This is a genomic window from Gallaecimonas pentaromativorans, assembly GCF_003751625.1.
GTDB classification, from domain to species: domain Bacteria; phylum Pseudomonadota; class Gammaproteobacteria; order Enterobacterales; family Gallaecimonadaceae; genus Gallaecimonas; species Gallaecimonas pentaromativorans.
Genome location: NZ_RJUL01000006.1, coordinates 1 through 230686 on the forward strand (window position 1 = coordinate 1; position 230686 = coordinate 230686).

Annotated in this window: 202 protein-coding genes, 2 pseudogenes and 1 riboswitch (1 of these 205 cut by a window edge); of the genes and pseudogenes, 75 read left to right on the forward strand and 129 right to left on the reverse strand. The window is 58.2% G+C overall.

What is annotated here, in order from left to right; genetic code table 11:
• On the forward strand, positions 1-711 hold a 711-nt coding region (locus EDC28_RS11505; RefSeq protein WP_123421699.1), incomplete at its 5' end, for a transposase.
• Between the two features lie 267 nt (positions 712-978).
• On the opposite strand, the gene EDC28_RS11510 is transcribed toward EDC28_RS11505, so the two are convergent.
• The 6 genes from EDC28_RS11510 to EDC28_RS11530 all read right to left on the reverse strand — a co-directional run bounded on the left by EDC28_RS11510 (position 979) and on the right by EDC28_RS11530 (position 6852).
• A complete protein-coding gene (locus EDC28_RS11510) occupies positions 979-1422 on the reverse strand; it encodes a hypothetical protein (protein ID WP_123421700.1) in 444 nt (147 codons plus the stop codon).
• 69 nt (positions 1423-1491) lie between these two features.
• On the reverse strand, positions 1492-2616 hold the full coding sequence (locus tag EDC28_RS11515; RefSeq protein ID WP_123421701.1) for a DUF3800 domain-containing protein: 1125 nt from the start codon (positions 2614-2616) through the stop codon (positions 1492-1494).
• A gap of 664 nt (positions 2617-3280) precedes the next feature.
• Positions 3281-3658 carry a hypothetical protein gene (locus EDC28_RS20005; protein ID WP_170164108.1) on the reverse strand — a complete coding sequence of 126 codons (378 nt, stop codon included), beginning with the start codon at positions 3656-3658 and terminating at the stop codon, positions 3281-3283.
• A gap of 84 nt (positions 3659-3742) precedes the next feature.
• Positions 3743-4249, reverse strand: a complete 507-nt coding sequence (locus tag EDC28_RS11520) for a hypothetical protein (protein ID WP_050660630.1) — start codon at positions 4247-4249, stop codon at positions 3743-3745.
• A gap of 739 nt (positions 4250-4988) precedes the next feature.
• Positions 4989-6203, reverse strand: a complete 1215-nt coding sequence (gene sstT, locus EDC28_RS11525; protein WP_123421702.1) for a serine/threonine transporter SstT — start codon at positions 6201-6203, stop codon at positions 4989-4991.
• Positions 6204-6372: 169 nt separating this feature from the next.
• A complete protein-coding gene (locus EDC28_RS11530) occupies positions 6373-6852 on the reverse strand; it encodes a LabA-like NYN domain-containing protein (protein WP_050660023.1) in 480 nt (159 codons plus the stop codon).
• 143 nt (positions 6853-6995) lie between these two features.
• On the opposite strand from EDC28_RS11530, the gene EDC28_RS11535 reads away from it, so the two are divergent.
• The gene (locus tag EDC28_RS11535; RefSeq protein WP_123421703.1) at positions 6996-8048 is read left to right on the forward strand and encodes an FAD:protein FMN transferase; all 1053 of its coding nucleotides are present in this window, start codon (positions 6996-6998) and stop codon (positions 8046-8048) included.
• Between the two features lie 46 nt (positions 8049-8094).
• On the opposite strand, the gene EDC28_RS11540 is transcribed toward EDC28_RS11535, so the two are convergent.
• The 3 genes from EDC28_RS11540 to EDC28_RS11550 all read right to left on the reverse strand — a co-directional run bounded on the left by EDC28_RS11540 (position 8095) and on the right by EDC28_RS11550 (position 11567).
• Entirely contained in the window at positions 8095-9165 is a 1071-nt protein-coding gene (locus EDC28_RS11540) for an alkene reductase (RefSeq protein ID WP_050660021.1), read from the reverse strand.
• A gap of 164 nt (positions 9166-9329) precedes the next feature.
• Positions 9330-10145, reverse strand: a complete 816-nt coding sequence (locus EDC28_RS11545) for a formate/nitrite transporter family protein (RefSeq protein ID WP_123421704.1) — start codon at positions 10143-10145, stop codon at positions 9330-9332.
• A gap of 504 nt (positions 10146-10649) precedes the next feature.
• Positions 10650-11567, reverse strand: a complete 918-nt coding sequence (locus EDC28_RS11550) for an NAD(P)-dependent oxidoreductase (protein ID WP_123421705.1) — start codon at positions 11565-11567, stop codon at positions 10650-10652.
• 184 nt (positions 11568-11751) lie between these two features.
• Positions 11752-11926, forward strand: a riboswitch (cobalamin riboswitch).
• Between the two features lie 77 nt (positions 11927-12003).
• On the opposite strand from EDC28_RS11550, the gene EDC28_RS11555 reads away from it, so the two are divergent.
• Together EDC28_RS11555 and EDC28_RS11560 are read left to right on the forward strand one after the other, a co-directional pair.
• On the forward strand, positions 12004-13926 hold the full coding sequence (locus tag EDC28_RS11555; protein ID WP_123421706.1) for a TonB-dependent receptor: 1923 nt from the start codon (positions 12004-12006) through the stop codon (positions 13924-13926).
• A 12-nt stretch (positions 13927-13938) separates the two neighbouring features.
• Positions 13939-14448 carry a DUF6580 family putative transport protein gene (locus EDC28_RS11560; protein ID WP_123421707.1) on the forward strand — a complete coding sequence of 170 codons (510 nt, stop codon included), beginning with the start codon at positions 13939-13941 and terminating at the stop codon, positions 14446-14448.
• Between the two features lie 52 nt (positions 14449-14500).
• Here EDC28_RS11560 and EDC28_RS11565 read toward each other — a convergent pair whose 3' ends face one another.
• Complete coding sequence (locus EDC28_RS11565; RefSeq protein WP_123421708.1) at positions 14501-16276, reverse strand: SLC13 family permease; 1776 nt, start codon at positions 16274-16276, stop codon at positions 14501-14503.
• 75 nt (positions 16277-16351) lie between these two features.
• Between EDC28_RS11565 and EDC28_RS11570 the strand changes: the two genes are divergently transcribed.
• Both EDC28_RS11570 and EDC28_RS11575 read left to right on the forward strand, forming a co-directional pair.
• On the forward strand, positions 16352-17032 hold the full coding sequence (locus EDC28_RS11570) for a LemA family protein (RefSeq protein ID WP_244946585.1): 681 nt from the start codon (positions 16352-16354) through the stop codon (positions 17030-17032).
• 10 nt (positions 17033-17042) lie between these two features.
• Positions 17043-18065, forward strand: coding sequence for a hypothetical protein (locus EDC28_RS11575; protein ID WP_123421709.1), 1023 nt, complete (start codon positions 17043-17045; stop codon positions 18063-18065).
• Positions 18066-18088: 23 nt separating this feature from the next.
• Here EDC28_RS11575 and EDC28_RS11580 read toward each other — a convergent pair whose 3' ends face one another.
• The 4 genes from EDC28_RS11580 to EDC28_RS11595 form a co-directional block, all read right to left on the reverse strand.
• Positions 18089-19075, reverse strand: a complete 987-nt coding sequence (locus tag EDC28_RS11580; RefSeq protein WP_123421710.1) for an AraC family transcriptional regulator — start codon at positions 19073-19075, stop codon at positions 18089-18091.
• Positions 19075-20139, reverse strand: a complete 1065-nt coding sequence (locus EDC28_RS11585; RefSeq protein WP_123421711.1) for an NAD-dependent epimerase/dehydratase family protein — start codon at positions 20137-20139, stop codon at positions 19075-19077. Before EDC28_RS11585 ends, EDC28_RS11580 begins: the two co-directional genes overlap by 1 nt.
• A gap of 78 nt (positions 20140-20217) precedes the next feature.
• Positions 20218-21342: an E22 family MetX-like putative esterase gene (locus EDC28_RS11590; RefSeq protein ID WP_123421712.1), complete on the reverse strand. Its 1125-nt coding sequence runs from the start codon at positions 21340-21342 to the stop codon at positions 20218-20220.
• 9 nt (positions 21343-21351) lie between these two features.
• On the reverse strand, positions 21352-22650 hold the full coding sequence (locus tag EDC28_RS11595; RefSeq protein ID WP_050660010.1) for a GntP family permease: 1299 nt from the start codon (positions 22648-22650) through the stop codon (positions 21352-21354).
• A 202-nt stretch (positions 22651-22852) separates the two neighbouring features.
• Between EDC28_RS11595 and EDC28_RS11600 the strand changes: the two genes are divergently transcribed.
• The gene (locus tag EDC28_RS11600; protein WP_198174024.1) at positions 22853-23503 is read left to right on the forward strand and encodes a response regulator transcription factor; all 651 of its coding nucleotides are present in this window, start codon (positions 22853-22855) and stop codon (positions 23501-23503) included.
• Here EDC28_RS11600 and EDC28_RS11605 read toward each other — a convergent pair.
• The 6 genes from EDC28_RS11605 to EDC28_RS11630 all read right to left on the reverse strand — a co-directional run bounded on the left by EDC28_RS11605 (position 23484) and on the right by EDC28_RS11630 (position 32519).
• The gene (locus EDC28_RS11605) at positions 23484-26855 is read right to left on the reverse strand and encodes a PAS domain-containing hybrid sensor histidine kinase/response regulator (RefSeq protein WP_244946586.1); all 3372 of its coding nucleotides are present in this window, start codon (positions 26853-26855) and stop codon (positions 23484-23486) included. The genes EDC28_RS11600 and EDC28_RS11605 overlap by 20 nt on opposite strands.
• Complete coding sequence (locus tag EDC28_RS11610) at positions 26840-27580, reverse strand: 3-hydroxybutyrate dehydrogenase (protein ID WP_050660009.1); 741 nt, start codon at positions 27578-27580, stop codon at positions 26840-26842. Before EDC28_RS11610 ends, EDC28_RS11605 begins: the two co-directional genes overlap by 16 nt.
• Position 27581: 1 nt before the next feature.
• The gene (locus EDC28_RS11615; RefSeq protein ID WP_050660008.1) at positions 27582-28238 is read right to left on the reverse strand and encodes a CoA transferase subunit B; all 657 of its coding nucleotides are present in this window, start codon (positions 28236-28238) and stop codon (positions 27582-27584) included.
• 3 nt (positions 28239-28241) lie between these two features.
• Positions 28242-28934 (reverse strand): CoA transferase subunit A, encoded by a 693-nt coding sequence (locus EDC28_RS11620; protein ID WP_050660007.1) that lies wholly within the window; start codon positions 28932-28934, stop codon positions 28242-28244.
• A gap of 110 nt (positions 28935-29044) precedes the next feature.
• Positions 29045-30010 carry a protease SohB gene (gene sohB / locus EDC28_RS11625; protein ID WP_123421713.1) on the reverse strand — a complete coding sequence of 322 codons (966 nt, stop codon included), beginning with the start codon at positions 30008-30010 and terminating at the stop codon, positions 29045-29047.
• 85 nt (positions 30011-30095) lie between these two features.
• Positions 30096-32519, reverse strand: coding sequence for a VolA/Pla-1 family phospholipase (locus EDC28_RS11630; RefSeq protein WP_170164109.1), 2424 nt, complete (start codon positions 32517-32519; stop codon positions 30096-30098).
• Positions 32520-32688: 169 nt separating this feature from the next.
• Between EDC28_RS11630 and EDC28_RS11635 the strand changes: the two genes are divergently transcribed.
• Positions 32689-33432, forward strand: a complete 744-nt coding sequence (locus EDC28_RS11635; RefSeq protein WP_123421715.1) for a YciK family oxidoreductase — start codon at positions 32689-32691, stop codon at positions 33430-33432.
• 39 nt (positions 33433-33471) lie between these two features.
• Here the strand turns inward: EDC28_RS11635 and EDC28_RS11640 are convergent, their stop codons facing one another.
• Complete coding sequence (locus EDC28_RS11640; RefSeq protein ID WP_123421716.1) at positions 33472-34461, reverse strand: carbohydrate kinase family protein; 990 nt, start codon at positions 34459-34461, stop codon at positions 33472-33474.
• A 103-nt stretch (positions 34462-34564) separates the two neighbouring features.
• On the opposite strand from EDC28_RS11640, the gene EDC28_RS11645 reads away from it, so the two are divergent.
• Positions 34565-35713, forward strand: coding sequence for a 3-phenylpropionate MFS transporter (locus EDC28_RS11645; RefSeq protein ID WP_123421717.1), 1149 nt, complete (start codon positions 34565-34567; stop codon positions 35711-35713).
• A gap of 34 nt (positions 35714-35747) precedes the next feature.
• On the opposite strand, the gene tesB is transcribed toward EDC28_RS11645, so the two are convergent.
• The 3 genes from tesB to EDC28_RS11660 form a co-directional block, all read right to left on the reverse strand.
• Positions 35748-36623, reverse strand: a complete 876-nt coding sequence (tesB, locus tag EDC28_RS11650; RefSeq protein WP_123421718.1) for an acyl-CoA thioesterase II — start codon at positions 36621-36623, stop codon at positions 35748-35750.
• Between the two features lie 11 nt (positions 36624-36634).
• A complete protein-coding gene (locus EDC28_RS11655; protein ID WP_083445951.1) occupies positions 36635-37279 on the reverse strand; it encodes an MBL fold metallo-hydrolase in 645 nt (214 codons plus the stop codon).
• A 69-nt stretch (positions 37280-37348) separates the two neighbouring features.
• Positions 37349-37810 (reverse strand): hypothetical protein, encoded by a 462-nt coding sequence (locus tag EDC28_RS11660; protein ID WP_050660000.1) that lies wholly within the window; start codon positions 37808-37810, stop codon positions 37349-37351.
• Between the two features lie 84 nt (positions 37811-37894).
• On the opposite strand from EDC28_RS11660, the gene EDC28_RS11665 reads away from it, so the two are divergent.
• Positions 37895-39115, forward strand: coding sequence for a diguanylate cyclase (locus EDC28_RS11665; RefSeq protein ID WP_170164111.1), 1221 nt, complete (start codon positions 37895-37897; stop codon positions 39113-39115).
• Positions 39116-39157: 42 nt separating this feature from the next.
• On the opposite strand, the gene sucD is transcribed toward EDC28_RS11665, so the two are convergent.
• The 8 genes from sucD to sdhC form a co-directional block, all read right to left on the reverse strand.
• The gene (gene sucD / locus EDC28_RS11670; protein WP_050659998.1) at positions 39158-40030 is read right to left on the reverse strand and encodes a succinate--CoA ligase subunit alpha; all 873 of its coding nucleotides are present in this window, start codon (positions 40028-40030) and stop codon (positions 39158-39160) included.
• Positions 40030-41196: an ADP-forming succinate--CoA ligase subunit beta gene (gene sucC, locus EDC28_RS11675; RefSeq protein WP_050659997.1), complete on the reverse strand. Its 1167-nt coding sequence runs from the start codon at positions 41194-41196 to the stop codon at positions 40030-40032. Before sucC ends, sucD begins: the two co-directional genes overlap by 1 nt.
• Before the next feature lie 112 nt (positions 41197-41308).
• Positions 41309-42508 (reverse strand): 2-oxoglutarate dehydrogenase complex dihydrolipoyllysine-residue succinyltransferase, encoded by a 1200-nt coding sequence (odhB, locus tag EDC28_RS11680; RefSeq protein WP_050659996.1) that lies wholly within the window; start codon positions 42506-42508, stop codon positions 41309-41311.
• An 18-nt stretch (positions 42509-42526) separates the two neighbouring features.
• A complete protein-coding gene (locus EDC28_RS11685) occupies positions 42527-45343 on the reverse strand; it encodes a 2-oxoglutarate dehydrogenase E1 component (protein ID WP_050659995.1) in 2817 nt (938 codons plus the stop codon).
• Between the two features lie 170 nt (positions 45344-45513).
• Positions 45514-46221 (reverse strand): succinate dehydrogenase iron-sulfur subunit, encoded by a 708-nt coding sequence (locus tag EDC28_RS11690; RefSeq protein WP_050659994.1) that lies wholly within the window; start codon positions 46219-46221, stop codon positions 45514-45516.
• Positions 46222-46231: 10 nt separating this feature from the next.
• Positions 46232-48010, reverse strand: a complete 1779-nt coding sequence (gene sdhA, locus EDC28_RS11695; protein ID WP_050659993.1) for a succinate dehydrogenase flavoprotein subunit — start codon at positions 48008-48010, stop codon at positions 46232-46234.
• Complete coding sequence (gene sdhD / locus EDC28_RS11700; RefSeq protein WP_050659992.1) at positions 48011-48358, reverse strand: succinate dehydrogenase, hydrophobic membrane anchor protein; 348 nt, start codon at positions 48356-48358, stop codon at positions 48011-48013.
• On the reverse strand, positions 48352-48729 hold the full coding sequence (gene sdhC / locus EDC28_RS11705; protein ID WP_123421906.1) for a succinate dehydrogenase cytochrome b556 subunit: 378 nt from the start codon (positions 48727-48729) through the stop codon (positions 48352-48354). The genes sdhD and sdhC overlap by 7 nt, the downstream gene beginning before the upstream one ends.
• 445 nt (positions 48730-49174) lie before the next feature.
• Between sdhC and EDC28_RS11710 the strand changes: the two genes are divergently transcribed.
• From EDC28_RS11710 to EDC28_RS11755, 10 genes are all read left to right on the forward strand, one after another.
• Positions 49175-50455 (forward strand): citrate synthase, encoded by a 1281-nt coding sequence (locus tag EDC28_RS11710; RefSeq protein ID WP_123421720.1) that lies wholly within the window; start codon positions 49175-49177, stop codon positions 50453-50455.
• Between the two features lie 216 nt (positions 50456-50671).
• A complete protein-coding gene (locus EDC28_RS11715) occupies positions 50672-52225 on the forward strand; it encodes a S10 family peptidase (protein WP_123421721.1) in 1554 nt (517 codons plus the stop codon).
• 178 nt (positions 52226-52403) lie between these two features.
• Positions 52404-54053 carry a phospholipase C gene (locus tag EDC28_RS11720; RefSeq protein ID WP_050659989.1) on the forward strand — a complete coding sequence of 550 codons (1650 nt, stop codon included), beginning with the start codon at positions 52404-52406 and terminating at the stop codon, positions 54051-54053.
• Positions 54054-54088: 35 nt separating this feature from the next.
• On the forward strand, positions 54089-55468 hold the full coding sequence (locus EDC28_RS11725) for a cytochrome-c peroxidase (RefSeq protein WP_123421722.1): 1380 nt from the start codon (positions 54089-54091) through the stop codon (positions 55466-55468).
• A 163-nt stretch (positions 55469-55631) separates the two neighbouring features.
• On the forward strand, positions 55632-56666 hold the full coding sequence (locus tag EDC28_RS11730; RefSeq protein ID WP_123421723.1) for an efflux RND transporter periplasmic adaptor subunit: 1035 nt from the start codon (positions 55632-55634) through the stop codon (positions 56664-56666).
• A complete protein-coding gene (locus tag EDC28_RS11735; protein WP_123421724.1) occupies positions 56663-59776 on the forward strand; it encodes an efflux RND transporter permease subunit in 3114 nt (1037 codons plus the stop codon). Before EDC28_RS11730 ends, EDC28_RS11735 begins: the two co-directional genes overlap by 4 nt.
• Positions 59769-62801 carry an efflux RND transporter permease subunit gene (locus EDC28_RS11740; RefSeq protein ID WP_123421725.1) on the forward strand — a complete coding sequence of 1011 codons (3033 nt, stop codon included), beginning with the start codon at positions 59769-59771 and terminating at the stop codon, positions 62799-62801. The genes EDC28_RS11735 and EDC28_RS11740 overlap by 8 nt, the downstream gene beginning before the upstream one ends.
• Positions 62802-62908: 107 nt before the next feature.
• Positions 62909-63139, forward strand: a complete 231-nt coding sequence (locus EDC28_RS11745) for a hypothetical protein (RefSeq protein WP_123421726.1) — start codon at positions 62909-62911, stop codon at positions 63137-63139.
• Positions 63140-63211: 72 nt separating this feature from the next.
• Complete coding sequence (locus EDC28_RS11750; RefSeq protein WP_123421727.1) at positions 63212-65728, forward strand: hybrid sensor histidine kinase/response regulator; 2517 nt, start codon at positions 63212-63214, stop codon at positions 65726-65728.
• A complete protein-coding gene (locus EDC28_RS11755) occupies positions 65700-66845 on the forward strand; it encodes a response regulator (RefSeq protein ID WP_050659982.1) in 1146 nt (381 codons plus the stop codon). Before EDC28_RS11750 ends, EDC28_RS11755 begins: the two co-directional genes overlap by 29 nt.
• Here EDC28_RS11755 and EDC28_RS11760 read toward each other — a convergent pair.
• From EDC28_RS11760 to EDC28_RS11800, 9 genes are read right to left on the reverse strand one after another with little or no spacing between them, the layout of a single operon-like run.
• Positions 66842-67861 carry a protein-glutamate methylesterase/protein-glutamine glutaminase gene (locus tag EDC28_RS11760; protein WP_123421728.1) on the reverse strand — a complete coding sequence of 340 codons (1020 nt, stop codon included), beginning with the start codon at positions 67859-67861 and terminating at the stop codon, positions 66842-66844. The two genes, EDC28_RS11755 and EDC28_RS11760, sit on opposite strands and share 4 nt — an antisense overlap.
• Positions 67858-68433 (reverse strand): hypothetical protein, encoded by a 576-nt coding sequence (locus EDC28_RS11765; RefSeq protein ID WP_050659980.1) that lies wholly within the window; start codon positions 68431-68433, stop codon positions 67858-67860. The genes EDC28_RS11760 and EDC28_RS11765 overlap by 4 nt, the downstream gene beginning before the upstream one ends.
• The gene (locus EDC28_RS11770) at positions 68430-69245 is read right to left on the reverse strand and encodes a CheR family methyltransferase (protein ID WP_123421729.1); all 816 of its coding nucleotides are present in this window, start codon (positions 69243-69245) and stop codon (positions 68430-68432) included. The genes EDC28_RS11765 and EDC28_RS11770 overlap by 4 nt, the downstream gene beginning before the upstream one ends.
• Positions 69230-71623 carry an aerotaxis transducer Aer2 gene (gene aer2 / locus EDC28_RS11775; protein WP_123421730.1) on the reverse strand — a complete coding sequence of 798 codons (2394 nt, stop codon included), beginning with the start codon at positions 71621-71623 and terminating at the stop codon, positions 69230-69232. The genes EDC28_RS11770 and aer2 overlap by 16 nt, the downstream gene beginning before the upstream one ends.
• Positions 71614-72096, reverse strand: coding sequence for a chemotaxis protein CheW (locus tag EDC28_RS11780; protein ID WP_050659977.1), 483 nt, complete (start codon positions 72094-72096; stop codon positions 71614-71616). Before EDC28_RS11780 ends, aer2 begins: the two co-directional genes overlap by 10 nt.
• On the reverse strand, positions 72086-72538 hold the full coding sequence (locus EDC28_RS11785; protein WP_050659976.1) for a chemotaxis protein CheW: 453 nt from the start codon (positions 72536-72538) through the stop codon (positions 72086-72088). The genes EDC28_RS11780 and EDC28_RS11785 overlap by 11 nt, the downstream gene beginning before the upstream one ends.
• A gap of 8 nt (positions 72539-72546) precedes the next feature.
• Complete coding sequence (locus EDC28_RS11790) at positions 72547-74580, reverse strand: chemotaxis protein CheA (RefSeq protein WP_050659975.1); 2034 nt, start codon at positions 74578-74580, stop codon at positions 72547-72549.
• Between the two features lie 8 nt (positions 74581-74588).
• A complete protein-coding gene (locus EDC28_RS11795) occupies positions 74589-74948 on the reverse strand; it encodes a response regulator (RefSeq protein ID WP_123421731.1) in 360 nt (119 codons plus the stop codon).
• A complete protein-coding gene (locus EDC28_RS11800; RefSeq protein WP_123421732.1) occupies positions 74945-75214 on the reverse strand; it encodes an STAS domain-containing protein in 270 nt (89 codons plus the stop codon). Before EDC28_RS11800 ends, EDC28_RS11795 begins: the two co-directional genes overlap by 4 nt.
• 179 nt (positions 75215-75393) lie before the next feature.
• Between EDC28_RS11800 and EDC28_RS11805 the strand changes: the two genes are divergently transcribed.
• On the forward strand, positions 75394-76125 hold the full coding sequence (locus EDC28_RS11805) for a CLCA_X family protein (protein ID WP_244946587.1): 732 nt from the start codon (positions 75394-75396) through the stop codon (positions 76123-76125).
• Here the strand turns inward: EDC28_RS11805 and EDC28_RS11810 are convergent.
• Positions 76112-77269, reverse strand: a complete 1158-nt coding sequence (locus EDC28_RS11810) for a benzoate/H(+) symporter BenE family transporter (protein WP_123421734.1) — start codon at positions 77267-77269, stop codon at positions 76112-76114. The genes EDC28_RS11805 and EDC28_RS11810 overlap by 14 nt on opposite strands.
• A 63-nt stretch (positions 77270-77332) precedes the next feature.
• Between EDC28_RS11810 and EDC28_RS11815 the strand changes: the two genes are divergently transcribed.
• On the forward strand, positions 77333-77854 hold the full coding sequence (locus EDC28_RS11815) for a helix-turn-helix domain-containing protein (protein WP_050659970.1): 522 nt from the start codon (positions 77333-77335) through the stop codon (positions 77852-77854).
• A 27-nt stretch (positions 77855-77881) separates the two neighbouring features.
• On the opposite strand, the gene EDC28_RS11820 is transcribed toward EDC28_RS11815, so the two are convergent.
• From EDC28_RS11820 to EDC28_RS11845, 6 genes are all read right to left on the reverse strand, one after another.
• Positions 77882-79261, reverse strand: a complete 1380-nt coding sequence (locus EDC28_RS11820; RefSeq protein WP_123421735.1) for a family 43 glycosylhydrolase — start codon at positions 79259-79261, stop codon at positions 77882-77884.
• Positions 79262-79454: 193 nt separating this feature from the next.
• Complete coding sequence (gene kdsB, locus EDC28_RS11825; RefSeq protein WP_123421736.1) at positions 79455-80210, reverse strand: 3-deoxy-manno-octulosonate cytidylyltransferase; 756 nt, start codon at positions 80208-80210, stop codon at positions 79455-79457.
• Entirely contained in the window at positions 80207-80395 is a 189-nt protein-coding gene (locus EDC28_RS11830) for a Trm112 family protein (RefSeq protein WP_050659967.1), read from the reverse strand. The genes kdsB and EDC28_RS11830 overlap by 4 nt, the downstream gene beginning before the upstream one ends.
• On the reverse strand, positions 80385-81353 hold the full coding sequence (lpxK, locus tag EDC28_RS11835) for a tetraacyldisaccharide 4'-kinase (RefSeq protein ID WP_050659966.1): 969 nt from the start codon (positions 81351-81353) through the stop codon (positions 80385-80387). Before lpxK ends, EDC28_RS11830 begins: the two co-directional genes overlap by 11 nt.
• Complete coding sequence (msbA, locus tag EDC28_RS11840) at positions 81353-83134, reverse strand: lipid A export permease/ATP-binding protein MsbA (protein WP_123421737.1); 1782 nt, start codon at positions 83132-83134, stop codon at positions 81353-81355. The genes lpxK and msbA overlap by 1 nt, the downstream gene beginning before the upstream one ends.
• 2 nt (positions 83135-83136) lie before the next feature.
• Complete coding sequence (locus EDC28_RS11845; protein WP_123421738.1) at positions 83137-85224, reverse strand: DNA internalization-related competence protein ComEC/Rec2; 2088 nt, start codon at positions 85222-85224, stop codon at positions 83137-83139.
• A 34-nt stretch (positions 85225-85258) separates the two neighbouring features.
• On the opposite strand from EDC28_RS11845, the gene EDC28_RS11850 reads away from it, so the two are divergent.
• Positions 85259-85774, forward strand: coding sequence for a DUF2062 domain-containing protein (locus EDC28_RS11850; protein WP_050659963.1), 516 nt, complete (start codon positions 85259-85261; stop codon positions 85772-85774).
• A gap of 25 nt (positions 85775-85799) precedes the next feature.
• On the opposite strand, the gene EDC28_RS11855 is transcribed toward EDC28_RS11850, so the two are convergent.
• The 3 genes from EDC28_RS11855 to EDC28_RS11865 are packed head-to-tail and all read right to left on the reverse strand — an operon-like array spanning position 85800 to position 88931.
• On the reverse strand, positions 85800-87032 hold the full coding sequence (locus tag EDC28_RS11855) for an FtsX-like permease family protein (protein ID WP_123421739.1): 1233 nt from the start codon (positions 87030-87032) through the stop codon (positions 85800-85802).
• Positions 87029-87697 carry a lipoprotein-releasing ABC transporter ATP-binding protein LolD gene (gene lolD / locus EDC28_RS11860; protein WP_050659961.1) on the reverse strand — a complete coding sequence of 223 codons (669 nt, stop codon included), beginning with the start codon at positions 87695-87697 and terminating at the stop codon, positions 87029-87031. The genes EDC28_RS11855 and lolD overlap by 4 nt, the downstream gene beginning before the upstream one ends.
• A 40-nt stretch (positions 87698-87737) precedes the next feature.
• A complete protein-coding gene (locus EDC28_RS11865; RefSeq protein ID WP_123421740.1) occupies positions 87738-88931 on the reverse strand; it encodes an ABC transporter permease in 1194 nt (397 codons plus the stop codon).
• A gap of 78 nt (positions 88932-89009) precedes the next feature.
• Here EDC28_RS11865 and EDC28_RS11870 point away from each other — a divergent pair, with 78 nt between their 5' ends.
• From EDC28_RS11870 to EDC28_RS11900, 7 genes are all read left to right on the forward strand, one after another.
• Positions 89010-89555 carry a hypothetical protein gene (locus EDC28_RS11870; RefSeq protein WP_123421741.1) on the forward strand — a complete coding sequence of 182 codons (546 nt, stop codon included), beginning with the start codon at positions 89010-89012 and terminating at the stop codon, positions 89553-89555.
• A 3-nt stretch (positions 89556-89558) separates the two neighbouring features.
• Positions 89559-90608, forward strand: coding sequence for an agmatine deiminase family protein (locus EDC28_RS11875; protein ID WP_123421742.1), 1050 nt, complete (start codon positions 89559-89561; stop codon positions 90606-90608).
• Positions 90605-91486, forward strand: a complete 882-nt coding sequence (locus EDC28_RS11880; protein ID WP_123421743.1) for a carbon-nitrogen hydrolase — start codon at positions 90605-90607, stop codon at positions 91484-91486. The genes EDC28_RS11875 and EDC28_RS11880 overlap by 4 nt, the downstream gene beginning before the upstream one ends.
• 66 nt (positions 91487-91552) lie before the next feature.
• Positions 91553-95017 carry a transcription-repair coupling factor gene (gene mfd / locus EDC28_RS11885; protein ID WP_123421744.1) on the forward strand — a complete coding sequence of 1155 codons (3465 nt, stop codon included), beginning with the start codon at positions 91553-91555 and terminating at the stop codon, positions 95015-95017.
• Positions 95001-95744: a CsiV family protein gene (locus EDC28_RS11890; protein ID WP_170164112.1), complete on the forward strand. Its 744-nt coding sequence runs from the start codon at positions 95001-95003 to the stop codon at positions 95742-95744. Before mfd ends, EDC28_RS11890 begins: the two co-directional genes overlap by 17 nt.
• 132 nt (positions 95745-95876) lie before the next feature.
• The gene (locus EDC28_RS11895; protein WP_050659954.1) at positions 95877-96944 is read left to right on the forward strand and encodes an ABC transporter substrate-binding protein; all 1068 of its coding nucleotides are present in this window, start codon (positions 95877-95879) and stop codon (positions 96942-96944) included.
• Positions 96941-98557, forward strand: a complete 1617-nt coding sequence (locus EDC28_RS11900) for a hypothetical protein (protein WP_123421746.1) — start codon at positions 96941-96943, stop codon at positions 98555-98557. The genes EDC28_RS11895 and EDC28_RS11900 overlap by 4 nt, the downstream gene beginning before the upstream one ends.
• Here EDC28_RS11900 and nagZ read toward each other — a convergent pair.
• From nagZ to psrA, 3 genes are all read right to left on the reverse strand, one after another.
• Positions 98518-99516 (reverse strand): beta-N-acetylhexosaminidase, encoded by a 999-nt coding sequence (nagZ, locus tag EDC28_RS11905; RefSeq protein ID WP_123421747.1) that lies wholly within the window; start codon positions 99514-99516, stop codon positions 98518-98520. The genes EDC28_RS11900 and nagZ overlap by 40 nt on opposite strands.
• A 112-nt stretch (positions 99517-99628) precedes the next feature.
• Positions 99629-101959, reverse strand: coding sequence for an acyl-CoA dehydrogenase (locus tag EDC28_RS11910; protein WP_123421748.1), 2331 nt, complete (start codon positions 101957-101959; stop codon positions 99629-99631).
• A gap of 31 nt (positions 101960-101990) precedes the next feature.
• The gene (psrA, locus tag EDC28_RS11915; RefSeq protein WP_050659950.1) at positions 101991-102653 is read right to left on the reverse strand and encodes a TetR family transcriptional repressor PsrA; all 663 of its coding nucleotides are present in this window, start codon (positions 102651-102653) and stop codon (positions 101991-101993) included.
• Positions 102654-102999: 346 nt separating this feature from the next.
• On the opposite strand from psrA, the gene EDC28_RS11920 reads away from it, so the two are divergent.
• The 7 genes from EDC28_RS11920 (at position 103000) to secF (ending at position 109728) form a co-directional block, all read left to right on the forward strand.
• The gene (locus EDC28_RS11920) at positions 103000-103416 is read left to right on the forward strand and encodes a hypothetical protein (protein ID WP_050659949.1); all 417 of its coding nucleotides are present in this window, start codon (positions 103000-103002) and stop codon (positions 103414-103416) included.
• A gap of 56 nt (positions 103417-103472) precedes the next feature.
• Complete coding sequence (locus EDC28_RS11925; RefSeq protein WP_170164113.1) at positions 103473-103922, forward strand: GNAT family N-acetyltransferase; 450 nt, start codon at positions 103473-103475, stop codon at positions 103920-103922.
• Between the two features lie 87 nt (positions 103923-104009).
• A complete protein-coding gene (locus EDC28_RS11930) occupies positions 104010-105950 on the forward strand; it encodes a protein-disulfide reductase DsbD family protein (RefSeq protein WP_123421750.1) in 1941 nt (646 codons plus the stop codon).
• On the forward strand, positions 105947-106531 hold the full coding sequence (locus EDC28_RS11935) for a thioredoxin family protein (protein WP_123421751.1): 585 nt from the start codon (positions 105947-105949) through the stop codon (positions 106529-106531). Before EDC28_RS11930 ends, EDC28_RS11935 begins: the two co-directional genes overlap by 4 nt.
• Before the next feature lie 53 nt (positions 106532-106584).
• The gene (locus tag EDC28_RS11940; protein WP_123421752.1) at positions 106585-106965 is read left to right on the forward strand and encodes a hypothetical protein; all 381 of its coding nucleotides are present in this window, start codon (positions 106585-106587) and stop codon (positions 106963-106965) included.
• A 61-nt stretch (positions 106966-107026) separates the two neighbouring features.
• Complete coding sequence (gene secD, locus EDC28_RS11945; protein ID WP_123421753.1) at positions 107027-108811, forward strand: protein translocase subunit SecD; 1785 nt, start codon at positions 107027-107029, stop codon at positions 108809-108811.
• The gene (gene secF, locus EDC28_RS11950) at positions 108811-109728 is read left to right on the forward strand and encodes a protein translocase subunit SecF (RefSeq protein WP_123421754.1); all 918 of its coding nucleotides are present in this window, start codon (positions 108811-108813) and stop codon (positions 109726-109728) included. Before secD ends, secF begins: the two co-directional genes overlap by 1 nt.
• 28 nt (positions 109729-109756) lie before the next feature.
• Here secF and mtgA read toward each other — a convergent pair whose 3' ends face one another.
• A complete protein-coding gene (gene mtgA, locus EDC28_RS11955; protein WP_123421755.1) occupies positions 109757-110434 on the reverse strand; it encodes a monofunctional biosynthetic peptidoglycan transglycosylase in 678 nt (225 codons plus the stop codon).
• An 84-nt stretch (positions 110435-110518) separates the two neighbouring features.
• Between mtgA and EDC28_RS11960 the strand changes: the two genes are divergently transcribed.
• Positions 110519-111373, forward strand: a complete 855-nt coding sequence (locus tag EDC28_RS11960; RefSeq protein WP_123421756.1) for a nitrilase-related carbon-nitrogen hydrolase — start codon at positions 110519-110521, stop codon at positions 111371-111373.
• A 39-nt stretch (positions 111374-111412) separates the two neighbouring features.
• Here the strand turns inward: EDC28_RS11960 and EDC28_RS11965 are convergent, their stop codons facing one another.
• From EDC28_RS11965 to EDC28_RS11980, 4 genes are all read right to left on the reverse strand, one after another.
• The gene (locus EDC28_RS11965) at positions 111413-112849 is read right to left on the reverse strand and encodes a carbon starvation CstA family protein (RefSeq protein ID WP_123421757.1); all 1437 of its coding nucleotides are present in this window, start codon (positions 112847-112849) and stop codon (positions 111413-111415) included.
• 100 nt (positions 112850-112949) lie between these two features.
• Positions 112950-113648 carry a two-component system response regulator BtsR gene (gene btsR, locus EDC28_RS11970; protein WP_123421758.1) on the reverse strand — a complete coding sequence of 233 codons (699 nt, stop codon included), beginning with the start codon at positions 113646-113648 and terminating at the stop codon, positions 112950-112952.
• Positions 113645-115309 carry a sensor histidine kinase gene (locus EDC28_RS11975; protein WP_050659939.1) on the reverse strand — a complete coding sequence of 555 codons (1665 nt, stop codon included), beginning with the start codon at positions 115307-115309 and terminating at the stop codon, positions 113645-113647. Before EDC28_RS11975 ends, btsR begins: the two co-directional genes overlap by 4 nt.
• Positions 115310-116311, reverse strand: coding sequence for an isoaspartyl peptidase/L-asparaginase family protein (locus EDC28_RS11980; protein ID WP_123421759.1), 1002 nt, complete (start codon positions 116309-116311; stop codon positions 115310-115312).
• Between the two features lie 163 nt (positions 116312-116474).
• On the opposite strand from EDC28_RS11980, the gene EDC28_RS11985 reads away from it, so the two are divergent.
• Positions 116475-117575, forward strand: coding sequence for an osmoprotectant NAGGN system M42 family peptidase (locus tag EDC28_RS11985; RefSeq protein WP_123421760.1), 1101 nt, complete (start codon positions 116475-116477; stop codon positions 117573-117575).
• On the opposite strand, the gene EDC28_RS11990 is transcribed toward EDC28_RS11985, so the two are convergent.
• Entirely contained in the window at positions 117541-118182 is a 642-nt protein-coding gene (locus EDC28_RS11990; RefSeq protein WP_123421761.1) for a CHAD domain-containing protein, read from the reverse strand. The genes EDC28_RS11985 and EDC28_RS11990 overlap by 35 nt on opposite strands.
• Positions 118183-118277: 95 nt before the next feature.
• Here EDC28_RS11990 and EDC28_RS11995 point away from each other — a divergent pair, with 95 nt between their 5' ends.
• Together EDC28_RS11995 and EDC28_RS12000 are read left to right on the forward strand one after the other, a co-directional pair.
• The gene (locus EDC28_RS11995) at positions 118278-119948 is read left to right on the forward strand and encodes an AMP-binding protein (RefSeq protein ID WP_244946588.1); all 1671 of its coding nucleotides are present in this window, start codon (positions 118278-118280) and stop codon (positions 119946-119948) included.
• A 76-nt stretch (positions 119949-120024) separates the two neighbouring features.
• Positions 120025-121230 (forward strand): phospholipase D-like domain-containing protein, encoded by a 1206-nt coding sequence (locus EDC28_RS12000; RefSeq protein ID WP_123421763.1) that lies wholly within the window; start codon positions 120025-120027, stop codon positions 121228-121230.
• Between the two features lie 58 nt (positions 121231-121288).
• Here the strand turns inward: EDC28_RS12000 and gndA are convergent, their stop codons facing one another.
• From gndA to EDC28_RS12015, 3 genes are all read right to left on the reverse strand, one after another.
• Positions 121289-122803, reverse strand: coding sequence for an NADP-dependent phosphogluconate dehydrogenase (gndA, locus tag EDC28_RS12005; protein ID WP_244946589.1), 1515 nt, complete (start codon positions 122801-122803; stop codon positions 121289-121291).
• 227 nt (positions 122804-123030) lie between these two features.
• On the reverse strand, positions 123031-123699 hold the full coding sequence (locus tag EDC28_RS12010) for a phytanoyl-CoA dioxygenase family protein (RefSeq protein ID WP_123421765.1): 669 nt from the start codon (positions 123697-123699) through the stop codon (positions 123031-123033).
• A gap of 95 nt (positions 123700-123794) precedes the next feature.
• Positions 123795-124247, reverse strand: coding sequence for a hypothetical protein (locus tag EDC28_RS12015; protein ID WP_123421766.1), 453 nt, complete (start codon positions 124245-124247; stop codon positions 123795-123797).
• A 464-nt stretch (positions 124248-124711) separates the two neighbouring features.
• On the opposite strand from EDC28_RS12015, the gene EDC28_RS12020 reads away from it, so the two are divergent.
• Positions 124712-125668 (forward strand): transposase, encoded by a 957-nt coding sequence (locus tag EDC28_RS12020; protein ID WP_123421767.1) that lies wholly within the window; start codon positions 124712-124714, stop codon positions 125666-125668.
• 196 nt (positions 125669-125864) lie between these two features.
• Here EDC28_RS12020 and EDC28_RS12025 read toward each other — a convergent pair whose 3' ends face one another.
• The 8 genes from EDC28_RS12025 to EDC28_RS12060 all read right to left on the reverse strand — a co-directional run bounded on the left by EDC28_RS12025 (position 125865) and on the right by EDC28_RS12060 (position 132824).
• Positions 125865-126416 carry an RNA 2'-phosphotransferase gene (locus EDC28_RS12025; RefSeq protein ID WP_123421768.1) on the reverse strand — a complete coding sequence of 184 codons (552 nt, stop codon included), beginning with the start codon at positions 126414-126416 and terminating at the stop codon, positions 125865-125867.
• A gap of 119 nt (positions 126417-126535) precedes the next feature.
• A complete protein-coding gene (locus tag EDC28_RS12030) occupies positions 126536-126967 on the reverse strand; it encodes an SLATT domain-containing protein (protein WP_123421769.1) in 432 nt (143 codons plus the stop codon).
• A gap of 95 nt (positions 126968-127062) precedes the next feature.
• On the reverse strand, positions 127063-127794 hold the full coding sequence (locus EDC28_RS12035; protein ID WP_123421770.1) for a hypothetical protein: 732 nt from the start codon (positions 127792-127794) through the stop codon (positions 127063-127065).
• An 89-nt stretch (positions 127795-127883) separates the two neighbouring features.
• On the reverse strand, positions 127884-128165 hold the full coding sequence (locus tag EDC28_RS12040) for a barstar family protein (protein WP_123421771.1): 282 nt from the start codon (positions 128163-128165) through the stop codon (positions 127884-127886).
• A 79-nt stretch (positions 128166-128244) separates the two neighbouring features.
• Complete coding sequence (locus tag EDC28_RS12045) at positions 128245-128892, reverse strand: hypothetical protein (protein ID WP_123421772.1); 648 nt, start codon at positions 128890-128892, stop codon at positions 128245-128247.
• 114 nt (positions 128893-129006) lie between these two features.
• On the reverse strand, positions 129007-129387 hold the full coding sequence (locus EDC28_RS12050; RefSeq protein ID WP_123421773.1) for a hypothetical protein: 381 nt from the start codon (positions 129385-129387) through the stop codon (positions 129007-129009).
• 109 nt (positions 129388-129496) lie between these two features.
• Positions 129497-129799, reverse strand: a complete 303-nt coding sequence (locus EDC28_RS12055; protein WP_148049847.1) for a hypothetical protein — start codon at positions 129797-129799, stop codon at positions 129497-129499.
• A 1147-nt stretch (positions 129800-130946) separates the two neighbouring features.
• Positions 130947-132824, reverse strand: coding sequence for a methyl-accepting chemotaxis protein (locus EDC28_RS12060; protein WP_123421775.1), 1878 nt, complete (start codon positions 132822-132824; stop codon positions 130947-130949).
• 269 nt (positions 132825-133093) lie between these two features.
• Here EDC28_RS12060 and EDC28_RS12065 point away from each other — a divergent pair, with 269 nt between their 5' ends.
• Together EDC28_RS12065 and EDC28_RS12070 are read left to right on the forward strand one after the other, a co-directional pair.
• Entirely contained in the window at positions 133094-133654 is a 561-nt protein-coding gene (locus EDC28_RS12065; protein ID WP_123421776.1) for a PhnA domain-containing protein, read from the forward strand.
• A 139-nt stretch (positions 133655-133793) separates the two neighbouring features.
• Positions 133794-136964: an EAL domain-containing protein gene (locus EDC28_RS12070; RefSeq protein WP_170164114.1), complete on the forward strand. Its 3171-nt coding sequence runs from the start codon at positions 133794-133796 to the stop codon at positions 136962-136964.
• Here the strand turns inward: EDC28_RS12070 and EDC28_RS12075 are convergent.
• A complete protein-coding gene (locus tag EDC28_RS12075) occupies positions 136903-137814 on the reverse strand; it encodes a LysR family transcriptional regulator (protein WP_123421778.1) in 912 nt (303 codons plus the stop codon). The two genes, EDC28_RS12070 and EDC28_RS12075, sit on opposite strands and share 62 nt — an antisense overlap.
• Positions 137815-137918: 104 nt before the next feature.
• On the opposite strand from EDC28_RS12075, the gene EDC28_RS12080 reads away from it, so the two are divergent.
• A complete protein-coding gene (locus EDC28_RS12080) occupies positions 137919-138680 on the forward strand; it encodes an SDR family NAD(P)-dependent oxidoreductase (RefSeq protein ID WP_050660842.1) in 762 nt (253 codons plus the stop codon).
• A gap of 47 nt (positions 138681-138727) precedes the next feature.
• On the opposite strand, the gene EDC28_RS12085 is transcribed toward EDC28_RS12080, so the two are convergent.
• From EDC28_RS12085 to EDC28_RS12095, 3 genes are all read right to left on the reverse strand, one after another.
• The gene (locus EDC28_RS12085; protein WP_050660841.1) at positions 138728-139213 is read right to left on the reverse strand and encodes a hypothetical protein; all 486 of its coding nucleotides are present in this window, start codon (positions 139211-139213) and stop codon (positions 138728-138730) included.
• A gap of 63 nt (positions 139214-139276) precedes the next feature.
• On the reverse strand, positions 139277-139666 hold the full coding sequence (locus tag EDC28_RS12090) for an ABZJ_00895 family protein (RefSeq protein ID WP_050660840.1): 390 nt from the start codon (positions 139664-139666) through the stop codon (positions 139277-139279).
• Positions 139663-140475 carry a helix-turn-helix domain-containing protein gene (locus tag EDC28_RS12095; protein ID WP_050660839.1) on the reverse strand — a complete coding sequence of 271 codons (813 nt, stop codon included), beginning with the start codon at positions 140473-140475 and terminating at the stop codon, positions 139663-139665. The genes EDC28_RS12090 and EDC28_RS12095 overlap by 4 nt, the downstream gene beginning before the upstream one ends.
• A gap of 118 nt (positions 140476-140593) precedes the next feature.
• Here EDC28_RS12095 and EDC28_RS12100 point away from each other — a divergent pair, with 118 nt between their 5' ends.
• A complete protein-coding gene (locus EDC28_RS12100; protein ID WP_123421779.1) occupies positions 140594-141055 on the forward strand; it encodes a carboxymuconolactone decarboxylase family protein in 462 nt (153 codons plus the stop codon).
• Between the two features lie 23 nt (positions 141056-141078).
• Here the strand turns inward: EDC28_RS12100 and EDC28_RS20420 are convergent, their stop codons facing one another.
• The 4 genes from EDC28_RS20420 to EDC28_RS20150 all read right to left on the reverse strand — a co-directional run bounded on the left by EDC28_RS20420 (position 141079) and on the right by EDC28_RS20150 (position 143224).
• Positions 141079-141207, reverse strand: coding sequence for a hypothetical protein (locus EDC28_RS20420; protein ID WP_269750703.1), 129 nt, complete (start codon positions 141205-141207; stop codon positions 141079-141081).
• A gap of 81 nt (positions 141208-141288) precedes the next feature.
• Complete coding sequence (locus EDC28_RS12105; protein WP_123421780.1) at positions 141289-142128, reverse strand: DMT family transporter; 840 nt, start codon at positions 142126-142128, stop codon at positions 141289-141291.
• The gene (locus EDC28_RS12110) at positions 142125-142664 is read right to left on the reverse strand and encodes an HdeD family acid-resistance protein (RefSeq protein WP_123421781.1); all 540 of its coding nucleotides are present in this window, start codon (positions 142662-142664) and stop codon (positions 142125-142127) included. Before EDC28_RS12110 ends, EDC28_RS12105 begins: the two co-directional genes overlap by 4 nt.
• A gap of 86 nt (positions 142665-142750) precedes the next feature.
• Positions 142751-143224 carry a DUF6438 domain-containing protein gene (locus EDC28_RS20150; protein WP_170164115.1) on the reverse strand — a complete coding sequence of 158 codons (474 nt, stop codon included), beginning with the start codon at positions 143222-143224 and terminating at the stop codon, positions 142751-142753.
• Positions 143225-143462: 238 nt separating this feature from the next.
• Between EDC28_RS20150 and EDC28_RS12125 the strand changes: the two genes are divergently transcribed.
• On the forward strand, positions 143463-144710 hold the full coding sequence (locus EDC28_RS12125) for a NupC/NupG family nucleoside CNT transporter (protein ID WP_050660834.1): 1248 nt from the start codon (positions 143463-143465) through the stop codon (positions 144708-144710).
• 27 nt (positions 144711-144737) lie between these two features.
• Here EDC28_RS12125 and EDC28_RS12130 read toward each other — a convergent pair whose 3' ends face one another.
• Together EDC28_RS12130 and EDC28_RS12135 are read right to left on the reverse strand one after the other, a co-directional pair.
• Positions 144738-145946, reverse strand: coding sequence for a hypothetical protein (locus EDC28_RS12130; protein WP_123421783.1), 1209 nt, complete (start codon positions 145944-145946; stop codon positions 144738-144740).
• Between the two features lie 76 nt (positions 145947-146022).
• The gene (locus EDC28_RS12135; RefSeq protein ID WP_123421784.1) at positions 146023-146796 is read right to left on the reverse strand and encodes an IclR family transcriptional regulator; all 774 of its coding nucleotides are present in this window, start codon (positions 146794-146796) and stop codon (positions 146023-146025) included.
• A 123-nt stretch (positions 146797-146919) separates the two neighbouring features.
• On the opposite strand from EDC28_RS12135, the gene EDC28_RS12140 reads away from it, so the two are divergent.
• From EDC28_RS12140 to EDC28_RS12150, 3 genes are read left to right on the forward strand one after another with little or no spacing between them, the layout of a single operon-like run.
• A complete protein-coding gene (locus tag EDC28_RS12140; protein ID WP_123421785.1) occupies positions 146920-148365 on the forward strand; it encodes an NAD-dependent succinate-semialdehyde dehydrogenase in 1446 nt (481 codons plus the stop codon).
• Between the two features lie 45 nt (positions 148366-148410).
• Positions 148411-149577 carry an iron-containing alcohol dehydrogenase gene (locus EDC28_RS12145; protein WP_123421786.1) on the forward strand — a complete coding sequence of 389 codons (1167 nt, stop codon included), beginning with the start codon at positions 148411-148413 and terminating at the stop codon, positions 149575-149577.
• A 56-nt stretch (positions 149578-149633) separates the two neighbouring features.
• Positions 149634-150998 carry a hypothetical protein gene (locus tag EDC28_RS12150; protein WP_123421787.1) on the forward strand — a complete coding sequence of 455 codons (1365 nt, stop codon included), beginning with the start codon at positions 149634-149636 and terminating at the stop codon, positions 150996-150998.
• A gap of 24 nt (positions 150999-151022) precedes the next feature.
• On the opposite strand, the gene EDC28_RS12155 is transcribed toward EDC28_RS12150, so the two are convergent.
• The 3 genes from EDC28_RS12155 to EDC28_RS12165 form a co-directional block, all read right to left on the reverse strand.
• The gene (locus EDC28_RS12155; RefSeq protein ID WP_123421788.1) at positions 151023-152123 is read right to left on the reverse strand and encodes a threonine aldolase family protein; all 1101 of its coding nucleotides are present in this window, start codon (positions 152121-152123) and stop codon (positions 151023-151025) included.
• A 90-nt stretch (positions 152124-152213) separates the two neighbouring features.
• On the reverse strand, positions 152214-152831 hold the full coding sequence (locus EDC28_RS12160; protein ID WP_050660822.1) for a hypothetical protein: 618 nt from the start codon (positions 152829-152831) through the stop codon (positions 152214-152216).
• A 64-nt stretch (positions 152832-152895) separates the two neighbouring features.
• Positions 152896-153858 carry an alpha/beta hydrolase gene (locus EDC28_RS12165; RefSeq protein ID WP_123421789.1) on the reverse strand — a complete coding sequence of 321 codons (963 nt, stop codon included), beginning with the start codon at positions 153856-153858 and terminating at the stop codon, positions 152896-152898.
• A gap of 151 nt (positions 153859-154009) precedes the next feature.
• Between EDC28_RS12165 and EDC28_RS12170 the strand changes: the two genes are divergently transcribed.
• A complete protein-coding gene (locus EDC28_RS12170) occupies positions 154010-154891 on the forward strand; it encodes an amino acid ABC transporter substrate-binding protein (RefSeq protein WP_123421790.1) in 882 nt (293 codons plus the stop codon).
• An 81-nt stretch (positions 154892-154972) separates the two neighbouring features.
• Here the strand turns inward: EDC28_RS12170 and EDC28_RS12175 are convergent, their stop codons facing one another.
• Entirely contained in the window at positions 154973-155851 is an 879-nt protein-coding gene (locus EDC28_RS12175; RefSeq protein ID WP_050660819.1) for a prohibitin family protein, read from the reverse strand.
• A 173-nt stretch (positions 155852-156024) separates the two neighbouring features.
• A complete protein-coding gene (locus EDC28_RS12180) occupies positions 156025-156648 on the reverse strand; it encodes a hypothetical protein (RefSeq protein WP_123421791.1) in 624 nt (207 codons plus the stop codon).
• A gap of 269 nt (positions 156649-156917) precedes the next feature.
• Here EDC28_RS12180 and EDC28_RS12185 point away from each other — a divergent pair, with 269 nt between their 5' ends.
• Positions 156918-157562: a class I SAM-dependent methyltransferase gene (locus EDC28_RS12185; protein WP_050660817.1), complete on the forward strand. Its 645-nt coding sequence runs from the start codon at positions 156918-156920 to the stop codon at positions 157560-157562.
• A 33-nt stretch (positions 157563-157595) separates the two neighbouring features.
• Here the strand turns inward: EDC28_RS12185 and EDC28_RS12190 are convergent, their stop codons facing one another.
• From EDC28_RS12190 to EDC28_RS12210, 5 genes are all read right to left on the reverse strand, one after another.
• On the reverse strand, positions 157596-157976 hold the full coding sequence (locus tag EDC28_RS12190; RefSeq protein ID WP_050660816.1) for a VOC family protein: 381 nt from the start codon (positions 157974-157976) through the stop codon (positions 157596-157598).
• A gap of 111 nt (positions 157977-158087) precedes the next feature.
• Positions 158088-158522: an NUDIX domain-containing protein gene (locus tag EDC28_RS12195; RefSeq protein WP_170164116.1), complete on the reverse strand. Its 435-nt coding sequence runs from the start codon at positions 158520-158522 to the stop codon at positions 158088-158090.
• On the reverse strand, positions 158519-158971 hold the full coding sequence (locus EDC28_RS12200) for a SixA phosphatase family protein (protein ID WP_123421793.1): 453 nt from the start codon (positions 158969-158971) through the stop codon (positions 158519-158521). The genes EDC28_RS12195 and EDC28_RS12200 overlap by 4 nt, the downstream gene beginning before the upstream one ends.
• A gap of 76 nt (positions 158972-159047) precedes the next feature.
• Entirely contained in the window at positions 159048-159347 is a 300-nt protein-coding gene (locus EDC28_RS12205) for a hypothetical protein (protein ID WP_123421794.1), read from the reverse strand.
• Positions 159348-159422: 75 nt separating this feature from the next.
• Complete coding sequence (locus EDC28_RS12210) at positions 159423-159863, reverse strand: SRPBCC family protein (RefSeq protein ID WP_050660812.1); 441 nt, start codon at positions 159861-159863, stop codon at positions 159423-159425.
• Between the two features lie 219 nt (positions 159864-160082).
• Between EDC28_RS12210 and EDC28_RS12215 the strand changes: the two genes are divergently transcribed.
• Positions 160083-161330 (forward strand): DEAD/DEAH box helicase, encoded by a 1248-nt coding sequence (locus EDC28_RS12215; RefSeq protein ID WP_123421795.1) that lies wholly within the window; start codon positions 160083-160085, stop codon positions 161328-161330.
• Positions 161331-162414: 1084 nt separating this feature from the next.
• Here the strand turns inward: EDC28_RS12215 and EDC28_RS12230 are convergent.
• Positions 162415-163503, reverse strand: a complete 1089-nt coding sequence (locus EDC28_RS12230; protein WP_123421798.1) for an ISAs1 family transposase — start codon at positions 163501-163503, stop codon at positions 162415-162417.
• A gap of 89 nt (positions 163504-163592) precedes the next feature.
• Here EDC28_RS12230 and EDC28_RS12235 point away from each other — a divergent pair.
• Both EDC28_RS12235 and EDC28_RS12240 read left to right on the forward strand, forming a co-directional pair.
• Positions 163593-163874 (forward strand): annotated as a pseudogene (locus EDC28_RS12235) (transposase); the annotation flags it as partial.
• Between the two features lie 454 nt (positions 163875-164328).
• Positions 164329-165093: pseudogene (locus EDC28_RS12240) on the forward strand (IS3-like element ISAeca4 family transposase); the annotation flags it as partial.
• Here EDC28_RS12240 and EDC28_RS12245 read toward each other — a convergent pair.
• The 5 genes from EDC28_RS12245 to EDC28_RS12265 form a co-directional block, all read right to left on the reverse strand.
• Entirely contained in the window at positions 165080-165301 is a 222-nt protein-coding gene (locus EDC28_RS12245) for a hypothetical protein (RefSeq protein ID WP_123421799.1), read from the reverse strand. The pseudogene EDC28_RS12240 and the gene EDC28_RS12245 overlap by 14 nt on opposite strands.
• 48 nt (positions 165302-165349) lie before the next feature.
• Positions 165350-166111 carry a S1 family peptidase gene (locus tag EDC28_RS12250; RefSeq protein ID WP_170164106.1) on the reverse strand — a complete coding sequence of 254 codons (762 nt, stop codon included), beginning with the start codon at positions 166109-166111 and terminating at the stop codon, positions 165350-165352.
• Positions 166112-166199: 88 nt separating this feature from the next.
• Complete coding sequence (locus EDC28_RS12255; protein ID WP_123421801.1) at positions 166200-166688, reverse strand: DUF695 domain-containing protein; 489 nt, start codon at positions 166686-166688, stop codon at positions 166200-166202.
• A 103-nt stretch (positions 166689-166791) separates the two neighbouring features.
• Complete coding sequence (locus EDC28_RS12260; RefSeq protein ID WP_336391533.1) at positions 166792-167817, reverse strand: hypothetical protein; 1026 nt, start codon at positions 167815-167817, stop codon at positions 166792-166794.
• A gap of 106 nt (positions 167818-167923) precedes the next feature.
• Positions 167924-168571, reverse strand: a complete 648-nt coding sequence (locus EDC28_RS12265; RefSeq protein WP_123421803.1) for a HEPN domain-containing protein — start codon at positions 168569-168571, stop codon at positions 167924-167926.
• A gap of 789 nt (positions 168572-169360) precedes the next feature.
• Between EDC28_RS12265 and EDC28_RS12270 the strand changes: the two genes are divergently transcribed.
• Positions 169361-170329 carry an integron integrase gene (locus EDC28_RS12270; RefSeq protein ID WP_123421804.1) on the forward strand — a complete coding sequence of 323 codons (969 nt, stop codon included), beginning with the start codon at positions 169361-169363 and terminating at the stop codon, positions 170327-170329.
• Between the two features lie 198 nt (positions 170330-170527).
• On the opposite strand, the gene EDC28_RS12275 is transcribed toward EDC28_RS12270, so the two are convergent.
• Together EDC28_RS12275 and EDC28_RS12280 are read right to left on the reverse strand one after the other, a co-directional pair.
• Complete coding sequence (locus tag EDC28_RS12275) at positions 170528-172576, reverse strand: dipeptidyl-peptidase 5 (RefSeq protein WP_123421805.1); 2049 nt, start codon at positions 172574-172576, stop codon at positions 170528-170530.
• A 57-nt stretch (positions 172577-172633) separates the two neighbouring features.
• Positions 172634-174145, reverse strand: coding sequence for a fumarate hydratase (locus tag EDC28_RS12280; protein WP_123421806.1), 1512 nt, complete (start codon positions 174143-174145; stop codon positions 172634-172636).
• 79 nt (positions 174146-174224) lie between these two features.
• Here EDC28_RS12280 and pabB point away from each other — a divergent pair, with 79 nt between their 5' ends.
• The 3 genes from pabB (at position 174225) to EDC28_RS12295 (ending at position 177613) form a co-directional block, all read left to right on the forward strand.
• On the forward strand, positions 174225-175556 hold the full coding sequence (gene pabB, locus EDC28_RS12285) for an aminodeoxychorismate synthase component I (RefSeq protein ID WP_123421807.1): 1332 nt from the start codon (positions 174225-174227) through the stop codon (positions 175554-175556).
• Positions 175553-176110, forward strand: coding sequence for a CoA pyrophosphatase (locus EDC28_RS12290; protein WP_123421808.1), 558 nt, complete (start codon positions 175553-175555; stop codon positions 176108-176110). Before pabB ends, EDC28_RS12290 begins: the two co-directional genes overlap by 4 nt.
• Positions 176111-176230: 120 nt before the next feature.
• Positions 176231-177613, forward strand: a complete 1383-nt coding sequence (locus EDC28_RS12295) for an L-serine ammonia-lyase (RefSeq protein WP_123421809.1) — start codon at positions 176231-176233, stop codon at positions 177611-177613.
• 117 nt (positions 177614-177730) lie between these two features.
• On the opposite strand, the gene EDC28_RS12300 is transcribed toward EDC28_RS12295, so the two are convergent.
• From EDC28_RS12300 to EDC28_RS12320, 5 genes are all read right to left on the reverse strand, one after another.
• Entirely contained in the window at positions 177731-177949 is a 219-nt protein-coding gene (locus EDC28_RS12300) for a VF530 family protein (RefSeq protein ID WP_050659498.1), read from the reverse strand.
• Positions 177950-178024: 75 nt separating this feature from the next.
• Positions 178025-178681: a protein-methionine-sulfoxide reductase heme-binding subunit MsrQ gene (locus tag EDC28_RS12305; RefSeq protein WP_123421810.1), complete on the reverse strand. Its 657-nt coding sequence runs from the start codon at positions 178679-178681 to the stop codon at positions 178025-178027.
• A 3-nt stretch (positions 178682-178684) separates the two neighbouring features.
• On the reverse strand, positions 178685-179689 hold the full coding sequence (gene msrP / locus EDC28_RS12310) for a protein-methionine-sulfoxide reductase catalytic subunit MsrP (protein ID WP_123421811.1): 1005 nt from the start codon (positions 179687-179689) through the stop codon (positions 178685-178687).
• A 170-nt stretch (positions 179690-179859) separates the two neighbouring features.
• A complete protein-coding gene (locus EDC28_RS12315; protein ID WP_123421812.1) occupies positions 179860-180417 on the reverse strand; it encodes a hypothetical protein in 558 nt (185 codons plus the stop codon).
• 91 nt (positions 180418-180508) lie between these two features.
• On the reverse strand, positions 180509-181675 hold the full coding sequence (locus EDC28_RS12320) for a mandelate racemase/muconate lactonizing enzyme family protein (protein ID WP_123421813.1): 1167 nt from the start codon (positions 181673-181675) through the stop codon (positions 180509-180511).
• Positions 181676-181765: 90 nt separating this feature from the next.
• On the opposite strand from EDC28_RS12320, the gene EDC28_RS12325 reads away from it, so the two are divergent.
• Entirely contained in the window at positions 181766-182659 is an 894-nt protein-coding gene (locus tag EDC28_RS12325; RefSeq protein ID WP_123421814.1) for a LysR family transcriptional regulator, read from the forward strand.
• Between the two features lie 24 nt (positions 182660-182683).
• On the opposite strand, the gene EDC28_RS12330 is transcribed toward EDC28_RS12325, so the two are convergent.
• From EDC28_RS12330 to cysB, 6 genes are all read right to left on the reverse strand, one after another.
• On the reverse strand, positions 182684-186658 hold the full coding sequence (locus tag EDC28_RS12330; RefSeq protein WP_123421815.1) for a hypothetical protein: 3975 nt from the start codon (positions 186656-186658) through the stop codon (positions 182684-182686).
• 98 nt (positions 186659-186756) lie between these two features.
• Positions 186757-188133 carry a Re/Si-specific NAD(P)(+) transhydrogenase subunit beta gene (gene pntB, locus EDC28_RS12335; protein WP_123421816.1) on the reverse strand — a complete coding sequence of 459 codons (1377 nt, stop codon included), beginning with the start codon at positions 188131-188133 and terminating at the stop codon, positions 186757-186759.
• A gap of 4 nt (positions 188134-188137) precedes the next feature.
• On the reverse strand, positions 188138-189661 hold the full coding sequence (locus EDC28_RS12340) for a Re/Si-specific NAD(P)(+) transhydrogenase subunit alpha (RefSeq protein WP_123421817.1): 1524 nt from the start codon (positions 189659-189661) through the stop codon (positions 188138-188140).
• Between the two features lie 145 nt (positions 189662-189806).
• Positions 189807-190490 (reverse strand): esterase/lipase family protein, encoded by a 684-nt coding sequence (locus tag EDC28_RS12345; RefSeq protein WP_123421818.1) that lies wholly within the window; start codon positions 190488-190490, stop codon positions 189807-189809.
• Positions 190491-190670: 180 nt separating this feature from the next.
• On the reverse strand, positions 190671-192323 hold the full coding sequence (locus tag EDC28_RS12350; protein ID WP_123421819.1) for a GGDEF domain-containing protein: 1653 nt from the start codon (positions 192321-192323) through the stop codon (positions 190671-190673).
• Positions 192324-192453: 130 nt separating this feature from the next.
• Positions 192454-193428, reverse strand: coding sequence for an HTH-type transcriptional regulator CysB (gene cysB / locus EDC28_RS12355; RefSeq protein WP_050659487.1), 975 nt, complete (start codon positions 193426-193428; stop codon positions 192454-192456).
• Between the two features lie 147 nt (positions 193429-193575).
• Between cysB and EDC28_RS12360 the strand changes: the two genes are divergently transcribed.
• Positions 193576-194349, forward strand: a complete 774-nt coding sequence (locus EDC28_RS12360) for a hypothetical protein (protein WP_123421820.1) — start codon at positions 193576-193578, stop codon at positions 194347-194349.
• Between the two features lie 79 nt (positions 194350-194428).
• Here EDC28_RS12360 and topA read toward each other — a convergent pair whose 3' ends face one another.
• Positions 194429-196975 carry a type I DNA topoisomerase gene (topA, locus tag EDC28_RS12365; protein ID WP_123421821.1) on the reverse strand — a complete coding sequence of 849 codons (2547 nt, stop codon included), beginning with the start codon at positions 196973-196975 and terminating at the stop codon, positions 194429-194431.
• A gap of 219 nt (positions 196976-197194) precedes the next feature.
• On the opposite strand from topA, the gene astB reads away from it, so the two are divergent.
• Together astB and EDC28_RS12375 are read left to right on the forward strand one after the other, a co-directional pair.
• Positions 197195-198535 carry an N-succinylarginine dihydrolase gene (gene astB / locus EDC28_RS12370; RefSeq protein ID WP_123421822.1) on the forward strand — a complete coding sequence of 447 codons (1341 nt, stop codon included), beginning with the start codon at positions 197195-197197 and terminating at the stop codon, positions 198533-198535.
• A gap of 184 nt (positions 198536-198719) precedes the next feature.
• Entirely contained in the window at positions 198720-200060 is a 1341-nt protein-coding gene (locus EDC28_RS12375) for a dicarboxylate/amino acid:cation symporter (RefSeq protein WP_050659483.1), read from the forward strand.
• 28 nt (positions 200061-200088) lie between these two features.
• Here EDC28_RS12375 and EDC28_RS12380 read toward each other — a convergent pair whose 3' ends face one another.
• Entirely contained in the window at positions 200089-200880 is a 792-nt protein-coding gene (locus EDC28_RS12380) for a DUF3025 domain-containing protein (RefSeq protein WP_123421823.1), read from the reverse strand.
• Positions 200881-200974: 94 nt separating this feature from the next.
• On the opposite strand from EDC28_RS12380, the gene EDC28_RS12385 reads away from it, so the two are divergent.
• Positions 200975-201721 (forward strand): HAD-IIA family hydrolase, encoded by a 747-nt coding sequence (locus EDC28_RS12385; protein ID WP_050659481.1) that lies wholly within the window; start codon positions 200975-200977, stop codon positions 201719-201721.
• A gap of 147 nt (positions 201722-201868) precedes the next feature.
• Entirely contained in the window at positions 201869-203488 is a 1620-nt protein-coding gene (locus EDC28_RS12390; protein WP_123421908.1) for a M28 family metallopeptidase, read from the forward strand.
• Here EDC28_RS12390 and EDC28_RS12395 read toward each other — a convergent pair.
• Positions 203457-203942 (reverse strand): glutathione peroxidase, encoded by a 486-nt coding sequence (locus EDC28_RS12395; RefSeq protein WP_123421824.1) that lies wholly within the window; start codon positions 203940-203942, stop codon positions 203457-203459. The genes EDC28_RS12390 and EDC28_RS12395 overlap by 32 nt on opposite strands.
• 71 nt (positions 203943-204013) lie before the next feature.
• Between EDC28_RS12395 and EDC28_RS12400 the strand changes: the two genes are divergently transcribed.
• Positions 204014-205603 (forward strand): cation:proton antiporter family protein, encoded by a 1590-nt coding sequence (locus EDC28_RS12400; protein WP_050659478.1) that lies wholly within the window; start codon positions 204014-204016, stop codon positions 205601-205603.
• Here EDC28_RS12400 and EDC28_RS12405 read toward each other — a convergent pair.
• The 3 genes from EDC28_RS12405 to EDC28_RS12415 form a co-directional block, all read right to left on the reverse strand.
• The gene (locus EDC28_RS12405; RefSeq protein WP_050659477.1) at positions 205554-205946 is read right to left on the reverse strand and encodes a hypothetical protein; all 393 of its coding nucleotides are present in this window, start codon (positions 205944-205946) and stop codon (positions 205554-205556) included. The two genes, EDC28_RS12400 and EDC28_RS12405, sit on opposite strands and share 50 nt — an antisense overlap.
• A 1-nt stretch (position 205947) precedes the next feature.
• Positions 205948-206787, reverse strand: a complete 840-nt coding sequence (locus EDC28_RS12410; protein ID WP_123421825.1) for a mechanosensitive ion channel family protein — start codon at positions 206785-206787, stop codon at positions 205948-205950.
• A 76-nt stretch (positions 206788-206863) separates the two neighbouring features.
• The gene (locus tag EDC28_RS12415; RefSeq protein WP_050659475.1) at positions 206864-207481 is read right to left on the reverse strand and encodes a trimeric intracellular cation channel family protein; all 618 of its coding nucleotides are present in this window, start codon (positions 207479-207481) and stop codon (positions 206864-206866) included.
• A gap of 172 nt (positions 207482-207653) precedes the next feature.
• Here EDC28_RS12415 and EDC28_RS12420 point away from each other — a divergent pair, with 172 nt between their 5' ends.
• From EDC28_RS12420 to EDC28_RS20155, 3 genes are all read left to right on the forward strand, one after another.
• Positions 207654-208076: a hypothetical protein gene (locus EDC28_RS12420; RefSeq protein WP_050659474.1), complete on the forward strand. Its 423-nt coding sequence runs from the start codon at positions 207654-207656 to the stop codon at positions 208074-208076.
• Between the two features lie 122 nt (positions 208077-208198).
• A complete protein-coding gene (locus tag EDC28_RS12425) occupies positions 208199-210436 on the forward strand; it encodes an aminotransferase class V-fold PLP-dependent enzyme (RefSeq protein WP_123421826.1) in 2238 nt (745 codons plus the stop codon).
• Between the two features lie 70 nt (positions 210437-210506).
• Positions 210507-210674, forward strand: a complete 168-nt coding sequence (locus EDC28_RS20155) for a hypothetical protein (RefSeq protein WP_157052950.1) — start codon at positions 210507-210509, stop codon at positions 210672-210674.
• Between the two features lie 24 nt (positions 210675-210698).
• Here EDC28_RS20155 and EDC28_RS12430 read toward each other — a convergent pair whose 3' ends face one another.
• The 3 genes from EDC28_RS12430 to EDC28_RS12440 form a co-directional block, all read right to left on the reverse strand.
• Complete coding sequence (locus EDC28_RS12430) at positions 210699-212351, reverse strand: amidohydrolase (protein WP_123421827.1); 1653 nt, start codon at positions 212349-212351, stop codon at positions 210699-210701.
• 9 nt (positions 212352-212360) lie between these two features.
• Entirely contained in the window at positions 212361-212663 is a 303-nt protein-coding gene (locus EDC28_RS12435) for an MGMT family protein (RefSeq protein WP_050659471.1), read from the reverse strand.
• A gap of 91 nt (positions 212664-212754) precedes the next feature.
• Complete coding sequence (locus tag EDC28_RS12440; protein ID WP_148049848.1) at positions 212755-213885, reverse strand: hypothetical protein; 1131 nt, start codon at positions 213883-213885, stop codon at positions 212755-212757.
• 235 nt (positions 213886-214120) lie between these two features.
• Here EDC28_RS12440 and EDC28_RS12445 point away from each other — a divergent pair, with 235 nt between their 5' ends.
• Positions 214121-214399 carry a hypothetical protein gene (locus EDC28_RS12445; protein WP_050659469.1) on the forward strand — a complete coding sequence of 93 codons (279 nt, stop codon included), beginning with the start codon at positions 214121-214123 and terminating at the stop codon, positions 214397-214399.
• Here the strand turns inward: EDC28_RS12445 and EDC28_RS12450 are convergent.
• Entirely contained in the window at positions 214396-215664 is a 1269-nt protein-coding gene (locus EDC28_RS12450; RefSeq protein ID WP_050659468.1) for an HD-GYP domain-containing protein, read from the reverse strand. The genes EDC28_RS12445 and EDC28_RS12450 overlap by 4 nt on opposite strands.
• Positions 215665-215819: 155 nt before the next feature.
• Between EDC28_RS12450 and EDC28_RS12455 the strand changes: the two genes are divergently transcribed.
• Positions 215820-216872: a PepSY-associated TM helix domain-containing protein gene (locus tag EDC28_RS12455; RefSeq protein ID WP_123421829.1), complete on the forward strand. Its 1053-nt coding sequence runs from the start codon at positions 215820-215822 to the stop codon at positions 216870-216872.
• Here EDC28_RS12455 and EDC28_RS12460 read toward each other — a convergent pair.
• From EDC28_RS12460 to mscL, 4 genes are all read right to left on the reverse strand, one after another.
• Positions 216862-218409 (reverse strand): polyhydroxyalkanoate depolymerase, encoded by a 1548-nt coding sequence (locus tag EDC28_RS12460; RefSeq protein WP_123421830.1) that lies wholly within the window; start codon positions 218407-218409, stop codon positions 216862-216864. The two genes, EDC28_RS12455 and EDC28_RS12460, sit on opposite strands and share 11 nt — an antisense overlap.
• A gap of 129 nt (positions 218410-218538) precedes the next feature.
• Positions 218539-221181, reverse strand: a complete 2643-nt coding sequence (locus tag EDC28_RS12465) for a M1 family metallopeptidase (protein WP_123421831.1) — start codon at positions 221179-221181, stop codon at positions 218539-218541.
• Between the two features lie 105 nt (positions 221182-221286).
• Positions 221287-221886, reverse strand: coding sequence for a YIP1 family protein (locus EDC28_RS12470; RefSeq protein WP_050659465.1), 600 nt, complete (start codon positions 221884-221886; stop codon positions 221287-221289).
• A gap of 9 nt (positions 221887-221895) precedes the next feature.
• Positions 221896-222372, reverse strand: a complete 477-nt coding sequence (mscL, locus tag EDC28_RS12475; RefSeq protein WP_123421832.1) for a large conductance mechanosensitive channel protein MscL — start codon at positions 222370-222372, stop codon at positions 221896-221898.
• A 135-nt stretch (positions 222373-222507) separates the two neighbouring features.
• On the opposite strand from mscL, the gene thiD reads away from it, so the two are divergent.
• Positions 222508-223272 carry a bifunctional hydroxymethylpyrimidine kinase/phosphomethylpyrimidine kinase gene (gene thiD, locus EDC28_RS12480; protein ID WP_123421833.1) on the forward strand — a complete coding sequence of 255 codons (765 nt, stop codon included), beginning with the start codon at positions 222508-222510 and terminating at the stop codon, positions 223270-223272.
• Here thiD and EDC28_RS12485 read toward each other — a convergent pair.
• Both EDC28_RS12485 and EDC28_RS12490 read right to left on the reverse strand, forming a co-directional pair.
• Positions 223269-224009: a methyltransferase domain-containing protein gene (locus EDC28_RS12485; RefSeq protein ID WP_123421834.1), complete on the reverse strand. Its 741-nt coding sequence runs from the start codon at positions 224007-224009 to the stop codon at positions 223269-223271. The genes thiD and EDC28_RS12485 overlap by 4 nt on opposite strands.
• A complete protein-coding gene (locus EDC28_RS12490) occupies positions 224006-224761 on the reverse strand; it encodes a Nif3-like dinuclear metal center hexameric protein (RefSeq protein ID WP_123421835.1) in 756 nt (251 codons plus the stop codon). Before EDC28_RS12490 ends, EDC28_RS12485 begins: the two co-directional genes overlap by 4 nt.
• A 137-nt stretch (positions 224762-224898) precedes the next feature.
• On the opposite strand from EDC28_RS12490, the gene EDC28_RS12495 reads away from it, so the two are divergent.
• From EDC28_RS12495 to EDC28_RS12505, 3 genes are all read left to right on the forward strand, one after another.
• Positions 224899-225246: a hypothetical protein gene (locus EDC28_RS12495; RefSeq protein WP_123421836.1), complete on the forward strand. Its 348-nt coding sequence runs from the start codon at positions 224899-224901 to the stop codon at positions 225244-225246.
• A gap of 117 nt (positions 225247-225363) precedes the next feature.
• Complete coding sequence (locus EDC28_RS12500; RefSeq protein WP_050659459.1) at positions 225364-226839, forward strand: DASS family sodium-coupled anion symporter; 1476 nt, start codon at positions 225364-225366, stop codon at positions 226837-226839.
• Positions 226840-226960: 121 nt separating this feature from the next.
• On the forward strand, positions 226961-229549 hold the full coding sequence (locus tag EDC28_RS12505) for a TonB-dependent receptor (protein WP_170164117.1): 2589 nt from the start codon (positions 226961-226963) through the stop codon (positions 229547-229549).
• Positions 229550-229576: 27 nt separating this feature from the next.
• On the opposite strand, the gene EDC28_RS12510 is transcribed toward EDC28_RS12505, so the two are convergent.
• From EDC28_RS12510 to EDC28_RS12520, 3 genes are all read right to left on the reverse strand, one after another.
• Complete coding sequence (locus EDC28_RS12510) at positions 229577-229912, reverse strand: hypothetical protein (protein ID WP_123421838.1); 336 nt, start codon at positions 229910-229912, stop codon at positions 229577-229579.
• Between the two features lie 65 nt (positions 229913-229977).
• Positions 229978-230259, reverse strand: coding sequence for an excalibur calcium-binding domain-containing protein (locus tag EDC28_RS20455; RefSeq protein ID WP_050659456.1), 282 nt, complete (start codon positions 230257-230259; stop codon positions 229978-229980).
• A 19-nt stretch (positions 230260-230278) separates the two neighbouring features.
• Positions 230279-230686, reverse strand: the 3' portion of a protein-coding gene (locus tag EDC28_RS12520) for a c-type cytochrome (RefSeq protein ID WP_123421839.1). It continues 330 nt past the right edge of the window; only the last 408 of its 738 coding nucleotides appear in the window; the start codon falls outside the window, past its right edge; it ends in the stop codon at positions 230279-230281.

Consider the following 230686-nt stretch of genomic DNA (forward strand, 5'->3'; position numbering starts at 1 on the left):
GCAGCGGTGTTAGACGATGACGCGGTAATGGCCCGTTGGGAGCTGCTGTTTGCTTTGCCACTGCTCGTCAATCGCTATCGGGCCGGTAAGTTAACCTGTGAGGCTGAGCGGACTGTGGCGCGGTCACATATCGATACGCTGCGGCAGCGGCTTTGTGACCTGTCCTGGTTTATGCGTTGCTTGAACGAGCATATTGCCCGCAAGGCCAATGAAGAAGACAAGTGTAAGGGCCGGTTTTGGGAGGCGCGCTTTAAGTCGCAAGCCATTTTGGATGAAGCCGGGTTACTGGCCTGTATGGCTTATGTGGACCTCAACCCGCTTCGCGCCAAGATAGTGGATACCCCGGAAGCCTCAGCCGATGTGTCTTTATCGGCAAGGCTTAACCCCGATAGTGCTAGCCAGCCAGCCCTACTCCCTTTTGTTACCCAGTTTAAAGACAGCCCAAAAGGCATTCCCTTTGCGCTGGCCGATTACCTGGCATTGGTGGATTGGACAGGCCGGGCACAACGAGACGACAAACGCGGCTTCATCACCCCAGACACCCCTGCCATTTTGGAACGCTTAGGCCTGGATGCCGACAGCTTCCTTATCGCCCTGGGCCAACACCAACTTTCCCGTGGCTCTGTGATTGGCCATAAGCAGGCCCAAAGTGCCTACGCCAAAGCCCACCACCGACGGCACGTGGTCGGCCCACCAATAAAAGCCGCTTAATCCCCTCACAGCCCCGCGCTCACAGACCTTCGGCACCCGCTGACAATCTCGCTCGCCTTGGATTTGCGTTTTTAACGACAAAACGCGGTATCAGCGCGAAGCAAACACCCTCAAGGCTGATTAATCCTGCACTATCGATGCAACACAAAAAACTGGACTTTTGTTACTCAGAAGATGGATGTCCTTTATTTTTTTTCTAAACGGCGAGCGTTAGCGAGTCCGGTGGAGGCCGCGGTTTTTGCGGCCAGAACAAATTTAAGCGGCTTGTTAAATGGTTTTTTCAATTGTTTCGCCATTTGGATTTATATATTGGATGCCACTGAATGTTTTAGATGTGCCTGACCACTTTGCTTGTACAACTACCGGAAGCTCTAAGTTATTGCTAACAACAAATGACTTTAACCTTGATAAATCTTCAGCGTTGGGCTCGGCAATACCGTACCAAAAAGAATACCATTGATCGCCAGCGATAATATTAAAAGCCTCGGAACCATCGTAAAACCCAAAACAAGATTTGCCATTGGCAAATTTAAACTCAGATAATTCTAGTTCAATTACGTGCTCTGAGAAATCAGGGTGATTATCTGGGATTACATGTTCAAACGCATCAAAACCCTCTTCATCGTTTTGGTAAAAACACCAACGATGAGCTTTTAAATCTTCGACGGTTATATCTTCTATTGCTTTAGGTTTGCACATTTCCTTTGCCATTTAACGCCTCAATAACCGGCGCGCGCTTTTTGCGCGTCCGGCGCCGCAGGCGCGAAGTTGATTGACTTGTTAAGCATTATTTATAGCCTGTAGTCTCCGGTCTTCGTCCATTTTCATTATTTCTCGACCTTTTTCCATTTGCTCATCTGTAACCTCAGGCAACTCCTCGAACCATTTAGTCCACCGACTTGAAATAGCATTTATCGATATTTCATCAGTGTGACCTCTGTGAAGTTGGCTCTTTATTAGGGTAAAAAGCTCTGGGGCCAGTTCTTTGTTATCCATAAATCGTTTGAAAACCCACAGGTAGATGTCAACAAGCTCTAGGCCAGTGCTATCAGTACCCGCTGTACATGAAATAGGAACCTCTGGCATCCCGCTAAAATCTATATCAGGTAGCCCAGGTCCATTTACTAGAGGTACGTTCTTATTAGCCGCATAAAAGTCAGATAGTTTTTTCTGAGCCTTGTTAAATTGGGATTGTTGGTCAACGACAATTTTCGAGGCGCTTTTCCCATTTTTAATTAAGCGTGAAGCAATTCCATGCATCACAGATTGAAAACCTATTAAGTTTGGGGTTATTTGCAAAAGGTCTTTTTTATTTTTTATGTTGTAGTAAATCTCATTAGGGTTCTCTGCTGCCCAGCTTAATGCATCCCCCATGACTTGACGTGAACGCTCATCGGGAATAGTTATGACTCTTCTCTTCAGCTCAAGGCATATATTCGATAAAGACTCATTTGCTTGTTCTGTATTCAAATTTATTCGAGCCGCCCACGCTTCTTTCAATAGATCTTCATCAAAAAGCGTTGCCAGTTTTACTAGAAGAACATAGCGTAAGGGTGTCCAATATGAAGTCCAGGGTACTGCTGGATTCATCCCTTGATCAAAGACCTGATCAAAAAAGCTTATAAGAGCGTGATCGGCTTTAGCCACTCTGTAAATATCAAATCGAAGATCGTATCGCTTTCTGAGAGCGTCTACGTCTTTAACTATTTCAATAAGCCTTCCATTACCAAGATCAGCAGCATGCAGTCTCTTGACCCCAAGCCTTTTTCTAATTCCCTTAACCCTGCTTTCGGCTGCTGCATCTAAGTTGATTTTGCTAGAAAGCACCCCGTAGTAGAGGATAGGTTGATTTTCATCAAAAAGATTTGGGCCCGTATGCCCACTTTCATCCACATAAAAAAACAAGCTGAAATCTCCCTCGATGCTAAATGCTTAACGCCAAGTTCAGTGGCCCCGGAACGGAGCGGTTTTGTGTGCATTAAAATGAGCGCCAGCGAATTGCACGCAAAATCGCGGAGTGTAGGGGCCCACTTCAACGCCTAAATAAGTGCTCCTAATTGTGAGCCACCCTATATCGCTACAGCCCGCGAAAACATGGGCTTCGTAGGCTGCCCAAGGTGATCTACTATTCGGCACAGCTATTTAGTTAAATGACACTACACCACTGGCCTTTAAGTTTTATGCCATCAGTAGAAGCCTGATGTTCTGCATATGACTTTGCTTCAGTCTCAGATGCCAAAATTGCGGTAGTACTAGGCGCAATTGGGTGCCACGAATGACTTTGAACACAATCGCCCGCGTCGCGCCATGCTACCCAAGCCAAGTAGCCAATGCCAAATGATCCGCTACTTCGACGAAAAATCTGAACCACAATGTCGCCTTCTGCGGAAAGCTGCCATGAGACAACATCAGCTTGAAACTCGATATTCGAGCTAGATTTTTCGACTGGCCTCAGAAATTCATCGATTATTGGAGCCATTATTCGCTCGTGTCATTTAACGCCCAAATTTGCGGGCGGCTGGAGCGAAGCGTAAGCCGCTCCGCAAGATTTGTTTGTTAGCACTTTGCATTAAAACTCTTTAGTGAAATCAGGTAGCTCCAGCTCAGCCTTCAATTTACTGAACCGCGCCTCAGAAAATGGCCCTTGTGTGATTTCGCTTAGATTTAGATAAGTGCTATCTTTACTTTTCTCAACGTAAAAATAGGAAATGCTATCTGAACCAATAACTCTTTGCTTTGCTACTACAAATTTGTCATTGCTACCTACCGCAATAACTTCAGCATCAACTCTTCCAATTGTATCAGGCCCTCCGTTAATCCTGCGAGCCAACGTAACATTGCTTCCTGTATCGACCCAATGAACCTCATATGGGTGATCACTCCATAGAACACCGGAGTCACAAGAACACAAGATGACTGATAAATATATAATTAATGCTCGATTCATATTGAGTGCTAACGCCGCCAACACAGGCGAGCAACTTGTTGCGAGTCCAGCACCAGCTTGCTGGTGCGATTGTGGTTGGCTTTGTTATGTGATGAACTCTCCGACAGACTCGTGGTACTTAAACTTTTCTGTTTTATAGGCCTTACCAGAGTGATCATAGATTTTAACGCTCAATGGATAAAGTTTGTTAAAGGTTTTCTCATCATAGTTTTTCGGGGATTCAATCTCTAAAGCCTCGCAAACCGAACCTAAGTGAACACCAATTTCTTGACTTGAAGTTGGAGGCATCAATTCATCGAATTCATCCATGCCCCAATAATCTTCCCTATCTAGCTTATATGTTTTGCCACTGCACTCGATAATCAGAGTTCTTGGCTTCAAAATCACCGGTTGCGGCCCAATATTCGTGAACCTTACTTTAATAAGTAACTCGCCCTTTGCATCCTCTTCATCCGGAAAATCTAAAGAACTTGATTCAAAAAGCTCTATTTCAATCTTTTTTCTACGCTCTAATCTGGTTAAAACAAAGGTACTAACACTTATAAAGAAACCTAATACCCCTGCAATTTTTGCAATAACTTCGATATTCATAGGTTCACATAACAGTTTTATTAGCGAGCGCGCTCGCTTTCACTCATCTGATCAGTTGTTATTTATTACGCTAACCAACTGATATCCCTATTTATTCTCTACTCATACAGTTTCTTTGACTCGATGAAACCGTGCGGTCTCGTTTTTATGCGAGACATGCGCTCGTTATCATCACCTCGGATGAAAAATAACGTCTTCTACTTCAATGAAGTAAAACTGGTCAGACCGGGGAAAACGAGCGTTCTTTATCGTCATAAATGGCCTGAAGCAGCTGGCCCAATAGATATACTGTTCATCCATACAGTTGTTCAGCCCGGCAGGTAAGAACCATGGACGGTCCGAATAATCCCGGCAGAAAAGGTGTAAACCGCCAAAGCAGAAACAGTATAAAACCATTAATTATCAAATGAATAAGTAGCCAAGCCGAGTAAGCAGAAGGGACGCTACCGCCCCTGAGTCACAGCTCCCACATGCTGATAGCATCCTTGTTATCACTTGATCCAGCGTTGGGAAACCGTCCTTGGCGGTCCTCAGCTCGCAGACGAGCTGCGGGCTGCCTTTATCGGCGCCCAAGCCAGTGCAGATACAAAGGGCTTTATTGCCCACGGTAAACCACAAACCCGAGTTAAACGACGATAACCCTATTGAAATCAAGGGTAAATAGCTTTTTCGGGATTTTATTGGCCAACTGCAGGCATAAAAAAACGCCCCGTAGGGCGTTTTGGCAATGAGGGGATACTCAGCGCTTTTCTACCCCGCAACCGGCGGCGGTAAAGAGCACGTCGGTGGAGCTGTTAAGGGCGGTTTCGCACGAGTCTTGCACCACGCCGATGATAAAGCCGATAGCCACCACCTGCATGGCAATGTTGTTGTCGATACCGAACAGGCTACAGGCCAGGGGAATAAGCAGCAGCGAGCCGCCGGCCACACCGGAGGCGCCGCAGGCGGCAACAGATGCTACCAGGCTCAGCAGCAAGGCGCTTAGCAGATCAACGTCCTGGCCCAGGGTGTGGGCGGCAGCCAATGACAGCACGGTAATGGTGATGGCGGCGCCGGCCATATTAATGGTGGCCCCGAGGGGGATGGACACCGAATAGGTGTCTTCGTGCAGCTCAAGGCGCTGGCAAAGGTCCATGTTCACCGGGATATTGGCGGCGGAGCTGCGGGTAAAAAAGGCGGTCACGCCGCTTTCGCGCAGACATTTAAAGACCAGCGGATAAGGATTTCGGCGCAATTTAATGAAGACGATAAGCGGGTTAACCACCAGCGCGATAATGAGCATGGAGCCAATCAGTACCAGCAGCAGGTGGCTATAGCCGGCCAGGGCTTTAAAGCCGGTCTCGGCGATGGTGTGCGCCACCAGGCCAAAGATACCCAGCGGGGCAAATCGAATAACCCATTTCACCACCGAGGACACCGCTTCGGCGGCGTCTTCTAACAGCGCCCGGGTGTTGTCACCAGCCTTTCTAAAGGCCAGCCCCAGCGCCGCCGCCCAAGCGAGGATCCCCACAAAATTGCCGCTTATCAGGGCATTGATTGGGTTGTCGACAATGCGCATCAGCAAGGTGTGCATCACCTCCCCTATGCCCTGGGGCGCCGCCGAATCCACGCCTTTAATGGCCAATTCCAAGGTGGTGGGGAACAAAAAGCTCATACTCACCGCCACCAAAGCGGCGCAAAAGGTGCCAATCAGGTACAGGTAAAGAATGGGGCGAATGTGGGTTTGGGCGCCCTGGCGGTGGTTGGCAATGGCGGCCATCACCAGCACGAATACCAGCACCGGCGCTACCGCTTTTAAGGCACTGACAAAAAGGTTACCCAAGAGGCCTGCGGCAATGCCAAGCTTTGGGGCCCACAGTGCCAGGGCAATACCCAGCACCAGGCCAATAATAATTTGCACCACCAGGCCCGGGGCGCGGCGATGGGAAACAACGGCGGATTCTGTGTGACTCATGGACTTCCTTCATTCAGGCTGTGGTGGCGCCTGTTCACTGCTTTTTTATCGCCCTCTTTAGCGGGGCCGGGTCACTCTATAGCAGAACGCGCAGCAAGGACAGGCCCGAACCGTTGAGAGTGAACCACTGGCCTTGTTCGTGTGGGCGTCACAAAGAGCGGCTTGCCACTCAGCCCTTGGCCAGCAGCAGCTCACCCTCGATGGGAATAAAAAGACTGGCGGCGTTAATGAGCGAGGCGGCGGTGAGCGGCGCCACGGCGTACACCTCCACCACCACGCCTTTGGCACGAAGGGCGCTGGCCAGCAGATCAAAATCGCCGTCCCCCGACACCAGCACCACCACATCGGCCTTGGCGCCTTCTTCTAAGGCGTCGATGGTAATGCCCACGTCCCAGTCGCCTTTGGCAGAGCCGTCGCTGCGCTGGATAAAGGGCTTGAGTTTGACGGTAAAGCCAATGGCCCTGAGGATATTTTGAAATTGCTGCTGTTTGGCATCGCCCCGGTTAATGGCGTAGGCATAGGCGCTCAGCACCTGGCGGCCTTGGGTGGCGCGGGCCCAGAGCCGGTTGTAATCAACATTGCCGCCAAAGGCCTGGCGGGCAGTGTAATAGGCGTTTTGCACGTCTACGAAAAGGGCAACGCTTTGCATGGGTGAGTCCATTGGCCGGGGTGCGGGCAGCATAACATCCCCTTGCCTGCTCACCTTACCTAACCGCCATTGGCCGGGGGAATGTAGAGTCGCCGGGGCGGCGCTGGTAGACTCTCGCCAACATTTTTGGACTAAGGCCCGTCATGATCTCTGTATCCCCCGTATTTTGGCGCCAGAGCGCCCTCGCCTTGGCCGCTGCCCTGTTTGCCAGCAGTTGCAGCCAGCCGCCCCTGGTCGAAAAAGTCGAAGGCTTTGCCCAGGGCACCAGTTACCACATCAGTTGGTGGAAACAAGGCGGCGACGACCCGGCTGCCATCGAGCAAGACTTCAACGCCACCCTGGCCCAGATTGATAAAGAGCTCTCGACCTACCGCGACGACTCCTACATCTCTGCCTTCAACCACAGCCCCTCTACCCAGTGGCAAAGCGCCTCGAAGGACTTTATCGAGCTGATTGATATCGCCAAGGACATCGACACCAAAACCCAGGGCTGTTACGACCCCACGGTCGGCCCGCTGTTTGATCTTTGGGGTTTTCAAAAGAACATCCTGAACGTGCCGAGCGCCGAGCAAATTGCCGCCATCAAGGCTGCTATCGGCATGGACAAAATCGAGGTGGACCACGCCGGCATGAGGATTCGCAAAACCGTGCCGGGGCTGCAGATAAGCTTCTCCTCCATGGGCGAGGGTTACACCATCGGCAAGCTCAGCCAGGTGCTGGAAAAACACGGCGTAACCAATTACCTGGTGGAATTTGGCGGCGACATGAAGATAAAGGGCCGCAAGCCCGACGGCGCCAAATGGCGTATCGCCATTCAAAACCCCACCGCCAAGCGTGAGCAGGCGAGCGTCTACCAAATCATCACCATTGACGATGCCAGCGGCGTTACCCTTGATACCTCAGGCACTTACCGCCATCACTTCGATGCCAACGGCAAGCGCTATTCCCACATCCTTGACCCGCGTAGCGGCGCGCCGGTCACCCACGACCTTATCTCTGCCTCGGTGTTTGGCACCGACCCAAGAGTCAGTGACGCCTGGGCCACCGCCATGCTCTGCCTCGGCCAACAAGAAGGCATGGACATTGCTCAAAAAGAAGGCCTGGAGGTGTTCTTTATCCAGGACGACAACGGCAAGCTCACCAACTCTGAAAGTAAGGCGCTGGCAGACACCAGCCGCATTACGCTAGAAAAATAAGCCATAAAAAAACGCCGCATTCGCGGCGTTTTTTATTTCACGGCGGTTAGGCCATAGCTGGGTAGTCGGTGTAACCGGCTTCGCCCGGTGAATAAAAGGTGGCCACGTCGGGGGCGTTAAGCGGCGCTTTGGCGGCAATACGGGCCGGCAAGTCGGGGTTAGCCAGAAAATCACGGCCAAAGGCCACCGAATCGGCTTTGCCCAGGGCTATCACCTGGGCAGCTTCGTCATAGCCGTAGGCCATGTTCACCATCAGGTGCCCTTTATAGTGCTCACGGGCGATATCCAGCACATCACCTTGCTGGATGCCAAGAATGTCGCCGCGCAGAATGTGCAGATACGCCAGGTTAAAGCCGTTGAGGTGCTCGGCCAGATAGCGCATCCAGGCGGCCGGATCGCTGTCTTTCATGCTGTTGTAGCTATTAAAGGGCGACAGGCGCAGGCCCACTTTGTCGCTGCCAATCTCTTCGCACACCGCGCTTAGCACCTCGGTCAGGAACCGGGCCCGGTTTTCCAGGCTGCCGCCGTATTGGTCGGTGCGCTGGTTGGCGCTGTCACGGAGGAACTCGTCAATCAAATAACCGTTGGCACCGTGCACTTCCACGCCGTCAAAGCCGGCGGCAATGGCGTTGGCCGCGGCCTGGCGAAAATCCGCCACAATGCTGGCAATGCCTTCCTCGGTCAGCGACACCGGCACCGTGTAGGGCTTTTTGCCTTCGGGGGTGTGGGTTTCGTCGTCAATGGCAATGGCGCTGGGGGCCACAGCGTCTTTACCGCCGTTCAAGAGCGGATGGGCGGCGCGCCCGGCGTGCCAAATTTGCAAAAAGACGCGGCCACCAGCCTGGTGCACGGCCTCGGTGGTGAGCTTCCAGCCTTCAACCTGCTCGGCACTGTAAATACCCGGATCGTTACCAAAAGCCGAGGTGCCGGGGCTGACCATGGTGCATTCGGTGATCAGCAAACCGGCGCTGGCCCGCTGGGCATAATAGGTGGCCATCAGTTCGTTGGGTTGATGGTTAACGGCGCGGCAGCGGGTCAAAGGCGCCATCACAAAACGGTTGGGCAGAGCCAGGGCACCGGCGCTGACCGGCGAGAAAAGTGCAGCAGTATTGGACATGAGTGGTTCCACAATCAGAGAAAAGGCGTATCTCTTACAGTGGGGATGAGTGGCCGCTTTTACAGCCGGTTCTTTTAAGACAATGCGTTTTATCTATCTGACAGTGACTCACCTTCAATAAAAAAGGCCATGCAGTGCATGGCCTTTTTTAAAACAGTAAAGCATCAGGCTTTGGTGGCGCTGCCTTCTACTTCGGCAGCAGCCTGCGGAGCGTTGCTCTCGCGCACCAGAGCGATGTAATAAGCCACACCCACAAACAGGGCGCCACCTACTACGTTACCCAGGAATACCGGTACGAAGTTACCGAAGTACTCGCCCCAGGTTACAGCGCCAGCGAAGATGCCCAGCGGGATAACGAACATGTTGGCCACCACGTGCTGGAAGCCGATGGCAACGAACGCCATGACCGGAAACCACAGGCCCAGGATTTTGCCGATGGCTTCTTTGCTGGACAGGCCCAGCCAGATACCCAGACACACCAGCCAGTTACAGCCGATACCAGACACAAAAGCGTGCATGAAGTCGGCATGAACCTTGGCTTTGGCCACGGCTACGCTCTTGGCAAGGAAAGCGCCTTCAGCCAGGCCCAGGAAGTGGCCAAAGAAGTAGGCGATAAATACCGCGCCGATGAAGTTGGCGATGGTGACCACAACCCAGTTACGCACCAGGGCAGCTACACCGATCTTGCCGGAGAACAGGGCGGTAGCCATGTACATCATGTTGCCGGTCAGCAGCTCACCGCCAGCCAGCACGGTCAAAATCAGGCCCACAGGGAACACGGCAGCGCCCAGGAAGATGGACAGTGAAGCCCACTCGTGCGGCAGCATGGCGGTGACGCGGATATCCAGCAGGAAGCCGATGGCGATAAAGGCACCAGCCATAAAGCCGAGGATCAGCAGGGATAAAAGCGAAAGGCCGCTTTTACGCACGCCGGTCTGAACAACGGCGTTGGTAATTTCGGTTGGCGTCTGTACAGACATGACAAACCTCGAATCAAGAGAATTAAAGAAAGGCGTTCAGTGGTTGTACGCCGGCCTTTGCAGATTCCACCCTTCCCAGCAATATAATTGCCAAGACATCAAGGTTGCCTGCATAAATCTGAGGTGCATTTATGCCATGTTCCTTATATAAGGGTCAAGATTTACAGTGATGTAAACGCAGAATTTCCGAATAATTCACCACGCCAAATCATTGACACGTGAAATTCGAATATCGAACAAAATCAAACACCTAATTACCCATACAAAAGAAAGGGAAATTGCACTGACTTTTAATACCCCGCGAAGGATATGCCGATAAAAATCACGATGTTAATCACACTAATGCCGTGAAAAAGACGCGCCTCACCAACAACTGTTAAATCAAAGTTAAATGACGCCTTTTGCAAATACTTCTTACGAAAAGTGGTACGACCAGATTTAAAAATGCTCTGTCATAAAAATGAAAAAAGCGCCCATCAAGGGCGCCCTTTTTCTTGGCCAGGCTTAAAGCAGGCTGCGAATATTATTGGCGGTAATGTTGACGATGTTTTGCCGCGCCTCGGGGCTTATCCAGGCACTGTGGGGCGTCACAATCAGATTAAGGGGCTCGGCCAAGGCATCCAGCAGCGGGTGACCTTCCCTTGGCGGCTCAACCGGCAGCACGTCTACCGCCAGCCCGCCAAGGCGCCCGGCTTTAAGGGCATCAAGGGCCGCCAGCTCATCAATCACGCCGCCCCGGGCGCAGTTCACTACCAGGCAGCCGGGCTTAATGGCAGCCAGCCGCTCAGCATTCAACAAATGGCGAGTCTGCTCGGTAAGGGGGCAGTGAAAGGACAAAGCATCGGCATCGCTCAGCAAATTGTCGAGGCTGGGGCGGGTGTCTTCGGCGTTGCCGGGGCGAGCGGCGAATTTCACCGTCATGCCAAAGGCCTCGGCCAAGCGCGCCACTTCCGAGCCCAGGGTGCCCGAGCCCACCAGCACCAGGGTTTTACCGGCAAGCTCCAGGGTTTTATTGCCCATCAGGCAGAAAAAGGGGCTTTGCTGCCAAGCGCCAGCGGTCAACTCCTGCTGGTAAAGAGGCAGCTTGGCAGCCAGGGTCAGCAGCAGCATCAAAGTATGCTGAGCCACCGAGGCGGTGCCGTAGTTGTTGACGTTCAGCACCGGGATGCCCCTGGCTTTGGCGGCGGCAAGGTCGACATTGTTGGTGCCGGTCGCCATCACCAACAGGCCTTTGCGCCCGGCCATAATGGCCTCGCCCAACTGCACCTTGTTGGTGAGCAGCAGATCGGCATCACCGGCATGCTCAGCCAATTGCGCCGGGCTGGTGGTGCCAAACACCCGAAGCTCACTCACCACCTCGCGGATGGGAGCCAAGTCGATATCGTCGCCCAAAGTATCGGCATCCAGCAGTACGGCTTTCATAACAGGTCCGGTCAAAGTTAAAACCCTGTTTTAAGCAAAAGCCGCTGCCAGAGCAACTCGCCTTTAGGCTAATACGGTGGGCGAAATAACGTCATTGTCATAAAACTGATATGCCATTGGCAGGGCCGTCTGGACATCCAAAACCCAAGCCACTATCATGCCGCAGTCTGTTAACAAGACCTAAACACAAGCCTTTTTCTGTGGTGCCCGCAAGGGATAATCGGGAAGCCGGTGTAAATCCGGCACTGCCCCCGCAACGGTAACAAAGTTGCGGCTTCAACATGCCACTGTGGCAACACGGGAAGGCGAAGCCGCTCAGCCTTTGAAGTCCGGAGACCGGCCATAGAAGAAAACCCGCAGCCTTCGGTGGGCGAGGTGCGGGTTCGGCAACCTTGCTGTGGTATTGCTTTTGCCCCCATGAAGCTGGACTGACTTTATGGGCTACGCCAAATCCTTAGTTTCCCTCGCGCTGCTGCCGCTGTTGGCACAGGCCGCACCTTCTACCAACGACACCGACGAGCACATTGTGGTGCTGGGCCGCCAGGCGCAATCGGTTGACCAAATCGCAGCGGCGGTGTCGGTTATCGACCAAAGCGATATCGAGCGCAGCGGCGCGACCAATCTTGAAGATCTGCTGCGTGGCCGCGCCGGTATTCAGGTGTCCAATTCCGGTTCAGGCCCGGTGCTGAGCCTGCGCGGCTTTGCCCCCGGTCAAGCGGGCTCCAACGTGCTGGTGCTGGTTGATGGGCGTCGCCTCAACAGCCAAAGCCTGGCGGCGCCTGCCCTTGCCGGGGTGCAACTGGCCAATATCGAGCGCATTGAAATTCTAAACGGCTCGGCCGGTGTCCTTTACGGGGACCAAGCGGTGGGCGGCGTTATCAACATCATCACCAAACACGGCGTTGACGGCGGCCAAGTATCGGCCACCCTCGGCACCGACCACCACCAGGCCCTTGGCGCCAGCGCTTCCAAAGGTTTTGCCAACGGCCTTTATGTGGACACCAACCTGGCCTGGGACAAAAACGACAACTATCGCGACCACGCCCAGAGCCGCACCCAAAGCGCCGAAGGCCGGGTGGGGTATAAAACAGACAGCCGCCATCTTTTTGCCGAGCTGAGTTTTAACCAGGATGACCGCGACCAACCAGGCCCCCTGGCCTTTAGCCAGCAAGACCGTAAGGCATCGCGCCCCGAGTTTGCCAACGACTTTATCAACGAGATAACGCGGGTTGGCCGCCTGGGCTGGGAAGAAAAGCTCGATGACAACTGGCAGTTGCTGGTGGACGGTTCGTCCAGCCACCGCAAGCGCGACTACAACCAGAGTTTCATGGACTGGGCCGTAGATAGCCCTTATCAAGCCAATGAGCGCCTGAACCGGGTTTCACCGCGCATCAAGGGCAGCTTCGAGCATTGGCAGTGGTTGGGCGGCATCGACTACGAGCACGGCAAGTACGATGACAACAACACCAGCCTGCGGGTACATAACAAGCGCGATTCCAAAAGCGCCTACGGCACCGGCCAGTGGCAACAAGGAGCGCTGACCCTGGGGGCTGGCCTGCGTTACACCAAGGTGGAAGACAACCTGGTTTACGCCGGCACCTACGACAATGGCGTGAATATCGACAACCACGCCACCACCTGGTCGCTCTCTGGCCAATACCAACTGAGCCAGGGCCGAGTCTTTGCCCGGGTCGATCGCAACGTGCGTTTTGCCAAGCTCGACGAGCAAGGCTACACCCCGGCCGGTGTTGTGGGCCTCAAGCCACAAACCGGCTATTCCTACGAGCTGGGCTGGGCCCAGCCAGGGCTTAGCCTCTCGGCTTTTCGCCTCGACCTTAAAGACGAAATCGTCTTTGACAACAACGCCCCGGCACCGGCCGGCGGGCTCTTTGCCGGTGCCAACGTCAACGCCGACAAGTCTCGCCGCTACGGCGTCAACATTCATGGCGACCACAGCTTTGACGCCCTGACCCTCGGCTTTGACTACCAATGGCTGGATGCCAAATACACCCAAGGCAGCAGTGACGGCCACCAGGTGCCTTGGGTGTCCAAGCATGCCGGTGGCGTGTATGGCGATTATCAATGGGCTGCCACTGTCTCTACCCGCCTTGAGTACCAATATCGCGGGCCGCAGTATTTGCTGTCCGACAATTTAAACCAAGCGGGCAAACTTGGTGGTTATGGTCTTTGGGCCCTGTCTGGCCAATGGCAACAAGGGCCTTGGCAAGTGGTGCTAAGAGCCGATAATCTTTTTGATAAACATTATGCTGACAATGCACAGTACAATGCCTACGGAGAAAACGCCTGGTATCCGGGCAATGGCCGTGAGGTCAACCTGACCGGCCGCTACAGCTTCTAACGAGGACAACGGATGAACCCGCGCCTGACCACCCTTATCAGTATCATTGCCCTTTGCGCGCTGTACCGGGTGCTGCCGCACCCCTGGAACGTGTCGCCGGTGGCGGCCATGGCCCTGTTTGCCGGGGCCCATTTCCAGACCCGCGCCATGGCGGTGCTGGTGCCGCTGGCCGCCATGGCGGTTTCCGACCTGCTGCTGGGTTTGCACCCTACCCTGCCCTTTGTGTACGGGGCTCTGGTGGTAACGGTGGCACTGGGCTTTTGGGTGGGCAAGGACATCAGCCCGGCCAGGGTATTGGCCGGTTCCTTGAGCGGGTCTTTGTTGTTCTTTTTTGTCACCAACGCCGCGGTGTGGCTGGTGGGTGACTTCTACCCTTCCGGTATTAACGGCCTGTGGCAGGCCCTGGCCGCCGGGGTACCGTTCTTCCAATACACCCTGCTGGGAGACTTGGTGTTTAACGCCTTGTTCTTTGGCCTCTTTTACGCCTTAGAGCGGCATTTCCCCAAGCAGTTTGCCCATTAAAAAAGGCCCCGTTCGGGGCCTTTTTTTTGCCCCGCTAGCGGGGCTTTTTGGCCTAGGGCTGAAGCGGCCAACCGATCAGCAATACTGCAATGGTGGCAGCGCCCACCAGGATATTCATCGGCACCCCGACTTTTAAAAAGTCGTTGAAGCGATAGCCGCCGGGGCCAAACACCATCAGGTTGGTCTGGTAACCGAGGGGGGTAGCGAAACTGGCCGACGCCGCCATCATCAGCGCAAACACAAAAGGCGTGCTGTCAAGGCCGGCCTTGGTGGTTATCTCCAGCACGATGGGCAGCATCAGTAGCGCCGCGGCGTTATTGGTGATGACTTCGGTCAGCAAAGACACCGCCACATACACCAAGATAAGCAGCAGCCAAGGGTGGCCACCGGATAGCGCCACCAATTGGTGGGCAATAGCGCCAGCTACCCCGGTCACTTGCAGCGCCGTGCCCAGGGCAAAGGAAGAAGCAATGGTGATGATGAGCGGCAAGTCGAGGCTTTTTTCGGCCTGGCCGACCGACATGCAGCCGGTGAGCAGCATTAGCCCGGCGCCCATCAAGGCGGCGTTTAGCATGCTGATAAAGCCAAGGCCAGCAGCGCCCACCACCCCTACCAGAATGGCCCAGGCCAGCAGCGCCTTGCGATGACGCGGCGGCTCAACGTCGAGATCGTTAACCAGCAAGAAGTCCTTGTTGTAGCGTTGGCGGCTGACAAAGGCCGGGCGCGCTTCAAGGAGCAAAGTATCCCCCGCTTCGAGCTTGATGGAGCCGAGATTGCCCTTGACCCGTTCGGCGCCCCTGGCCACCGCCAGCACGATGGCGCCATAGCGGTTACGAAACCGCGCGTCGCGAATGGTCTGGCCGATGGCGCTGCAATGGGGCGAGACCACCACTTCCACCAGGCGGCGGCCGTCACGGGGCTGGGCCAGGTGCTCGGCGCATTGATTATCTGCCGAAGCCACAATGCCGTTGATGCGCAGCAGTTCGGAAATGGCCTCGGTATCGCCGGCAAACACCAACCTATCGCCCCCTTGCAGGTGCTCCTCGGGGGCTACCGCCATCAGCAGGTGGCCGTTGCGCTCAATTTCCACCAAGAACACCCGTTGCAGCTCCCGAAGCCCGGCTTCGCGAATGCTTTTACCCACCAGCGGGCCGTCGTGGGCCACCGCCACCTCTAGGGTGAACTCACGCATGTTCTCAAAGGGGGTGTCGTCTTTGCGGTTCGGCAGCCAGCGCGGGAAAAACAACCACATAAAGGCAATGCCAATTACCGCCACCGGCAAGCCCACCAGGGTGATGGAAAAAAGGTGAAAGCCTTCTTCGCCGGTCAGGCTCTGGTACTGGCCGTTCACAATCAGGTTGGTGCTGGTGCCGATAAGGGTCAGGGTGCCGCCCAAAATGGCGCTGTAACTTAGGGGGATCATCAGCTTGGAGGGGGCCAAACCAATCTTGCGGCTCCAGGCATGAATGGCCGGAATAAAGGTGGCCACCACCGGGGTATTGTTCAAAAAGGCGCTCAGTACCAACACCGGCGGGAAGATACGGCCAAGGGCGCCGCGCAGATGCTTGGGGTTACCCAGCACCTTGTGCACCAGCCAGTCTACCCCGCCCGAGGCGCTAAGCCCCCCGGCCACCACCAGCATCGCCGCCACCGTAATAAGGCCAGCGTTGGAAAAACCGGCCAGGGCCTCTTTGGCATCAAGGATCCCGGTCAGGCTCAGCAGCACCAGCACCCCGGCCATGACCAGATGCGGCGCCAGGCGGCTGAACATCAAGGTCAACAAGGCGACCACCGTCAGCCCAAGGACAAAATACCCCTGCCAATCCATCCCGTTTCAATCCAAGGTCAAGCGTCATAAAGCAGCCATTGTGAGGCCTATCGAATAGAACCTATAAGACTGTTTGTGAATTTTAATATTCTGATTTGGAATCAATATCTGCGCTCAGCTGCCCCTAATGACTGCGCTAAGCCCCTGAAACTGATAAAGTCCTGCCCAGATACATTTCAAGGAAGGAATTACCATGTTCGTTGTATTAGTGGTTATCGCGGTGTTGGTGCTGGGCACCCCATCCTTATTCACAACGCCATCATCGGCCGCTTTAACGCCAGCCGCCGCGCCTGGGGCGATGTAATTGCCCAGGAACGGCAGAAAAATGAGATATTGCCGGCCCTCGAAAAAGTGGCCAAAGACTATGCCAGCCACGAACAAGGCCTGATGGAAAAGGTAACCGCATTGAGGGGTGCGCTGGCCGGGCTCTCTGGCGAGCACATCGACACCCGCCAACTGGCCGAAGCCGAGCAGCATATGGGTGAGCTGTTGAGCCGCTTAAACCTTACGGTAGAGGCCTATCCCGACCTCAAAGCCACCGACACCTACGGCAAGCTGATGCACGAGATAACCGAGCAGCAGCAAAACGTGGGCGCCGCCATCCGCATTTTCAACCGCAATGTGGAGCGCTTTAATACCGGTATTGAGGTGTTCCCCAATAGCTTTATCAACCGCCTTTTTACCCACAAGAAGCCGCTGGATACCTTTGACGACAGCCAGGCCGCGGCCGGCATCGAATTTAAGCCCAAGTTCTGAGGGAAGGCCGTTGTCGTTTTTAAAACAAAACAAGGATGTTGACGCCCTGGTGGCGGTGATGAAAAGCCGCCTTAGCGAAGCGCGCGACAAGCATGCCCTTTATGCCCTGCTGACCCCGGCGCTCTCGTTCAAGGGCCCGGTGAAATACAACAACACCCCGCTATGGGTTGTCGCTCTGGTGGGAATAACCATTGCGGCCATCAATGCCGCGAATCAACGCAACTTGCGCTTTAACGGCCACCAGGAGCTGGTCACCACCTTGTGGGTGCTGGCCACGCTGGCAACCCTCATCCCCCTTGGCTGGATAGCGTGGCGCTCTCGCCGCCTAAAGGGCCTGAGTGACGCCATCTGGCAAAAAAACCTTTTATTGGACAACCAATTGGCGCCCGTTCCCTGCGACGGCGCCAAAGAAGCCAAGGCCCTTGGCCAGCGCTTTTATGATTTTCGCCGGGGCAACCACAGGCGCAGTATCGATGCCCTGTATAAAGGGCATTATCAGGGTGAGCAGCACAGCTTTGATTACCGGGTTTTTCATTTTCACTATGTCGACAAGCACACCCATACCAGTACCGACAGTAAAGGTCGCACCACCACCCGCACCAGCTATAGCCATTACCACCGCTATGGGTTGCTGCTCGACTTTGGTTATGCCCGAAATATTGCCATTCTCGGCAACGGCAGCAGTGGCCACAAAGGCAGCCGCTGGGAGCCGGCATCGCTGGATTTTCGAAAGTGCTTTAAGGTCCTCACCGACGACGAGATGGCCGCAGCCCGCTTTTTAAAACCGGCGGTGGTCGAAGCGCTCACCACCCTTGGTGCGCAATTTAGGCGCGCCAACCTCGAATTGAATGCAGACGGCGCCCTTTGTTTGTCGGTATCCGACAACGATCTGGTGAGCCTGCCCCGCCCCTTGGGGCTTGAAGCTCCCCAGGCGTTCCTGGCGCTGTTAAAGGAAGACACGCCCCTGCCGAAACTGCGCCAGCTGCTAAAAGAGGTGCATCTTCTGCTGGTGCACAGCGACAACAACTTTTAAAAAAGCCGCCTCAGGGCGGCTTTTTACTGGGAGGGGCGCTGGCGATAGTCGCCAGCGGTCTGGCCGGTGCGCTCTTTGAAAAAGCGCATAAAGGCGTTGCCATCACTAAAACCGAGCAAAAAGGCGATTTCCTGCAGACTCAGGGCCGATTGCCCCAGGTAATTGCGAGCCAGTTTCACCCTGGCATCACCCAGTTCAGCCTGGAAATGAGTGCCCTCGGCGGCGAGTTGCCGCTGCAAGCTGCGCCGACTCATGGCCAGACGCCGGGCCACGGTATCAATACGGCTATCACCGCTGGGTAGCAACTCAAAAAGCACTGCCGCTAGCCGTTCACGGGCCGAGGCCTTACTGGACAGCTCGGCAAGACGCTGGTTAAGGCCGGGCTCGAAAAAATCCCACATGGCACCGTCGAAAGTTAAAAAGGACCGCCGGGCATCAGACGCACTGAAGGTAAGGCTGTTTATCCCCGCTTGGGGCCTGACGCCGAAAAACGCCTCAAAGGGCACCAGCTCCGTTGGCAGTGGCGCCATGCTGACCGCCAGGGGCACAACCTGCTCACGGGTGGCAAGGCGCAATAGTTTGACCAAAAACACCAGTTCAGCAGCGCCAAGCCCTGGCGGCAAGGAGCCTATGGCAGGGTCAAAATGCAGCTCAAGACGCGTGGACTCGGCGCTGATGTTCAAAGTTAGGCGCATCGGGCCAATCAGGGGTTTGTATTTTTGCAGCCGGGTTAGCGCCTGGTTGAAGTCCTGGCTGCACAGACTGGCAAAAATGGGCGGCGAGAATGACTCGGTGGAAAAAGCCTGGCCCAACAGCAGCGGCGCCGTGGGGCCAAGGCTGTCGTGCACCACAGCCCAGAGCCGAAAGTACTCGGCCGGGGCAAGGCTGGTTTGGCGGGCAAAAAGATCAGCGCTAAGACCGGCCTTTTTCAGCAGGCAGCTCACCGAAAGGCCCAAGTCTTTTAGCAGCAGCTGCCAGCCCGGTGCTACAGCAAAACGCTGGCCTACCATCAGCGAGCCTGAACAGCGCCGCTGGCCACCAATTGGGCAAAGAAATCGTTCATGGTCTCTTCTAATGAGCGGTATTGCATACCCAGTTCGCGCACGCTTTTGCGGTTATCGCCATGCCAAGGGTAACCGACATTACGGCTTATCATGGCGCGGGTCAGCGCCTTGTCTGCGAAGGGGGCGGCCAACCAGACCAGCCATTTGGGCAAGGTGCGCCTTGGCAGCGCAAATTTATCACCAAAACGAGGTACAAGCGCTTCGGCCAGGGCCATAAAGCTGGCGTCGTGGCCGCTTATCACATAGCGCCCCCTGGCCTCTGGAGTAAAGGCCGCGGCCAAGTGCGCCTCGGCCAAGTCGCGCACATCCACCACACCAAGAGGCCAGTTTGGCACCCCCACCTTCATGGTACCGTCCCCTAGCTGTTTGATGAGGTTAAAGCTCTCGGAGGTGGCATCGGCTTTAATACCGGGGCCCATCACCAACGACGGATTCACCACCACCAGCTGCCAGCGCTGCTGGGTATCATGCAGTGCCCAGGCTTCACGTTCGGCAAGGGTCTTAGAATAGCTGTAGGCCTGATGGCTGATGTTGGCCGTGGTATTCCACACCGATTCGTCAAAGGCGCTCAGTCCTTTTTCCTTTAAATCGATATTGTCAGCATAAATGGCGGCGCAGCTGCTGGTAAGCACCACCCGCTTTACCGAAGCAGTGCGCTCCACCGCCCTCAGCACGTTACGGGTACCCTCCAAGGCTGGCTGGATAAGGTCAAGGGCTGGATCTGAGACCTGGCTGGTAAAGGGCGATGCGGTATGAAACACCACTGCGCAACCGGCAGCGGCGGCGTCAAAGCTGCCCTCTTTTAAAAGGTCGGCCTCGAACAATTGAAGCTGGCCAGGGCTTTGCTCGGCAAGGTCATACAGGTACTGCAGCCGGGCTTTGTTGGCAAGGTGGCGCACCGTGCCATGCACGGCTAGGCCTTCATCAAGCAGGCGCTTAATAAGCCAACCGGCTACATAGCCGGTAGCGCCGGTCACCATCACCGGTTGGGACTTGTCGATGTTGAACATGGAACTTGCCTCTCATCTCGCCAAATGCGCTAAGCATGGCGCCCTGAAGGCCCAAGGGCACTAGCAAAAGGTGCCAGCTTACTTGCCCATGATGCCACCTTCAAGAAAGCGGCGCAGCGTCTCGGCCTGGCTTGAGATACTGGCAATGCCGTCGAGATGGCCCCAAATGCCGTCGATTTCCTGGTAGTGGCTGTCTTTACCCAGGCTTTGCAGCAATTCATGGGCGTGGCGGGCAAGGTAAGGCATCAGCAGCCGGTCGTGGCTGGCCGGCATAAAGAGGCAGCGCGCCTGCACCCGCTCAAGGTTGTCCTTAAGGTTGCCGCTAAAGCCGGCAATGAAGTTTTGCGAGGCCCGTACCAAATAAAGGATGCTGTTGGCGTCTACAAAAGCGGCCTTGGCCGCCATGGCAGCCAGGTGCTGGGTAACGCACTGGTGGCGGGCGCGAATATCGGTGCAGGGCAACTCGTCGATAGGCGGCGCGTAGAGGCTATTGATACTGGCGGGCGCCGTGGCATCCAAAAAGAGGTAGCCCAACGCCAGGTTGATGCCCTCGGCTGGCTGGCCACTGGCGTAATAGTCGCCGCCTTGCCAAGCGGGGTCGCTTTTGACGGCATCGCTCCAACGCTCAAGGCCCAGTACTGTCCAGGCGTCAAGTTGGCCGGCGCCAATCACACTTGCCATTCTCGGCACCCAATCGGGGTATGCCACCGCCCAATCCAGCGCCTGGAACGAGCCCATGGATGGCCCCACCACGGCATAAAGCGCGGTGATGCCCAGGCTCTCAAGGAGCGCCTTTTGCACATTGACGAAATCGCGGATGGCCACCACCGGAAAATCCAGGCCATAGGGGTGGCCGGTGGCACTGTTGATGCTGGCAGGCCCGGTGGTGATGACATCGGGGCTCAGCGGTTGCAGGTTGGCAAGGCTATCGACACTGACCACATAAAAACGGTTGGTGTCGATAGCCTTGCCCGGCCCGATGATGGCGTCCCAGTAGCCAGGCTCGGCATCGCTAGTGCGATACCGGCCAGCGGCATGGGAATTGCCGGAAAAATAATGGGTGATGAGGATAACGTTGCTGGCATCGGTATTGAGCTCACCGTAGGCCTCCCAGCCTACGGTGACATCCAGCACCGCCCCGCCCTGTGTCTGAAACTGCTTGAGGCTAAATTGGCGTTTCTCGACCAGCGGCAGGGACTCCATCACAACTCCTTAGAACAGGCTGAACAGGGCAATGGCCAGGATCACCCCGAATATCGGCACCACCACCGTCAGGGCGGCCAGGGGCCAATAGGCATCTTCATGGCGCTCTCCACAAATAGCACGGATGGTGGTGACCACGTAACCGTTATGGGGCAATGAATCCAGGGCGCCAGAGGAAATGGCCACCACCCGGTGCAAGGCGCTGGGGTCGACCCCCAGTTGCAGGTAATGGGGCGCCACCGCCGGCAAGGCGATCACTTGGCCACCGGAGGCCGAACCGGTCAGCCCCGCTATCACCGACACCGCGACCGAGGCGCCGATAAGCTCGTTGCCTGGCAGGGAGGTCATGGCGTCCACCACGGTATGAAAAGCCGGTGACAGCTTGGCCACGGCCCCAAAGCCCACCACCGCCGCGGTGTTACCGATGGCCACCAAAGCGCCGGTAGCGGCCGCCGACATGGCCGCCTGCTGGTTGATAAAGTGCTTGAAGTTGATCAGCCACAAGGTGGCTACGCCGCCGGCCAGGGCCACTATCAAGGCCGCTTGGGCCATGCTGTCGTGCAACAGGTAAGAGAGCACCAGCACCACCACCAGCGGCAGCAGCCCGGTCCAGGCCTTGGGCAGGGTGCGCTCATCAGGGTGAGTGTCGCCTTCGCGGTCAACAAAATGCTCGCCACGGGCCACGGCTTTTTTCAGCATGTAGTTAAGCCACAGGTAGCCCACCACCATCATGAAAACGGCCACCACCAAGGATACTTGCCAGCCGGCATAGGGGCTGGTGTGCAGGTATTTGATGGGGATCCAGTTCTGGATCTCCGGTGAGCCGGCCGAGGTCATGGTGAAGGTCACCGAACCAAAGGCCAGGGCCGCCGGAATAAAACGCCGTGGCAGGTTGGCGTCTTTAAAGAGCGACAGCGCCACCGGGTACACCGAGAAGGCCGCCACAAACAGCGACACGCCGCCGTAGGTCAGCACCGCACAGGCCAGCACCACCGCCAGGGCGGCATGTTTGACGCCAAGTTTGCTGATAATGGCCCTCGCCACCGCTTCGGCAGCGCCGGTGTCTTCCATGAATTTGCCGAACATGGAGCCCAGCAGGAACATCAGGAACCAGGCCGAGACAAAGCCGCCAAAGCCGCCCATATAGCCGGTCACAAAATCGTTTTGGCCGCCGTGCCAGAACGGCACGCCGCCAGTAAAGGCCACCAGCAAGGCACAGAGCGGTGCACTCAAAAAGAGGTTCACCCCCCGCATGGTGAGCCAGATAAGTCCCCCAAGACCCACCAGCAAGCCGATTAAACTCAACATGGCAATTTCCTGTTTATGATGTTGTTAACGCAGTCTGGGGGAACATCAAAATCTTGACCATAGTACTAAGGTACAGCGTTCAACAGCGGCTAATGGCCCTATTGTTTTGAAAGTGCAAGGGTTATCCGCCCCTTATCTAGAACAGGTGCTGCGCCGGCGACGCAGTGTCGGTACACTAGCCGCCAGAGTAGACAAGGTATTTATGCCAGCCGTGCATGCCATTATTGCTGACGACCATCCCCTCTTTAGGGGCGCCCTTAAACAGGCGACCGAAACCCTCCTCGAAGGCCCCGTCATGGAAGCGGCCTCGATGGACGAGGTGTGGGAACTGCTAAAGCGCCACCCCAGTACCGAACTGGTGTTTCTGGATTTGATGATGCCGGGCACAGACGGCTTTGCCGGGTTGTCCATCCTCAGGGCCGAGTACCCGGATGTGGTGGTTATCATGATCTCCGCCCACGAAGACGCCACCACTATCGGCCGGGCCATGGCCCTTGGCGCCAGTGCCTTTGTACCCAAATCGGCGCCGCTGCCACTGCTGGCCGAGGCCATTGCTGCGGTGCGAAATGGCGATACCTGGCTGCCTGAAGGCATTGAGGTGGTCAGTGGCGACGACACCCAGCACTTAAGCCTCTTGGCCAAGCTCACACCCCAGCAGCTAAGGGTGCTGAAAATGATTGCCGATGGCCTATTAAACAAGCAGATAGCCTATGAAATGGACGTGCAGGAAACCACCATCAAGCAGCATGTGTCGGCCATTTTGCGAAAGCTCGAAGTCAATAACCGCACCCAGGCCGGGCTTTTGTACCAAAGCCTGCAGCAGGTAGATCACCTCAAGCCAGCAACCTTCTGACCAGATTCTTAAGCGGCATGGGTTTGACCGGTTTTAGCAGGAAGTGAAAGCCAGCGTCGATAACGGCGCTGCGAATCGCATCCCCCTGGTCAGCCGAGTGAATAACACAAGGCAGCTCCCCCCACCGCGCTTGCAGGCGCCGGGCCACGTCTACCCCAAGGGCGCCATCATCCAGGTGATAGTCAATCAGCAGCAGCGCCGGCGCCGCCAGCATCTGGGTCTCGGCCTCATAACGCACGGCGTGCACTTCGGCGCCCCAGCTTTCCAACAGCGCACTTAACGCCTCGCGGACGTTATCGTCGTTATCCATCACCAAAATTGGCAATTTTGGCAGCCATTGCTGGGTTTGGCGCTGGCTCAAGGTCTTTTGAGGCGCCGCCCCGGCGCGGGCCCTTGGCAGACTGACCCCAAAAGCGGCGCCCTGCCCCGGCGCCGAGTCCAAAGCCAGGCGGTGGCCAAGCAGGCGGCAAAGCCGGTCGGTGATGGCAAGGCCCAGTCCCAGGCCCTGCCCCTGGCCGGGGCCGAGCTGCTGGAACTCGGTGAAGATGCGCAGTTGGTCTTTTTGTGCAATGCCGGGGCCGGTATCTCGCACCCAGAGCGTCAATTCCTGCCCTTGGCGCCTTACCCCCAACAGCACTGTGCCTCGCTCGGTGTAGCGCACGGCGTTGGCCAGAAGATTCTGGGCGATACGGCGCAGCAGGCGCTTGTCGGAACGCACCCAAAGCATTGTGGGCACAGCGCGAAGGGCCAAGCCTTTATCAGAAGCGATGGCGGAGAATTCACGCACCAACGGCTCCAGCACCTCGCTTAAGGGGAAATCGCTCAGCTCCGCCTTGACGGCGCCGGCATCGATTTTGGTTATCTCCAGCAGCGCCGAGAGCAGGCTTTCGGCCGATTGCAGCGAGCTTTGCACGTTATCGGCCAGGGCCTTTAACGCCCCTTGTGGGGCTTTTTCCTTTAACAGCGCGCTAAAAAGGATGGCGGCGTTAAAAGGTTGCAAGAGATCATGCCCCGCCGCGGCAAAAAAGCGGGTTTTGGCGGCGGTGGCTTCTTCTACGGCGCGGTTGGCAGCCAGCAACTGGCTGTTAACGGTTTGCAGGGCCTGGGTGCGCTCTTCCACCCGCTCTTCCAGCGCCTCGTTAAGCTCGGTGAGCTGCTGCTGGGCCTGGATAAACTCGGTGATGTCGGTGTAGGTGGTAACAAAGCCGCCGCCGGGCAGAGGGTGGCCTTCCATCTCCACCACGGTGCCGTCGTCCTGGCGGCGCTGGTAGCGGTAGCGCGAGCCCGACCGCAGGTGATTGAGACGTTTCTGCACTTCCTGGGTAGGGTCACCAGTGAGTAAACCACGCTCGGCGTTAAAACGGATTAAGTCTTCCACCGGCCGGCCTACCGTTACCAGGTCGCCTGGGTAGTCGAATAGCTCCAGGTAGCGCCGGTTCCAGGCAATGATGCGCATGTCCCTGTCCACCACACTGATGCCCTGGGAGATGTTCTCGATAGTTGCAGTTAGCAGGCTCTGGTTAAAGCGCAGCACCTGGGAGGCTTCGTCCACAAAGCTCGCCACTTGCGACAGCGGCAGCGCCTTTTGGGCCCGAAGCGCGTCCATCACCATGCGCATCGAGGCGCCGCCAATGACCGCCGAGAGGTGTTTTTCTACCTGCTGAACCAAGGCCGGAGGAGCCGCCTGGCGGGACAGCTCGGTCGCACCGGGGTACTGGCGGCGAATAAGGCCCTCGGCTACGTCTTCGCCGGCAAAGCGTTTGACCAGTTCAAAGCAGTCTTGCACCGTCAGCACCGATGAGGCTACGTGCAGGGGCTGGCGCATAAAAGAGTCGGCCTGCAATTGCTCGCTGACCGAGGTATGGGACAAAAACGACACCAGCACGGTGAGCGCCAGGTTGACCCCAAGGCTAAGCAGCGTGCCAAAACTGATGGCGTCCATGGGCACCGGCAATCCCGGCACCGCCACCCCAAAGCCTTGAGGGAGCAGCAGGGTGTAAGCCCAAAGCAGCGAGCCGGCCATTAACCCGGCACGGGCGCCCTTGGAGTTGGTGCCGCGCCACACCAGCCCCAGCACCAGCGGCGGGAATAGCTGCGCCACCAGCACAAAGGCCATCAGCCCCATTTGCGACAAGGTGTCGCTGCTGACACTGGCCCGGTAATAGAAAAAGCCCCCCAGCACCACCACCAGCATCGCCAGGCGCCGCAGCCACAGCAGCCAGCTGCCCTGCCCCGTCTCCGGCAAGCCCCGCACTTTTAGCAGCATCGGCGCGGTGAGATCGTTGGTGATCATGATTGACAGCACCACCGTTGCCACCACCACCATGGCGGTAGAGGCCGAGAGGCCGCCAAGGTAAGCCAGCAGGGTCAGCCAGGGCGAGTTCAGCGCCATGGGCAGGTAGAGCACGTAGCGGTCCGGGCTTACCGAATCGCCCAGCAACACGGCACCGGCGAGGCCCAGCGGCAGGGTAAAGATGCCAATAGCCACCAGGTAGGCCGGGAACAGCCAGCGAGTACGGCGCAAAAAAGGCAAACGGGGACTTTCAACAAAAGTGAGGTGAAAAAGCCTTGGCAAACACAAGGTAGCGGCCAGCCCTAAGAGGGTGTGGACCCAATAGACATAACCGGGGGCTGCTTGCTGTTGCAGCTTGGCCACCTGCGGGCTTTGGGCGGCCGCCTGAAGCAGCGGGCCAAAGCCGCCAAACTGGCCGTACACCACCACCAGCGCCAACACCCAAAAGGCAATCAGCTTGACGATGGACTCGAAGGCGAGCGCCGTCATCATACCGGCGTTATGGGCCTGGGCCTGGGTGTGGCGCGAGGCAAACAACATGGCAAAGATGGCCATGGCCAGGGCGACCCCCAGCGCGGTGTCTTGCCACCAGTGGCTGCTTTGGTGATCGGTCAGAACATTGATGGCATCGGCCACCGCCCTTAACTGCAAGGCGATATACGGGATGATGGAGGCCACCGCCACCAAGGTTACCGACACCGCCAAGGCGCGGCTGCGGCCAAAGCGGGTGGCGATAAAATCGGCAATGGAAGTGATGTTGTTGCGCCGGATATGAATAGCCAGGCGCTTTAAAGCGGGGAAAGCAAAGAGGTACAGCAAGATAGTGCCGGTGTAAGTGGGGGGGAGCCACCAGCCGTTATGTACCGCTTGCCCTGTTACCCCGAAAAAGGCCCAAGACGTGCAGTAAACCCCCAATGACAAACCGGCTGTCCATCCGGACAGCCGGTGCCTGGCATTGACGCGCTCACCCCAATAGGCGATGGCGAACAGCAGGGCAATATAGGCAAGGGAGACCAGGGTAACCGGCCCCCACCCCAGCGGCATCACCTGGCGGTCCAACCTCCATCCAGCACCAGGGTCTGGGCCGTGATGTTACGGGCCGCAGGGCTGATGAGGAACATGGCAGAGCCCGCGATCTCCTCGAGGGTGATAAAGGCCTTTTTGGCCATGGGTGCCAGGAAGATGTTGGCCACCACATCCTCTTCGGTCATGTTGTTTTCCCGCGCTTGGTCGGCAATTTGCTTGTCTACCAGCGGGGTTTTCACATAAGCCGGACAGATGGTGTTGACGGTGATGTCCGCCTCACCCAACTCCAGGGCCAGGGTCTTGGCAAAGCCTAAGAGGCCATGCTTGGCTGACACATAGGCTGATTTATAGGGGGATGCCACCAGCGAGTGGATAGAGCCGATATTGATGATGCGGCCAAAGTTCTGCTCGCGCATGGCGGGCAGGAAGGCTTTGGTCATGATCATCGGCCCTACCAGCATGATATCAATCAGTTGGCGCCACTTGTCGGCAGGGAAGTCTTCGAGCCGCGCCACGTGTTGAATGCCGGCGTTATTGACCAGCACATCAATGGCGCCCACTTCCTTGGCAAGGGCCTCGGCAGCGGTTGCATCGGTGACGTTAATGGCCACGCCTATGGCCTTGGGTAGCTTGGCGGCGGCTTCTGCCGCCTTGGCGCCGTCCAGGTCAGCCAGCACCAGCTCATGGCCGGCGTTAGCAAACTGTTCGGCGATACCAAACCCGATGCCAGAGGCACCACCCGTTACCAGCACTTTCATGTCATACCTCCATTTCTGGAACATCGTCGGCAGCAATGAGCTTGCCGGCAGTCTTTTCACGGATTTCCTGAACGCTGACCCCGGGCGCACGTTCTTTCAGAACGAAGGCGCCATTCTCTATTTCGAAATACCCCAGGTCGGTAAGGACCTTTTTGATGCAACCGGCCCCGGTCAGAGGCAGCTCGCACAGGGGAAGCAGTTTTGAATTGCCGTATTTATCGGCATGCATCATGGTGACGATGATGTTATCGGCACCAGCCACCAAATCCATGGCGCCGCCCATGCCCTTGACCAGCTTGCCGGGGATCATCCAACTGGCGATGTTGCCTTGGATATCCACCTCAAAAGCCCCCAGCACGGTCAGATCCACGTGGCCGCCACGGATCATCGCAAAGGATTCGGCAGAGTTGAAGAAGCTGGCACCCTTCACAGTGGTGACAGTCTGTTTACCGGCATTGATGAGATCCGGGTCTACCTCGTCTTCGGTTGGGAAAGCGCCCATGCCCAGCAGGCCATTCTCCGATTGCAACATCACATCGATGCCCTCGGGAATGTAGTTGGCCACCAGGGTGGGAATGCCGATACCGAGGTTAACGTAGTAACCGTCTTTGAGTTCTTTGGCGACACGGGCCGCCATTTGTTCGCGGGACAGTGCCATGACTCAGCTCCTTACGGTCCGTTGCTCGATGCGTTTTTCAAAGGTGCCCTTGATAACCCGGTCGACATAAATGCCGGGGGTATGGATAAACTCAGGGTCCAACGCGTCAACGATTTCTTCGGCTTCCACCACGGTAATTTTGCCGGCGGTGGCCATCATCGGGTTGAAGTTCATGGCGGTCTTGCGGAAGGTCAGGTTACCGAAGCGATCCGCTTGATAGGCGCGCACCAAGGCAAAATCGGCGGTCAGGCTCGGCTCAAGCACATAGTGGCGGCCGTCGATTTCGCGGGTTTCTTTGCCTTCGGCAACCGGGGTGCCGTAGCCGGTGGCGGTGAAAAAGGCCGGGATACCGGCGCCACCGGCACGAATTTTTTCAGCCAGGTTACCTTGGGGGGTCAGTTCCACTTCCAGCTCGCCAGAGAGCATCTGGCGCATAAACTCGGCGTTTTCACCGACATAAGACGCCACCATCTTCTTGATCTGCTTGGTCTGCAGCAGCAGGCCAAGACCAAAGTCATCGACCCCAGCATTGTTGGAAATGCAGGTCAGGCCTTTGACACCGGTATCTCGCATGGCGGTGATAAGACCTTCGGGAATACCGCACAGGCCAAAACCACCCACCATTACCGTCATATTGCTTTCGATGCCAGCCAAGGCCTCTTCGTAACTTTGAACGATCTTATTAAACCCAGACATCACAGTCTCCTTATGAAACTTGGGCCATGCTAGCGCCCGGCTTTGCCAAGGCACCAGCCTACTTTAGTGTTAGAGATCCGCTCCCAGGGTATACCTTGCTTTACAGTGCCTTACAGGCCAAGCCGCGTCAGCACGGCGCGCAGGGACAAGCCCAGTTTCTCACCCAGTTTGCGTTTGAGTTGGTAACTGACCGCCAAGATCCGATGGCTGCCGAGTTTGGCAGTCAGGTAAGCATCGGAGGTGGCAATGTCGTCAATCAGGCCTTTCTCCAGCGCATCGACCCCCAGCCACACTTCGCCGGTAGCCACCTGCTCCACATCCAGCTGCGGCCTAAATTGGCTCACGTGGTTGCGAAAGTGACCGTGGATCACGTTGAGATCGGCAACAAACTTCTCGCGCCCTTCCTCGGTGTTCTCCCCCAACACGGAAAGGGTTCGTTTGAATTTGCCTGCGGTGTGTTGCTCGTAGTCGATGTCGTGCTTTTTCAAAACCTTATGCAGGTTAGGAATGCCCGCTATCACACCGATAGAGCCTAGCATGGCAAAGGGCGCTGCCAAGATCCGGTCGGCAACGCAGGCCATCATGTAACCGCCACTGGCGGCCACCTTGTCTACCACAACGGTCAGCGGAACCCCGGCATCCCGGACTCGCGCCAGTTGCGAAGCGGCCAAGCCATAACCATGGACCACGCCGCCCGGAGATTCCAGCCGCAGCAGCACTTCGTCTTGTGCCCCGGCCACCGCCAATACTGCGGTCACTTCTTCGCGCAGGGCTTCCACTTCATGGGCGTCCATGGAGCCGTGAAAATCCAGCACAAAGAGGGTGGGTTTGCCGTCATCACTGGCCTTTTTGGCCGCCTTTTCCTCGGCTTTAAGGGCCTTTTTATCCAGTAGTTCGGCTTTGAGACGCTGGCCATAGCCGCGCAGACGTTTACCCAAGTCGGTAACGGTCAGCTCCCCTTTTTGGCGCTGCTTGCGAAGGGAAAGCGCGGCCACCACCACCAGCAATACCACTATGGCTACCACCAAGGTCAGGGTCTTGGCCAGGAACAGGCCGTATTGAGAAAGAAAATCCAATTTCACTACTCCGTGACTGCAAAGCCTTGAGTGTAAAACAAAACACCCGGCCAGTGGCCGGGTGTTTTTACGCATTTACGGCGACTTAGTCTTGCGCCGCGTCTGCCAGTACCGCGCTGTTGGTGACCAGGATGGTCAAACCTTTACTGGCCAGGAAGCTGGCCACTTGGGTTTGCATCTCGGTGGTCACAGCAGCCGAGCTGGCCGGTGACAGCAAGGAGGTGTGAGCGCCAGCATTAAAGTGCGCTACACCGCTGACCTGGGTGGTGCCGTCAGTGCTGGTCAGGGTAGCCGTGATGGGGGTCAGGCCCAGGCTTGCCACCAGCGGATCGGTACCGGACAGCGGATAACCGAAGGCGGCGTTGCTGTTGGGGATGACCTGATCGCTGGTGCCGGCAGTGCCGTTACCCACCACTTCGTGAACCAGCAGCCCAGGGGTATTGCCCTTGAGGGTCACGCCATAGGCGATGGGGTCGGCCGAATCCAGCACCGTTTGCGCGGCAAACAGGAACTGCGGCAGGAACTGCTCGTACACCGCGTCAACCAGTTGCTCATAGCCGGCATCACCCGGTTGCAGGTTGTTGGTGTTGGCAGCGGCCAGTGCGGTCTGGAAGCTGGAAGACGCCACCAGGCCATCTTGTACCGTGGCTGCAAAAGCCGGTGAGAAGGCGAAAATACCGGCTACACCAGCGCCAGGCACCGACAGGGCCGCGGTCTTGAAGCTAAAGAAGGCCGAGTAATCGTTACCGCTCGGATCCTTGGTTTCAGTGTTACCCACCGCTACCGCCTCAGAACCGACGATGGAGCCCAGGGAGATACCCATGTAGCTGACATCGGTGCCGTCCAGGGTGGTGCCGCCGCCTAGGGTTTGGGCAGTCAGCGCCGCGCGCAGGGACAGCTCGTCCATCACGCTCTCGCGCAGGTTGTCACGCACCGTGCCAAGGCTGGCCAGGTTGGTGTAAATACCGACGTTGTCACCGGCATTGAGGTTCTCTTGGCCGTCACCGGTCAGGTCCAGGCCACGGGTACCGTGCAGCGGCAGGTCGATGGCGATCATCGCCTGGCCGTTAAGGGCCAGAGTGCCGGCGATGGCAAGGCCGGTTTCTTTATAGGAGGTAATGCCGTGGCCGTAGACCACGGTAGGCCAGCCGGCTGCGCCTTTGGCAATAGTGCCGTCCATGCTCAAAGCGCCACGCAGGTTGTTAACGGTGCTGGGGATAGGCAGGGTAACCAGTACGTCAATGGTCTTGATGGAGCGGACCTTAGGCACCGGGTTGTACTTGGTGATGAACTTGAGCGGGTCAACATCATCGCCAGCGTCGTTGGTGAAGCTGGCGCCAACCAGCAGCGCGTTGTTGGTGAGCGCAGCGGTAGGGTCGATACCTTGATTTGCTGCCTGCTGGGCGTAGTTGGCCTGGCTCAGGGTGCCGTTTTGCAGGGCCAGCAGCACCGCTGCCGGGCTGTCACCGGAGGCAATCCAGCGAGAAGACAGGGCGTCGCACTGGGTCAGGTCGCCAGTCGCGATGTTACAGGCGCCGCTTGCAAAATCAGCTGCAGTGGGTTTATCCAGGAAGTACGGCAGGCTCAGAGTGGCTTTATACACTTCGGCGCCGCTGGCCAGTTGGCCGGCGGTGGTGGAGCCATCCAGGCCCAGCACATCGGCAGCGGTCTTGCCAGTGTCGGTCAGGGCCGACAAGCTCAGCTGCCCGGCTTGCAGGGTCTGCATCAACACCAGTTTGGCGTAGTTGAGGGTGTCGATGGTGCTCTGGGTAGTAAAGAGGCCGGAGTAGGTGACGCTGTCTTTGTCGATACCGGCAGCGGCCAGCACCTTTTCATAGGAGTTGACGGCGGTTTGCGCGGACAACTGGCTGGCGGTACCCAGCGGGGTGGTCTCCACGTCCTGTTTAAGCAGGTTATACGTGGCAGAGCCTTGCACGGAGCGGCCTTCGGAGTCATGTACCAGGCTGGTGGTGGCGACAACGTAAGCAGATTTGGCGTCCAAAGGCTTCAGGGGCACGATGGCGATGGTGTTGTCGTTGGTGACTGCGGTGGTGAAATCGGTACCAAAGGTCAGGGCCGATTCGAAGGTGCAGGCGTCAACGGAGGACGCATCGGCGCAGTTGGCGTCTTCGCCACCTTTGGTGACTTTCAAAAGCACTACGGCGCCAGCTTGCTGCACTGAGGCTTCGTCCAGGGTGAGGCCGGTGGGCAAGTCAACACTGATGGTAAAAGGCGTGCTCAACGACCAGCCGTCCATGCCGGACAACACGGCTTGAGGATCGTAAGGGCTGGACTCATCGGCGACACCGGGGATGTTAAGGGTGCCGTCCGTGGTACCGCTCAGCAGCAGATCGTTGGGGATCGGCAGCACTCCATTGGAGGGATCGTAAGCGATACGGGCAGTTGCGATGCTGTTATCTGTTCCGGGTGTTTCGCTGTAGGAGTCATCTCCACAGGCACTCAGGCCCAGTGCTGCCAACACAGCGATGCTGACAAATTTCTTATCCATGATATTCCCCATTAAATGGTTGTTTTGTTTTAGTTGACCATCGGGTCAATACGTTACTCACTGGTCCGACTTTTTACAAATCTTTCCCGTAAAAACTTCTATCCTCGCCTATTTGGGCCCTTCTCCCGGTTCAGGTAGACTGGCGTCAAATTGCCGGACGAGATTATCCATGCTCGACTACCAAGCCTCAAAAGATATCTTAAAAAACAGAGTTGTTCTGGTCACAGGCGCCAGCGCCGGTATCGGCCGGGAAGCCGCACTCTGTTATGCCGCCCATGGCGCCACCGTGTTGCTACTGGGGCGAAATGTTAAAAACTTAGAAGCCGTTTATGACGACATCGCCGCCATAGGCGCCCCCCAGGCCGCCATCATCCCTCTGGATATGCTGGGCGCTACCGACCAGCACTATCGCGATATGGCGCTGACCATTGAAAACCAGTTCGGGCGGTTGGACGGCGTGCTGATGAACGCCGGGGAGCTCGGCACCCTTACCCCCTTTGAGCAGACCGACGACGACAGCTGGGACAAGGTGATGAAAATCAACGTCGACGCCACCTTTCGGATGACCCGCGCCCTGTTGCCACTGTTAAAGGCCAGCGAAGATGGCCGCCTTATCTTTACCAGTTCTGGGGTGGGTAAAAAGGGCCGCGCCTACTGGGGCGCTTATGCGGTGTCCAAGTTTGCCACCGAAGGCATGATGCAGGTGCTGGCCGATGAAAACAGCAAAGGGCCTTTGCGGGTTAACTGCATCAACCCCGGCGGCACCCGCACTGCCATGCGTGCCAAAGCCTTTCCGGCCGAAGATCCCATGACCTTGAAAACCCCGGCCGACTTGATGCCCCTTTATCTGTACCTGATGGGGCCGGACAGCAAGAGCGTCAACGGCCAGAGTATCGACGCCCAGCCCAAATAATGGGCTCATAAAAAAAGCCGGGCTAAAAACCCGGCTTTATTAGGGCTGCCAGGGCGAGCGCTTAAAGACACGGTTATCCGCCGCGAGCTTCTTCTCAAGACTGGGTTTATCCAGCAATTTATTCTTGGCGCCTTTAAAGGCCAGCACCGACTCGGCGTTGAGCATGCCGGCTTTTACCGCCTGCTCCAGCGCCCGGCCACAGGCCAGGGCCGCCACAAAACCGCTGGCAAAGGCGTCGCCGGCGCCAGTGGTTTCAACAATGGTCAACCCTTGCTGTGGCTCGGCCCACACCACAATGTGCCGGTCTGTGGCTATGGCGCCAGCAGCGCCGTCGGTGATGGCAATCACCGGTATGGCAACCCGGCTGGCCAGGGCTTTGAGTAATGCATCGCTGCCGTGGTTTTCCCGCTCGTCCCAGCCCAGCAACATGGCGCTTTCTTCCTTGTTGAGCACCAGCACCGTCAGGCGCTCAAGAATGGGCTGCAAGGCCGCCAAGCCCTCTTTGGCAAGATAACTGGAAGGGTTAAAGGCCACCTTGGCATGAGTTTTGGCTACCAGCGCCTTTAGGGTGGCAAGGCTTTGGCCCAGCATCGCCGAGCAATAAAGCCAGCGGCACCGCGGCAACACGGCCTCATCCTCACTTAAAAAATCGTTGGCGCCTTTGAACGCCAAAATGGTGCGGTCGTCATCAATGGAGTCGAGAATAACCGACAATCCGGTCTGCCCAGCTTTTACACCGACAAAATCGACCCCCTCCGCTGCCAGTAAATCGAGCACCTGCTGGCCTTGAGGGTCATCGCCAATTTTCCCTAAAAAGGCGGTCTTAAGGCCCTGGCGGGCAAAGGCGACGGCGGTGTTGGTGCCGCCGCCACCCACCGTGATATTCAGGTCTTTGATAAGAATTTTGCCCCCCAGCGGATAGGCAATAAGCCGCTCTAAGCTGTGGCGGGTTTCGATTTGTACCAGCTCCGAATCGGTGTCGGCAAAAAGGTCTACCGTTGCCGAGCCCAGGGTAACCACGTCAAACATAACGCCTCCTTTTTATCGAGCATGGCAGCCCCCTGCCCCGGCTGCCTTGACCCGGCGCAATTGGCAGGCGAAGATCCCAGCCCCGCTGCCCAAGGATGCTGTGATGACCCTGAGCCCTACACGTTGGTTATCTTTGTTTTATATACACTTTTTCTTAGGCTGGGGGATCTATCTGCCGTTTTGGTCGCTGTGGCTCAAAGGCCAGTCCCTGACCCCGGCCCTGATTGGCATTTTGCTGGGGGTGGCCCAAGGCACTCGCGCCATGGGCTCGCTTTTTATCACCACCCGCATTCGCCGCTCCGAGCAACTGATGCCGGCGGCAAGGCTATTGTCCCTGGCCACCTTGGTGCTGTTTTGCGGCTTTCTCCTTCCCCAAAGCCTGCCGCTGCTGCTGGGGCTGACCTTAATAAGCTCCCTACTCTACTCGCCGCTGATGCCCATCTCCGACGCCATCGCCACCCGCATGGTGGCGCAGATCGGCATTGATTACGGCAAGGTGCGGCTGTGGGGGTCGGTGGCCTTTGTGGTGATGTCGACCCTGATGGGCTATTTCACCGGCCTGTGGGGGAGCCAGGCGGTGCTGTGGTGCCTGCTGGTCACCCAGATGATGATGTTCCTCGGCACCCTGCCAGCCATGTCGGTGCCGCTCATCGATGGCGCCGCGGCTAAAGCCAGCACGCCCTGGCATCAGTTACTTAAGCTACCCAAACTGCGCCGTTTTCTGTTTACCAATATGGCCATTCAAGGCAGCCACGCCGCCTATTACGGCTTTTCAGCCATTTATTGGCAGTCCCTTGGTATCAGTGCCGGCACCATCGGCTTTTTATGGAGCTGGGGCGTGGTGGTGGAAGTGGCGGTGTTCTTCTTTGCCAAGCGGCTTTTCGGCAACAAGCATGCCAGCTGGCTGCTGAGCATTGCCGCCGTTGCTGTGATGCTGCGCTGGACCGGCACCGCCTTTGCCAGCAGCCTGTGGCAGCTGGTCTTGCTGCAAGCCATGCACGGCCTCACCTTCACCCTCGCCCACCTTGGCGCCATTACCTACATCAGCAAAGAGCTGCCGCGCCACCATGGGGTGGGTACCCAGGCGCTGTATTCGGCCCTGGCCCTGAGCTTGTCGGTAGCGGCGATGATGTTGGTGACAGGTGGCCTCTTTGAGGCCCTGGGCGGCAAGGTGTTCCTGGTGATGGCAGCCCTTGGCCTGCTGGCCCTGCTACTGGCAAGAAAGGTGCGCCCCATTGAAGAGCCAGCATAAAAAAACGCCCCTTCGGGCGCTTTTTTGTAGGCATTTATTGCGGCGTTTTTGGCTTTCGCTGGCGAATAAGCCCTTCTTGCTGGGTGGAGGCCACCAGCCGGCCCTGGCGGTCAAAGAACTGGCCGCGCACCAAGCCCCTGGCGCCACTGGCAATGGGGCTTTTCACCACATACAGCAGCCAGTCGTCCATCCGAAAATCCTGGTGGAACCACATGGCGTGGTCGATGGAGGCCACCTGCAGGGTTGGCTCCATGTAGCTGCGGCCATGAGGCTGTAAAGAAGTGGGCAGGAAATTGAAGTCAGAGGCATAGGCCAGCAGGTACTGATGGATGCGCGGGTCATCTGGCATCATGCCGTTGGCCTTTATCCACACGTACCGGACCGGCTCGGCCACTTCGGGCGCGGTGGGGTCGTGAAACACCACCGGGCGCATCTCGATGGGCATTTCGGTGAGGAAATTCTCGAGAATGCGCTTGGGCAAGCGCTCGGCCAGCGGCTCGGCCAGCTCACGTTCGCTTTTCAGCCCATCAGGGCCGGGTACCGGCGGCATTTCGTCCTGATGGGAAAAGCCTTCTTCGGCGATTTGAAAGGAGGTGGTGAGCTCAAAAATAGGCCGCCCGTGCTGGATGGCCTTAACCCGCCGTGTAGAAAAGGTGCCGCCGTCGCGCAGGTTTTCCACCAGGTACACCACCGGGCTTTTGGCGTCGCCCGCTTCCAGAAAATAGGCGTGCAGGGAGTGGGCGCTGCGGCCGGTATCGACGGTGGCCTGGGCGGCGCTCATGGCCTGGCCCAGTACCTGGCCGCCGAACAAGGCCGGAAAGCCCAAATCCTGGCTCTGGCCACGAAAGATACCCTTCTCTACCGGCTCAAGTTCCAACAGCGACAACAGTTCATTTAATACAGGAGACATGGAAACCTTCCTCAGCCAAAGCGGCTATCGGCAACAAAGGGGTTGGTACGGCGCTCTTCTCCGAGGGTGGACATGGGGCCGTGGCCGGGCACAAAACGCACATCGTCGCCCAGCAGAAACAATTTATTGCGAATGGCATCCAGCAGCTGCTGGTGGTTGCCCATGGGAAAATCGGTGCGGCCGATGGAGCCTTTAAAAAGCACGTCCCCCACTTGGGCCCAGCGAGCCTCACGGTTAAAGAGCACCACATGGCCCGGGGTGTGGCCGGGGCAATGGAGCACCTCAAAGCGAAGGGTGCCGAGGGTTAGCGTATCGCCGTCATCGAGGTAACGGTCGGGGCTAAAGGCAACCGGGGCGGGAAAACCGAACATCCGCGCTTGCTCGTCCAGGCGGCTTAACCAGAAATCGTCGGCTTGATGGGGGCCAATTACCGGCACCCCAAGGCGCGCTTTAAGCTCGCCGGTAGCGCCGACATGGTCAAGGTGGCCGTGGGTCAGCCAGATGGCGTCAAGCTCCAGATCCCGTTTGGCCAGCTCGGCCAGGATGCGCTCGGGCTCACCGCCCGGGTCTATCACGGCGGCTTTGCGGGTTTCGGGGCACCAGACCAGGGTGCAGTTTTGGGCAAAAGGCGTGACGGGAAGTAAGGTAAATTCCATCACTGTCGACTCATGTTCAATCAGGCAATTGCCCATGGTACCCCGAGCCACCGGGCCAAAGGCAAGTGCTTATGGCGCCGGTCGCTGGCCACGGCATTGCTCAAGCCGGTGTAATACCTGCTCGGCCCTGGCCGCCACCCAACTTGGCAGCACCGCATCAACGTTCATGGTTTGGCGGTCATACACCCGCCCTGGCCACTTATCACGACCGCTCTCGGTCAGGCACAGCCCCACCGACGGAAACACGTGATGGTAAACCAGGCCAAGAGTCTCTATTTCCTGCCAGGCAACATGGCCCTTGCTGAACCAGTAATGGAGAGTCAGGCCTTGCTCATCGGCTGCCAGGTACATGCAGCTGCGGCTAAGGGCGCTTAAAAACAGCAACGCGAAGAGGCTGAAGATCCCCATCACCCACACACCGTAGGCTTCCCCTACTTGCCAGCGCCAGCCGCCAATGGCGGCGATCAGCAGGCAAAGCAGTACAGACAGCAGCACAATGCCTTTATTGGCACCTCGGCTATAGTGGTTCATAGGTCCTCCCATTCGTGGCGGGCCAATGATACGACGTTGATAAGCGCTTGTCTTTCAAGGATGAAAATTACCGGACCCAAGCCAATGACAGCAGCATCGCCTTCGGAAAAAGCCGCGACGGGGGGCCTTAGGGCGCAGCTAGCGCCCTTTAGCCTGCATTTTGTGGGTAACCAGGCCGATTGGGAGCAGCCCTTTCGCGAGGCGTATTTCCACAACACCCTGGGCCAGGCCCGCATTGCCATCGGCTTTGGCGTCTTTTACTTTTCCCTGTTCGCCATCTTGGATTTACTGGTACTGCCAGAGCGCCTCCTTGAGGCTTGGGTTTGCCGCTTCGGGGTATTCTTGCCAGCCGGGCTCATGGTGCTGGCCCTGTCCTTTCATAAAAGCTTTATGGGCTTTTATCAGGGCGCACTGGCTTTTTTGGTGCTGCTGGGAGGTAGCGGAGTCATTTATCTCACCACCCTCACCTCCCAGACCGACAGCTACCTCTATTACGCCGGGCTTATTCTCGCCTTCATGTTCGGTTACGGTTTTGCCAAGCTGCGCTTTGTCACCGCCACCTGCTGCTGCTGGACCCTGGTGCTGATATTCGAGGTGGTGGAATTTACCGTCAACCACCCCAGCCTTAAGGGCCTGCTCTCTAACCAGTTCTTTTTTATTGGCGCCAATATCGTTGGCATGATGATTTGCTACCACCAGGAAAAATCGGCAAGGCTGGCGTTTTTACTGCAAAACCAGCTTGCCGAGCAAAATGCCCTGCTGCTCAGCCACAACCAGAATCTTGCCAAACTCACCAACCTCGATGGCCTGACCAAGGTGGCCAATCGTCGCCACTTGGACCAATTCTTTCACCAGGCCTGGAAGCAATGCCTGGATGAGCGCCATCCGCTTGCCATCATCATTTGCGACATCGACGTCTTTAAACAGTACAACGACCATTACGGCCACGTGGCGGGCGATGATTGCCTGATCAAGGTCGCCAAGGCCTTGAGTCAAAGCGTGCGCCGCGCTAATACCCTGGTGGGCCGCTACGGCGGGGAGGAGTTTGCGGTGGTGATGGCAGGCGCCTATACCGAAGAGGCGCAAACCGTGGCCGAGCGCATTCGCCAGGCGGTGCAGCAACTGGCCCTGCCCCACGTAAAGTCCGAGACCAAAGTGGTGACCTTAAGCCTGGGGGTAGCGGCGGCCGTGCCCAGCCAGTACCTCACCCAGCGTGAGCTCTTTCAGTGCGCCGACAGCGCCCTGTACGAGGCCAAGCTTGCCGGACGCAACCAAGTGAAGGTGGGCCAGCTTATCAAGGCATAAAAAAAGCCGCCTTAAGGCGGCTTTTTAGCAAAACAACCGAGCTTACCAGCCGGTTACTTCGCGCAGGGCTTTGCCGATATCGGCCAGGGAGCGCACGGTTTTAACACCAGCGTCTTCCAGGGCAGCGAACTTCTCATCAGCAGTACCGGCACCGCCGGAGATGATGGCGCCAGCGTGACCCATACGCTTGCCCGGAGGAGCAGTTACACCGGCGATGTAGGACACAACCGGCTTGGTGACGTTGGCTTTGATGTAGGCAGCCGCTTCTTCTTCAGCAGTACCGCCGATCTCACCGATCATCACGATGGCTTGGGTTTCGTCGTCGTTCTGGAACATTTCCAGAATGTCGATGAAGTTGGAGCCCGGGATCGGGTCGCCACCGATACCCACACAGGTAGACTGGCCGAAACCTTCGTCAGTGGTTTGTTTAACCGCTTCGTAGGTCAGGGTGCCAGAGCGGGAAACGATACCCACTTTACCTTTCTTGTGGATGTGGCCAGGCATGATGCCGATTTTGCACTCGTCCGGCGTGATAACGCCGGGGCAGTTCGGGCCGATCATGCGCACACCGGTCTCTTGCAGCTTGACTTTAACGTCCAGCATGTCGAGGGTCGGGATGCCTTCGGTGATACAGATGATGAGTTCGATACCAGCGTCGATGGCTTCGAGGATGGCGTCTTTACAGAACGGAGCCGGAACGTAGATAACAGTGGCGGTAGCGCCAGTGGTTTCTACGGCATCACGCACGGTGTTGAACACCGGCAGACCCAGGTGAGTGGTGCCGCCTTTACCCGGAGACACACCGCCAACCATCTTGGTTCCGTAAGCAATGGCTTGCTCGGAGTGGAAGGTACCTTGACCACCGGTGAAACCTTGGCAGATGACCTTGGTATCTTTGTTAATCAGAACGCTCATTATTTACCCTCCGCAGCTTTGACAACCTGTTGGGCAGCGTCAGTCAGGCTGGTGGCGGCAATGATGTTCAGGCCGCTTTCGGCCAGCTTCTTGGTGCCCAGCTCTGCGTTGTTACCTTCCAGACGAACAACAACCGGCACTTTCACGCCGACTTCTTCCACAGCACCGATGATGCCTTCTGCGATCATGTCGCAGCGCACGATGCCGCCGAAGATGTTGACCAGTACCGCTTTAACGGCGTCGTCAGACAGGATGATTTTGAAGGCTTCGGATACGCGCTCTTTGGTAGCACCGCCGCCTACGTCCAGGAAGTTGGCAGGTTGGCCACCGTGCAATTTCACGATGTCCATGGTACCCATGGCCAGGCCAGCGCCGTTAACCATACAGCCGATGTTGCCTTCCAGAGCAACGTAGTTCAGTTCCCACTGAGCAGCACGGGCTTCACGGGCGTCTTCTTGAGACGGATCGTGCATTTCGCGCAGCTTGGGCTGACGGTACATGGCGTTGGAATCGATGTTGATCTTGGCGTCCAGGCAGTGCAGGTTGCCTTTGTCGGTGATGACCAGCGGGTTGATTTCCAGCAGGGCCAGATCGTAATCGGTGAACAGTTTGCCCAGACCCATGAAGATCTTAACGAACTGCTTGATTTGGTCGCCTTCGAGGCCCAGCTTGAACGCCAGCTCACGGCCTTGGTAAGGCTGCGGGCCGACCAGCGGGTCGAGGGCCATTTTGAAGATCTTCTCGGGGGTTTCGTGAGCAACGGTTTCGATGTCCACGCCACCTTCGGTAGAAGCCATGAACACCACGCGACGGCTGGCGCGGTCCAGAACGGCACCCAGGTACAGTTCTTTGGCGATGTCGGTGCAGGATTCAACCAGGATCTTGTTGATCGGCTGACCTTTCTCGTCAGTCTGGTAAGTCACCAGGTTTTTGCCCAGCCAGTGCTCGGCAAATTCGCGCACTTTCTCTTTAGAGTCGACGACCTTTACGCCGCCCGCTTTACCGCGGCCACCAGCGTGTACCTGACATTTTACGACCCACTCGGAGCCGCCGATGGAGGAGGCAGCTTCTACAGCAGCCTGAGGGTTGTCAACCGCGAAGCCTTCGGATACGGGCAGACCGTACTCGGCGAGCAGTTGCTTAGCCTGATACTCGTGCAAGTTCATTATGCTCAGTCTCTTTGCGTGTTTGTGGCAGCTAGGGGCTACCATCCCAAAAAAGGCCTTGCGGCCTTTCGTCCAGATTTAGGGGGGCCTTGGCCCCCCTTTGCCTGAAAGCTTAAACGTCCAGCAGAAGACGCGTCGGATCTTCCAGCATGTCCTTGATGGTGACCAAGAAGCCTACGGACTCACGGCCATCGACAATGCGGTGGTCATAAGACAGGGCCAGGTACATCATCGGCAGGATCTCGACCTGACCATTCACCGCCATGGGCCTGTCCTTGATGGCGTGCATGCCAAGGATAGCGCTCTGGGGCGGGTTAATGATGGGGGTAGACATCAGAGAACCGAATACACCGCCGTTGGTAATGGTGAAGTTACCGCCGGTCATGTCTTCGATGGACAGCTTGCCGTCACGGGCCTTGATGGCCAAGTCGCGGATGGCTTTTTCGATGTCAGCCAGACCCATCTGGTCGGCGTCGCGCAGCACAGGGGTAACCAGGCCTTTGGGCGTGGATACAGCAATGCTGACGTCGAAGTAGTTGTGGTAAACGATGTCGTCGCCGTCGATGGAGGCATTGACATCGGGGAAACGTTTGAGCGCTTCAACAACCGCCTTCACGTAGAAGGACATGAAACCCAGCTTGATGCCGTGTTTCTTCTCAAAGATCTCTTGATACTGCTTACGCAGGCTCATGATCGGTTTCATGTTGACTTCGTTAAAGGTCGTCAGCATGGCGGTGTTGTTTTTGGCGTCCAGCAGGCGCTTGGCAATGGTTTTGCGCAGGCGGGTCATGGGCACGCGCTTCTCGGAGCGCTCGCTCATGGCTGGGGCAGCAGCGGCCGGGGCGGCTTTGGCAGCACCGTTTTTGATGTAGTTGTCTACATCTTCTTTAGTGATACGGCCACCAACGCCAGTGCCTTTGATGCCGTCCGGGCTCAGGCCTTTTTCAGCCAGGGCGCGGCGCACGGAGGGGCTCAGCACGTCAGAGGTTTCGTCGCTGCTAGCAGCAGCGGCAGGCGCAGCGGCTTCGGCCTTGGGCGCGTCGGCAGCGGCAGCCGGAGCAGCAGCAGGGGCAGCGCCCGCTTTCAGGATGGCAATCACTTGCTCGGCGGTGACGGTGGCACCTTCTTCGAACAGGATCTCACCCAGCACGCCGTCTTCAGGAGCGGGTACTTCCAAAACCACTTTGTCGGTTTCGATATCAACCAGGTTCTCGTCACGGGAGACCGCTTCACCGGGTTTCTTGTGCCAAGTGGCGATGGTGGCGTCCGCCACAGATTCCGGCAGGACGGGTACCTTGATTTCGATGCTCATTCTATTGTTCCTTTTGCCTTAATCTTTTACTTCGAGGTTGAGTGCATCGGCGACCAGCGCCTGCTGCTGCTTGGCGTGCACCGAGGCATAACCCACGGCCGGTGCGGCGGACGCTTTGCGACCGGCATAGCCAAGGTTGGCACCTTTGGGCAGGGCCTCACGGATGTCGTGCTGGATGAAGTACCAGGCGCCCTGGTTCTTCGGCTCTTCCTGGCACCAGGCAAATTCAGTGACATGGCTGTACTGGGCCAGCACCTTCTGCACTTCCTCGGCCGGGAACGGATAGAGTTGCTCGATACGCACGATGGCGATGTCCGAAATCTCGTTCTTGCGGCGCGCATCCAGCAGATCGTAATAAACCTTGCCGGCGCAGAACACCACTTTCTTCACTTTTTTCGGATCCAGGGCGTCTACTTCGTTGATGACGTTCTGGAAGCCTTCGGTCGCCAGCTCATCCAGGCTGCTAACGGCCAGCGGGTGGCGCAGCAGGGACTTGGGTGACATCACGATCAGCGGGCGACGAACCGGACGCACTACCTGGCGGCGCAGCATGTGGAACACCTGGGCCGGAGTAGAGGGTACGCAAACCTGCATGTTGTTGTCGGCGCACAGCTGCAAGAAACGCTCAAGGCGGGCACTGGAGTGCTCAGGGCCTTGGCCTTCGTAGCCGTGGGGCAGCAGCATGGTCAGGCCGCACAGACGGCCCCATTTCTGCTCGCCGGAGCTCAGGAACTGGTCGATAACCACCTGGGCACCGTTGACGAAGTCACCGAACTGGGCTTCCCAAATGAACAAGCCGCGTGGCTCGGCAGAGCTGTAGCCGTATTCAAAAGCCAGTACCGCTTCTTCAGACAATACCGAGTCGTAGATATCCAGCTTGCCTTGGTCCTGCTTGAGGTTGGCCAGCGGCAGGTACTCGGAAGCGTCGGTCTGGTTGTGCAGCACAGCATGGCGGTGGAAGAAGGTGCCACGGCCTACGTCCTGGCCGGTGATGCGGACATGGTAGCCCTCATCCAAAAGGCCAGCATAAGCCAGAGTTTCACCCATACCCCAGTCCAGGGCTTTCTCGCCTTTGGCCATCAGCAGGCGATCTTCATAGATCTTGCCAACCTGGCGCTGCAGTTTCACGTCGTCAGGGATGGTGGCGAGGGTCGTACCCAGCTCAGCCAGCTTCTCGGTTTTGATACCGGAGTTGTAGGCGGCGTCGAACTCTTTATTGAGGTAGGGGTTCCAGTCGGAGCTGTGCTCGCTCATGGGACGCCATTCCTCAACCACACACTCGCCTTTGTCCAGTTGGTCACGATAACCGTCGGACAAGGCCTTGGCTTCGTCGGCAGAGACGCTGCCCTCACTGGCCAGACGGTCGGCGTAGATGGCGCGCGGCGTCGGGTGGCTCTTGATTTTCTGGTACATCAGCGGCTGAGTCGCATTGGGCTCGTCCGCTTCGTTGTGGCCATGGCGGCGGTAGCACACCAGGTCAATTACCACGTCACGCTTGAAGGTGTTGCGATAATCCAGAGCCAGCTGCGACACGAATACCACCGCTTCCGGATCGTCACCGTTCACGTGGAAGATGGGCGCCTGTACCATCTTGGCGATGTCGGTACAGTACTGGGTGGAACGGGCATCTTCGCGCTTGGAGGTGGTGAAACCCACTTGGTTGTTGATGACAATACGGATAGTACCGCCCACACCGTAAGCGCGGGTTTGAGACATGTTGAAGGTCTCGGCAACCACACCTTGGCCGGCGATGGCCGCGTCACCGTGCACGGTGATCGGCAGCACTTTGGAGCCGTCTTTGTCGCCACGGCGGTCCATACGGGCACGAACGGAGCCCATCACTACCGGGTTAACGATTTCCAGGTGCGAGGGGTTGAAGGCCAGTGCCAGGTGCATATTGCCGCCCGGGGTGGCGAAGTCGGAGCTGAAGCCCATGTGGTACTTCACGTCACCGCTACCCAGGGTGTCCTTGTGCTTACCGGCAAACTCGTCAAAGAGATCCTGGGGCTTTTTACCCAGCACGTTGACCAGCATGTTCAGGCGGCCACGGTGGGCCATGCCGATCACGGTTTCTTTGACGCCCTGCTCGCCAGCGCGGCGGATGATTTCCTTGACCATGGGTACCAGGGCATCACCACCTTCCAAGGAAAAGCGCTTGGCACCGGGGAACTTGGCACCCAGGTATTTTTCCAGGCCTTCGGCAGCGGTCAGGCTGTTCAGAATCCGGGTTTTGTCTTCTTTACTGAAGCTGCCTTTACCGGCCACCGCTTCCAGGCGGGATTGGATCCAGCGCTTTTCTTCGGTGTTGACAATGTGCATGTACTCGGCACCGATGGGGCCGCAGTAGGTTTTCTTCAGCAGGTCAGCCAGCGCGCCCAGCTTCATGGTGTCATCTTTGACCGCCAGTGAGCCGACGTGGAACGTCTTGTCGTTATCACTGCTGTCAAGGCTGTGGAAAGCCGGGTCCAGTTCAGCAACACGCTCTTGCTGCCACAGGCCCAGAGGGTCGAGGTTGGCGTGTTGGTGACCACGGAAACGATAGGCGTTGATGAGTTGCAGGACTTTAACCTGCTTGGCGTCTACGCCGTCGCCGGAGGCGCTGACAAAACGTCGGGGTTGCGATGCCATGACCCGGAATTGCTCGCGGATTTGGCTGAAATTGGCTTCAGGAAAGCCTTCTTTGACCTTGGGAAGCTTGTCGAACTCGGCTTTCCATTCTGAGGGTACAGAACTTGGGTCTTCCAGGTAGCTCTCGTAGAGCTCCTCGATGTAGCTGGCATTACCGCCCGCAAAGGGAGACGATTCCAGCCACGCCTGCATTGTGCCTTCGTGCATAGTGATCCCTTGAACCTCGCGTTTTCTCGCAGTTGGGATTGGCCTGGTTTAAACGGCTGCTGTTACCACAGCCACCTTCTTTCTTTTTCAAAAAAATAGCCACCCCTCAAACAGAGGCGTGGCTATTTAGCTAGCGCTCGGTCCCCAGTCCAGGCTGAGGAAGCACGAGACTAAACAGCCCGCTTAAGCAGCATGGACTTGATGTGGCCGATAGCCTTGGTGGGGTTCAACCCTTTAGGACACACGTTCACACAGTTCATGATGCCATGGCAGCGGAATACGCTGAATGGGTCTTCCAGACCGGCCAAACGTTCCTCGGTGGCGGTGTCACGGCTGTCAGCCAGCCAGCGGTAAGCGGCAAGCAGACCGGCAGGGCCGATGAACTTGTCAGGGTTCCACCAGAAAGAAGGGCAGGAAGTGGAGCAGCAGGCGCAGAGAATGCACTCGTACATGCCGTCAAGCTTGGCGCGTTCTTCAGGAGACTGGAGGAACTCGCGAGCCGGCGGTTGCTTGCTGTCGTTGAGCAGGTAAGGTTTGACCTTTTCCCACTGGGTATAGAACTGGCCCATGTCCACGACCAAGTCGCGGATAACCGGCAGGCCAGGCAGCGGACGGATCACCACGTGCTTGCCAAGGGCAGACAGCGGAGTGATACAGGCCAAGCCGTTCTTACCGTTCATGTTCATGCCGTCGGAGCCACAAACCCCTTCACGGCAGGAACGGCGTAGGGACAGGGTCGGGTCCTGTTCCTTCAGACGAATAAGCGCATCCAGCACCATCAGGTCGGAACCGTCCGGCACGTCCAGGCTGTAGTCCTGCATGTGCGGCTTAGCGTCGACGTCCGGGTTGTAGCGGTAAACAGAAAATGTAACTTTCATCCCGTACTCCTTAGTAGGTCCGCGCCTTGGGCTTGAACTTCACCAGCTCTTCATCAGTCAGCAGGGTCGGCGCGCGGTTTACTTCGCGGCGGCTCATCTCACTGGTGATCGGGTCGAACAAGCTGTGGCACAGCCACTCTTCGTCGTTACGATCCGGGAAGTCAAAGCGGGTGTGGGCGCCACGGGATTCGGTACGGAAGTTGGCAGCCAGGGCGGTCGCGAAAGCGGTTTCCACCAGGTTGTCCAGTTCCAGACACTCGATACGCTGCGTGTTGAATTCCTTGGAGGTGTCGTCCAGACGGGCGTTTTTGACACGCTCGCGGATTTTCTTGAGTTCCTCCAGGCCTTCGGCCATGGCTTCGCCTTCACGGAACACAGAGAAACTACGCTGCATGCAGTTTTGCAGATCTTTTTTGATCTGAACCGGGTCTTCGCCAGTCTTATTGCTTTCCCAGCGGTTGTAACGCACCAGGGCATTTTCGATGTCTTCATCGGTAACGCTAGGCGCTGGCAGTTCGTCCAGAGCCTTGCCCAGATGCAGACCGGCCGCACGGCCGAAGACCACCAGGTCAAGCAGGGAGTTACCGCCCAGACGGTTGGCACCGTGTACGGATACACAGGCAATCTCACCTACCGCAAACAGGCCGACAACCGGCTCGTCCTTGCCATCGACCTGCTTGATAGCCTGGCCGTGCACGTTGGTAGGAATACCGCCCATCATGTAGTGACAGGTAGGGATAACGGGGATCGGCTCTTTAACCGGGTCCACGTGGGCAAAGGTGCGGGACAGCTCCAGAATGCCGGGCAGACGGCTTTCCAGCACTTCCTTACCCAGGTGATCGAGCTTGAGCTTACAGTGAGGACCCATGTGGGGGTCGTCAAAGCCGCGGCCTTCGCGGATTTCGATCATCATGGAACGGGCCACCACGTCACGGGACGCAAGGTCCTTGGCGTTGGGAGCGTAACGCTCCATGAAGCGCTCACCGTCTTTATTGAGCAGATAACCACCCTCGCCGCGGCAACCTTCGGTTACCAGCACGCCGGCACCGGCGATACCGGTGGGGTGGAATTGCCACATTTCCATGTCCTGCAGGGGAATGCCTGCACGGCTGGCCATACCAACGCCGTCACCGGTATTGATGTGGGCATTGGTGGTGGACTGGAAGATACGACCGGCACCGCCGGTAGCCAGTACCACAGCCTTGGACTTGAAGTACACCACTTCACCGGTTTCGATGTCGATGGCGGTACAGCCAACGATGTGGCCTTCGCTGTTCTTTACCAGATCCAGCGCGTACCACTCGGAGAACACGGTGGTGTTGTTCTTCACGTTCTGCTGATACAGGGTGTGCAGCAGGGCGTGGCCGGTACGGTCAGCGGCAGCAGCGGTACGAGCGCCCTGCTCGCCACCAAAGTTTTTAGACTGGCCGCCAAAGGGACGCTGGTAGATTTTGCCGTTCTCCAGACGGGAGAAAGGCAGGCCCATGTGCTCGAGTTCGAGGATGGCTTCAGGGCCGACATTACACATGTACTCGATGGCGTCTTGGTCACCGATGTAATCGGAACCTTTGACGGTGTCATACATGTGCCATTTCCAGTTGTCATCATGGGTGTTGCCCAGGGCCACAGTGATACCGCCCTGAGCGGAAACAGTGTGGGAACGGGTCGGAAACACCTTAGACAGCAGAGCGCAGCTCTTGCCTTCTTTGGAAATTTGCAGCGCAGCGCGCATACCGGCACCGCCGGCACCTACTACGACTGCATCAAATTCATAAGTTGGAATAGTCACTTACACACCCCACAGAATCACAAAGCCGCTGATCACATAGGCAAAGGCAATGATGTTCAGTACGAACTGCAGCACGATGCGAAGGCCAGTCGGTTTGACATAGTCGGTCAGAACCTGCCACAGGCCAATCCAGGCGTGTGCCAACAGGCTGATCAGGGTCAGAAGAGTGAATACTTTAACGCCCAGATTGCTGAAAAAAGCAGTCCAGGTGGCGTAGGTCAAGTCGGGGGTAATAACCAGAAAGCCAACCAGGAACAACACGTAAAGTGTCATTACTACGGCGGAGGCTCGCACCAGTACGTAGTCATGAACGCCGGTGCGGCCAAGGGTGCCTGCATTAGTTACCATAGCCACACTCCTGCGAGAACGGAAAGGATCACGGTGATGATAAAGGCGGCGGAAGCGGAGGCTTTACCGCTGGGAAGTTCTTCCCAATAACCCATATCCATGATCAAGTGACGGATACCGCCTACCAAATGGTATGCCAGAGCGGTCAGGATGCCCCAAACGATGAACTTGGCAAAAAAGCCACTCATCATGCTTTGCACGGCAGCAAAGCCGGCTTCAGACGACAGGGACTTGGCCAGCATCCACATCAGGATGGCTACGGCAAAGAACATGATAACGCCAGAAACGCGGTGGAGGATTGACGCAATAGCAGTAATTGGAAAGCGGATGGTCTGCAATTCTAAATTGACAGGTCTTTGCTTTTTCACGATGTCTGCCCACTCGGCTCTTAAGAGCCTTTGTTGTTGTATCACCAGCTAAACCGGATGGAGGTGCCCCTGGGCTTCGCTGGTCATGTCCCAAAAGAAGGAACATGCAACTGGGTGACTGATAAGAAGTCAGACAGCATTCGGCAAAGCCGGCAAGGCCAACCCGGGGCCAAGTATAATGAGCCAAGATGCCAATTTCAACGACTTGAGCTCGATCACAAATTACCTTGCGTTCTACTGTTTATCAGTGTCTTGAAAGCAACAGTAAGGATGCAATTGTGCCTTTCAGAAAGTGCAAATATGACCCATTAAATAAAGGTGCCATTTAGGGTAATTCGACAAATCCCAGATTTGTCTTAAATTGACAAATCGGACCATTTGCGATTAAAAAGGGCGGCTGTTTGCGACCGCAACATCGACGAATTCACGACCAAAGGAGACATGTTGTATGGCGGAAAATATTGCCAAACTTATGGTGGAAGGCAAGGAAGCTATTGAATTGCCTATCCTTTCTGGCACCGCCGGCCAGGACGTAATCGACGTCCGAACTTTGGGCAAACACGGTCTTTTCACTTTTGACCCTGGCTTCCTGGCCACTGCATCCTGCGAATCTGCCATTACCTTTATCGACGGCGGTAAAGGGGTTTTGCTGCACCGCGGCTACCCCATCGACCAATTGGCCGAAAAGGCAGAATACCTGGAAGTGTGCTACATCCTGCTCTACGGCGAAGCCCCCAATAAAGAGCAGTTTGATGAGTTCCGTAACATCGTAAAAACCCACACCATGCTCAATGAGCAGCTGCGCGCTTTCTTCCAGGGCTTCCGTCCTGACGCGCATCCCATGGCTGTCATGTGTGGTGTAGTCGGCGCCCTGTCTGCGTTCTATCACGACTCTTTGGACATCAGCAATCCTCGCCATCGCGAAGTAGCGGCCTTCCGCTTGCTGTCCAAAATGCCGACCATCGCTGCCATGTGCTACAAGCACAGCATCGGCCAGCCTTACATCTACCCGCGTAACGAACTGTCTTATGCAGAAAACTTCCTGCACATGATGTTCGCCACCCCGTGTGAAGACTACAAGGTGAACCCGATCCTGGCCGACGCCATGGATAAGATCTTCATCCTCCACGCCGACCACGAGCAGAATGCTTCTACTTCTACCGTGCGTCTGGCCGGCTCCTCCGGTGCCAACCCCTTCGCCTGTATCGCAGCCGGTATCGCCTCCCTGTGGGGCCCTGCCCACGGCGGCGCCAACGAAGCCTGCCTGCGCATGCTCGAAGAGATTGGTTCTGTTGACCGTATCCCCGAGTTCGTGGCTCGTGCCAAGGACAAGGACGATCCGTTCCGCCTGATGGGCTTTGGTCACCGCGTCTACAAAAACTTTGACCCCCGCGCCAAAGTGATGCGTGAAACCTGCCACCAGGTGCTCAAGGAGCTGAACATCCAGGATCCGCTGCTGGATGTGGCCATGGAACTGGAGCGCATTGCCCTGTCTGATGAATACTTCGTTGAGAAGAAGCTCTACCCCAACGTGGACTTCTACTCCGGTATCATCCTCAAGGCTATCGGTATCCCCACTTCCATGTTCACCGTGATCTTCGCCATGTCCCGTACCATCGGCTGGATCGCCCACTGGAACGAAATGCACTCTGACCCGACTGCCAAAATTGGCCGTCCCCGTCAGCTGTATGTAGGCCAGACTCTGCGCGACTTTGCTTCCAAGAAGTAAAGTTGTCCGGAATCAAAAAGAGCGGCTTAGCCGCTCTTTTTTTTCGTTAAAACGTTAGTTTCACGCCGCAAACCGTACGTTATAACGGTTCTATCTCTCCGCTTAAAAGCGCATGCTGATAAAGCTGCCCCTGTCACACCCGTCTCGAAAGAGCACTTTTCATCCCACCAGGGCAGCCCTGATAACAACATCGTTCAGGAAGCTGAGAGTATCGACATGCATTTTGCCAAACATCTCTTGATCACCTGCCTGGCCGCCGCGCCTATGGCATCGGTCGTGGCCGCGACCGACCATGAACCCCAGCAACAATCCCAAACCGCCGAACCCAAGGAAGACGCGGTTACCACCAGCCACGAAGTGCGCCTGCACGGCGACAGCATCGATTACAAGGCAACTGCCGGTAACCTGCTGATCCGTAAAGACGACGGTACCGCCGACGCATCGGTGTTCTACGTTGCCTACACCGTCAAAAGCGACAAGCCACGGCCGGTTACCTTCCTTTATAACGGTGGTCCAGGCTCGTCTTCCATCTGGCTGCACATGGGCTCGGTTGGCCCGGTGATGGTGCAAACCGCCGACGGTAAACCTACGGCGCCGCCGCCTTACAAAGTAACGGCCAACCCCAACAGCATCTTGGATAAATCCGATCTGGTGTTTATCGACGCCATGGGCACCGGTTTTTCCCACGGTATTACCCCTAAAGACGACAAGGCCGACAAAGGCGGCAAGAAGGAAGACCCTTCCAAGCCGTTCTGGGGTGTAGACCAGGACGTTGACGCCTTTGCCCGCTTTATCGAGCGTTATGTCACCGTCAACAAGCGCTGGAACGACCCCAAATTCCTGATGGGCGAGTCCTACGGCACTACCCGCTCCGCAGCCCTGGTTAACCGCCTGCAAGAAGACGGCGTGACCATGAACGGCGTGGTGCTGGTATCGAGCATCCTCAACTACGGCGCCGAAATGCCTGGCCTGGACCGCGAATACATCAACAACCTGCCCACCTACGCCGCTATCGCCTGGTACCACAATAAGCTGACCAACAAACCGGCCGAGCTGGCGCCTTTCCTTAAAGAAGTGCGCGACTTTGCCAGCGGCGAGTACGCCCATGCTCTGGCTCAGGGCCAGAACATCTCTGAAAGCGAGGCCGATGCCGTCGCCCAGAAGCTGCACCAGTACACCGGTCTTTCCGTGCAGTACATCAAAGAGGCCAACCTGCAGGTTGACCCCAGCCGCTTCCGTAAAGAGCTGATGCGTGACGAGCGCCTGACCGTGGGCCGCTACGATGGCCGCTTCATGGGTATCGATGAAGACGCCGCCGGCGAAACCCCGGACACCGACGCTTCCGACACCGCCGTTACCGGCGCCTTTGTGGCCGCCTTTAACAGCTACCTGGCCAACGACCTCAAATTCGAGAGCAAGGTGCCCTATAAGCTGTTCGCCATGGACGCCATCCGCACTTGGGATTGGAAACACGCCGTGCCCGGCAGCCACTGGCCAGTGCCCATGCCTTACGTGGTCGCCGATCTCGGTAACGCCATGCGTACCAACCCTTACCTCAAGGTGTTCAGCGCCAACGGTTACTTCGACTTGGCCACGCCGTTTTTCGGCACCGAGTTCGATTTGGCCCATATGGAGCTGCCAAAATCCCTGCAGAAAAACCTGCAGTTTGGCTACTACCCTTCAGGCCACATGATTTACCTCAACCCCACCGCCCACAAAGAACTGGCGGACGACCTGGAAAAATTCTACGACCAGGCCACCCACAAATAAGCAAAGGGACCTTCGGGTCCCTTTTTCATGCTGCCATTGCCAAGCCGCCCCCATTCCCTGCCCTTGCAATAAAACTGACATACCGGTGTCAATTTGATTGCCGACCATGGGCTGCCAACGCGCGTTATTGCCTTTTTATTTCTCTTATCCGATACGCCCGTCCATAAGGAAGATACCGATGTTTCGTTTGACCTCTGTTTCCCTGGCGCTGGCCCTTGGCGCATTCCCTGCTCTGGCCTTGGCCCACCCTCATCACACCCCGGCCGACCACCTTGCCACCCGAACGCCCATCAAACACCTGGTGGTGCTGTACAGCGAAAACGTCTCTTTTGATCACTACTTTGCCACTTACCCAAGGGCCACCAACCCTGACGGCGAACCGGCATTCCATGCCCTGCCCCACACCCCTAAGGTCAACAACCTGGTCAGTGCCGGGCTGCTTAGCAACAACCCCAATGCCACCAACAGCGCCAACGGCAGCGATGCGGCCAATCCCTTTCGCCTAGACCGCACCCAGGCCAACACTGCCGACCAAAACCACGCCTACAGCGCTGAGCAGCAGGCCTATGACGGCGGCAAGGCCGATCTTTTCCCCAAATATACCGGCCGCGGCTCTGCCGGTAACGTGGGCGCCTTTGGCACCAAGGGCCAGGTCATGGGGTACTTTGACGGCAACACCGTTACCGCGCTGTGGCACTACGCGCAGCGTTTTGCCATGAGCGACAACGCCTACACCGACACCTACGGTCCCTCCACCCCCGGCGCCCTGGAAGCGGTATCAGGCCAGACCAACGGCCTGCAATTGGTGGAATCGTCCAAGCACTCTTACTACGTGGATGACGGCCAGGGCGGCTACACCATGATCAACGACGTCGACCCGGCCACCGATGTCTGCTCCTCGGCCACCGATCAGGCCTGGATGACCGGCAAAAACATCGGCGATCTGCTCAACGGCAAGAACATCAGCTGGGGCAGCTTCATGGGCGGCTTTGACCTTAGCGCCAATAACGCCAACGGCTCCACCGACTGCCAGCGCAGCACCTATTCCCAAGTGGTGAGCAGCAGCGTGACCGACTACATCCCGCACCACGCCTGGTTCCAGTATTACCAGTCCACCGCCAACCCCAGCCATGCCCGCCCCTCTTCGGTGTCGGCCATCGGTTACTCCACCCTCGCTGACGGTAAAACCGCCGAGCCAGCCAACCACGAGTACGACCTGACCGACTTCTTTGCCGCCGTTAAAGCCGGCAACTACCCGGCGGTGTCCTACCTCAAGGCCCCGGCCTTCCAGGACGGCCACGCCGGTTATTCCGATCCGCTGGACGAACAGGCCTTTATCACCAAGGTGGTCAACTTCCTCGAGCAGCAACCGGATTGGAAAAATACCGCCATCATCGTTGCCTGGGACGACTCCGACGGTTGGTACGACCATGCCTACCAGGCGCCCACCCATGCCTCTTATGATGCTGCCGACAAACTCGGCGGCGACGGTGTCTGCGGCAGCGGCGACGCCCCGAATGGCCTTGCCGGCAAGCCGGTCAACGGCCGCTGCGGCCCCGGCACTCGGGTGCCTTTTTTGGTGCTCTCACCCTTTGCCAAGCGCAACTACGTGAGCCACACCCCCATCAGCCAGGCCTCCATTGTCCGCTTTATCGAGGACAACTGGCTGGCCGGGCAGCGCCTGGGTGGCGGCTCCTTTGATGCCAGCGCCGGTAGCATCATGGATATGTTTGATTTCAAACACCGTAATGAGAAGCCGCTGTTTCTTGACCCGGATCTTGGCACCCCGGTAAAAGGCCGCGACCAGCATCCTCATCACCAAGCCTGAGTAAAAAGGCCGCCTGCGGGCGGCCTTGATTGCTGATGTCAGTAAAATACCTATCAAAAGCGCGCTGGCTGCTGTTGCCAGCGCTGGCGCTTATCGCACTGGTGGGCCTTTCCCCCCTGAGCCTTGCCAGTTGGATTCATCCCGTCGATGCCCTGAAACTGAGCTTCGGCATCAACCCTCACCCCAAGGCACTGGTATTGCCTACGCCAAAGCCGCTCTCGGCCATGGCCAAGCTGGGTAAGGGGCTTTTTTTCGATAAAACCCTGTCAGGCTCCGGGCAACTGGCCTGCGCCAGTTGCCACAGCCCCGAGGCCGACTATGGGCCACCGGGCAATGCCGCCGTGATGGCCGGTGGCCCGGCCCTGCACCAGCAAGGCTTCAGGGCGGTGCCTTCCCTTAAATACCTCTACCGCCAGCCGCTTTTTTCCATCGGCCCCGATGCGCCAGGCGACAACGACCAGGTGCTGACGGTGCAGCAACAGGCGGCGTTAGCCGCGGCCAGTACCCACACAAGTAAAAGCGCCGGCAATACCGCACGCTCCGCCGCCAACTTGGTGCCCATGGGCGGGCTTTTTTGGGACGGCCGCGCCGACACCTTGCAGCAGCAGGCAAGCGGCCCGCTGTTTAACCCGGTGGAAATGGCGGCCCCTTCCGAGACCTTTGTGGCCAAGGCCCTGGCCAGTGGGCCTTATCGCCAGCAGATGCAGCGCCTCTTTGGCCAGCAGGTGTTTGACAGCCCGCGCCAGGCGGTAAGCGAAGCGATGTTTGCCATCGCCCGCTACCAGATGGAAGACACTGCCTTTCACCCCTTTAGCAGCCGCTTTGATGCCTGGCTGCAAGGTAAGGCAAGGCTCAGCCAGAGCGAACTGCGCGGCTATCTGGCCTTTAACGACCCCAAGACCGGTAACTGCGCGGCCTGCCACCTTGATACGGTCAGTAAAGACGGCCTGCCGCCGCTTTTTACCGACTTTCAATATGAAGCCTTGGGCGTGCCCCGCAATCCAGCCATTGTGGCCAACCACAACCCCCACTGGTTTGATTTGGGTCTGTGCGGCCCCTTTAGAGCAGACTTACAGGCCCAGACCCAATACTGCGGCATGTTCCTGACCCCAAGCCTTCGCAACAGCGCCAGACGCCGCCACTTTTTCCACAACGGCGTCTTTTCGTCCCTCAATGAGGTGCTGAACTGGTATGTGTACCGGGATTTGGCGCCAGAGCGCTTCTACCCCAAAGACCCCAGCGGCAAGATATTGGCCTTTAACGACCTGCCAAGGCGCTACCAAGCCAACATCGACACCACCGACGCGCCCTTCAATCGCCACCCCGGCGAAAGCCCCGCGCTAAGCGCCGCCCAAATCAAGGACATCATCGCCTTTTTGGGCAGCCTCAACGACGGTTACCGCCCCGGCCACTAAGGCCGGGCGTTTTTTAACCTTTTGCGATCAATTTCGCCACGCAGTGGTGAAATTCACCAACACAGCCTGAACGAGAAACCATAACCACATGATTTTAAACAAATAAAAATATTGGCACGGCCCTCGCTAATTAAGAGCATCTGCGAACGTTAAGGAACACGTCATGCAAAAGTCTCTTATTGCCCTGAGCCTGGCCCTGGTGCTGAGCGCCTGCTCTTCCGGTGAAGCCACCGCCCTCAAAGACACCCAGGAAAAAACCGTCAAGATCCCGGTCAACGTCGCCACCGTCAAAGTGGCGCCCATGGCGGCCCGCTTTGAAAGCCACGGCACCCTGAGCGCCGAGCACGAAGCCCAAGTGGTAGCAAGGGTGTCGGGCTTGGTGGAGTCTTTCGACATCGAAGAGGGAGACGAGGTGAAGGCCGGGCAGGTCTTGGCCCGCATCGAGCCGGACCGCTACCAGTTCGAACGTGACCGCATGGCCGCCCAGGTACGGTCGGTGTCCCAGGAGCTGGAGCGCACCCGTAACCTCTACGCCAAAAAGCTGGTGAGCGCCGATACCCTGGACAAGCTTGAGCAGTCTTTGGCCGGCCTCAAAGCCCAGTTGGGGCTGACCGAGCTTGATCTGAAATACGCTACCGTCAAGGCGCCCATTAGCGGCACCATCTCGCGCCGCTACATTAAAGCCGGCAACCTGGTGAATCCCGACCAGCCGCTGTTTGATATCGTTCAGCACCAGGATCTGCGCCTGGATATCGCCGTACCGGAGCAATACCTGGGCCAGCTGAAAAACACCCACGGCGCCCACTGCACCTTTGCCGCCCTGCCCGGCCAACGCTTTAACGCCGAAATAACTCGCCTAAGCCCGGTGGTGGACCCTAAAACCGGTACCGCTCGCCTGACCCTGCACCTGGCCAACAGCGACGGCCGGCTGATGCCAGGCATGTTTGCCAACGTACAGATTGAATACAACCTGCACCCCGACGCCCACCTGGTACCGCGCCAGGCCCTTATCAACCAGAACGGCGCCTATAAGCTTTTTGTTATCGAAAACGGCATCGCCAGCCTCAAGACTGTCACCCTGGGTAACGGCGACAAAGATTGGGTGGAGGTCAATGGCCTGACACCGGGCGCCGAAGTGGTCACCCTTGGCCAGCATCACCTCAAGGACAAAGCCGAAGTTGAGGTTATCGCCGGATGAACAGCCTGGTTGCGTTTTCCGTCCGCCGCCCGGTGACGGTGGCCATGATGACCCTGGCGGTGATGCTGTTTGGCATGGTCGCCCTTGGCAAACTGGCGGTGACCTTGCTGCCGGATTTGAGTTACCCAACCCTCACCATTCGCACCGATTACGACGGCGCGGCGCCGCTGGAGATAGAAACCCTCATCTCCAAGCCCGTTGAGGAATCGGTGGGGGTGGTCAAGGGCCTCAAACGCCTGACCTCCTATTCGCGCCCTGGCCGCTCCGATGTGGTGCTGGAGTTCGAGTGGGGCACCGACATGGACTGGGCCAGCCTTGAAGTGCGGGAAAAACTCGACTTGGTATTGCTGCCCCTTGACGTGCAGCCGCCCATTATCCTTCGTTACAACCCCAACCTTGACCCGGTGCTACGCCTGGCCCTAAGTGCCCCCGAGGGCGATTTAAAAGCCCTTCGCAGCTTTGCCGACGACGACCTCAAGCAGCGCCTTGAAGGCATAGACGGCGTGGCCAGCGTGCGCCCCGGCGGTGGCTTGGAGCAGGAAATTCAGATCCTGGTGGACGATACCAAAGCCTCGCAGCTGGGCCTGAGCCTTGCAGGCATTGCCGATCGCCTAAAAGCCGAGAACATTAACCTCGCCGGTGGCCGCATCGAAGACAGTGGCCGCGACCTTTTGGTGCGCACCCTCAACCAGTACACCAGCCTCGATGCCATAGGCGATACCTGGGTGGCCGACGGCGTGCGGCTCAAAGACATTGCCACCGTCAAGGACGGCCACAAGGAGCCGGACGCCATCAGCCGGGTCAACGGCCAGCAGATGATTGAGCTCGCCCTCTACAAAGAAGGGGACGCCAACACCGTGGCCATGGCCACGGCGGTCAAGGCCGCCTTGCCGCGCCTTGAAAAAATGCTGCCCCCCGGCGCCACCCTTACCCTGCTTTACGATCAATCCACCTTTATCGACAACGCCATCAAGGAAGTGATGGACTCGGCCTGGCTTGGCGGCCTGTTGGCGATGCTGGTGCTGTACCTCTTTTTACGGGATTTCAAAGCCACCGCCATTATCTCCCTGGCCATTCCGGTATCGGTTATCGCTACCTTCAACCTGATGCTGTTCGAGCATGTCAGCCTGAACATCATGTCCCTGGGGGGGCTCGCCCTGGCGGTGGGCATGCTGGTGGATAACGCCATCGTGGTGCTGGAAAACGTAGCCCGTTACCGGGCCCAGGGGCTTTCTCCCTTGGAAGCGGCCCACAAGGGCGGCACCGAGGTCGCTGGCGCCATTACCGCCTCTACTCTTACCTCGCTGGCGGTATTCGTGCCGCTGGTGTTTGTTGAAGGCATTGCCGGCCAGCTGTTTCGCGACCAGGCCCTGACCGTGACCTTTGCCCTGTCGGTATCCTTACTGGTGGCACTGAGCCTTATTCCGATGCTGGCCGCCCGTGGCAAGCATGCGGATACCGTAAAAAGTGCCCCGCCCCTTCGCCGCCGCGCCTTGCCGCTGATGTGGCTGCTGGCCGCCTTTTACTGGCTGTGGCGCCAGGCAGGCCGCCTGCTAGGCTTGCTGTTCTGGCCGCTGCGAAGCGCCTTTGGCGCAGGCTTTAATGGCCTTGCTAAGAGCTACAACACGCTGCTGCCCCGTTGCCTGACCCGGCCCTGGTTGACCCTTGGGGCACTGGTGTTGGTGGTGGGTACCTGCGGCGCCCTGGCCACCCGCTTGCCGGTGGCCTTGCTGCCAAACCTTGCCCAGGGCGAATTCTTTTTAGACCTCACCTTGCCGGCCGGCGCTCGCCTGGAAGACACCGATAAGGCCCTCGATCAGTTAGCGCAGGTATTGAAAGACGACCCTCGGGTAAAACACGCCTACACCCAAGCAGGCGGCGCCTTGCTGGCCAACCAGGGGGCGGCGGACAACAGGCCCAACAAGGGTCGCCTGAACGTGGTGCTGAACCACAGCAGCGACGAAACGCAGGTGATAGATAAAATCCGCCAAGCGCTGGATCTGCGGCCCGGCGTGGAAGGCCAGTTCAACCGCCCGGCGCTCTTTAGCTTCAACCAGGATTTGAGCATCGAAATAAGCGGCCATAACCTCGATAGCCTGGCCACCGCATCACGGCTGGTGGCAGCGGGCCTTGAGAGCCAAAGCCGCTTTACCGACATCAAGGCGGCGCTGGCCAGTGGCCAACCGGAGCTGACCGTGGATTTTGACCACGCCCGCCTGGCAAGCCTCGGCCTTACCGCGCCACAAGTGGGCCACCGCATTGCCGACAAGGTCAAAGGGGCGCTGGCCTCCCAGTACCAACTGGATGACCGCAAAATCGACATGCTGGTGCGCCTGGACGACAGCCACCGCGACGAAGTGGCAGACGTGGCCGGGCTTTGGATAACCCCGCAGCTGCCGCTCTCGGCAGTGGCCAAGGTCAGCCAGCGTATGGGCCCAAGCGAAATTACCCGTATTGATCAGTCGCGGGTTGCCCTGGTGGACGCCGCCATCGCCCAAGGCGACTTAAAAGAGGGCGAACAGGCCGCCAAGGCCGTGATTGCCAACCTCAAACTGCCCCCCGACGTGCACTTGGAGCTCGGCGGCCAGAGCGGCGAGCGCCAGGCGGCGTTCTCGTCCCTCGAAGCGGCGCTACTGGTGGCGATTTTCCTGGTGTACCTGGTGATGGCCTCGCAGTTTGAGTCCTTTATCCAGCCGCTGCTGATTCTGGTGACTGTGCCCTTGGCCGGTGCCGGCGCCGCCTTGGGGCTGTGGCTGACCAACACGCCGCTGTCGGTGGTGGTGTTTATCGGCCTTATCATGCTGGCCGGCATTGTGGTCAATAACGCCATCGTGCTGATTGACCGGGTCAACCAGCTGCGCGCTGAAGGCGCGGCCCTGCAAAGCGCCATCATTCAATCGGCCCAAAGCCGGCTGCGCCCCATCGTCATGACCACCCTGACCACGGTACTGGGGCTACTGCCCATGGTATTGGGCTTTGGCGACGGCAGTGAAGTGCGGGCGCCCATGGCCATCGCGGTGATGTCGGGGTTGGTGTTTGCCACCTTGCTGACCCTGATTGTGCTGCCGGTACTGCTTAAGATCACCAGCCGGGAGAGCGCTCATGAATAACGCCGCCGCTCGCCTTGCCAGCCTGTCGTTAAAGCGCCCGGTAACGGTGCTGATGGTGTCTATTTCCATGTTGATGATGGGCTTTCTCGCCTCTCGCTGGTTGCCGCTGGAGATGTGGCCGGGCATCGAGATCCCGCAAATCAGCGTGCAGGTCCCCTACGCCAACGCGACCCCTCAGGAAGTGGAAACCAACATCACCCGCCCCATAGAGGAGGCCCTGGCGGGACTTTCCGGGGTCAAGGAGATGAAATCCGAGTCCACCAGCGACGGCGCCTCTATCCAGATGGAGTTCGACTGGGCCACCAACGTCAACGCAAAAAGCATTGAGGCCCGCGAGCAGATTGACAGCATCCGCCACCTGCTGCCCAAAGACGTCGAAAGGGTGTTTGTGGTGCAGTTCTCAACCAGCGACATGCCGGTATTGACCCTGCGCCTTTCCGGCAAGACCGACTTTGCCACCGCCTATGAGCTGTTGGACCGTGAACTAAAGCGCCCCCTGGAGCGGCTACCGGGAGTGTCGAAGGTGCAGCTTTATGGCGTCGACAAGCCGGAGCTGAAAATCGACCTTAGCGCCGAGCGCCTCTACGCCATGTCCCTAAGCCCGCTGGCAGTGGCCAAACGGCTGCAGGCGGCCAACTTTCAACTGGCGGCGGGCAACATTTATGGCGCCCACCAGCAATGGCTGGTGCACCCCAACGGTACTTGGCTAAGCCCCAAAGACGCCGGCGATATCTACCTCACCCCCGCCGTGCAGCTAAAAGATGTGGCCAATATCAGCGTTGGCGAGCCCGAGCGCCGTGAAGGCCGCCATTTTGACCAGACCTACGCCGTCGGCCTTGATGTCTACAAGGAGTCCGGCGCCAACCTGGTGGATGTGGCCGGTGAGGTGCTCAAGGTCATCAAGGACGCCGAGCACAACCCGGCGCTCGATGGGGTGCGCCTGTACGTGATGGAAAACCAGGCCCAGTCGGTGCAGGACTCCCTGTCTGGCCTGTTGCAATCGGGCATGGTGGGAGCGGCGCTGTCGGCCCTGGTGCTTTTTGCCTTTTTGCGCCGCTTTGCCATGACCGCCGTGGTGGTGCTGTCGGTGCCCTTTGCCATCTGCCTGACCCTGGCGGTGATGTACTTCATGGGGCTGAGCCTCAATATCTTGTCGATGATGGGGCTGATGCTGGCAGTAGGTATGCTGGTGGACAACGCCGTGGTGGTGGTGGAGTCCATCGCTACCGAGCGGGCCCGGGGCTTGAGTGGCGATGAGGCGGTGACCGAAGGGGTGAACAAGGTGGCGCTGGCCATGGCGGCCGGCACCTTGACCACCGCCATTGTGTTCCTGCCCAACCTCTTTGGCGCCAAGATTGAGCTGACGGTGTTTCTAAAGCATGTATCGGTGGCCATCTGCATTTCCCTGGCCGCCTCCTTGCTGCTGGCCATTACCCTCATTCCACTGCTCACTAAGCGCTATTCAGGCAAGGCGCCAATCGCGGCGAAAACACCGGCCCGTTACCTTAAAGCCCTGCGCTGGCTGCTGGCGCGGCCGCTAAGGGCCTGGCTGCTGTTTATCCTGCTGGGAGCCTCGACCTTCCTGCCCCTGAGCCAGTTGCCCTCCGACGACGGCTATGACGGCGACGACAAACAGCTGTATATCTCCATGGCGCTGCCCGGCGAGTTTCCCCTGGCCATGGTAGAGGCGGAGGTGACCCGCATGGAAACCTACATCTACGCCCACAAGGACGAGTTGGGGGTAGACAGCGTCTACTCCTACTACGCCCCCTCTGAAGCCACCCTCACCTTGCTGCTGGCAAAACCGGCGGTGATGCCAAGGGACGCCCTTAAAAAGACCCTGCGCGAGCATTGGCCCAAAACCGCCCTGGCCCGGCCCCAATTTGGTTGGTCTAACGGCGGCGGCGACGGCGTACGCCTGACCTTGCAAGGGCCATCCAGCGAGCGGCTGCGGGCACTCGCTGGTGAATTAGTGCCCCAGCTTGCCACCATCAAGGGGCTGACCGACGTGCGGGCCGACCAAGACGCCCTGGCCCGGGAAATTCGCATCTACCCCATCGCCGAGCGCCTGGACGCCCTGGGCCTTAAAGCCGACACCGTGGCCCAGCAAATTAGCCTCGCCCTTCGCGGCGCTCCGGCCAGAACCCTGCGTAACGACCAGGGGGAAACCGATGTCACCCTCTATAGCGACCATCAAAGCCACCGGGATCTCGCCATGCTAAAAAGGCTGCCGGTGGGGCTCAGTGACGGCAAACTCATTCGCCTGGAGCAGGTGGCTCGCATCGAAGAGCAGCCTCAGGTGGGCGCCATCAAACGCTACGACCGCCAGACCACCGTGGCCATCGGCGCCAACTTGGAGAAGCTACCGCTGTCTGAGGCTCGCCAGCAGATCAGCGCCATGATGGCGCAGGTGGCCCTGCCGCCCGGCTATCGCTGGAGCCTGGATGGCCGCTTTAAAAACCAAGATGAAGGCCAGCAGGCAATGATGGTCAACATGCTGCTGGCGCTGGTGATGATCTACATCGTGATGGCGGCGCTGTTTGAGTCGGTGCTGATGCCACTGGCCATCATCACCGCCATCTTCTACTCCATGACCGGCGCTTTCTGGGCGTTCTGGCTGACCGGCAACCCCATGACCATCATGGGCATGATTGGTCTGCTGGTGCTGATGGGCATCGTGGTGAACAACGGCATTGTGCTGGTGGACCGCATCAATCAGCTTAAAGATCAGGGCCCGCTTGGGGAGATGATTGTCACCGCCTGCGGCGAGCGGCTTCGCCCCATCTTGATGACGGTGGCCACCACGGTGCTGGGGCTGGTGCCGCTGGCCCTTGGCGGTACCCGCATCGGCGGCGGCGGCCCCAGCTACGCCCCCATGGCCATCGCCATTATCGGCGGCCTGCTGCTCTCAACCCTGGTCAGCCTGTTTCTGGTTCCCCTTTGTTACCAGAGCCTGACCGGCCTTCGCCGCCGCTGGCGCGAGGTGAGCAGCCACGCCCGCCTCAAAGTAGGCATCAGCGGATAAAAAAAGGGCCAACCGGCCCTTTTTTCCGCAAAGCATGATAGACAGGATGATCCGGTCAGGAATGCATTACGTAGCGCTAAAGCACCTTTTAACAAGGAACGTTGACCATGCCATTTCAAGACCGCCACCACTGCCGCCAATGTCGCCAGCGGCGCGAACAAAAAAGTGCCCTCTTTAACCTCTCCGGTAATGTGCACCTGCTGCTGTTTTTAGCAACGGGCGGTCTGTGGCTGCTGGTGATGCTGGCTGGGTATGTGCTGCGCCCGTTGCAGGAGCGGCTTACCGGCTGGTACTGCGCTTCTTGTCAGGGCCACAGAGAAAAGCTGCTTTTGCCCTGAAATCAGGCACTTTTTTTGAAAAATAGCTAATCGCTTCCATACTTTGGCTCAGATCCCAAGGAACGGAATGCGATGGCGGGCCTCTTCCCTAAACTCATTACCTTGCGCTGGCAACCGGGCCAGCCATCGGTTTGCCTCGAGCAAGACGGCCAGCCCCGGACCTTATCGGTCAAATCCTTCTTTCGCCAATGCTTTCAAAGCCATGCCACGGCCGTGCTGCGGGCCCTTCGCCTGCAACTGGCCAGCCACAACCAGGCGGTACTGGAATCCCAAGACGAGCATCACCACCACTGGCTGTCGGCCATTGTCGATAACCAGCAGGTGCAGTTGCAGGTGATGACCACCCTTGCCGGGCGCGACAGCACCCTTTTGCAGATGGCTGACGAGCTGTGCGGCATTGGGTATTGGCACTGGCAGCTGCGGGACAACCGTTTTTTCTGGTCGCCCCAGATCTATCAAATTCACGGCCTGCCCCCCAGCCACCCGGTAACCCTGGACGATACCCTGAGCCACTATCACCCCGAGGATCAGCCCCAGCTGCGCGCCTTGATGGCCGAAGTGACCGCCGGGCCGGTGCGCCGCCAGTTCCAAGGGCGCATCCAGCGGGCCGACGGCCAGTGGCGGCGCGTCAGCGTCAAAGGGGTGTCGGTCAGCAGCGATGGCGGCGCCGTCACCGACGTATTCGGGGTGGTCCAAGACATCACCCACCACCAGCAAAGCCAGGCCAAGATGCACCGCCTGGCACTGGTGGCTGCCCAAACCGCCAGCGGCGCCCTGATTTGCGACAAGCAGCGCCGGGTGGAATGGCTCAACTCGGCCTTCGAGCGGCTCACCGGCTATGGCCTGGACGATCTCTACCAAAAGCGGCCCCGGGATTTTCTGGCCGGCACCGGTACCGATCCGGCGACCTTGGAGCGGGTTGGCCAGGCCATGGAGAGGCACCAACTGTTCCAGGGCGACCTGCTCAATTACCGAAAAGACGGCACCCCTATCTGGCTTAACCTCTCCATTACCCCCATCTACCACGAGATGCAGCACGACGGCTTTGTGGTGATCGTCAACGACGTGTCGGCGCGGCGCGCCAGCGAGGACAGGCTGCGGCTTTACGAGCAAGCCTTCGACCAAGCAAGCCTTGGGCTGCTGTTTTTGCACCAGCAAAACGGCCAGCTGCGGGTTAAAGAAGCCAACGGCGCCGCCAAGGAGCTATTGGCCGGCCCCAGCCACAGCTTGGTGGACATGCCCTTTCCGGGGGATTTTTTCGTCAGAGCGCCCCTTGAGCTGATGGAAACCGAAGGCGAAAGCCTCGAGCTCAGCCCCCGGCGCGCCCCGGACGACAGCCTGCAACTGATTCACACGCCGCTGATAAGGCCAGGGCAGGCGGCCTACCGGCTGGTTATCCTGCGCGACACCACCGAGCAGCGCCGCACCGAGCGGCTGCTGGCCCACAACCAACGCATGGAGTTGATTGGCCAGTTGGTGTCGGGCATTGCCCATGATTTCAACAACATCATTGGCATCATCCAAGGCAATCTGGAGCTGCTGGCCGGGCGCTTGGACGCCGAACACCCGGGCATGCGAAGTGTCGACAAAGCCCTCAAGGCCGCCAGCCGCGCCTCCACCCTCACCCGCCGCCTGACCCAGTTTTCCCGCCAGGAGCCGGTCAACAACGAACAGGTGGAAGCCTATCAGCTGCTGCTGGAGGCAGAAGAGCTGCTGTCCCCCAGCCTTGGCAAACACATTGCCCTGGAGATTGAGCTAGATACCCAAAGCGGCTCGGTGAAGGTGGACCGAGGCGATTTTACCGACGCCATCGTTAACCTTGCCATCAACGCCCGGGATGCCATTGGCGACAAAGGCACCATCCGCCTTAGTTGCATGCCGGTGCTGCTGGGTAGCCATATTCCGGGCCTGGAAGCTGAAATCAAACCGGGCTCCTACGTCGAATTTGGGGTCAGCGACGACGGCGAAGGCATTGCGCCCGCCATCATGGACAAAATTCTCGACCCCTTTTTTACCACCAAGCCCAAAGGCCAGGGCACGGGGCTTGGGCTGTCTATGGTCTATGGCTTTGTCAAACGCTCAAAAGGCTACCTGCAGGTGCGATCCGAGCCTGGCCAAGGCACCCAAATTCATATCTGGCTGCCGCAAAGCACCAGCGGCCAGCCGCGGCCACAAGCGGATGACCGCCACCTCGACGCCCTCAAAGGCAAAAAGCTGCTGTTGGTGGACGACGAGAACGACTTGTTGCAGGTGATAACCGACCAACTGAGCCTACGCGGCTTTGCCATCAGTGCTTTTGACGACCCCTTGAAAGCACAAAAGGCCATGGCCGACACCGCCTTTGATCTGCTGCTTTGCGACGTGGAAATGCCGGGGCTGTCTGGTTTTGAACTGGCCGAAGCCTTTATGCGCTGCCAGCCGGGCAAGCCGGTGTTGCTGATGTCCGGTTTTGTATTTTCAGTGCCGCCGCACCTGGCTCACCTGCCGCGGCTAAGCAAACCGGTGTCTGTGACCCGGCTGCTGGGCTATCTGGTTACTCTGCTCAACAAACGGGAAGCTTATGGACAACCACATTCTTGTCGTGGATGACGACCCCCAATTTCGCGAACTGGCCCTGGAGATCCTAGACGGCAAAGCCGCCCGCCTGGCCGCCGTTGCCAATGCCACCGAGGCCCAGGCCTATTGTGAGGAGCTGGACCCGGACATCATCATCTTGGACTTGTCCCTGCCCGACGAAGACGGCATTAGCCTGGCCCCCAAGCTGGTGGCAGAGCACCGGGCGGTGATTTTTGTCTCAGGCCACAGCGACATGGAAAAACGCATTCAGGCCTGGCAGGCAGGGGCGGCGGATTTTATCGCCAAGCCCTTTGCGGTGGCCGAATTTGTGGCAAGGGTCGAGCATTGCAGCCAATACCTGGCCAGCAAAAAGCGCTTGAGTGAAAAGGAAGCCAAGTCCCGGGCCATGGCCTTTGCCTCCATGAAGGAGGCCTCCCAGTACGGCTTTATTACCCAGTTTCTGAAAAAACTGATGGCCTGCCAGAACGAGGAGCAGCTGGCGGATTTGTTTTTCGCCGCCACCGATTTTTTTGCCTTCAAGGCGAGCCTGTGTTTTCACAAAGACGACGAGCTGCTCTTTTTCGGGCCTTGCCGCCAGCCGGTCAGCCCCATAGAGCAGAACATCTTCAGGCTGCTGATAAGCGAAGGCAGGCTCTACCCCTTTCAGAGCCGGTTGATGGTCAACGACCAGCATGTGTCCTTTTTGGTTAAAGACATGCCCCAGGATGACGTGGAATCGGGCAAGCTACGGGACGTGGTGGCAGTACTGGTGGAAGGGATGGAGGCTAAATGGCGTGACCTGCATCGCCAGCGCACCATGTCCAACATGGTCGATGCCTTGCAGCACTCTATGACTGAACTAGCCGATACCATTCGCCAATACGACAAGCGCCTGGAAAGCCTGATTGGCGATCTCAACAACGAAATTCGCATGAGCTTTCACATCTTGGAACTCAACGAGCAGCAGGAGGCCTTTTTCAGCGGCCTAATCGAAAAAGGCGCCGAGACCTTGCGCGATACCGAAGGAGATTTGCGCGAGCTGCAGGTGCGGCTCAAAACCATGCTCGATGCCGCCAAGACCGCCATCGCCCTGGAGCAGGCCACCGCCCCGCCCCCTCAGGCCGAAGACGACGACGTGGAGCTGTTCTAGGCTTTGAGCAGCTCCAAGGTGCGGGCCGCCAGGGTGTCCAAATCCCCCTGGGCACTTGCGGCCCCCAGCTCCCAAGCCGCCCTTGGCATGCCCCACACCACCGAGCTTGCTTCATCCTGCACCCAGGTGGTGGCGCCGCCGTTTTTGAGCGCCAGCATGCCGTCGGCGCCGTCGCGGCCCATGCCGGTCAGCAGCAGCGCCAGCATCTTACTGGGGCCGGCGCTGGCGGCGCTGGCAAAGAGCACGTCCACCGCCGGGCGGTGGCGGCCGACCGGTTCGTCGTCAAAAACCTGGGCCACCAGCTTGCCGTTTTTACGCACCAGTCGCATGTGCCGGTCACCGGGGGCCACCCACACCTCACCGGCTTTGATGGCGGTGTCCCGCTCCAGTTCGGCGACATCGAGGGGGGTCAGGCTATCGAGGTGGCGGGTAAAGGCGCTGGAGAAGAAGGGACGGATATGCTGAACGATAAGAATGGGTGGCATGGTGGCCGGCCACTGGCACAACACCCTTTTTACCGCTTCGGTGCCGCCGGTGCTGGCGCCAATCAAGATGGCGTCGAGTTTGCGGGTGTTGATGCCGAAGGTAGCCCTATTGGGCAGGCTGCGCTGCTGCTGCAGGTTGGCAGACGCCGCCGCCTTGACCTTGTCCCTAAGGAGCTCGCTGTAGGCCACCAGCGCCGAGGTAGCGCCGGCACTGGGCTTAGGCACGTAATCGATGGCCCCCAGCTCCAGCGCTTCGAGGGTCACATCGGCGCCGTGCTGAGTCAGAGTTGAGACCATCACCACCGGCATCGGCCTTAGCCGCATCAGGTTTTTTAAAAAGGCCAGGCCGTTCATTTTCGGCATTTCGATATCGAGGGTCAGCACATCGGGCTTTAGTGCCTTGATGGCATCGCGGGCCTCGAAAGGGTCGGCCGCCTCCCCCACCACGGTGATGTCCGGGTCCTTTTCCAGAATGTCGCTGATAAGGGCCCGCATCAGCTGCGAATCGTCCACCACCAGCACCCTGATCATGAGAACAGCTCCACGGCCTTGGGTTGGCCCGCGCCACGTTTAGCCAGCGCCTCTTCCCTTACTTGCAAGGTGTCATTGGCCAGGCGTTTAAGCTGCTTTATCCAGGCAAGTCCGGTCGCAGGCTCAAAAAGTACCTTGCGAGGGTAAAGGCCCCCCAGGGATTCCCCCACCAGTGCCAGCCGCTCCCGGGCCACAAAGCGTTTGACAAAATCCACGTTCATATCGCCGACATTTCCTTGTCCAAATACCTGCCCGCCGCCAGCCAGCTTGACCTGCAACCGGCTGCGGGCAGCGCCGAGATGCAACAGGCCGTTGATAAGGCTCTCCATGGCATGAACGCCATACCGGTTACTTTGGGACAGCGGCCCCATGCTGCCTTTGTCTTCCGGCAACATGAAGTGGTTAAGGCCGCCGACCTTGGCCACCGGGTCCCAGATACAGGCGCAAACGCAGGAGCCCAAAGTGGTGGCCACCAGCTCTTCGCCGCCGGTAACGTAAAACTCCCCCGGCAGTACCTTGACCATCAGTCGTTGCCGGGTGGGGTCGAAAAAACAATTAACGGCCACAGTCACCCGGCCACCTTCTGGTAAATGGTCTTGCCGATAGACACAAAATCTCGCTGGGCTTTATCCAACCCCTCGGCATGACCCAGTAGCAGGTAGCCGCCCGGTTTAAGCTGCTGGCAAAAGCGGGTTACCAGCCGGTTTTGGGTTGGTTTATCAAAGTAAATCATGACGTTGCGGCAAAAAATCACATCAAAGCTCTGCTTGAAGGGCCAGGGGCCAATCAGGTTGAGTTGCCGAAAGCTCACCCTTGCCCTGAGCGCCCGGCTGGGCTGCATCAAACCGCTATGGCGGCCGGTGCCTTTTAAAAAGGTCTGCTTGAGGATGCCTGGCGGAATGTTGGCCGCCTCGTTGATGTCGTAAAAGCCGGTCTCGGCGGTATGGAGCACCTGGGTGTTGAGATCGGTGGCGAGGATACGGTCTTGCTCCCGGCCAAGGGCAACCAGCTGCGCGGCAATGGAATACGGCTCCTCGCCCGTTGAGCAAGCGGCCGACCAAACCCGTAGAGGTTCACTGTGGCCCGCCGCCAGTTCTGCCAGAAAATCAAAGTGATGGCTTTCTCGAAAGAACTGGGTTTTGTTGGTGGTCAGGGCATTAACAAAATGGACCTGCTCGTCGCGGCTGCTGTCCAAAAAGCGCAGGTACTGGGAGAAATCCCCCAGCCCCAACTCGCGAATGCGCCGGCTAAGGCGGCTGTAGACCATTTTGTCTTTTTGGTCCGACAGCCTAATTCCCGCCATATCGAAGATACGGCTGCGCACAAAGGCAAAATCCTCGGCGGTAAAGGCAAAGCCGTCAGCCGGGTTTAGAAGGCTTCCCATTCCTCACCCTCATCGGCCAGCTTGGCTTTGCTGGTTTTAGCGTTACTGGCACTGGCCTTGGCTTTGACCTTGGCCGCAGGCGCCGTTCTTTTGGCGGCCACCACCGGCGGGGTTTGCTCAAGCATTTCGCCGTTGAAAAACGCCATCAGCTGCACCAGCTGCCGCGCTTCATCCAGTAGCGACTCGGACGAAGCGGCCGCTTCTTCCACCAAGGCGGCGTTTTGCTGAGTCATTTCATCCATCTGGGTAACGGCGCGGGTGACTTCATCGATGCCGGTGGCCTGCTCCTGGCTGGCGATGTCGATTTCCTTCATCAGTTTGGTGACTTCTTCAACGGCGGTGACGATTTCGGTCAACCTGTGCCCAGAGTCGCCCACCAGCTTGGAGCCCTGAGACACCTTGGCCACCGAGTCTTGAATCAGGGCCTTGATTTCCTTGGCGGCGCCGGCGCTGCGCTGCGCCAAGTTACGCACCTCCGAGGCCACCACCGCAAAGCCGCGGCCCTGCTCACCGGCGCGGGCCGCTTCCACGGCGGCGTTAAGGGCCAGCAGGTTGGTCTGGAAGGCTATCTCGTCAATCACGCCGATAATGTCGGCGATTTTGCGGCTGGCGCTTTCGATTTCGGTCATGGCGCCAACCGCCTGGGTGACCACTTCGCCGCCGTCACGGGCGCGGCCCATGGCCTCCTGGGCCTGGCGGCTTGCCAGCCGCGCGTTGTCGGCGCTGTTTTTCACCTGGGCAGAGAGCTCTTCCATGCTGGCGGCAGTTTCTTCGAGGCTGGAGGCCTGCTCTTCGGTGCGTTGTGACAAGTCGTTGTTGCCCTGGGCGATTTCGGTGGAAGCATTGGTCACCTTGGCGGAGGCGGTGTTGATTTGTGCCACCATGTCCCGAAGGTTCTCAATGGAGGTATTGACCGCTGTTGCCAAGCGGCCGAATTCGCCGCCAAAGCGGTCTGACATGGTTTGGTTCAAATCCCCCTGGGCCATGGCACTCATCACTTCGATGCTGTCGCTGATAGGGGTCACGATGGCTTCGAGGAGGCTGTTAATGCCCTCCCCCAGGTTTTTCATAAAGCCCTGGTATTGGGAGACATTGATGCGCTCGGTCAGCTCGCCTTCGGTAGCCTTGGCAATCAGCGACGCCACCTGGCGCTGGGCGTCCTGCACCTCGGTGATATCCAGCCACTGCACGGCGGTGCCGATATGCTTGCCGCCGCCGTCGCGCATAGCGATCACAATAAGCTCAAACTCCAGCTCGCCAACCCGGATATTGGCGCTGTGCGGCAGGCGGTCGGGGTCGTTGATGATGCCGCGCTGGTGGCGCGGGTTTTTGTGGAAGCAGTCGATGTTCTCGCCGAGCAGTTTGGCCACTTCAAAGCCCGGGAAGATCTGGGCAAGCGCCGCTTCACGGCTTTTGAGCAGTTTCTCCAATGAGGGGTTCATAAAAACGATGCGCCCGTCCAAGTCCGCCATCATCAGGTTGGTGGTCATGCCCATTACCGCCGAGGTCAACCGCCCCACTTCCAGCTGCCGGGCCCGCTCGGCGGTTACGTCCCGCCACTCCAGGGTGTTACCGATATAGCCGCCTTTGGCATCAAAGATGGTGGAGACATTGAGCTCAATCAGCACATCGTCGATGCGAATATCGGTGCGATACGGCAGGTTGTCAGGATTGGCCAGCAGCTTGCGCTGGTGCTCCGGGCGCTGGTGAAACTCGTCGATGCAGCGGCCCATCAACCAGCTTGTCTCGGCCTTGAAATCGGGCCAGACCTTACGGAATTTGTCCTGGTGGCTGGTAAAAAGGTCCAGGGACGACTGGTTGACATAGGTAATGAGAAAATCCCGGTCAATGGTGACAATCGCAGTCTGTACCTGATCAACGGTGGAGCGCAGCCTGGCGATGTCCCCTTCCTGGCGCCGAAGCCCGGTGACATCGGCCCACTCGAGGCTTGAGCCCACGTACTGGCCGTCGCCGTCCATGATGGCGCCTACGGTCAGCTCAAGCTTGAGCGGCCCGATGGTGATGTCGGTTTGATACGGCAAATTGTTCGGATCGCTCAGCAGCTTGCGCTGGTGGGCCGGCTCCTTGTGAAAGCCGTCGATGCAGCGGCCCATCAGAAAATCGTTGCTGGCCCGAAAATCCGGCCAGATGCTTTGAAACACCCTTTCGTTCTTTTTGAAAAGCTCCAGGCTCTGGCGGTTGAAGTAGGTGATGCGAAGGTCTCTGTCGACAATCATCATGGCGGTCTGGGTGGAGTCCAGCGCCGCCTTGAGGTGGGCCTTGCTGATGCCTTTGTCGTCGTCCCGCCGGGAGCCCAGGCGGCCACTTTGGCGAGAGAACAGTTGACCGAGTTTTTTGATGGATACGGTTACGGACATGAGGGACTCTCCTCCTCTGAGAGGGCGCTGTCGACCAGCGTGAAGATCTCGTCAAGATCAAAAAGATGCTGAACATCCAACAGCAGCAGCATGTCGTCGTTGATGGCCATGACGCCTTTGATGGCGCCCTGGATAAGCTGTTTACCCATGGGGGGCGGCGCTTTGAGTTGGGTATCGCCGGGTTGCACCACATCGGCCACGGCGTCCACCACCAAGCCCAGCAGCGGCCCTTGTGGCTGCTGCACCACAATCACCACGGTGGTGGTGTCGATAGTTGTCTGGCCAAGGCCCAGGCGCCAACCGAGATCCACCACCGGCATCGGTTCGTCTCGCAGCATCACCAGCCCTAAAAGGTGGCGGGGGGCATCGGGTACCTTGCGCGTTTTTTGCCAGCCGCGAATCTCCCGCACCACCGAGATGGGCAGGGCAAACAGCTCATTGGCGCAAAGAAAGGTCAGTAATTCAGGCTGCATGGTCGCCCTCCTGGCAAGGCAGGGAGTCAAGATCCATCAGGGCGTCGACATCCAACACCGCGATCACCTGGCCCTGGTGGCGAATAAGGGTGTCTAAAAACGGCAATACGCTGTTGTGGCCGCTAAGGCGCGCTGGCACCGCGTCCTGGCCGGCAAGGCTTAAAACATCGGCCACCGCGTCCACCACCAGCCCCATCAACCGCTCTTCACCGTTGCCGAGGATCAAGGTCACGGTATTGGCATCTACCTCGGCTGAGCCAATACCAAAGCGCAGCCGAAGGTCGAGGATGGGCACTATCATGCCGCGAAGGTTTATCACCCCGCACACGTAGTCGGGGACAGCCGGCAGCCGGGTTGGCGCCGACCACACGCGAATTTCCCTCACTCGCAGGATATCCACCGCGAAACGTTCATTGCCAAGTACGAAGGTCAGGCATTCCATATGGCCTCCTAGGCGGCGCTGATGGCGTCACTGTCGCCCTGCTGGCCCACATGCAGGGCAACCAGGGCCGGAACATCGAGGATAAGGCAGACTTGGCCATCGCCGAGGATGGTAGCGCCAGAGATGCCGGGCAGACGCCGAAAGTTCTGCTCCAACGACTTGATGACCACCTGCTGCTGCGCCAACAGGGCATCCACCACCAGCCCCAGTTTGCGCCCGGCCGCTTCCACTACGCACAAAAGCGGCATCGCCCCCGGCTCGCCCCGGGTGCCCAGCAGCTGCGAGAGCCACAGCACCGGCAGCATCTGCTGGCGAAGCTGGTAAAACACCACGCCACCGCCGGCTTTTAACAGGCATTGCGGGTCCAGTTTCAACGATTCGACAATGTTGATAAGGGGAATGACAAAAAGCTCTTCTCCCACCGCCACCAACTGGCCGTCGAGGATGGCCATGGTGAGCGGCAGACGGATGCGAAACAGGGTGCCGCGGCCAAGCTGGGACTGGATCTCCACCGAGCCTCCCAACTCGCTGATATTGCGTTTGACCACATCCATGCCGACCCCGCGCCCGGAAAGGTCGGATACCGCTGCTGCCGTGGAAAAGCCCGGCGCAAAGATAAGGTCGAACACCTGGGCGTCACTGAGCTCGTCAAGGCGCCGGTCACGGGTCAACGGCAGCGCTTTTTCGCAAGCCTTTTGCCAGAGCTTGTCGCGGCTAAGGCCTGCGCCGTCATCCTGGATGTCGATAACCACATTGCCCCCTTCGTGGCGGGCCGATAGGGTCAGGGTGCCGCCGGGCGCCTTGCCCTTTTGGCAGCGAAGCTCCGGGGTCTCAATGCCGTGGTCAAGGGCGTTTCGCACCATGTGCACAAGAGGGTCGGTAATGCGCTCAAGCACGGTTTTATCCAGCTCGGTCTGCTCCCCAACCAGTTTGAGGTTCACCTCTTTACCCAACTGCTGGCTGATGTCCCTGACCAACCTCGGAAAACGGTTAAAGGCAAAGCTGATGGGCAGCATGCGTATGCCAAGCACACTCTCTTGCAGCGCCTTGGTGTTGTTTTTTAAAAGCGACAATCCCTTGGCAAAGCGCTCCTGGGTATCAAGCCCGTCAATGCCTTCAAGGGATGCCAGCATCGACTGGGTAATAACCAGCTCGCCAACCAGGTTGATGAGTTGGTCAATCTTGCGAATATCAATGCGGATACTTTGCTCGGCGGCCACGGCCCGGGCGGGCGCGGTTTTGTCGGCTGAGGCTGAGATTGCGCTAGCGGTTGCGGCAGGCGCCACTTCCGGGGCCTCTGCCTGCGGCTCGGCAAGCGCGGCGCCGCTTTGCGCCGTTGGCGCCTGGCGAGTCAGCACAACGTCGCACTCGTCTTCCACCCAGTCGAAAATCTCGATGATGTCTTGGCGGGCAATGTCTCCCGGGCCGGTCAAGGTCCAGCTCAGGTAACAAAGCTGGGGGTCAAAATCGTCGTCATAGAGCTTGCCGAAATTGCACTGGCTGGCCACCAGGCCAAGCTCGGCCAGTTCACGCAGCAGCCGCACCGGGTCATTACCGCTGGCAAGAATATCGCTGTAGGGAGTAAACACCAGTTGCCAGGGGCTGTGGCCGTCGTCTAAGGGCTCCGCCGTGGCAGCGGCCACTTCAGAGTCTGCGGCCCCCAGCGCCGCTTCGAGCTGCGCACTGACCGAGGCGGCATCCGGGCTTTGGCCGGTGCCACCGGCGGCGGCATCGTCGCGCATCCTGGCAATCACATCGGTGGCTTTTAGCATCAAGGCCACCAGTGCTGGGGTTGGCTGGCGCTTGTGGCTACGCAGCTCATCGAGCAGGGTTTCGAGATGATGGGTAAAGCGGCTCATCTCACCTAGGCCAAAGGTCCCTGCCCCGCCCTTGATGGAATGGGCGGCGCGGAAGACTTTGTTGATGGCGTCGTCATCGGTAAGGCCGGCTTCCATGGCCAGCAATTCGGCTTCCAGTACATCCAGGTTCTCTGCGCACTCTTGTAAGAAGATCTGGCGAAAACGCTCCATGTCCAGTTCCATTGCGGCCTCTATCGTACCTTGTTGACGGTTTTTAGCAGGGTATCGGGGTTGAAGGGTTTGACTATCCAGCCGGTGGCGCCGGCGCCTTTACCCTCGGCCTTTTTCTCGGCCGAGCTTTCAGTGGTGAGGATAAGAATGGGGGTAAATTGGTAGCCGGGCAGCGCCCTTAGGGCCTTGGTCAGGCCAATGCCGTCCAGGTTGGGCATGTTGACGTCGGAGATCACCACGTCATACTGGCTGACCCTGGCCAGCTCCAGTGCCTTGGCGCCGTCTTCGGCGCATTGCACGTCAAAGCCAGCACTTTCCAGGGTAAATTGCACCATTTCGCGGATAGAAGCGGAGTCGTCGGCAGCAAGGATCCGGGTCATGACTGTCCCTCTTGTTGGCCTGGCAGGGCAAGCATGGCCTCGACGCCAGCCAGGCTGGCCGCCTGATACAAGGCGTCGGAGTGGGCTTCCCAGGTCAGTTGATTGGCCAGTTTCAGTTTCAACAGCAGTTGCAATCCAGCGACATCCACCTGATGCACATCCTTCACGTCAACTACAAGCTCTTGTTTTTGAAAACCTTTCCATGAACCCCACAGTTCGGGTGTCTGGGCAACGGTCAGGCGTTGAGGTAAGCTGATGCGTTCCATGTTTTCACTTTGTTAAATCCCCAACTAGTTATAGCAAGGCGCCACAACTTTGCTGGCAAACCAAGGAAAAATACCCAGATGTTTTACAAGGTCTTTTTCCTGCCAAAGGCAGGTCTGAAGGGGTGATGGAGCCCTCGCGCATCAGCCGCCCCTTCTTTAGGCGTGGCCCGGATTACCGTATGGGAGAGGACCGCAGCTTTGCCGAGGTGCGGGCGCAGTTTGCCCTGGCGGGCGTGAAGGTGGGGGCCTGGGTTAGCAGCGAAGAGCAGCAGTTGGCAGCCAATCTGGTATTCGATGCCCTGGCCGACTTGGCCTGGGTGATGAAGGTGCCACCAGAGCTTCTTGGGCTAAGAGGCAATCTGCAACTGGCTTTTGGCACAAGGGGCCAGCGCAACGTGCAGGCCCATTACGAGCCCGCCACCCGCATCCTAGCCCTGGCTAAAAACGCCGGAGCCGGCGCCCTTGCCCATGAGTTTTGGCATGCCTTTGACCACCACATCGCCCGCCATCTCTACCCTGACGCCGGGCCTCGGGAATTGGCCTCGCACCTGTGGCTGACCGAGCGCCGCCAGCACCCTCACCCCTTGAATCAAAAACTGAGCGCCCTGTTACAAACGGTGCTGCTAAGTCGCGACGCCATGGAACCCAGCGATTACGTGCGCCGCGCCATCGCTCTTGATGAGCAGCGCTCAAGCCTCTATTTCAGCCAGCCCACCGAGCTTCTGGCCCGAGCCTTTGAATCCTGGGTGCAAGACAGCGCCGAGATAACCAACCATTACCTGGTGAGCGGTACCCAAAAAAGCACGGCCGCCAAACAGGGCGCCTTCCCACAAGGCGAGCATCGGCGCCGCTGCGCCATGGCATTTGCCGATTACTTCTCGGCCCTTGGCGCGGCCCTTAGCGGCGGCTGAAAAACACCAGGCTAAGGCCGCCTATCACCAGCCCCCAAAAGGCGCTGCCAATACCCCAAAGCGACATCCCGGAGGCGGTTACCAAAAAGGTGATAAGGGCCGGCTCGGTGCTGGCGCTATCGGCTAGCGCCCCTTTGAGGCTGCCGGCAATGGTGCCCAGCAGCGCCAAACCGGCCAGGGCCATCACCAGCGCCTTGGGCATGGCGGCAAAAAGCGCAACGATACTGGCGCCAAAGAGCCCGGCCAGCAGGTAAAAAACGCCGGCGGCAACGGCGGCCTTGTAGCGCTGGCGCGGCTCTTGCCCGGCCTCTTCTCCCATGCAGATGGCAGCGGTTATGGCGGCAAGGTTAAAGGCAAAGCCGCCAAAGGGGGCCAACAGCAGATTAACAAGGCCGGTGCCGGTCAGCACCTTGGAGATGGGCACCTCAAAGCGGTGGCTGCGAAGTACCGCGACGCCAGGTAGGTTTTGGGAAGCCATGGTCACCAAAAAGAGCGGCAGCGCCACCCCGAGGATGCCCGAAAGAGTGAACTGCGGCGTTACCCACTGGGGGGTAGCCAAGGTGAGGCTAAGGGCCGGGCCGTGAAATAACCCCAATAGCAGCGCCAACCCCACTCCCACCAGCAGTACCAGCAACATGGCATAGCGAGGCAGCCACCTTTTAGCCGGTAAATACACCAGCAGCATCCCCCCCACCAGCCAGGGGCTGGCTGCCAGCTCGGTAAAGATACCGGTGCCAAATTGCACCAAAATGCCGGCCAGCATGGCGTTGGCAAGGGGCATGGGAATGCGGTCCATCACCTTTTCAAACCAGCCGGTCAGGCCGCTGGCAAGAATAAGCAGCGCCGACACCACAAAGGCGCCATAGGCCTCAGCAAGGCTATGGCCACTGAGAGCGGTAACCAGCAGCGCCGCTCCCGGGGTGGACCAGGCGGTTAACACCGGCACCTTGTAGCGCAGGGAAAAGCCGGCGGAGGTGAGCGCCATGCCCAGGCCCAGCGCCAAGATCCACGAGCTTATCTGCCCTTCATTGGCGCCAGCGGCCCTGGCGGCCTGGAAGATAATGGCCACCGAACTGGTAAAGCCCACCACCACCGCCACAAAGCCGGCGCTAAGGTGGCTTAGAGAGAAAAACTGGCGACGCATGACGGCTCCTTGTACGCTATAACGCACAACAATCTAGCATTCGTGCGTTATAGCGTACAAGCCATGGATCCATTAAACCAACAAATTCAGCAGGTCCTCAAAATCGCGCGGGCTGACAAGGGCTGGAGCTTGACCAAGGCCGCCGAGCAAACCGGGGTGTCCAAGGCCATGCTCGGGCAAATTGAGCGGGGCGAGTCGAGCCCCACCGTGGCCACCCTGTGGAAGCTCGCCACCGGCTTTGGCATTTCTTTTTCTGCCTTTTTGCTACCGGGCGTCCCCTCCCCTCTGGCCGATGTGCAAGACATGACGGTGGTGACCTTGTTTCCCTTCGACAAGACAACCGGCCTGGAAATGTTTGCCATCACCCTGGCGCCCGGCTTTACCCGCCAATCAGAGCCTCACGTTTTTGGGGTTATCGAGCATGTGGTGCCCGTCGATGGCGCCATGGAAGTGCTGCATCAGGGCCAGTGGCAGCCGCTGGCAAGAGGTCAGGGCCTTCGCTTTGACGCCAGCCAGCCCCACGGTTATGCCAATCCCGGGCCGCTGCCGGTAACCTTTCATAACGTGATTTGCTACCCCCATTAAAAAACCCGGCGGCGCCGGGTTTTTCCTTTAGTAGCGGGGCCAGCCGCTGGCATCCCAATTGAGCTTACTTATCAGCAGCTTGGCATTGCCGTTATCGTCGGCGTCGTAGGCGTGGCGCACAATGACGTTATTGCCGACCATATCCTCGCCGCCCGGGCCCACCCAGCGGGCATTACCGCCGTCGAGCAGGCTGCCACCACCGTTCATCATGTCCACCCCGTTTTTATCAAGATAGGGGCCGGTAATGCTGGTGCTGCGGCCATAACGGATCTGATAGGTGCTGTCGGTCCCGGCGCAACACACCCCGGTTGACACAAAGAGGTAGTAATAGCCGTTTCGATAGGTGATGGACGGCGCCTCGATACCCCCGGAACGGGCCGCCAGGCTGTAAAGGCTGCCGGTGGGTTTCATGGTGCTGCTGTTAAGGCGAGTCAGCTTGATACCGCTGCTCCAAGACCCCAGCACCAGCCAGGGCTTGTTGTCGCGGTCGATAACCAAGTCGGGGTCGATGGCGTTGTAATTACTGGCGGTGGTGGTGTTGATCACCAGGCCTTCGTCTTGCCAGTTGTCGCTGGCCAGACTTTCTGCCGACAGCAGCCCGATGGCCGACACCTTGGAGCCAAAAGTGGAGACCGCGTAATAAAGCCAGACCTTACCGTTATAGGCTTTTACATCCGGGGCCCAGACATCGATACCTTGTTGGTCCGGCACGTAGTTTTGCCACCAGCCTAGGCCGTTTGGCAGCACCGAGGGCAACGGCTGCCAGGTCAAGCCGCCATCATAAGAGACCTTCCGGTAAATGCCGGGGCCGGTTTGAAACTCGTACCAGGTGCCGTTCTCAGCCATGGCGGTAGGGTCATGGGTGCCAAGGTCTCCTGAAAGCGGCCAGTGGTAACTGGCGCCGGTATCGAGGGACTCAAAAGCCCAGCGCTGGATATCCAGGCCGTTGTCGGTCCATTGGGAGACATTGGCGCCGTCGGAGCTATCCCAGTTGTATACCTCCATGGCCTTGCCGGTCGCCGCGTTAATCACCTTGAAAGTGCCATCGCCTTGATCGCTCAGCTGCCAGTTCTGAATGGCAAGGCCGTTGGCGCTCCACTGGCTGATATTGGCGCCATCGCTGGTGTCCCAGTCGTAGACTTCGGCGGCGCCGCCCCCGGCCAGATTGGTGATGCGGTAGTTGCCATTGCCAAGGTAGCTGACCTGCCAGTGCTGATTGGAGGCATTGGTCTGGCGGTACTGGATGATGTTGGTGCCGTCGGCGGCGCTGCCGTTGACCAGATCCAGCACCTTACCGGTGAACTTATTGCGAATAACATAGGTGCCGTTATCCACCTGCTGGACGGCGACAGCGCTGGTTGCCAGGGGCAACAGCAGCAGCCCCAGCATCTGTTTTTTGCTGAACATAACCTTTTCCTTATTGTGGTGTTGTCACTGCTTGATGCAGTTCGGTATGCGGGCCTGGTGGCGATCCCCCCAAGGATCGGCGCCGCAAATTAAAATTATCGTAATACAAAAACAACAATCACAACATGGAGAAAGGGACAGGCAGGGCAACCAGTGCGCTGGCATGAAAAAGCCGCCCTGAGGCGGCTTTTTATCAGCAGAACAAGCGGTTAACCCGCTCTAAATCGTCCGGGGTGTCGATACCCGCCGGCGGCAGCTCACAGGCGTCGGCAACGATAATACGCTCGCCGTGCCACAGTACCCGCAGCTGTTCGAGGGCTTCGAGTTTCTCGATGGGGCTTGGCTCAAGGCTGGCGTAGCGGGCCAAAAAACCGGCCCGGTAGGCATAAATGCCTAAATGGCGGCGAAGGGCGCTACCTTCAAGCTCGGGCTTTTGCCCGGCCAGCACCTTGTCGCGCTGGGCAGGAATGCTGGCGCGGCTGAAATACAGCGCAAAGCCGGCTTTGTCGGTCACCACTTTTACTGCGTTGGGATTCACTGCTTCATCTTGGTCGAGGATGGGCGTTGCCAGGGTCGCCACGGCGGCATCGGGATGGTCGGCCAGCAGTTTGGCCACCTGGCTTATCACCGCCGTGGGAATAAGGGGCTCGTCACCCTGGACATTGACAATGATGGTGTCGCTATCGAGCCCCAGGCGCCTTGCCACCTCGGCCAGGCGGTCGGTGCCAGACTCGTGATCGTTGGCGGTCATCATCACCTGGCCGCCACTGGCGGCAACGGCTGCTTCGATACGTTCGTCGTCGGTTGCCACCCAAACCGCCTCGGCGCCGGCGGCATTGGCCTTGTCCAGCACGTGTAGCACCATGGGTTTACCAGCGATGTTCAATAGCGGCTTGCCCGGCAAGCGGGTAGAGGCGTAACGGGCCGGAATAACGACCACAAAACTCAAGGCAGCACCTCGTCCAGGCTCAGTTTGCGCGCTTCATCGGGGAGCATCACCGGAATGTCGTTACGGATGGGATAGGCCAGCTTGTCAAAGCTGCAGCACAGCTCGCTTTTTTCTTCGTCCAGTTTCAGTTTGCCCTTGCAGATAGGGCAGGCAATCACATCCAGCAAACGCTTATCAAAGGCCATGACGGCTCCTTAAAGTTTCCAGTACCGCTTGACACAGTTGCGGGCCAAAGGCGGCATCAACCGGCACATAATACCAATGCTCGGGGGCAAAGGCCTGGCATTTGACCGCGTCTTTTTCGGTCATCACCAGGGGCCCCTGAACGTCCTTGAAATCGGCTTGAGTAAAGTGGTGGTGGTCGTTAAAAGCCAGCGCTTCGGTTAGCTGATAACCGCGCTGGCGAAGGCTTTGGAAAAAGCGCTCGGGGTTGCCGATACCGGCAGCGGCGCTGAGGGTCTCTGGCAATGCCTGCCACTGTACCGGGCTGTCATCACAAACCCGGCGCGGCAGGCCCTGGTTAAGAGTCATGGCGAACTGGCCGGCGCCAGCATCGTTGCCGTTCACCACCACAAAATCGACGCTATCAAGGCGCCAGGCCCCTTCGCGAAGTGGCCCCGAGGGCAGCAGGTAGCCGTTGCCCAGGCGCCGCTGGCCGTCCATCACCACGATTTCGATATCCCGGGCCAGAGCGTAATGCTGCAGGCCGTCGTCGCAAATAAGCACGTCAATGCTGTGATGGGCCAGCAGCAGTTCGATGGCGGCGCGCCTATCGCCCCCCACCGCCATGGGAAGATTGCTGCGTTTGACCAGCAACCGCGCTTCATCTCCTACCACATTGGCCTCACTTTGGGCCGAGACCAACGCCGGGAAAGGCCCTTTGGCGCCATAGCCCCTGGCGATAAGGCCGGGGCGAAGCCCTGCAGCCTTTAGGGCTTCGGCCAGCGCCAGCACCACCGGGGTTTTACCGTTGCCCCCCACCGACAAATTGCCCACCACCACCACCGGCACCGGGGGTCGGTAGTGCTTTTTAAGGCCAAGGGCGAAGAGTTGGCGGCGCAGGGCGCTTATCAGCCAGAAAAGCCCGGTCAGCGGCAATAATAGCCAGGCGCGCCAACCGGGGTTTTGGTACCAAAAATCCATCAGTTACCGAACTGCATCTTGTAAAGGCCGGCGTAGTTGCCGTCTCGTTCCAACAGCTCGCTGTGGGTGCCCTGCTCGAGGATCTCACCGTGGTCGAGCACCAGAATTTGGTCGGCGTTTTCGATGGTGGACAGACGATGGGCAATCACCAGCGAGGTGCGGTTTTTTTGCAGCGCTTCCAGGCCCGCCTGGATATGGCGCTCTGACTCGGTATCAAGAGCCGAGGTGGCTTCGTCCAAAATCAGCAGCGGCGCGTCGCGCAGCAAAGCGCGGGCAATGGCAATACGCTGGCGCTGGCCGCCCGAGAGCATCACACCGTTCTCGCCAATCACGGTATCCAGGCCTTCAGGCAGGCGCTCGATAAACTCCATGGCGTGGGCAGTGGTGGCAGCTTGGATGATGGCCTCGCGGCTCACGTCTCCTTCCAGGCCATAGGCGATGTTGGCGGCGATGGTGTCGTTAAAGAGGTACACCTGCTGGCTCACCACCGCGAACTGGCGGCGAAGGTCGTGCAGCCGGTATTGGCGAAGATCGTTACCGTCAAGGCAAATACAGCCGCTGTCGATGTCGTAAAAACGGGTCAGCAAGGAGCTGATGGTGGTTTTGCCGGAACCCGAACGCCCCACCAGGGCAATGGTTTTGCCAGCCGGTACCTCGAAACTGACGTTCTTAAGGGCCGGCTCTTCCTTGGTGGGGTAGCTGAAGGTGACGTCTTTAAAAGCGATGTTGCCCTTGGCACGCGCGGCAAGAGTTAAGGTGCCGTCGTCCACTTCCACGGCTTTGTCCAGCACCTGGAAGATGGAGTCAGCGGCGGCAATGCCCCGCTGCATCTCGGAGTTAACGTTAGTCAGGCGCTTTATTGGGCGCATCATCATCAGCATGGTGGTCACCAGGCCCACAAAGGCGCCGACGGTCAACTCGCCAGAATGGGCAAGGGTGCCGGCAATGTACAACACCAGCGCCAGGCCGATACCGGCCAGCAATTGGATAAAGGCATCGGAGCTGCCTTGGGTGGCCAGCACCTTCATGTTTTGCTGACGATTGTGGTTGTTGATGTCGCCAAAGCGCTTGGCTTCCATCCCTTCAGAGCCAAACAGCTTCATCACCTTGTTACCGCTGACCATCTGTTCCGATTTGGCGGTCACCCGGCCCATGGCGGCCTGAATTTGCAAACCGAGCTTTCGAAAGCGGCGAGACACAAACTTCACCGAAAAGGCGATGGGGGGGATCACCAAAAAGAACACCAGGGTCAGCTGCCAGCTGTAGCTGAACATGGTGTAGACCAGGAACAACACATAGGCGCTTTCGCGCACCAAGATAAGCAGCGCTTTGGTCACCGAGTTGGCCACCAGCTCCACATCAAAGGTGATCTTCGAAATAAGGGTGCCAGGGGTGGTCTGATCAAATTCTTTGATGGGAAAACGGATAATTTTTTCAAAGAGTTCCTGGCGCAAGGATTTAACCACATGGCGCCCCACCCAGGCCAAACCATAGTCGGCCATAAAGGAGGTGATGCCACGGGCAATGAACAGCACAATCACCACAATGGGCGCCAGCATGAACATATCGCCCGCCGGGCTCATGGCCCCGCCGTCTGCCGGCGCCTGGCCGGTACCAAAAGAGGTATCCAAAAAGGGCCCCATCAGGCGTGCAAAGAGGGCTTCAAAACCGGCGTTGGCCACCATACCCACAATGGCCAGAGCCAGGCCCAGGCGAAAAGGCACGGCGTATTTCAGCAGCCGCTTGTAGGTATCCACTCGGGAAGAATTTGTATCTAACATGCTCAAGGTTCTTTGCATTTGAGGCCGCTAGTGTAGCCGCAGCGCTTGGCTTCGCCAACATCAGTAGCCTCCCACCACAATGCTTTAAGGCCCTGGCACCCGCTCTTTGCACAAAAAAGCGCCCCTTGGCGGCCGGTATCCCAGATAGCACTGCCGTTAGCGCGGTAGCGGGCCAACACTTGTGGTGCCGGAAAACCAAAGGGGTTTTGCCAGCCGCGGCTAAAAACGGCCAGGCGCGGGTTCACCTCTTGGATAAACCCCTCGGAAGACGAACTTTTTGAGCCGTGATGAGGCACCGCCAGCCAGTCGGCTTCGGGCCAGTGCCGTAGCGCTTCGCTGCCTTGGCTGATATCGCCGGTAAGCAGCAAGGTGTGCCCGGCGATTTGGGTAAAGAGCACGCAGGAGCGGTCGTTGTCTTCACCGCCTGGCGCCTCTGGCCACAAGGATTCCAGCACGCCGCCTTGCCAAAACCAGCGCTGCCCGGCGATGCAGGGCGCCTCGCCTTGGTCGGGCTGCCCAGCCAAAACAGGCGCAGAGAAGGCCGCGCGCCCGCCCACATGATCTTTATCGCTATGAGACAGCACCAATAGCGCCAGCGGGTGGCTGGCAGCCAGGCGCCTGGCGCCATCGGTGGCCCAGAGGCCAGGGCCGGTGTCCACCAGCACCATGGCCTTTGGGGCGATAAGGGCGGTGCTGGTGCCCTGCCCTACATCCAAAAACCACACCCCGCTGCTTTGTGGCCTAAGCCCCCAGGCCATCAACCAACAGAGCCCCAGCGCCAGGCGGCTACGGCCATTAAGGGGTAAGGCGGCGATAAGGGGCAGCAATAACAATCCCAGCCAGGCCGCCGGCATCTCGCCTGGCAACCAAGTAAGGCCAATCATCAGTACCGCCAGCAACTGGTCAGCCAGCCACCAAAGCCCAGGCACCACCAACCCCGCCAGCAGCAGCGGCATCACCAGCAGGCTAATAAGGGGCACCGCAAAGAGGTTGGCAATCAGGGCAAAGGCTGGCACTTGGCCAAAGAGCCAGCTTTGCAGCGGCCACATCAGTACCCCAAGCCCCAGTTGCAATGTGATAAGCGAGCGCCAGCCGCGCCCGGGAAAGCGCCACAGCACCAGTAAAATAAGGGCGACGGCAAAAAACGACAGCCACAGCCGCGAGTCCAGCAGCACCATGGGGTCTAAGGTGGCAAACAGGCTCAACAGCCCCAGCCATAGCCTTGCCCCTTGCAATGGCCGGCGCCAGCCAAGCCACAGCACCCAGGTACAAAGGGCTACCAGCGCGCGAAGGGCCGGTGGCGCGAGCCCCGACTGCCAGGCATAAAGGCCGGCCATCAGTAGTCCCAACAGCCAGCCCCAGCGCCGGCCGTTACCGGGCAGTAAATGCCCTAAAAAGAGCCCCAACATCGCCACCAACGACACATGAAGCCCGGAGATGGCCAGCAGGTGCGCGGTGCCGGTTTGGGCCAGCAGCGCCCGGGTGTCGGTTGCCATCAGCTGCCTGTCGCCGCTCAAGAGCGCCAGCATCAGCCCTTGCTGACCAAAGCCGGCCAATTGCCGCTCCAGGTAGCGATGCCAGCGCCACTGCCAGCTTGCCGCCCCCTTTATGGCTACCACGTCTTTGACATACCCCACCGCCACCAGACCCATGGCTTTGTCACGCCTTGCACTGGCGCGGCTGCCGGGGTTTAAGCGGTGGCGAAGGGGCTTTAGCTTAGCGCTTGCCGCCAGCACCTGGCCGGGCACCGGTTTTTCCTGGTCGAGATACCAGCCAAGGCGGGCTAAAAAGGGGGAAACCGCTTGGTCATCAAGGCGATAAATTTGCACGTAAAGTGCAGCTTGTTCTGCCAGAACAGTGCCTTCTATGCTATGGTCCTGTGCGGACAGCGCCGGTGGCTGCTGGTGGTAACCCACCAGGCTGGTGTAACAAATACCCACCAGGAAAACCGCCAGGTGGCGCCACTTGAGCACCAGTAAAGCCAGCGCCAGGCCCGCGAAAGCGGCCAAGGTTGCCAGGCTCGGCAGCTGCTCCCATAACAACGGGGTTATCATCCCTGACAGCCAGCTCAGTAAAGGCAAGACTTTCATCCCTTAAGTGGTTCCCTGGAGTGAATAGAGCTTCATGCCTAAGAAAACGATAAAGCGGTTCATGCCGGATCACGCCAAGATCCGTAACCACAAACACCTGAAGATCTTCGGTAGTTTGGTCCATGAACCCAACCTGTGGTGCCTCAACCGTCGCAGCGCGGCCGGCGCCTTTGCCGTTGGCCTGTTCTTTGCCTTCGTTCCCGTTCCTTTCCAGATGCTGCTGGCCGCCGGCGGCGCCATTTTGTTCCGGGTCAACCTGCCGCTGTCGGTTGCTTTGGTCTGGCTCACCAACCCGGTGACCATGCCCCCCATCTTTTATGGGGTCTATAAAGTGGGTTCCTTGATCCTTGGCCGCCATGGCGACAAATTCCACTTCGAGCCCACCTGGGATTGGCTGGTGGGCAGTATCGAGACCGTCGGCCCGGCCTTTTTGTTGGGCTGCTTGGTCTGCGCCAGTGTGGCGTCGCTGATTGGCTACTTCGGCATTTCCTGGCTGTGGCGCTATTCTGTGGCCAAGAGCTGGCAGAAACGAAAAGAACAGCGCCGATAAAAAAGCCCCGCAGTGCGGGGCTTTTTTATGCGCCTGAGAGCACCCTTGCCGGCTGCAACCGGCTGGCGTGAATGGCCGGGTAAAGGGTAGCGACAAGGGCCACCGCCAGGGCCAGCAAGGCCGTTACCACCACATCCCCCGGCAAAATTTGGGTAGGGATGGTATCGGTAAAGTAGATATCCCCGGCCAGGATGGTTTTACCGGTCAGCTGCTGCCAAAACGACAACAACCCCGGCAGCGCCCAGGCCAGCAGGATGCCAAAGCCGGTACCCAGCACCACCCCAAGGCCGCCCAAGAGGCAGCCGCGCCACAAAAACAGCAGGCTGATGGTGCTCTGGCGGCAACCGATGGAGCGCAGCATGGCGATTTGCGGCGCCTCTTCGCGCACCGTCACCATCAGTAGCGAGATGATGTTAAAGCTCGCCACCAGCATGATAAGCCCCACCACCAGGTAGATGATCACCCTAACCATTTGAATGTCTTGGTACAAATGGCCCTGGGTGCGGGTCCAGTTGTCCATGTACAGGGCTTCGTGGGCGCGAAAGCCGATGTCTCTGGCGACCCGGTCGGCCGCAAACACATCGTTCACTTTAAGGCGCAGGCCCTGGGCATGGGTGCTGTCGTTCCAGCCGTTGGCGGTGGCAAGGGGCATGTAGGCCAGGCTGTAATCCAGTTGCCCACCAATTTTAACCACCCCCACCAGGGTCAGCTGATGGCGCCGGGGCGTAGAAAGGCCGCCGCTGCCGGGGGGAGCCACCAAAATACTGAGCTTATGCCCGACCTTGACCCCAAGCTTCTTGGCCAGGGCGTCACCGAGGATGAGGGCGTTGGGTTCGCTTTCAAAGGCCTTGATCATCTCGGGGGTAATGTAGCGGGCAAGGCCGGAGACCTTAATTTCTTTTTCCAAATCAATGCCCCTAAGGGCAAGGGCGTTTAAGTGCTCACCGCTTACCGCCAAGGCGTTGATGCTGCGAAAAGGCGCGACCGCCGCCACTTGTGGGTCGGCCTGGGCCAGGCTGGTGAGGCTCTGGGGGCGCTTTAACTGGCCGCCCATGGCGATAAGCTCCACCTGCGGTACCAGGGACAAAAACCGCTCGGTCAGCACTTTTTGAAAACCGTTCATCACGCTTAGCACCAACACCAGCACCAGGCAGCCAAGGGCCACGCCACTGACGGCCGCGGTACGTAAAAAGCGTTGCAGGCGGTTGAGGTGGCCCTGGCGAAACTGGCGCCAGGCCAACTGGAAACTGAGCATCATGGGTGTTCCAGCACCCCTTTTTTAAGGGCCAACACCCGGCCCATTTTGGCGGCGAGGCTGCGGTCGTGGGTGACCACCACAAAGGCGATGCCAAACTCCTGGTTCAGCTCCTGAATAAGCTGGTAAACCTGCTCACCGCTGGTTTCATCGAGGTTACCGGTGGGCTCGTCGGCCAGCACCAAGCGCGGGGAATTGACCAGCGCCCTGGCGATGGCCACCCGCTGGCGCTCGCCGCCGGAGAGCGCCGAGGGCCGGTGGTTAAGGCGGTGGCTGAGCCCTACTCTGTCGAGCAGCATTTTGGCTCTTTCGGTGGCCTTGGCCGGGCTGTCACCCTGGATAAGGGCCGGCATGGCGGCGTTTTCCAGGGCCGAGAATTCCGGCAACAGGTGATGAAACTGGTAGACAAACCCCAGGTGTTGGTTGCGAAAGCGGCAGCGGGTTTCTTCGTTCCAGCCTTGCATGTCTTCGCCGTCAAACAACAACTGGCCGCTGGAGGGTTGGTCCAGGGTGCCCATCAGGTGCAACAAGGTGCTCTTGCCCGAACCCGATGAGCCAACAATGGCCAGGGTCTCACCGGCTTCAACGCCGAGGTTGACACCGGTCAGTACCGCCGTGTCCATCCCTTCGTCGTGGTAGATCTTGGTCAGCTGTTTACAGCGAAGCACGTTCAATCCTCAATCAGCGCCGCACTGGCGGCGACCTTGTTTAATCTCGTTCCGTCAGTACCACGGCCGGGTCGATGCGAGCCGCCCGGTGAGCGGGCGCCAGGGTAGCCAGGGCGCAAATCACCACCACAAAAAGGGCAATCAGGCCCATTTGCAGCGGCTCACGGATAACCGGCAGCCCCTGTGGCCCGTAGCCAAAGGCCATGCCCCCCAGCCCCACCAGGTTCAGCGCCAAGTTCAGGTGCTCTGTCACCAAAAAGCCAAGAGACAAACCAAGGGCCGAGCCCAGCACGCCGGTGCCGACGCCCTGGGTCACAAAAATTCGCTTAAGGGCTTTGGGAGTCATACCAAGGCTGGCCAGCACCGCAATATCGCGGCGCTTGTCGGAGACCAGCATGGCCAGCGCCGCCAGAATATTAAAAGCGGCCACGGCGATGATCAGCACCAGCAGCATGGACATGGTGCGTTTTTCCTGGGCCACGGCGGCAAAGAAATCGCCGTAACGGGCGCGCCAGTCCCAAAGGCTTTCGCCGGGTTTGGCAAGATGGCTGAAGGTGTCGGTGGCAAAGGGGTCAGCCAGGGTCACCTTGAGTTTGTCGACCCCGCCCGGGCTTTTGCCATAGAGGCGCCGAAGGTCCTGGTAGTTAGTGATGGCCAGCACGTCGTTAAGCTCAGAGGCCAAGTCCACCACGGCAATCACCGTGAACTGGCGCTGGGCCGGCAGCCGGCCAAGGGGGGTGTAGATGCTGCGCCCCGGCAGGTAGACCCGCACCACGTCACCCACTAGCAGTTTGAGTTTGCGGGCAAGGCCTACCCCCAGCACCAACTGGTATTGGCCGGCTTGCGGCTTGGTGGCGTTGTCAGGCAGCGGATCGGTAGGCCACAGCCCTTGCAGCCAGCCCCCTTGCAAGCCCTCTGGGCTTTGCAGCATCACTTCGCCGTCAATATAAGGCGCTACCGCAGTGACCCCTTTTTGGCTTTCCAGCGCCTCGGCCCGTTTTGGCCAATCGCTGTAGCCTTGCTCGCTACTTACTAGCAGGTGCGGCACCCTGTCTAAAAGGCGGCTTTTGAGCTGACTTTCAAAGCCGTTCATGACGCTCAGCACCACGGTCAGCACCATCACCCCCAGGGTGACACCGAACAAGGCAAATAAATTGACGAAGTTGGCAAAGCCGCCCCGTTGGCCGCGAAGCAGGTAGCGGGTGGCTATGAAGAGCGAGGCAGGTCGGAACATCCCGTTATTAGAGGTTTTATTTGCGAAGGAAGTTACGGGATAATACGGGACTTATTTCAATATGAACAGCAAGCTGCCATGGCCGATCGCCTTTTTGACGACTACTTCAGTGTCCGTTTGGGCTGCGACGTTCACCTCGACTGGTTAAGTAGCACCGCTCCGGTGCCCGACACCCAGCAGTTGGCCGACAGCTTGCCGCCCCTTCGAAAACAGCTCGATCTGTTGGCCGAGCAAGAGCAATTGCTGCTGACCGAGCTCAAAGACGAGCGCCAGTCGCCCCTGGCAAGGCTTTTGCTGCTGCATCAGCAAAAGCTTGAGCTGCTGAGCGAGGCGCTGCTAAGCCAAGATTTGCAGGACAAACACTGGCGGCGCACCGTGCATTTTAGCGCTGGCGGGTTTTCCATCCTCCACAGCGACATCGAAGGGCAAACCGCCAAAGTGACCCTGCGCCTGCCCTTGGGCCAGGTAACAGGTTATGCCACCCTGGTTAGCCAGGATGATGAATACGCCTACTTTCAATACGTTAGCTTGCTAGACTCGGACCGTGAAAAATTGGTTCGCCTGGCACTGCAAACCCAAAGCGATCAACTGCGCGCTCGCCGTGAGCGCAACGAGGAGAAGTGATAAGTGCAACGTCTGCTTGCTGAATGGGAAGGCCTGGATGGGGTTTTGCTCACCTGGCCCCACAAAAACACCGACTGGGACCACATGCTGGACGAGGTGATCCCGCTGTATGAGGCCCTGGCCTATGTGATCAGCGACTACGCCGATGTGCTTATCGCCGCGCCCGAAGACGAAGTAGAGTCCATCAAGGAAAAGCTGCTGGCCCTTGGCATCAGCGATGACGCCTTTATGGTCTACGGCGTGCCCAGCAACGACACCTGGGCCCGCGACCACGGCCCGCTGACGGTAGAAACCCCCGAAGGCCTCAAGCTGCTGGACTACACCTTCACCGGTTGGGGCAACAAGTTTGACGCGGCCCTGGACAACCAAATCACGGCGCGCCTCGATGAACTGGGCGCCTTTGCGGTGCCGGTTGAGCAAAAAGCGCTGGTGCTGGAAGGCGGCGCTATCGAGTTTGACGGTGACCGCACCCTGCTCGCCACCAGCGAGTGTTTGCTCAACCCCAACCGCAACCCGCATCTGACCAAAGAACAGATTGAAGCCCAGCTCAAGGCCGATTTTGGCGCCGAGAAAATCAACTGGCTGAACCACGGGTATCTGGCCGGTGACGACACCGACAGCCATATCGACACCCTGGCACGGCTTTGCCCCAATAACGTCATTGCCTACGTCAAATGTGACGACGAGCAGGACCAGCACTTCGAGGCCTTCCAAAAGATGGAAGCCGAGCTCGAAGCCATGACCGACGCCGACGGCAAGCCCTACAAGCTGGTGCCCCTGCCCTGGCCCTTTGAAGTTTTCGACGATGAAGGCCAGCGCCTGCCCGCTACCTATGCCAACTTCTTGATTTGTAATGGCGCGGTGCTGGTTCCTGTCTACAACGACGACCGCGACGAGGAAGCCCTGGCGGCCATCAGCGAAGCCTTCCCAGGCTTTGACGTGGTGGGCCTGAACTGCCTGCCTCTTATCAAGCAACACGGCAGCCTGCACTGCGTGACCATGCAGCTGCCCCAGGGCACCCTGAGCCTGCTGCCCCCCGGAGTGGAACTATGAGCATTATCAACGTGGGCCTGGTGCAGCACGCCTGCACCGGCAACCTGGACCAAAACCTGGCCAAGTCCATCGAGGGCATTACGGATGCCGCCGAGAACGGCGCCCAGTTGGTGGTGCTGCAAGAGCTGCACAGGAGCCTTTATTTTTGCCAGGTAGAGAGCACCGACCTGTTTGATTTGGCCGAGCCCATCCCCGGCCCCAGCACCGAGCTCTTTGGCGAACTGGCCAAAGAACTGGGCATCGTGATTGTGACCAGCCTTTTTGAGCGCCGCGCCCCCGGTATCTACCACAACACCGCCGTGGTGCTGGAAAAAGACGGCACCATCGCCGGTAAATACCGCAAGATGCACATCCCCGACGACCCGGGCTTTTACGAGAAGTTCTACTTCACCCCAGGCGACTTGGGCTTTGAGCCCATCCAAACCTCGGTAGGCAAACTGGGCATCCTGGTGTGCTGGGACCAGTGGTTCCCCGAAGCGGCCCGGCTGATGGCCATGAGCGGCGCCGAGCTGCTCATCTACCCCACCGCCATCGGCTGGAACCCGGACGACGACCAAGCCGAGCAAGACCGCCAGCGCAACGCCTGGGTGACCATCCAGCGCGCCCATGCCATCGCCAACGGCGTGCCGGTGGTGTCGGTGAACCGGGTTGGCCACGAATCTGACCCGGCCGGCGGCCCCGGCACCGAGTTCTGGGGCACCAGCTTTGTGGCCGGGCCCCAGGGGGAATACCTCTTTGAAGCGGACACCGAGTCCGAGCTCAGCGTGGTGGTGCCGGTAGACTTGGCCCGCAGCGAATCGGTACGGCGCTGGTGGCCCTACCTTCGCGACCGGCGAGTTGACCATTACGGCGATCTATTGAAAATTTACCGCGACTGATAAAAGGGCCGGGGCGGCCAGGCTGCCCCGGCCTTCGCATTTAGGTACAAGAAAAGACAGGATGTAATGAAGGCACTGGAATCTTTGGCGCTGCCGGCGCGCGGTGGCGATCGTCAACACTGGATAAACCTGGCCGGTGACGCCCAGGTATTGGCCATTTTAGAGGCCGCCAAACGCCACAATGGCTTTACCCTGCTGGTGACCAGCGACAGCCCCAGCGCCAACCGCCTAGTGGAAGCCCTAAGTGCCCTGAGCCCCGATGTGCAGCTGTTCCCCGACTGGGAAACCCTGCCTTACGATAATTTCTCGCCGCACCAAGACATTATCTCCGAGCGCCTCACCTCCCTCTATCAACTGCCGTTGAAAAAAAGCTGGCTGATGGTGCTGCCGGTCACTACCTTGCTGGGCCGCATTGCCCCGCGCGGCTATGTGGACGGCGCCACCTTGCTCTTAAAAAAAGGCGAGACCCGGCCCCTGGAGACCCTGCGCGGCCAGCTTAGCAACGCTGGTTATCGCTTGGTAGACCAAGTGATGGAGCACGGCGAGTTTGCGGTGCGCGGCGGCCTGATTGACCTCTACCCCATGGGGGAGTCCAGCCCGTTCCGGGTGGATTTTTTCGACGATGAAGTAGACAGCCTGCGCCGCTTTGACCCCGAGTCTCAGCGCTCCACCGGCGAGGTAGAAGAGATACGCCTGCTGCCCGGCCACGAGTTTCCGCTGACCGATGTTGGCATTGAGCGTTTTCGTAAAAACTACCGGGCCCGCTTTGACGCGCCCACGGCGCCAGAATCCATCTACCAGCAGGTGTCCAAAGGCCAGCAGCCCCCCGGTATCGAGTATTACCTGCCGCTCTTTTTTGACGACACCGCCAGCCTCTTTGATTACCTGCCAGATGGCAGCCAAATTCTCACCATTGGCGATCTCGAAAGCGCCATGGCCGCCTTCTGGGCAGACCTTGAATACCGCTATGAGGAGCGCCGCCACGACCGGCTGCGCCCCATCCTCGCCCCCAAGACCTTGTTTTTAGAGGCCAGCGACTGTTTTACCGCGCTCAATCACTACCCCCGCTTGGCCCTGCACCAAGGCGGCGAAGTAGAAGGCAAAGGCGGCGTCCATGACGCCGGCGCCCTGCCCTTGCCAGAGCTCTCTATTGACGCCAAGCACCAGCAGCCCCTGCACAAGCTCACCGAGTGGCTTGCCAGCACCCCAGGCCCGGTGCTCTTTGTGGCCGAGTCCGAAGGCCGCCGCGAAGCCTTGGCGGTACTGCTGGCCAAGGCCGGCATCCAACCGGCGCGCATTAAAAAACTGGCTGACTGGCTGGCCGCCCCCCAGGCCGGGCACGGCATATTGGTGGCGCCATTGGAAGCGGGCTGCATCATCGAATACCAAGGCCAACTGCTGAGGCTGGTGCCGGAAGCGGCGCTCACCGGCCCGCGGGTATTGCAGCGAAAACGCCGCAAAAAAGACGATGACGGCATCAACACCGACGCCATTATTCGCAGCCTTGCCGAGCTTTCCATCGGCCAGAGCGTGGTGCACCGCATGCACGGCGTCGGCCGCTACATGGGCCTGGAGACCTTAAGCGCCGGCGGCATCGACACCGAATTTCTGATGCTCGAATACGCCAAGGGCGACAAGCTCTATGTGCCAGTGGCCGCGTTGAACCTCATCAGCCGCTACGCCGGCGCCGAGGAGCCGCCGCTGCATCGCCTTGGCGGCGAAACCTGGGAAAAGGCCCGCCGCAAAGCCGCCGAGAAGGTGCGCGACGTGGCGGCAGAGCTGTTGGACGTCTACGCCCGGCGCGAAGCCAAACCCGGCTTTGCCTTCCATTTTGATGACGACGGCTATGCCGCCTTTGCCGCCGGTTTCCCGTTCGAGGAAACCGACGATCAGCAAGATGCCATTGATGCGGTGGTGCGCGACATGACCCGCAACAAAGCCATGGACCGCCTAGTGTGCGGCGATGTGGGCTTTGGCAAGACCGAGGTGGCCATGCGCGCCGCCTACATCAGCGTCTCCAACAACAAACAGGTGGCGGTGCTGGTGCCAACCACCTTGCTGGCCCAGCAGCATTTTGAGAACTTCCGTGACCGCTTTGCCGATGTGGCGGTGCGTATCGAAGCCATCTCCCGCTTCCAAACCCCGGCCGAGCAAAGAGCCATTTTGAAAGATGCCGCCGAGGGCAAAGTGGATATCCTTATCGGTACCCACAAGCTGTTGCAAAAGGACGTCAGCTTTAAAGAGCTGGGGCTTTTGATCGTCGATGAAGAGCACCGCTTCGGGGTGCGCCAAAAAGACAGCATTAAAAAGCTGCGGGCCGAGGTGGATATCCTCACCCTCACCGCCACCCCCATTCCCCGCACGTTGAACATGGCCATGTCCGGCATTCGCGATCTCTCCATCATCGCCACCGCCCCGGCCCGGCGCCTTGCCATCAAGACCTTTGTACGGGAATTCGACAAAGCCCTGGTGCGCGAAGCGGTGCTTCGGGAAATTCGCCGCGGCGGCCAGGTTTATTACCTGCATAACGAGGTGGAAAGCATCGAAGAGACCGCCAAGATGCTTGAAGAGCTCATTCCCGAGGCCCGTGTCTCCATCGCCCACGGCCAGATGCGCGAGCGCGACCTGGAAAAGGTGATGGCGGATTTTTACCACCAGCGCCACAACCTCTTGGTATGTACCACTATCATCGAAACCGGTATTGATGTGCCGACCGCCAACACCATCATCATGGACAGGGCCGACAACCTGGGCCTGGCGCAACTGCATCAGCTGCGTGGCCGGGTCGGCCGCTCCCATCACCAGGCTTATGCCTATCTGATGACCCCAAACCCGAAGCGGATGACCAAAGACGCCATCAAGCGCCTTGATGCCATCTCTTCCCTCGAAGCCCTGGGTGCCGGCTTTTTGCTGGCCACCCAAGACTTGGAAATTCGCGGCGCCGGGGAGCTGTTGGGCGACGAGCAAAGCGGCCAGATTGCCGCCATCGGCTTTGATTTGTATATGGACATGCTGGACGAAGCGGTCGAAGCCCTCAAAGCCGGCAAGGAGCCGAGCCTGACAGGGGTGCTGGCCAACCAGTGCGAGGTCGATCTTCGCCTGCCAGCCTTGTTGCCTGGTGATTACATCCACGACGTGGGCACCCGGTTGCAGCTTTATAAACGCATTGCCTCGGCCAAGGACAGCGAGGAGCTCAAAGAGCTCAACATCGAGCTGATTGACCGCTTTGGCCTGTTGCCCGATGCCGCCAAACACCTGTTGGCGGTGACAGAGCTTCGGCTGCAAGCCAACGCCCTTGGCCTTAGCCGGGTAGAGGCCTCGGCCAAGGGCGGCATCACCCTCGACTTTTCTGAACAAACGACGGTGGACCCCGGCTATCTCATTGGCCTTTTACAACAAAAACCGTCACTCTATCGCCTCGATGGCCCCAGCCGTTTCAAGGTATTGAAACAACTGGATGACCCGGCCAAACGCCTGGGCGACGTGCAGCAACTTCTGGAGGACTTGGCACGACATGCAAAAGCTGCTTAAAGGATGGGTGCTGCTGACCGCCCTGGTATCAAGCCAATTGATGGCCGCCACCGTCTTTGACGTGGAAGTGGTGATTGTGGCCCGTCAGGACGCCAGCAACGAAACCTGGCCGCCGCGCCCGTTGCCAGACGGCAAGACCAACCCGCTGCTCATCGATGCCATCAACGCCCAGTGCCCGCCGCCTTGCGCAGCCGTGCCACAAACCATTGTGGGTAGCGCCCCTGATGCCACTGACGACAGCCAACTGCCCCGCCTGCTGCGCCCCGACGAGCTAAAACTGAATGATGCCGCCAGCCGCCTTACCGGCCTGCCCGGCGGCCGGGTGCTGCTGCACACCGGCTGGCGCCTGGCCCCCAAGCAGCCCCGCTATGCCACGCCCATGGCCGTGGAAGCCGGCCGTGACTTGGGCAGTTACGTGCTCCAACCCGTTGCTGAAAACACGGCTGTGGATGTGAGCGCTGCCCCTGCCGAGCCCCAGACTGGCGAAGCGCCCGTTGACGCAACGGTGATGCCGGCCATGGTGCCGGAGCTTGCCGGGCAAATTCAGGTGGCGCTGGACCACTACCTGCTGGTGGACATGGCCTTGGACCTTAAAACCGTGCAAGGCGACGGCCAGCCGCTACTGGTAAAAACCCTTCGCCAAAAGCGCCGCCTTAAAAGCGGCGAGTGGCATTATTTCGACAACCCCGCCATGGGCGTATTGATGCAAATACGGCCAGTCCGCTGAGCCTTGTTAAAGAAAAGCGCCCTTCGTGGCGCTTTTTTAGTGCAAGCCAAAATCATCCTGAATAAACAAGGGAATAGCGCTTTTACCCCAGGACGAAGCATGTAAAATGCTTGTGAATAACAAAGGATCACCATGGCGCGGTTTGTTCTTCTCCTGTTGTTGCTGTTATCCCCCCTGGCGGCCCATGCCGTTACCAGGGTGACCTTCCTGAACCCGGGTTATGCCAACGAACCCTTCTGGGAAAATGTCGACCAGTTTTTGATAGCAGCGGCGGCCGATCTGGACGTACAAGTGGAGATCCTCCACGGCAATCGCGACGAGAAAACCCTGCTGGACTTGGCCAAAGCCGTTAGCCGCCGCCAGGACAAACCCGATTACGTGATGGCGGTTAACGACAAAGGCCTGGGAGTAGAGCTGGTCAAGCTGTTCGACAGCGCCAAGATCCCCATCATGCTGGTGCTGAACGACCTCGACCAAGGCCAGCAACAACAACTGGGCCTGCCCCGCCAACACTACCCTTACTGGCTTGGCACCTTGGTGCCGGATAACCTCCAGGCCGGCGAGCAGGTGGCGGGGGCCCTCTCCGGGCTGATGCCCAATAAAACGGTGCCGCTGGTGGCCATTGCCGGCGACAGGGGCACTCCGGCCGGCCTTAACCGCCAGGCGGGCCTCCTTTGGGCAACCCGCAAACATCCCGAGCTCAAGCTTCGCGCCATTCGCTACGGCTTTTGGCAAGAATCCCGTGCCCGCCGCCAGATGACCCAGCTGCTGACCCAATACCCGGACATCAAAGCGGTGTGGGCCGCCGACGACCAAATGGCCTTTGGCGCCATCGACGCCATTCGTGCCAAGGGCCTGGAACCGGGCCGCGACATTCTGGTGGGCACCTTTAACAGCTCAGCCAAGGCGCTGCGGCTACGCCGCTCCGGGGCCATTTCGGCCCTGGCCGGTGGCCACTTCATGGCGCCGGGCCTGGCACTGGTGTTGTTGGTGGATTATCAAAACGGCTTTGATTTTGCCAAAGACGACGGCCTGCAGATTCAGCTGCCGCTCTTTCACCTGCTCATTCCCGGCACGGCGCTGTTCAATATGATGGCCGCCCACGACTGGCTGGATATCAACTTTCGCGCCATGAGCAAGGTGCACACCCCCTACCAGGGGCCCCACCGCTTCGAGCTGCAAATGAGGCCCCGGCCATGAACCTTCGCCGCCTGCCCCTTGGCACCCGATTTTTGTGGAGCGTAATGCTCTACTCATCGGTGCTGACCTTGCTGTTTGTGCTGGTCAACCTCTATGCCCGCTACCAGCAGGAGCTGACCGAGCTTCGCCAGCGGGTCGACCAGATAGAAAGCATCACCCTACCTGCCCTCGCTCAATCGGTGTGGGATTTAAACCAGTCCCAGGTGGAGTTGCAGCTAAAGGGCATAACCCGCATCCCCGATGTGGTGTCAGCAAGGCTGGTGACCACGGAAGGCACCATCACCACCCTCGGCCACCCCGGCCGCAAGGACAACATGGTGCTGTTTGCGGTACGCCGGGCCACCCAAGAGTTGGGCCAGTTGGAGGTAGGGGTTAGCTACCAGCGCATCTACGACGAGCTGTGGCAGCACGCCGAGGTGCTGGTTCTGACCCAAGGGGTGAAGACCTTTTTAGTGTCTCTGCTGATGGTGATGCTGGTGGGCCGGATGATCACCCGCCACCTGGAAGACTTATCACTGCAGATAAAAGAAGGGAAAAGTCGTTTTGCCCTTACCCGCCAGGGCGACGAGAAAGACGAACTGGCTACCCTGGTTGAGGCCCTCAATCAGCTTTCCCAGGAGCGGGAACGCCAGCTCTTCGCCCTGGCTGATTCTAAAGCCGAGCTGGATAACCAGCACAAACGCCTGGAAGCCGAAGTGGCCCGGCAAACCCAGGTGCTGAGAAAAGAAAGCGAACTGGCGGTGATGATGGGCGAGCTTGCCGCCAACCTCTTGGAGCAGCGCTTTGAAGACTTGGACCGGGTGCTGCAACAAACCCTCACCCTCCTTGGCCGCAAGCTGGGGCTTAAAAGCCTTACCCTCTTTGAGCAGGTATTGGTGCGGGCCCACTGGCCCGAAGCCGAGCCGGTGTGGCCGCTGTGGAGCGCCCCTGAAGCGCAGCGGGTGCTGCGGGCCGGCCAACACTTTTTTGACCCGGCACAAGGGGTGCTGGCGCTGCCGCTAAAAGACCAGGGCCTTAACCGCGGCGCGCTGATGGTAACCGGCAGCCTCGATGAGCAGTGGATGAATACCTACTTTAACCATCTGCACCGCTTTACCTCCTTTGTGGCCGCCCTCTTGGCGCGCCAGCAAAGCACTCAGCTGTTTACCCCCATCGGCTGGCAGCGCGAGCAACAGCAGCAACAATGGCAGGACGAACGCCAAGGCCGCACCGCCCTGGCAGCCCTTGCCGCCAACCAGGCCGAGGCCGGCGGCTTTTTAACGGTCATTTTGTGGGAGTTTTCCGGCCGTGGCGAGCTGCCGGCCGACCGCTTTGCCGAGCTGCGCTCGGCCATCAGCCATGGCATGCCCGACACCCTGTTTGTGAAATTGTCCCAGCGGTTACTGATGGTGGCCCTGGCCGGCCCCGGCCCCCAGGCCATCGACACCCTGGCCAAGGCGCTGATGAGTGAGCTGAGATCCCTGGCTAAACCCCTTGAGGTACACGCCGGCGGCTTTTGCTTGCAGGTAAGAGCCGCCCTGCCCTACGAGCAGTTGATGGAAATGGCCGACCGGGCGCTGTTTCAGGCTCGCAGTCAGGCCGGTGGCTGCTTTATCGAAACCAGCAGCGACTGAGCCCGGGCCAAGGTTTCGGGGCTTACCGCCAAGGGACCTGCCCTAAGGGCGTCAAAATCCACAGTTGCCTCCCCTGCGATGGCGGCAAGGATCGGCGGGTAATTGGCCGGCTCGTTGCAGCACAGCAATAAATCGCAGCCTGCGAGGCTCGCCGCCACCGCCCGCTCGGCCGGGCTGCCAAGACCATGGGCGCCTTTCATGCTCAAGTCGTCCGAGAACACCAAGCCCCTAAAGCCCAGCTCGCCACGCAGCCTTCCTTGCAGCCATAAAGGGGAGGATGAGGCCGGTTTGTTATCCAGCGCCGGGTAGCTCACATGGGCCGGCATGATGGCGTCCAAGCTGCCAGCCTCGATAAGCGCCCGAAACGGCCGCTCGTCGGTGGCGGCAATGTCCTTGAGGGAACGGCTGTCGATGGCTTGGTGAAGGTGGGTGTCTTCGATGACCTGGCCGTGGCCGGGATAGTGTTTGGCGCAGCTTGCCATGCCGCCATCCCGCATGCCCTTGGCGTAGGCCGCCGAAAGCCGGGTTACCCAGAAAATATCGGCGCCGAAGGCGCGGTCGCCAATCACGCTCTGGTTAACCCCAAGGTCCAGCACCGGGGCGTAGCTCATGTCTACCCCCACTTCGATAAGCTCGGCGGCCATCACCAGGCCAGCGCTCCAGGCCAGATACTCGGCCACCGCCAGGTTATCCCCGGCCAGGGCGCGCAGCTCCCCAGCTGCCGGCAGGCGGGTAAAGCCCTCCCGAAAGCGCTGTACCCGGCCCCCTTCGTGGTCCACCGTGACCAAAATGGGTTTGCCGGCGGCGGTGCGGCAATCGAGGATGAGCTGCTTGAGCTGCGCTGGGTTCTGGTAATTTCGGGTAAAGAGGATAAGACCGGCGCAGGCCTGATGGGCAAGCCACTGGGCTTCGTCTTCGGCCAAAGATTTGCCGCGAAGGTCGATTAAAAGCTGGGCCATGCGGGCCTCCGAAATACTGTTTTTGCCAGTATACCAAGGCCTTACCTTAGCAAGGCCCCTCTTCTGCCAACAAAAAAGCCGCCCGAAGGCGGCTTTTTCACTGCACCGTTATTTAGGCGGCGCTGGAGGGGCTGGCCCCTTCACTGGAGACGCCGTGGCCTTCCAAAACGCCGGGGGCGAAATGGTCAACCTGGATGGCTTGGTAACGCAAGGCTTCGGCGGTACGGATTTGCTCGGCTTCTTCCTGGCTAATGACGCCGGCTTCCAGACCCAGCTCGATGGCCTGGTTAAAGGGAATGCGCTTGGCGATGGTGCCGCTGCGCTGGGCTTTGAGAATTTTCTTCTCAATGCCAGCCGCGCCCACCATGGCCTGGAAGGCACGTTCCATCACGCCTACGGCGTCGTCTTTGTCGTCAGAGACAAACACCAGGTGGGTCAGGCGGTCACGGGCCACGCCAGGTTGCATCAGGGCGGTGGCGATTTGCTCGCCAATCTTATCATTCGGCATTTTGTAGTTAACGCCTAACGGGAAGATCACGCGCTTGAGCACATTGGCCATGAAACGGTTGTCGAAGTTGGCAAAGAAGCCTTCGAAAGCGACGCCAATCTCGAACAGCAGTTTTTGGATGCTGTAGTGCACGTACGGCAGGTCGGCGACCTGGCGGCCTTCGTCTTCGTAGCGTTTAAGGACCGCAGAAGCCAGATACAGGCTGGACAGCACGTCGCCCAGGCGGGCAGACAGCCGCTCGCGGCGCTTGAGATCGCCACCCAAGGTCAGCATGGAGATGTCAGCGCACAGGGCCAGGCCCTTGGACATGCGAGACAGCTGCTTGTAGTAGCGGGCCGTTTCGCCAGACACAGGGGCACTGTTGAACGCGCCGCCGGTCAGGCCCTGAAACAGGGAGCCGAAGAAATTACCCATGCCAAAGGCAATGTGCTTGACCAGCAGGCCGTCAAAGTCTTTCAGGCCCTGGGCTTCGTCGGGGTTGGCCGCCGCTTCCATTTCGCCAAAGACGTAGGGGTGACAGCGAGTGGCGCCCTGGCCGAAGATCATCAGGTTACGGGTCAGGATGTTGGCCCCTTCCACGGTAATGGCCACCGGGATACCCAGGTAACCGTGGCCCAGGTAGTTCTGGGGCCCGAACTGGATACCTTTACCGGCATGGATGTCCATGGCGTGGTCCAGCACCTTACGGGCGCGCTCGGTCATGTGGTATTTGGCGATGGCGGTGACAACAGACGGGCTAAGGCCCATGTCCAGCGCGGTCACGGTCAGGCGGCGAGACGATTCCAGCAGGTAGGTGTCGGCACCAATCTCAGCCATGGCCTCCTGGATACCTTCAAAGCGGCCGATGGACAGGCCAAACTGGCGGCGAACATAGGCGTAAGCGCCGGTCATGCGGGCAGACAGGTGGCCGGTGGCGGTGCCGAGCGCCGGCAGGGAGATACCGCGGCCGGCAGACAAACATTCCACCAGCATGCGCCAGCCTTTACCTGCAAAGTCAGGGCCGCCGATGATCCAGTCGATGGGGATAAAGACGTTTTCACCGAAGGTCGGGCCGTTCATGAAGGCCAGACCCAACGGGAAGTGACGGTCACCCACGCGCACACCGGGGTGGCTGGTGGGGATAAGGGCACAGGTAATGCCGATGTCTTTTTTGTCGCCCAAGAGGCCATCAGGGTCTTTGAGCTTGAACGCCAGGCCCAGCACGGTGGCCACCGGGGCCAGGGTGATGTAGCGCTTGTTCCAGTTCAGGCGAATACCCAGCACTTCTTTGCCTTCGAACTCGCCTTTGCAGACGATACCTTCGTCGGGAATGGCGCCGGCATCGGAGCCCGCTTCAGGACCGGTCAAGGCAAAGCAAGGTACTTCGGTGCCGTTGGACAGACCCGGCAACCAGCGATTTTTCTGCTCGTCGGTACCGTAGTGCATCAGCAGCTCGCCCGGGCCCAGGGAGTTGGGCACCATGACGGTCACGGCGCAAGACAGTGAGCGAGTGGCGATACGGGAAACGATGGTGGAGTTGGCCACCGCCGAGAATTCACGGCCCCCAAAGGCTTTGGGGATGATCATCGCAAAGAAGCCTTCTTTTTTCAGGAAGTCCCACACTTCCTTAGGCATGTCTTTGGTTTCATGAACAATCTTGTAGTCGTCCAGCATTTTCAGCAGGGTTTCTACTTGGTTGTCCATAAAGGATTGCTCGTCGCTGTTGAGCTCGGAGCGCTTGGTGTCCAGCAGCTTTTTCCAGTCAGGCTTGCCGCGGAACAGATCACCGTCCCACCAGACATCGCCCGCTTCCATCGCTTCCCTTTCGGTTTGCGACAGCGGCGGCAGGATTTTTTTGAAGATACCAAACACCGGTTTGGTGATGAGATTGCGGCGTATATCCGGGACCCCGAGGATCACGGCCAATGCCACCAGGATCAGCAACAGAAACACCATTTTCCTTTCCTCTTACGTAGTGGAACGCAGTTCAGGCTGCGTCTTGTGAATTGCCAACAGCCACAGGCAGCGGCGCGGTCATAGCCGACGCCAGGTAGGGCACCAGCCTGTGAATGAGACTCTCGATACTGTTTTGCTCGCCAAAATCGCTCTCGGCGATTTCGGTCAGGGCCATGCTGGACGCCATGGTGAACACCACGGTGCCCAGGGTGAAGTGCAGCCGCCAGAACACCTCGTTGCCTGGGATGCCTGGAGTGGCTTTCTTCACCGCCGCCATAAAGGCACTCAAGGCGTCGCCGTAACTGCCGGTAATAAAGCGGCGCAGGTGGCCCTGCTTCTCGCTGTAGCCGCGCCCCAACAACTGCATGAAGATGCCGGTACCGCCGGGGCGAAAATCCCCCAATGCCAGCAGCGGCGCGACAAAAGCCCCGAACACCTCGGTCATTTCTAGGCTGTCCTTGGCCAGCAGCTGGTCCATGCTGTGTTTGAGCGACGGCATGAAGGTGTCCATGTAGCGGGCCAGCACCGCCTGGATAAGGGCTTTTTTGGAACCAAAATGATAGTTGACGGAGGCCAGGTTCACGCCGGCATCGGAGGTGATAAGGCGCAAGGAGGTGTCGTTGAAGCCCTGCTCGGCGAAGAGCAGCTCGGCAACGTCAAGGATTTGCGCTTTGGTATCAGGTCGGCGGGTCATGGCAAACACCGGTATCAAACAGGTGTTTAAAATTTATGTTTACTCATCGGACTTGTCAAGTGAAGTCTCTAAGCGCCTAAAAAATCTGCACAAAAAATTTTCACCTGATTTTGTGAACTCCCGCAAAGACCGCTGGTCATAAGTTGTGCACGGCATGCGATACCCGTGCATTTTGAAGTTCTCTCCCTGGACCCGGTAAGCCCCCAACCGTCAATTGAAGGCTTACCGGGCTTTTTTATGCGCGCTCGCCAGCAGCTTTGAGCCAAGCGGCTTGAATTCGGCCCTCGAACATGGTCAGTTAACAGCAGTTATTCCTGCTAGATCATTGTTTTCGAAAGGAGAATTTATGCGCGCCTATTGTCTTTCCCTGGTAGCGCTGTTCAGTATCGCGGCCCACGCCGTCAGCCTGGACGACCAGTTCGACCACCCGATCGAGGTCCCCGGCAAGGCGCAGGTGATTTTCTTTGCCGCGGACATGGATGCCAACGATCTCATCAAGGATGCCTTCGGCAAGGACAAAGACGACACCATGGCCAAGGCCGGGGTGCTCTATGTGGCCGATATCTCCAAGATGCCGGGGCTGGTGTTTAAGCTCTTTGCCAAATCGAAGATGCAAAAATACCCTTACCGCATGGCCCTGGATAAAGAAGGTGACGCCACCGCCGACTGGCCCCACGAAAAGGGCGCGGTGACCATCATCGAGGGCAAGGAGCATCATTTCTGTAAAGACGTGAGCTGCCTTAAATCCGCCCTCGCCCCCTAATGCCAAAGGGAGCCAGCGGCTCCCTTTTTGTCGCCGCCCCTGTATTTAGAGCCGCCATGGAACTCACCATCGCTTCCCTCTTGCCCAACCCTACCCTTGCCATCACTCTGGGCGCTTGGGTGGGCTCCGATACTGAGCGTACCCGCTGGGCCGGTCCCGGCCTTAAAAACGGCTTTACCTTGGCAGAGCTTGGCTTTGACCAGCGTCAAAACCTCGGCGGCTTTCATGCCGGGGAGTTGGTGGCCTTCGCCCAAATGGGCCCGCGCCACGGCTGCCTGCACCTATCCAGAGTGATTATCCACCCGCAGTGGCGCGGCAAAGGCCTAGGCCGGTTGTGGCTACAACAACTGATGGCCACCTCCCCCGATACCGCTTTTGGCCTCAACGTCTACCCGGATAACCTGGCGGCCATGGGCTGTTACCAGAGCCTCGGCTTTGCGCCCTGGCCAGCGCTTTGCGACCACCCCGGCGTGCTCTATTACCGGCGCCAGGCAAATGGCGGTTAACAGCGGCGGCGGATGACCAGGCCATCAGGTGTTCAGCCCGGGTAAGCTGGTTTATGCTGATTGCCCGGCCAGCCCAAAGGACTCAACATGCGGCCCGCTTTATTTTTCGCCCTGCTCCTGGCACTGCTGACCATCAAAACGGCCAGGGCCGAGCCGGTACAGGCGCCCCACATTGCCGTTGATATCAAAGCCGATGTCAGCACCTTCGTCCCCGGCCAGCCATTTTGGGTGGCGGTTAACTTTGTGCCCGAACCCCACTGGCATACCTATTGGCAAAATCCTGGCGACTCGGGCCTGGCCCCCACCCTCGACTGGCAACTGCCCCCAGGCTGGCAGGCCAGCGCCATTCAATGGCAAGTGCCTAAAGCCATCGATATCGGCGGCATTGTCAACTTCGGTTTTGAAGGTCCATCAAACCTTCTGGTACAGCTCACCCCGCCCAAAGACGCCCAAAGCCTCGCGGTGAAGGTCAAAGCCTCCTGGCTGGTTTGCCAGCAAGCCTGCATTCCCGGAGACGCCATGCTGAGCCTGGCGCTTAGCGCCGGTAAGGCGGCGCAAAAGGACAACAGCGGTTTTTTCGATGAGGCCCGGCAAAAGCTGCCGGCCGTGCTGCCCGGGCGGGGGCGCATGGAGCTACAGCAAAACGTGGTGTCGTATGCCCTGCAGGTGCCCGAGCTTATCGGCACCCTGCCCAAGGTGTTTGTGGCCAACCCCGAGTTGGTGGAGAACGGCGCCAAGCCGCAGCTCTTGTGGCAAGGCGATACCCTGCTGTTGAGCCTGCCTAAAAACCCCTACTTTACCGAGCCGCCAACCGATCCCAAGGTGTTGCTGGTTACCCCGGATAAGTCCGTGCTGGTCACCATGGCGCAGCCCAAGGCCCCGGCAGCCGGGCACAAGGCGCTGTGGCTGTTGTGCCTAATGGCGCTGGCAGGTGGCTTGGTGCTTAACATCATGCCCTGCGTATTTCCGGTGCTGGCCATCAAGGCCCTGCACCTTAAAGCCGGCCAAGGCCTGCAATACCTGGCCGGGGTGCTGGTGAGCTTTTGGGGGCTGGCGCTGGCGCTTTTTGCGCTTCGCCAGGCTGGCGAAGCGGTGGGCTGGGGCTTTCATTTGCAATCGCCGGTGTTCGTGGCCCTCTTGGCCAGCCTCTTTGCCTTTATGGGCCTGAGCCTGTTGACTCAGTTGGAGCTTGGTACCCGGCTAATGTCCCTTGGGCAAGACCGCATTGAGCACGGCCACCCGCTTGAAGCCTTTTTAACCGGGGTGTTGGCGGTGGTGGTGGCCAGCCCCTGCACCGCACCGCTGATGGCCCCTGCCATCGGCATCGGCCTGACCTTGCCTCTTTGGAAGCTGCTGCTGGTGTTCAGCGCCCTGGGGCTTGGCTTGGCACTGCCCATGGTGCTGCTGGAGAATCTGCCAGCATTGCGCCGCGCCTTGCCCAAACCCGGGCTCTGGATGGCGGCCGTTAAAAAGATACTCGCCTTTCCGCTGCTGCTCACCGCCGTCTGGCTGCTGTGGGTGATGAATAACTTGAGTGGCCAGGGCTTTTGGCTGCTGGCGGCCTGGGTGCTGGGAGTGGGGATCTGGCTGTTGCCCCATCGGCTGTTCAAGGTATTAGCCTGGTTGCCGCTGCTGCTGGTTGCGCTGCTGCCGCTTTGGCAGTCGGCCGACAAGCCGCCCTCTATTGCCTTTGACGAGACCACCCTCAAGGAAAGGCTGGCCCAGCATCGGCCAGTGCTGGTGAACATGACCGCCGACTGGTGCATTACCTGCAAGGTCAACGAAAGCACCACCTTGGCCCGGGAGGAAACCCGCGCCCTGTTCACCCTCTATGACGTGACCTACCTCGAAGGCGACTGGACCGCCCGCGACCCGGTCATAACCCGCTACCTGGAGAGCTTTGGCCGCGCTGGCGTACCGCTCTATGTGCTCTATGATCAGCAAGGCAAGCCCCATGTGCTGCCGCAACTGCTGACCCCTGGCCTGCTGGCAAATGCCCTCAAAGATGCCTTGGAGAACACCCCATGAAAGCCTGGTTACTGCTCTGTCTGCTTGCCCTACCCGCCCTGGCACTGACGCCAGGCGACAAGGCCCCGGATTTCACCCTTCAAGGCAGCGACGGCAAAAGTTATCAGCTCAGTGAGTTTACGGGCCGTTATGTCATTCTCGAGTGGACCAACGACCAATGCCCCTTTGTGCAAAAACACTATGATTCCGGCAACATGCAGGGCCTGCAGCAGGCCTACACCGGCCAAGGCGTGGTGTGGCTGTCGGTTATCTCCTCGGCCCCTGGCAAGCAGGGCCACGTTACTGCCCAACAGGCAAACCAGCTCAGCGCCAGCCGCGGCGCCCACCCCAGCGCCGTGCTGTTTGACCAAGACGGCGCCGTTGGCCGCCGCTATGGCGCCCGCACCACGCCGCACCTTTTTATCATCGATAAAACCGGCACCTTGCAATACATGGGCGGCATCGACTCCATCGCCAGCGCCGATCCGGCCGATATCCCCAAGGCGCGCAACTATGTCAAAGCCGCCATGGACGCGCTGTTGGCCGGTAAAACGGTGCCAACGCCGGTCTCGCGCCCTTACGGCTGCTCGGTAAAATATTGAGCTGAGTAACAGGCCGGTGGTAGATTGGCCCGGCTAACCCACACCGGATGACGATGCTGCGCACCTTTTTCACCGCCTTATTGCTGGTTTTTGCCCTGGGGACCCTTGGTCATCCGGTGCCTTCGGCCGTGGCCGCGCCCCAGCATGGCAGCACCGTCAAGCAAAGCCAGGGCGATAAAACCCCGGCGCTGCTTAACCTCATCAAGCTGCAACGTCACTTCACCCATCAAGGCCTGGATGACGAGCCCCGCACCCCCAATTACGGCCTGGTATTCGAGGCCAAAATCGCTCCCGCACCGGCCTTTTGCCGCGGCTTTCGCCAGCAAAAACCGCCGGGCTGTGACTGGGCCCTCAATATTGCCGACAGCCCCGGCTTTGTTGCCGGCGGCCGCTTAACCCACAACCTCGACCGCTTCGCTGCCTGGCGCAGCTGATCTCCTCACGCAAATACCGATTTTTATTTTGCAAAGCGGCGCCATGCCGCGAGGAGACCCTATGCCTTATCCACGGGGCAATGCCCCTGTGCTCATCAACCGGCTGGCCGGTTGGAAATACGCCGTGCTGCTCATCAGCCTAGTACTGCTGACCTTAAGCGCCCTGCCTACCCTCTTTGGCGACAGCCCAAGGATTGCTATCACCGCCAAGGCGCCCGTGAGCGCCAGCGCCTTAAAAGCCCTGCTGGGCGAGGTGGAGATCACCGCCATCAAGGCAAGCGGCAACCAAGCCGATATCGTGCTGGCAAACGCCAGTGACGCCCTGCCCACCCAAAAAGCCCTTAAGGCCGCCCTGCCCGGCGCGACCGTGGTGCTGGACCAACAAAGCAAAGCCCCAATATGGCTGCAAGAGCTTGGCATGCGCCCCATCCACCTGGGCCTTGACCTTCGCGGCGGCGTGCAGTTTATCCTCGCCGTGGATACCCAGGCGGCCCTTAATGCCCAGCTCAGCAGCGCCCGCGACGACATCAGCGAGATGATGGATGTGGCCAGCGTGCAGCTAAGCGGCCAGGCCCTGGTTATCCACCCGCGCCATGGCAGCAGCCTTAGCCAGTTGCAGCAGCGGTTAACCCGCCAATACCCCAAGTGGCAGCAGCGCCTTGACGGCGATGCCATCCGCTTGGCCATCAGCGACCAAGAGCAGCAAAGCCAGGTGCAGCTGGCCATGGACCAAACCCTTGGCATCATGCGAAGCCGCATCAACGAGCTGGGGATCACCGAAGCGGCGGTGATGCGCGACGGCAAGGAGCGCATTCGCATCGAGATCCCAGGCGTGCAAGACCCCACCGCCGCCCGCAACATCATCGGCGCCACGGCATCCCTGGAGTTTCGCCAAGCCTTTACCGGGCCGGGCGCCGGGCGGGTGCCGGTGAACGGCGAGCAGGGCCAGCCCCTGTGGCTGAGCCGCAAACCGGTACTGACCGGCAGCCATATCATCAATGCGCGCTCCGGGGTGGACGACATGGGCCGCCCCCAGGTGTCGATTGCGGTAGACAGCCAAGGCGCCGCGCAAATAGGGGATTTCAGCCGCCAGCACGTGGGGGATGCCATGGCCACCCTCTTTACCGAGTACCAAAAGAGCGCTGAGGGCAACACCGTTAAAACCAGCCGGGTGATCAACGTGGCCACCATTCAAAGCGCCCTGCCGGCCAGCTTTCGCATCACCGGCATCGGCAGCCAGCAGCAGGCCCAGCAACTGTCTTTGCTGCTACGGGCCGGCTCCTTGACAGCGCCGGTCACCATCATCGCCCAAAGTACCCTGGGCCCGAGCCTTGGCAGTGAGAATATCCATAACGGCCTGATGGCCCTGAGCCTGGGCCTTGGCACCTGCCTGCTGTTTGTGGCGCTGTGGTACCGGCGTTTTGGCTGGGTGGCCAACCTGGCACTGGTGGCTAACCTGTTCATGCTGCTGGGGCTGATGGCGCTGGTGCCGGGCAGTGTACTGACCCTGCCCGGCATCGCCGGCCTGGTGCTGACGGTGGGCATGGCGGTAGACACCAACGTGCTTATCTTCGAGCGGGTCAAGGAGCTGCTGCGGGAAGGTAAAAGCCTGGGCCAGTCCATTCACCTGGGTTACGACAACGCCTTTCGCACCATCTTGGACGCCAACCTCACCACCCTTATCACCGCCATCATCCTCTATGGCCTGGGCCGAGGCCCGGTGCAGGGCTTTGCCATCAGCCTGGGGCTGGGGCTACTGACCAGCATGCTCACCGGCATCCTCGGCACCCGCGCCATCATCAACCCCATCTGGGGCCGCGATAACCGTAAAGGGGTCAAGATCTAATGAAAAACCTCAAAACCCTGTCTTTTTGGCGCTACTGCGCCCTGGCCCTGTCGACGGTGATGGTGCTGAGCGCCCTGGTGCTGCTGAGCTGGCGAGGCCTGGCCCTTGGCCAGGACTTTACCGGCGGTATGGTGCAAGACATTACCCTGAGCCAGCCAATCAAGGCCGAGCAACTCACCCAAGTGCTCACCCCCATCCTTAAAGAGCGGCCACAGGTGGTGAAAAACGGCGACGGCTGGCGAATAAGCTACCAACAGGACCCCAGCCCCGATTTCGCCCTGGCCAAGGTGCTGTCGGCCAAGCTCGGCAGCCCCGTAACCTTGGTCAACTCCAGCTTTGTGGGCTCGCAGGTGGGCAGCGGCCAGGTGGCCCAGTCGGCACTGGCGGTGGCCATGGCCGCTCTTGGCATCCTTGCCTATCTGGCGGTGCGTTTTGAATGGCGCCTGGCAACAGGGGCCATCCTGGCACTGCTGCACGACGTGGTGTTGGTGCTGGGGGTCTTCTCGCTGTTTGGCTTCGAGTTCGACCTTACCGTCCTGGCGGCGCTGCTGGCAGTGATGGGGTATTCGGTGAACGATTCGATTGTGGTGGCCGACCGCCTGCGAGAGACCCTGGGTAAGCGCCATAAAACGCCGATGCCCGAGTTGGTGGACAACGCCATCCGCTCCACTTTTTCCCGCACCCTGGTTACCTCCGGCACCACCCTTTTTACGGTGGGCGCCATCTTGCTGCTGGGGGGCGAGCCGCTGTTTGGGTTTGCCCTGACCCTTTTTGTGGGAATAGTAGTGGGTACCTGGTCGTCTATCTTTGTAGCCGCCACCCTGGGCGAATTGTTTGGCTTAAAACCCGAGCACTACCTTAAAAAACCCCGGGAGCCCAAAGAAGGCGAACACCTACCGGCAGCGCATTTTCAGTAGCCCCTGCCCGGCCAAGGCCGGGCTTTTTTTATTCCAGCACCCCATCGAGGTAGTGGCTGCCAAGCTGGCGCATCTGCCGCTCCACCCAGCTCACGCGCTGGCTAAGATAGGGGGTCAGGCGATTGGGGTCGCGGCTGCGAGGGCTCGGTAGCAGCACCGCCAGCCGCGCCGCCTCATTGGCGGTGAGATAACGAGCCGACTTACCGTAGTAGTGGCGGCTTGCCGCCTCCACCCCGTAAATGCCCTTGCCGAACTCGGCCACGTTCAAATACACCTCAAGGATGCGTTTTTTCCCCCACAGCGCTTCGAGGCTCAAAGCAAGCCCTGCCTCCAGGCCTTTTCGCACAAAGCTGCGTCCCGGCCATAACAAGAGGTTCTTGGCGGTTTGCTGGGTCAGGGTGCTGGCGCCGCGCAGGCCGCCGCCGTCGTCAAACTGGTCCAGGGCCTTGCTGATGGCGGTAAAATCGAGGCCAAAGTGGTCAGGGAAACGTTGGTCTTCCGAGGCAACGATGGCAAGCGGCACCGTCTTTGGCAGTTTATCGATGGCCAGCCATTGCTGGTGCACCGGGTAAGGGCTTTGCAGCATAAAGGCGGTGGTGGGCGGCGGCACAAAACGCAGCACCAGCAATACCAGCATCAGCAGCACCAGGGCTCGCCATAACGCAAACCAAACCCAGCCGAAAAAACCGCGCCTGCCTTTTGCCATTCGCCTTGCATCCCCATAACCTGAAAAGACAAGTCTAACCTCTGGTTGCAAATCGATGAAAATCAAATGCTTTGAGATTCAGCCATGGTGAATATTGCCAGCTGCCAATACCGGGTTGAAGCGCTGCCCTCCTTTGCCGCCTGGGCCGAAAAACAGGCCCGGCTGGTGGCGGCCTGTCACGGCGACTTGCTGCTCTACCCCGAGTACGCCAGCCTGGAGCTGCTGGGCTGGCTGCCAAGCCGCACCGCCAAACACCTGGGCCGCTCCTTAGACGCCCTGCAAGGCGGGCGCGAGGTGTTTGTGGAGACCTTCAGGGCTCTTTCGGCCGGCTTTCACAAGGCCATAGTGCTGCCCAGCATCCCTTGGCGCCTGGACGACGGCCGCGTTGTTAACCGCGCCTGGTATGCCGATAACGGCCACATTCGCGGCTTTAGCGACAAACAACTGCTGACCCGCTTTGAAACCGAGCGCTGGAGCATCAGCCCCGGCGAGCCGAGCCCCTTGCTGGATTTTCGCGCCATCCCCTTTTCGGTGCAGATTTGCTACGACATCGAATTCCCGCAGCTTTGCCGCCGGCACGTGGAAGCCGGCGCCCGTTTTGTGCTGGTGCCCTCTTGCACCGACACCCTGGCAGGCTTTCACCGGGTGCGCATCGGTTGCCAGGCAAGGGCTTTGGAAAACCAAACCCTGGTGGTGCAAAGCCCGCTGGTGGGCGAAGCGCCCTTTGCCCCGGCCATCTTTAAAAACCAGGGCAAAGCCGGGTTCTTTACCGCCCCCGACTACGGCCTGCCAGATAACGGCGTGCTGGCAGAGTCCGAGCAGCTTGCGCCGCCGCAAAGTCTCTGGCTTAACCAGCAGATAGATCTCGACGCCCTGGAGGCGGTGCGCCGGGACGGCCAGGTACTCAACCATCGAGACTGGCCCAAGCAATGGCCATAAAAAAGCCGGGGCGAACCCCGGCTTTCTTTGCACTCAACGTCAGGCGTTATCCAACAGGCGCTCGGCCTCTTCTTCCGGTACCTGGTGCTTGCCGCGCAGCAGCAGCCAGGCCAGTACCAGCACCGAAGAGACAATACCGATGGGCCCGGCGATAGAGAGCGGCAGGTTAAAGCCAATCTCGGCGCTCAGCAGGTAGGCGTTCACCACGCCGGTCATAAACACCGCCGGGATGGTACAGACCCAGTGGAACTTGTCGTGGCGTTTGAGCCAGGCGGCAGCGGTCCACAGCATCATCACGGCGGTCATCTGGTTGGCCCAGCCGAAGTAACGCCAAATCACGTTAAAGTCCATTTTGCTGATCATAAAGCCCACCACGAACATGGGCAGGGCAATGAGCAGGCGCTTGACGATGGGCTTTTGGTCAAAATTCAAAAAGTCGGCCAGGATCAGGCGCGCCGCGCGGAACGAGGTATCGCCAGAGGTAATGGGCAGCACCACCACCCCGAGGATGGCCAGAATGCCGCCTACGCTACCGAGCAGCGAGGTAGACACTTCGTTGACCACGGCAGAGGGGCCGCCAGAGGCCAGGGTGGCTTGCAGGGCGCCGGGGCTGTCGTAGAAGGACATGCCCAGGGTCGCCCAGATCATGGCGATGATGCCTTCACCAATCATGGCGCCGTAGAACACGAAGCGGCCATTGCTTTCGTTTTCCACGCAGCGGGCCATCAGCGGCGACTGGGTGGCATGAAAGCCCGACAGCGCCCCACAGGCGATAGTGATAAACAGCAGCGGCCACAGCGGCAGGTCTTTGGGATGCAGGTTCTCAAGGGTAATGCCGGAGGAGTAGAACGGCTTGTCGCTAAAGCCCAGGCCCACCAGCAGGCCCACCGACATAAATACCAGCAGCGCCCCGAACAGCGGGTAGAAGCGGCCGATGATCTTATCAATAGGCACTATGGTGGCCAGCATGTAGTAGCCGAAGATAATGGCCACCCACACCGGTACCGAGGTGCCGGAGAGATTACCCAGCAGCTTGGCCGGCCCCAGGGTGAACACCACCCCCACCAGCAATAGCAGCAATACCGCAAAGCCGTTCATAAAGTGCTTGGCGCCTTTGCCAAGCTCGCGGCCCACCACGGTGGGCACCGAGGCGCCACCGGCTCGTACCGACAGCATGCCCGAGAAGTAGTCGTGCACGGCGCCGGCAAAGATGGAGCCGAACACTATCCACAGCAGGGCTACCGGGCCGTACAGGGCGCCGAGGATGGGGCCGAAAATGGGGCCAAGACCGGCGATGTTCAGAAGCTGCACCAGGTACACCTTTTTGGTGGACATGGGCACAAAATCGACACCGTCGTTCTGGGCAATGGCAGGGGTTGGACGCGCCGGCTTGATGCCGAAGATGCGTTCGATGATTTTTCCGTAGATGAAGTAACCGGCGATGAGGGTACAGACGCCGAGTAGGAACCACAGCATTAAGGTTCTCCCGCTTTATAGTTTGCGAAAGAACCTATATACCGTTGACGCACGCGTCACTTTTTTTGCCGCTCAGTGGTCGTAAAGGGCAGCTGAGCGGCTAGATGGGCAGCAGGTATTTCTCTTTGAGGAGCTTGAGATAACGGCGCGACACCGGCACCTTGGTGCCAAAGTGGGTTTCTATCTCGGCGCCACTTTCCTTGATGGCAATGCCCTTGATGGCATCGGGATTGACCAGATACTGGCGGTGTACCCGCAGCAGCGGCAGCCGCGCTTCTAAGGTTTTAAGAGGCAGCTGGCAGTGCAGTTGTTCGCCTTGAGAAACCACCTGGGTACCGGTGAGATCCACATAGGCGCAATCGATGTCCTTAGGGGCCACCAGCCGCACCGTGTTGCCCTGGTAGCAGGCCAGGCGCTCAAGGGGAGTGGTTTCGTCTTCGCCGGAGGTCAGCCCCTCCAGGCGCTTTAAGGTCTTGGCAAGGCGTGCCGGGTCAACCGGCTTTAGCAGGTAATCCACCGCCGCCTCGTTAAAGGCGTCCAGGGCGTATTGCTGATGGGCGGTCACAAACACCAGGGCCGGGCGAGGCTCGGGCAGCAGGCTGCTCACTTCCACGCCAGATAGCCCCGGCATGTCGACGTCCAGGAAAATCACATCCGGGGCCAGCTCGCGGGCTTTGAGCAGGCCATCTTTGCCGTTACCGGCTTCGCCCACCACCTTCACCCCACCGGCTTCTTCCAAAAGGGCTGCCAGCTCATCCCGTGCCAAAGGCTCATCATCGACTAACAACGCCCGGATCATGACAACACTCCTCTTGGCCAACGTAATTCTGCGCGGGTGTACAGGCCCGGCTCATGGTGGAGCTGAAGTGTACAAGATACCCCCAGAGCGGCAAAGCGCTCGCGCACCAGCTTGAGCCCCAGGCCGTCGCTCTTGACCGGCAGCCTAGCGGCGCTGTCGTCGATGACGATATGCACCTCGTTGCCGTCAAGGCGCGCCTCCAGGCTCACCTGGCCGCCCTCCTCCGCCTGGCTGATGCCGTGCTTGATGGCGTTCTCCACCAGGGTTTGAATGGCAAGGGCCGGCACCTTCTCCCCTTCAAGGCCGGGGCCGAGGGTTTCGATATAGGTGAGCCGCTCGCCAAAGCGCACCTTCTCGATGGCCAGGTAATGGTCGATATGGGCAAATTCTTCGGCCAGGGTCACGGTGACGCTGTGGCGGCCTAGGTTACCGCGCAAAAAGCCCGCCAGGTGCACAATAAGCTCCCGCGCTTTTTTGGCGTCGCGGCGCAGCACTGCCGCCACGGTATTGAGGCTGTTAAACAAAAAGTGCGGGTTAACCTTGGCTTCCAGCGCTTTTAGCTCGGCTTCGGCCAGCAGCGCCCGGTTGGCCTGCAGCTGGTCGTGCAAGAGCTGGTTGGAAAGCACCCCGGCAATGCCCACCCCGAGGCTGCGATTGAGGTTTCGAAACAGTTTGCGCTTGGGCTCGTAGAGCTTGATGGTACCCACCACTTCTTTCTCGCCCTTAAGCGGCACCACCAAGGATGAGCCCAGCTCGCAATCGGTGGTAATGGAGCACTGGTAAGGGGTGGAGAGGCCATCGGCAAACACCACCCGGTTAAAACGGATGGCATCGAGGGTAATGCGTGACGAGATGGGCCGGCCCACCTTGTGGTGGTCAGCCCCCATGCCGGTAAAGGCAAGGATTTGCTCGCGGTCGGTAATAGCCACCGCCGCCACCCCGGTCTCGTCTTTGACAATCTCGGCGATGGTGGCTGCCGAGCGGGCATTAAAGCCCTGCTCCAGCACCCCCACGCAGCGCCTGGCGATACGCAGTGCCCGGTCTGATACCGTGGCCGCCAGCTCCTCGGCGCGAAACTTGGCGTCGCGGATAAAGCTCATAAAAAGCGCGGCGCCGATGGAGTTGGCCAGCATCATGGGCAGGGCAATTTGCTCTACCAGTTCTTTGGCCTGGTCCGAGGGGTGGGCCACGATAAGGATAATGGCCATTTGGCAGCCCTCGGCAAAGAGCCCCAAAAAGAACACCTGCCAGGGGTTGAAGATGCGTTCGGTCTGGCCGCAGCGCTGCCAAAAGGCGTGCACCAGCCCCCCTAAAAACCCTTCCCAGGTGGTGGAGATGGCGCAGGCCAGATCGGTAAAGCCGCCCATGGAAAAGCGGTGCATGCCGCCGGTAAAGCCCACCGCCGTGCCCACAAATGGCCCCCCCAGCAAGCCGCCCAAAATGGCGCCAATGGCGCGGGTGTTGGCTATGGCCCCCAGGTTCTGCTGGCCAAAGTAGGTGCCCATGATGCAAAAGCCAGAAAAAATGGCATACACCATCAGCTTGTGGATGGGCCAGCTGGACAAGCTGGCCAAAGGCCGAAACAGCGGCGTCTTGGAAAAGACGTAGACGATCAGCAGATACACACTCATCTGCTGAAAGAGCGGGAGCACAAGCTGCACTTAGGGGTTTCCGTAGATAAGGGTTTTCTCTTCGGTCCGGGTTTTATAGCCCCGGTACATGCCCTCGGTGTTGAAGGGCTGGGTGATGCTACCATCGGCGCCCATCACGATCACCCCGCCGGTGCCGCCAAGGGTTTGAAGTCTGCCGTGGATCACCTCGTTGGCTGCGGTGGTGACGTCTTTGCCCTGGTAGCGCACCCGGGCGCAGATATCGGCGGCAATGTTAAGGCGAATAAAGTACTCGCCATGGCCGGTAGACGACACCGCGCACACGCCGTTCTCGGCATAGGTACCGGCGCCAATAATGGGCGAGTCGCCGATGCGGCCATAGCGCTTGGCGGTCATGCCGCCGGTGGAGGTGGCAGCGGCCAGGTTGCCATTGGCGTCCAGGGCCACGGCGCCAACGGTGCCGTATTTGTAGTCGCCAGCCAGGTAATTGCGGGCCTGGTAGCCGGTTTGGGATATGGCTTTTTTGGCTTTATCCAGCGCCCGTTTGCGGGCCTCGGTATCAAAGTAGTGGTTGTTGACGGTATCGAGCCCCTCGCTCTTGGCAAAGGCGTCGGCCCCGGCGCCAGAGAGCAGCACATGGGGGCTGTCCATCATCACCTTGTAGGCGGCAAGAATGGGGTGTTTGACGGTTTTCACCCCGGCTACGGCGCCGGCGTTTAGGGTTTTGCCGTCCATGATGGAGGCGTCCAGCTCGTGCTCGCCGTCCCAGTTGTAAACCGCCCCTTTACCGGCGTTAAAAAGCGGCGAGTCTTCCATCACCATGATCGCCGCCTGCACGGCATCCAAGCTGCTGCCGCCTTTATCCAGCACCGCGTAACCGGCGTTAAGGGCCTGGGTGAGCTTGGCGTGGTAGGCCTTCTCCTGGTCCGGGCTCAGGTTGGCACGGGTGATGGTGCCGGCGCCGCCGTGGATGGCGATGGCGATGGGCGGTTTGTCGGCGGCTTGGGCGCCGAAAGCGGCCCCCAGCAGCAGGCTGCACAGCAAGGTCTTCATGGTGTTCTCCTTGGTTTTTTATGCATCTTTCCAAGCCTTTATTGTTAACACAAGGTCAACACGATCAGTGGTCATAAGGCCTGTCTGAACGGCGTGGGCTACCGGCTCGCAGACCCAGCCTCGATTTCTATAATGGGGGCTGATAAAAGGCTCAGGAGGTCCCGTGTCCCCAAATACCGATTATCTGCTCGATACCCTGCAAAAACTGTTGGCCATTGCCAGCCCGTCCGGCTTTACCGATCAGGTGGTGCATTTTGTCTGTGACGAGTTGGCCCGGCTGGACATCCCCTTTGAACTCACTCGCCGCGGCGCCATTCGCGCCACCTTGGAAGGGCGCCAGCGCTCCCCCGACAGGGCGCTGGTGGCCCACGTCGACACCCTCGGTGCCCAGGTGAAAAGCCTTAAAGCAAACGGTCGCCTGGAAGTGGTGCCGGTCGGCCACTGGAATGCCCGCTTTGCCGAGGGTTGCCGGGCAACACTCTTTTCCGGCAAGCGCCGCTACCGGGGCTCGCTACTGCCCTTAAAGGCCTCCGGCCATACCTTCGCCGCCGCTAACGATGCCCAAGAGGCCAACTGGCAAAACATTGAAATGCGGGTGGATGTGCCAGGCGGTGACCGCCAGGCCCTGGTCAATGCTGGTATTCATATCGGCGATTTTATCGCCATCGATACCATGACCGAGATTGACCTCGACTCGGGCTTTATCAACTCCCGCCACTTGGACGACAAAGCCGGGGTAGCGGTATTGCTGACCACCGCCAAGGCCCTCAAAGAAAGCGCCGAGACACTGCCGGTGGATTTGCATCTGCTGTTTACCATCACCGAGGAAGTGGGCTCGGGGGCGTCATCGGTATTGCACCAAGACGTGGCCGAGATGGTCAGTATCGACAACGGCACCACGGCGCCTGGGCAGAACTCCAGCGAATACGGCGTTACCATTGCCATGGCCGACCAAACCGGCCCCTTTGACTACCACTTAACCCACCACCTCATCCACCTTTGCCACGAGCATGGGATTGGCCATCAGCGCGATATCTTCCGCTTTTATCGCTCCGACTCGGCCTCTGCCATCGAAGCCGGCAATGACCTTCGCACCGCCTTGGTATGCTTTGGCATCGACGCCTCGCACTATTACGAGCGTATCCACCTTGACGCGTTAACCAGCCTGACCCGGCTGCTGTGGCACTACGCGCTGTCGGCGCCGCTGTTTGCCGACGACAACAAGCTGCTTACCGCCCGCCCCGATTTTCCCCATATGCCGTAAAAAACGCTCCCAGTGCCGCCAACAGTGCCGGATGGGCGGCCCGGCGGCGCTGGCGGGCGATTTTGTGGTCGATAAGGCTAAGGTCGTGGTCGTCCCCTAGCTGCTGGCCAAGGCCATTGAGGACTTTGGCGGTCTGGGCGGCCCCCAGCCACTCACTGTAGGCCTCCAATTGCTTGATGGTGCTTCGTAGCCGGTGCAGGGGCTCGCTCTTGGGGTGCTTGCCACGGCAAGCCCGGTATTGGGCCCGGCCCTTACAAAAGGCCCGGCTGTAAGCGCTGAGCAAGGCGTCGGCCTCTAGCGGCGGCGCCTTTTTAATGGCAGCGGCCAGGGCGCTTGGGTCCGGCACCGGCATCTTGGGCTCGGCTAAGGGCGCCAGGGCCAATTGCTGGTGCCAATAGTGCAGCACCTGGCGGTTACGGGCCGCGCCCAGCTGCTTTTTAAGGCCTTTGGCGGCCTTGGCAAGGGGCTTACAACGGCAGGCCTTGGCCCAGGCATCGGCCTTTTTGGCTACCTTGCGACACTGGTGTACCGAGCCGCCGTCAAGGGCCGCAAGCAGCTCGGCAGCTATCGGGTCCAATCTTTCCAACCCTTTGTTTTTACTGGCCATAAACCCACATTAGACAAAAGGATAAAGGTAGTGGCGGCGCCGACATGCTACATCTTCACCATCGCGTAAATTGGAGTTTATCCTTGATGGCCGCCATGGAAAGTATGTTTAAAGGCGAATCCCAGCCACCTCTGTCATTTCAAACCATAGGTGATTGCCTCAAGGACAGGGCCAAGGCGCACCCCAACCGGTTGGCGGTGGTGGTGCGGCATCAAAATATCCGCTGGACCTACCGCCAGTTTCAGCAGCAGGTAGACCGCTTGGCCACCGGCCTTTATCGCCTTGGTATCGAGAAAGGCGACCGGGTGGGCATTTGGGCCCCCAACTGCTACCAGTGGCTGCTGGTGCAGTTTGCCACGGCCCGCCTTGGCGCCATCATGGTCTGCATCAATCCCAACTACCAAAAACCGGAGCTGGCCTATGCCCTCAACAAGGTGCAGTGCAAGGCACTGGTGTGCGCCGAGGGGTTTCGCCACCTCAACTACCTGGCGATGCTGGACGACCTAGCCCCGGAGCTTGCTCGCACCACCTCAGGCAAGCCGTTGAAGGCTAAGGCCCTGCCTCACCTTCGCCATGTTATTACCCTCGGCAAGGCCCATAACGGCTACCTGGCCTTTGACTGGCTGATGGCCGACTTTAGCGCCAGTGACCGCGCCCTGCTGGACGCCCTGGAGCTAACCCCAGGCGAGCCTATCAATATCCAGTTCACCTCCGGCACCACCGGTAACCCCAAAGGCGCCACCCTCTCCCACCACAACATTCTCAACAATGCCGCCCTGGTGGGCGAAGCCATGGATCTTGGCCCCAAAGACAAACTGTGCATTCCGGTGCCCCTTTATCACTGCTTTGGCATGGTGCTGGGCAGCCTTCTCTGCGTAACCCGCGGCGCGGCCATGGTGTTCCCGGCAGAGGCTTTTGATGCCGCCAGTACCCTGGCGGCGGTCAGCGAAGAAAAGTGCACCGCCCTGCACGGGGTGCCCACCATGTTTATTGCCATGCTCGAGCACCCGGATTTTGCCCAATTTGACGTATCGAGCCTTCGCACCGGGGTGATGGCCGGCGCCACCTGCCCCATGGAGCTGATGAAAAAGGTGATGGGGCCGCTCCATGTGCCAGAAATTCTCATCGCCTACGGCCAGACCGAGTCCAGCCCCATCAACCACATTACCCGCCGTGACGACCCGCTGGAAAAACGCATCACCAGCGTTGGCCGCGCCGGTGCCCACCAGGAAGTCAAACTGGTAGACCCCATGGGCCGCACCGTGGCGCTGGGGGAAAAGGGGGAAATTTGTAACCGCAGCTACTCGGTGATGCTGGGTTACTGGGACGACGCGCAAAAGACCGACGATGCCATCGACAGCCACGGCTGGCTGCACTCGGGGGATCTGGGCATCATGGACGCCGAAGGCTACGTGCAGGTGGTGGGGCGCCTTAAGGACATGATCATCCGCGGCGGCGAAAACATCTACCCACGGGAGGTGGAAGAGTGCTTCTACCGCCACCCAAAAGTGCAGGAAATACAAGTGTTTGGCATTCCCGACGAGCGTTACGGCGAGGCGGTGTGCGCCTGGGTCCAGGCCCGCAAGGGCCAGAGTCTGAGCCGCGACGAGCTGGTGGAGTTTGCCCGCGAGCAGCTGGCCCACTTTAAGATCCCCAAATACTTCCACTTCGTGGACAACTACCCGATGACGGTGACCGGCAAAATTCAGAAGTTCAAAATGCGCGAGCTGATGCTCGAAAGCCTCAAGGATGCGGTAAAAAGCTAGGGCCACGCGCCCTTTATCATGGCGTTGTCATGGCAAAGTGCTAAGGTAGGCGTTTTTGGCTTTCTGGAAATCTTCCATGCGTAAATCTCTCCTGCTATTGGCTTTTTTAAGCCTCGGCGCCCGGGCCGACTTTGCCATTCCCGGCTATGAACTCATTCACACCGTGCCGGTGGAAACCTCCCTGGCCACCCCGGACCTGCGCGGCCCCACCGAGGTGTGGACCCAGCTGTTCGACAAAGCCCAGCACAGCATCGATATCGCCCAGTTTTATGTGTCCGGCAAACCCGGCGAGCCGCTGGACACCGTCATGGCCCACCTCAAAGCGGCTGGTGAGCGGGGCGTGAAAATTCGCTTCCTGCTCGATAAACACGGCCTTGGCATCTCCGAGCAAGCCACCGTCGAGCAGCTCAAAGCCATCCCCAACCTCACCTTCAAACTGATTGATTACAGCAAGGTGGGCGGCGGCATCATCCACGCCAAATACATGGTGATTGACGGCAATGAGGGCTACCTTGGCAGCCAGAACTTTGACTGGCGCTCGCTAAAGCACATCCACGAAGCCGGCATCCTGGTCAGCAACACCAAAGTGGCCGGCCAGATGCAGATGATTTTTGACATCGACTGGCAAGCCCAAGCGCTGGTGGCGGCCGGCAAACCGGTACCCAAGCTCAACAACAAGCCGGTACTGGCCGACGAATCCCAGCAAGACTACCTGGTGGCCAGCCCCAACGCCTTTAACCCCCCCGGTGTCGGCGACTCCCAAAGCGAGCTGGTACGGCTGATGGCCAAGGCCAAAAAAGAAGTGCTGGTGCAGGTAATGGAATACGCGCCGCTCTCTTATGCCCCCGGCGTTCGCCCCTACTACGCGGTGATTGACGACGCCATTCGCGCCGCTGCCCAGCGTGGGGTTAAGGTCAAACTGATGGTGGCGGACTGGAACACCAAAGAGCCGGAGCTGAGCTACCTCAAGAGCCTGGAAGTGCTGCCCAACGTTGAAGTGAAAATTGTCTCTATTCCGCAAGCCAAAGAAGGCTTTATTCCCTTTGCCCGGGTTATTCACACCAAGGCCATGGATATAGACGACACCATTGCCTGGGTTGGCACCAGCAACTGGGAAGGCGGCTATCTGGACAACTCCCGTAACCTGGAAATGGTGATGCAAGACCCCAAGATGGCCAAGCGCATCGGCGAGCTGCACAAGCAGCTGTGGGACAGCCCCTACGCCAAGGAGCTGGACATCAACAAAGCCTACCCGCGCCCGCACCCGGGCAGCGAAAAGTAAGCCACAAAAAAGGCGCCCAGATGGGCGCCTTTTTTATCACTGATTTTTTACAAACCACTTAGCGCTTGATGGCCACCTGGGGCCGGCCCGGCAGGCTCCACTCGACGTGGAATTTCTTGCCAAGAGGCTTGTCGGTGCGCTCAAAGGTGTGGGCGCCGAAGTAATCCCGCTGGCCTTGCAGCAGGTTGGCCGGCAGCACCGCACTACGGTAAGAATCGTAGTAGTTAAGGGCTGACGAGAAGCCGCCGCAGGGAATGCCCATCAAGGTGGCGTTGGCAATGGCCCGGCGCCAGTTACCCTGGTAGCGGGTAATTTGCTGGGCAAAATACGGGGCCAGCAGCAGGTTGGCCAAGCCTTCGTTTTGCTCGTAAGCCTCGGTGATAGATTGCAAGAAGGAGGCGCGGATAATGCACCCGGCCCGCCAGATCTTGGCGATACCGGCAAAATCGAGCTTCCAGCCCTGCTCCTTGGAGGCCATTTCCATCAGTTGGAAGCCCTGGGCGTAGGCGCAAATCTTGGAGCAATACAGGGCGTCGTGCAGCGCCTCAATGGCGGCCGCCTTCTCTTCCTGGTTAAGCGAAGCCTTAGCCGGGCCTTCCAGCACTTCGCTGGCGGCCACCCGCTCACTTTTGAGGCTAGAGATACTGCGGGCAAACACTGCCTGGGTGATGGTCTGGGCCGGGCTACCCACTTGCAGGGCGCCAACCGCTGTCCAAAGGCCGGTGCCTTTTTGGCCAGCGCGGTCAAGAATAACGTCCACCAGCGGCTGGCCGGTTTCGCTGTCCATCATCGCCAGCACTTCGGCGCTTATTTCCATCAGGTAGCTGTTAAGAAGCCCCTGGTTCCATTGGCGGAACACGGCGGCGATGTCGGCCGGGCTCATATCAAGGCCGGTGCGCATGATTTGGTAGGCTTCGCAAATCAGCTGCATGTCGGCGTACTCAATGCCGTTATGCACCATCTTCACGTAGTGGCCGGCGCCGATGGGGCCGATATAGGTGGCGCAAGGCTCACCTTCTTTTACCGGCTTGCCGGGGGTAAACGATTCGATGGGCTTGCCGGTTTTAGGGTCAACCTTGGCGGCGATGTCCTTCCACACCGACTCGATGCGGGTCCAGGCATAGGGGTCGCCAGAGGGCATCAACGACGGCCCGAACCGGGCGCCCACTTCACCACCGGAAACAGCCGTGGAGAAGAAAATAAACTTGCCTTTGTAGTTGGCTTCGCGCTCCAGGGAATCGGTCCACAGGCTGTTGCCGGTATCCACCACGATATCGTCAGCGCCGATACCGGCATTGATAAGGTGGCGGCAAACGTGGTCAACCGGCTCGCCAGCAGGCACCGACAGCACAATCAGCCGGGGCTTGGCCAGGCGGCTTAGCAACTCGGTGTAGGAACGGCAGGCAAAGACCCGCGGCGGCTGCTCGCCTCTTTCTTCGTTGTCCTGCTCGATAATGGCATCGACCTTGGCCTGATCGAGGTCGAAACAGGCGATCTTGTAGCCGTTGTCGGCCAGGTTTAACGTCAGGTTCTTACCCATGACGCCCAGACCGATAAAGCCGATGTCACACATTGAATTTTCTTGGGCCATTAAAAAATCCTACTGTTTGCCAGGGACCACTTTTCAGCTGGGGGCGGATTATACACATTCTGGCGCCGTTGTTTTTTAAATCCCGCCAACCCCTTGTAAAGACAGCTGAGCGGCCACATCCGGGGCCTAAAAGGTGAGGCGCTGTTGCCTTTGTCGCCATTAGCATAGCGACCAAACAAAAAGGGCACCCAAATGGGCGCCCTTTTTGTTTATTCTTCAGCCACATACGGATGGCTCGCTGGCAAAAATCGCTCATGGCAGGCCATCCTCACGCCCCTAAGCGCCGCCGTCTCGGCGTGGCTTTGATAAAGCGGCTCGGCAAAGTAGCCCATCAGCAAGCTGCGCCGCCGCTCGCCGCTGCGGTTAAGGCCCGCGCCGTGCACCAAGTCGGCATCAAACACCAGGATATCGCCGCCCTGCCCGCTTAAGCCCACCGCCCCGGTTTCATCGCCGCCCCCTTGCCAGGGCCCTCTGTGGCTGCCAGGCACAATGCGGGTGGCACCGTTATCCGGGCCATAGTCATCCAAAAAGGCAATGGCATTAACGGTATCGCCAGGCCGCTTGGCACTAAAATCTCGGTGCAACTGCTGCCAGCCGCCTCCTGCCAGCGGCTCACGCCCCTCCACCTGGGCCAGGAAGAACCGCTCCCCAATCAGCTCCCCCACCGCCGCCAGTAACACCGGCAACCGGCACAGCGCCATCACCTCTGGCGCCAAATCCACCTGCGCATGGCGCCAATCCCTCCCCCGAGGCACCGGCCACTTCTCAGACGGCATCACCCCCGCCTCAAACACCGCCTGTAACTCCCCAAGCCAAGCCCGCGGAATAGCCTGGCGTAATAAGATGTAGCCGTTTTGGTGGAGAGAGTTTGGGGGCATGGGGTTGGTAAACCAGAGGTAAGAGTGGGTTTATTGAAGGAGATTAATTCATAGATTAGGTGTGTGGTTTGATGTCGGAGTCATTTGTTAGACGTTTACAGAGCACGATAGTAGACATCAATATTGTGTGACGTGGCTAAATATTTTGAGCCCTTTTTAGAAAAGCAAACTTTCCTCACTTCCTTTTCTTCGTAGTTGTCTCCGCCCACGATGGTTTTCTTTAGAGTCGTCGAGGTTGCGCAAAAGCTATCACCGTCCTGAGATTCAATGACTGTATTTTCCGGGGTGGAACGTGGCATAGAACTTGGTTTTCCGACAGCTTCCATTGACGCCAATAACTGGCGTTTTGAAACAGGCCGAGTATCCGACCCCATGCCTGGGACATGCAAAGTTTCACTGATTTTATATTCCTTACCAAGCCACGGAGAGAATGAAGAAGCATCATTACTCATGTAAGCTTTTTCGAAATCGAGATAAATTGCGATTTTCTCGTCACCTGCTTGAGCGAAAGTAGATAACAAGGCAACGATCCATAATAGATGCTTCATACTCTTCCTTACACTTAACGATGTGATTCAGGGGTGGCCTCCAGGCCATGCCTTTGAAGTCACTGGTTATGTGGTACTCTTTGAAATAGACTCAACCAGATCTATAAGCCACTCTATGTCGCTACGCGCATGAGCAATAAATGTAGCATCCATAAGATCATCTCCATGCTCTCCTGCGGCTGGTCCCATCCAGCATATTACATTCTTCACTGTCGGAGTCTCTCCGGTATTAACCACAGATTCACTGCTTAGAGATATTCCTAGGCCACCAGTACTCTCAATTGCCTTTGCTATATCAGAAGAACTTTCTCTCCTAATAGTGTTTCGCCATGGTCCAGAAGATACATGGCGTAAGCGGTCTTTGATTTCATCAAAAAATAAAACGGGACACCCACCCCATCATGGCGAAATTGCCTTGTGAAAACTAGCCTTGAAAGACCCTTCTCTTGATAAAGGCTCTGGCCATGACCCGTCCTCGTGCTGAACTGGTGTCGGTGAACGACACGCCCTACTACCACTGCATTGGTCGTTGTGTTCGCCGCGCCTTTCTCTGTGGCAAAGACATTCTTACCGGCCAGGATTTCAGTCACCGCAAGGCCTGGGTGATGGAGCGGCTAAAGGTGTTGCAGTCTGTCTTTACCATCGAGCTTTGCGCCTATGCGGTGATGTCCAATCATTACCACTTAGTGGTGCATGTGGATGCCAACGCCGCAGCGGTGTTAGACGATGACGCGGTAATGGCACGTTGGGAGCTGCTGTTTGCTTTGCCGCTCCTCATCAGCCGCTATCGGGCCGGTAAGTTAACCTGTGAGGCTGAGCGGATGGTGGCGCGCTCACATATCGACAAGTTGCGTCAGCGCTTGTGTGACCTGTCCTGGTTTATGCGCTGTTTGAACGAGCATATTGCCCGCAAGGCCAATGAAGAAGACAAGTGCAAGGGCCGGTTTTGGGAAGCACGGTTTAAGTCGCAAGCCATTTTGGATGAAGCCGGGTTATTGGCTTGTATGGCCTATGTGGACCTCAACCCGCTTCGCGCCAAGATAGTGGATACCCCGGAAGCCTCAGCCGATGTGTCACTCTCAGCACGGCTTAATAGTGACGACGGAACAAAGCCTGCACTACTGCCTTTTGTCACCCAGTTTAAAGACAGCCCCAAAGGCATTCCCTTTGCGTTGGCCGATTACCTGGCGCTGGTGGATTGGACGGGCCGGGCACAACGAGAAGACAAGCGTGGTTTCATCAGCCAAGAGACACCCGGCATCTTGGAACGCTTAGGCCTGGATGCCGACAGCTTCCTTATCGCCCTTGGCCAACACCAGCTTTCCCGTGGCTCGGTAATTGGCCATAAGCAAGCCCAAAGTGCCTACGCCAAAGCCCATCACCGACGGCACGTGGTCGGCCCACCGATAAAAGCCGCTTAATCCCCTCACAGCACCACACTCATATACCCTCAGCAGTCGCTGATAATCTCGAACGCCTCTAATTTTCGCTTTTAACAGCAAAACGCGGTATCAGAGCGAAGAAAACACCCTCAAGGCTGATTAATACCGCACTGTCGATGCAATGCGAAAACTGGACTTTGGTTACTCAGAAGATGGATGTCCTTTATTCTTCCCTTTAGGCCTCATCGGGAAACTCAAGATAGGGCGGTGGGACTGCTCTTGTCAGCCAGACCCCATTCTCAGATTGATAAAACTCGTACCCATCCTTATGCATATCGGAAGCGCGAACTTTCAAAACAGCCGGTTTTCCGTAACGGGCACCTACTTCAACGGCCGTAGTCACTGCCGCCGATAGATGTACGTGTTGTCTAGAGCCAGGGATAAGGCCACTGGCCTGAATTGAAGGAATAAATCTCGTGGCTGTACCGTGGAATAGTGTGGCTGGTGGAGCAAGCCGGGTGAGTTTTAGATCTACGGCAATGGAATGCCCTTGATTAGCTCGGATTTTCTCACCAGATGCGTCAATGGAAAAACGCTTCTTTTCACTAGTGGCGACGATTTCTTGGATTATTTCTTTAGTCAGAGATATGTTTTTAGTGGTGGAAAGCTGAATGAGCTCTTCGACACTCGCCCATCCCTCTGCGTCGAGCGTAAGCCCAATTTCTTCTGGTTTATGGCGTAGAACAAGGCTCAGAAATTTACTTTTAGATTCGAGTTGCTTAGACATGATGCGTGTAGGCCTAACGTTTGGTTAAGGGGCCGGTTTTAGCCGGTCCCTACTGAGCGAAGCGAGCGACTTGAACCAGTTGTTAGGCGAGGCTCACTGTAATTTTGGTATGAAATAATTTAGTCTGTTGTTACTTCATTGCAATACTTTGCATGAATTGATTTTAGTGACTCGCTTATTTCTGCTAGGTTGGCGTTTGGGTTTAAAACCTCTATGCGTAGTTTTTGAACCTCTGCCCTGGCCTGACGGTTTACAATCCAGCGCTTTCGAAAATTAATAGCGGCCATGACACTGCCAGATACAGCGCCAAGTGCGGCAAGTATAGCTGCCCAATCATTTCGTCCTGCGGTCGTTCCAAATGATTCGACTTTCAGAACCAATGCCGACATTGCTGGAAGGCCAATTCCCCCAAGGAGTCCACCGTAATACCACCAGTTCCAAAGGTTTTTATTTCGGCGAAATCTATCCTCGGCAGTAGCAATCTCCTGCTTTAGGTCTTTTCTCCACGCCTCATAGTTAGTGCTGCTGGCAGTATTGCTGAGATTTTCCATGTTGGCTTACCTCGCTATTTGTTATTAGTTCCGCCTAACGCTTTAAACAGCGGAAAACGCGAGCACAGCGAGTGGTTTTCCGCTGATTTAAATTGTTATGCTTTGACTGCTTTAACATTGCCTAATGACTCCACTTTATATATTGAGTATGAATTAAAGATAGAATCAAACTTATACGACTTAATCATACTTAAAATATTAAGTGCCGTAGCATCTTCACCTAAATGATTTGGAGTGAACTCCCATTCATTGCCAATATAACCTGATTTATGAATGAATGCTGTTTTCAAACTTCCGTCTAAAATGTAAACAAGAATAAAACTCACTGTTTCATCATAAATAAACCCATTGTAAGAGCATCTTTTAATGGAGATTTTACTATATTTATGCAAGAAATCAGATCGATAACGAGACTCACACTCAATGACCTTTTCGTCAGACTCAATGTAAATATTAGCATTGGTAAAATCTGGATCATATTCGTCAGAGCCTACACTCAAACAGCTATAAGGACTCATTGATAACGATATAGATTCATATGCCCTCAACACTTTCGGTGGGGAGAACCTTTCTAGTTCAAGCCACAAATCATTATGGAAAACAGCATGAACTGCATATATGTTCACAGGTTTGTCTTTTTTATTAGATAAGACAATTTCTCTTATATGCATGGGGGTGAAACTTGAGCTGCCAATAGAAAATTGAGCCGAAACTTTATTCCCAATCTTTTTATATGCAAAGTAGACTGCAAAAGCAGAGCTTAATAATAAGAGTATCGGTCTAAAATAATCGTTTAAAAACGCTATGGCAGTATCAAATGAGATCAATTAGTCCTCCAGAAGCATAACGCCCAAAGCAGCGGCGCGCGTTAGCGCGTCCAGCCCGCAGGGCGATGCTGCCTTTGTTTGTTATGTTTTTATTCTGAGACAATTTTAATGCCTCTGTTTTCTGTAACACCTTCATTGAAGATGGCGAGTACTTTTAGCTGAAATTCAGCCATATGTTTTGGAGTGTTACTTGTATTGATACTATGAATTGTATATGGAGGTTCAATTGAGTTTATGTTTCCAGTAACCACACTATCTGCCAGGGCATCAAGGTTTCTCCCGTGCCACTCTGGCGCTTTTACCTGCGGGAGGAACATATTGTAGAAATCCTCCTCTTTCTCAATTTTTTTCCAGTCTAAGAGTATCTCCATGATTCATCCTGAAACATAACGCCAATGTTGTGGGGCGGCATAGCCGTCCAGCCCCGAAGGGGCGTACACCAACGTATTGTTACCTTTTTTGTTTATACCAATCATCGAAGTCCAATTTTGTTTCTTCTTTCGAATATTCATACCAAGCTAAAAACCTGCTTTTGTAGTATTCGAAATCACCACCAAATCTAGATTTACAATGTTTTAAATTAGGTTCAATTTCTATGAGTTTTTCACATTCCGTGATTGCCTCATCACCTACATATTTTTCGATTACCATGCCAGAATCAATTGAGTGCATGCCAAAATCTAACGTATGTAAGTGTTGCTCGAATAGGATTTTCTTTGCCTCGAAATGATTCGGATCAAGCGTAATGATTCGTCTCAATATATCGTTAGGGTCTTTATTTAGTAGAAGATAAGCACCTTTAAAGCTTCCTGTCGTCGATGTTAATGCCTTTGCAAGCCAAAACAGGTAGATAATGTTTTCCCAGATATTTTCTTCTCGCCAGATTTCAAGAACCTTATTCCAAATATCTGGATGCTGAATAGGAATATCGGTTTCGTCCAAATCGAAGTAACTGTGACAAAGGCTATTCAGGTATTCGACTTGTTCATCTACATCAAGGGAATCGATATAACTTACCCTTTCTGCAAGCAATGTCTTCCACTGCCTTTTCAAGCCGTTCTTCCTAGCTTGAATATAATCCTGCCAATCGGAGGTCACGGAAATTCCTTAGAAATGTAACGCTTCGCATTAACGGCACAGGCTTGCTGGCTATACTTGGCGAAGAATGAGCCTAGCCAGCGAGAATGTGTCCGATACATGCGTTTGTTAGGTTTAGCCTGCATAATTAAAAACAGCAACAAGCATGGGTACGAAAAATACCGTGCTAAGAGCGCTAACCACAATGGTTGCTTTTGTTCCTATTTGCTCTTGAGCATAATTAAGTTTAGATGATTTGAATACTGCGAAAATAGACCATGCTACAGCTATAAATAGCCAGCTGTACCAGAATAGCGGAATGGTGCTGATTTCGTTTGAGTAAGCGTAGTGCCAAAATGCAATTAACCCTATGCTAAGAAAGACCGCATTTGACAGCTCTTCTATTTTAACTGAAAGTGGACGTTTATCCTTACCTAAAGCTATTGCGCCTATCTTGAATGGAAAAGGTAATATGAGTAGCAAGGCAGTAGCCCAAAACATTATTTTCCAAAACATCTTTCAATCTCTCCATGAAACCTAACGTTTGGTTAAGGGGCCAGCTTTAGCCGGTCCCAGTGAGCGAAGCGAGCGATTTGAACCAATTGTTAGATGCATTGCACGTAACTCAATCGCTTGCGCAATTTACTTCATTGCTTAGCGTATATGCCTTGCTGAAGAAGGGCATAAGTCTATCAATGGTCTTTGTTATGTGGCTCAGCTCTGTGCCAAGCACTTCTTCTCTTAGGGCAATAAGTTCGTGAACAATTTTGTTGGATTTTTCTGGCGGAATTCTCGGTGAGCTGTACAGCTCTGCCAAAAGCCAATTGAGGCACGGGTACTTTGAGCTTTCATTAACGGGAACGAACAAAGACTCTTCATGTGTTTCTATGCATGCCTTTTCGCTACCGTGATACATGTCGAATGCCATGATGATTCCGTGATTCTCGAAGAGCATCTAACAGTTTTATTAGCGAGCGCGCTCGCATTCACTCATCTGATCAGTTGTTATTTATTATGCTAACCAACTGATATCCCTATTTATTCTCTACTCATACAGCTCCTTTGACTCGATGAAACCGAGCGGTCTCGTTTTTATGCGAGACATGCGCTCGTTATCATCACATCGGATGAGAAATAACTTTATCCACCTCAATGTATTAGAACTGGTCAAACCGGAAAAAACGAGCGCTCTTTATCGTCATAAATGGCCTGGGTCTGCTGGCCCAACAGATACACTGCACATCCATACAGCCATTCAACCCGACAGGTGAGGAGCATGGACGACCCGAATAACCCTTGCGATAAAAGAGCACACCGTCAAAGCAGAAACAGCACAAAACCATTTATTATCAAATGGATATGTGAAAAACAAAGGAAACAGAAGACACGCTACCGCCCGTGGAATCAGGTTATCCAAAGTCCCTTTATCGTTCTGAGTGATTACCCATCCTTGGTGACTTGCTGCGCGAAGACCAGCTTCTTGCGTTCGCTTGCTAAAAACGGTTCGCAGGACCGTTTTTTAACGCGCTCCTTCCACCTCGCACGTCCTGTGTTACTCGGGCTATCCTGCCCTCGCCCATTGGGCCGTCGTCGCTGCACTCCGACGTTCAAATCTTTTCCCGAAAGATTTGTCGCGTAAAGCTGCGTTGAAGCAGTGCTTCAACTTCGAGCGTTACCCTGAGTTGTTACCCATCCTTGGTGGCTTGCTGCGCGAAGACCAGCTTCTTGTGTTCGCCTGCTAAAAACGGTTCGCAGGACCGTTTTTCTAACGCGCTCACTCCACCTCGCACGTCCTGTGTTACTCGGGCTATCCTTGCCCTCGCCCTTCGGGCCGTCGTCGTTACACTCCGACGTTCAAATCTTTTCCCGAAAGATTTGTCGCGTAATACTGCGCGAAAGCTGTGCTTGCGCTTCGAGTATTACCCTACACAGCAACGCATTTTTACAGGCACGCACACAGCACAATGCCTATATAAACCACCCTAACAGCCACAAATCAAAGGAAATATCGCCAGCTCAGCCATCCCTGGCTTGCTGTACCAAGCCCATTGCCTAAAGCCTATTTCCCGAAAACCCTAAAACCGAAACTGCGCCATCTCGGTGTGCAGGGTTTTGGCGACTTGGGCGATGCCGTCGGCGCCTTGGCGGGATTGGGCGGCGACGGTTGACAGGGCATCGGCGGCTTTTTTTACCTGATCGGTATTGCGGCTTATCTCGTCGCTGACGGTCTTTTGCTGCTCCGCGGCGGAGGCTATCTCTACGGCTTTGTCGTTGATGCGGGCAATGGCGGCGGTAATGCCATCGAGGCTTTGGCTGACCGATTCGGCGTCGCTGACGCTACCTGCAGCCAGTTGCCGGCTCTTGTCCATGCCCTGCACCGCTTTTTGGGTGCTGGTTTGCAGCTGCTCAATCATCTTTTGAATTTCTTCGGTGGCGGTGTGGGTGCGGTGAGAGAGCACCCGCACTTCGTCGGCCACCACGGCAAAGCCCCGGCCCTGCTCGCCGGCCCGGGCCGCTTCGATGGCGGCGTTCAGCGCCAAGAGGTTGGTTTGCTCGGCCACCCCCTGGATGGTGGTAAGAATGCCGCTTATCTGCTCGGCATGGGCGCTAAGCTCGTTTATCACCACAGTGGAGCTGTCCACCTCACGGGCCAGCGACACGATGGAGTCGCGATTACGCACCACCAGTTTCATGCCGTCTTTGCAGTCGCCATTGGCGGCCATGGCCATGCCAGCCACCGCTTCGGCGTGGCCTGCAACATCGTTGGCGGAGGCAGCCAGCTCATGCATGGCGCTCACAACCGAGGTGATCTCCTGCTGCTGGCGGCCCAGCTCCTGGTTGATGGTTTCAACGTTTTCACGGCTTTGGCTGGACTCTGAGCCCAGATGCCGGGCCGCCTCGGCCACCCGCTGCATGATGGGGCCGATATGCTCGACAAAGGTATTGAAGTTGCGGGCAATAAGGCCCATTTCGTCGTGGCTTTTCACGTTCAGGCGGCGGGTCAAATCTCCCTCCCCTTTGGCGATGTCGTAAAGGGCCTCTGAGACATCCGAGAGCGGTTTTAATAGCCGGGTTACCCCCACCACCGACAGCAACACGAAGACAACCAGCACCGAGCCGCCCGCCAGCAGCGAGTGCAGCAGCAGGTTATCCAAGGAGGCGTAAATCTCGCTGGGGTCCACCAGCGCCACCAGATACCAGTCGCTGCCGGTGACCTTGGTCACCTTGGCTAGCTTCTCGGCGCCACCAAGGGTGACCTCGGTCAGCCCCTTGCGGGCGCTGAGGCTGGCAAGGGCACTGGCTGAAATGCCGCCCACCAGCTCGGTAAAGGGTTTGAGAATGGTGCCGTCCTGGCGATAGGCGATCACCAGGCCTTTGCTGTTTACCAGCATGGCGGCGCCTTTATCACCCAGCGCCATATCCAGCACCGTTTTGACGATATCGTTGATAAAGACATCGCCGCCATAAACACCTCGGCGGCCCGAACCATCATGGCCTGGGGTGGCAACGGTTATCACCAGATTGCCGGTGCTGGCGTCCACATAAGGCTCGGTAACCGACATGCCGCTGTTGCGCTCGGCAAGCTGGTACCAGGGGCGTTTGCGGGGGTCGTAGCCTGCCGGCGATTGCTGGTTGTCGGAGTAGTTCATCTGGCCATCGTCGTAACCGGCGTAGGTAACGGCAAAGCCGCCGGCATCGGCAGCCAGGGCCAGGGATTGGTGCAATAGCGCGGCGGTGGGGCTGGCCTTGGCCAGGCTGGCGATGGTGTGGCGTTTGTTATCCAGCCAAGTTTCGATGCGCCCGGCGGCCTGGTCGTTAATAAACACCACCCGATCCTGGCTCTCCTGCTGGATATTGCTGTGCAGGCGGCTGTAGGTGGAGGCCGTAAGGGTGCAGGTAACAATCAGCACAATAAGGCTGACAAAGGCGAGCAGTTTCTTTTTAAGTGTCATGGGGACATCCAAGTACGCAAACACAATTAACGCGCCTTGTGATGCTGTCCCCACACAGCAGGCGCCGCACTTAACCCGGCTTGGCCGGCTACGAGCCTTTGGCTCTTATTGTTATGGTTTTGTTATCTCAAGGATCGGCCGCCCGGCGCCATACTTTAGCGTTTGATTTAACGGATTTTTGTTGGCGCTGTGATGCTCACCCCATATAGCCGCACAAAGAGAAGGGGTATGTGCTATAGTCCGCCGACTTTTTTTCAAGGACCCCGCCCATGAGCCTGGAAAACCACCTCAATACCCGCAGCCAGGGCCGCTGCGAACTGTGCGCCAGCCAAACCGATCTAGCCCCTTACCTGCTGCCGGCCAGCAGTGGCGACGACAACGACACCCACCTGCTGCTGTGCGCCACCTGCCGCAGCGAAGCCGAAGCCCCGGCCGACGTAAACCACTGGCGCTGCCTGAACGACAGCATGTGGAGCCAGGTGCCGGCGGTGCAGGTACTGGCCTGGCGCCAGCTCAAGCGCCTAAGCGCCGAAGTGTGGGCGCGGGATCTGCTGGACATGCTCTACCTTGACGAAGCCACCCTCAAATGGGCCGAAGCCGGCCTTGGGGATGACGACGGCGAAGCCACTCTTGATAGCAACGGCAGTCCCCTTAGCGAAGGCGACAGCGTTACCCTTATTAAGGATCTTGAGGTCAAAGGCGCCGGCTTTACCGCCAAGCGCGGCACCCTGGTCAAAGACATTCGCCTGACCAACAACCCCAAGCACATCGAAGGCAAGGTCAACGGCGTGCAAATCGTGTTGGTGGCGGCTTATTTAAAAAAAGCCTGAGAAAAAGCGGCAACAGCCGCTTTTTTTAGGTCTTTTGAGCTGACGCAAGATTGCCCGGCCCCCGGTCGCCTACCATTGCAGGTGACAAAAACACATGGGGTGCCCTTTGCGACAGACTCAAACCCCAGGGACGACTCGCTTGCGCCAGTTACCACGGACACTGGCATTAATCCTGCTGCTGGCCATCGACTTTAAGGCCAGCGCCCACCTGCAGCCCCCCGCGCTTTCGCCGGTGTCGCCCACCGCCACCGCCCGGCCCGCACCTAGCCAAACCTTAAGCGCCACAGTACAAAGCCTCAAAGACAGCCAGCGCCGGCAACTGGCCTTTTTGACCGGGGTATTGGTGTTGCAGGGGTTTATCATCCTGGCGCTGGCCCTTGGTATGCGTTTTTGGCGCAAGCTTCAGGAAGAAAAAGGCCAGTTGGCCCATACCCTGGGTAACGTGCTGGACGCCGCCTCCGAGTTTGCCATCATCGCCACCGACCCCGAAGGGCGCATCACCATCTTTAACCGCGGCGCCGAGAAAATGCTCGGCTACCAAGCCAAAGACATGCTCGGCCAAAGCCCGATGCAGCTGCACCTGGCCAGCGAAATAGCCGAGCGCGCCAAAACCCTCACCCAAGAGTTGGGCCGCCCTGTCAGCGGCTTTGAGGTCTTTGTGGCTGGCGCCCGCCAAAAAGGCAGCGAATCCCAGCAGTGGACCTACATCCACAAAGACGGCCACCGCTTTACCATCACCTTGGTGGTAACCATTCAGCGCGACCACAAAGGCCAGGTAACCGGCTTTTTGGGTATGGCCCGCGACATCACCCGCGAGCAAGAAGCCGAGCAGGCATTAACCCTAAGCAAGCAGCGTTATCGCTCGCTGTTTAGCGCCATGAGCGAAGGGGTGGTGATGCAGGACAAAAATGGCCAGATTTTGGCGGCCAATAAGGCGGCGCAAGCCATTTTGGGGCTGGACGAAGAAACCCTTCAGGGCCGCCTGTCAGGGGATTTTCAAGCCATTGACAGTAACGGCAATCCCCTGCCCGGCCACCGCCACCCGGCTATGCAAACCCTGGCCACCGGCGCGGCCTGCCACAACCAGGTAATGGGCCTTACCCAACCGGGCGGCGCCATCCGCTGGTTGTCGGTAAACAGTGAGCCGGTGCTGGGCGATGGCAGCAAAGAGCCGCAGGCGGTGGTGGCCACCTTTGTGGATATTACCGAGCGCAAGGCGGCCGAAGACAAACTGCGGCTCTCGGCCAGCGTCTTTGCCAACAGCTATGAAGGCATCATGGTGACCGACGCCGCCAACCGCATTGTCGAGGTAAACCCTGCCTTTACCCGCATCACCGGTTACAGCGCCGAGGAAGTGATCGGCCGCTCTCCGGCCATGCTGGCCTCCGGCCGCCAAGATCAGGCCTTTTACCAAAGCCTGTGGGACAGCCTTAACCAGCAAGACGCCTGGCGCGGCGAGATTTGGAACAGGCGCAAATCCGGCGAGGTGTACGCCGAGATCCTCGCCATCTCGGCAGTGCGTGACCAGCGAGGCCAGGTGCTCAATTACATTGGCGTGTTCTCCGACATCAGCCAAATCAAGGCCCACGAAAAAGAGCTGGACCTTATCGCCCATTACGATCCCCTAACCGGCCTGCCCAACCGCCGCCTGCTGGGCGACTTGCTGGGCCGGCAACTGGCCTACTGCAAGCGCCGCCAGCAAAGCTTTGCGGTGGCCTTTATCGACCTGGACGGCTTTAAACCGGTAAACGACACCTACGGCCACCAGGCCGGGGACGAACTCTTGGTTGAAATCGCCAAACGGCTGAAAATGGCCCTTCGCGACAGCGACATCGTCGCCCGCCTTGGCGGCGACGAATTTGTGGTGCTGCTAAACGATGTGGCCAGCCCCCAAGAGATGGTGCAATCCCTGCGCCGGGTGCTGGCGGTTATCAACGAGCCGGTGGATATCGAGGGTAACCTGGTGCAGGTATCGGCCAGTATCGGGGTAACCAGCTACCCCGAAGACGGCTCCGACGCCGAAATTTTGCTGCGCCACGCCGATCAGGCCATGTACAAGGCCAAGCAAGCAGGCAAGAACCGCTATCACCTGTTTGATCTTGAACGCGACAAAGAGGTGACCGGTTATCAAAGCTGGCTTAACCAGTTGCAAGACGCCTTAAATGGCGACCAGTTGCAGCTCTACTACCAACCCAAGGTGGATTTGGCCAGTGGCGAGGTGGCAGGCTGCGAAGCGCTGCTGCGCTGGCAACACCCTACCGAGGGCCTGAAGGTGCCTGGGGATTTTTTGCCGCAGCTACTTAGTAACGACCTTGACCTTCGCCTGGGCCAGTGGGTGCTGGAAAAGGCCCTTTGCCAGCTTGAACACTGGCAGCAGCAGGGCCTGGCGCTGTCTTTGAGCGTTAATATCAGTGCCAGCCACCTGTTGCAGCAGGACTTTGCCGAGCAGCTGGCCACCTTGCTGGCCAAGCACCCCAACGTATCGCCACGCCATTTGGAGCTGGAGATCGTCGAGACCTCGGCCCTGACCGAGCTAGACCAGGCAGCCCTTAACCTCGCCCACTGCAAAAAACTGGGGGTGCGCACCACCCTTGACGACTTTGGCACCGGCTACGCCTCCCTGACTTACCTGCGCCGCCTGCCTCTGGACTGCCTGAAGATTGACCAGGGTTTTGTCTCGCAAATGCTCGACGACCCGAACGATCTGTGCATCGTTGAGAACGTGATCACCATGGCTCGCGCCCTAAACCGCAACGTGGTGGCCGAAGGGGTAGAAAGCCAGCAACAGGCCCAAGCCCTGTTGCAACTGGGGTGCAGCCAGGTGCAAGGCTACGGCCTGGCAAGGCCGATGCCGGCGAGCAGCCTTGATTTGTGGCTGGCCAGTTGGCAGCGAAAGCCGCGCTGGCGCGCCCAAACCCTGCCGCCCTATCACCCGCAATTGCCGCTGGTGGCCGCTGCCGCCAGCCACCGGCTCTGGGTAGAGCGCAGCCTCGAAGCCCTGGCCCAAGCGAGCAGTGGCAAGCTGGAGCAAAGCTGCCAGCATTGCAGTTTTGGCCAATGGTTCTTCTCGGCTGGCATGGCTCGCTACGGCCATTTGGAGAGTTTTCTCGCCCTTGAAGCGCTGCACGAGCAAAGCCACAGCGCCTTGCAACGGCTGGTGGAACAACAGCAGCAACACCCTGATACAAAGGTCAACCCGCAAGGGCTCTTTGACGCCCGCGACCGGTTGCTCCAGCAAATTGGCCGCATTACCGAGCAGTTGGCGAAGACCCAGCAGGTTGGTGGAGAGAATCGGCCAGCCAGTTGCTGAAGGCCAGCAGCCGCTTGGAGAGGTGGCGCCGGTGCGGATATAAGAGCCACAGCGGCATCGGCGGCGGCACATAGTCGGCAAGAATGCCCACCAGCGGCGCCATGGCCTGGCCCGGCAACACCGGCACCTGAATAATGCCGAGCCCCGCCAGGCAGGCCTGCTGATAAGCCTCGGCGGAGTTGACGGTAATGCGGCTTGGCATTGCCACCGCCACCAATTGCCGACCAGCCACATAATCAAAGCAGCCCTCGCCCGCTCCCAGTACCTGGGCGTAATTAATCAGGTAGTGGCCGCCAAGCTCATCGGGGTGCAAAGGGGTGCCGTGGCGCGCCAGGTAATCAGGGCTGGCCAGGTTTTGATGCTTAAGATCCGCCAAATGGCGCGCCACCAAGCCCTCGTCTTGTACCGCTCCGCCCCGCACCACCGCGTCAAACCCTTCTGCCACCACATCCACCCGCCGGTCAGTGCAGGACAGCTCGATATTCAATTTAGGGTGGGCGTCCAAAAAGGCGCCAAGCCTTGGCAGCACATGCTTGCGGGCAAGGCCGGTGGGCATGTCGATGCGCAGCACGCCGCTAAGCTCGGCCTCCTTGGTGGTAAACAGGCTTTCAAGGTCCTGCATTTCGTCCAGCATCAGTTGGCAGCGCCGGTAAAACTGCTGGCCGTCGTGGGTCAGGGTGACGCTGCGGGTAGTGCGCTGCAAAAGCCTGGCCCCGGCCCACTGCTCCAGCTGCGCCACCCGGTTGGACACATGGGTTTTAGACAGCCCCAGCACCAGGGCGGCCTGGGTAAAACTGCGAAGCTCGGCCACCCGCACAAAGATGTGCATGGCACTGAGGGGATCTTGCATGGCTTTTGTCCACCAGCAGCTAACACTGCATGCAGTATGCCTTTATTTATCCACCCGATGACAACCAATAAGCTGGGCGGCGTTAACTTACCGGAGCCAAAACCATGCACCACCATCCCATTGCGCTTATCACCGGCGGCAGCCGGGGCCTTGGCCGCGACACCGCCCTGACCCTTGCCAAACGCGGCGTCGACATCATCATCACCTACCACAGCAACCAACAGGCCGCCGACGCCGTGGTAGCCGAGGCCACCGCCTTGGGCGCCACGGCGCAAGCGCTGCAACTGGACACCGGCAACATCCACGCTTTTGGGGCATTTAAAAGCCAGCTGAGCGCCCTGCTTGCAGGCACCTGGCAAGGCCGGCCCCTTAACTATCTGGTGAATAACGCCGGCACCTCCCTTCACGTCCCCATGATGAGTGCCAGTGAAAGCCAGTTCGACGAGGTGATGAACGTCCATGTCAAAGGGGTGTTCTTTTTAACCCAGGCGCTGGTGCCGTTGATGGCCGATGGTGGCGCCATTGTGCACATTTCAAGTGGCCTGACCCGCTTTACCCTGCCCGGCAGCGGCCTTTATGGCGCCATGAAGGGGGCGGTAGAAGTGCTGAGCCGCTACTGGGCTGCGGAGCTTGCCGCACGGCAGATCCGCGTTAACACCCTGGCGCCGGGGGCCATTGCCACCGACTTTTCCGGCGGCATGGTGCGGGACAATCCCGACGTACACGAAAAGGTTAAAGGCTTCACCGCCCTTGGCCGGGTTGGCCAACCAGAGGACATTGGCAAAGCCGTGGCCATGTTGCTGTCAAACGACAGCGGCTGGATCACAGGCCAGCGCATTGAAGCCTCGGGCGGCATGGTGCTGTAAAAACAAAGGCCGCTGCTGCGGCCTTTTTAGTGACTGTTTTATCGCGTTTACTGCGCATTGATGCTCTGCCAGCCGTCGCGGCCCACCACCAGGTAGGCGCAGTAGCGCGATTTATACGGCGCTTTTACGTCAAAGCCGGGCTCAAGGCTTGCCAGGCTAAGGTTGTAGCCAAGGTAGTGCACCGCCCCTTGGTCCTCGCTGTAGATAAGAAACAGGGCCGGGGAAAAGTCGCCTTTTTGCACGGTCAACCTCAGCTGGCCCTGGCAGGATTTACCGGGGGTGCAGCGCGGGTCGACCCCGATATCGTCAAAGCTCACATGCAGATCTTCCCCCAGCACCGCCACCTGCTGGCCAAGGGCCAGGGCAAAGCGCCCCAAGGGAACCTCAGTGCGGGTATCGGCCAGGCAACCGCTGATAACAGGCTTGGGTTCAGGGGCCGGCGCCGGGGGTGGCGGCGCCTTGGCAACGGGGGGCGGCGTTTGGCTACAGCCAAACAAGAACAGGGCAAACGCCAGCAGGCAATGAGCTTTCATGATGATTTTCCAAGCATTCCTTTGGCTTTTAGCCTAGTAAGCTTGCCATCATTTGCCTACTTTTTAGGCATCAAGGCGGGCGCGGCGGCCTTTTAACAAAAACAGCGCCACGGTGGCGGTCACCAAAGACAGCGCCAGGCTGACCGCCAAACCGGCCATCACCGCACTTAATGCCAAGGCGCCGCTTTGGATATGCAGCCAGGAGCCCGGAAATTGCAGCGCAAGCGCAATTACCACAGTGCCAAGGGCCACCGCCGGCCGCTCGCGGCCTTGAAAGTAGCGGCCATTGGCCCGGCAAAACTGGCGCCCGGCAGCGAGGGTCGCCAGCAGTTGGACGATGATGCCAAGGGAAAAACCGCCTTTAAATCCAAAGACAACAGCCGCCACCACAAACAGGGCCAGCAGCCCCAGGTAGTAGAGGGTAAAACGCACAAAAAGCCCGGTAAGGGTCATGGTTGGTCCTTATCGCGGCGCCGGGCCTTGGCCAGATACTGGCCCGGGGTAATACCGATAACCGCTTTAAAATCATGAATAAAATGAGCCTGATCGCTAAAGCCACGGGCCAGCGCCGTGTCCAGCAGCGCCAGGCCTTGTTTGAGATCTTGGCGCACCAGGGCAACCCGCTGGATGCGGCTAAATTGCTTGGCGGTCAGCCCCACCTGCTGCTTGAACTGCCGCTCCAGCTGGCGCTGGCTAAGGGGGATGGGCGCCATCAACTCGGCAAGATTGCGCTGGCCTTGGTGCCTGGTAATGGCCGCCAGCAACTGCTGCACCGCAGGTTTTGGCACCGGCGCTTTGCCAAGGCGCGCCAGTAACCAGTGCTCCAAAAGCCCTTGCTGTTTGTCGGTCGCGATAAAGGCAAGGGCGTCGGCCAGGGCGTTCAAGTCCAGGCCCGGCAAGGCCTGGGGCGCAAAACCTGCCAGTTCGTTAAGGCCCATTCCCAAAAAGGCACTGCCCATACCCGGCAAAAAGCGCACCCCCAATAAATCCACCGTTGGCCCCAGTTCAAGGCGGGTGCTGGTTAGCACCGGGGCGCTGACCAAAGCCGGCGGCGCCAGGGAATGGCCGTCAAAGAGCAGCGGCTCGGCAAAATTAAAAATCAGCCCCGAGCCGCCGTCCGGGTGCAACATCTGCAGCGGCAACCCCGCCCCCGACGCACTTTTTAGCCACCAAAAACCCTGCACAAAGGGCGCCAGCGCCGGGCATGGCGGGCGTAGCGTAAAACCGCTAAGGGCAGGCAGATTGGCGGGGGTAACGGGCATAACAACTCCGGCAGTTAGGCCAGAGTGTATCGGCAAATGCAGAATGTCGAAAATCTACAATTATCCCAAGGCCCCCTCTCATAGAGTGAACCCATCCCCACATAGCGGAGTGACCACCATGAGAATGAACTACCAAGCAGCCGCCCCGGAGGCAGTCAAAGCGATGATGGCCCTGGAAATCTACCTCGCCAAACAGAGCAAAGCCGAAGACGGCGTCGACAAGCCCCTGATGGAGCTTGTGAAGATTCGCGTCTCCCAGCTCAATAAATGCGCCTTTTGTATCGACATGCACACCAAGGACGCCCGCGCCATGGGCGAAACCGAGCAGCGCATCTATGCCCTTAATGCCTGGCACGAAACGCCGTTTTTCAGCGCCAGGGAACGCGCCGCCCTGGCTTGGGCCGAAGCCAACACCCTGCTGCCTCAAGGCGGCGTGAGTGACGCCTTGTACCAAGAGCTGCGCCAGCATTTTAACGAGGCTCAGCTCACCAACCTGACCCTGGCGGTGGCCATCATCAATGCCTGGAACCGCTTCGGGGTGAGCTTTGCGCCGGATGTCGGCAGCTACCAGCCAGCATGAAAAAAGGGCCTTAGGGCCCTTTCTTATTGCGCCGGGCGAGCCGGGGCACAGACCCGGTCGCCGTAGTAGTTGTCACTGAAGTTGCACACCAGTGCGGGGGTGGAGGCCTTGGGGGCAAAACCTTGGGCAAGGCGGGCAAACAAGCGGCTCATGGCATTCTCCTTTGAAAGAGCTGCGAGCATACCGATTAGAAGCTGCGAGCTTAACTTATAAAAACAGATAAGGGTGGTCGGTTAGGCCGACGCCCTGGCGCGGATCACCAGCCCGATACCACCGAGAATTGCGCAGGCTGCCAGCACCAGCCGCCAACTGAGCCCCTCCCCCAACAGCAAGCCGCCAAGGGCTGCCAGCAGCGGCACGCTAAGCTGCACCGTCGCGGCAACCGTTGCCTTAAGGGCCGGCAGCACCCGGTACCAAAGGGCATACCCCAGGCCTGATGCCAAAGCCCCGGAGGCAATGGCGCAAACCACCCCAAGGGCATCGACACGCAGCGACGGCATGAGCCACAGCGCCAACAACAGCGCCGGCAGCAGCGCTTTTAGGAAATTACCGGCGCTGGCCGCCAGCGGGTCGGTTGCCGCCCTGCCCCACAGCGAATAGCAGCCCCAGCAGGCGCCGGCCAGCAGCATCAGCAACGCCGAGGCCAAAGGCGGCGCCGTTATCCCCGGCAGCAGCAACACCACCACCCCGCCAAGGGCCAGCATCAAGCCAAGCCACTGGCCCGTGCCGAGGCGCTCACCCCGATAAAGGCCAACACCAATCATGGTGGCCTGCACGGCGCCAAACAGCAGCAAGGCACCGCTGCCGGTGGCAAGAGCAAGGTAAGCAAAGGAAAAGGCCGCCGCATAGCCAAAAAGCGCCAGCGCACTTTGCCAGGAGCCATGGCCTGCCAAGGGCCGGCGCCGCATCAGCACCAAAAGGCTCAGCATCAAAGCGCCGCTAACCAGGCGCAGCAGCGTAAAACTGGCCGCATCGATGCTGCTTTGGGTCAGGGCAATACGGCATAAAAGGGAATTGGCGGCGAAGGCCACCATGGTCAGCGTGACGGCCAGCCACAGCCGCCAGGGGCTCATTGACGGCGCGCCACCAGGGCCAGGGCAATGAGCGCCCAGCCGTTGAGGATAAGTTCGATGGCGATAAAGGTGCCAATTACCCAAAGCCCGGACTCGGGCCAGCCAGCGATGATCAGCACCGCCAGTACCAGGCCACACAGGCCGCTGATAAAAGGCCAGATATATTGGCTGAACACCTTAAGGTGAAAGGCAAGCCACAGGCGCAGCAGCGCCACAAAACCGATACCGATGGCAATCAGCAAGGTCAGGGCCGAGGCGGCGGCCATGGGCGATACCAGCAGGTACAGCCCCAGCAGGCCGTAAAGCACTCCAACCCCCACCACCAGGGCACTGGCCGGGCGGGAGCGCAGCCCCTGCACGGTTTGCAGCGCGCCGCCCAGCAGCAGCAAGGCCCCGAAGTAGATCATGCTGGTGAGGGTTAAAAAGCTCGCCATGCCAAGGCCGATGATCCCCAGCAGCACAAACACCGCTCCCAAGGCCAACAGCCAACGCCAGTGCAATTGCAGTTGGGCAAACAGCGGGGAAACCGGCAGCATAAGCGCTCCTTGGCAGTGGGGGACACGGCTTGACTATGGGCGCCAAGCTGCTGTTTATCAAACCTTATTGCCGTTTCGATTCAGGCTCAGCGTTTGGGATCTTTCACCCATTGGCTGCTTTGGGTCAGGGTATCGATGGCGGTGGCCAGGTCTTGTAGACGCTGCTGGCCATCGAACTGGCAGCCGGTGTAGTAGCGCACCGTTTTGTCCTTTTCTGCCGTGCGGTAGCGGATGATGATGCTAGGGGCGTCGGTGCGCACCGCCGTGCAGCCGTCCTTCTGGCTGCGATATTGGTTATTCAGAGTCAAAAAATCTGCCTTATCAAAGGCCTTTTGTAGCTCGCCCAGGGCTTTTTTATCCAGCTTGGCGTTGCCGTCGGTGCTGCCGACAAAACGCTCGCCTTTGAAGGTGACGGTGCCGTCGCCTTCCACGTTGAGCTGATAGACCGGGCAAAAACCGTAGCAGGCGGTGCGGGCCAGCTCGATATGTTCAAACTTGGCAGGGCTACTGGCACAGGCGCCCAGCGACAAAGCCGCCAGGGCCAAAAACACGTTTTTCATCACTCCCCCTTCCGTTGTTATGTGTCACTCTTCCCTGTCTTTTTAAAAAAGACGGGCAGCCGAAACCGACTGCCCGCCAGTGCAGTCACCTTGATTTGAAAACCAAGGGTTCTCTCATGTCCTTCCCTGGACACTCGCCTTTAAATCCTTGATCAAATTTGCATAATCCTCGCTGAACCTGTCGCAGGCTTCGCGCTATACTCCCCCGCTTGCCTTTCAGACGAGCAACGAGCAACAGATGCAGATCCTAATGGGGCTGGTGGGGATTATTTTCCTGCTGGCTGTCGCTGTTTTATTTTCCGAAAACCGTAAGGCCATCCGGCTGCGCACCGTCGCCGGCGCTTTGGCCATCCAAGCCGCCTTTGCCGCCCTGGTGCTTTACGTGCCCTTTGGCCAGCGTTTGCTGCAAGGCATCACCGGGGGTGTCCAGCAGGTGATCAACGCCTCCCACGAGGGTATCAACTTCCTCTTTGGCGGCCTGGTTTCGCCCAAGATGTATGCGCTCTTTGGCGGCGATGGCTTTGTGGTGGCGCTGCAGGTGCTGCCTATTATCGTGTTCTTCTCGTCGCTTATTGCCGTGCTCTATTACCTTGGCATCATGCGCTGGGTAATTAACATCATCGGCGGCGCCCTGCAAAAGGCCCTTGGCACCTCGCGGCCCGAGTCGCTGTCGGCCACTGCCAACATCTTTGTGGGGCTGACCGAAGCGCCGCTGGTCATTCGCCCCTTCGTGGCCCGCATGACCCAATCGGAGCTCTTTGCGATCATGGTGGGCGGCACCGCCTCGGTGGCAGGCTCGGTACTGGCAGGCTACGCAGGCCTTGGCATCGACCTTAAATACCTGATTGCCGCCTCCTTTATGGCGGCTCCCGGCGGCCTTTTGATGGCCAAGATCATCGTGCCCGAGACCGAGACCCCCAATCAGCGCCTGGAAGACGTGGCCGACGGCATCGACGATGCCCCCGCCAACGTCATTGACGCAGCCGCCTCTGGCGCCGCCACCGGTCTGCAACTGGCTTTGAACGTAGGCGCCATGCTGCTGGCTTTTATCGGTTTGATTGCGCTGGTGAATATCGTGCTGGGCGGCATTGGCGGCTGGTTTGGCATGCCGGAACTGTCGCTGCAGATGATCCTCGGCTGGGCCTTCTCGCCCCTGGCCTTCCTGCTCGGCGTGCCCTGGCACGAAGCCAAGGTAGCTGGCGCCTTTATCGGCGAGAAGCTCATCCTTAACGAGTTTGTGGCCTATGCCGACTTTGCCAAGGTGGCCAGCACCCTTAGCGCCCACACCCAGGCCATTATCACCTTTGCCCTGTGCGGCTTTGCCAACCTCGCCTCCATCGCCATTTTGCTGGGCGGTTTGGGGGGGCTGGCTCCCGGCAGGCGCCACGACATCGCCCGTTTGGGGGTAAAAGCGGTGCTCGCAGGTTCCCTGTCCAACTTGATGAGTGCCACCCTGGCCGGGTTATTCCTGGCCCTGGCCGGTTAACAAAAAAGGCGCCCGAGGGCGCCTTTTTTATTCAGAGGGAATGCCAAAGGCAAAGATAAGGGCGCATAGCAGGGTAAGCAGCGCGAACAGGCCAAGGTAGCGGCGGCGATTCGGCAGCGCCCGGCGCTGCCAGGCCACAACAAAGGCCACGGTGCATTGCAGCATGTAAAAGAGCGCAAAGGCCCGAGAGGCGTAGGCGATGATTTCGTTAACGTCGGTCTGCCAGGTCAGCACCACGGTGATAAGGATGATGGCCAGATAGGCGTAGCGCACCGGCAGCTTTTTGTGGGCAATGTCTTCAATCAAGCCGCCCGCGCCGGAGGTGTCGGCCACGGCAGCGCTGAACTGGCTACCGATGGCAGCCACCGCAATCAAGATGGGCAGCACCGAGGCCACCGGCAGCACCATGGTGGTAATGGCAGTGACATCGGCAGTGAGCTTGCCGTGAAAGAGCACGGTGGCCAGCGCAATAAACAGCAGGTAGATCCCCGAAGAGAGCAACTGGGCCAGGCGCATGGTGCGAATGCGCTCGTCGCTGCTGTGCCCCTCTTGCAGGTAGCGGGAGGTTTCAAAGCCCTGCACCACGATAAGCAGCCCCAGCAACACCCGAAAGTCGTGCAGATCAATGGCTGAGCTGATGTCCGGCAGCTGCCAGTGGCCGCTTGCCGCCAACTGGATGTTGTAAACCAAAAGCCCCAGCAGCAGCGCCGCTATCATGCCGAGGTTGAGGCTCACCGCATAGCGCTCCACCTTCTCAAGCTCCCCCAGGCCCCGCCACATGCCGATACCGCCAATCACCAACAGCAAGGCGGTGGTGATGAGGTGGGCGTAGAAGGCATCTTCAGTACCAAAGGCTTTTAACAAAAAGGCCGCCAGCAACTGCAGGTAGTAGGTCACCGAAATAAAATAGGCGCCGGCCAGCACGATGCGGGACAAAAAGGCGATGTCCTGGGCCGGGCCATGGCCGCTGTTCTCGATGGGCTCAAAGTAGCGGATATTAAAGCGAATGGCGGCGCCCACCCCAAAGGCCAGCAGCAACAGCGCCGCCATGCAAAAGAGCGCCAGGTTACCCACGGTAATGGCCAACAAGGGGGCGCTGACCAAAAAGCCGCTGCCCATGATGGAGGCGAGCGGCGTCACCGTTGCCTTCCAGGCCGAGGAGCCCGCCAGGCGCCGGGAAAAGGCCAGATACAGGGTCAGCAGCAGCGCCGTCGCCAGAATAAGGGTGTTGAGCATGGCGTTATTCCGTCAATCCAGGTGCCCTCACCTTACCGCAGTGCGGTTAATAACGCATTGATCTTAAAGAAAAGCCTTAGCGAACCATCAACTTTGCCGCCAGCTCGCCCACAATGACGCCACAGTCCTTGAGCGCCGCCGCGCTGGCCTCGGCGCTGGTCATGGAGATGGCGATACCGGCTACCGGTTTGCCGCTGCGGTCTTTAACCGCGGCCCCCAGGCAAACCATGCCGTCACGGATTTCGCCGCGGTCAAGGGCGTAACCCAACTGACGCCATTCGCTAAACTGGCCCTCCAAGGCCTCAAGGCTTGCCACGCTGTTGGCGGTAAAGGCCGCCGGCCAGGGGCCGGCAAGGAGAGCCTGGCGCTGCTCGCTCTCCATCTGCGACAACATCGCCTTGCCGGTGGCGGTGTAAATGGCCGGCAGGCGCATCCCTAACTGAAAGGTAAAGCCCAGGGGTTTGGCGGCGTTGCGGCAGGCAAGGTACATCACCTCGGCGCCAGACAAGGTAGAGAGGGTGACGGTGTAATCATCCAGGCGCCTATCTTCTGACAGAATGCGCTCAAATTCGCTGACCAAGTCGGAGCGGTCCAGAAAAGACGCGCTCCAATGCAGCGACCTTGGCCCCATCTCAAAGCCGCTACCGGCAACTCGCAGCAAGCCCAGGGCGCAAAGGGTGTCGCAAATGCCGTGCACCGAACTTTTGGCAAGGCCCAAGCGGCGGGCCAGCTCCGACACCCCGGCTACGCCCGGCTCGGCAGCGATAAGGTCGAGCACCATTACCGCCCTGTCGATGGCCGGCACCAGCCGTTTTGGCTGGGCGTCAGCCATGTCTACGACTTTGGTCATATACCCCTCTTGTTGACATATTGCCCAGATCTCCTCTAGGCTAAATTCAATATTTAGAACGGCGTTCAATATATTGAACAACACGTTCTACGTCAAGCATCAGATCAACACCGGGAGGCCAAGTTGTATTCATTAAAGGACCCGACTCTGCTCAAGAGTTTATGCCTTATCAATGGCCAATGGGTGGCGGCGGCCGATGGCCAAACCCTCTCTGTTATCAACCCTGCCGACGGCAGCGAAGTGGCCAAGGTGCCAAACCTGGCGCCAAGCGCCATACCGGCCGTTATCGACGCTGCCGCCAAGGCCCAAAAAGCCTGGGCGGCCCAAAGCGCCAAGTCGCGCAGCGCCATTTTGCGCCGCTGGTTCGAGCTGATGCTCGAGCACCAGGACGACCTGGCCCTGATCATGACCCTCGAGCAAGGCAAGCCGCTGGCCGAGGCCAAGGGCGAGATTGGCTACGCTGCGTCTTTTATCGAGTGGTTTGCCGAAGAGGCCAAGCGCATCTACGGCGAGACCATTCCGGCGCCTCGCACCGATCAGCGCCTGACGGTGCTGCGCCAGCCCATTGGGGTTACCGCGGCCATTACTCCCTGGAATTTCCCGGCCGCGATGATCACCCGCAAGGCCGCCCCCGCCCTGGCCGCCGGCTGCGCCATGATAGTGCGCCCGGCCGACCTCACGCCGCTCTCAGCGCTGGCCCTAGGTGAGCTGGCCCAGCGCGCCGGGCTGCCGGCCGGGGTGCTGCAAATCGTCACCGGCCCGGCCAAGGAAATTGGCCAGGTGCTCACCGACTCAGAAACGGTGCGAAAGCTCTCTTTTACCGGTTCAACCCAAGTGGGCCGGCTGCTGATGGCCCAAAGCGCCCCCACCATCAAGAAGCTGTCGCTGGAACTGGGCGGCAACGCGCCTTTTATCGTTTTTGACGATGCAGATCTCGATAAGGCCGTTGAAGGGGCCATGCAGTCCAAATTCCGTAACGCCGGGCAAACTTGCGTCTGCGCCAACCGCATCCTGGTGCAGCGCAGCGTGTACGACGCCTTTGCCGCCAAGCTGGCCGAGAAGGTCAAAGCCCTTAAGGTGGGTAGCGGCCTGGAGGCGGGCACCGACATCGGCCCGATGATAGAAGCCAAGGCGCTGGACAAAATCGAAGAGCATATTCGCGACGCCCTGGCCAAAGGCGCCACCCTGGTTCAAGGCGGCAAGCGCCTGGGCGGGCTGTACTTTGAGCCCGCGGTACTGACCGGGGTAACCGCCCAGATGAAGGTTGCCAAAGAAGAAACCTTCGGCCCCCTGGCGCCGCTTTTTGTGTTCGACACCGAACAAGAAGCCGTTGCCATGGCCAACGACACCATCTTTGGCCTCGCCGCTTACTTTTACACCCGCGACTTTGGCCGCTCGGTGCGGGTGGCCGAGCAGCTCGAATACGGCATGGTGGGCCACAACACCGGCCTCATCTCCAACGAGGTGGCGCCCTTTGGCGGCGTCAAACAATCGGGCCTCGGCCGCGAAGGCTCGCGCCACGGCATCGATGAATATCTGGAACTCAAATATATCTGTAGCGCCCTGTAAGGCCGCCAGGCGGGCATGACCCGCCTGCATAAAGGAGCATTTTTTATGACTCAAGGTATCCGCCCTTTTAGCTTCACCAGCCCCGGCGCCCTGCACCTCGAATGGGGCAGCGCCCGGCGCCTTGGCGAGCTGATGGCCGGCTGGTTCAGCCAGCGCCGCGTACTGATTGTCACCGACAAATTCCTGCACCAAGCAGGGCTTTTAGACCCGGCCAAGGCCTCCCTTGCCGCCCACGGCTTTGAGGTCACGGTGTTTGACGACGTGGTGGCCGACCCGCCCGAGGCCCTGGTGCAAAGCGCCACCGCCACCGGCCACAATGCCCGGTGCGATCTGGTAATAGGCCTTGGCGGCGGTTCATCTATGGACATCGCCAAGCTGGTGGCGGTGATGCTGGTGGCCGAGCAGCCGCTGGCGGCGATGTACGGCATCGGCAAGGTGCAGGGCCAGCGGGTGCCCCTGCTGCAAGTGCCCACCACCGCCGGCACCGGCTCGGAAGTCACCAACATCACCATCCTCACCACCGGCGAGACCACCAAAATGGGGGTGGTGGCAGACCAGCTCTATGCCGACCGGGTATTGCTGGACGCCGAGCTCACCACCGGTCTGCCAGCCATGGCCACCGCCGCCACCGGCATTGACGCCATGGTGCACGCCATCGAGGCCTACACCTCGGCCCACAAGAAAAACCCGCTGTCAGACGCCTTTGCCCGCGAGGCCTTAAAGCTCCTCACCCAAAACCTGGTAACCGCCTGCACCGACGGTGGCAACCGCCAAGCCCGCGAGGCCATGCTGCTGGGGGCAACCCTTGCCGGCCAGGCCTTTGCCAACAGCCCGGTAGCGGCGGTACACGCCCTCGCCTACCCGCTGGGCGGCCACTATCACCTCTCCCATGGCCTCACCAACGCCCTGATGCTGGGGCCGGTGCTGCGCTTTAACCTGCCCAAGGCAGCGCCCCTTTATGCCGAACTGGCCGAGGTGGTGATGGGCCAGCAACAAGGAGATACAGCGGCGCGCGCCCAAGCCTTTGTGGCCTACATGGAAGCGCTGATGGACGCCTCCGGCGCGCCCCGGCGCCTTCGCGACGTCAAGGTCAGCCAAGAGAGCCTGCCGATGCTCGCCAAAGACGCCATGGCCCAGAGCAGGCTGCTGATCAACAACCCGGTTGAGGTGACCGAGGCCGACGCCCTGGCCCTTTACCAACAAGCCTTTTAACTGCCGGCCGGGTTCGCCCGGCCACCCTACCGACAATAAAAAGAGTCAACAATCCCATGAGAAAGCAGCGCATCGACGGGCAGGAAACGCCCTATTGGGCCCTGGGCCCCTTTAAAGTACGGCTCCCTTTTGTTCACTATCGCTTTGAATGGCCTGATTATTTTCAAGGCCTGTTGATGTGCGCCGTGGACTTGGCAGCCATTCCCCTGATGACCGATCTGCTGGGGATGCCCTTTGAGGTCGCCCTGGCGGTGGCCATGCTCAATGGCCTTTTCTACCTGCTGCACCACCTTTTGGGCGATCCGGTGGTGCCGGGCTGGATCACCCCGGCCATTCCGCTGCTGATGGCCTATTGCGCCAGCTTCCCCGAGGGCCCCGAGCGGGTGCATGCCTTGGTGTCCTTCCAGCTGATGCTGGGGCTCTTTTCCATGTTTATCGGTGCCACCGGCCTTGCCCACAAGGTGGTGCAGCTTATTCCCCAGGCCATTAAGTCGGGGGTTATCGTTGGCGCCGGTATTGCGGCGGTTATCGCCGTGTTTAAGACCGGCGGCCGCTTTGACAGCTACCCGGTCACCATTTCGGTGGCAGTGGGCATCGCCTTTTACGTGATCTTCTCCCGCCACTTTGCCCGCCTCAAAGCCCAAAGCCGGCTCTTTGGCCTGGTGGGTAAACTGGGCATCTTCCCCATCGTGGCGCTGGCCATCATCGTGGCGCCCCTCGCCGGTGAAGCCCCCTGGCCTGACATCAAATGGGGCATTTCCAGCCCCGACTTTGCCACCTTGTGGCGCGAGTACACCGTGTTTGGCCTGGGCCTGCCGCCGCTATCCATGTTCTTAAGTGCCATCCCCACGGTGCTGGCCGCCTATATCGTGCTCTTTGGCGACATACTGCAAAGCCGCGCCATTTTGGAAGAGGCCGACCAAGCCCGGCCGGACGAAAAAGTGGAATACAACCCCGACCGCGCTCACCTGATCTTCGGTGGCCGCAACGCCGCCATGTCCATTCTCGGGCCAGACGTGACCATGTGCGGCCCGCTGTGGGCCGCCATGCACGTGGTGATCGTCGAGCGTTTTACCCAGGGCAAAAAAGCCATGGACTCCCTTTTTGGCGGCGCTGGCTCCTTTCGCTGGGGCACCAATACCGGCCTGCTGCTGATGCCCATCGTCACCCTGGTGCAACCCATTCTCGGGGTGGCCCTGGCACTGACCTTACTTATTCAGGGGTATGTGTCGGTGAAGGTTGGGGTGATGGAGGCACGCTCCCAGCGCGATTTGGGTATCGCCGGGGTGGTAGGCGCAGTGCTTGCCACTCGCGGCGCCGCCTGGGCCTTTGCGGTGGGGGTGGTATTGTGCCTGCTGGTGTATGGCCGCGACTTTTTCAAAGGGGAAACCGACAAAACCTTTGTTAAAGACCAAGAATGAAAAAGGCGCCGCAAGGCGCCTTTTTCATTCCATGACCTGGCGGTGAAAATCTTCAAGTGCTTCTTGCCAGCGCGCTTGGGGTAAGGCCTCAAAGGCCGAGCCCAGGGTGATTTCACACCAAAGGGCGTGCTCATCCACTCGGTACGGCGCCGTTACCAGCGCCATGTCATGCTCGGCCATCCAGTGGCAGGCCTTTTCCATAAAAAGGTGCGGCTCGCAGTCAATGCGCATCCGAAACATATTGGTGTGGGGCACCAACGGCCAGGTAGAAAAGCCCTCCAGGGCGTTAAATTGCTCGGCCAGCCAGCGGGCGTGTGCCAGGCGCTTGGGCATCTGCCCCAGATGCTCGCCAAGGCCTTCTCTTGCCGCTACCACATAAGGCGCCAGGCTATAAAGATTGCCGCCAGCGCGGCGCAGCCAGATACGAGCCTCGTTAATAAAGCGCCTGTCACCCGCCAGCACAGCCCCGGCAATACCGCCCAAGTCTTTGTAAAAGCTCACATAAACCGAGTCGAACAAGCCGGCAATCTCACTAAGGGAGCGCCCGTAGGCCGCCGGGCATTGCCACAGCCGGGCGCCGTCAAGGTGCAGCCGAATGCCTTGTTCTGTGGCCCACTGGCATTGGGCCACCAGCGCGTCCCAGGGCGGCAGCTGGCCGCCAATTTCGCGCATGGGTAGCTCCAGCAGCAAAGCGGCTAGGGGCGATGCCTGGTGGGCCGCTTGCATATCGCCAAGGCTGGGCACCGCATCCCTTGGCCCTATGGGCGCGGCCTCCAGGCCATAAAGCGCCTGATAGGCCTGTTGCTCGTGCAGCAAAAGGTGGCTGGTTGGGTGCAGGCCGATGCGATGGTTGAGCGCATCCTGGCAATAAATCTTCATGGCCAGGCACTGGGCCATGGTGCCGCTTGGCAAAAAGAGCGCCGCTTCTTTACCCAGCATCTGGGCCAGCTGCTGCTCGAAGTCGTTGATGAGGGGGCCGGCGCCGTACACATCGGCTTGCTCGTCTGGCAAGACGGCGTCTGCCAGCCGCTGCAAGGTGTTTTTGAGAGAGACTTTTTGGTTGCGGGCCAGTGCAAAGCTGCACCGGCCCAGGGCTTCGCGAAAGGCAACAAGGGCGTCGGCCATGGGCTGCTCGTTATTATTGGAAAGATGCGCCCAAGCTTACCAAAAAAGCGGCCCCTGTTTAGGTGGGCAAGGTGCCCGGTTTTGGCGCCGTTACACCAGGGCGTCGACCTTTTTGCGCCAGCTCTCGTTGGACAGCAACGTGGTGCGCACCACTTTTAGCTTTTGGCAGCCTTCAATGCTGTGGAGGGTCTTTTTCACCGTGTCCACCAGCGCCTCTGGCAACCAGGGGCTCAGCACAATGCGCTCAATGGCGCCAAGCTCGAAGGGCACGGCTTTGACCGCCAGCGGCACCTGGGATTCGAAGATCACCCGAAACTCCTTTTCGTCCCGGTAGGGAAAGCGCTTTAAAAACGGCACGTCTTGGAGGGTCAGCGCCTGGTCGTCATGAAGTTCGCGGTATTGCACATCGCCATAGCGAAGGCCAATGGCATCAAAAGCCTCTTGCAGCCAGGGGCGGCGAAACCGAATGCAGACTCCCGAGCTGCCTGGGGCAAACACGCTCCAATGGTGGTAGGTCTCGAATTTGCTGGTAAAACACAGCGCCAACAACGACTGCAACTGGCGCTTTTGCTTGTAGCTCGCCATGAAATGCACGTCGTTTTTATCGCTCCAGTGGCCAGGGTCCAGCAGCACCAAGCGTTTGTGGGTGAGGATATCCAGCAGGGCCGCCAGATCGGTATAGCGGTGCAATAGCGCGGGGGTCGCCAAAGGGCATTCCTTCTTTTTATATCAAGCAAGATGTCTAAGCGACACTTTACCAGAAGACCCTGAATCAACCTGGGGAATGTCCGACCACTTGCTGCATAAAAAGGTCAATCTGGGTGGCGGTTTGAGAAAGATAGGGCTCGAAAAGCCAGAAGGTGTGGATGGTGTCAAAAGCGTAAAAGCGGTGTTTGATGCCCGCTTTGGCAAGGGCGGCAAACACCCCTTGGTAACCGGCGCTAAATCGCGGCTGGCCCGAGCTTATCACCAAGGTCGGCGGCGCCTTAGCCGAAACATGGCTGGCCGGCGAAGCCTCGCGCCAGCGCTCAGGCGCGTGCTGGTAATCCCCCCCCAGCCATAACGCGGCGGCAGAGGCGGCGCCTTTTTTGTTTTCATTGGCGAGGGCCAAAGGGTCGGTAAAATCCAGCACCCCGTCCATATCGATAAGGGCCGCCAGGGAATAATCCCCGCCCGCCGCGCCTTTATAAAGCGCGGTAGGCGCAGTGTAAGCCAGCAGGCTTGCCATCTGCCCGCCAGAAGACCCGCCGCCGATAGCCAGGCGGCCCACATCCAGCCCCAGCTCTTTGGCATGGGCCTTGGCCCAGGCGATGGCCTGGTTGATGTCTTCAAGGCCTGCTGGATATGGCGCTTCGGCAGACAGCCGGTATTCGGGAAGGATAACCACATAGCCCTTTTGCGCCAGCAGGTTTGCCAGGGGGTAAAAATGGGATTTATTGCCAGAGCGCCAGCCGCCGCCGTGAATTAGCACGATACCGGGGTTCGAGGCGGCCTTAGAGACCGCTTTAAACACATCCAGGTGCAGCTCGCGCTTACCCAGCTCTCGATAGCGGCGCTCAAAGAGCACCTCTTGGCCAGCGGCAAAGGCCAGTACCGGCAGGCGAAGCTCGGAGTGGGTTTGGCTATAGCGAGCAAAGCGCTCAGAGGGGGTGTAGCTGTCGTCTACCGCCAACAGCTCCCCCCTGCACAGCGGGCTTAGCACCAGGGCCAGCCACAGCAGGCTTTGTTTTGTCATCCATCATCCCTTTTCGCCAAAAACCTTGGCCTACCTTCGCTTATTTTTCCCAAGCAATACAGCCTGTTGGATAGCATTAACCCGTGCGTTTCGCAGGTGAATCAAAAGACCTTCCTATAATGAGCAAACACCATTTGCAAAGGTTGACGTGATGAAGGTTATCGCCCTTTTTTCTGCCTTATTAATGAGTGCTGCGCTTAACGCCAATCCGATGCTTTACCGCTACCATATCCCCGAATCTGCACAAGACCACCGTTATGACTACCACTGGGCACTGCTAAAGCTGGCCTTGGAGCAAACCTCGGCGCAATACGGTGACTACCAACTGGAACCTGCGCCTTTGGTGATGAGCGAGAGCCGCCAGTTTCAAGCGCTGGGCGGTCCCTTGCTATCGGTGATGATATCGCCGGCAGATATTGAAAACGAAAAGCGATTCTTGCCGGTGCGGATCCCTTTAGACAAAGGCCTGATCGGTTATCGGGTGTTGTTGATCCGCAAGGAGCGGCAAGCTGAATTTTCGCGGATCAACAATCTAGAGCAGCTACGCAAGCTAACTGTGGGCCAAGGCCGCGACTGGCGTGATGTAAGAGTGTGGCAAGACAACGGTTTTGAGGTAGTGCAAGGTTCCAACTACAACGGCCTTTTTCAAATGTTACTGAGCGGCCGCTTTGACTTTTTTTCGCGAAGCATCGTTGAGGTACAGGACGAATTGGCCCAGCGACGCCAACAGATGCCGGATCTGGCCATTGAAAAATCCATTCTTATTTACTATCCGTGGCCCTTTTATTTCTACTTTGCCCGAACAGATGCTGGGCAGAAACTGGCCGACAGAGTGCAGGTAGGGTTGATGAAGGTTTTTAACGATCCCGTGCTGTTCGATCCACTTTTCAACCGTTTCAACGGCGCTAAGCTGGCGCAGCTCAACTTACAAGAGCGCCACGTTTTCTATCTCGAAAACCCGTTTTTGTCAGCCGAAACACCACTGCAAAACCCTGAGCTGTGGCTAGACCCTTTTAACCGTCCAAGCCACTAAGGCCATGGGCTTGTGAAGTGATGCAGCCATTTGTGCCTTGGGTAATCGCTCATGCCGGGGCTTTGGCCCCGGCACAATAGGTTACTTTTTGGTATCAAAAAACGGCAAGGTGCTGTTGGGCAGCATGGTGCTGGGCAGTTCGCCATTCCACTTCTCGGCTTTAGTCAGCTCAATCAGGTCTTTGTTTTGCGCTAGCGCTTCTGCGCGGCTTTTGATGGCGTCGGCTTCCGCTTCACCTTTGATGCGAATACCTTCCGCTTCAGCCTTGGCGCGGGCCAGCTGCGAGTCGGCCTCGGCTTGCGCTTTGGTCACCGCGATTTGCGCACTGACTCGCTCTTTTTCCAGGTTTTGCTTTTGGGTCTGCACTTCCACTTCGGCGCGCATCCGATCTTCCACTGATTTTTCGTAAGCTGAAGAAAAGTCGATGTTTTCAATCTGCACCGAGCTTATCTCAATAGGGCCTTGCACCGCTTCTTTGATGGCATTGGTAACATCCAACACGAATTTCACCCGCTCCTGCACCGCAGAAATAGCGGTGTACTGGCCAAAGATGTTTTCCACCTGGGTGGGCACGGCGCGGTCAACTAAGCGATTGACCATCAAATCGAGGCTTTTGAAGTTGGCATACACCTCGGCCACTTTGTCCTCCGGCACCCGAAAGGTCACCGAGGCGCGGATGGTGGCAGGTTGCTGGTCACGGCTGTAGGCCTGCAAACGCTCGTAGCTAACGGTGTGGGTTTGGGTGGAGATCTTCACTATTTTGTCCATCAACGGCACTTTGAAGCCCATGCCGGGGGCCGCAGTGCCAACGATGCGGCCGTTACGCAGATGCACGCCGCGCTCGCCCTGGTCGACGGTAAACCAACTGCCATAGGCAATAACCACTACCGCCAAGATGATGAGCAGGGTGATGAGTTTTGCAAGACTAAGTGCAGAGGGGGTTTTGAATGGAGTTGCCATTTTTTGTGTCCTTGTGTCATCCATGAGGAGGCGGGGCCAAGCGCTCCATTTGGCCAGCCCCAGGCCAGATAGTACCCTGGCAAGCCCCCTCAGCAACGCCGTAACCTCGTTATTTTGTTAGAGAAAGTAACGGCGGTTGCAAATGTTAACAGACTGTATGGTAAGGCGCACAATTAATGGGAATAACGGCCGTCGTAGGCCGCTTCCACGGCGCTGATAAAGGTCTCGAAATTTGCTCCCAGAGGGTAAAAACGGTAAGCCACGGCGGCGGCGCCAAACTGCTGCTCCAGGCGCTGCCAGTCCTGGTGAGCCAGAGCCAGGAAGGCGCGGTTACTGCTGTGCGTACTGTCGATGAGATAGCGCACCTCATAATCCGGCTGCACCGCCAGGTTAAGATCGAGATAACCGCGCAGTAAGTCGTCCCGGTCGCCGGTAACGCGAAGGGGCTGACGATGGTCGCCAAAAACCAAAAACAGGTTATCGCCGCTACCTTCTAATGCCACAGGCGGCAAGCCTTCGCGCCGCGCCTGCTCGTTCCAGGCCTTTTCGGGTTCGTCACTTGACCATAAAAAGAGCCGGGACTGAGCCAAAACCTGCGGCCAACTGTCCTGCGTTTTGGCCAGCGCCATTATCAAGGCAGCCGCCTCGGCGGCATGTTGAGGTGGCGCTTTAAGCGCGCCCCGTTTAACAGCAACAGACGCTTCATCGTTGGCCGCTGGCCGCTGCCGGTCCCGCGAGACGTACAGCAACAACAAGGTGAACAGCGCCAAAAGCGCAAAAAAGAGGATTATTTTCATAGCGATACTCAATGTATTAAGACGTCCTGACAGCGCATCACAACACAATGGCGCCACTGGCATCCTGACCCAGGTCAACCCGGCCTTTTGCTCGCGCCCTGTGAGCAAAAGTCAGCAACGGCAAGGCCGCCATGGGCTATTGGTGTAGCTAAGAGATTTTCGATTAAATAACTTGCGCTTTATCGACAAACACCTATCCTTCAGCCACTCCTCGTTTTGTCATTTATCCTCGATAGCTGGCCGAGCGCCACGCTGTCCAGGATCCTGCCATGACACCCTTACGATACCGCTATCAAACGCTGGAATTTGCCAGTGCCGATATCCATCTTTGCACCCTGCGCGACAGGCAACAGTTTGACGACCCGGCAGGGCTCGCCGAAAAACTGGGGATCTCTTCTGCCAGTTGGCCCATCTTCGGCATTGTTTGGCCCTCCAGTTTGGCGCTGGCACGGTTTATCGACGGCTACGACACCGGCTCAAAGCGCATCCTCGAAGTGGGGTGTGGCATTGGCTTGCCAAGCCTGCTGCTAAACGCCCGTTCTGCCGACATCACCGCCACCGACTACCACCCCGAGGTGGGCCGGTTTCTGGCCCGCAACACGGTGCTAAATGACGGCGCCGACATCGCCTTTGAACGCACCGGCTGGGCCGATGAAAACGACGCTTTGGGCTTATTTGACCTGATCATCGGCAGCGATCTGCTTTATGAAGACCAGCACATTGCGCTGCTGGCCAACTTCATCAACACCCACGCAAAACCGACTTCGGAAGTGATACTGGTCGACCCAGGCCGCGGCCGAAAAAGCAAACTCATTACCGCCATGAGCCAGTTTGGCTACCGCAATACCTACCGGCCTCTGCCTGTGGACATAGCCCCGGATTTTAAAGGCTATATCCTTAAATTCGAGCGCTAGCGCCCCCGCGGCGGATAACCCGGCGTTGCGGCCTCATTGCCCCGGTGGCGGCTCCCAAAGCTCGACCTTGTTGCCGTCTGGGTCCATCACCCAGCCGAATTTACCAAACTCGGACACTTCGGTGTCGGCCAGTACCTCGCAGCCTTCGGCGCGCAGCGCTTCAAGCAAGGCGTCCAAATCGGCCACCCGGAAGTTGACCATAAAAGGTGCGCGGCTGGGGGCCATTTTCTGGCCGCCTTGGGCGAACACGCTCCAAATGGTCATCCCCGGCGCACTGCCCTCGCCGCCCCATTGAAACACCGCCCCGCCCCAGTCGGCTACATCAAGATCCAGATGCTCGCGATACCAGGCGCCAAGGCGCTGCGGGTCGGGGGAGGTAAAAAAGAGGCCGCCAATACCGGTTACCCGTTTCATACGCGTTGCTCCTTAAAGACGTGGGTTGCGTTGATGTGCAGATCGTGACTCGGGCAAGAGAACATGCGCCGGTACGGGTTACGTTGCCGCCCCAGCGCATAGGCCGGCCCCCTATTGTTCTAAAGTCGAGCCCAGGGGTGCCCGGTGGCCACGCCACTCGGGCAGCCCTGGCAAAATGGTTTCAAAGAAATGGCGGCCTGCGGTAAAGGTTGGTTGCAACCTGGCAAACTGCGCCGGCCTAACCCAGCGCACCGCCGCTATCTCGGCAGGGGCTGGGTCCAAGGTAGAAGACATAGGTGCAGCCAGCCACCAATGCAACCGATAGGCCGCGCCCTCGGCCGGACATTGCCAGACGCAGCGCAGCGGCCGCACCGCCAAGGCCAGCTCTTCTTGCATCTCCCGGACAAGCGCCTGAGGCTCGGTCTCTTTAGCATTGAGCTTGCCCGATGGGGGCGTCCAATAACCGGCAGCCGGGATACCGGCGGCCCGCTGTACCACCAGTACCTTACCCGCCCGCACTATCACCGCAACCACGGCCGTTTTCATAACAGCTCGGGCGCCAGCACGGTACTTATAACGCATTGCTGCTCGCCGGCGCGTGTGCGGCTACTCAGCCACCACAGCGCCCCCTTTTTAATGGCCCAAGGCATTGGCTGGCCGGTAAGCAACAACGACGCCAGTAACCCCAAACTGGGCTGATGCCCCACCAGCAACACCGGCGCAGGGCCCAAAGGCCAGTGGCAGAGGGTCACGAGCTCTTGCACCTGGCAGCCGGGAGCTAGCAACTTCGATACCTCCATCTTCTGGCGAAAAACCTTGGCGGTTTCCAGGGTACGCGCCGCCGGGCTCACCAAGAGCCGAAGCCCGCCCGGGCCATGGCGGCCCAGCCAGGCAGCCATCTTGCTTGCCTGCTGCAGCCCTTTGGGTGATAGCGGCCGCTCAAGGTCGTCAATGCCGTCCAAAGCTTCGGCATGCCGCCACAATAAAAGCTCCATACTCACCTGCCCTCTTCGTCATCGGCCTCCATAGCAGTGTAGGCTCGGCAGCTCTGTACTGGGCTCCCCTACCCCATCAACGCCCTGGCAAAATCACCTTGCGGCGTGAGAATGCCTGATATAAACCCGCCCCACCCAACAAAAGCATCGCCCAAATACCAGACAGCAGACTAACCGCAACCGGAAAAGAAAGAAGGCCCCCATCAAGCTCCACGTTAAAAACAAAACCGCTCACCAAGGCCAATAGCCCCGATAGCAATGTTAACCTTAAAGGTTTAATGGTATATCGTGGCCGCAGGAGCACAGAGAGTGCAAAGGTAATGACAAAGCACGGCAAAAAGGAAATAAGAGCCAGCAGCAGATAAATCAGCGCCATGATAAATTCCAGTATATCAACAAAGACACAAAGCCATTGGCACCAGGGGTGCCGAATTTAAGGCCAACCCAGCATCTAGCCTTTATTATTTTCACTTAGAACCCGCGTTAGCTTGTCGATATTTTGCTCGTTGGCAGCTCCCGCCATTTGCTTGATGGCCTGCGCCGTTTTTGCGTCATCAAAGACTTGCTCCCAGGTTAATAGGGTTGCTTCACCTTCAGCAGCCAGGTGGATGGTGAGAATAAAATTCGGTGGGCAGTCATGGTGGATCACTATCTTGGTGCCGGGCACCAGTTCTTCAAAGACACTGTGGTTCTGATAATCGACTCCGTCCGGACCGTGCATGACAAAACGCCAGCGCCCGCCGACGGTAAAGTCGAATACCTCAAAAGTATTGGAAAAACCTTCCGGTCCCCACCACTTGGCCAACAAATCGGCTTTAGCAAAAGCACCGTAAACCTGTTCAGGCGAGAAAGGCAGTGTTCTTGACGTGCGTAATGTCCGCTCTTCACTCATGATTGATTCCCCAGCTCTCTGTTTTCTGTTAAGACACGGGCATTAAAAGTGATGTCCTCTATTTAAAAAATCGAGATCTATTCGGATTGATTAAAAGCCAAAATAACGATGCCGCCATTTTCACTCAGGCCATAAGCACTCTTGAGCGTCGCCTACCTGGCGCTTAAAGCCCCGTGCTATAATGGCGCCGCCTCACTATATTTAAAGCGGTGCTTTTTTATGCGTTTTTCTACCCTTGGCCTTCACCCGGATTTATTGGCTGTTCTCGATACCCTGGGTTATCAAACACCAACGCCTATTCAACAAGCGGCGATCCCCCAGGTGCTGGCGGGTTCTGATGTGATGGCGGGGGCGCAGACCGGCACCGGTAAAACGGCCGCTTTTGCCTTGCCGTTGCTCCAGCGCCACCTGGCTCGGGAAACGTCTGAAAAAGCCATCCGCGTGTTGGTGCTGACCCCAACGCGTGAGCTGGCGCAGCAGGTACACCAAAGCTTTGAGAAATACAGCCAGGGTCTCGGCATCCGCTCAGTGGTGGCTTATGGTGGGGCCAGTATCAACCCGCAGCTCGATGCGTTAAACAAAGGCTGTGACATACTGGTGGCAACACCGGGCCGGTTACTGGAACTCGCCATCAAGGGGCTTATCGACTTAAGCAGGGTAGAGACCCTGGTGCTCGATGAAGCCGACCGCATGCTGGACATGGGTTTTATCACCGACATCAACCGCATCCTAAAGCGCCTGCCCGAGACGCGCCAAACCTTGTTCTTCTCCGCCACCTTTAACGATGAAGTGTTCGCCTTAAGTAAAACGATTTTAAGGCAGCCCAAACTCATTGAAGTGGCCGAGCGTAATGCCACGGCGGCAAAAATCGAACAGCGCTTTTATGAAGTCGACAACAAACGCAAAGCGGCGTTGGTGGCCTACCTTATCGGCTCAAAAAATTGGCAACAGGTGCTTATTTTCACTCGCACCAAGCAAGCGGTGGATGAGCTGGCCAGAGAGCTCGTAAAAGACGGTATCAGCGCGGCAGCGGTGCACGGCGATAAATCCCAAGGCGCCCGCGATCGCGGTTTGGAAGAGTTTAAAAACGGTAAAGTGCGCGCCCTGGTTGCCACCGATGTCGCCGCGCGCGGCTTGGACATCGCGCAGCTGCAATGCGTTGTCAATTATGAGCTGCCTTACAATGCCGAAGACTATATTCACCGTATCGGCCGAACCGGCCGCGCAGGTCAGGCCGGCTTGGCAGTTTCTCTGGTCTCAAACAAAGAGAAATACCTCCTCAAAGACGTGGAAAAACTCACCGGCGAGCACTTTAACCTGCAATGGATAGAAGGTTTTGAGCCCGACCTGCTGGCCCAAGAAGAAGTCAGCAACCCCAAGGGGAAAGCCTCCAAGAAAACTCTGCGCGCCAAAGCCCTTGGGCAAAGCAGTAATAAAACGAACGCCGGAAAACCGCGCCGTCGCTAGGTGTTAGATGAATGTCCAGCGCCTCGGGCACTTCCGAGGGCTTAGGTGCGGTTCATGGCTCTACAGCACGGCTTTTTTCTTGAGCTTCAGGCTGTACTGCTGAGTACTCAGAAGATGGATGTCCTTTATTTCTTTCGTTAGGTTTCACCCGCAGAAGCGCCCCTCATGGGTAACCATAAAGCCGGGATCATACACAGTAAACTTGATGCATGAGCCGTCTGGCACGACGTTGCCAGTGGGCTGTATCCGTTGCCAGCCAGGACTAGATAGCTTAATTGTGAGCCCGAACACTTCACACGAGTACGCGTAACCGTGGCTGCTTCTGAAGGAAAACGTGTCCCCAGAATGGCTTGTCAGGGTGTAATCAGTCGGATCATTTGCGTTAAGCTTACCTAGTACGGCTTTGCACACTCCGCTCTTCTCGGTCTCCGTTAGATTGTCTGCGAATGCAGGACAAACACTCATGACCGTCAAAACCGCCATCACCAGAGAAATCTTCATTTCACGAACTCCTTGCGTGTGAACACGTTTCCATCCTGAGGAGAGTAAAAAGAGTAAAAACATAAAAGAAAAAAGTAAAAAGGACATATATGGACGCCCCGTATTTTGCAACTGTCGATGCAATACGAGAACTGGACTTGGGTCACTCAGAAGATGGGTGATGTGATGGACGCCCCTCCGTTCGGCGTCAAAGCGCCACAATGAGGATGTAAGCCACTCATCTGAAGGAGCGTCCATCATGAATACTAGGATCGCAGGTATCGATTTAGCCAAAACAACCTTTCAACTTTGCGTGCTTGATAAAGCAAAAGTCCTATACAACCGCCCGGTCAAACGCGCTTTGCTGTTAGATCTTATCAGGCAGCTACCGCCTGATACCCTCATCGCTATGGAAGCCTGTGCCACCGCACATTGTCCCCTGTGCTTCGCTCGTTACTGCGCAGCTGCCTGAGTGAATTACTGGCTCTTGATGGCAAGATAGCAGCACTTGAACAGCAACTCCGTGAGCTCTGTAAGGCCTTACCGGCCTACCAGGCCCTGCTCACTGTACCGGGCAGGGCGCGAGCATACTTTGTTAAATCCATTAACCAAAGAAGAGCTCGGCGCGGAAACGGTCATCCATTAAGGCACGCAGGCGTTTGCGCCGTTTACTGATGGTTGCGGGGTGCTGTTGCACCAAGTTCAGCACGATACGCCGTAATACCGCAAAGCACTGCGCACTTTCCCAATCCCCTATACCGCTCGCATCTTCTTTAAACACCACATCCAGCACCCAATGCTGGCCATTTTCTATGCCCCAGTGTTGTCGCACCGCTTTCAACGCTAATTCCGGCTCGATGTCCAGAGAGCTCAGGTAGTAGTGGGTATCCGTCGTGGTTCTGGTCTTGACCTTGCGTTCCCGCTCCACTGCGATGAGTGACTTCACCGATGGCCACTGTGTTTTGAACAGGGGCTCTTTCGGCACCGGTATCTGGAACACTTGGCGCCGTTCCTGCCGCCCATGTTGCCGCGCTTCGGTGTGGTGGGTGGCAACACCGGCGCCATCATTGGCCCAGTGCGGTGCAAAGGCATCGGTGATGGCTTGCTGTAAGGTCGGCTGATTGCCTTTGACCTGCACCACATAGTCGCCTTTACGCGCGCGGATGGTTTTGAGGGTCTCGGTCTGACAATGCAACGCATCCAAGGTGACGATGCTGTCTTTGAGGTTAAGCATCTCCAGCACGGTTCGGGCGGTGGCCAGTTCATGCCCCTTACCCAGGCTGGCTTGTCCAAACAGGACCAGGCCTTGTTCGGTGTCATAAGCGGTCACCATGTGCAGAGCGTCGGTACGGCGGGCACTGCGCAGGGTCTTACCGTCAATGGCAAGCAGTGGGCGCTCGGTTTGCTCGCGCACCTGATTGACCCAGCTAAACAGCGCCAGCATCACGGTCTCGATATGCACCGCTTTGACAATACGGGCAATGGAATGACGGGTAGGAATACCGTGTTCAAAACGCCGGTATTGCCGTAGCCAGTCCAGCTTGTGATGGCCAAATTCCTCGATGTCGGCCCAGCCTTCCATGCCACAGCTCAGGGCCGCGAGCACCAAGAACAGAATGTCAGCGAGTTCATGCTGACGGTTGATGGAGGAGCGCGGGTCGTCAATGAGGTCAAGATGGTCAAGTAGGGTCATAAGCGGCGAGAGTGGAGGAATGATGGGGGATCAGATCATAGACGCTGCGCTTAGTTCCAGACTTTTTACAAAGTATGATCCCGCCCTGGGTGCCACGCCAACACAGTTCCGGCGGTAAGTCTGTGCTGATGGGTATCACTAAAAATGGTGGCCGCGAACTGCGCACGCTGCTTATTCACGGGGCCCGCGCTATTTTACGATTTGCTCAGCGTCGCCATGATGCCCTGGGCCACTGGCTACGCGGTTTAATCGAGCGCCGCGGCAAACACAAGGCGGTGGTCGCCCTGGCCAACAAACTGGCCCGAATAGGTTGGAAGGTGCTGCGTGATGAAACCCCTTTTATTGCCGGTAAAAGCAACCTGGCAGCATAAAGGAAGACGGCACAGACAAGACGATTGCAAGACCCTCACCCGTTGAGTTTGCAACACCTGATGATAAACGGTTAACCGGTTTCGCCAGAGCCTGATAAAGGACCAGAGCCTAAAAGGCCGAATGGGTGTAAAGGCGGCGGAATTCGGAACACATCAAGGCGCAGTGCCAATCCTTGGCGCTATAACGACGCCGGATATATGTCCGCAAACCGCTTCTCATCGACAGTTGCAAAATACGGGGCGTCCATATATGTCCTTTATTTTGCACAGCCCCGCGCTCACAGACCTTCGGCCCCCGCTGACAATCTCGCTCGCCTCTAATTTGCGTTTTTAACGATAAAACGCGGTATCAGCGTGTAAAAAACACCTTTTAAGGCTGATTAATACTGCACTGTCGATGCAATGCGAGAACTGGACCTTGGGTTACTCAGAAGATGGATGTCCTTTATTTTTATCTGCCCGAGCTTTGGAAGACCAACGCCTCCTGGGACAGATCAAACAATGTTGGCTAGAAAGCGGGGGCGTCTATGGTTATCGCAAGATCCGGGATGACCTGCGCGAGATGGGCGAGACCTGTGGTAAACACCGGGTAGCGCGATTAATGCGTCATGAAGGTTTACGTTCACAAACCGGTTATCGTCGCCGTCCCGGTCATTATGGTGGCCGGCCAACAGTGGTTGCACCGAATCATCTTGAACGCCAGTTCGATGTGACTGAGCCAAATAAGGTTTGGGTAACGGACATCACCTATATCCGAACCCATGAAGGCTGGCTCTATCTGGCTGCGGTATTGGATTTGTTCTCACGACAAGTCATTGGATGGTCAATGGGGCCCCGGATCGATCGAGAGCTGGCCATCAGCGCGTTACTGATGGCGGTGTGGCGACGGCGGCCCGAGCAGGAAGTGCTGGTTCATTCCGACCAAGGTAGCCAGTTTAGCAGCTATGACTGGCAGGATTTTTTGCGGGAGCACCGGCTCAAGGGCAGCATGAGCAGACGCGGCAATTGTCATGACAACGCAGTGGCAGAGAGTTTCTTCCAGCTCCTAAAACGCGAGCGGATCCGACGTAAAACCTATACGGATCGCGAGGAGGCCCGACAGGATGTATTCAATTACATTGAAATGTTTTACAACCCCAAGCGTCGGCATAGTTTCAACAATGGACTATCGCCAGTAGAGTGTGAAAAGCAATATTTCGAACGGCTCAAAAGTGTCTAAAGAAGCCGGGGCGATTCAATACTAGATTACTAAGGGCTGCCAGCTCTTGAGTTGTGAAGATTCCTGCATATAAGGCTTTGACCGCCTCTGCCATTGGCTCGGTAATGTTATTGATCACACTTGTGGCGATGACTAGATCACCTTTTTCTTCGGATCTATTGAGCGCATCGGCTAGCGCATCTTTGATGCTTCTCGTGGCGTCTGACATGACAACCTCTAACGCCGCCAACACGCGCTTGTCGCGTGCTTGGCATTGTTAGGTTCTCGGATAAGGAATTCGAATTTCATCAAGAGTGCCGTCAGAGTTTATAAAATCAAAATGAGCGCCGCGAAATGGTGAATGTATTCCCTCTTCTTGAAATCCACCTTCAATGAATACTCCAACCAATTCAAAAATCCCATCTCGTACAACAAGCATTGGAGAGCCAGAAAGCCCGCCAAAACTTTCTATTTTTTCTATGCCAGGCTCGAAAGAAGTGCTCGTTCTTTCAAGAGTTTCGTCTGACATGAAAAATGCTCGATCATTGACCGTAGTCACAAAATCCATACATGGTAGCATTCGAGCTATAAAGGTTTTCCTATCTGTATGACGATGCTCACCGGGAAAGCCAACAAAAAACACCGTTTCTTGTACGGCCACTCTTGTATCAGGTGACGATCTGTACGTGAAAGCATCTTTCCCAATAGATTCCAATTCAAAACCTTCTGGTATTTTAACGACAGCAATATCCAAAAAAGAGCAACTGGATAACAATTTCCAATCAGAAATATCTACTGGCTGCGCACCATTCGGCGCCAGAATTAGGGGGATTCTTTCATCTCCGCAGGTTTCAACTTCCCTATAAACATGCTCGGCAGTTATGAGAAATAATCCATATTCAGACCTCACAAAAAAACAGGTTCCCCCGCATAACGATTCATCAGCCCCAAGATCATCTTTTTTGGGATAAATCATCAACGGTGCAATATAGGGTTGGACCTGTTCTGTGTTGTACTTTAGAGCATCTTCGATATTCATATGTGAACCTAACGCCCGCATTTGGGGCCGTAGTGAAGCGCAGCGGAACGGAGGTCCTAGCCCTGTAGGGGTGAACAACATGCGCTTGTTATGTTTTTATTTGCTCGAAGTACCACTTTGCTTGCTCCCATTCCATGTCTTGCTCCATGTGCCAATCAAAGGGCCGAGGATGCCTATGGTGGTCTACGATGTACTGAAGGTGTTCGTGAGCAATATCTGGATCATAAACCCGCCAAACGAGACGGCGTGTTTTATTCCACGTTTCACGGATTAGAAACAAAGCATTGCCACCTGCTTTTATTTCTTCATCTAATTTATCGCAGAAAGGATCAACGATATCTCGTTCTTCTTGGGAGGGCATTCCATTTTCAATCAGATCATCGAAATCGATAATCACTGACAAGTGCCAGCTAAAAATCTTTTTAGGCTCAAAGTCCTTCAGGGCCGAATTCAATACTGCCACGCAGGGCAGCCCTTCTTCTTTCCATTCCAGAACGCCATATTCCTCTTCGGGGAGAACTACTCTAACTTCATTCTCTTTCAGCTCTTCCTTTTTCCCAAATAGCTTCTTTAGCACGAAACTCTCCCTGAAACATAACGCCGCCAGCACGCGCGACTTTGTAGTGAAGGCGAAGCCGGAACGAAAAAGCCGTCGCCGTGCCTGGCCTTGTTAACCATTTCTACCAATCTGCAAACTCTGTAATGTTATCCAACCTTGTCACTGACACTGCCTGCCCAAGTGTATTTTGCCAGAATCTTTCACGTGTGCCTTGTTCGCCAGCCCCACTCCACTCGACTACTCTCAATGACTTTGATGTCAGATAGGGGCGCAACAAAACATTCAGGTGTGTATCAAGCCCTGAGTAACCAAACAGAATGATTTCCTTTGACTCAAATAGAGCGAACTGCAAATAATCCCAGTATGTTGAGAGAACGTTTGATGCTGCTATAACTGAGGGCTTTCTTTTAATATGAGTTAAAACAATATGTTCGCTTGGCTCATCCCTATCAACTGTCAATTGATGGCGAGAGAGCTTTACTACATCTTCATAGTAATTGACAAATAATGGAGACCCATGCAGGTGCAGATAATAACCAAATTTATTGCCATATTTTCGTTCGAGGGCGTCTGAAGAAAAACCTTGGCCTAACATCCCGTCAACCAAATAACCCCTATAGCCGTTAAATACATCATTATCTATAAATGAGTTATATAGAAGCTTGTCGTAGTTTAAAGTTGCAACATGGGATCGCGTGGTCTTGATAAAGTCAACAAGGCCATCTTCGAATCCTTTAGGCAATTCATTCTCGTAGTTATGCAATTCGGTCGCAACTTTATGAAGGTAAGTTGCAGTGACTTCTGGAAAGCTTAGCCCATCTTGAGTTAACCAATGAACATCTCCCTCTCCAATATGTGAAAGAGCTTTACAGTAGGTAATCGCTTGGTGAAGAGTATCTAATTCATGTTCACCTACTGGGGCGCCTTGACGGCCCAAACATCGTTCGACCAGCTGACGCTGAACGTCTGTTAAAAAGTTTGGACGATTCCAAATTTCAGCTAGGGCGCGATCTAAGGAAAAATGGGTATGATCTAAAGCCATGCCGAGACCATTTCCAAATATTAATAGTTTCCTATCCATCGCTGATGCCTTTGGTTCAAATAATTTAGGGTAGCGCAATTTAAGTCGTTCAAGTGAGGGTGCCATGTCCATCGTATTTCGCTAGCACTGATCGCTGGTTAACGCCTCAATAACCGTCGCAGCTTTGCTGCGTCCGGCGCCGTAGGCGCGAAGTTAATTGATTTGTTAGAGGCTATAATCTCCGGCGCCAAGGTCTTTCAGTCCCCGGAGTATTGATGCACAAGTATTCAGTTAGCATATTGTCAACATCGAGTGCTGTAGCTTCAATTTGTGATTTATAACTTTTTAGGTTATTGATTGTAATGTATTGAGCTTGGCTTCCTTGGTGCGCTATATCACCACGTGTGGAAACAAAATCATTGATTACATCCTTTCCCAATGACCAGCTTTTAGATAACTCTTCAAGGCCCAAAAAACGTTTAAAAAGAGGATTGAGATTACCGGATTTAGGGGTATTCAACCCCCTCAATACTTCTTCAGCATGGTTTTTATATAGAGATCTCCAACCCTCTCCCGCAAGCTCAAGTGGTTTCAATTCGTGTTTCGATTCTTTGACATGTGACGAAAGTTCTTTTTGTACAGTTTTAGGTAGTTCTTTAGGAGAGTCGAGTTTTCTAGAAAAGTAATCCACTCCTTCAAGCATAACTTCTTCTATGTATAGCTCCCAAGCAGCGCAAAGCATCAATACTCCACTTCGCGTAATATGACCAAGGCCTCTTCGGCCTTTTCCGCTGTGGTTTAGCTGCCCATGACTGGCAATAATCCTTTCCACATCAGTAAGCATATTCGATTCAAATTTTAAAAAACTTATTGATGGCATCCTGCTTTCCTAATTGCCTCTAACGCCCCAATCACCGGGCCGGCGTAGTGGAGCAATTTTTGTGGTAAAAGAGCGCAGCGATACCACAAAAATTGTGGAACGTAGCTGGCTCCGCGTGCATTGGCTTGTTATGAGTTTTTCTTGCGGCCATATCTCTTGGTTCTCTTTCTTACTTGCAAAAGAATGTGTTCTTTCAGTGATTGATCAGGAAGCTTCCTGAACCCTCGCAATCTAGTTAATTTGGATGAATTGAGGAACTCATTCTCCGCATTCATCGCCAAATCCACATCAAAATCAAAACCACCAAGTGACCTTAATCGCTGCACCTTTGACCTTAAAGCATGCTCACTAGACCGCTTATTCTTTCGAATGCTTTTCCTACTTCCTTTGTCATTCTCACCAAAGCAGTTTCTGCGGTCCCGAGAATAGCTTAGTTCTTTTTTATCCTGGGGACTCTTAATCTTGCTCATTCGTAATTACTCATAACAGTTTTATTAGCGAGCGCGCTCGCTTTCACTCATATGACCAGTTGGTATTACAAGCTTAACCTACTGATCCTCCTTTAGATCCTCTTATATAAGCCAAGAATGGCTCCACAAAACCGAGCGGTCTCGTTTTTATGCGAGACATGCGCTCGTTATCATCACATCGGATGAGTTAAATCATATTACTTTTTAACAGCTTATTACTGGTCGTTCCAGTAAAAGCGAGCCTAGCGCGTTGTCACAATAGCCCTGTTTAGATAGGTGTACTAGATATACTGTATGTACATACATACTGGAGTTTGCCATGGCAAGCCAACTGCTTGAATCGGTCAGACAAGAAATTAGGCTACGTCAGTACAGCGTGCGTACCGAGCACAGCTACCTTTACTGGATCCGCTTTTACATTCGCTTTCATCGGTTAGCCCACCCCGCTCAGCTGGGAGATGAAGAAGTTCGGGCCTTCCTGAGCTGGCTAGCTTCTGAGCGTAGGGTGGCAGCGAATACCCAGAAGGTGGCGCTGAACGCTCTGAATTTTCTGTATCGCAACGTGTTGGAAAAACCTTTGGGAAACCTCGGTTTTGAAATGGCACATACGGGGCGTTATCTGCCAACAGTATTAACTGCTGAAGAGGTGGCTAAAATATTTACTCTCTTGCAGGGTATTTACAGCCTTATTTTCCCACTGCTTTATGGTACCGGCATGCGGATTAGCGAATGCTTACGGCTGCGACTTCAGGATCTCGATTACCAACGCCGAACCATTACCATTCACGATGGCAAAGGTAAAAAAGACAGGATGACATTAATGCCATCGTCCTTAAGCAGTCTTATTTACAAGCAGCAAGCTATCGCTTTACAGCAACATGATTTCGACCTAGCCAATGGTGTTGGCCCTTCCCTTCCGATGGCTTTGTCTCGTAAATATCCCACTGCTTGGCAAAAGCCAGGATGGATGTTTTTGTTCCCCTCAACAACCCTGTGCAACCATCCTCACAGCGGCGTACTTTGCCGCCACCACCTTCACCAGACAGCGTGCCGAAAGGCTTTGAAACAAGCGGTTGCTACCTTGCCACAGCTTCATAAGCGGGTGAGCTGCCACACCTTTCGGCACAGTTTTGCCAGCCAGTTACTGGCTTCGGGCTATGACATTCGCACCGTGCAGGAGCTATTGGGCCACAGCGACGTGCGCACCACACAGATTTATACCCATTTACTGGGCCAGCACTTTAGTGGCGTGGTGAGCCCGTTGGACCGGGGCTTGGACTTGGGCTAGAGGCACGCTACCGCCCTTAGGTTACAGCTCCCAAATGCTGATACCGTCCCTGTTATCTGCTGTACGTCCTTGTTTGGCATTGGTGTTTTGCCGATGAACTCAACCTTAACCACCCTGCCCATGGCAAGTAAAGCTAAGCCCATCAAATATCGACAAAAAAAGGCGCCACCAGGGCGCCTTTTCAATCACGGGTAACGGTTATTTTTTGGCGTCGGCCGCCGGTTCGGTGTTGCCGGTGTGTTTGTCCATCCAGCTGAGCACTTCTTTGTACCAGACCTTCTGGTTTTCGGGGTGCAGTACCCAGTGGTTTTCGTTGGGGTAGACCACCAGACGAGACTCCACACCGCGGCGCTGCAGCGCGGTAAAGGCGCCCAGGCCCTGGCCGAGGGGCACGCGGAAATCTTGCTCGCCGTGTACCACCAGCATTGGGGTTTTCCAGTTCTTCACGAAGTTGGCGGGGTTCCAGCGGTCGTACATGGCGGCGTTGTCCCAGGGGGTGCCTTCCATGTCGTGCTCGGGGAACCACAGCTCTTCGGTGGTGTAGTACATGGATTTAAGGTCAAAGAGGCCGTCGTGGTTGACCAGGCACTTGAACTTGTCGCTCCAGTTGCCGGCTATCCAGTTGATCATGTAGCCGCCGTAGCTGCCGCCGAGGGCGCAGGCGTTGTCGGCGTCTATCCACGGCTCTTGCTTGGCGATGAAATCCAGGCCCTTTTGCAGGTCTTCCAGTGGCCGGTCACCGTAGTGGCCGGTGATGGAGTCGGTAAAGGCTTGGCCGTAACCGGTGGAGCCGTGGAAGTCGATCATCACCACCGCATAACCAGCCGCAGCCCACAGCTCGGCGTTCCAGCGGCCATGCCAATGGTTGGAAAAACTGCCTTGGGGGCCACCGTGGATAAGGAAGGCAACGGGGTATTTCTTGCCTTCAACGTAGCCCACCGGTTTTACCCAGTAGCCGTACACGGTTTCGTTGTTCCAGCCGGGGAAGCTGAACTGGGCAAAATCGCCCATTTGCAGGTCTTTGAGCTTGTCGGCGTTAACGTGGGTGACTTGCTTTAAGCCAAAGCCGTCTTTGTCTTCGACGTACAGGTCGCTGGGCTGGTTGAGGCTGTCTTTGGAGAACAGCACCCGCCCGGCGCCTTCGGAGAAGGAGCCGACGGTGCCGTCACGGCTCAGTACCTTCATGTCGCCAAAGTCGACGTTAAAGGCGTAAAGGCCGTGCTGGCCAGTGTCCTGGGCGGTTACCAGCAGGGTTTTGGCGTCAGAGGCAAAGGCCAGGGAATCAGCGCTGTGGTCCCACTGGGGGGCCAGTTCGCGGGCTTGGCCGGTGCGAAGGTCTTTGAGCATGATGCGGTAGCGGTCAGACTCGTAACCGGGGCGGCTCATGGCCAGCCAGGCCATGTAGCGGCCGTCGCTGCTGAAGGTGGGCTGGGCGTCCCAGGCCGGGTTGTCGCTGGTGAGGTCGACGGTTTGGCCGGTGGCAAGGTCGACTTCCCAAAGATCAAAGTTGGTGGTCCAGGGGTGGTCTTTGCCAGGGGCCTTGGCCGAGTAAACCAGCTTGGAGCCGTCGCTGTTAAAGGACACCTCTTCCATGCCGGAGAACGGCTTGGGCGGGCTGTCGGTATCGAGGCCCTGCATCACGTCTTTAAAATCGCCGGCCTTGCCGCCGTTAACATCAGCCACAAAGAGGTGGTTTACAAAACCGTTGGCCCAGGTGTCCCAGTGGCGCACGAAGAGTTGGTCGTAGGTGCGCTCGGTGGATTTCTTACCGGCCAGTTCTTTTTGCTTGTCGATGCTGCACTGAAGGGTTTTGCAGCTCGGCCATACCGACATCTCCACCACGATCTTTTGGCCGTTGGGGGCCAGCTTGTAACCGGCCACATCCAGCGGCAAGTGGGTGACCGGGCGGGCTTCGCCACCGCCAAGGGGCAGCATGTAAACCTGGCTGCCCTGGCCACGGTCAGCCAGGAAGTAGACGGCGCTGCCGTCACTGCTGACGGTCACGTCGCTTTCGGTGCTGGGGTTACTGGTGAGCTGTTTGCGGCTGCCGGTGTCTAGGTCCTGCCAGTAGAGGTTGGACTGGCCGTCTTTTTTGAGGCCGAAAATGGCGGCTTTGCCGTCGGGGGTGATAACGGCGCTGTGTACCTTGTTGAGGCTGATAACGTCGTCAATGGTCAGGGGTTTGGCCAGTGCAGGCAAGGTTGAGGCAGCGGCCAGCGTGGCCAGCGCCAAAGTGGTCATTTTCATTATTGTTGCTCCCTTAAAAAAACAAGAGGGCCAGCCAGGCTGACCCTCTTTCCATCATCAGGCTTTGATGGCTTCCTGGATGCGCACTTTCCATTCGGCCGGGCCTTGCTGGTGAGCGTTGTTGCCGAGGCTGTCCACGGCCACCGTCACCGGCATGTCTTCTACTTCAAATTCGTAAATCGCTTCCATGCCCAAGTCTGCAAAGCCTTTGACTTCGGCTTTCTTGATGGCCTTGGCCACCAGGTAGGCAGCGCCGCCCACGGCCATTAGGTACACGGCCTGGTGGTTGCGGATGGACTCCACGGCAGCCGGGCCGCGCTCGGCTTTACCGATCATGCCGATAAGGCCCGTTTCTTCGAGCATCATATCGGTGAACTTATCCATACGGGTGGAGGTGGTGGGGCCGGCTGGGCCAACCACTTCGTCGCCCACGGCATCAACCGGGCCCACGTAGTAGATAAAGCGGTTCTTAAAGTCTACCGGCAGCGGCTCACCGTTTTTGAGCATTTCCTGGATGCGCTTGTGCGCGGCATCGCGGCCGGTGAGCATTTTGCCGGACAGCAAAATGGTCTCGCCCATTTTCCAACTGGCAACGTCTTCTTTGGTGACGGTATCGAGGTTGACGCGGCGCACGTCGCTGCCCACTTCCCAGGTCACTTTTGGCCAGTCGGAGAGTTTGGGCGGGGTGAGCTCGGCCGGGCCGGTGCCGTCCAGGTGGAAGTGCACGTGGCGGGTAGCGGCGCAGTTGGGGATCATCACCACCGGCTTGGAGGCGGCGTGAGTGGGGGCGGATTTGATTTTGATGTCCAGCACCGTGGTCAGGCCGCCAAGGCCCTGGGCGCCGATGCCCAGTTGGTTGGCTTTCTCGAAGATTTCCAGACGCAGTTTTTCTTCGGTGGTCTGGGCGCCACGAGCTTTGAGCTCGTGAATGTCCACCGACTCCATCAGGGATTCTTTGGCCAGCACCGCGGCTTTTTCGGCGGTACCGCCGATGCCAATACCCAGCATGCCGGGCGGGCACCAGCCGGCGCCCATGGTGGGCAGGGTTTTGAGTACCCACTCGACGATGTCGTCAGAGGGGTTGAGCATGGCCATCTTGGATTTGTTCTCAGAGCCGCCGCCCTTGGCAGCGATTTGCACTTCTACGTGGTGGCCCGGCACCATGTCGATATGCACCACGGCTGGGGCATTGTCTTTGGTGTTTTTACGGGCACCGGCCGGGTCGGCCACAATGGAGGCGCGCAGCGGGTTGTCGGGGTTCAGGTAAGCACGGCGCACACCTTCATCCACCATCTCTTGTACTGTGAGGTCGGAATCCCACTGCACCTTCATGCCGATTTTCACAAAGCAGGTGACGATACCGGTATCCTGGCACAGCGGGCGGTGGCCTTCGGCGGCCATGCGCGAGTTGATGAGGATCTGGGCAATGGCATCTTTGGCCGCTTTGGATTCTTCCTTGTCGTAGGCTTCTTTCATGGCCTGGACAAAGTCGAGAGGATGGTAGTAGGAAATGTACTGAAGGGCGCTTTCGACGCTCTCGATAAAGTCTTCTTTACGGATTACGGTCATTTGCTCACCTGGACTCGCGTCCGAGTCGTTATAATGTGCCGCTAATCATACATAGCCACGGCCATGGAAACCAAGCCTGATGGAACTCAATTGCCTTGCGTTGCCCTATCTTGACCGTAAGAGTCTGTTGCAGCGGTTTGCCCCGCTGAGCGCCCTGCCCTGGGCGGTTTTACTGGACTCTGCAGCAAGCGCACACCCCGACAGCCAATACAGTATTTTCAGCGCCGACCCCTTGGTGCGCTTGGAAAGCCGCGCCGGTAAGGTGGTCAGAAACGACAAGGTGCAAGACAGCCTCACGCCCTTTGCCGCCATTAAGCAAGAACTGGCCGCCTGGCCTGAGATAAAAAGCGATTTGCCCTTCGCCACCGGCGCCCTTGGCGCCTTTGCCTACGACCTTGGCCGCAGCCTTGAAGCCTTACCGAGCTTGAGCGATGCCGACATCGCCCTGCCCGAGCTGGCCTTAGGCTTTTACGACTGGGCCGTTATCTCCAACCACGACACCCAGGAGACAGTGCTGATAAGCCTTGACGACCCGGCCCTTCGCCTGGCCTGGCTTGAGCGCCAGATTGAGGCAGAAGCGGCGCCGTTTAAGCGCACCGGCCCGTGGCAGGCCAACATGAGCCGCGACCAATACGGCGAGAAATTTCAAAAGGTGCAGCACTACCTTGGCAGCGGCGATTGCTACCAAATCAACCTGGCCCAGCGCTTTAGCACCCCTTATGAAGGCGACGAGTGGCAGGCGTATCTCACCCTTCGCGAGCAAAACGCCGCACCGTTTTCGGCCTTTATGCGCCTCGATGACGGCGCGCTGCTGTCCATCTCCCCGGAGCGGTTTTTAAAGGTGCAGGGCCGCCAGGTGCAAACCAAGCCCATCAAAGGCACCCGGCCGCGCCACAGCGACCCGGTCCAAGACGCCGCCGAGGCCGCTGCCCTCAAAGCCAGCCCCAAAGACCGGGCCGAGAACGTGATGATCGTCGATTTGCTGCGTAACGACCTTGGCCGGGTAGCCGCCCCCGGCTCCGTTGCGGTACCGGCGCTTTTTGAGATTGAATCTTTCCCGGCGGTGCATCATCTTGTCTCCACCGTGACCTGCGAACTGGCCGAGGGCAACAGCGCCGTCGATCTGCTGGCTGCCGCCTTCCCCGGAGGCTCCATCACCGGCGCCCCCAAAGTCAGGGCCATGGCAATCATCGAAGAGCTAGAGCCGCAGCGGCGCAGCTTTTATTGCGGGTCAATGGGGTATTTGTCGGCCAATGGCAACATGGACACCTCCATCACCATTCGCACCCTGGTGGCCTGGCGCCAGCAGCTTTATTGCTGGGCCGGTGGCGGCCTGGTGGCCGACTCCAATGAACAGGACGAATACCAGGAGACCTTAGACAAGGTGTCGCGCATCTTGCCGTTGTTATGAATCCCTTTGCGCCCGAATTTCTGCTGCGCTCCCTGGCCCCGGCCAGCCGGGGCATCGAGCTCAGTAACGCCCGTGAGGCCGCCGTGCTGGTGGCCATTCTCGACAAGCCAGAGCCCTCTGTACTGCTCACCCGCCGCACTCAAACCCTTCGCAGCCACAGCGGGCAAATTGCCCTGCCCGGTGGCCGGGTAGACGACACCGACCCAAGCCACACCCATGCCGCCCTTCGCGAAGCCTGGGAAGAAGTGGGCCTGCCGCCGGCCGATGTCATGCCTCTTGGCCAGCTCAACCCCTTTTTTACGGTGTCGCGCTATCGCATCACCCCCATAGTGGGGCTGGCGCCGGCGGATTTTCCCTGGCAGCTCAGCATCGACGAAGTGGACGCGGTATTCGAGGTGCCACTGGCGGTGGTGCTGAACCTTAACAACTACCACCAGATGCAGGTAAACCGCCTGGGCCAGCCCCATAGCGTCTACTTCCTGCCTTGGCAGGGCTGGTTTATCTGGGGCGCTACCGCCGGTATCTTCCACGATTTGGCGCTGCACATGGCCTGAGCCGGCCCCGGCCTTTTCGCATAAGAAAATTTAGGGGTAATAAGCTGGGCTGGCACCCTTGCCAATGTTAACGTTGACGTTCACACTCTGCGCCGTTTAAGCACTACTGGATTTAACGTCATGATTTCGGTTTTTGACATGTTCAAGGTGGGCATTGGCCCCTCCTCTTCCCACACCGTTGGCCCCATGAAGGCGGCCAAGAAATTTACCGAGATCCTTGACGAGCAAGGCCTGCTGGCCAATACCACCGAGGTACTGGTGGAGCTGTACGGCTCCCTTGGCCAAACCGGTATCGGCCACGGCACCGGCAAAGCGGTGATTTTGGGCCTGGCCGGGGAAGATCCCGACACCGTCAATGTCGATAAAATCCCCGCCCTGCTTGCAGCCACTGAAAAAGACGAAACCCTCAGCCTGCTGGGCAAGCACAGCGTTGCCTTTCCCAAAAAAGGCGCCATTATCTTTCACCACCGCAAAACCCTGAAGAAACACTCCAACGCCATGAAACTGGTGGCCTACCAGGGCGAGCAGGAGCTACTGAGCAAGATTTATTACTCCATCGGCGGCGGTTTTATCGTGGCCGATGAAGATTTCGACGCCGAGAAAGAAGCGGCCATCGTGGTGGCCGACGCCACCCGCGAGCCCTACCCCTTTGATTCGTGCGATCAGCTCATCACCTTGTGTGAAGAAAACGGCCTGTCTATCTCCAGCCTGGTGATGCAAAACGAGCTGGCGCTGCGCTCCCGCGACGAGGTGGAAGACAACATCTGGCATATTTGGCAGGTAATGAAAGCCTGCATCGACCGGGGCTGCAAAACCGAAGGTATCCTCCCCGGCGGCCTTAAGGTCAAACGCCGGGCGCCTGGCCTGTACCGCAAACTGGTGGCCGAGGGTGACCGCAACGTCGACCCCTTAAACACCGTGGACTGGGTTAACCTCTTTGCCCTGGCGGTCAACGAAGAAAACGCCGCCGGTGGCCGGGTAGTGACTGCCCCCACCAACGGCGCGGCCGGCATCATCCCGGCGGTATTGGCCTACTACGACAAGTTCGTGCAGAAGGTGGATAAAGAACTGGCGGTGCGTTACCTGCTCACCGCCGCCGCCATCGGCAGCCTTTACAAGAAAAACGCTTCCATCAGCGGCGCCGAAGTGGGCTGCCAGGGCGAAGTGGGTGTGGCCTGCTCCATGGCCGCCGGGGCCTTGGCCGAGATCCTCGGTGCCAGCAGCCACCTGGTGGAAAACGCCGCCGAAATCGGCATGGAGCACAACCTCGGGCTAACCTGCGATCCGGTAGGCGGCCTGGTGCAGGTGCCCTGCATTGAGCGCAACGCCATGGGCGCGGTCAAGGCCATCAACGCCGCCCGCCTTGCCCTTCGCGGCAGCGGCGACCACAAGGTGAGCCTGGATAAGGTCATCAAAACCATGTTCGATACCGGCAAGGACATGAAGGCCAAATACAAAGAAACCGCCCGCGGCGGCTTGGCCGTGAACATTATCGAGTGCTGATCAAGCCTGCCTAGCTCGTTGATACGGCTTTTGCCTTGTCTCCACTTCGCTCGCGACGGCTTGATAACTTGGGCGGTCAGACAATCAGCAATAAAAAAGGCGCCCCAGGCGCCTTTTTTATTTGAAGGTACGGATAAAGAGGTTTTCTACCTCGGCCCGGGCCCAGGGGGTTTTACGCAAGAATTTAAGGGAGGATTTTACCGAGGGGTCGCTTTTAAAGCAGTTGATGTTGACGTGCAGCGCCAGTTGGTCCCAGCCGTAATACGCCTCCAGGCGGGTGACAATTTGCTCAAGGGTGATGCCGTGCAGGGGATTGTTGGGTTGTTGATTGCTCATGAAAGGCCAGCCTTGGGGTAAGGCGAGCAGTATACCCGAGCAGCGCCTTGGCTGCCCGGGCAACGCGCGGGGCAGCTATGAAGCGCGCTTGGCAACCGGCGCCGGTTTACGCCGCTTCGAGAGCCACCAGTTCTTCAGCTTTTGCCTGCGGGTGTAGAGCACCAAGAGGGTTGCCGCCCAGTAAATAAGCGGGTCGCCCCACACCGTTTTCAGTGACCACGAATAATGCAGCAGCGCCAAAAACAGGCACAGATACACCATATTGTGCAGCTGCTGCCAACGCTTGCCCATCTTGCGGCGTATGGCCATAAAAGAGGTGATGCTCAGGGCCAGCAGCAGCATCAGCGCGCTAAAGCCCACCAGAATGTAAGGCCGCTTGGCTATCTCGCTGGAAAGCAGGGCAAAGTTAAGCTGCAACTCAAACACCAGGTAGGTGGAAAAATGGCAGGCGGCGTAGGCAAAGGCATAGAGCCCTACCATGCGCCGAAAGCGCATCAGATCGCCACAGGGCAGCCAACGGGCCATGGGGGAGATGGTTAGGGTGGCAAACAGCAGGTTGACGGTGCCAATGCCGGTGAAATTGAGCAGCCCTTGTACCGGATCTGCCCCCAGCTGATCGGTCACCGCCTGGTAGAAGGTGAGCGCCAAATAGCCCAGCAGGTACAGATGAACCAGGGTCTTTAACACCAGCAGCCAGGGCCGTGATAGGCGCAGCGGTTTTTTCAGCAGCATCGTTTAGAAGAACCTCTTCAGATCCATGCCCTGATAAAGCGGCGCCACTTCCTGATAGCCATTGAACATCTCGGTGGGGATCACCTTGGTGGAGAACAGGCCACCGGTGGTGATGCGCCGCTCGGTTTTCTGGCTCCAGCGAGGGTGGTCTACATGGGGGTTCACGTTGGCATAAAAGCCGTATTCATCGGGCGCCAAAATGTTCCAGGTGGACCCGGGCTGCTGATCGGTGAGGGTGACCCGGACTATGGACTTGATGCCCTTAAAACCGTACTTCCAGGGCACCACCAGGCGGATGGGAGCGCCGTTTTGTGGCGGCAGGGTTTTACCGTACAGGCCGACGCTCAGCAACGTTAGCGGGTGCATGGCTTCGTCAAGGCGCAGCCCTTCCACATAGGGGTAGTTGATGCCGCCGCCCACAAAACGGCTCTTCTGCCCCGGCATCTGCGCCGGATCGTAAAGGGTGGTAAAGGCCACGTACTTGGCGCTACTCAAAGGTTTGGCGGCCTTGATAAGGGTACCAAGCTCAAAACCAATCCAGGGAATGACCATGGACCACGCCTCAACGCAGCGCATACGGTAAATGCGCTCTTCCAGGGCAAAGCGCTTGGTGAGGGCGCCGTGGTCGAGGGTCAGGGGGTTTTCCACCATGCCGTCGATGGTCAAGGTCCAGGGGTCAGTTTTAAAGCCCTGGGCATTTTCGGCCGGGTCGCTTTTGTCAGTCCCAAACTCGTAGAAGTTGTTGTAGGTGGTGACCTTGTCATAGGGCGTTTGGGTCTCGCTGGTCTGGTATTTGGCCGATTTGGTAAAGACCAGCGGCTGGGTACTGGCCACCGGGGTTTTATCGTCGGAGCCAAACAAGCCAAAAGCCTGGGCCGGGCCGCTAAGGGCCGCCGAAGCGCCGACAAAACCCAGGGTTTTTAAGAACTGCCTGCGCTGGCGATACACAGACTCGTCGGTAACGTCGTTGTCGGTGAGCTTGACTGAAGGGGTAAATTTTCGCGCCATCACATCGGCCTCATGGGCAAGGAGAGTTACCTACCAGACCTTTGCCCGGGCCGTTGTCTTTCAGGCCAGAGCAAAAAAATCCGATCGTTATCAAAACCTTGAGCCCTTACTGGCGCGCCGTAAAGCCCTTGGCCGTGAAAAGACTATCGCCCCAAAAGCCGCCGCCCGCTTTACACGGCTTGCCAGCTGTCGCTGCCTTTGAGCTTGCAGTGGCTGATGTTGGCCACCGGGATGGGGGTAAGAAAATACACCTCGTTGCCTTTGCTGGTGATGGCGATCAGCCGGGCGGTGGCCAGATCGCCGGTGTCGGTGATGACCTTGGCGCCAAAGTGGCTGGTCACTTCCAAAGAATCGGGGTTGTGGATGACAAGGCCGGTTTGGCTGTCATGGCTGTAGAGGGTGTCAAAGCGCATCTTGAAGATGTTGCCACTGGCATAACCGCCGCATTCGGGGGTGAGGTCGGTCGAGACTTGCACGCTGGTGCGATCGCGGATGACCTTCACATAGCGGGTCAAATCAAGCAGTTTGGCCTTCTTGCCGGTATTCACCTGGGCTATCAGCCGGTGCGCCTGGCGCGGCAGGTCTACGTCATCGGTGCTGGCATTGTTAAAACGCCCCACCAAGGCTCTTGCCTGAGTAAGGGTAAGGGACACCCAGGCACCAAAGCCGCCAGCATCTCGAATGGCCTCGGGGCTGCGCTCATCGCCGCGATAAAGGGTATAGGGCATGGTTCACCTCGTCCTTGAATGTGATGGTCCGGTTTAAGCCTTTGAAGGATAGCGGCAGGGGGCAAACTTACCCCCTGCCTAGCAATACAGGTTAACCGGCCAATTTTTGCATCTGGGCAAAGAGATCGCTCTTGCCTTCAAAACCGATACCGGGCAGTTCGGGCAAGGTGATAAAGCCGTTGTCTACCTTCACCCCGTCAGGGAAACCGCCAAAGGGCTGGAACAAGTCTGGGTACGACTCGTTCCCCCCCAGCTCAAGGCCAGCAGCGATGTTAAGGGACATCTGGTGGCCACCGTGGGGAATGCAGCGCTTGGCGCTCCAGCCGTGCTCTTTGAGCATGTCCAGGGTGCGCAGATACTCCACCAGGCCATAGCTCAGGGCGCAGTCAAATTGCAGCCAGTCGCGGTCGGGGCGCAGGCCGCCGTAGCGAATGAGGTTGCGGGCATCTTGCATGGAAAAAAGGTCTTCGCCGGTAGCCATGGGCTTGCTGTAGTAGCCGCGCAAGGTGGCTTGCAGCTCGAAATCCAGCGGGTCGCCCGGCTCTTCAAACCAGAACAAATCGTATTGCGACAAGGCTTTGGCGTATTGGATGGCGGTGTCGAGATCAAAGCGGCCATTGGCGTCTACCGCCAGTTTCTGGCCGTCTTGCAGCACGCTTAAAATCGAGTCGATGCGGCGTAAATCTTCATCCAGGCTGGCGCCGCCGATTTTCTTTTTGACCACGGTGTAACCCCGGTCGATGTAGCTGCGCATCTCATCTTTGAGCTGGTTGTGGTTTTGGCCCGGATAGTAGTAACCGCCGGCGGCGTAGACAAAGATTTTGGGGTCGGGCTTGCCATTGCCGTAGCGGTCGGCCAGCAGCTGAAACAGCGGTACACCCTCGATTTTGGCCACCAGATCCCAAATCGCCATGTCCAGGGTGCCAATGGCTACCGAGCGCTCGCCATGGCCGCCGGGTTTTTCGTTGCTGAACATGGTCGCCCAGCATTTGTGGGGGCAAAGGTTGTTGCCGGTGCTGTCTTGCAGGCTTTCAGGGCTGGCCTCCAAGAGCCTTGGGATAAAGCGCTCACGCATCAGGCTGCCCTGGCCGTAGCGGCCATTGGAGTTAAAGCCGTAACCCACTACCGGTTTGCCGTCGCGTATCACATCGCTAACGATGGCCACCAGGCTCAGGGTCATCTTGCTGAAATCGATGTAAGCGTTACGGATGGGCGAGCTGATGGGCAGGGTGACTTCACGAATATCGACGATTCTCATAGGGCCTCAAGGCAGGTTGCACAAAGCCCTAGCTTAAAAAAGAAAACTGCGCCTAAAATTCACTAAAAGTCACTTCATTATTTACTCAAAGTGAAAAGCGACAATAGCACCGAGATGCAGTTTTTTGTGCTGCTGGCCCAAACCGGCAGTTTGTCCGGCGCCGCCAGGGCCCTGGACATCACCCCACCGGCTGCCACCAAACGCCTGGCGCAGCTGGAAAACCGCCTCGGGGTGCGGCTGGTTAACCGCACCACCCGGCGCATCAGCCTCACCCAGGAAGGCACTACCTACCTGCACCATGCCCGCCACATTCTTGCCAGCATTGCCGAGATGGAAGATGCGGTCACCACCGCCGGGCAGACTCTGCAGGGGCTTATTCGGGTCAACAGCACCTTGGGGTTTGGCCGCACTACCATAGCGCCGCTGGTCTCGCGCTTTGCCAAACGCCACCCCGGCCTGGAGGTGCAGCTTGATCTTACCGACAAGCCGGTTGATTTGGTGGCCCAGGGCATTGATTTGGCGGTGCGCTTTGGCGCCCTGCCCGACCAGCGGCTAAACGCTCGCAAGTTGCTGTCCAACCGGCGCTTTTTATGTGCCTCCCCCCGCTATCTCGCCGAGCATGGCACCCCGGCGCAATTGGCAGATCTGGCCAGCCACCAGTGCATTATCCACCGCCAAAACGAAGATGCCTTTGGGCTGTGGCGCTTTATCGACGCCCAGCACAGCGAGGTGGTAAAAGTACAAGGGGCCCTTTCCAGCAATGACGGCGACGTGGTGCTGGGCTGGGCGCTGGACGGCCACGGCATTCTTATCCGCTCCCAGTGGGACCTGGATAAATACCTGAAAAGCGGCCGCCTGAGGCAGGTATTGCCCCAGTGCCGCCTGCCGGACGCCGACCTTTACCTCTACTACCCCAGCAAAAGCCACCAAAGCGCCAGGGTGCGGGCCTTTATCGACTTTCTGGCCGAGCAGTTTGCGCCATGAAAAAGGCGCCCGAAGGCGCCTTATTTAGTCTTTGGGATTGGCCGTTTCCCCAGGCTGCGCGGTGGTGGCGATATCGCTCCACACCTTTTTGTGCCAAAAGCCGCCCACATTAAGGCCCTGCCAGGCCAGACGCACCCAGCGAATAACGGCAAAGCTCAGCCAAATGGCCCACAGCAACATCGCCCCCTTGTACACCCACAGCGGCAGGTTAAAGGCCCAAAGCGCCGGCAGGGCGCCGTCGCTTAAATCCTGGTACCAATGCAGGTGGTTGCTGCTGGCGTCGCTGACCATCATGTCAGGCCTTGAGAGCAGCCCGGCCGGCACCGAGAACACCAACAACAGCAAGGCCAAGGCACTTAAGATAAGTAGCGCCACCTGCAGCGGGTTGAACCAGCTTTTCGCCAGCAAATCGGCCTTACCGGCCCGCCATCTCACTGCCATCAGCCAGACCAGCACCAACACCAGCACGCTCCAGGCCTGGGTAGAGAGCCCCAGCCCCAACAGCAGCAGATCGCCAAAGCCGATGGGCAACAGCGCCGTGCGGCTAAGGCCCCAGGCCAGCAGCAAAAACACCACCAGCGCGCTCCAATAAAGCACCACCGGCCCCATCACCGGACCATGGGTAAAGAGCAGCCAGCGGTCGCTGCCAAGGCTGAGGTTAATGTCGATATTGGCAGCGCCAAGGCCGAGGTTGATGTCAGGCAGCCCCTGCACCAGGCTCACGCCCTGGGTGCTGCGAAGCTTGATGCCAAGGTTGTGCTCGCCAGGCAGGATGGGCAGGGTTAACGCATCGGCGTCTTTGGCAAGCACCAGCGGCGCGCCGTCCTGGCGGGCGTCCACCAGCTCCCAGCCCGCCGGCAAGGTGAGCTTGTGCTTGCCGCCAAGAGTGGCGCGATACTCGATGACCAACTGGCCACTGCTGCCGTGCCCGGCTACATCCAGCGACAAAGTCACCCCGTCAAAGGCCAGGGTATCGCCCCCCAGTTGGCGCGGCCTGCTCAAGGTGACCGCCAGGGTCTCGCCGCCTCTTGGCTGGTAGAGTTGTTGCCAGTCTTCGCCATTGAGGCTTTGTATCTGCGGCGTGCCGGTGGCCTCTAGGCGCCAAAGATTGGTGGGCTCAAGGCGCCATTGCTCCACCCGCTGCCTGAGTGGCGGCGCGGTGAGGGTAAGGTGCTCGCGCCGCTCCAAGATGCCGGTAAAGCGCAGCTGTGACTGGCCGGCGGCAAAGTTAAGTTGCACCCCATCAGGCCCTTGCGGCAGCTCGCTTTGCAGCCGCTCACCGCTAAGCAAGGGGATAAAGACCGAAAACGGCTGGCTCTCGGGCGCCATACGGATAACCTGGGTGTCCACCGACCAACGCTCGCCAAAATGCAAGGTGCGAACCACCTTCACGTAGGGTTTGACGCTGAGCTTGCCGGTTTTGAAATCCGCCGCGTCTTTTATTTCCCGCTCCAGCACCAGGCTATTGCCACTTAGATGACCACTGCTAAGCCCCTGGGCCTGCCAGCCTCTCAAGGTGACCAAAACGCGGTTTGGCACCAGCCTAAAGCCGAGGTTGACCCTGTCTGCATCGGCCGCCGGGCCAGAGAGGGTTAACTGGTGGCGGCCTTTAGCCAGGGCCACCCACAGCGCGCCATCGTGCCAGCTGGTGGCGCTGGGCGCGCCGTCAACCAATACCGTATCGGGCAGCCAGCTGCCGGGAGCGCCGGGAATGGGCAAGGCACGGCTCGCCAGCGCCTCGGCGCTAAGTTCAAGCTGCCAGCGGCCGTCTTGGGCGCTTAAGGTGGCCTCATCAAGAGCGCCGCAATAAGGGGCACATTCTGGCGGCGCCGTGAGGCGCGCCTTTAAGGCATCGAGCATCTGGCCATCCGGCAGGGCCGCTTCGGCCGGTTTTGGCAGGGGCGAGAGCATTAGCGCCAGCACCAGCGCCGCCCCTTTTGCTGGCCAGCGGCCTTTAAGCTCCCTGGTCAGCCAGGCAAAGAGCCCGAGCATGGCAAGGGCAATGAGCGGCGCCCTTAGCCAATAGGGAAGCACCCAAAGATGCAGGCTTTCACCGGCCGCCACCGGCCCACTCCAGCGCAATTGATAGCGGTGCCAGGACCAGTCGGGCAAGCCGCTGCCGGCACTGGCCACTTGGTTGTCGGTGTAGCGCTCCACAGGCGGCGCTTGATAGGCGGCATCGGCCAAGGCTTTGGCCGGTGCATTGGGGCTCCTTGGCCGCGAACTGGTCACTTCGATACGCTCCAGCTCCTGGGGGGCACTGGCCGTACCGGGAAGCGGCATTTCGTACAGCGAACGGTCTTGGCCCTGGATGGGCCATTCCAGTTGCGGGTGCAGCAAGGCACGTACCTGGTGACTGGCAAAGGGCAGCAGCGCCAGCACCAGCAGCGCGAGACTCGCCCACTGGTAGGCCGCGGTTGCCTTGGCAAACTTGCCGCCAAGCTCCCTTGCCAGCAGCAGGGCGATGGCGGCGTTCAGTACCAGCCACACCGGCATGCCGGGCTCGTGAAAGAGCGCGGCCAGCGCCACGCCTGCCACCAGGGCCCAACGCCAACCGCTGAGCTTAAAGATCAGCACCGCGCTTAGCACCAGCACAAACATGTCCAGCAGGTTCCAGGCCCCCAGCCAGCTGTAACTGACCTGCTGCGGGCCGCTGGCACCCAAAAGCCGATAACCGGGCGGCAGATTTAAGGTCATATCCACCCCGTCAAAGCCGCTTTGCCAACCGGCAACGGGCCAATGGTTGCTGTTATCGAGGGTGCCGCTGGCATCAAGCTCGAGGTTTTGGGCGCGAAGCTCAATGCCCCGCTGGCCATTTGGCCCTTCGGTCAGGGGAAGCGCCCGCTCGGCTTGCCGGGCTTGTTGCAACTGGTAAGGCGCGGCCATATCCAAGCGCCAATCGCTGCGCATGGTGCCGCTGATAATGTCGCTAAAGTGATACCCCTTGCCGCTAAAATCGAGCCACAGGTCGCGGCTCAAATGCAGGCTGTTTTGGTTTTGCTGGCGGCCACGGCCTTGCTCTACCAGCGCCAGCCCCTGGGAGGGACTCAGCACAAAGGCCGGTAGCTGGCGCCACCCGGCTGGCATGCGGGTCTGGTTTGGGTCTATGGGGCTCGCCCCTTCAAAACGCAGGCTGCGAAGGCGGCTGTCCGTTGCCACCGACCACACCTCTTGCCCCGGCATCAAGCCGTTTTGCACAAAGCCAAGCTGGCTTACCGCCTCAAGGCTGCGCGCCCTGATGGTAAGGCTCTTGTTGCCAGCCAGGGCCTGGATGCGCAAGGTGCCATCGGCGTCAAACCGGGCCGGCAGCTCGCTTTGCAGCGTCAGCACGCTGTAACCATCGGGCAAGACCTTACCCAGGTTCAGCTCGCGCGCCGGGCCAGCGATATCAAGGCGCAGCACTGTGGTCAGGGTTGCCGGCAGGCCGTCTTCAAAGTGGCGAAATACCGAGACGTCCAGGCTCGCCTGGTGGCTGTCACTGCCCTGGGCCTCGCGGGTTAGCAGCAGGTAGCCGCCTTCGCGTTGGGGCTGGCCGACACCCTTGCCGCCAAGGCTGAGCTGGACCAAGGCCACGCCCTGTGGCAAACGCAGCTTGACAGGCAACTGGCTCCAGCCAAAGTGGCCGTCAATGCGGTGCTCGCCTTTGGGCACCCAAAGAGCGGGGCGGCCGCCGACATTCATCAGCGCTAGCGCTTTGCCATCAAGCTGCATCTGCCTTGGCCAGCTTTGGCCGGGTTCGCCCGGCAGCCATACCCAGCCGTCGCTGTAGCGCGATACCGTCATGCTGAACTGCCCTGCCCCATCGTCCAAATTCAGCACCAAGGGCCGGTACCACAGGCAAGCAAAATCCCCGGCGCCTTGGGCTTCGGTGCCAAGGTTTAACGGGCAGTGGCGAAAGGGTTGGTCGGCAAGTACCCAGTCTTGCCAAGGTTGGAGGGGTTTGGGGATGGCGGCCAGGGCCTGGCCACAACAGAGCAGCAGTAACAGCAACACACGCATGGCAATGTCCTTATCTTCGTGCAGGCTACCAGTGTAGCGCGCCCTAACGATAAAGACAGGTCTTTCAAAAAGTTAAGGCGCCCGAAGGCGCCTTAAACTTAGAGGCTTTTCAAGATGGCCTCGACGCTTTGTTTGGCATCGCCAAACAGCATCACGGTGTTGTCGCGGAAGAACAGCGGGTTTTGCACCCCGGCATAGCCGGTATTCATGGAGCGCTTGAACACCACCACCTGCTTGGCATTCCACACCTCCAGCACCGGCATGCCGGCAATGGGGCTGGAAGGGTCTTCGGCGGCGGCTGGGTTGACGGTGTCGTTGGCGCCGATCACCAGCACCACGTCGGTGTCGGTAAAATCGTCGTTGATTTCGTCCATCTCCAGCACGATGTCGTAAGGCACCTTGGCTTCGGCCAGCAGCACGTTCATGTGCCCCGGCAGGCGCCCGGCCACAGGATGAATGCCAAAGCGCACCTTGACCCCTTTGGCGCGCAGCTTAGCGGTGATGTCTGCCACCGGGTATTGGGCCTGGGCCACCGCCATACCATAGCCGGGGGTGATCACCACCGACTCGGCGTTTTTGAGGGCTTCTGCCACGTCTTCGGCGCTCACCTCGGTGTGCTCGCCGGTGATATCTTCGCTGGCGGCGCTGCTGTCGTTGCCAAAGCCACCGGCGATCACCGAGATAAAGGAGCGGTTCATGGCCTTACACATGATGTAAGACAGAATGGCGCCGCTTGAGCCCACCAGGGCGCCGGTAACAATCAGTAAATCGTTACCCAGCATGAAACCGGCCGCCGCCGCCGCCCAGCCCGAGTAGGAGTTGAGCATGGAGATCACCACCGGCATGTCGGCGCCGCCGATACTGGCCACCAGGTGCCAGCCAAAGGCCAGGGCGATAAGGGTCATCAGCACCAGGGCAAAACCACTGGTACCACCACCGCTGACAAAATAAATAAGCAGCAGCACCGAGACCACCACCGCCGCCAGGTTGAGCTTATGACGGTGGGGCAGCATCAGCGCCTTGGAGGCAATGGTGCCGCGCAGTTTGCCAAAGGCCACCACCGAGCCGGTCAGGGTAACGGCGCCGATAAAGACCCCGAGGAAAATCTCGGTAAGGTGAATACTGAGCAGGCTGCCACTTAAGGGGCCGTGATCGAGCCAGGAGTTATAACCCACCAGCACCGCAGCCAGGCCCACGAAGCTGTGCAGTATGGCCACCAGCTCCGGCATCTGGGTCATTTCCACTTTAAGCGCCAGCCGCGCGCCGATAGCGCCGCCTATCACCATGGCCAGCAGGATCCAGCCAAGGCCAGACACGCCGGGGCTAAGGATGGTGGCCACCAGCGCCAAGGCCATGCCGATGATGCCAAAAAGATTACCCCGCTTGGCGCTTTCCTGTTTGGAAAGCCCAGCCAGGGCGCCGATAAAACAAAGTGCCGCGATGATGTAAGCCGCACTGACTAATCCATAAGACATCGACTTACCCCTTTTGGAACATTTTCAGCATGCGGCGGGTTACGGTAAAACCCCCGAAGATATTGATGCTGGCCACCAGCACCGCCACAAAGGCCAAAAAGCCGGTCAAGCCGCCAGAGCCCGCTTGCAACAATGCCCCCACCACGATGATGCCACTGATGGCGTTGGTCACCGACATCAACGGCGTGTGCAAGGCGTGAGTAACATTCCACACCACGTAATAGCCCACCACGCAGGCCAGCACGAATACCGTAAAGTGCGAGAGAAAAGCCGGCGGCGCGGCATTGGCCACCCAGGCAAAGGCCAAGAGGCCAATGCCTCCCAGCACATATTTCTTGCGGCTGGGTTTGGCCGGCTCTGTCGCCTCTTTAGGCACCTCTTTGGGCGCCGCCTTGGGTTTGGGCGCGGCAGAAACGGCAATGGGCGGCGGCGGGAAGGTCAGTTCACCCTCTTTAACCACCGTCATGTTGCGAAGCACCACATCGTCAAAATCGATGTTGATGTTGCCGTCTTTTTCCTTGCAAAGGAGCTTGGCAAGGTTCACCAGGTTGGTGGCGTAAAGGGTAGAGCTTTGCCCGGCCAGGCGGCTGGCCAGGTCGGTATAGCCAAGGATGATAACGCCGTTGTCTGACTTGAACCTTTTGCCCGGTTTGGTGAGCTCGCAGTTGCCGCCGTTGGGGGCGGCCAAGTCCACAATCACCGAGCCTGGCTTCATGGCTTTGACCATCTCGCGGGTAATGAGCTTGGGCGCCGGCTTGCCAGGGATAAGGGCGGTGGTGATGATAATGTCCACCTCCTTGGCCTGCTCCAAAAAGAGCGCCATCTCGGCGTCGATAAAGGCCTGGCTCATCTCTTTGGCATAACCGTCGGAGCTGCCGCCCTCTTCTTCGAGGTGCACTTCCAAAAACTCGGCGCCCATGGACTGGATCTGTTCCTTGACCTCGGGGCGGGTATCAAAGGCGCGTACCACCGCCCCCAGGCTACCGGCAGCGCCGATAGCGGCAAGGCCGGCCACACCGGCGCCAATGACCATCACCTTGGCAGGCGGTACCTTGCCGGCGGCGGTGATTTGCCCGGTAAAGAAACGGCCAAAGGCGTTGGCCGCTTCCACCACCGCCCGGTAACCGGCGATATTGGCCATGGATGACAGCGCATCAAGAGATTGTGCCCTGGAGATACGGGGCACCATATCCATGGCCAGCACGTTCACCTGCTGGGCTTTGAGTTTGTCCAGCAGTTCAGGGTTTTGGGCCGGTTGGATAAAGCTCACCAGGGTGGTGCCGGCCTTAAGACGGGCGATTTCCTCGTCGCTCGGGGCGTTGACCTTAAAGATAAGGTCGCACTCCCAGGGGTCGGTAAGCTCTGCGCCAGCGTCAAGGTAGGCGCTGTCGTCAAAACTGGCGCCCTGCCCGGCCCCCGGCGCGATAAGCACCTCAAAGCCGAGTTTTTTCAGCTCCGCCACCGATTTCGGGCTAGCGGCAACCCGGTTTTCTCCCGATACACTTTCTGCTGGTATGCCAATGCGCATGCCATCTCCCCACAAGGTTGATGCCCCGCGATACAGCAGCGACTTCGGGCAATTGGATGTCTAAACGTCCATTACTTCTAACAGATGAGGTACGGGTACCTGCAAGTCTGTTTGGTTCTATGAGTATGCTTTTTCAGCTTTTATTTCAATTCTGGATGAGCGAAACCTGTAAATCGGCGGTATCGGTCTGCAGGCCAAAATGGCCGAGGTTGTAGGTATAGCTGGCATCTTCATACCAGATACTGGACGAATGTACCCCGTAAACTAGGCAGGTTCCCGTGGAGCAGACCACCTGATCGATATAGCTCTTGATGGAGTAAACCCGGCTGCCAAAGGTGTCACCGTACAGGTTGTCTAGAAAAGGGCTGCCTATGGACAGCCCATAGCTGCCGCAGGTACTGGTAAGGACGTTGTAGGGGTAAATGCCGCAGCTATAGAGCCCACGAAAGGCACCGGCAATACCCACAAAGGCGTCCACCTGGCCGGCAATGCCCAGTTTGACTATCTGTTGGGCAGCAAGGGTTGCCCCCATGGAGTGGCCAATGACATCAATTTTGCCGGTGCAGCTGGCGGCCAGTGCCTGCTGCAAAGCCGTCTTCACCGGCGTTTCTTCGCTGCCGTTATGGTCGTTACAGGCCGCGCAGCTTTTCGAGCCCCAGGTGGGTACAAAAAGCTCGCTGTCTTGGTAGCCCTTGGCCTTCAGCAAAGCCAGGGTGTTGGCCCAACTGGACGGACTCGCGGTATTGCCATGCACCAACACCACCGCATCAAGGCAAGCGCCGTAGGCATTTAAGGTAAAAAGACTCAGGATAAACAGTAAGGTCCTCATGCTGTGCTCCTTGTAAATGGGACCCCATGAGACTGGTTGATAACCCCCCTGGCTGCGCACTGTACTTTAGGCATAGAAAAAACCCGGCCGAGGCCGGGTTAAACAGTCAGCAGAGTAGTTGAAAGCCTTGGCTTTCAAGAGGCAGTGTACCGCTCGTGCCTGGCAAGACTTTGATGCAGATTAATTTTTCTGCCGATCCTTGATAAGGGCGATATTGCTGGGGGGCAGCGGCGTTTCATCAAGGGTGCTTTCACGCTGAATTTGGTCCCGCCCTGCCGCCTTGGCCTGGTAAAGCAAGCAATCGGCCCGAGACAGCATCTGCTCAAAACAACTGTCTTCGTCTCCCCTAGCTACCACGCCGGCGCTGACGCTGATGGCGATGCGCTCGTGGGGGTTGAGGGTAAAAGAATGCACACTTAAACGGTTTTTAAGGCGCCTAGCCATGGCCATGGCCGACTCCACACCGCTGCCGGGCAACAAAATGGCAAACTCCTCGCCACCAAGGCGCCCAACGAAATCATCGGAACGAATAGTGTGGCGCAGCACTTCTCCCAAATGGCACAGCACCAAGTCGCCAATGTCATGGCCATAGCTGTCGTTAATGCGCTTGAAATGGTCCACATCCACCATGATGAGGGACAGCGGCTCTTGATCTCTGACCGACATAGCAAAACTGCGATGGCCCACTTCCATCAACGCGCGGCGATTGCCGGTGCCGGTTAAAGGGTCGGTATAGGCCTGGGAGCGAAGCTCCTGCTCGATTTCGTGGCGCCGCGCCACCTCCAGACGAAGACGCTTGTTAAGGCGCCGAAACTGGTAGAGCACCATCAGCGCCCCCATAAAGGCCAAGGCAAAAATGGTGGCGGGCCAGTTCCATTGGCTCTTATTCGCTTGGGGGTTAAATAAAAAGCCGGACAAATCGGCTTTGTCCTTAATCAGCCCCAGTTGCTGGTTGAGATCTAAAATCCGTTCCCAGCGCCCTTGGTTCATGTGACCGATGGCCACCATATCCGGTATGACCAACTCACGAATTTGTTGGCCTTCAAAGCGAAGCTGTTCCAGGGATTTTTGCGGTGCATATTTGCTTTGAATAAGCCGGGCGGTGCCGTCGATATTATCCAGCGCCGTACGCCAACCGTGCAGGGTTGCGTCTCGAAACTTCTCCACCAGCCCTGGGTGGCGGTATGCCAGCTCCCGGCTGGTGATAATGACATCGCCGTAAAAATCCACTCCATAGGTGCGGGGTTCAATCAAGCGGTAGCCGATGCCCTTTTGACGAAGCACAAAAGGCTCATTGCTTTTATAGGCGGCATAGGCATCGGTGTGGCCCTTGATAAGGGCGTCAACGCTAAATTCGCTGGGTACCCAGTTAAGGGTATCTAGCGGGATACTTTCCATGGGAAACGGCGCCAGCAAATCCACCATTTGTTCCTGGGGAAAGGCGCTCATCAGCCGTTTGCCGGCTAAATCGTGCAGGTTCTTGATGCCGCTTTTTTCCAGCACTAACCACACCAGGGGAGAATGTTGGAAGATGGCAGCCACCGCCACCACCGGCTGGCCCTCAGCGTAGGCAGCGATCACTCCGGCGCCAGCAACGGCAAATTCCACCTGATTGTTGGCCACTTCACTGATGCCACCAGGCAGGCCGGGGCCGTTTTCAAGCAAGGTGACATCAAGGCCAGCGTCCCGGTAGTAACCGTATTCCTTGGCCACGTAGTAGCCGGCGAACTGGAACTGGTGTTTCCAGCGCAATTGCACCCGAACCTGCTCCAGCGCTGACGCGCCAAAACTGGCCAACAGCAATAACGCAAACAAAGCCTTTACCCAGCGCACAGTGTTTTTCCTCTAAGAGCCTAAACCGGGCTATCCGTCGACCCGGCTGGTCGGGCGGGCAGATGCCCGCAAGAGGAGTGTTGTACGGCGCAGCAGACTTTGCCAGCAAAGCGCCTAAAAAATGATGAGTTTAGCGCACCGGTAGCGAAACGTTGGTAAAAAGCGCTTCCACCGCTTCGCTGTCGCGCAAACGGATGGCTTCGTCCACCAGGCTGCGGGTCAGATGGGGGGCAAAGCCTTCGATAAAGTCGTACATGTAGCCACGCAGAAAGCTCGATTTTCGAAAACCGATCTTGGTGGTGGAAGCCCGGAACAAATGGCTGGCATCAATCGCCACCAAGTCGCTGTCTTGCTCAGGGTCATACGCCATGGACGCTATCACCCCAACGCCAAGCCCCAGGCGCACATAGGTCTTGATAACGTCGGTATCGGTAGCGGTAAAGACGATGTGCGGCTCCAACCCTTCTTTGGCAAAGCCTTCATCCAAATCGGAACGGCCAGTAAAACCAAAAACGTATGTCACCAACGGGTACTTGGCGAGTTCACGGATACCCACCTTGTCAACCGCCAGCAGAGGGTGATCTTTTTTCACCACAATGCTGCGGTTCCAGTGGTAGCACGGCAGCATGATGAGGTCGTCATAGAGGTGCAGCGCCTCGGTGGCGATGGCGAAATCGGCATCGCCACGCACCACCGCCTCGGCTATCTGAGTGGGCGTGCCCTGGTGCATGTGCAAAGAAACCTGCGGGTAGCGGTCGATAAAACCGCGAATGACCGGCGGCAAGGCATAACGGGCCTGGGTGTGGGTGGTGGCGATATGCAGCTTACCCCGGTCTGGCTGGGTATGCTCGAAGGCAACCGAGCGGATGGCATCGGCCTTGTTGAGCATTTCCTCGGCGATGGCAATGATGGCTTTGCCAGCAGGGGTTACGTGGGTCAGATGCTTGCCGCTTCGGCCAAAAATTTGCACCCCCAACTCGTCTTCCAGCATACGAACCTGCTTGGAAATGCCGGGCTGCGAGGTATACAGGCTTTCGGCGGTCGCCGAGACATTGAGATTGTGGTTACGTACTTCGACGATGTAACGCAACTGCTGCAACTTCATCTAAAAAGGCTCCGCCACCGGGTTATGCCAAAAAAGTATAACTTATCCGGGTTCTATATCATCACGCAAATGGTTGATATGCTATCGGAACTGGAGCACTTCCTATACAATTTGCTGAAATGTGCGCAGGCGCAACAGGATAATAACATGATGACTTACATTGTGATTGCCGTGATTGTGATACTGCTGGTGGGCATAGTGGTAATAAATGTCTTTCAGCAACAGCGGCAAAAACAAGAAGCCGAACGGCGCCAAGAATTTGCCAAGCAAAAAGCCATTATCGATGAAACCGAGGCATTGCTGCCCATCGCCGGCCAGATGCCCATCTCCAGCAACTTGGTGGCCATGCTTTATGGCCGTTTGGCCGAAGCCCTGCAAGCCGCAGCAAGGCTCAGTGGCGGCAAGGACAGCTCCTTAAAAAGCCGCAGCGAGGATGCCGTTAACCAACAAAAGCAAGCCTTGCAAAGCTATCGCGCCAGCGACGACAACCTGCGCCTGCCCGATAACGAGCAGCAGATGGTGCAGTTGCTGCAAGCTGTGAAATTGCTGATCGCCGTGCTGCGCACCGAGTTCAACAAGGGCAAGGTCGATGCCGACACTTTTCGCATGGAGTCAGCCTTTCTTGACCGTATTCGTTTGAAGATCAACGTCGAAGGGCTTATCTCCCGCGGCGTGTCGGCCAAAATCATCAAACAGCTCGGCTCAGCCCGCCAGTTTCTCAACAAAGCCAAGCAGTTGGCAGCTCCCCATGCCCACCAGGACAACTACTTGCGGGCAAAACTGGGGGAGATTCAGCAACACCTGGATGAAATAAACGCCAACAACAGTAACCTGCCTCCCGCCAAGCCGCCAAAAAAAGAGGGCGAACCCCAGCAGCCGGACGATATGGATTTGCTGTTCTCACCCAAGAAAAAATGGTGATGAAAAAACCGCCCCGATGGGCGGTTTTTTTACGGCCTGTTAACGCCAAAAAGAAGCCCCGCATCAGCGGGGCTTTTGCTTATTTACCGTTATCGACCCATTTGCCGTTCTCATAAAACGCCATCCAACTGGTGGCTTTACCGTCTTTTTCCGAGCCCACGTACTGGCTCTTGGTTTTACGGGAGAACTTCACCACTGCCGGGTTGCCGTCCTTGTCCTTGGCCGGGGCCTTGGCCAGGTACTTGAACTTCTCGGGCAGGCGGTCTTCAAAGCGCTTGAGCTCTTCCACCTTGGGTGCCCGGGTTTCCCGGGATTTGGGGAAGGTGTTGGCAGCCAGGAAGATACCGGCGGCGCCGTCGCGCAGCACAAAGTAGGCGTCGGACTTTTCGCAAGGCAACTCCGGCAGTGGTACCGGATCTTCCTTCGGCGGCGCTGGCTCGCCGTTACGCAAAATCTTGCGGGTGTTTTTGCAGTCGGGGTTGGTGCAGCCAAAATACTTGCCGAAGCGGCCGTTTTTGAGCTCCATGTCCGAGCCGCATTTGTCGCACTCGATAACTGGGCCGTCGTAGCCTTTGAGTTTGAACTCGCCGGTTTCCAGCACGTAGCCTTCACAGTCCGGGTTGTTGCCACAGACATGCAGTTTGCGCTTGGCATCCACCAGGTAGGAGTCCATGGCGGTGGCGCAGATGGGGCAACGTTTTTTGGCGCGCAGAGCGTTGGTTTCGGCCTCGTCGTCGTCAACGTTGATCACTTCCTCACCGGGGGTGAGGTTGATGGTGTTTTTGCAGCGCTCCTTAGGCGGCAGGCTGTAGCCGGAGCAACCGAGGAATACCCCGGTAGAGGCGGTGCGAATACCCATCTTGCGGCCACAGACGGCGCAGTCGATGTCGGTCATCACCATGGCGTTGGAGCGCATGTTGTCATCGGCATCGTCGAGGCGCTTTTTAAAATCGCCGTAGAACTCGTCCAGTACCCCGTGCCATTCGCGCTCGCCGTTGGCGATGCCGTCCAGCTCGTTTTCCATGCGGGCGGTAAAGTCGTAACTGAGCAGGTTGGCGAAGTTCTCCACCAAGCGGTCGTTGACTATCTCACCCATTTTCTCGGCGTAAAAACGGCGCGTCTCCACCTTCACATAACCGCGGTCTTGGATGGTGGAGATGATGGATGCGTAGGTGGACGGGCGGCCGATGCCGCGTTTTTCCAGCTCTTTGACCAAGGAGGCCTCGGTAAAGCGGGCCGGCGGCTTGGTAAAATGCTGTTTGGGGTCGAGCTTGTCCAGACGCAGCGCCTCGCCCACTGCCACGTTGGGCAGCTGCTCGTCATCGTCCTTGCGCTTCATCGGGGTCAGCACCCGGGTCCAGCCGTCAAAGCGCTGCACCCGGCCTTTGGCCTTGAGGGTGAAGTCACCTTTACCGGTTTGGGCGGTGGCGGTGAGCTGGGTAACGTCGTAAACGGCGTTGGTCATCTGGCAGGCCACGAACTGGCGCCAGATAAGCTCGTAGAGGCGCTGGGCGTCGCGCTCGACATCCAGGTTCTCGGATTTGACGCTGACATCGGAAGGACGAATGGCTTCGTGCGCTTCCTGGGCGTTGGCTTTAGCACCATAGGTCAAGGGCGAAGCCGGCAGGTATGCCTGGCCATATTCCTTGCCGATGTAGCCGCGCACCGCGTCCAGCGCTTCGGCGCTGAGGTTGGTGGAGTCGGTACGCATGTAGGTGATGTAACCGGCCTCGTAGAGGCGCTGGGCCAGCATCATGGTCTTTTTCACCCCAAAGCTCAGGCGCGTGGAGGCGGCCTGCTGCAGGGTGGAGGTAATAAAAGGTGCAGAGGGCCGAGACTGGCTGGGCTTGTCTTCACGGTCGGTGATTTGGTAGCTGGCGCCGTTCAGGGCATCTACCGCCGCCATGGTCTGGGCCTGGTTGACCGGCTTAAAGGCCTGGCCACCCTGGTGGGTCACCATCATCCGAAGATCGCCTTCTTTGGCGCCAAGGTCTGCGTGCAGATCCCAGTACTCTTCCGGGGTGAAGGCGCGAATTTCACGCTCGCGCTCCACCACCAGCCGCACCGCTACCGATTGCACCCGGCCAGCAGAAAGGCCACGGGCAATTTTCTTCCACAAAAGGGGCGAGACCATATAGCCCACCACCCGGTCGAGGAAACGGCGCGCCTGCTGGGCGTTAACCTTTTCCATGCTGACGTGGCTGGGATGCTCGAAGGCCTGAGTGATGGCGTTCTTGGTAATTTCGTTGAACACCACCCGTTGGAAGCGGTGTTCGTCGCCACCGATGATCTCGCGAAGGTGCCAGGCAATGGCCTCCCCTTCCCTATCCAAGTCCGTTGCCAGATAGACCTTATCCGCTTTTGCGGCCAGGGATTTGAGCTCGGCGACCACCTTTTCTTTGCCGGGCAGCACTTCGTAGTGCGCCTGCCAGTGGTTGTCAGGATCCACACCCATGCGCGCCACCAAAGGATTGGCGGCGGGGCTTTTCTTGCCCTTGCCGCCGCCACTGGTGGGCAGATCGCGGATGTGGCCAATAGAAGATTTAACGATGAAGTCCTTACCAAGATATTTATTTATGGTCTTGGCCTTGGCTGGGGACTCCACGATCACCAATGATTTTGCCATGTGTCTCTTAGGTCTGGTTGGCTGGGGCCCGTCCGGGTGGCCCATATATAGTGTTTTGACTCTCGCTATGCAAGGAGCCTACTCGAACTCATCTTTTTTTCTAATTAATTCAACTTATCCGTCATTTGCAAGGCCAAGGGCCGATAAAAAGGTGGCACAGGTATAATGCGGACAAGTATTGACGTCCCTTTAACCAAAGGATCATCAAAGGAACACGGCATGAAACATTTCGAAGTCAATTTCGATGGCCTGGTTGGGCCAACCCATAACTACGCGGGCCTGTCCTTTGGCAATGTCGCCTCTTTGTCCAACGCCAAGGCCGCCTCCAATCCCCGCCAGGCCGCCAAGCAGGGCCTGAAGAAGATGAAAGCCTTGCACGACCTTGGCCTAAAGCAAGGGGTGCTGGCGCCTCAGGAAAGGCCCGACATGGCCACTCTGCGCCGCCTGGGCTTTACCGGCACCGACGCCCAGGTGCTGGCCAAGGCTGCCAAGGACGCGCCGCATCTGCTGGCCGCCTGTTGCTCGGCGTCCAGCATGTGGACCGCCAATGCTGCCACCATCTCGCCGTCGGCCGACACCCACGACGGGCGGGTGCATTTTACCCCGGCCAATCTGACCAACAAATTTCACCGCAGCCTGGAGCCGGCGGTCACGGGGCGCATATTAAAAGCCATTTTTAGCGACGAGCGCTACTTTAAACATCACAAACATCTGCCGGACAACGATCATTTCGGCGATGAAGGCGCTGCTAACCACACCCGCCTTTGCAGCCAGTATGGCCACGCCGGCGTGGAATTGTTTGTCTACGGCCGCGAAGCGTTCAACAGCCAGGCCCCGGCACCGCGCCGTTATCCGGCCCGCCAAACCCTGGAGGCCTCCCAGGCCATCGCCCGCCTGCACGGCCTGGACGAGAGCAATGTGGTGTTCATGCAGCAAAACCCGGAGGTGATTGACGCCGGGGTGTTCCACAACGACGTGATAAGCGTGGGCAACCAGAACGTGCTGTTCTATCACCAGGACGCCTTTGCCAACACCGCCGCAGATTTTGCCGAGATACAGCGCAAATTCGGCGAACATCCGCTGCATTTCATCGAGGTTCCCCGCCAAAGCGTCAGCGTCAGCGAGGCGGTGAAAACCTACCTGTTCAACACCCAGATAGTGACCCTGCCCTCCGGGCACATGGCCATTATCGCCCCCACCGAGTGTGAAGAGTCCGATGCGGTCAGCCGTTATCTGGCCGAACTGGTGGAAAAAGACACCCCCATCAAGGAAGTGCGCTACATGGACGTCAAAGAATCCATGAAAAACGGCGGCGGCCCGGCTTGCCTGCGCCTGCGGGTTGCCCTAAACGACCAAGAGCTGGCGGCCGCCAACCCACATTGCCTGCTGGACGACGCCCTCTTTACCCGCTTGAACGGCTGGGTGGACAAGCACTATCGCGACCAGCTGCATGTGGCCGACCTGGCCGACCCGGCGCTATTGACGGAAAGCCGCCAGGCCCTTGACGAGCTAACCCAAATTTTGGCCTTGGGCTCGGTCTACCCCTTCCAGCTCGCCTGATAAAAAGCCCGGCAACGCCGGGTTTTTTCTTGCCTCAGGCTCTGGCCAGTCCTTCAGCTTGCCCTGGGCCCGCGCCAGCTGCCGGCAGTGGTTTTCGTGATCCCGGCCCGAGGTGGTCGGTTGTTCGAGTTGCCGTTAAGCTGCTAGATTAGCGGGAATTTGCTAGCAACCTTTTGGAAAGGCCATGTCAAAACAAAAAGGAAAATTGGGCCTTACGGCGCGTATCGTCATCGGTATGGCACTGGGTCTTGTGGTGGGGCTTATCTGCTTTTATCTCACACCCCATGCCGAGCCTGGCCAGAGCGCCCCTGAGCCGGGCTTTGTGCAAACCTGGCTGACCGGCGGCCTTTTTCAAATTGGCAGCCAACTTTTTATCAACTCATTGAAAATGCTGGTGGTGCCCCTGGTGTTTGTGTCCTTGGTGTGCGGTACCTGCTCGCTGTCAGACCCTGCCACCCTGGGCCGCCTTAGCCTGAAAACCATCGGCCTTTACCTCATCACCACCGCCATCGCCATTACCCTTGCCATTGTGATGGCGCTGCTACTCAAACCCGGCAGCGGCCTGGATCTGAAAACCGACGCTAGCTATCAGGCGGCCAAGGCCCCGGACCTGGCCGATGTGTTTGCCAATCTGGTGCCGGCCAACCCCATTGAGGCCATGGCTTCTGGCAACATGCTGCAAATCATTGTGTTTGCGGTACTTTTTGGTATCGCCATCGCCCTTTGCGGCAAAGCCGGCGAGCGCATTGCCAAGCTCTTTGAGGATTTCAACGAGGTGATCATGAAACTGGTCACCATTCTGATGAACCTGGCGCCGTTCGGGGTGTTCTTCCTGATGGCCAAGCTTTTCGCCAGCAAGGGCTTTGAAACCCTCGGCAGCCTCGCCATGTACTTTGGCCTGGTGGTAGCCGTGCTGCTGATGCACGCCTTTATCACCTACCCTGTGCTGCTCAAGGCCTTAACTCGCCTAAGCCCGCTGATGTTTATCAGCAAGATGCGCGACGCGGCGCTTTTTGCCTTCTCCACCTCGTCCAGCAACGCCACCCTGCCGGTGACCCTGGAAACCGTGACCAAGAAGCTCGGCGCCAAAAACACCATAGCCTCCTTTACCGTGCCCCTTGGCGCCACCATCAACATGGACGGCACCGCCATCATGCAAGGGGTGGCCACCGTCTTTATCGCCCAGGTGTACGGGGTGGACTTGTCGGTCAGCGATTTTCTGATGGTGATAGTCACCGCTACCCTCGCCTCCATCGGCACCGCCGGTGTGCCTGGCGTCGGCCTTATCATGCTGGCCATGGTGCTTAACCAGGTGAACCTGCCGGTTGAGGGCATCGGCCTTATCATGGGCGTAGACAGGCTGCTGGACATGACCCGCACCGCAGTCAACATCACCGGCGATTCCATGGTGACAGTGGTGGTGGCCAAATCCGAAGGGGCCTTGGACGAGGCGGTCTACAACGACCCTCATGCCGCCCAAAAAGAAGAAGAGGTGCACCTGCCGCACCGCACTTCACAGAGCTGAGAAAAAGGCCGCTAACCAGCGGCCTTTTTTATAGCGGGGCGCGGGCTTTAAAAAGCGGCCTGAAATACTGCGGGTTATCAAAAAATGCGCTGTCGGCATTGCCTGGCCACCAGCCCGGCACCCCCAGTAGCGGTAAGGGTGACAGCCGCTTTTTGTTATTAAGGGCGCCGTTTGTGAGCATGGTCGCCAGGTTGGCATCCAAAAACCGGTAGCGCTCTTTAAGGCTCAGGCTGAAATACTCAGGCACCACTTCGATGGGAAACATCTTGGCGGTCAGGCCCAGATAAGGGGTCAGCCCCTGCTCGTAGACCGCGTGGCCAAAGACCCGCGCTTCAATGTCCCGCCCCCAGCGCCGGCGCTGGGTAAAGAACACCTCGCGCCAGTGATGCTGGCGAAGGGCTTCAAGGAGTGATTTGTCGCTCGAGGGCACCAGCACCCCACACTCGTCAAAAAGGGTCAGGCTGTCGCGGCGCAAGGTTCTGGGGTGCAGGCCAAAAGCCGCGATATCCGCCACATGCAGGGCGTTGATACGGGCCTTGGCTTGGGGAAAGAGCGCCCAGGCAAGGGCGTTGAACATATCATGCCAGTTCTGCTCGCGGGTCGGCACCCTGCCGGTTTGCATCACCTGCAACTCGTAATAATCCCCGGGCGGCTCGGCGCAAAAGCGGATGTGCTGGCCCTGCTCGGTGAGGGTATTGGGGGCAAGCCAACTGGCTAAGGTGTCAAGGCTGGGGAAATCGCGCTCACTGGCAAGCGCCGGGAACAACCGTTGCAGGTCGCAATAAAGCCCGCTTTGAAGAAAATCGCACTGCCAGTTCACCGATGAAATCCCGCTCGCTAAAAGGCGGCCAGTGTAGCAAAACACCGCGCTTTTCTGGTATCACTGGCACAACACCGCTAACTGTCAGACTTCCATGAAAAATATCATCTGCGATATCGATGGCGTGCTAATGCACGACAACACCGCCGTTCCCGGCGCCGACGGCTTTATTCGCCGGGTGCTGGAGCAGGGCAATCCGCTGGTTCTGTTGACCAACTACCCCTCTCAAACCGCCCGTGACCTGCACAACCGCCTGGCCGCCGCTGGCATCGAGGTGCCGGAAGAAAAGTTCTACACCTCAGCTATGGCCACCGCCGACTTTCTGCGCCGCCAGGACGGCACCAAGGCCTACGTGATTGGTGACGGCGCCCTCACCCACGAGCTGTACCAGGCCGGTTTTACCATCACCGACATCAACCCCGATTTTGTGATCATCGGTGAAACCCGCTCCTACAACTGGGACATGATCCACAAGGCCGCCCGCTTTGTGGCCGGCGGCGCCCGCTTTATCGCCACCAACCCCGATTTTAACGGCCCCAACCAGAGCCCGGCCTGTGGCGCTTTGTGCGCCCCTATCGAGCGCATCACCGGTCAGCAGCCTTTTTACGTGGGTAAACCTTCCAGTTGGATAATCCGCTCGGCCCTTAACCATATCGGCGCTCACTCCGAGAACACGGTTATCATTGGTGACAACCTGCGCACCGATATCCTGGCGGGCTTTCAGGCCGGCCTTGAGACCATTTTGGTGCTCTCCGGGGTGTCGACCCGCGACGACATTCCCAAGATGCCCTTTCGCCCCAACCACGTTTTTAAAAGCGTCGCCGAAATCGACGTCTTTTAAGGCTAGGCCCAGGTGCTTGGGCGCCTGGGCAACTTTTCACCGCTCCTGCCTTTTGCCGCATCTTTGCAACCGATAACCGCCTTGCCGTTGGCGGCCAGGGCGCCCTGTGCCATGGTGCAACATAACGTCAACAATAAGGATAAAGACATGAAGACCCGACTCAGTCTCATTGCCGTGGGCCTGATGCTGGCATCCAGTGTCAACGCCGCCGTGCCGGGGGATAACCTCTCCAAGGGCCTGGACGCGCAAAGTTACGGCCAGTTTGTTAAAACCCTGTCTGGGGACGACTTCCAGGGCCGCCTGCCAGCCACCGAAGGCGAAACCAAGACCCTTGCCTTCCTCCAAGCTCAATACAAACGCCTGGGCCTCAAGCCCGGTTTTGGCCAAAGCTACCTGCAAACCGTGCCGCTGGTGTCCATTACCAGCCACCCTGGCGCCCTGACGCTGGGTAAGCTCAAGCTCGACTACCTCAAAGACATGGTGATCAATAGCCCCAAAGCGGTGACCCAAACTGAAGTCAAAGACGCCGACTTGGTGTTTGTGGGCTACGGTATCCACGCCCCAGACCTCGGCTGGGACGATTACAAAGGCGTTGATGTTAAAGGCAAAGTGGTGGTGATGCTGGTCAACGACCCCGGCTATGCCACCGGCGATAAACGCTTTGACGGCAAAGCCATGACCTACTACGGCCGCTGGGATTACAAGTTTGACGAAGCGGCCCGCCAGGGCGCTGCCGGCGCCCTTATCATCCACCAGACGGCTCCTGCCTCTTACCCCTGGTCTGTGGTTGAAAACTCTTGGGGTGGCGCCCGTTATGACCTGGCCGGCCAGGACATTGCCAAGTCTGATTTCTCCGGTTGGATAACCGAAGACGCCGCCAAGCGCGTCTTTAGCCAGGCCGGGCTCGATTTTGCCAAGGTCACCGCCGATGCCGGCAAAGCCCCAACGGCGCTAAGCCTTGACGCCAAAGCCAGCGTGGCCATGACTAGCGAGGTCAAAAACACCGAGTCTCATAACGTGATGGGCATCTTGCCGGGCCAAACCGACGAGACCGTTATCATCACCGCCCACTGGGACCACCTGGGCATGGACCCGAGCCACAAAGACGACCCCGTCTATAACGGCGCCATGGACAACGCCACCGGCACCGCCGGCCTTATCAGCCTGGCCCAGTCCTTGAAGGGGCTTTATGAGGGCAAGGAAAAACCGCGCCGCTCGGTCGCCTTCCTGGCGGTAACCGCCGAAGAGCAAGGCCTGCTGGGCTCCAAATACTATGTGGCCAACCCGTCCATTCCCCTTGGCAAGACCGTAGCCAACATCAACATGGACAGCCTCAACGTCTTTGGCCCCACCAAGGACATGGTGGTGGTCGGCCAGGGCAAAACCAGCCTGGAGCGTGAGCTGAGTGCGGCGCTGGCCAAACAAGGGCGAGTGCTGGTGCCTAACGACAGGCCGGAAGCCGGCGGCTACTACCGCTCCGATCACTTCAACTTTGCCAAGGCGGGGATCCCGGCGCTGTACGCCGGTGGCGGCACCCAGCCCTGGGACAGCGATGTGGCCAAGTACCGGGCGATGATGCAAAAGCGCCTCAAAGGCTGCTATCACAATGCCTGTGACGAATACCAGGCCGACTGGGACCTGCGCGGTGCCCTGTCCGACCTGCAGGCGCTGCACGACGTGATTGAATCTTTGGCCACCAACCGCGATTGGCCAAGCTGGCAGCCGGGGGCTGAATTTAGTCGCCCGCCGGCAACCACTGCTCAATAACGTCTTTGATGCGCATCGGCGCCGTGCGGGGAGCGTAACGCTTTACCTGCCCACTAGGCGCCACTAGGAACTTGGTAAAGTTCCACTTCACCGCCCGGGATCCCAGGACCCCGGGCGCATTTTTTTTCAGCCAGGCATAGAGCGGGTGCGTCTCGGGGCCATTGACCTCGATTTTTGAATACATCGGGAAGCTGACCTTGAAATTCAGGTCGCAAAAGCTGGCAATGGCTTGGTTGGAGCCGGGCTCCTGGTGCATGAACTGGTTACAGGGAAAGCCCATTACCACCAAGCCGCGGTGCTGATACTGCTGCCACAGCGCCTCTAGCTCCTCATATTGGGGAGTAAAGCCGCATTTACTGGCGGTGTTGACCACCAGCCACAGCTTGCCTTGGTATTGGTCGATGTTTTCGCGGGTGCCATCGAGGCGGGTCAGTGCAATATCCTTTGGCTGCATGGTTCTCTGTAACGCGTTGAAAATAGATGCTGTTATCATGAGGTAAAATTTGCCCGGGAACCATTACAGTTATGAGTGCAGCCGTTATCGCATTGGCCTTTTTCTGCGGCCTGGCCCTGAGTCGCCTGGGCTTGCCACCGCTGGTGGGTTTTCTGGTTGCCGGCTTTGCGCTGCACGGCGCCGGTATTCCAACCCCTGATAGCCTGCACACCATTGCTGATTTGGGTGTCACCCTGCTGCTGTTTACCATCGGCCTGAAGCTGAAAATCAAAAACCTCATCAAGCCTGAAGTCTGGGGCGCCACCACTTTGCACCTGATTGGCTCGGTGGCCTTTTTTACCGTCGGCATCGCCTGCCTGGCGCTTTTAGGGCTGGTGCAGGGGCAGATCAGCTCCTGGCTGGTGGTGGCCTTTGCCCTGGCTTTTTCCTCGACGGTGTTTGCGGTCAAGGTGCTGGAAGACAAAGGCGACACCAGCTCCCTCTACGGGCGCCTCGCCATCGGCATTCTGGTGATGCAGGATATCTTCGCGGTGCTGTTTTTAACCTTTGCCCAGGGCAAGATGCCGGCCTTTTGGGCCCCGGCGCTGCTGGCCTTGCCGCTGCTGCGCCCGGTGCTCTACAAACTGCTCGATTGGTGCAGCAACTCCGAACTGCAAAGCCTGGCTGGCCTGTTTTTGGCCATGGTGGCCGGGGTAAGCCTGTTTGAGGCCGCGGGCCTCAAACCCGATCTTGGGGCCCTGGTGATGGGGATGATGGTCGCCGGCCACAGCCGCGCCGACGCGCTTTCCAAAACCCTCTTTAACCTCAAAGAGCTGCTGCTGGTGGGCTTTTTCTTAAGCATTGGCCTTAACGGCCTGCCGGACTTGCCGATGCTGCTGCTGGCCATCGCCCTGGTGTTGCTGCTGCCGCTGAAAACCGGCCTGTATTTTTGGGTGCTAAGCCTTTTTGGCCTTCGGGTGCGGACCGGGGTGCTGGCTTCGCTGTCCCTTGCCACCTACTCCGAGTTTGGCCTGATTGTGGCCGCCCTTGGCGCCAAGGCGGGGCTGCTGAGCGGCCAGTGGCTAACGGTAATTGCCATCGCTCTTTCCATATCTTTTGCCCTGGCCTCGCCCCTTAACACTTGGGCCGAGAACGTCTATCGGCGCCTCACTCCCAACCTTAAACGCTATGAAAAGCGCCACCTGCACCCGGACGACGCCCCCATCGACATCGGCGGCGCCAAGGTACTTATCTTCGGGATGGGCCGCCTGGGAACCGGTGCTTACGACCAGCTCAAGGCCGAGTTTGGCGAAGCGGTACTGGGCATCGATCACGCCGCCGACAAGGTGGGCGAGCATCAAGAGGCCGGGCGCCAGGTGCTGGTGGGGGACGCCACCGACTCGGATTTTTGGTCCAAAATCCGCCACGACGAGTTTTTAGAGCTGGTGCTGCTGGCCATGCCCAACCACCACGGTAACCTGTTCGCGGCAGAAGAGCTCAAGGAGCGGGGTTATAAAGGCAAGGTGGCGGCGGTGGCCAAGTTCCCCGACGAAGTCGAAGAACTCAAAGCCATGGGTATCGAAGTGTTCAATATCTTTGAAGAGGCGGGCGCCGGTTTTGCCCGCCACGTGCTCAATATCGCACGCCTGGGGCCACAGCGTCCTTATCATCAAGGACTTTAATGCTGTTGATGCGAAGGGGGGTGCCCCATTGCTGGATGGTCATTACATCTGGGTCGGGGGTGCCGTCCACTTCTACCACCAGGCCTGGGCGGCGCATCTCCTTGGGCAGGCTCAAGGGTAGCCATTTACGGCCAGTGTCGTCGATAATGCCGAAAAAGCCCCCTTCCAGGCCCTGAAACACCACCTTACCCTTGAAGGTAACCGCCACACCTTTGACCGGCTTTAACGGTTGGCTCTTGTCGCTTTTGGTGATCACGGTTGGCTCCTTGGCAGGGGTTGAGGCGGCTTGCGTACAGCCACAAAGGGCCACCGCCGCCAGGGCTAAACTCCATTTTGCACTCATGTTATTGCGCTCCCTTTTCCGTTAACTCATTCAAGGCTACCACAGTCGCCGGGCTGGCCGGTGCCATGCCCGCCCCATCCAGCACCTGATAAAGCTTGAGGTTAAGCGCCAGGCGCTGCTGATGATAATGGGCGGTGGGCACCCAGGCTCTTATCACCAACCGGATCCCAAGGGCGGTAAAGGCGTCGATGCCCAGTTGCACCTTGGGGGCTTCTTTGGCATCGAACGACGCCAAGGCCGCCTCCAGCAAGGTCAGGGCCTGCTCCGGGTTGGCTTCTTTTGGCAGCAGCAGCGTGGTCTCTACCAGCTTGAACTGATTGGAATTTTGGTAAATTTCCCCCAGCACCTTGCGGTTGGGGATGTGAATACGCTCGCCGTCTTCGGTAATCAGCACGGTCTGGGCCAGGGTGATGTCGTCCACCAAACCGGCGCGCCCCAAAAGCTCCAGGGTATCCCCCACCGAAAAGGGCCGGGTCAGGATAAGTGCCACCCCGGCGCCGTAGTTGGCAACGGGGCCCTGCAAAGCGAGGCTCAAACCGAAAGTAGCGGCGCCGATGGCGGCAATGAGGGGGCTGATGGTGATGCCAAGCTTGCCAGCCGCTATCACCAAGAAGATGGCCAGTACCGCCAGGCGCACCAAGTTGGAAAAAAACCGCACCAGGGTCTGATCCCACTGGCGGTTATCCCCCAGGCGGCGCAGCGAGCGCCCGGCCCAGTTGGAGGCCAGCCAGCCCAGCAGCACGATCAGCATCGCTCCCAGTAGTTGGAAGCCGTACTGCACCAGATAGTCGGTCACCTGCTGGGTAAGGCTGGTCAGATAATCGAACTCTTCGTTCAGCATCCTTTTGATCCCTAAAACACTTTTAGTTGAGCTTATCGCTAACCGGCGAAAATGTCTCAGGGGTGTTAACGGTTATTCAGTCGTGCTCGCCCTGGTATTGGAAAACCGGCAGGCCGATGTTGAAGCGAAGGGCCAGCATCCGCATGGAAAAGCCCACCGCCAGGGTCACCAGGGTAGCCAGCAAGTCCGGTTGGCCAAGGGCAGTGAGCGCCAGATACAGCACCGCCGACACCAAAGACACCCCGGCGTAAATCTCCCTTTGGAACACCAAAGGGATACGGTTACACAGCATGTCGCGCAGGATGCCGCCAAAGACCCCAGTTATCACCGCCGAGATAACGGCAACCCCTGGGCCAAACTCCATGGACAGCGCCACCTTGACGCCGATGATGGAAAACACCACCAGCCCCAGGGCGTCGAGCAGCAAAAACACTTTGCGAAGGCGACTCATCAGCGGCGCTATCCAGGTGGTCACCAGGGCGGCGCAGCAGATGATGAGAATATACTGAGGGTGGGCGACCCAGGTCAGCGGGTAGTGGCCTAGCAGGATGTCGCGGATGGAGCCGCCACCGATGGCGGTAACGCAGGCGATGATCATGACCCCGAACAGGTCCATGCTGCGCCGGCCTGCGGCCAGGGCGCCGGTCATGGCTTCAGCGGTAATACCGATAATGTATAAAACAGTCAGCAACATGGCGGCCATCCTTTGATAAGGTGCTGCGATTATAAGGAGCTGGCGGCCAGTACGCACATGACCTTTTTTGCACCAATCCATTAGTTTTATTGATGCAAAATATGCGTAAAAGCCTTTATTGGCGAGCAGCTGACCGCGCAAACCTTTTCCTGACCATAAGATGGAGTGATAAATGAGAGCCGCCTTGCTGTTTGCCCTTTCCCTGCTGCTAAGTGCCTGTAGCCAGGCGCCGGATACCGGCGACATGACCCGCATCCTCAGCCGCCAGTACCAGCAGCAATTGGGGCCGGATGCGGTGCTTATTCGTAACCTCGAGAAGGTGGACGGCAAAGCCAAAGGCAAAGACGGTTACCTGGTGGATGTGAAGTACGACTTGGTTTTTCTCAAAGGCTTTGACCAGCTCACCGGCGAGGCGCAGGATAAAGCCCGTGACGGCCAGTGGCTGGGCATGTTGGACAAGGGCCTGAGCCTTTGGCAACTGCACCTGACCTTCGGGAATTTCAAAAGCGGTGATGTGGTGCCGGTTGAGCAGCGCTATGAGCTGGTCAAAACCGACGCAGGTTGGGATCTTGCCGCCAACTGGGACAGCCACTGATTTGTTTTTTATGGCTTTTTGCTATCAATAACAACGCCATATTCCAAAAGTGAATATCATTATTCATTTAGTGAATATAGTATCGGGCTTTGTTCAGTCGTATAGGTTCAAGGAGCAGTAATATGGGCGCGCTTACCCCCTCCGGCATTGATGAGGTGTATCTCGATACCAACGCCACCACCCCGGTACTTCCCGAGGCCGTGGCCGCCGTAGAAGAGGTGATGCGAGCGCTTTACGGCAACCCCAGCTCCACCCATATTACCGGCCTCAAGGCTCGCCACCTGATGGAAAGCACCCGCCAGTTGGCCCGCCAGGTACTGGGTGCCAGTAATGGCCACCTTATCTTTACCTCCGGTGCCACCGAAGGCATTCAAACCGCCGTGGTGTCGGCACTGTCATCGGTTAAAAGCCAACCTGAGCTTCTCAATCGCCCCGGTAAACTGCTGCTTTACGGGGCAACCGAACACAAAGCGGTGCCCAACACCCTCAAGCACTGGAACCAATTGCTGGGCATCGATGCCGAAGTGATGGCCATTCCGGTGAATCACCAGGGGCTTTTGGATCTCGACTTTATCCGCCGCCACGCCAAAGACGCCTTGATGATCTGCACCATGGCGGTGAACAACGAAACCGGCGCGCGCCAGGATTTAAGCGCTGTTGAAGAAGCAATTCGCAGCCAGAACCCGCAATGCCTGTGGATGGTCGATTGCGTGCAGGCCCTGGGTAAAATGCCTCTGGCCCTTAGCGACACCAGCATTGATTACGCTCCCTTCTCCGGCCACAAACTTTACGCCATGAAAGGCATCGGCCTTTTGTATGTGCGCCAAAAGGCGCCGTTTTCGCCCTTTATTGCCGGCGGCGGTCAAGAACAGGGGCTGCGCTCCGGCACCGAAAACCTGCCGGGTATCGCCTCGTTAAAGCCCATTCTTGAGGCCTTGCTGGACCCGGCCCACAGCACCTTTCGCTCGGTTGACACCCTTAATGGCTTTCGGGCGCAGCTGGCCGACGCGCTGCTGACCGCCTTTCCCGGCCTGGTGTTTAACAACGATTTTTCGGTAAGCGTGCCAACCACGCTTAATTTTTCGGTAAAAGGCTTTGCCTCAAAAGAGCTGCTGGATTTGTTTGATGCCGCCAATATCCGGGTATCGAGCGGCTCGGCTTGCTCCTCCGGCGCCACCCGCTCTTTTGTACTGGACGCCATGGGCCTGCCGGCCTGGCAAAGCGAAGCGGCCATTCGCCTCTCCTTTGGCCCGGCCATGACCCAAGCCCAGCTTGACCACGCCTGTGAGCGTATCGCCAAGGCCAGCGACGCCCTGCGCTATTCTTGCCGCCACCCGGGCCATCTCAAGCCCACGGAACAGCTTGAAGGCTTGGTACAGCTTAAAAGCGGCGCCGATTGCTGCTATTTGTTGGTTAGCCAAGGCCAGGCGATAGTGATTGACCCGGTCTCGCCCCTTGTCGAGCGCCTGGTTGAAACCATCAGCTGCCAGGGTTTGCAGGTCGCCGCCATCCTCGACACCCATGGCCATGCCGACCACCTCTCTGCCGCGCCAGTGCTGGCCGAGCGCCTGGGCCTTGCCAGCAGCGACGTAGACGCCCTTGGCTGGCCACAGCAGGCAAGCACTGGCCCCCTTGGCCTGCCCGCCATTGCTGTTGGCGACAATTGGCTAAGCCGCATGGCAACCCCAGGCCACACCAGCGACGCCGTCGCGCTGCTGCTGAGTAAGGGCGAGGATATTCAGGCCGCTTTTGTGGGCGACACCGTGCTGCACGGCGGCCTTGGCCGCACCGATTTTGAAAGCTCCGATGCCAAGGCCCTTTATCGCAGCCTAAAAGCGCTGGGCCAGCAGCTGCCGGCCAAAGCCTTGTTGTTGCCTGCCCATGACTATCACAACCTGCTCTTTACCTCCCTGGAGGCCGAGCGGCGCAGCAACCCGCTGCTGGCCCAGGTGCTGGCGCCGGTGTCGATGCTCGACGAAGCGGCTTTTGCCGACCAGAAAGCCCGCCTCGACCAAGCCCTCGACACCCCCATGGAGGGCTGCGAAATTCGCTGTGGGGTCACCAACCTCAACCTAAAACTCAGCGCCGAGCAGGAGCTGACATTGGACGATCTGGCCCTTCTCGACACCCCCTTATTGGTGGACGTACGAGAAAGCCACGAGCACCACTTGCAGCATCTGGGCAATGACGCCAGCGCGCCGCTGTCGCGCCTGGCCCAATACCTTTTGGAGCACCCTGAGGACAAACCGCTGGTCTGTTATTGTCGCAGCGGTTCGCGCTCCCAAGTGGCTGCCGCTGCCCTCACCCGCCTTGGCCGCCGGGCTTACCACCTTAAAGGCGGGGTGGCCCTCAGCCAGTAACGGATATTGCAAGGCCGGCGCCAATGGCAAACAATGTTAGCCACAACAACGATATAAACGGGTAAGAGGGATGTTCGAACAGTTTGACCACGTGGTGAGGGTAATAGGCCTGGTGCTGCTGATACTGGGCTGGCTGCTGAAAAGCCGCAACACCATGCTGATTGGTGGCCTGCTTATCTTTGGCGCCGCCTTTATCAGCACCGAGCTGAGCGGCGCCATCGACAAGGCCGGTCACTAAAAAGGGCGCCATTGGCGCCCTTTTTTATTCCACCCTGCGGTACACCGCCTTGCCTGCCAGCCAGGTTTCCCTGGGCTTTAGCTGCCAAATGTCACTGTCCGGCACGGTAAAGTAGTCGTCGTCCAAGATCACCAAATCCGCCCACTGCCCCGGCGCCAGACTGCCGGTGAATTTGTCCATAAAGGCCGCATAGGCCGCGCCACGGGTAAAATCATACAGCGCTTCTTCGCGGGTCAGGGCTTGTTCCTTGTGCCAGCCCTCTTTGGGCTGGCCGTGATGGTCCTGGCGGGTCACCGCCGCATAAAGGCCGTAGAAGGGGTTGGGGCTTTCCACCGGGAAATCCGAGCCGGCCGCCATCTTGACTCCAGCTTTGACCAGGCTGCGCCAGGCATAGGCCCCTTTGAGGCGGTCTTTGCCGATGCGGCTCTGGGCCATGTTCATGTCGGAGGTGGCGTGGGTGGGCTGGAAGGAGGCTATTACCCCAAGTTTGGCCATGCGCTCGATGTCGCCAAGGGTCATCACCTGGGCGTGCTCGATACGGTTGCGCCGGCCCTTGCGCTCGCTTGGAGGAAAGCTGGCGAAGGTGTCCAGCACCCGCTGGTTGGCGGCGTCGCCAATAGCATGAACGTTCACCTGAAAACCGGCGTCAAAGGCGGCGCGCATCACCTTTTCCAGCTCGCCAGGGCCATAGAGCATTGAGCCTTTGTGGCCCGGTTTGTCGCTGTAATCGGCCAGCATGGCGGCGCCTCGGCTGCCAAGGGCGCCGTCGGCAAATACCTTGACCGCCCGCGCTGCCAACAGATCGCTCCCTTGCCAGCCGATAGGGGCCTTCACGGCTTGCCAGGTGGCAGGCTTGGCTTCGAGCATGGCGTAAATGCGGGTAGTGAGGCTGGCTTGGCGCTGCTGATAGAGCTGCCAGGTGGGCAAGTCGACACCGGCGTCCCCTACCCCGGTAAGACCCACTTTGGCCATGATCCCAAGGGCAGCGTCCAGCGCCTGGCCGCGTAGCGCATCGCTGAGCTGTGGCAGGTGAGCAGTCATTAAATTCATGGCGTTATCCACCAGCACCCCGCTGGGCTGGCCGTCGCGGCCACGCAAGATTTGGCCACCACTGGGCTCGGGGGTTTTGGCGTTGATGCCGGCGAGAGTCAAGGCCGCCTGGTTGGCCCAGCCAGCGTGGCCATCCACCCGGCTTAGCCACACCGGGCGACCGTCGGTGAGCATGGCTAGGTCCGAGGCAGTGGGCATGCGTTTATCGGGCCACAGCTCCTGGTTCCAGCCCCAGCCTTGGATCCACGGCAGCTTGGGGTGCTTTTTAGCAAAGCGCGCCACCCTAGACAGGGCGTCGGCCAGGGATTTGGCGCCGGTTAAATCCACATTGAGAGTGCCTTCCCCGAGGGCCATTACGTGGCCATGGGCATCAATCAGCCCCGGCAGCACCGTTTTCCCGGCAAGATCCCTTACCTCTGCCCCTTGGGGGATGGCCAGGCGGTTATCGCCCCTTGCCAGGACTTTACCGTCTTCAATCACCAGCCGGCTAAACGGCACCAGCTTGTCGCCCTGCCAGCCATAACCGGTGACGTTATCCAGCACCAGGCTTTGGGCCGAAAGGCCAAATGACAGCGCCGACAGGCCAAACGACAGCCCCGCCAGGGCCCTTACCAAACCACGAACCATGACCACTCCTTACAATCCTGACCACAGTGCCTGGCGCAGATCCACCCGGCCACTGCGCTTGATAACCACCCCTTCGGCCAACAGCAGTTGATGCTGCTCCAGGTGCCCCTGGCTGTCTCTGACCGAGCAGCCACCCTGGGCGTTGACCACCCGGTGCCAAGGCAGACCCGCCGGGCAACTGGCCATGTAGCGCCCCACCAGTCTTGGGTTCCAGCCAAGGATGGAGGCCAGTTGGCCATAGGTAGCCACCTGGCCTGCCGGAATAAGGGCAACCAAAGTGTATAAGCGGGCGGGGTCGGTACTGGTGGCCATGGCAATTACAGGGGTTAATTTGTCTATAGGGTACCAGCGCCCGGTACCCTGGCACAGCGAAATGAAAAAGGCGCCCTGCGGCGCCTTTGCGTTATTTACTGAGGTAGGACTGGCCTTTACAGAAGTGCTCGACACAGGGGCTGGCAAAGCGCTTTTCAAGCCCTTTGAGGGTGGCCACCTTTTGTGGGGTGTCGAGGTTTAGCAGGGTAACGGCGGCGTCTTGCACACCGTCACGGCGCACATGCACCGGCATCACGGTGCGCTGGCCTTGGCCCAGCTCTTCCATGATTTGGCGCGCCTGACCGCAGCTGAACACATACTGGCCCTGGAAGGTCTGGCGGCTGGCCGACCAGTAGTTCCATTGCATTTCAAAGTCGTCCGGCTTGTAGGCGCACCAGTACTGGGTCAGGGACACCATCTGGCCCAGGTGATAATCCTTGGCCCGTACCGACCCCATCACCTCTTGGTTTACATCGCGGGTCGCCACCTGGAAGGTGCCCATGTTCATGCCTTTATGGCGCGACTTGGATACCCCAACGTACTCCGGCTGCTGCCAGCTGTCTGGGCCGTCACTGCCATGAGCCACGGGCGCCATTGGCGCTTTATGAGCAGCAGGAGGCGCTTCGGCCACTTGGGTTTCGGCCTTGGCCGGTGCCGGCATGGGCACGGTCATGGTATCGGTGCTGGCGGTCACTACTGGCGGCGCCTTGCCTTCCAGCTGCAGATAAGAGCGGCTTTTGAGCATCTCAAAACGGGTTTTGATGCTGTCAATCTTGGCTACCGGCAAGGCGGTGCGCTGGCCGTTCTTCACATAGGTTTGAAAGGCGATGGTGCCGTACTGGTCGAGGTAGAGGTCGATGTCCTGCTCGTCCATGCGGCGGCTGCCGTCAGGCAGGGTCAGGCGCCAGTCGGCGTCTTCTTCGTAACCAAAAAGGTTACCGCCATCGACAAAGTAAAAGTGCTCACCGTAGCCGCCCTCTCCGGCTTCCAGTCGCTCTTTGAGATATTTCAGTTCACCCTGGTCGAAGTAGGCAACATAGCTGGCGGTACCGTAACTGTCCTGCAGCTCGCCGGCGACTTTTTTCATGTCGTCGGTGTGGGCCAGGATCCAGTCCCGTTTGTTGTCCAGCGCGTCGCGAATTTCCGGCGATGGCAGGCCGATATCCACGGTGCGCTCGTCCGACGCCATGGGTACCGGCGCCTTGGTGGTGGGCTTATTCACACAGCCACAGAGCGCCAATGTTGCAAGCAACGCAGTCCCGATTTTTTTATTGTGCATGAGGCGTTTCTCAAGTTGCGGCAAACAAGGTTTTGGGGTTTTGTTAAAAAAAGGATAGCAAACGCTATCCCTTTTTGTATTGCCTTACAAGGTCTTATATAAGAACAGCATTTATGATGATGACATCACCTATTGATCAAGAAAATGCTTTGCTGATGCCGATGCATAAGGAAAAACCATGATGAGCAAAAAACTGGTATTGCTGTTGCCCCTGTTGCTAAGTGCCTGCGCCGCCCACACCGGCGGCCGCGACGAATGCGCGGCCAACCTTGACAGCGCCTGGCAGGAACTGGACTTGGCCAAAGCCGAGGGCTTTGCCGGCACCGTCAGCTACACCAAGGCCCTGGGGCTGCTGTCCCTTGCCAAGGGCCAGCAGCAAATTGAGCGCTACCCCAGTTGCATCGAAAAGGCCAAGCGGGCCCGCTTTTACATCAGCGAGTCCCGCCAGGGCCGTTAATGGCCGCCCCGGGCTTCCATGTAATAGCTGATGTGGCTGCGGGGCTTGAGGTAGTCGAATACCGCTTGTGGCAACGCCGTTGCCTTGACGGTCCGGCTGACCGCCAGCCCCGCCTCCTCCAAATCGATAATGGCGGCCTGCTCCCGGGGCACCGCAGGGTCGTACACCAATACCGCCGGGCTTAATAGCTTGGCGGAGTTGACCGTCATCACCAGGCCGTACTGGTCGTCATTAAGTTGCACCAAGGTCCCCGGGGGATAGACCCCCAATACCCGAATAAAATACTGCACTATGCCCTGATCCAGCCGGTGCTGCTCATGCTTGTAAAGATGCGATAGCACCGCATGGGGCGACATACCCGGCTCCTGGCGCCGGCCATGGCAGAGGTTGTCGTATTCGTTGGCCACCGCCACTAAGCGGGCCAGTTGGGCGATCTCCTCTCCCTTGAGCCCCTTGGGGTAACCGGTACCGTCCAGCGCTTCGTGGTGCTGAAAGATGACCTCGCGCACCGCGTCGGGAAAGTCGGGATACTGCCCGGCCAGCTCATAACCGTACTGGGTATGCAATTTGAGGAAGTTCTGTTCGGCTTCGGTCAGAGGCTCGGTTTTACGCAAGATCTGACTCGGCAACCGGCTTTTGCCCAAGTCGTGAAAAAGCCCGCCGAGCCCTGCATCCACCATCTGCGCTTCGCTCATGCCGGCGGTGCGGGCAATCAACATGGCCAGCACCGCCACATTAAGACTGTGGCAGTAAAAGCCGTCGTCGGTCTTGGGCTCGTTCATCAGGTGCAGCACCACATCACTCTGACTGGTTAACACCCGTGCTATCTCGCTCACCATGGCCTTGCCTTCGCCAAAGGCCGATTGGGGCCGGCGCTGCATGTCCTGCATCACCGCCTTGGTGTGCACCAGGGCGCGCTGAAAATCCTGCTCGGTATTTTGCAGGCCGCGCATGTAAGCCTTTTGGCGGGCGATTTGCTGCTCTTTAAGGGCAAAGGCGGCGGCCAGTTCGGCGTCCAACTCTTCATCCTTGGCAGCGGGGGCCGGCTCGGGCTTTTTAGGCGGCTCCAAAGGTTTGGTATCGGAGCGCTCGGGCACCACCAGCACGTAGTCCAGCCCCAGGCTCTGGATAATGGCTACCTGCTTTTGCGAGCGAATTTTAAAGCGGTTAAACACAAAGGGGTGCTGGGCCCAGCGAACCGGCAGGATCACATAAAGGCCAGGGCACAGCTGATGGGGCGTGACAGCAAGCTTGTTTTTTTTCATTCACATCCACTTATTGTTTTAATGGTTATTGCGTATCGGTAACTGCCGTCGTCTCCCGGCAGCGGTTTCCCGCAAAGCCAAGGGGGAACCAATGAAAAGCATTCTCAATCGTGCTATGTTGCGGCCCAGTTCGTCACGCGCTTTCCTGGAGTCTCATGCGGCGCACCCTCTGGAAATGGCATGGCTGGCTTGGCCTGACTGCCGCCCTCCCCCTATTCATTATTGCCCTGAGCGGCAGCCTGCTGGTGTTTAAAAACGAGCTGGACGGCCTGCTAATGCCCGCCGTTATCTCCAGCAAGGGCGGCCCCGCGCTGGACATGAACACCTTAATGCATGATGCCGAGCGCCAGCTCAACGGCTATGAGCTGCTGGGTTGGCAACCGGGCGAGCCGGGCCAGAACACGCTCCTTTATCTATCCAAAATGGGCAGCTACGTTTGGCAAAAAACCTATATCGACCCCAGCACCGGCCTGGTGACGGCGCCGGTAAAGCCGGTTGACCATTACCTGACCGACTGGCTGCTGAGCTTTCACTACACCTTTGTCAGCGGCGCTGTGGGCATTGCCGTGGCTGGGGTGACAGCGCTGTTGCTGCTGGCGCTGTCCATCAGCGGTTTTATCCTGCACCGGCGCTTTTGGAAGACCTTTTTCACCCTGCGCTGGGGCAAAAGTCTGCGGCTTTTTTTAAGTGACGGCCACAAGATGCTCGGCATCATCGGCGCGCCGGTGTTTTTGATCCTCGGCTTTACCGGCGCCTGGTGGAACCTCGACGAATTTAGCCACGAAATCGAAACCCATGACGACAGCGCCTACATCATTACCCAGCGCTACTACAACGATAAGCTGGATTTCGATGCCATCCTGGCCCGCGCCAAAACGGCGATACCGGGCTTTGTCACTACCTATATCCGCCTACCGGACAAAAGCTACCCTGGCATTCACTTGTTTGGTCACCCGGCAGATGCTGGCCCCTTGCGGGGTAGCGCCGGTTCCATCATCAGCTTTGACGACCAAACCGGGGCGCTGACCGGGGTGATGAACGCCGCCAGCCTCGGCGCCCTGTATCAGTTCAAAGACAGCTTCAAGCCCCTGCACTTTGGCACCTTTGGCGGTCTAACCACACGGGTGCTGTGGTGCCTGATAGGCTTTTTCCCCTGCCTGATGGCCCTGTCGGGCTTTTGGATGTGGCGAAAGCGGGTCAAGCGCTAGGTTTACGTTTGGCCCGGGTACCGGGGGCTTTAGCGGTATCGGCCTTGGCCGGCGCCGATTTAGCCGCTGCCGGCGAGGCTTTGGCTGGTGCTGCTTTCGCCGCTGCTGGCGGGGTCGCTGGCGCGGCTTCTACAGCAGGCTCTGCCTTGGCTGGCATAGCTTTCGCTGTGGGCGCCTTGGCTTGAGCGGGCTTTTTCGCGGCGCTGGCGGCCGGTTTTAGCGGCGCGGCCTTAGCGGCAGAAGCCGCTTTGGCAGGCACCGCTTTGGCAGCAGTTGGCGTCGCGTTAGCGGCGGCTGGCGCCTTAGCCTCAGCCGGTGGCTGCTGGTGGCTGCGGATAAAGTCTTTGACCTTGGGGCCCACTTCTTCACGAAAGCGCCGGCCGTTAAAGATGCCGTAGTGCCCTACCCCTTTTTGCACATAATGAAGCTTGCGCGCCGGCGCTATGCCTGAGCACAGCCGCTGGGCCGCCTCGGTTTGGCCCATGCCGGTGATGTCATCAAACTCCCCTTCAATGGTCATCAGCGCCGTCTTTTCGATGGCGCCAGGGTCAATCACCTGGCCACGGTAGGTCATCTTGCCTTGGGGCAGTTGGTGCTCGATAAAGACCTTTTGCACCGTTTCGAGGTAGAAATCGGCAGGCAAATCCATCACCGCCAGGTATTCGTTGTAAAAATCGCGGTGGGCCTCGGCGCTGTCGCCGTCGCCGTGGATCAAATCCTCGTAAAACTTAAAGTGCTTACGGATATGCAAGTCCGGGTTCATCATCATAAAACCCGACAACTGGATAAAGCCCGGATAGACCTTCTGCCCCACCCCGGGATATTGCTCGGGCACGGTGCACACCACGTTTTCTTCGAACCATTCCAAGTCGTGGTCAGAGGCGTAATCATTCATTTCAGTGGGGTTGATGCGGGTGTCCACCGGCCCGCCCATCAGGGTCAGCGATAGCGGCTGGCGCTCGGATTTTCGCATCGCCATCAAGGTACAGGCCACCAGCACCGGCACCGACGGCTGACACACCGCCAGCACATGGACATCCGGCCCCAGCTGCTCGATAAACTCAATCACGTAATCCACGTAATCATCAAAGCTAAACCCCCCTTCGCTAAGCGGCACTTCCCGGGCATTGACCCAGTCGGTGATATACACCTCATGGTCCGGCAGAAAGTGGGCCACGGTGCCGCGCAGCAAGGTGGCGTAATGGCCGGAAAGCGGCGCGACGATCAGCAGTTTGGGGTCTTGGCGCTTGCTAAAGCGGCGAAAATGTTTGAGCTCGCAAAAAGGCCGAGTCGCAGCCACCTGCTCGCGCACCATCACGGTAGTGCCGTCGATTTCGGTGGAGTTGAGGCCAAATTCAGGCTTTTCGTAGTTGTTGGTGCAGCGCTCCATAAATTCGATACCCGCCAGCATATAGCGTCCGGTGTGGGTATAGGGCGCCAGGCTCCAGGGCAGGGTTAATTGCTTTTTCAGGGCCTGGGCCCACAGGTGCAAAGGCTGCATGGCTTGCAAGGCAGTGGCATGAAATTCATAGAGCATCACAACATCCCCTGTAAAAAAAGTAATGAGATTGGACACTTAACAAGATAGGCGCCACTTCAAGCCTGGGCAATTATTAACCGCATCGCTTTGATGCAGGCCAAAAAAAAGCCCCTTGCGGGGCCTTTTTCACTGCTTGGCGCGGGCGCTGCAGAGCTCGATTTGCTCCACCGCTCCTTTGAGGTTGCGCTCACCGCCTCGGTAGTCGAGCTTGGTGAAGTACTCTTCCAGGTCTCGGGCTTTGTCTTCTGAGCAAAAGCCGCTGAAGGCGCTAACAATGCGCTTGCGGTTGGACTCTGGCCAAATGGCCTCCACCGCTTGGCGATTGGCCTTAAACCAGGCGTAGGTTTGGTCGCGGGTTTCATCGTTATAGGCTTGACCGCCCAGCAGCATAAACCGCTCGTTGACCCGCAAGTCGCCGTTGATGGCCATGTCCAGCACCTGCGCCGACAGCTTCGGCGCTTCAAGCCCGGCCAGGGCCATCACCGCCCGCTGGCGCACCACCGCATCTTCGCTCTTGGCCAGACGCGCTTTGAGGGTGTCAAAAGCGCTTTGGCCTTTGTCCTGGGCCCAGGTTTCCATGGCAAGGCCGATAAGGTCGGGGCTGATACCGGCGTCTTTACCGGCCAAGTGCGCCTCAGCGGCGTTATCCAGTTGGCTGCGCACGGTTTTGTCTTTGACAGTACTGGCCATAAAGGCGGTCAAGGTGGCGCGCAGCAAGGTGTCGTCTTTGGCCTCGCCAGGTTTGGCGCTTAAGCCAAGAGCCTTGAGGCGCGGGCCGTACCAGGCGGTCAGCTTGGCTTTGAGGGCCGCCTTGTCTTGGGTTTGGTGTTTCAGAATAAAGCCAAGCTGCCCCAGGGGCGCGGTGGCCAGTTCCCGGTCTTTGAGTTTGGCGATAAACGGCACCTGCGCCAGGTACGCATCAACGCTCAGGGAGCCGTCAGCCAGGGCCGCGTTAAAGCTATCGAGCACCGACAAGGCTTCGGCCTTGGACAGGCTCGACAGATCGCTTATCAGCGGCTGCCAATTGCTGACGCTAAAGCGGTAGTAGCCGGTGCCATCGGCATTGGGAACGATGTGTTCTGGGCAGCTGGCGAGGCTCAGGGCGGTGCTCTTTTGGGTCAGCAGCTCGCAGCTGCGCTGGCCGTCGACGCTGTAGCAAAACGGCAGATCCCAAGTGCGGGCAGGGTCGCCTTTGGAGCCCAGGGGCAGGTAGCGGCTTTGAGTCAGGGTCATGCTGCCCTTGCCGTCATTACAGCTGGTTTCAACGGTCACCTTGGGCACACCGGTTTGGGTCAAAAAGCTCATGAAAGCGTTGTTGACCGCCGGGTTGTTGGCGGCTACGGCGATAGCGCTGACAAAGTCCTCGGCGGTGCCGTTACCCCAGGCGTGGTCCACCAGGTATTGGTGAACCCCTTTTTGGAAAGTCTCTGGCCCGACGAAGTATTCAAACATCTTCAGCACCGCCCCGCCTTTTTGGTAGGTGATACCGTCAAAGGCGTTGGAGATGTCGCTGTTATCCAAAATCGGCTGGCGAATTTCACGCATGTTGACCAGCGAGTCAGCACTCATAGCGCGCTGGCCGCCTTGGGCGATGCCAAGGCCATAGCCCCAGTCCGGCGCCCAGGTGGCAGCGGCTTTGTTGCCGGCCCAGGTAGCGAAGGCTTCGTTAAGCCAGATATCGGTCCACCAGGGCATGGTGACCAGATCGCCAAACCACTGGTGCGCCAGCTCATGGGCATGGACAGAGGCATAGGAGCGCTTTTGCCAAAAAGGCGCGTCGTCATCCATCAGCAGCAGCTGTTCGCGGTAGGTAATGGCGCCGGGGTTTTCCATGGCGCCGGCGGCAAAATCAGGCACGGCGATGATGTCGAGCTTTTTATAGGGGTATGGGATCCCGAAGTAGTCTTCTAAGGTTTCGACGATACCGGCACTGTTCTCAAGGGCGAACTTGAGCTTGTCGCCCTTGCCGTGCACCGCCACACCGCGAAGGGGTACTTCCCGGTCACGAAGGGCGGTCTTGGGCATGGGTTGCCAGTCGACGATATCCAGATCACCCACCGCAAAGGCCAGCAGGTAGGTGGGCAGCGGTTTGGTGGTGGCAAATTGGATGTAGGTCCAGTCTCCGTCGTCCTTACGGGCCACTTCAGGGGTGTTGGCAATGGCCTTCATGCCCTTGGGAATGGCCAGGGTTACATCAAAAGGCACCTTAAAGCGCGGCTCGTCAAAGCCGGGGAAGGCGCGGCGGGCATCAATAGCCTCAAACTGGGTAAAGGCGTAGTTGCGGCCACCTTCGGAGACTTTATACAGGCCTTCAAGGGACTTGTTGTACGGCGCCTCGTAGCTCACCTTGAGGGTCAGCTTCTGGGCGTCAATGTTGTGGGGAAAGGCCACCCGAATCACGCCTGAGTCGTCCATTTGCTGGATTTGGGTATCGAGGGTCTCGCCTTTGGCAGTCACCGCCTTGATGGTCAGGGCGGTCATGTCCTTGGCGTGCATCCATAAATGATCGCTGGCTTTATCCAGGGTCATTTGAATTTCGCCCTGCCCTTTGAATTCACCGCTATCGGGGTTTATCCATAGCGTCAGCTGATAATGGCTGGGGGCCGCCCACTGGGGCAACTGGGCGGTGGGAATAGACTCGGCCTCTGGCGCCGGCTTGGCCACTTCGGCGGCAGCGGGGGCTTGAGCATCGGTTTGGGTGTCGGTGGCTGCGGGGTCTTGGCAGCCGAGTAAGGCGAGGCTTAAGGCACTGAGTATGAACTTGCGCATGGACAACGGGATCCCTGTTATTTTAGTTAACGCAACGTTAACACTTTCAAGTGGTTAACGGAAATCCCTTCGCCAAACAGGCCCCCACATGCGACCAAATTCTTGCTAGCGGAGCAGCAACACCAGCACGCTTACCAGTACCGCCAAAAAGGCCGCTGCAATCAAAATGAGCACAAGGGAGAGAAGCAAGGTGGCAAGGCCCCGCCAGGCGCTAAAACCGTTGGCTTCCCCCAGCATGATGCTGGTGGTAAAGAGGCTATAAATGCCAAACACCAGCGGCAACAACGACACCAGCAACACCAGGGGGTTGCCTGGCCACTGCATCTGCTCTATCCACAGCAGCTGCTCGCCCCAAAAGAAGTAGCCGATGATGCCAAACAGTGTGGCAAGGGTCACCGGAACCCCGCCCCAACTTATCGCCACCCGGGCGCCAAGCGGGTCGCCGCTGCCATCTAGCCAACGGCCGACTTGGCGCAGCACCCAGCCCTGGAAATACAGCAGCAATACGGCAAATAGCGGCAGTAAGATCACGCCTAGCGCTACCAGCAGCGAGGGCATGGCGCTGGTCAGCCAATGCTCCAGCCAGCTCAGATACCAGGCCACCACATACAGCAGCACCGAGCTATTGCCGGGGCGGGAGGCCATGACCAACCGGTAGGCGGCGCGGGGTTGCAGCCACAACAGGGCCAGGGCTTGTAGGGGCATAGGAACCTCTTAGTGCGCTTCTTCGGCCGCGACCGGCAACACCGAGGTGCAGCAGGGGCAGCGTTTGGCCTTGATGGCAATGGCGGAAAAGCATTCCGGGCATTCTTTGGTACTGGGCGCCGGTTTCGGTGCCGCCTCTTCTTTGCGCTTGAGGCGGTTGATGCTGCGCACCAACATGAAGGTGGCAAAGGCGACGATAACAAAGCTCACTACGTTGTTGATAAAGACACCGTAGCTGATGGTCACCGCCCCTGCTGCGTTGGCATCGCTCAAGGTGGCATAAGGCCCGGCGGCTTTGGCGCCCTCTTTTAGCACCACAAAAAACTGCGAAAAATCCACGCCGCCCAGCAGCAACCCGATGGGGGGCATCAGCACGTCAGATACCAGGCTTTTGACGATAGTGGTAAAGGCGCCGCCGATGATAATGCCCACTGCCATATCCACCACATTGCCTTTTACGGCAAATTCCTTGAATTCTTTCAGCATCTTAGTTCCTCGCTCCAGGCCAAATGCCGGTTGGCGTCATGATAAACCTTTTAACTGCCGCTGCCAGCCGCCCCTTGCCCTTGGGCGCCCCTTGTCCGACCATTAACGTTATTTTCCACGGACCAGGACAGTGCCATGCGCTACCCCGTGCTTTTTATCGGCGGCTCCGACCCCAGCGGCGGCGCCGGCATTCAGGCCGACATTAAAAGCTGCCAGGCCCTTGGCGGCTATGCCATGGCGCTGCCGACAGCGCTGACAGTGCAAAACAGCCACGGCGTCAAAGCCTTAGAGTTGCTGCCTCCAAGCCTGGTGGCAGCCCAGGCCGAGGCGGTGCTGAGCGACATTCGCCCCCGAGCGGTCAAAATTGGCATGCTGGGGTCAATCGCCATCGCCGAAGAGCTGGCCCGGGTGCTGGCCCGCCTGGAAGGCGAAGTGCCCATCATCCTCGACCCGGTGCTTTCGGCCAGTAGCGGCATGAAGCTTGGCGCCCTTGAGGCCGTCGAGCGGCTATTGCCCCTTTGCACCCTGGTGACCCCCAACCTCCCGGAAGCAGCCAGCATTCTGGCTGCACCGGCCATGCCAACGCCGATGCTTATCCAGGCGTTGAAAGAAGCTCTGCCCTGCGCTTTTTTACTCAAAGGGGGCCATGGTGACGGCGCGGTGCTGACCGATTGGCTGTGGGACGGTAAACGCCTGACCAGCCTCAATGCCCGGCGCCAGCAGGGTAACCAGTTGCATGGCACCGGCTGCACCCTGGCGGCGGCCATCGCCACCGAGCTTGCCAAAGGAAAACCCTTGCATCTGGCCACCATCCTTGCCCATCAATACCTACAAGGGGCCATTCGCCGCGCCGCCACGGCGCCCCTTGGCCAGGGGCACCACGGGCCGCTTTGGCATTAGCCGGGCTTTTGAGCCAGCACGTGAATATAGCGGGCTAGGCTGCGGTAGGGCTCGCGGTTGGCGACCCATTCTTCCCACTGGATGCGGGTGGCAAGATCCGGGGCTATTTCCCCTTTTTGAAAGTAATCGGAAAAGCAGCGAATGCCGGTTTGGGCTTTGATAAGCCAGCCTTCCTGCGCCAACCAGCCATAAACCTCTTCGGGCCAGAGCGGGCTGTGGGGGGTCAAGCTGTTGTGGCCGCCGTAACGGCCCTTTTCCAGGTGCTTGAAATTGCCGCGAATAAGATGGTTAAAGTCGATGCTGTGGCGGTTGTAGAACAGCAGGGAAAGGTGCCCGCCGGGCGCCACCCGCGCCATCACCTTGGCAAGGGATTGCTGCTGCTCGCCAAGCCATTCCAGCACCGCGTGAAACAGCACTAGCGAATACTGGCCTTCAAGCTCTGAGAGGCTCGCCTGGCGGCAGGCAACGGCGACCCCGGCCTTTTCAAAACGTGCCTGGGCCTGGGCCAGCATCTCGGCCGAGGGCTCGGCCATCAGCACAGGGTGGCCAAGGCTTGCAAGCTTTAGGCTCATCTCACCGGTGCCGCCACCGATATCCACTATCTGCTGCGGCCTTGCCAATAGCTCGGCCAAATCGCGCATCACCAGATGCTGGCGCAGCTCACCCTTGTAGCTTTCATAAATACGGCGGCCAAATTTGGCCGCCAGTTGCCCATCAAAGATGCGATCGGACTTCATACGGGGTTGGGCACATCCACAAAACGCACCTCTAGGCCAAAGCGCTCGGCTAGGTGCTCGCCAAGGGCCTTGATGCCGTAACGCTCGGTGGCGTGATGGCCGGCGGCAAAGTAATGAATGCCGCGCTCGGCGGCAATATGGGTGGTGCGCTCGGACACTTCCCCTGAGACAAAGGCATCGACACCGGCGTCAGCGGCAAGGTCGATGTAATCCTGGGCGCCGCCGGTGCACCAGGCCAGGGTCTCGATGCGCTCGGGCCCGCCGGGCAGGTGCAGGGGTTTGCGGCCCAGCTTTGCCTCTAAGAAGGCGGCAAAATCCACGGCGCTCATGGGCACCGGCAAGCGGCCTTTAAACACCAGAGCCTTACCCAACTCGTCGTCCAAGCCGCATTGCACATCCAGCTCCAGCAAACGGCCAAGCTGGGCATTGTTACCAAGGGCGATGTGGGCATCGAGGGGCAGGTGGTAGCCGGCCAGGTTGATGTCGTGGGTCAACAGGCTTTTGATGCGCTTGGCCTTGATGCCGGTAATGGTCTGGGATTCGTTCTTCCAAAAATACCCGTGGTGCACCAGCAGCAGATCGGCGCCCCAGGAAATGGCCTCGTCAATCAGCGCCTGGCTGGCGGTGACGCCGGTCATCACTTTGGTGATTTCTTCGGTGCCCTCGACCTGCAGGCCGTTGGGGGCATAATCGCGAAAACTCCCGGCCTTGAGCTGGTCGTCCAGGTAGTCGAGCAGTTGCTTACGTTCCATGACTCCTCCTTGCAAGGCGCCTAGGGTAAATGAGGCCAATGGCAGAGAAAAGCCATCAAATTAGACAGCTCTTGTTAAAAACAGTATAAAATTGCCGGGTTTTAAACGTTGAAATACAAAATAGAAAGGAAACGGCCATGGCCACTTTGGATAAAGACCAGGTGTTGGCAGACTTCACTGCAGCCTATAACGCCAAACACGGTAAAGATCCCGAGATCGAGCAAAAAGGCAGCTGGTACGCCATCGATGGTGGTAAGAGCGTACGCCTGGCAGACATCGTCGACATGACGGCTGAGCTGGCCGGCGCCGCGCCTGCCGCTGCCAAAGCCGCCCCTGCGGCCCCGAAAAAAGCCGCTGCCAAACCGGCAGTGAAAGCCAGCAAACCCAAGGCCAGCGCCGGTAATGGCGGCCTGCTTCCCAAAGCCTACTGGGAAGATCTGCTGGAACAGCGGGATCATCACTGTCGCCGCCCTCGCGGCTTCTAAAAAAACGCCGGCTTGCCGGCGTTTTTTTATGCCTAAATACAAACACTTGATCCACATCACCTCGTCTTTCCCAAGAGGGCGCACAGTACCGGCATTGTTGTACAAGGAGAGTCCCGAATGCCCGCTACCCCTTCCCTCCTCAAACGGCTACCGCCGCTGGGCTTTTTTGCTGCGCTGCTGGTTTTGATTGTGGTTTTATTGCTGCCGCAGGCGGCCGGGCTGCCGCTAGCTGGCCAGCGGCTGCTGGCCATCCTCGCCTTTGCGGTGGTTTTGTGGCTGACCGAAGCGGTGAGCTACGAAGTGTCGGCAGTGCTGATCGTGGCGCTTATCGCCCTGTTGGTGGGCACAGCCCCCAATATGGCGGCGCCAGAGCATGCCCTTGGCACGTCCAAAGCGCTGTCCATGGCCATGAGCGGCTTTACCAGCTCAGGGCTGGTGCTGGTGGCCGCCGCGCTTTTTATCGCCGCCGCCATGACCATCACCGGCCTTGACCGGCGCATTGCCCTGATGACGTTATCCCGCATCGGGGTGGGTTATGGCCGCATTCTGATTGGCACCCTGGTGGTAACAGTGGTGCTGAGCCTATTGGTGCCCAGCGCCACCGCCCGGGTCGCCTGCGTGGTACCCATCATGATGGGGATGATCGCCGCCTTTGGGGTCAGCAAGGATTCCCCCTTTGCCGCCGGGGTGATGATCATGGTGGCTCAGGCCACCAGCGTCTGGAACGTTGGCATTCAAACGGCCGCCGCCCAGAACCTGCTGACCACCGATTTTATCCACCAGGTAACAGGCCAAAGCATCAGCTGGAGCACCTGGCTGCTGGCTGGCGCGCCCTGGGCCATGTTGATGTCGGTGGCGTTGTATTGGGTGGTGCACCGTTTGATGCCGGCCAAATCGGTTGCCATTGCCGGCGGCAAAGACACCGTTAAAAAGGCCCTGCAAGAGCTTGGCCCCATGTCTCGCAACGAGAAAACCCTGCTGGGGGTTACCCTGGTTTTACTGCTGCTGTGGGCCACCGGCGGCAAGCTGCACCATGTTGATACCGCCACCGTTACCGCTACCGGCCTTGGGGTATTGCTGCTGCCGGGGCTCGGGGTGATGAGCTGGAAGGAAGTGCAAAGCCGCATCCCCTGGGGCACGCTATTGGTGTTTGGGGTGGGCATATCCCTGGGCTCGGCGCTGTTGCAAACCCACGCCGGGCAGTGGCTTGGCAATGTGGTGGTGCAAGGCATGGGTCTTGAGTCGTTGAGCCCATTTTGGCTGTTTGCGGTATTGAGCCTGTTTTTGATTGTGGTGCATCTGGGGTTTGCCAGCGCCACTGCCCTCACCTCCACCATGATGCCAATTTTGCTGTCGTTACTCACTGCCATCTCCAGCGAGCTTAACGTGCCGGGCATGGCGCTGCTGCTGGGCTTTGCCATCAGCTTTGGCTTTATCCTGCCCATCAATGCCCCGCAGAACATGGTGTGCATCGGTACCGACACCTTCACCAGCCGCCAGTTCATCAAGGTGGGGATCCCGGTGACCATCATCGGTTACCTGGTGATGCTGCTGCTGGCCGCCAGTTGGTGGCCGTTGCTAGGTTTGATGTAACACCTGCTTATTTAACAGGCAAGAAACAACAGGTTGCCTTTCCAGGGAGGCCTCAGAGACCTTTATGTTGTCATTTGTTGCCATATTGCAACAAATTAAAAACATAAAGAGAGAGGACTCCATGTATCGCAAAACGCTGCTGGCCAGCGCCGTGTTAACGGCTCTGGTCTCGCCCCTTCATGCTGCCGAGCAAGACCAGAGCATCGAGCGTATCCAGGTTACCGGTTCCCACATCAAACGCACCGACATGGAAGGCCCCTCCCCGGTGCTGTATATCGATGCCAGCCAAATCGCCAATTCCGGCGCAAGGGATTTGGGCGAGCTGCTGAAAAAACTGCCGGTGAGCGGCGCTGGCTCCTTTACGCCCCAGGGTAACGATTCTGACTCCACCGCCAACGGCGCCGCCGGTGTTTCCCTGCGGGGCCTGGGCGCCGACTCTACCCTGGTGCTGCTAAACGGCCGGCGCATTGCCGTTAACGCCTTTGCCCAGGGCATCGACACCGCCTTTGTGGACATCAACTCCATTCCGGTATCGGCCATTGCCCGGATCGATATCCTCAAAGACGGCGCCTCGGCCATCTATGGCTCCGACGCCATCGCCGGGGTGGTGAACATCATCCTTAAAGAGGACTTTGAAGGCACCGAAATCAACGCCAGCATTGGCGATACCAAAGACGGCGGCGGCGCCGAAAAATCCGCCTCGCTGCTGTGGGGCCATGGCGACGAAAAAGCCCACACCACGGTGATTTTGGATTACTTCAAGCGCGACGAGACCTTCTACAGCGACCGCGATTACTCCAAAAACGCCAACCAGAGCAGCCGCGGCGGCTCCGACCTTCGCTCTTCTTCCGGCAACCCTGGCTCTTATATCCCCGCTACCATCGGCAGCGACGGCTCCATCACCCCCAAATCCGATATCTACAACTGGCAGGCCGACGCCAATTGCCCTGCTGACGACGACATCGGCACCTATTGCCTGTTCAACTATGCCCCCTGGATGACCATGAACCCTGCCACCGAGCGCATGGGGCTTATCCTCAACCACCGCCAGCAACTCACCGACAGCATCAGCGGCTTTATGGAGGCCAACGTCCAGCATTCGCGCAGCGACGTGCACGGCGCCCCCAGCCCCTCCTTTGGCGAGTTCTACATCACCGCCGACAACCCGCTCTTTACCTCGGGCGAGGCCATCAACCCCTTCCCCGGTGAAGACCTGACCATGCGCCGGCGTACCACCGAGGCCGGCGCCCGCCACAAGCAGATGGAGTCGGACAACCAGCGGCTGGTGTTCGGCCTTGACGGCCAGGTGGCCGAAATAGACTGGGAGCTGTCCTACACCTATTCGCGCTCTCGCAACCACGAATACGGCAAAACCGGCTTTGTGCAGTCGACCCGCCTGCAAGAAGCCATCAACAGCGGCGAATTCAACCCCTTCTCCCCCACCCAAGACCCGGACGTGATTGACGACATCAGTGTCCACACTACCCGCTCCGGCCGCTCGGTCACCCAAGCCTGGGACGGGCAGATCTCCGGCGCCGCCTTTGCCTTGCCCGGCGGCGACGCCCAGTACGCCCTGGGGGTGGAATACCGTAAGGAAGAAATTGAAGACAACCCGGACGAGCTGTTCCTTCGCGGCGAAGTGTTCGGCACCGAAGCCACCACCGCTTACGGCAGCCGTGACCAATACTCGGTGTACACCGAGTTCTCGTTGCCCCTTATCGAGAAACTCGAGGCGCAATTGGCGGTGCGTTACGAGCACTATTCCGACTTTGGCAACAACACCAGCCCCAAAATAGGCCTGCAATACCGCCCCACCGATTCGCTGATGCTACGGGGCTCCTGGGGTAAGGCGTTCAGGGCGCCATCCTTGGTGCAACTGGGCCTGGGCCCGACCCAAGAATCCCCCGGCCTTATTGACACAGCCCGCTGCGCCCTGACCGGCGCCGACGAGGATTGCCAGCCTCAGGAGCGTACCGTCGAGCTTTCCGGTAATCCGGATCTCAAGCCCGAGAAATCCGACTCCTATAACCTCGGCATCGTCTGGCAGCCGGTCGACGCCCTCGAATTGGTGCTCGATTACTGGAATTACGACCAAAAGGGGCTCATCAGCACCGATACCCAGTACCGCCTCAACCAATACAACGCCGGCATCGCCCAAAGCACTTTTGATGTGATCCGCGAGCCGTCGTCAGGGGGCGTGCCGGGGAGGATCTTCAGGATCGTCGACCAGTACCAGAACCTCGGAGGCCAGAAGACCGACGGTATTGATTTGGACAGCCGCTACCACCTCGACACCCAGTACGGGGCCTTTCAGTTCAGTTACCTGCTGACCTGGGTAAACAGCTTCAAGGAGATCAAGGCTGACGGCACCGAGCGAGACTTGGCCGGCAAGTGGCGCCATCCCAAGTGGCGCTGGAATGCCAGCCTCGACTGGACCCTCAATGACTGGAGCGCCACTGCCCGGGTCAACTACATCAGCAAGTACGATGACGACATCGATGCCGGTGCCACCGGTACCGTGGACAGCTTCACCACCCTCGATACCAACGTCAGCTACCAGGGCTTTAAGAACCTCAAGCTGACCCTGGGGGCCAACAACCTCTTTGATGAAGAGCCGCCGTTCTCGGCTGCCGACTTCATGGGGTACGACACCGAAACCCACTCCTCCCAGGGGCGTTTTGCCTATGTGAAGGCAAGCTACCGCTTCTAAGTAAAAAGCCGCCCTCGGGCGGCTTTTTTAATACTCAACCGTGGTCTTGATGTCCATCGGGTACAAGAATTCTCGATAGTCCGGCTCTTTCGGTTTGGCGACCTTGAACTTGGCGCTGTAGAGGTGTTTTCGAAACATCATGGCGCTCCTGTCGTTATCCAGCTTGGACTTAAGCAGCTTGACCTTCACCACATCCCCTTGCCGGTTCACCATCAGCAAAAACAGCAGCTCGGCGTCGGACTTAGCAAACTCCTTGCGGGCTTCAAACAAGGACTCGTCCGAGGAACGCCAATCCGGCAGTGCTTCGCCAGCACTGGCGCCAGCCGCGGCCATCAATACCAAAGCCATCAATGCATTATTCATGTCAGCATCCGTGCAAAAAATTTGCAAAATACTCACATTTTTAAGCAGTTATGACAACGTCATCGTCACCAGCGGCTATCGCGTTCGCAGGGGATGCCGTCGTGGTCGCCATCCATCTTGGTGCCGGGGCAGTTGGCGAGATAAAACTCGGCCTCGGCCCGCGAAGTCATTTGGCTGCAATAGACCTTGCCCTCACAGCGAAAAGCAGGCTTTGGCACAGGTTTGGCGGGTAGTTTATCGGCAAGCACCGGCGGCAAACTGCTGGCACTCACTTTCTTGTGTTGGTAGAGGTATTGCACCGTGCCCAGCACGGCGATAGCGCCGATAACGATATGGCTAAACTTCATAGACTGACTTCCCTGCCGGTTAATGGTTCTCCCAAAGATAGTGCACCAGGGCGTCCAACTCCTTGTCTATTAGCGTTTTTTCATCAAAAGCCGGCATCTGCTGCAACGGCCAGGTGCGCACGGCTTTGGGGTTACGCACCAGGGCCTTAAAGCCGCTTTTGGTCAGGTAGTGGCTGACCGCCATGGGCCGGCCTAAATCCGGCCCCACCTCGCTCTCCCCGGCGCTGCCGAGGCGGTGGCAGGCAAAGCAGTTGGCCAAAAGCAGCTGCTGCCCGGCAAGGGCCTTGGCGTCGCCTCGCTTTGCCGCCAGTTGCGGCCAGCGCTCAAGAGGGCTTTGCACCAGGTTGATACTGGCGATGGCATAGGGCCATTGCTCGGGGCTGACCTTTTGGCCTGGCCAAATCAAATAAAAAGGCCCGGCGTTGCT

Excerpts from the sequence above, each read along its gene's own strand:
- EDC28_RS11725 (WP_123421722.1), top strand. The coding sequence starts at position 54,089 with ATGTCAGTAAAATACCTATCAAAAGCGCGCTGGCTGCTGTTGCCAGCG.
- EDC28_RS12195 (WP_170164116.1), bottom strand. The coding sequence starts at position 158,522 with ATGAAAACGGCCGTGGTTGCGGTGATAGTGCGGGCGGGTAAGGTACTG.
- mscL (WP_123421832.1), bottom strand. The coding sequence starts at position 222,372 with ATGCTGAAAGAATTCAAGGAATTTGCCGTAAAAGGCAATGTGGTGGAT.
- EDC28_RS12260 (WP_336391533.1), bottom strand. The coding sequence starts at position 167,817 with ATGGCACCCTCACTTGAACGACTTAAATTGCGCTACCCTAAATTATTT.
- EDC28_RS12125 (WP_050660834.1), top strand. The coding sequence starts at position 143,463 with ATGCAGATCCTAATGGGGCTGGTGGGGATTATTTTCCTGCTGGCTGTC.
- EDC28_RS12020 (WP_123421767.1), top strand. The coding sequence starts at position 124,712 with ATGACCCGTCCTCGTGCTGAACTGGTGTCGGTGAACGACACGCCCTAC.
- EDC28_RS11735 (WP_123421724.1), top strand. The coding sequence starts at position 56,663 with ATGAACAGCCTGGTTGCGTTTTCCGTCCGCCGCCCGGTGACGGTGGCC.
- EDC28_RS11780 (WP_050659977.1), bottom strand. The coding sequence starts at position 72,096 with ATGCAGCCTGAATTACTGACCTTTCTTTGCGCCAATGAGCTGTTTGCC.
- EDC28_RS12275 (WP_123421805.1), bottom strand. The coding sequence starts at position 172,576 with ATGAAAATGACCACTTTGGCGCTGGCCACGCTGGCCGCTGCCTCAACC.
- EDC28_RS12505 (WP_170164117.1), top strand. The coding sequence starts at position 226,961 with ATGTATCGCAAAACGCTGCTGGCCAGCGCCGTGTTAACGGCTCTGGTC.
- EDC28_RS11995 (WP_244946588.1), top strand. The coding sequence starts at position 118,278 with ATGGAAAGTATGTTTAAAGGCGAATCCCAGCCACCTCTGTCATTTCAA.
- EDC28_RS11520 (WP_050660630.1), bottom strand. The coding sequence starts at position 4,249 with ATGAATATCGAAGTTATTGCAAAAATTGCAGGGGTATTAGGTTTCTTT.
- EDC28_RS11790 (WP_050659975.1), bottom strand. The coding sequence starts at position 74,580 with ATGGAACTGGACATGGAGCGTTTTCGCCAGATCTTCTTACAAGAGTGC.
- EDC28_RS11635 (WP_123421715.1), top strand. The coding sequence starts at position 32,689 with ATGCTCGACTACCAAGCCTCAAAAGATATCTTAAAAAACAGAGTTGTT.
- EDC28_RS12190 (WP_050660816.1), bottom strand. The coding sequence starts at position 157,976 with ATGAAACGGGTAACCGGTATTGGCGGCCTCTTTTTTACCTCCCCCGAC.
- EDC28_RS12390 (WP_123421908.1), top strand. The coding sequence starts at position 201,869 with ATGAAGACCCGACTCAGTCTCATTGCCGTGGGCCTGATGCTGGCATCC.
- EDC28_RS12090 (WP_050660840.1), bottom strand. The coding sequence starts at position 139,666 with ATGACCCTTACCGGGCTTTTTGTGCGTTTTACCCTCTACTACCTGGGG.
- EDC28_RS11990 (WP_123421761.1), bottom strand. The coding sequence starts at position 118,182 with ATGGCCAGTAAAAACAAAGGGTTGGAAAGATTGGACCCGATAGCTGCC.
- EDC28_RS12210 (WP_050660812.1), bottom strand. The coding sequence starts at position 159,863 with ATGAGTGAAGAGCGGACATTACGCACGTCAAGAACACTGCCTTTCTCG.
- EDC28_RS12135 (WP_123421784.1), bottom strand. The coding sequence starts at position 146,796 with ATGACCAAAGTCGTAGACATGGCTGACGCCCAGCCAAAACGGCTGGTG.
- EDC28_RS12085 (WP_050660841.1), bottom strand. The coding sequence starts at position 139,213 with ATGAAAGCTCATTGCCTGCTGGCGTTTGCCCTGTTCTTGTTTGGCTGT.
- astB (WP_123421822.1), top strand. The coding sequence starts at position 197,195 with ATGAAACATTTCGAAGTCAATTTCGATGGCCTGGTTGGGCCAACCCAT.
- EDC28_RS12510 (WP_123421838.1), bottom strand. The coding sequence starts at position 229,912 with ATGAATAATGCATTGATGGCTTTGGTATTGATGGCCGCGGCTGGCGCC.
- EDC28_RS11795 (WP_123421731.1), bottom strand. The coding sequence starts at position 74,948 with ATGACCCGGATCCTTGCTGCCGACGACTCCGCTTCTATCCGCGAAATG.
- EDC28_RS11540 (WP_050660021.1), bottom strand. The coding sequence starts at position 9,165 with ATGTCCAATACTGCTGCACTTTTCTCGCCGGTCAGCGCCGGTGCCCTG.
- EDC28_RS12130 (WP_123421783.1), bottom strand. The coding sequence starts at position 145,946 with ATGCTCAACACCCTTATTCTGGCGACGGCGCTGCTGCTGACCCTGTAT.
- sucD (WP_050659998.1), bottom strand. The coding sequence starts at position 40,030 with ATGAGCGTTCTGATTAACAAAGATACCAAGGTCATCTGCCAAGGTTTC.
- EDC28_RS12215 (WP_123421795.1), top strand. The coding sequence starts at position 160,083 with ATGCGTTTTTCTACCCTTGGCCTTCACCCGGATTTATTGGCTGTTCTC.
- EDC28_RS12270 (WP_123421804.1), top strand. The coding sequence starts at position 169,361 with ATGGCAAGCCAACTGCTTGAATCGGTCAGACAAGAAATTAGGCTACGT.
- EDC28_RS12065 (WP_123421776.1), top strand. The coding sequence starts at position 133,094 with ATGAGCCTGGAAAACCACCTCAATACCCGCAGCCAGGGCCGCTGCGAA.
- EDC28_RS12205 (WP_123421794.1), bottom strand. The coding sequence starts at position 159,347 with ATGGCGCTGATTTATCTGCTGCTGGCTCTTATTTCCTTTTTGCCGTGC.
- cysB (WP_050659487.1), bottom strand. The coding sequence starts at position 193,428 with ATGAAGTTGCAGCAGTTGCGTTACATCGTCGAAGTACGTAACCACAAT.
- EDC28_RS12265 (WP_123421803.1), bottom strand. The coding sequence starts at position 168,571 with ATGCCATCAATAAGTTTTTTAAAATTTGAATCGAATATGCTTACTGAT.
- EDC28_RS12105 (WP_123421780.1), bottom strand. The coding sequence starts at position 142,128 with ATGAGCCCCTGGCGGCTGTGGCTGGCCGTCACGCTGACCATGGTGGCC.
- EDC28_RS11565 (WP_123421708.1), bottom strand. The coding sequence starts at position 16,276 with ATGGATTGGCAGGGGTATTTTGTCCTTGGGCTGACGGTGGTCGCCTTG.
- EDC28_RS11660 (WP_050660000.1), bottom strand. The coding sequence starts at position 37,810 with ATGAACCACTATAGCCGAGGTGCCAATAAAGGCATTGTGCTGCTGTCT.
- EDC28_RS11755 (WP_050659982.1), top strand. The coding sequence starts at position 65,700 with ATGGACAACCACATTCTTGTCGTGGATGACGACCCCCAATTTCGCGAA.
- EDC28_RS12010 (WP_123421765.1), bottom strand. The coding sequence starts at position 123,699 with ATGCCCCCAAACTCTCTCCACCAAAACGGCTACATCTTATTACGCCAG.
- EDC28_RS12000 (WP_123421763.1), top strand. The coding sequence starts at position 120,025 with ATGCGTAAATCTCTCCTGCTATTGGCTTTTTTAAGCCTCGGCGCCCGG.
- EDC28_RS12345 (WP_123421818.1), bottom strand. The coding sequence starts at position 190,490 with ATGAGGACCTTACTGTTTATCCTGAGTCTTTTTACCTTAAATGCCTAC.
- EDC28_RS12075 (WP_123421778.1), bottom strand. The coding sequence starts at position 137,814 with ATGCAAGATCCCCTCAGTGCCATGCACATCTTTGTGCGGGTGGCCGAG.
- EDC28_RS12430 (WP_123421827.1), bottom strand. The coding sequence starts at position 212,351 with ATGGTTCGTGGTTTGGTAAGGGCCCTGGCGGGGCTGTCGTTTGGCCTG.
- EDC28_RS12500 (WP_050659459.1), top strand. The coding sequence starts at position 225,364 with ATGCCCGCTACCCCTTCCCTCCTCAAACGGCTACCGCCGCTGGGCTTT.
- EDC28_RS11645 (WP_123421717.1), top strand. The coding sequence starts at position 34,565 with ATGACCCTGAGCCCTACACGTTGGTTATCTTTGTTTTATATACACTTT.
- EDC28_RS12245 (WP_123421799.1), bottom strand. The coding sequence starts at position 165,301 with ATGTCAGACGCCACGAGAAGCATCAAAGATGCGCTAGCCGATGCGCTC.
- EDC28_RS12150 (WP_123421787.1), top strand. The coding sequence starts at position 149,634 with ATGAGAAAGCAGCGCATCGACGGGCAGGAAACGCCCTATTGGGCCCTG.
- thiD (WP_123421833.1), top strand. The coding sequence starts at position 222,508 with ATGCGCTACCCCGTGCTTTTTATCGGCGGCTCCGACCCCAGCGGCGGC.
- pntB (WP_123421816.1), bottom strand. The coding sequence starts at position 188,133 with ATGTCTTATGGATTAGTCAGTGCGGCTTACATCATCGCGGCACTTTGT.
- EDC28_RS12465 (WP_123421831.1), bottom strand. The coding sequence starts at position 221,181 with ATGCGCAAGTTCATACTCAGTGCCTTAAGCCTCGCCTTACTCGGCTGC.
- EDC28_RS12040 (WP_123421771.1), bottom strand. The coding sequence starts at position 128,165 with ATGGAGATACTCTTAGACTGGAAAAAAATTGAGAAAGAGGAGGATTTC.
- EDC28_RS12410 (WP_123421825.1), bottom strand. The coding sequence starts at position 206,787 with ATGCTGAACGAAGAGTTCGATTATCTGACCAGCCTTACCCAGCAGGTG.
- EDC28_RS11810 (WP_123421734.1), bottom strand. The coding sequence starts at position 77,269 with ATGCGTCGCCAGTTTTTCTCTCTAAGCCACCTTAGCGCCGGCTTTGTG.
- EDC28_RS11720 (WP_050659989.1), top strand. The coding sequence starts at position 52,404 with ATGTTTCGTTTGACCTCTGTTTCCCTGGCGCTGGCCCTTGGCGCATTC.
- EDC28_RS12170 (WP_123421790.1), top strand. The coding sequence starts at position 154,010 with ATGAAGGTTATCGCCCTTTTTTCTGCCTTATTAATGAGTGCTGCGCTT.
- EDC28_RS11750 (WP_123421727.1), top strand. The coding sequence starts at position 63,212 with ATGGCGGGCCTCTTCCCTAAACTCATTACCTTGCGCTGGCAACCGGGC.
- EDC28_RS12415 (WP_050659475.1), bottom strand. The coding sequence starts at position 207,481 with ATGTTGCTGACTGTTTTATACATTATCGGTATTACCGCTGAAGCCATG.
- EDC28_RS11850 (WP_050659963.1), top strand. The coding sequence starts at position 85,259 with ATGCCTAAGAAAACGATAAAGCGGTTCATGCCGGATCACGCCAAGATC.
- EDC28_RS12055 (WP_148049847.1), bottom strand. The coding sequence starts at position 129,799 with ATGGCATTCGACATGTATCACGGTAGCGAAAAGGCATGCATAGAAACA.
- EDC28_RS12185 (WP_050660817.1), top strand. The coding sequence starts at position 156,918 with ATGACACCCTTACGATACCGCTATCAAACGCTGGAATTTGCCAGTGCC.
- EDC28_RS11550 (WP_123421705.1), bottom strand. The coding sequence starts at position 11,567 with ATGAAAGCCGTACTGCTGGATGCCGATACTTTGGGCGACGATATCGAC.
- EDC28_RS12490 (WP_123421835.1), bottom strand. The coding sequence starts at position 224,761 with ATGGAACGTAAGCAACTGCTCGACTACCTGGACGACCAGCTCAAGGCC.
- EDC28_RS12400 (WP_050659478.1), top strand. The coding sequence starts at position 204,014 with ATGAGTGCAGCCGTTATCGCATTGGCCTTTTTCTGCGGCCTGGCCCTG.
- EDC28_RS12295 (WP_123421809.1), top strand. The coding sequence starts at position 176,231 with ATGATTTCGGTTTTTGACATGTTCAAGGTGGGCATTGGCCCCTCCTCT.
- pabB (WP_123421807.1), top strand. The coding sequence starts at position 174,225 with ATGGAACTCAATTGCCTTGCGTTGCCCTATCTTGACCGTAAGAGTCTG.
- EDC28_RS11655 (WP_083445951.1), bottom strand. The coding sequence starts at position 37,279 with ATGGAATTTACCTTACTTCCCGTCACGCCTTTTGCCCAAAACTGCACC.
- EDC28_RS11640 (WP_123421716.1), bottom strand. The coding sequence starts at position 34,461 with ATGTTTGACGTGGTTACCCTGGGCTCGGCAACGGTAGACCTTTTTGCC.
- EDC28_RS12300 (WP_050659498.1), bottom strand. The coding sequence starts at position 177,949 with ATGAGCAATCAACAACCCAACAATCCCCTGCACGGCATCACCCTTGAG.
- secF (WP_123421754.1), top strand. The coding sequence starts at position 108,811 with ATGAAAAACCTCAAAACCCTGTCTTTTTGGCGCTACTGCGCCCTGGCC.
- secD (WP_123421753.1), top strand. The coding sequence starts at position 107,027 with ATGCCTTATCCACGGGGCAATGCCCCTGTGCTCATCAACCGGCTGGCC.
- EDC28_RS12175 (WP_050660819.1), bottom strand. The coding sequence starts at position 155,851 with ATGGCAACTCCATTCAAAACCCCCTCTGCACTTAGTCTTGCAAAACTC.
- EDC28_RS12485 (WP_123421834.1), bottom strand. The coding sequence starts at position 224,009 with ATGAAGTCCGATCGCATCTTTGATGGGCAACTGGCGGCCAAATTTGGC.
- EDC28_RS12330 (WP_123421815.1), bottom strand. The coding sequence starts at position 186,658 with ATGCGTGTGTTGCTGTTACTGCTGCTCTGTTGTGGCCAGGCCCTGGCC.
- EDC28_RS12145 (WP_123421786.1), top strand. The coding sequence starts at position 148,411 with ATGACTCAAGGTATCCGCCCTTTTAGCTTCACCAGCCCCGGCGCCCTG.
- psrA (WP_050659950.1), bottom strand. The coding sequence starts at position 102,653 with ATGACCCGCCGACCTGATACCAAAGCGCAAATCCTTGACGTTGCCGAG.
- EDC28_RS12305 (WP_123421810.1), bottom strand. The coding sequence starts at position 178,681 with ATGCTGCTGAAAAAACCGCTGCGCCTATCACGGCCCTGGCTGCTGGTG.
- EDC28_RS11770 (WP_123421729.1), bottom strand. The coding sequence starts at position 69,245 with ATGGGAAGCCTTCTAAACCCGGCTGACGGCTTTGCCTTTACCGCCGAG.
- EDC28_RS11890 (WP_170164112.1), top strand. The coding sequence starts at position 95,001 with ATGCAAAAGCTGCTTAAAGGATGGGTGCTGCTGACCGCCCTGGTATCA.
- mfd (WP_123421744.1), top strand. The coding sequence starts at position 91,553 with ATGAAGGCACTGGAATCTTTGGCGCTGCCGGCGCGCGGTGGCGATCGT.
- topA (WP_123421821.1), bottom strand. The coding sequence starts at position 196,975 with ATGGCAAAATCATTGGTGATCGTGGAGTCCCCAGCCAAGGCCAAGACC.
- EDC28_RS12165 (WP_123421789.1), bottom strand. The coding sequence starts at position 153,858 with ATGACAAAACAAAGCCTGCTGTGGCTGGCCCTGGTGCTAAGCCCGCTG.
- EDC28_RS12455 (WP_123421829.1), top strand. The coding sequence starts at position 215,820 with ATGCGGCGCACCCTCTGGAAATGGCATGGCTGGCTTGGCCTGACTGCC.
- EDC28_RS12230 (WP_123421798.1), bottom strand. The coding sequence starts at position 163,503 with ATGACCCTACTTGACCATCTTGACCTCATTGACGACCCGCGCTCCTCC.
- mtgA (WP_123421755.1), bottom strand. The coding sequence starts at position 110,434 with ATGGCAAAAGGCAGGCGCGGTTTTTTCGGCTGGGTTTGGTTTGCGTTA.
- EDC28_RS12470 (WP_050659465.1), bottom strand. The coding sequence starts at position 221,886 with ATGCCCCTACAAGCCCTGGCCCTGTTGTGGCTGCAACCCCGCGCCGCC.
- EDC28_RS11745 (WP_123421726.1), top strand. The coding sequence starts at position 62,909 with ATGCCATTTCAAGACCGCCACCACTGCCGCCAATGTCGCCAGCGGCGC.
- EDC28_RS11845 (WP_123421738.1), bottom strand. The coding sequence starts at position 85,224 with ATGAAAGTCTTGCCTTTACTGAGCTGGCTGTCAGGGATGATAACCCCG.
- EDC28_RS12200 (WP_123421793.1), bottom strand. The coding sequence starts at position 158,971 with ATGGAGCTTTTATTGTGGCGGCATGCCGAAGCTTTGGACGGCATTGAC.
- EDC28_RS11585 (WP_123421711.1), bottom strand. The coding sequence starts at position 20,139 with ATGTTCAACATCGACAAGTCCCAACCGGTGATGGTGACCGGCGCTACC.
- EDC28_RS12405 (WP_050659477.1), bottom strand. The coding sequence starts at position 205,946 with ATGAGTGCAAAATGGAGTTTAGCCCTGGCGGCGGTGGCCCTTTGTGGC.
- odhB (WP_050659996.1), bottom strand. The coding sequence starts at position 42,508 with ATGAGCATCGAAATCAAGGTACCCGTCCTGCCGGAATCTGTGGCGGAC.
- EDC28_RS11740 (WP_123421725.1), top strand. The coding sequence starts at position 59,769 with ATGAATAACGCCGCCGCTCGCCTTGCCAGCCTGTCGTTAAAGCGCCCG.
- EDC28_RS12080 (WP_050660842.1), top strand. The coding sequence starts at position 137,919 with ATGCACCACCATCCCATTGCGCTTATCACCGGCGGCAGCCGGGGCCTT.
- EDC28_RS12460 (WP_123421830.1), bottom strand. The coding sequence starts at position 218,409 with ATGCTCTATGAATTTCATGCCACTGCCTTGCAAGCCATGCAGCCTTTG.
- EDC28_RS11830 (WP_050659967.1), bottom strand. The coding sequence starts at position 80,395 with ATGGCCTTTGATAAGCGTTTGCTGGATGTGATTGCCTGCCCTATCTGC.
- EDC28_RS11865 (WP_123421740.1), bottom strand. The coding sequence starts at position 88,931 with ATGTTCCGACCTGCCTCGCTCTTCATAGCCACCCGCTACCTGCTTCGC.
- EDC28_RS12385 (WP_050659481.1), top strand. The coding sequence starts at position 200,975 with ATGAAAAATATCATCTGCGATATCGATGGCGTGCTAATGCACGACAAC.
- EDC28_RS11910 (WP_123421748.1), bottom strand. The coding sequence starts at position 101,959 with ATGGTGTTTCTGTTGCTGATCCTGGTGGCATTGGCCGTGATCCTCGGG.
- EDC28_RS12155 (WP_123421788.1), bottom strand. The coding sequence starts at position 152,123 with ATGGCCGACGCCCTTGTTGCCTTTCGCGAAGCCCTGGGCCGGTGCAGC.
- EDC28_RS11665 (WP_170164111.1), top strand. The coding sequence starts at position 37,895 with ATGACAGCAGCATCGCCTTCGGAAAAAGCCGCGACGGGGGGCCTTAGG.
- EDC28_RS20150 (WP_170164115.1), bottom strand. The coding sequence starts at position 143,224 with ATGAAAAACGTGTTTTTGGCCCTGGCGGCTTTGTCGCTGGGCGCCTGT.
- EDC28_RS11940 (WP_123421752.1), top strand. The coding sequence starts at position 106,585 with ATGCTGCGCACCTTTTTCACCGCCTTATTGCTGGTTTTTGCCCTGGGG.
- EDC28_RS11730 (WP_123421723.1), top strand. The coding sequence starts at position 55,632 with ATGCAAAAGTCTCTTATTGCCCTGAGCCTGGCCCTGGTGCTGAGCGCC.
- EDC28_RS11805 (WP_244946587.1), top strand. The coding sequence starts at position 75,394 with ATGGGAGAGGACCGCAGCTTTGCCGAGGTGCGGGCGCAGTTTGCCCTG.
- EDC28_RS11545 (WP_123421704.1), bottom strand. The coding sequence starts at position 10,145 with ATGTCTGTACAGACGCCAACCGAAATTACCAACGCCGTTGTTCAGACC.
- EDC28_RS11615 (WP_050660008.1), bottom strand. The coding sequence starts at position 28,238 with ATGGCACTGTCCCGCGAACAAATGGCGGCCCGTGTCGCCAAAGAACTC.
- EDC28_RS12250 (WP_170164106.1), bottom strand. The coding sequence starts at position 166,111 with ATGAATATCGAAGATGCTCTAAAGTACAACACAGAACAGGTCCAACCC.
- EDC28_RS11965 (WP_123421757.1), bottom strand. The coding sequence starts at position 112,849 with ATGCTGTGGTTCCTACTCGGCGTCTGTACCCTCATCGCCGGTTACTTC.
- EDC28_RS12425 (WP_123421826.1), top strand. The coding sequence starts at position 208,199 with ATGGGCGCGCTTACCCCCTCCGGCATTGATGAGGTGTATCTCGATACC.
- gndA (WP_244946589.1), bottom strand. The coding sequence starts at position 122,803 with ATGTGTGACATCGGCTTTATCGGTCTGGGCGTCATGGGTAAGAACCTG.
- EDC28_RS11690 (WP_050659994.1), bottom strand. The coding sequence starts at position 46,221 with ATGAAAGTTACATTTTCTGTTTACCGCTACAACCCGGACGTCGACGCT.
- EDC28_RS11855 (WP_123421739.1), bottom strand. The coding sequence starts at position 87,032 with ATGATGCTCAGTTTCCAGTTGGCCTGGCGCCAGTTTCGCCAGGGCCAC.
- EDC28_RS12395 (WP_123421824.1), bottom strand. The coding sequence starts at position 203,942 with ATGCAGCCAAAGGATATTGCACTGACCCGCCTCGATGGCACCCGCGAA.
- EDC28_RS12015 (WP_123421766.1), bottom strand. The coding sequence starts at position 124,247 with ATGAAGCATCTATTATGGATCGTTGCCTTGTTATCTACTTTCGCTCAA.
- EDC28_RS12030 (WP_123421769.1), bottom strand. The coding sequence starts at position 126,967 with ATGGAAAATCTCAGCAATACTGCCAGCAGCACTAACTATGAGGCGTGG.
- EDC28_RS11895 (WP_050659954.1), top strand. The coding sequence starts at position 95,877 with ATGGCGCGGTTTGTTCTTCTCCTGTTGTTGCTGTTATCCCCCCTGGCG.
- EDC28_RS12450 (WP_050659468.1), bottom strand. The coding sequence starts at position 215,664 with ATGAAAAAAAACAAGCTTGCTGTCACGCCCCATCAGCTGTGCCCTGGC.
- EDC28_RS11900 (WP_123421746.1), top strand. The coding sequence starts at position 96,941 with ATGAACCTTCGCCGCCTGCCCCTTGGCACCCGATTTTTGTGGAGCGTA.
- EDC28_RS11870 (WP_123421741.1), top strand. The coding sequence starts at position 89,010 with ATGGCCGATCGCCTTTTTGACGACTACTTCAGTGTCCGTTTGGGCTGC.
- EDC28_RS20420 (WP_269750703.1), bottom strand. The coding sequence starts at position 141,207 with ATGAGCCGCTTGTTTGCCCGCCTTGCCCAAGGTTTTGCCCCCAAGGCC.
- EDC28_RS12340 (WP_123421817.1), bottom strand. The coding sequence starts at position 189,661 with ATGCGCATTGGCATACCAGCAGAAAGTGTATCGGGAGAAAACCGGGTT.
- EDC28_RS12025 (WP_123421768.1), bottom strand. The coding sequence starts at position 126,416 with ATGTCTAAGCAACTCGAATCTAAAAGTAAATTTCTGAGCCTTGTTCTA.
- EDC28_RS12435 (WP_050659471.1), bottom strand. The coding sequence starts at position 212,663 with ATGGCCACCAGTACCGACCCCGCCCGCTTATACACTTTGGTTGCCCTT.
- aer2 (WP_123421730.1), bottom strand. The coding sequence starts at position 71,623 with ATGTCCGTAACCGTATCCATCAAAAAACTCGGTCAACTGTTCTCTCGC.
- EDC28_RS12290 (WP_123421808.1), top strand. The coding sequence starts at position 175,553 with ATGAATCCCTTTGCGCCCGAATTTCTGCTGCGCTCCCTGGCCCCGGCC.
- EDC28_RS12445 (WP_050659469.1), top strand. The coding sequence starts at position 214,121 with ATGATGAGCAAAAAACTGGTATTGCTGTTGCCCCTGTTGCTAAGTGCC.
- EDC28_RS11920 (WP_050659949.1), top strand. The coding sequence starts at position 103,000 with ATGCGCGCCTATTGTCTTTCCCTGGTAGCGCTGTTCAGTATCGCGGCC.
- EDC28_RS11620 (WP_050660007.1), bottom strand. The coding sequence starts at position 28,934 with ATGTCTGGGTTTAATAAGATCGTTCAAAGTTACGAAGAGGCCTTGGCT.
- EDC28_RS11600 (WP_198174024.1), top strand. The coding sequence starts at position 22,853 with ATGCCAGCCGTGCATGCCATTATTGCTGACGACCATCCCCTCTTTAGG.
- EDC28_RS11785 (WP_050659976.1), bottom strand. The coding sequence starts at position 72,538 with ATGGAATGCCTGACCTTCGTACTTGGCAATGAACGTTTCGCGGTGGAT.
- EDC28_RS11710 (WP_123421720.1), top strand. The coding sequence starts at position 49,175 with ATGGCGGAAAATATTGCCAAACTTATGGTGGAAGGCAAGGAAGCTATT.
- EDC28_RS11800 (WP_123421732.1), bottom strand. The coding sequence starts at position 75,214 with ATGGAACGCATCAGCTTACCTCAACGCCTGACCGTTGCCCAGACACCC.
- EDC28_RS12315 (WP_123421812.1), bottom strand. The coding sequence starts at position 180,417 with ATGCCCTATACCCTTTATCGCGGCGATGAGCGCAGCCCCGAGGCCATT.
- tesB (WP_123421718.1), bottom strand. The coding sequence starts at position 36,623 with ATGTCTCCTGTATTAAATGAACTGTTGTCGCTGTTGGAACTTGAGCCG.
- msrP (WP_123421811.1), bottom strand. The coding sequence starts at position 179,689 with ATGGCGCGAAAATTTACCCCTTCAGTCAAGCTCACCGACAACGACGTT.
- EDC28_RS11530 (WP_050660023.1), bottom strand. The coding sequence starts at position 6,852 with ATGCAAAGCGTTGCCCTTTTCGTAGACGTGCAAAACGCCTATTACACT.
- EDC28_RS12495 (WP_123421836.1), top strand. The coding sequence starts at position 224,899 with ATGGCCACTTTGGATAAAGACCAGGTGTTGGCAGACTTCACTGCAGCC.
- EDC28_RS11715 (WP_123421721.1), top strand. The coding sequence starts at position 50,672 with ATGCATTTTGCCAAACATCTCTTGATCACCTGCCTGGCCGCCGCGCCT.
- EDC28_RS11930 (WP_123421750.1), top strand. The coding sequence starts at position 104,010 with ATGCGGCCCGCTTTATTTTTCGCCCTGCTCCTGGCACTGCTGACCATC.
- EDC28_RS12375 (WP_050659483.1), top strand. The coding sequence starts at position 198,720 with ATGTCAAAACAAAAAGGAAAATTGGGCCTTACGGCGCGTATCGTCATC.
- EDC28_RS12420 (WP_050659474.1), top strand. The coding sequence starts at position 207,654 with ATGAGAGCCGCCTTGCTGTTTGCCCTTTCCCTGCTGCTAAGTGCCTGT.
- EDC28_RS11820 (WP_123421735.1), bottom strand. The coding sequence starts at position 79,261 with ATGTTCAGCAAAAAACAGATGCTGGGGCTGCTGCTGTTGCCCCTGGCA.
- EDC28_RS12100 (WP_123421779.1), top strand. The coding sequence starts at position 140,594 with ATGAGAATGAACTACCAAGCAGCCGCCCCGGAGGCAGTCAAAGCGATG.
- EDC28_RS11960 (WP_123421756.1), top strand. The coding sequence starts at position 110,519 with ATGGTGAATATTGCCAGCTGCCAATACCGGGTTGAAGCGCTGCCCTCC.
- EDC28_RS11815 (WP_050659970.1), top strand. The coding sequence starts at position 77,333 with ATGGATCCATTAAACCAACAAATTCAGCAGGTCCTCAAAATCGCGCGG.
- EDC28_RS11510 (WP_123421700.1), bottom strand. The coding sequence starts at position 1,422 with ATGGCAAAGGAAATGTGCAAACCTAAAGCAATAGAAGATATAACCGTC.
- EDC28_RS11760 (WP_123421728.1), bottom strand. The coding sequence starts at position 67,861 with ATGATCAGGGTGCTGGTGGTGGACGATTCGCAGCTGATGCGGGCCCTT.
- EDC28_RS11535 (WP_123421703.1), top strand. The coding sequence starts at position 6,996 with ATGATCTCTGTATCCCCCGTATTTTGGCGCCAGAGCGCCCTCGCCTTG.
- EDC28_RS20455 (WP_050659456.1), bottom strand. The coding sequence starts at position 230,259 with ATGAAGTTTAGCCATATCGTTATCGGCGCTATCGCCGTGCTGGGCACG.
- EDC28_RS12360 (WP_123421820.1), top strand. The coding sequence starts at position 193,576 with ATGATGACTTACATTGTGATTGCCGTGATTGTGATACTGCTGGTGGGC.
- nagZ (WP_123421747.1), bottom strand. The coding sequence starts at position 99,516 with ATGGCCCAGCTTTTAATCGACCTTCGCGGCAAATCTTTGGCCGAAGAC.
- EDC28_RS11590 (WP_123421712.1), bottom strand. The coding sequence starts at position 21,342 with ATGGAGTCCCTGCCGCTGGTCGAGAAACGCCAATTTAGCCTCAAGCAG.
- EDC28_RS11685 (WP_050659995.1), bottom strand. The coding sequence starts at position 45,343 with ATGCACGAAGGCACAATGCAGGCGTGGCTGGAATCGTCTCCCTTTGCG.
- sdhD (WP_050659992.1), bottom strand. The coding sequence starts at position 48,358 with ATGGTAACTAATGCAGGCACCCTTGGCCGCACCGGCGTTCATGACTAC.
- lpxK (WP_050659966.1), bottom strand. The coding sequence starts at position 81,353 with ATGGATTTTTGGTACCAAAACCCCGGTTGGCGCGCCTGGCTATTATTG.
- EDC28_RS11980 (WP_123421759.1), bottom strand. The coding sequence starts at position 116,311 with ATGAAGACCTTGCTGTGCAGCCTGCTGCTGGGGGCCGCTTTCGGCGCC.
- EDC28_RS11935 (WP_123421751.1), top strand. The coding sequence starts at position 105,947 with ATGAAAGCCTGGTTACTGCTCTGTCTGCTTGCCCTACCCGCCCTGGCA.
- EDC28_RS20005 (WP_170164108.1), bottom strand. The coding sequence starts at position 3,658 with ATGAATCGAGCATTAATTATATATTTATCAGTCATCTTGTGTTCTTGT.
- EDC28_RS11580 (WP_123421710.1), bottom strand. The coding sequence starts at position 19,075 with ATGGTAGGCCAGCGTTTTGCTGTAGCACCGGGCTGGCAGCTGCTGCTA.
- EDC28_RS11925 (WP_170164113.1), top strand. The coding sequence starts at position 103,473 with ATGGAACTCACCATCGCTTCCCTCTTGCCCAACCCTACCCTTGCCATC.
- EDC28_RS20155 (WP_157052950.1), top strand. The coding sequence starts at position 210,507 with ATGTTCGAACAGTTTGACCACGTGGTGAGGGTAATAGGCCTGGTGCTG.
- EDC28_RS11630 (WP_170164109.1), bottom strand. The coding sequence starts at position 32,519 with ATGGATAAGAAATTTGTCAGCATCGCTGTGTTGGCAGCACTGGGCCTG.
- sstT (WP_123421702.1), bottom strand. The coding sequence starts at position 6,203 with ATGAGTCACACAGAATCCGCCGTTGTTTCCCATCGCCGCGCCCCGGGC.
- EDC28_RS12320 (WP_123421813.1), bottom strand. The coding sequence starts at position 181,675 with ATGAGAATCGTCGATATTCGTGAAGTCACCCTGCCCATCAGCTCGCCC.
- EDC28_RS11595 (WP_050660010.1), bottom strand. The coding sequence starts at position 22,650 with ATGTTGAGTTTAATCGGCTTGCTGGTGGGTCTTGGGGGACTTATCTGG.
- EDC28_RS12060 (WP_123421775.1), bottom strand. The coding sequence starts at position 132,824 with ATGACACTTAAAAAGAAACTGCTCGCCTTTGTCAGCCTTATTGTGCTG.
- EDC28_RS11555 (WP_123421706.1), top strand. The coding sequence starts at position 12,004 with ATGGGCTACGCCAAATCCTTAGTTTCCCTCGCGCTGCTGCCGCTGTTG.
- EDC28_RS12280 (WP_123421806.1), bottom strand. The coding sequence starts at position 174,145 with ATGACCGTAATCCGTAAAGAAGACTTTATCGAGAGCGTCGAAAGCGCC.
- sucC (WP_050659997.1), bottom strand. The coding sequence starts at position 41,196 with ATGAACTTGCACGAGTATCAGGCTAAGCAACTGCTCGCCGAGTACGGT.
- EDC28_RS11880 (WP_123421743.1), top strand. The coding sequence starts at position 90,605 with ATGAGCATTATCAACGTGGGCCTGGTGCAGCACGCCTGCACCGGCAAC.
- btsR (WP_123421758.1), bottom strand. The coding sequence starts at position 113,648 with ATGATCCGGGCGTTGTTAGTCGATGATGAGCCTTTGGCACGGGATGAG.
- EDC28_RS12180 (WP_123421791.1), bottom strand. The coding sequence starts at position 156,648 with ATGAAAATAATCCTCTTTTTTGCGCTTTTGGCGCTGTTCACCTTGTTG.
- EDC28_RS12095 (WP_050660839.1), bottom strand. The coding sequence starts at position 140,475 with ATGCCCGTTACCCCCGCCAATCTGCCTGCCCTTAGCGGTTTTACGCTA.
- msbA (WP_123421737.1), bottom strand. The coding sequence starts at position 83,134 with ATGTTAGATACAAATTCTTCCCGAGTGGATACCTACAAGCGGCTGCTG.
- EDC28_RS12110 (WP_123421781.1), bottom strand. The coding sequence starts at position 142,664 with ATGCTGCCGGTTTCCCCGCTGTTTGCCCAACTGCAATTGCACTGGCGT.
- EDC28_RS11610 (WP_050660009.1), bottom strand. The coding sequence starts at position 27,580 with ATGAAAGTGCTGGTAACGGGTGGTGCCTCTGGCATCGGGTTTGGTATC.
- EDC28_RS12050 (WP_123421773.1), bottom strand. The coding sequence starts at position 129,387 with ATGTTTTGGAAAATAATGTTTTGGGCTACTGCCTTGCTACTCATATTA.
- EDC28_RS11560 (WP_123421707.1), top strand. The coding sequence starts at position 13,939 with ATGAACCCGCGCCTGACCACCCTTATCAGTATCATTGCCCTTTGCGCG.